Origin of the sequence: Amycolatopsis silviterrae (assembly GCF_042684085.1) — a bacterium.
Classification (GTDB): Bacteria; Actinomycetota; Actinomycetes; order Mycobacteriales; family Pseudonocardiaceae; genus Amycolatopsis; species Amycolatopsis silviterrae.
In genome coordinates, this window is sequence record NZ_JBHUKS010000027.1 from 13,466 (window position 1) to 211,280 (window position 197,815).

At 68.7% G+C, this 197,815-nt stretch carries 176 protein-coding genes, 2 tRNA genes and 1 riboswitch; of the genes, 75 read left to right on the plus strand and 103 right to left on the minus strand.

What is annotated here, in order from left to right; translation table 11 throughout:
• Window positions 1-956 precede the first annotated feature (956 nt).
• From ACFSVL_RS33940 to leuC, 3 genes are all read right to left on the minus strand, one after another.
• A complete protein-coding gene (locus tag ACFSVL_RS33940; RefSeq protein WP_378310136.1) occupies window positions 957-1,613 on the minus strand; it encodes an HU family DNA-binding protein in 657 nt (218 codons plus the stop codon).
• Between the two features lie 241 nt (window positions 1,614-1,854).
• Window positions 1,855-2,457 carry a 3-isopropylmalate dehydratase small subunit gene (gene leuD, locus ACFSVL_RS33945; RefSeq protein WP_378310138.1) on the minus strand — a complete coding sequence of 201 codons (603 nt, stop codon included), beginning with the start codon at window positions 2,455-2,457 and terminating at the stop codon, window positions 1,855-1,857.
• A gap of 34 nt (window positions 2,458-2,491) precedes the next feature.
• A complete protein-coding gene (gene leuC / locus ACFSVL_RS33950) occupies window positions 2,492-3,916 on the minus strand; it encodes a 3-isopropylmalate dehydratase large subunit (RefSeq protein WP_378310139.1) in 1,425 nt (474 codons plus the stop codon).
• 145 nt (window positions 3,917-4,061) lie between these two features.
• Between leuC and ACFSVL_RS33955 the strand changes: the two genes are divergently transcribed.
• From ACFSVL_RS33955 to ACFSVL_RS33980, 6 genes are all read left to right on the plus strand, one after another.
• On the plus strand, window positions 4,062-4,763 hold the full coding sequence (locus ACFSVL_RS33955) for an IclR family transcriptional regulator (protein ID WP_009074079.1): 702 nt from the start codon (window positions 4,062-4,064) through the stop codon (window positions 4,761-4,763).
• An 871-nt stretch (window positions 4,764-5,634) separates the two neighbouring features.
• On the plus strand, window positions 5,635-6,255 hold the full coding sequence (locus ACFSVL_RS33960) for an HU family DNA-binding protein (RefSeq protein WP_378310141.1): 621 nt from the start codon (window positions 5,635-5,637) through the stop codon (window positions 6,253-6,255).
• A gap of 759 nt (window positions 6,256-7,014) precedes the next feature.
• Window positions 7,015-8,220, plus strand: a complete 1,206-nt coding sequence (locus ACFSVL_RS33965; protein ID WP_449224397.1) for a quaternary amine ABC transporter ATP-binding protein — start codon at window positions 7,015-7,017, stop codon at window positions 8,218-8,220.
• A complete protein-coding gene (locus tag ACFSVL_RS33970) occupies window positions 8,213-9,097 on the plus strand; it encodes an ABC transporter permease (protein WP_354739274.1) in 885 nt (294 codons plus the stop codon). The genes ACFSVL_RS33965 and ACFSVL_RS33970 overlap by 8 nt, the downstream gene beginning before the upstream one ends.
• A gap of 33 nt (window positions 9,098-9,130) precedes the next feature.
• Window positions 9,131-10,039: a glycine betaine ABC transporter substrate-binding protein gene (locus tag ACFSVL_RS33975; RefSeq protein ID WP_378310143.1), complete on the plus strand. Its 909-nt coding sequence runs from the start codon at window positions 9,131-9,133 to the stop codon at window positions 10,037-10,039.
• A gap of 156 nt (window positions 10,040-10,195) precedes the next feature.
• The gene (locus ACFSVL_RS33980) at window positions 10,196-10,696 is read left to right on the plus strand and encodes a MarR family winged helix-turn-helix transcriptional regulator (RefSeq protein ID WP_378310145.1); all 501 of its coding nucleotides are present in this window, start codon (window positions 10,196-10,198) and stop codon (window positions 10,694-10,696) included.
• Here ACFSVL_RS33980 and ACFSVL_RS33985 read toward each other — a convergent pair.
• Window positions 10,693-11,181 carry a TetR family transcriptional regulator gene (locus tag ACFSVL_RS33985; protein WP_378310147.1) on the minus strand — a complete coding sequence of 163 codons (489 nt, stop codon included), beginning with the start codon at window positions 11,179-11,181 and terminating at the stop codon, window positions 10,693-10,695. The genes ACFSVL_RS33980 and ACFSVL_RS33985 overlap by 4 nt on opposite strands.
• Window positions 11,182-11,266: 85 nt before the next feature.
• Between ACFSVL_RS33985 and ACFSVL_RS33990 the strand changes: the two genes are divergently transcribed.
• Window positions 11,267-12,316 carry an FAD-dependent monooxygenase gene (locus tag ACFSVL_RS33990; protein ID WP_378310149.1) on the plus strand — a complete coding sequence of 350 codons (1,050 nt, stop codon included), beginning with the start codon at window positions 11,267-11,269 and terminating at the stop codon, window positions 12,314-12,316.
• Window positions 12,317-12,791: 475 nt separating this feature from the next.
• On the opposite strand, the gene ACFSVL_RS33995 is transcribed toward ACFSVL_RS33990, so the two are convergent.
• From ACFSVL_RS33995 to ACFSVL_RS34005, 3 genes are all read right to left on the minus strand, one after another.
• Window positions 12,792-12,864, minus strand: a tRNA-Glu gene (locus ACFSVL_RS33995).
• Between the two features lie 90 nt (window positions 12,865-12,954).
• Window positions 12,955-13,026 (minus strand) — tRNA-Gln (locus ACFSVL_RS34000).
• Between the two features lie 49 nt (window positions 13,027-13,075).
• Entirely contained in the window at window positions 13,076-13,912 is an 837-nt protein-coding gene (locus tag ACFSVL_RS34005; protein WP_378310151.1) for an HAD family hydrolase, read from the minus strand.
• Between the two features lie 605 nt (window positions 13,913-14,517).
• Between ACFSVL_RS34005 and ACFSVL_RS34010 the strand changes: the two genes are divergently transcribed.
• Window positions 14,518-15,756, plus strand: coding sequence for an FAD-dependent oxidoreductase (locus ACFSVL_RS34010; protein ID WP_378310154.1), 1,239 nt, complete (start codon window positions 14,518-14,520; stop codon window positions 15,754-15,756).
• 905 nt (window positions 15,757-16,661) lie between these two features.
• Here ACFSVL_RS34010 and ACFSVL_RS34015 read toward each other — a convergent pair.
• From ACFSVL_RS34015 to ACFSVL_RS34055, 9 genes are all read right to left on the minus strand, one after another.
• Window positions 16,662-17,432: a fumarylacetoacetate hydrolase family protein gene (locus ACFSVL_RS34015; RefSeq protein ID WP_378310156.1), complete on the minus strand. Its 771-nt coding sequence runs from the start codon at window positions 17,430-17,432 to the stop codon at window positions 16,662-16,664.
• 267 nt (window positions 17,433-17,699) lie between these two features.
• Window positions 17,700-19,370 carry a citramalate synthase gene (gene cimA, locus ACFSVL_RS34020; RefSeq protein WP_378310158.1) on the minus strand — a complete coding sequence of 557 codons (1,671 nt, stop codon included), beginning with the start codon at window positions 19,368-19,370 and terminating at the stop codon, window positions 17,700-17,702.
• A gap of 210 nt (window positions 19,371-19,580) precedes the next feature.
• Window positions 19,581-20,567, minus strand: coding sequence for an ABC transporter substrate-binding protein (locus ACFSVL_RS34025; RefSeq protein WP_378310160.1), 987 nt, complete (start codon window positions 20,565-20,567; stop codon window positions 19,581-19,583).
• A gap of 10 nt (window positions 20,568-20,577) precedes the next feature.
• On the minus strand, window positions 20,578-21,366 hold the full coding sequence (locus ACFSVL_RS34030) for an ABC transporter ATP-binding protein (protein WP_378310162.1): 789 nt from the start codon (window positions 21,364-21,366) through the stop codon (window positions 20,578-20,580).
• On the minus strand, window positions 21,367-22,362 hold the full coding sequence (locus ACFSVL_RS34035; protein ID WP_449224398.1) for a FecCD family ABC transporter permease: 996 nt from the start codon (window positions 22,360-22,362) through the stop codon (window positions 21,367-21,369).
• Between the two features lie 1,138 nt (window positions 22,363-23,500).
• Window positions 23,501-23,625, minus strand: a riboswitch (cobalamin riboswitch).
• A 4-nt stretch (window positions 23,626-23,629) separates the two neighbouring features.
• Window positions 23,630-24,670, minus strand: coding sequence for a 3-isopropylmalate dehydrogenase (locus ACFSVL_RS34040; RefSeq protein ID WP_037811756.1), 1,041 nt, complete (start codon window positions 24,668-24,670; stop codon window positions 23,630-23,632).
• A gap of 262 nt (window positions 24,671-24,932) precedes the next feature.
• On the minus strand, window positions 24,933-28,265 hold the full coding sequence (locus ACFSVL_RS34045) for a S8 family serine peptidase (protein WP_378310166.1): 3,333 nt from the start codon (window positions 28,263-28,265) through the stop codon (window positions 24,933-24,935).
• 252 nt (window positions 28,266-28,517) lie between these two features.
• Entirely contained in the window at window positions 28,518-30,116 is a 1,599-nt protein-coding gene (serA, locus tag ACFSVL_RS34050) for a phosphoglycerate dehydrogenase (RefSeq protein ID WP_378310168.1), read from the minus strand.
• A gap of 80 nt (window positions 30,117-30,196) precedes the next feature.
• On the minus strand, window positions 30,197-30,796 hold the full coding sequence (locus ACFSVL_RS34055; RefSeq protein ID WP_378310170.1) for a TetR/AcrR family transcriptional regulator: 600 nt from the start codon (window positions 30,794-30,796) through the stop codon (window positions 30,197-30,199).
• 179 nt (window positions 30,797-30,975) lie between these two features.
• On the opposite strand from ACFSVL_RS34055, the gene ACFSVL_RS34060 reads away from it, so the two are divergent.
• From ACFSVL_RS34060 to ACFSVL_RS34075, 4 genes are all read left to right on the plus strand, one after another.
• Window positions 30,976-31,815, plus strand: a complete 840-nt coding sequence (locus ACFSVL_RS34060; protein WP_378310860.1) for a TIGR03620 family F420-dependent LLM class oxidoreductase — start codon at window positions 30,976-30,978, stop codon at window positions 31,813-31,815.
• Window positions 31,816-32,041: 226 nt separating this feature from the next.
• On the plus strand, window positions 32,042-32,659 hold the full coding sequence (locus tag ACFSVL_RS34065; protein ID WP_378310172.1) for a DUF1345 domain-containing protein: 618 nt from the start codon (window positions 32,042-32,044) through the stop codon (window positions 32,657-32,659).
• 156 nt (window positions 32,660-32,815) lie between these two features.
• Window positions 32,816-34,162 carry an ankyrin repeat domain-containing protein gene (locus ACFSVL_RS34070; protein ID WP_378310174.1) on the plus strand — a complete coding sequence of 449 codons (1,347 nt, stop codon included), beginning with the start codon at window positions 32,816-32,818 and terminating at the stop codon, window positions 34,160-34,162.
• A gap of 99 nt (window positions 34,163-34,261) precedes the next feature.
• Entirely contained in the window at window positions 34,262-35,158 is an 897-nt protein-coding gene (locus ACFSVL_RS34075; protein WP_378310176.1) for a nuclear transport factor 2 family protein, read from the plus strand.
• A gap of 721 nt (window positions 35,159-35,879) precedes the next feature.
• On the opposite strand, the gene ACFSVL_RS34080 is transcribed toward ACFSVL_RS34075, so the two are convergent.
• The 3 genes from ACFSVL_RS34080 to ACFSVL_RS34090 form a co-directional block, all read right to left on the minus strand.
• Window positions 35,880-36,890, minus strand: a complete 1,011-nt coding sequence (locus tag ACFSVL_RS34080) for a MerR family transcriptional regulator (RefSeq protein WP_378310178.1) — start codon at window positions 36,888-36,890, stop codon at window positions 35,880-35,882.
• Window positions 36,884-37,564 carry a HEAT repeat domain-containing protein gene (locus ACFSVL_RS34085; protein WP_378310180.1) on the minus strand — a complete coding sequence of 227 codons (681 nt, stop codon included), beginning with the start codon at window positions 37,562-37,564 and terminating at the stop codon, window positions 36,884-36,886. The genes ACFSVL_RS34080 and ACFSVL_RS34085 overlap by 7 nt, the downstream gene beginning before the upstream one ends.
• Window positions 37,565-37,661: 97 nt before the next feature.
• Window positions 37,662-38,201, minus strand: coding sequence for a cupin domain-containing protein (locus ACFSVL_RS34090; RefSeq protein ID WP_378310182.1), 540 nt, complete (start codon window positions 38,199-38,201; stop codon window positions 37,662-37,664).
• A gap of 97 nt (window positions 38,202-38,298) precedes the next feature.
• Between ACFSVL_RS34090 and ACFSVL_RS34095 the strand changes: the two genes are divergently transcribed.
• Window positions 38,299-38,859 (plus strand): TetR/AcrR family transcriptional regulator, encoded by a 561-nt coding sequence (locus ACFSVL_RS34095; RefSeq protein ID WP_378310184.1) that lies wholly within the window; start codon window positions 38,299-38,301, stop codon window positions 38,857-38,859.
• Window positions 38,860-38,933: 74 nt separating this feature from the next.
• On the opposite strand, the gene ACFSVL_RS34100 is transcribed toward ACFSVL_RS34095, so the two are convergent.
• The 4 genes from ACFSVL_RS34100 to ACFSVL_RS34115 all read right to left on the minus strand — a co-directional run bounded on the left by ACFSVL_RS34100 (window position 38,934) and on the right by ACFSVL_RS34115 (window position 42,756).
• Window positions 38,934-39,200 (minus strand): DUF397 domain-containing protein, encoded by a 267-nt coding sequence (locus ACFSVL_RS34100; protein ID WP_378310186.1) that lies wholly within the window; start codon window positions 39,198-39,200, stop codon window positions 38,934-38,936.
• Window positions 39,201-39,300: 100 nt separating this feature from the next.
• Window positions 39,301-40,314 carry a ketol-acid reductoisomerase gene (gene ilvC, locus ACFSVL_RS34105; protein ID WP_378310188.1) on the minus strand — a complete coding sequence of 338 codons (1,014 nt, stop codon included), beginning with the start codon at window positions 40,312-40,314 and terminating at the stop codon, window positions 39,301-39,303.
• A gap of 43 nt (window positions 40,315-40,357) precedes the next feature.
• Window positions 40,358-40,864, minus strand: coding sequence for an acetolactate synthase small subunit (gene ilvN, locus ACFSVL_RS34110; protein WP_009074017.1), 507 nt, complete (start codon window positions 40,862-40,864; stop codon window positions 40,358-40,360).
• Entirely contained in the window at window positions 40,861-42,756 is a 1,896-nt protein-coding gene (locus ACFSVL_RS34115) for an acetolactate synthase large subunit (RefSeq protein WP_378310190.1), read from the minus strand. Before ACFSVL_RS34115 ends, ilvN begins: the two co-directional genes overlap by 4 nt.
• A 324-nt stretch (window positions 42,757-43,080) precedes the next feature.
• Between ACFSVL_RS34115 and ACFSVL_RS34120 the strand changes: the two genes are divergently transcribed.
• Window positions 43,081-43,632: a PH domain-containing protein gene (locus tag ACFSVL_RS34120; protein ID WP_378310191.1), complete on the plus strand. Its 552-nt coding sequence runs from the start codon at window positions 43,081-43,083 to the stop codon at window positions 43,630-43,632.
• Window positions 43,633-43,704: 72 nt separating this feature from the next.
• Complete coding sequence (gene ilvD / locus ACFSVL_RS34125; RefSeq protein WP_378310193.1) at window positions 43,705-45,549, plus strand: dihydroxy-acid dehydratase; 1,845 nt, start codon at window positions 43,705-43,707, stop codon at window positions 45,547-45,549.
• An 803-nt stretch (window positions 45,550-46,352) separates the two neighbouring features.
• Here ilvD and ACFSVL_RS34130 read toward each other — a convergent pair.
• Together ACFSVL_RS34130 and ACFSVL_RS34135 are read right to left on the minus strand one after the other, a co-directional pair.
• Window positions 46,353-46,928: a DoxX family protein gene (locus tag ACFSVL_RS34130; protein WP_378310195.1), complete on the minus strand. Its 576-nt coding sequence runs from the start codon at window positions 46,926-46,928 to the stop codon at window positions 46,353-46,355.
• A gap of 105 nt (window positions 46,929-47,033) precedes the next feature.
• On the minus strand, window positions 47,034-47,942 hold the full coding sequence (locus ACFSVL_RS34135) for a 2-hydroxyacid dehydrogenase (protein ID WP_378310197.1): 909 nt from the start codon (window positions 47,940-47,942) through the stop codon (window positions 47,034-47,036).
• A gap of 58 nt (window positions 47,943-48,000) precedes the next feature.
• Between ACFSVL_RS34135 and ACFSVL_RS34140 the strand changes: the two genes are divergently transcribed.
• Window positions 48,001-49,209: a PQQ-dependent sugar dehydrogenase gene (locus ACFSVL_RS34140; protein ID WP_378310861.1), complete on the plus strand. Its 1,209-nt coding sequence runs from the start codon at window positions 48,001-48,003 to the stop codon at window positions 49,207-49,209.
• A 525-nt stretch (window positions 49,210-49,734) separates the two neighbouring features.
• Here the strand turns inward: ACFSVL_RS34140 and ACFSVL_RS34145 are convergent.
• From ACFSVL_RS34145 to gatC, 4 genes are read right to left on the minus strand one after another with little or no spacing between them, the layout of a single operon-like run.
• A complete protein-coding gene (locus ACFSVL_RS34145; RefSeq protein WP_378310199.1) occupies window positions 49,735-50,253 on the minus strand; it encodes a hypothetical protein in 519 nt (172 codons plus the stop codon).
• On the minus strand, window positions 50,254-51,759 hold the full coding sequence (gatB, locus tag ACFSVL_RS34150) for an Asp-tRNA(Asn)/Glu-tRNA(Gln) amidotransferase subunit GatB (RefSeq protein WP_378310201.1): 1,506 nt from the start codon (window positions 51,757-51,759) through the stop codon (window positions 50,254-50,256).
• A complete protein-coding gene (gatA, locus tag ACFSVL_RS34155) occupies window positions 51,756-53,273 on the minus strand; it encodes an Asp-tRNA(Asn)/Glu-tRNA(Gln) amidotransferase subunit GatA (RefSeq protein WP_378310202.1) in 1,518 nt (505 codons plus the stop codon). Before gatA ends, gatB begins: the two co-directional genes overlap by 4 nt.
• Window positions 53,270-53,569 (minus strand): Asp-tRNA(Asn)/Glu-tRNA(Gln) amidotransferase subunit GatC, encoded by a 300-nt coding sequence (gene gatC / locus ACFSVL_RS34160; protein ID WP_378310203.1) that lies wholly within the window; start codon window positions 53,567-53,569, stop codon window positions 53,270-53,272. The genes gatA and gatC overlap by 4 nt, the downstream gene beginning before the upstream one ends.
• A 221-nt stretch (window positions 53,570-53,790) precedes the next feature.
• Between gatC and ACFSVL_RS34165 the strand changes: the two genes are divergently transcribed.
• Window positions 53,791-54,444: an amino acid-binding protein gene (locus tag ACFSVL_RS34165; RefSeq protein ID WP_378310205.1), complete on the plus strand. Its 654-nt coding sequence runs from the start codon at window positions 53,791-53,793 to the stop codon at window positions 54,442-54,444.
• Between the two features lie 262 nt (window positions 54,445-54,706).
• Here the strand turns inward: ACFSVL_RS34165 and ACFSVL_RS34170 are convergent, their stop codons facing one another.
• The 5 genes from ACFSVL_RS34170 to ACFSVL_RS34190 form a co-directional block, all read right to left on the minus strand.
• Entirely contained in the window at window positions 54,707-55,102 is a 396-nt protein-coding gene (locus ACFSVL_RS34170; protein WP_378310863.1) for a PASTA domain-containing protein, read from the minus strand.
• Between the two features lie 312 nt (window positions 55,103-55,414).
• The gene (locus tag ACFSVL_RS34175) at window positions 55,415-55,909 is read right to left on the minus strand and encodes a GNAT family N-acetyltransferase (protein ID WP_378310207.1); all 495 of its coding nucleotides are present in this window, start codon (window positions 55,907-55,909) and stop codon (window positions 55,415-55,417) included.
• Complete coding sequence (gene ligA, locus ACFSVL_RS34180) at window positions 55,902-58,061, minus strand: NAD-dependent DNA ligase LigA (RefSeq protein ID WP_378310209.1); 2,160 nt, start codon at window positions 58,059-58,061, stop codon at window positions 55,902-55,904. Before ligA ends, ACFSVL_RS34175 begins: the two co-directional genes overlap by 8 nt.
• Before the next feature lie 11 nt (window positions 58,062-58,072).
• Complete coding sequence (locus ACFSVL_RS34185; protein ID WP_378310211.1) at window positions 58,073-58,783, minus strand: hypothetical protein; 711 nt, start codon at window positions 58,781-58,783, stop codon at window positions 58,073-58,075.
• Between the two features lie 73 nt (window positions 58,784-58,856).
• Entirely contained in the window at window positions 58,857-59,891 is a 1,035-nt protein-coding gene (locus tag ACFSVL_RS34190; protein ID WP_378310213.1) for a methionine synthase, read from the minus strand.
• Window positions 59,892-60,037: 146 nt separating this feature from the next.
• On the opposite strand from ACFSVL_RS34190, the gene ACFSVL_RS34195 reads away from it, so the two are divergent.
• The 4 genes from ACFSVL_RS34195 (at window position 60,038) to ACFSVL_RS34210 (ending at window position 63,806) form a co-directional block, all read left to right on the plus strand.
• On the plus strand, window positions 60,038-60,736 hold the full coding sequence (locus tag ACFSVL_RS34195; protein ID WP_378310215.1) for a hypothetical protein: 699 nt from the start codon (window positions 60,038-60,040) through the stop codon (window positions 60,734-60,736).
• A gap of 104 nt (window positions 60,737-60,840) precedes the next feature.
• Complete coding sequence (locus tag ACFSVL_RS34200; RefSeq protein WP_378310216.1) at window positions 60,841-61,884, plus strand: MBL fold metallo-hydrolase; 1,044 nt, start codon at window positions 60,841-60,843, stop codon at window positions 61,882-61,884.
• Between the two features lie 43 nt (window positions 61,885-61,927).
• A complete protein-coding gene (locus ACFSVL_RS34205; protein ID WP_378310218.1) occupies window positions 61,928-62,380 on the plus strand; it encodes a GNAT family N-acetyltransferase in 453 nt (150 codons plus the stop codon).
• Between the two features lie 151 nt (window positions 62,381-62,531).
• Window positions 62,532-63,806: a DUF222 domain-containing protein gene (locus ACFSVL_RS34210; RefSeq protein ID WP_378310220.1), complete on the plus strand. Its 1,275-nt coding sequence runs from the start codon at window positions 62,532-62,534 to the stop codon at window positions 63,804-63,806.
• Window positions 63,807-63,811: 5 nt separating this feature from the next.
• Here the strand turns inward: ACFSVL_RS34210 and mnmA are convergent, their stop codons facing one another.
• The 3 genes from mnmA to ACFSVL_RS34225 form a co-directional block, all read right to left on the minus strand.
• Window positions 63,812-64,906 carry a tRNA 2-thiouridine(34) synthase MnmA gene (gene mnmA, locus ACFSVL_RS34215; protein ID WP_378310222.1) on the minus strand — a complete coding sequence of 365 codons (1,095 nt, stop codon included), beginning with the start codon at window positions 64,904-64,906 and terminating at the stop codon, window positions 63,812-63,814.
• 4 nt (window positions 64,907-64,910) lie between these two features.
• Complete coding sequence (locus ACFSVL_RS34220; protein WP_378310224.1) at window positions 64,911-66,107, minus strand: cysteine desulfurase family protein; 1,197 nt, start codon at window positions 66,105-66,107, stop codon at window positions 64,911-64,913.
• A gap of 64 nt (window positions 66,108-66,171) precedes the next feature.
• A complete protein-coding gene (locus tag ACFSVL_RS34225; protein ID WP_378310226.1) occupies window positions 66,172-67,536 on the minus strand; it encodes an MFS transporter in 1,365 nt (454 codons plus the stop codon).
• A gap of 355 nt (window positions 67,537-67,891) precedes the next feature.
• On the opposite strand from ACFSVL_RS34225, the gene ACFSVL_RS34230 reads away from it, so the two are divergent.
• Window positions 67,892-68,797: an NADP-dependent oxidoreductase gene (locus tag ACFSVL_RS34230; protein WP_378310228.1), complete on the plus strand. Its 906-nt coding sequence runs from the start codon at window positions 67,892-67,894 to the stop codon at window positions 68,795-68,797.
• Between the two features lie 325 nt (window positions 68,798-69,122).
• Here ACFSVL_RS34230 and ACFSVL_RS34235 read toward each other — a convergent pair whose 3' ends face one another.
• The 4 genes from ACFSVL_RS34235 to ACFSVL_RS34250 form a co-directional block, all read right to left on the minus strand.
• Window positions 69,123-70,007, minus strand: coding sequence for a lysophospholipid acyltransferase family protein (locus tag ACFSVL_RS34235; RefSeq protein WP_378310230.1), 885 nt, complete (start codon window positions 70,005-70,007; stop codon window positions 69,123-69,125).
• Window positions 70,004-70,786: a GNAT family N-acetyltransferase gene (locus tag ACFSVL_RS34240; RefSeq protein WP_378310232.1), complete on the minus strand. Its 783-nt coding sequence runs from the start codon at window positions 70,784-70,786 to the stop codon at window positions 70,004-70,006. The genes ACFSVL_RS34235 and ACFSVL_RS34240 overlap by 4 nt, the downstream gene beginning before the upstream one ends.
• 176 nt (window positions 70,787-70,962) lie before the next feature.
• Window positions 70,963-71,922: an electron transfer flavoprotein subunit alpha/FixB family protein gene (locus ACFSVL_RS34245; protein ID WP_378310233.1), complete on the minus strand. Its 960-nt coding sequence runs from the start codon at window positions 71,920-71,922 to the stop codon at window positions 70,963-70,965.
• A gap of 28 nt (window positions 71,923-71,950) precedes the next feature.
• Window positions 71,951-72,736, minus strand: a complete 786-nt coding sequence (locus ACFSVL_RS34250; RefSeq protein ID WP_378310234.1) for an electron transfer flavoprotein subunit beta/FixA family protein — start codon at window positions 72,734-72,736, stop codon at window positions 71,951-71,953.
• Window positions 72,737-72,979: 243 nt separating this feature from the next.
• Between ACFSVL_RS34250 and ACFSVL_RS34255 the strand changes: the two genes are divergently transcribed.
• Window positions 72,980-73,819: a DegV family protein gene (locus tag ACFSVL_RS34255; RefSeq protein ID WP_378310236.1), complete on the plus strand. Its 840-nt coding sequence runs from the start codon at window positions 72,980-72,982 to the stop codon at window positions 73,817-73,819.
• Here ACFSVL_RS34255 and ACFSVL_RS34260 read toward each other — a convergent pair.
• A complete protein-coding gene (locus ACFSVL_RS34260) occupies window positions 73,797-74,228 on the minus strand; it encodes a hypothetical protein (protein ID WP_378310238.1) in 432 nt (143 codons plus the stop codon). The two genes, ACFSVL_RS34255 and ACFSVL_RS34260, sit on opposite strands and share 23 nt — an antisense overlap.
• Window positions 74,229-74,281: 53 nt before the next feature.
• Between ACFSVL_RS34260 and ACFSVL_RS34265 the strand changes: the two genes are divergently transcribed.
• The 3 genes from ACFSVL_RS34265 to ACFSVL_RS34275 are packed head-to-tail and all read left to right on the plus strand — an operon-like array spanning window position 74,282 to window position 77,090.
• A complete protein-coding gene (locus tag ACFSVL_RS34265; RefSeq protein WP_378310239.1) occupies window positions 74,282-75,055 on the plus strand; it encodes a class I SAM-dependent methyltransferase in 774 nt (257 codons plus the stop codon).
• Window positions 75,052-76,581 (plus strand): 1,4-alpha-glucan branching protein domain-containing protein, encoded by a 1,530-nt coding sequence (locus ACFSVL_RS34270; protein WP_378310241.1) that lies wholly within the window; start codon window positions 75,052-75,054, stop codon window positions 76,579-76,581. The genes ACFSVL_RS34265 and ACFSVL_RS34270 overlap by 4 nt, the downstream gene beginning before the upstream one ends.
• A 17-nt stretch (window positions 76,582-76,598) precedes the next feature.
• Complete coding sequence (locus tag ACFSVL_RS34275) at window positions 76,599-77,090, plus strand: glutathione peroxidase (RefSeq protein WP_378310243.1); 492 nt, start codon at window positions 76,599-76,601, stop codon at window positions 77,088-77,090.
• Window positions 77,091-77,611: 521 nt separating this feature from the next.
• Here the strand turns inward: ACFSVL_RS34275 and ACFSVL_RS34280 are convergent.
• Window positions 77,612-79,426: a glycoside hydrolase family 2 protein gene (locus ACFSVL_RS34280; protein WP_378310245.1), complete on the minus strand. Its 1,815-nt coding sequence runs from the start codon at window positions 79,424-79,426 to the stop codon at window positions 77,612-77,614.
• A 505-nt stretch (window positions 79,427-79,931) separates the two neighbouring features.
• On the opposite strand from ACFSVL_RS34280, the gene ACFSVL_RS34285 reads away from it, so the two are divergent.
• On the plus strand, window positions 79,932-81,185 hold the full coding sequence (locus ACFSVL_RS34285) for a glycosyltransferase family 4 protein (RefSeq protein WP_378310247.1): 1,254 nt from the start codon (window positions 79,932-79,934) through the stop codon (window positions 81,183-81,185).
• Window positions 81,186-81,242: 57 nt separating this feature from the next.
• On the opposite strand, the gene ACFSVL_RS34290 is transcribed toward ACFSVL_RS34285, so the two are convergent.
• The 5 genes from ACFSVL_RS34290 to aceA form a co-directional block, all read right to left on the minus strand.
• A complete protein-coding gene (locus ACFSVL_RS34290) occupies window positions 81,243-81,641 on the minus strand; it encodes a MarR family winged helix-turn-helix transcriptional regulator (protein ID WP_378310249.1) in 399 nt (132 codons plus the stop codon).
• A gap of 511 nt (window positions 81,642-82,152) precedes the next feature.
• A complete protein-coding gene (locus tag ACFSVL_RS34295; protein WP_378310251.1) occupies window positions 82,153-82,554 on the minus strand; it encodes a DMT family transporter in 402 nt (133 codons plus the stop codon).
• A 34-nt stretch (window positions 82,555-82,588) separates the two neighbouring features.
• A complete protein-coding gene (locus ACFSVL_RS34300; RefSeq protein ID WP_378310253.1) occupies window positions 82,589-82,906 on the minus strand; it encodes a DMT family transporter in 318 nt (105 codons plus the stop codon).
• Window positions 82,907-83,465: 559 nt separating this feature from the next.
• A complete protein-coding gene (gene aceB, locus ACFSVL_RS34305) occupies window positions 83,466-85,070 on the minus strand; it encodes a malate synthase A (protein ID WP_378310255.1) in 1,605 nt (534 codons plus the stop codon).
• A 70-nt stretch (window positions 85,071-85,140) separates the two neighbouring features.
• Entirely contained in the window at window positions 85,141-86,430 is a 1,290-nt protein-coding gene (aceA, locus tag ACFSVL_RS34310) for an isocitrate lyase (protein WP_116198817.1), read from the minus strand.
• Between the two features lie 229 nt (window positions 86,431-86,659).
• Between aceA and ACFSVL_RS34315 the strand changes: the two genes are divergently transcribed.
• Together ACFSVL_RS34315 and ilvA are read left to right on the plus strand one after the other, a co-directional pair.
• Complete coding sequence (locus tag ACFSVL_RS34315; RefSeq protein WP_378310257.1) at window positions 86,660-88,084, plus strand: short-chain fatty acyl-CoA regulator family protein; 1,425 nt, start codon at window positions 86,660-86,662, stop codon at window positions 88,082-88,084.
• 61 nt (window positions 88,085-88,145) lie between these two features.
• On the plus strand, window positions 88,146-89,402 hold the full coding sequence (ilvA, locus tag ACFSVL_RS34320) for a threonine ammonia-lyase IlvA (protein ID WP_378310259.1): 1,257 nt from the start codon (window positions 88,146-88,148) through the stop codon (window positions 89,400-89,402).
• A 143-nt stretch (window positions 89,403-89,545) separates the two neighbouring features.
• On the opposite strand, the gene ACFSVL_RS34325 is transcribed toward ilvA, so the two are convergent.
• From ACFSVL_RS34325 to ACFSVL_RS34335, 3 genes are all read right to left on the minus strand, one after another.
• Window positions 89,546-90,994 (minus strand): alpha/beta fold hydrolase, encoded by a 1,449-nt coding sequence (locus ACFSVL_RS34325; protein ID WP_378310261.1) that lies wholly within the window; start codon window positions 90,992-90,994, stop codon window positions 89,546-89,548.
• A gap of 161 nt (window positions 90,995-91,155) precedes the next feature.
• Window positions 91,156-91,500, minus strand: a complete 345-nt coding sequence (locus ACFSVL_RS34330) for a nuclear transport factor 2 family protein (protein WP_378310263.1) — start codon at window positions 91,498-91,500, stop codon at window positions 91,156-91,158.
• A gap of 57 nt (window positions 91,501-91,557) precedes the next feature.
• On the minus strand, window positions 91,558-92,313 hold the full coding sequence (locus ACFSVL_RS34335) for an acyltransferase (protein WP_354739152.1): 756 nt from the start codon (window positions 92,311-92,313) through the stop codon (window positions 91,558-91,560).
• Window positions 92,314-92,365: 52 nt separating this feature from the next.
• Between ACFSVL_RS34335 and ACFSVL_RS34340 the strand changes: the two genes are divergently transcribed.
• Together ACFSVL_RS34340 and ACFSVL_RS34345 are read left to right on the plus strand one after the other, a co-directional pair.
• Window positions 92,366-93,313 carry a nucleoside hydrolase gene (locus tag ACFSVL_RS34340; protein ID WP_378310265.1) on the plus strand — a complete coding sequence of 316 codons (948 nt, stop codon included), beginning with the start codon at window positions 92,366-92,368 and terminating at the stop codon, window positions 93,311-93,313.
• A gap of 932 nt (window positions 93,314-94,245) precedes the next feature.
• The gene (locus ACFSVL_RS34345; RefSeq protein WP_378310864.1) at window positions 94,246-95,340 is read left to right on the plus strand and encodes a C40 family peptidase; all 1,095 of its coding nucleotides are present in this window, start codon (window positions 94,246-94,248) and stop codon (window positions 95,338-95,340) included.
• Window positions 95,341-95,490: 150 nt separating this feature from the next.
• On the opposite strand, the gene ACFSVL_RS34350 is transcribed toward ACFSVL_RS34345, so the two are convergent.
• A complete protein-coding gene (locus tag ACFSVL_RS34350) occupies window positions 95,491-97,578 on the minus strand; it encodes a hypothetical protein (protein WP_378310267.1) in 2,088 nt (695 codons plus the stop codon).
• A gap of 210 nt (window positions 97,579-97,788) precedes the next feature.
• Window positions 97,789-98,763: an SDR family NAD(P)-dependent oxidoreductase gene (locus ACFSVL_RS34355; RefSeq protein WP_378310269.1), complete on the minus strand. Its 975-nt coding sequence runs from the start codon at window positions 98,761-98,763 to the stop codon at window positions 97,789-97,791.
• Window positions 98,764-98,806: 43 nt separating this feature from the next.
• On the opposite strand from ACFSVL_RS34355, the gene ACFSVL_RS34360 reads away from it, so the two are divergent.
• Window positions 98,807-99,331 (plus strand): TetR/AcrR family transcriptional regulator, encoded by a 525-nt coding sequence (locus ACFSVL_RS34360; protein WP_378310271.1) that lies wholly within the window; start codon window positions 98,807-98,809, stop codon window positions 99,329-99,331.
• Window positions 99,332-99,334: 3 nt separating this feature from the next.
• On the opposite strand, the gene ACFSVL_RS34365 is transcribed toward ACFSVL_RS34360, so the two are convergent.
• On the minus strand, window positions 99,335-99,943 hold the full coding sequence (locus ACFSVL_RS34365) for a TetR/AcrR family transcriptional regulator (protein WP_378310272.1): 609 nt from the start codon (window positions 99,941-99,943) through the stop codon (window positions 99,335-99,337).
• A gap of 92 nt (window positions 99,944-100,035) precedes the next feature.
• On the opposite strand from ACFSVL_RS34365, the gene ACFSVL_RS34370 reads away from it, so the two are divergent.
• The 3 genes from ACFSVL_RS34370 to ACFSVL_RS34380 all read left to right on the plus strand — a co-directional run bounded on the left by ACFSVL_RS34370 (window position 100,036) and on the right by ACFSVL_RS34380 (window position 102,414).
• A complete protein-coding gene (locus ACFSVL_RS34370) occupies window positions 100,036-100,779 on the plus strand; it encodes an SDR family oxidoreductase (RefSeq protein ID WP_378310274.1) in 744 nt (247 codons plus the stop codon).
• Window positions 100,780-100,880: 101 nt separating this feature from the next.
• Window positions 100,881-101,507 carry a TetR/AcrR family transcriptional regulator gene (locus ACFSVL_RS34375; protein ID WP_378310276.1) on the plus strand — a complete coding sequence of 209 codons (627 nt, stop codon included), beginning with the start codon at window positions 100,881-100,883 and terminating at the stop codon, window positions 101,505-101,507.
• 1 nt (window position 101,508) lies between these two features.
• On the plus strand, window positions 101,509-102,414 hold the full coding sequence (locus ACFSVL_RS34380; protein ID WP_378310278.1) for a carboxymuconolactone decarboxylase family protein: 906 nt from the start codon (window positions 101,509-101,511) through the stop codon (window positions 102,412-102,414).
• On the opposite strand, the gene ACFSVL_RS34385 is transcribed toward ACFSVL_RS34380, so the two are convergent.
• On the minus strand, window positions 102,398-102,745 hold the full coding sequence (locus tag ACFSVL_RS34385; RefSeq protein WP_378310280.1) for a hypothetical protein: 348 nt from the start codon (window positions 102,743-102,745) through the stop codon (window positions 102,398-102,400). The genes ACFSVL_RS34380 and ACFSVL_RS34385 overlap by 17 nt on opposite strands.
• Window positions 102,746-102,907: 162 nt before the next feature.
• On the opposite strand from ACFSVL_RS34385, the gene ACFSVL_RS34390 reads away from it, so the two are divergent.
• Window positions 102,908-103,771 (plus strand): 3-hydroxyacyl-CoA dehydrogenase family protein, encoded by an 864-nt coding sequence (locus ACFSVL_RS34390; protein WP_378310281.1) that lies wholly within the window; start codon window positions 102,908-102,910, stop codon window positions 103,769-103,771.
• 1 nt (window position 103,772) lies between these two features.
• On the opposite strand, the gene ACFSVL_RS34395 is transcribed toward ACFSVL_RS34390, so the two are convergent.
• Together ACFSVL_RS34395 and ACFSVL_RS34400 are read right to left on the minus strand one after the other, a co-directional pair.
• Window positions 103,773-104,780 carry a sensor histidine kinase gene (locus ACFSVL_RS34395; RefSeq protein WP_378310283.1) on the minus strand — a complete coding sequence of 336 codons (1,008 nt, stop codon included), beginning with the start codon at window positions 104,778-104,780 and terminating at the stop codon, window positions 103,773-103,775.
• Between the two features lie 38 nt (window positions 104,781-104,818).
• Window positions 104,819-105,478 (minus strand): response regulator transcription factor, encoded by a 660-nt coding sequence (locus ACFSVL_RS34400; RefSeq protein ID WP_378310285.1) that lies wholly within the window; start codon window positions 105,476-105,478, stop codon window positions 104,819-104,821.
• A gap of 787 nt (window positions 105,479-106,265) precedes the next feature.
• Between ACFSVL_RS34400 and mptB the strand changes: the two genes are divergently transcribed.
• Window positions 106,266-108,089 carry a polyprenol phosphomannose-dependent alpha 1,6 mannosyltransferase MptB gene (gene mptB / locus ACFSVL_RS34405; protein WP_378310287.1) on the plus strand — a complete coding sequence of 608 codons (1,824 nt, stop codon included), beginning with the start codon at window positions 106,266-106,268 and terminating at the stop codon, window positions 108,087-108,089.
• A 428-nt stretch (window positions 108,090-108,517) separates the two neighbouring features.
• Here the strand turns inward: mptB and ACFSVL_RS34410 are convergent, their stop codons facing one another.
• Genes ACFSVL_RS34410 through ACFSVL_RS34420 form a run of 3 tightly spaced genes read right to left on the minus strand, consistent with a single transcriptional unit; the run spans window position 108,518 to window position 109,971 of the window.
• The gene (locus ACFSVL_RS34410) at window positions 108,518-109,012 is read right to left on the minus strand and encodes an SRPBCC family protein (protein ID WP_378310289.1); all 495 of its coding nucleotides are present in this window, start codon (window positions 109,010-109,012) and stop codon (window positions 108,518-108,520) included.
• Window positions 108,966-109,349, minus strand: a complete 384-nt coding sequence (locus ACFSVL_RS34415; protein WP_378310291.1) for an ArsR/SmtB family transcription factor — start codon at window positions 109,347-109,349, stop codon at window positions 108,966-108,968. Before ACFSVL_RS34415 ends, ACFSVL_RS34410 begins: the two co-directional genes overlap by 47 nt.
• Before the next feature lie 31 nt (window positions 109,350-109,380).
• The gene (locus ACFSVL_RS34420) at window positions 109,381-109,971 is read right to left on the minus strand and encodes a helix-turn-helix domain-containing protein (protein WP_378310293.1); all 591 of its coding nucleotides are present in this window, start codon (window positions 109,969-109,971) and stop codon (window positions 109,381-109,383) included.
• A 91-nt stretch (window positions 109,972-110,062) separates the two neighbouring features.
• On the opposite strand from ACFSVL_RS34420, the gene ACFSVL_RS34425 reads away from it, so the two are divergent.
• Together ACFSVL_RS34425 and ACFSVL_RS34430 are read left to right on the plus strand one after the other, a co-directional pair.
• Window positions 110,063-111,655: a methyltransferase domain-containing protein gene (locus tag ACFSVL_RS34425; protein ID WP_378310295.1), complete on the plus strand. Its 1,593-nt coding sequence runs from the start codon at window positions 110,063-110,065 to the stop codon at window positions 111,653-111,655.
• 633 nt (window positions 111,656-112,288) lie between these two features.
• Window positions 112,289-113,266, plus strand: coding sequence for a chitinase (locus ACFSVL_RS34430; protein WP_378310297.1), 978 nt, complete (start codon window positions 112,289-112,291; stop codon window positions 113,264-113,266).
• A 57-nt stretch (window positions 113,267-113,323) separates the two neighbouring features.
• On the opposite strand, the gene ACFSVL_RS34435 is transcribed toward ACFSVL_RS34430, so the two are convergent.
• From ACFSVL_RS34435 to ACFSVL_RS34455, 5 genes are all read right to left on the minus strand, one after another.
• Entirely contained in the window at window positions 113,324-114,085 is a 762-nt protein-coding gene (locus ACFSVL_RS34435; RefSeq protein ID WP_378310298.1) for an HAD family acid phosphatase, read from the minus strand.
• A 23-nt stretch (window positions 114,086-114,108) separates the two neighbouring features.
• A complete protein-coding gene (locus ACFSVL_RS34440; RefSeq protein WP_378310300.1) occupies window positions 114,109-115,317 on the minus strand; it encodes a class I SAM-dependent methyltransferase in 1,209 nt (402 codons plus the stop codon).
• Window position 115,318: 1 nt separating this feature from the next.
• Window positions 115,319-116,284, minus strand: coding sequence for a class I SAM-dependent methyltransferase (locus ACFSVL_RS34445; RefSeq protein WP_378310302.1), 966 nt, complete (start codon window positions 116,282-116,284; stop codon window positions 115,319-115,321).
• The gene (locus ACFSVL_RS34450; protein WP_378310304.1) at window positions 116,281-117,060 is read right to left on the minus strand and encodes an enoyl-CoA hydratase/isomerase family protein; all 780 of its coding nucleotides are present in this window, start codon (window positions 117,058-117,060) and stop codon (window positions 116,281-116,283) included. Before ACFSVL_RS34450 ends, ACFSVL_RS34445 begins: the two co-directional genes overlap by 4 nt.
• Window positions 117,061-117,123: 63 nt before the next feature.
• Window positions 117,124-117,936 (minus strand): ABC transporter ATP-binding protein, encoded by an 813-nt coding sequence (locus ACFSVL_RS34455; protein ID WP_378310306.1) that lies wholly within the window; start codon window positions 117,934-117,936, stop codon window positions 117,124-117,126.
• Window positions 117,937-118,220: 284 nt separating this feature from the next.
• On the opposite strand from ACFSVL_RS34455, the gene ACFSVL_RS34460 reads away from it, so the two are divergent.
• Window positions 118,221-118,766, plus strand: coding sequence for a cysteine dioxygenase (locus ACFSVL_RS34460; RefSeq protein ID WP_378310308.1), 546 nt, complete (start codon window positions 118,221-118,223; stop codon window positions 118,764-118,766).
• Window positions 118,763-119,158, plus strand: coding sequence for a rhodanese-like domain-containing protein (locus tag ACFSVL_RS34465; protein ID WP_378310310.1), 396 nt, complete (start codon window positions 118,763-118,765; stop codon window positions 119,156-119,158). Before ACFSVL_RS34460 ends, ACFSVL_RS34465 begins: the two co-directional genes overlap by 4 nt.
• A gap of 13 nt (window positions 119,159-119,171) precedes the next feature.
• Here ACFSVL_RS34465 and ACFSVL_RS34470 read toward each other — a convergent pair whose 3' ends face one another.
• The 3 genes from ACFSVL_RS34470 to ACFSVL_RS34480 are packed head-to-tail and all read right to left on the minus strand — an operon-like array spanning window position 119,172 to window position 120,954.
• Window positions 119,172-119,774, minus strand: coding sequence for a hypothetical protein (locus ACFSVL_RS34470; RefSeq protein WP_378310312.1), 603 nt, complete (start codon window positions 119,772-119,774; stop codon window positions 119,172-119,174).
• Window positions 119,774-120,118, minus strand: coding sequence for a hypothetical protein (locus ACFSVL_RS34475; protein ID WP_378310314.1), 345 nt, complete (start codon window positions 120,116-120,118; stop codon window positions 119,774-119,776). Before ACFSVL_RS34475 ends, ACFSVL_RS34470 begins: the two co-directional genes overlap by 1 nt.
• The gene (locus tag ACFSVL_RS34480) at window positions 120,118-120,954 is read right to left on the minus strand and encodes a hypothetical protein (protein WP_378310316.1); all 837 of its coding nucleotides are present in this window, start codon (window positions 120,952-120,954) and stop codon (window positions 120,118-120,120) included. Before ACFSVL_RS34480 ends, ACFSVL_RS34475 begins: the two co-directional genes overlap by 1 nt.
• Window positions 120,955-121,264: 310 nt before the next feature.
• Here ACFSVL_RS34480 and ACFSVL_RS34485 point away from each other — a divergent pair, with 310 nt between their 5' ends.
• A complete protein-coding gene (locus tag ACFSVL_RS34485) occupies window positions 121,265-121,432 on the plus strand; it encodes a hypothetical protein (RefSeq protein ID WP_378310318.1) in 168 nt (55 codons plus the stop codon).
• Here the strand turns inward: ACFSVL_RS34485 and ACFSVL_RS34490 are convergent.
• Both ACFSVL_RS34490 and glgP read right to left on the minus strand, forming a co-directional pair.
• Window positions 121,407-122,414 carry a phosphotransferase family protein gene (locus ACFSVL_RS34490; protein WP_378310320.1) on the minus strand — a complete coding sequence of 336 codons (1,008 nt, stop codon included), beginning with the start codon at window positions 122,412-122,414 and terminating at the stop codon, window positions 121,407-121,409. The genes ACFSVL_RS34485 and ACFSVL_RS34490 overlap by 26 nt on opposite strands.
• A 15-nt stretch (window positions 122,415-122,429) precedes the next feature.
• Window positions 122,430-124,973, minus strand: a complete 2,544-nt coding sequence (gene glgP, locus ACFSVL_RS34495) for an alpha-glucan family phosphorylase (protein WP_378310322.1) — start codon at window positions 124,971-124,973, stop codon at window positions 122,430-122,432.
• A 128-nt stretch (window positions 124,974-125,101) separates the two neighbouring features.
• Between glgP and ACFSVL_RS34500 the strand changes: the two genes are divergently transcribed.
• On the plus strand, window positions 125,102-126,544 hold the full coding sequence (locus tag ACFSVL_RS34500) for a neutral zinc metallopeptidase (protein ID WP_378310324.1): 1,443 nt from the start codon (window positions 125,102-125,104) through the stop codon (window positions 126,542-126,544).
• 158 nt (window positions 126,545-126,702) lie between these two features.
• On the opposite strand, the gene ACFSVL_RS34505 is transcribed toward ACFSVL_RS34500, so the two are convergent.
• The gene (locus ACFSVL_RS34505) at window positions 126,703-127,623 is read right to left on the minus strand and encodes a tetratricopeptide repeat protein (protein WP_378310326.1); all 921 of its coding nucleotides are present in this window, start codon (window positions 127,621-127,623) and stop codon (window positions 126,703-126,705) included.
• A gap of 155 nt (window positions 127,624-127,778) precedes the next feature.
• On the opposite strand from ACFSVL_RS34505, the gene ACFSVL_RS34510 reads away from it, so the two are divergent.
• Complete coding sequence (locus tag ACFSVL_RS34510) at window positions 127,779-128,186, plus strand: hypothetical protein (RefSeq protein ID WP_378310328.1); 408 nt, start codon at window positions 127,779-127,781, stop codon at window positions 128,184-128,186.
• A gap of 1 nt (window position 128,187) precedes the next feature.
• Here ACFSVL_RS34510 and ACFSVL_RS34515 read toward each other — a convergent pair whose 3' ends face one another.
• Complete coding sequence (locus tag ACFSVL_RS34515; RefSeq protein WP_378310330.1) at window positions 128,188-128,493, minus strand: thiamine-binding protein; 306 nt, start codon at window positions 128,491-128,493, stop codon at window positions 128,188-128,190.
• Between the two features lie 71 nt (window positions 128,494-128,564).
• On the opposite strand from ACFSVL_RS34515, the gene ACFSVL_RS34520 reads away from it, so the two are divergent.
• Window positions 128,565-129,062 carry a MarR family winged helix-turn-helix transcriptional regulator gene (locus ACFSVL_RS34520; RefSeq protein WP_378310332.1) on the plus strand — a complete coding sequence of 166 codons (498 nt, stop codon included), beginning with the start codon at window positions 128,565-128,567 and terminating at the stop codon, window positions 129,060-129,062.
• A gap of 70 nt (window positions 129,063-129,132) precedes the next feature.
• On the opposite strand, the gene ACFSVL_RS34525 is transcribed toward ACFSVL_RS34520, so the two are convergent.
• From ACFSVL_RS34525 to ACFSVL_RS34535, 3 genes are all read right to left on the minus strand, one after another.
• On the minus strand, window positions 129,133-129,501 hold the full coding sequence (locus tag ACFSVL_RS34525) for a DUF3817 domain-containing protein (RefSeq protein ID WP_378310334.1): 369 nt from the start codon (window positions 129,499-129,501) through the stop codon (window positions 129,133-129,135).
• Window positions 129,502-129,814: 313 nt separating this feature from the next.
• The gene (locus tag ACFSVL_RS34530; RefSeq protein ID WP_378310336.1) at window positions 129,815-132,202 is read right to left on the minus strand and encodes a GH92 family glycosyl hydrolase; all 2,388 of its coding nucleotides are present in this window, start codon (window positions 132,200-132,202) and stop codon (window positions 129,815-129,817) included.
• Window positions 132,203-132,277: 75 nt separating this feature from the next.
• Window positions 132,278-135,535: a GH92 family glycosyl hydrolase gene (locus tag ACFSVL_RS34535; protein WP_378310337.1), complete on the minus strand. Its 3,258-nt coding sequence runs from the start codon at window positions 135,533-135,535 to the stop codon at window positions 132,278-132,280.
• Between the two features lie 318 nt (window positions 135,536-135,853).
• On the opposite strand from ACFSVL_RS34535, the gene ACFSVL_RS34540 reads away from it, so the two are divergent.
• The 11 genes from ACFSVL_RS34540 (at window position 135,854) to ACFSVL_RS34590 (ending at window position 146,936) form a co-directional block, all read left to right on the plus strand.
• The gene (locus tag ACFSVL_RS34540) at window positions 135,854-136,837 is read left to right on the plus strand and encodes a LacI family DNA-binding transcriptional regulator (RefSeq protein WP_378310339.1); all 984 of its coding nucleotides are present in this window, start codon (window positions 135,854-135,856) and stop codon (window positions 136,835-136,837) included.
• Window positions 136,834-137,871, plus strand: a complete 1,038-nt coding sequence (locus ACFSVL_RS34545) for a class I mannose-6-phosphate isomerase (protein ID WP_378310341.1) — start codon at window positions 136,834-136,836, stop codon at window positions 137,869-137,871. Before ACFSVL_RS34540 ends, ACFSVL_RS34545 begins: the two co-directional genes overlap by 4 nt.
• A gap of 5 nt (window positions 137,872-137,876) precedes the next feature.
• Window positions 137,877-138,641, plus strand: a complete 765-nt coding sequence (locus ACFSVL_RS34550; RefSeq protein WP_378310343.1) for an ATP-binding cassette domain-containing protein — start codon at window positions 137,877-137,879, stop codon at window positions 138,639-138,641.
• Window positions 138,638-139,681, plus strand: coding sequence for an ABC transporter permease (locus ACFSVL_RS34555; protein WP_378310345.1), 1,044 nt, complete (start codon window positions 138,638-138,640; stop codon window positions 139,679-139,681). Before ACFSVL_RS34550 ends, ACFSVL_RS34555 begins: the two co-directional genes overlap by 4 nt.
• Before the next feature lie 31 nt (window positions 139,682-139,712).
• Window positions 139,713-140,714: an ABC transporter substrate-binding protein gene (locus tag ACFSVL_RS34560; protein ID WP_378310347.1), complete on the plus strand. Its 1,002-nt coding sequence runs from the start codon at window positions 139,713-139,715 to the stop codon at window positions 140,712-140,714.
• Window positions 140,715-140,815: 101 nt separating this feature from the next.
• Window positions 140,816-141,865 carry a sensor histidine kinase gene (locus ACFSVL_RS34565; protein ID WP_378310349.1) on the plus strand — a complete coding sequence of 350 codons (1,050 nt, stop codon included), beginning with the start codon at window positions 140,816-140,818 and terminating at the stop codon, window positions 141,863-141,865.
• Window positions 141,862-142,617 carry a LytR/AlgR family response regulator transcription factor gene (locus ACFSVL_RS34570; protein ID WP_378310351.1) on the plus strand — a complete coding sequence of 252 codons (756 nt, stop codon included), beginning with the start codon at window positions 141,862-141,864 and terminating at the stop codon, window positions 142,615-142,617. The genes ACFSVL_RS34565 and ACFSVL_RS34570 overlap by 4 nt, the downstream gene beginning before the upstream one ends.
• Before the next feature lie 82 nt (window positions 142,618-142,699).
• The gene (locus tag ACFSVL_RS34575) at window positions 142,700-143,050 is read left to right on the plus strand and encodes a hypothetical protein (protein WP_378310353.1); all 351 of its coding nucleotides are present in this window, start codon (window positions 142,700-142,702) and stop codon (window positions 143,048-143,050) included.
• Between the two features lie 122 nt (window positions 143,051-143,172).
• The gene (locus ACFSVL_RS34580; protein WP_378310355.1) at window positions 143,173-144,885 is read left to right on the plus strand and encodes a sodium/solute symporter; all 1,713 of its coding nucleotides are present in this window, start codon (window positions 143,173-143,175) and stop codon (window positions 144,883-144,885) included.
• 72 nt (window positions 144,886-144,957) lie between these two features.
• Complete coding sequence (locus ACFSVL_RS34585) at window positions 144,958-145,308, plus strand: DUF485 domain-containing protein (RefSeq protein ID WP_378310357.1); 351 nt, start codon at window positions 144,958-144,960, stop codon at window positions 145,306-145,308.
• The gene (locus tag ACFSVL_RS34590) at window positions 145,305-146,936 is read left to right on the plus strand and encodes a solute symporter family protein (RefSeq protein WP_378310359.1); all 1,632 of its coding nucleotides are present in this window, start codon (window positions 145,305-145,307) and stop codon (window positions 146,934-146,936) included. The genes ACFSVL_RS34585 and ACFSVL_RS34590 overlap by 4 nt, the downstream gene beginning before the upstream one ends.
• Window positions 146,937-146,991: 55 nt before the next feature.
• Here ACFSVL_RS34590 and ACFSVL_RS34595 read toward each other — a convergent pair whose 3' ends face one another.
• From ACFSVL_RS34595 to ACFSVL_RS34610, 4 genes are all read right to left on the minus strand, one after another.
• Complete coding sequence (locus ACFSVL_RS34595) at window positions 146,992-147,732, minus strand: isocitrate lyase/PEP mutase family protein (RefSeq protein WP_378310361.1); 741 nt, start codon at window positions 147,730-147,732, stop codon at window positions 146,992-146,994.
• Complete coding sequence (locus ACFSVL_RS34600; protein ID WP_378310363.1) at window positions 147,729-148,187, minus strand: carboxymuconolactone decarboxylase family protein; 459 nt, start codon at window positions 148,185-148,187, stop codon at window positions 147,729-147,731. The genes ACFSVL_RS34595 and ACFSVL_RS34600 overlap by 4 nt, the downstream gene beginning before the upstream one ends.
• A gap of 66 nt (window positions 148,188-148,253) precedes the next feature.
• The gene (locus tag ACFSVL_RS34605; protein WP_378310365.1) at window positions 148,254-148,784 is read right to left on the minus strand and encodes a DUF6886 family protein; all 531 of its coding nucleotides are present in this window, start codon (window positions 148,782-148,784) and stop codon (window positions 148,254-148,256) included.
• Between the two features lie 29 nt (window positions 148,785-148,813).
• Window positions 148,814-149,554 carry a peptidylprolyl isomerase gene (locus ACFSVL_RS34610; RefSeq protein WP_378310366.1) on the minus strand — a complete coding sequence of 247 codons (741 nt, stop codon included), beginning with the start codon at window positions 149,552-149,554 and terminating at the stop codon, window positions 148,814-148,816.
• 117 nt (window positions 149,555-149,671) lie between these two features.
• Here ACFSVL_RS34610 and ACFSVL_RS34615 point away from each other — a divergent pair, with 117 nt between their 5' ends.
• The gene (locus ACFSVL_RS34615; RefSeq protein WP_378310368.1) at window positions 149,672-150,658 is read left to right on the plus strand and encodes a trypsin-like serine peptidase; all 987 of its coding nucleotides are present in this window, start codon (window positions 149,672-149,674) and stop codon (window positions 150,656-150,658) included.
• Between the two features lie 15 nt (window positions 150,659-150,673).
• Here the strand turns inward: ACFSVL_RS34615 and meaB are convergent, their stop codons facing one another.
• Window positions 150,674-151,639 carry a methylmalonyl Co-A mutase-associated GTPase MeaB gene (gene meaB, locus ACFSVL_RS34620; RefSeq protein ID WP_378310370.1) on the minus strand — a complete coding sequence of 322 codons (966 nt, stop codon included), beginning with the start codon at window positions 151,637-151,639 and terminating at the stop codon, window positions 150,674-150,676.
• A gap of 1 nt (window position 151,640) precedes the next feature.
• Window positions 151,641-152,828 carry an acetyl-CoA C-acetyltransferase gene (locus tag ACFSVL_RS34625; protein WP_378310372.1) on the minus strand — a complete coding sequence of 396 codons (1,188 nt, stop codon included), beginning with the start codon at window positions 152,826-152,828 and terminating at the stop codon, window positions 151,641-151,643.
• 140 nt (window positions 152,829-152,968) lie between these two features.
• Between ACFSVL_RS34625 and mce the strand changes: the two genes are divergently transcribed.
• Window positions 152,969-153,424: a methylmalonyl-CoA epimerase gene (gene mce / locus ACFSVL_RS34630; RefSeq protein WP_182892306.1), complete on the plus strand. Its 456-nt coding sequence runs from the start codon at window positions 152,969-152,971 to the stop codon at window positions 153,422-153,424.
• 42 nt (window positions 153,425-153,466) lie between these two features.
• On the opposite strand, the gene ACFSVL_RS34635 is transcribed toward mce, so the two are convergent.
• Together ACFSVL_RS34635 and ACFSVL_RS34640 are read right to left on the minus strand one after the other, a co-directional pair.
• The gene (locus tag ACFSVL_RS34635) at window positions 153,467-154,048 is read right to left on the minus strand and encodes a TetR/AcrR family transcriptional regulator (protein WP_378310374.1); all 582 of its coding nucleotides are present in this window, start codon (window positions 154,046-154,048) and stop codon (window positions 153,467-153,469) included.
• Window positions 154,049-154,081: 33 nt separating this feature from the next.
• Window positions 154,082-154,450, minus strand: coding sequence for an SPW repeat domain-containing protein (locus tag ACFSVL_RS34640; protein ID WP_101435391.1), 369 nt, complete (start codon window positions 154,448-154,450; stop codon window positions 154,082-154,084).
• A 201-nt stretch (window positions 154,451-154,651) separates the two neighbouring features.
• Here ACFSVL_RS34640 and ccrA point away from each other — a divergent pair, with 201 nt between their 5' ends.
• From ccrA to ACFSVL_RS34660, 4 genes are all read left to right on the plus strand, one after another.
• On the plus strand, window positions 154,652-155,992 hold the full coding sequence (ccrA, locus tag ACFSVL_RS34645; protein WP_378310376.1) for a crotonyl-CoA carboxylase/reductase: 1,341 nt from the start codon (window positions 154,652-154,654) through the stop codon (window positions 155,990-155,992).
• Between the two features lie 129 nt (window positions 155,993-156,121).
• A complete protein-coding gene (locus tag ACFSVL_RS34650; RefSeq protein WP_378310866.1) occupies window positions 156,122-157,348 on the plus strand; it encodes a chromosome segregation protein in 1,227 nt (408 codons plus the stop codon).
• A 56-nt stretch (window positions 157,349-157,404) separates the two neighbouring features.
• A complete protein-coding gene (locus ACFSVL_RS34655) occupies window positions 157,405-157,854 on the plus strand; it encodes a universal stress protein (protein WP_378310378.1) in 450 nt (149 codons plus the stop codon).
• 4 nt (window positions 157,855-157,858) lie between these two features.
• Entirely contained in the window at window positions 157,859-158,965 is a 1,107-nt protein-coding gene (locus tag ACFSVL_RS34660; RefSeq protein WP_378310380.1) for an adenylate/guanylate cyclase domain-containing protein, read from the plus strand.
• A 440-nt stretch (window positions 158,966-159,405) separates the two neighbouring features.
• On the opposite strand, the gene paaE is transcribed toward ACFSVL_RS34660, so the two are convergent.
• Genes paaE through paaZ form a run of 6 tightly spaced genes read right to left on the minus strand, consistent with a single transcriptional unit; the run spans window position 159,406 to window position 165,085 of the window.
• The gene (paaE, locus tag ACFSVL_RS34665) at window positions 159,406-160,482 is read right to left on the minus strand and encodes a 1,2-phenylacetyl-CoA epoxidase subunit PaaE (protein WP_378310382.1); all 1,077 of its coding nucleotides are present in this window, start codon (window positions 160,480-160,482) and stop codon (window positions 159,406-159,408) included.
• Complete coding sequence (gene paaD, locus ACFSVL_RS34670; protein ID WP_378310384.1) at window positions 160,483-160,971, minus strand: 1,2-phenylacetyl-CoA epoxidase subunit PaaD; 489 nt, start codon at window positions 160,969-160,971, stop codon at window positions 160,483-160,485.
• On the minus strand, window positions 160,965-161,822 hold the full coding sequence (gene paaC / locus ACFSVL_RS34675) for a 1,2-phenylacetyl-CoA epoxidase subunit PaaC (RefSeq protein WP_378310386.1): 858 nt from the start codon (window positions 161,820-161,822) through the stop codon (window positions 160,965-160,967). Before paaC ends, paaD begins: the two co-directional genes overlap by 7 nt.
• A gap of 13 nt (window positions 161,823-161,835) precedes the next feature.
• Entirely contained in the window at window positions 161,836-162,120 is a 285-nt protein-coding gene (gene paaB, locus ACFSVL_RS34680; RefSeq protein WP_009073848.1) for a 1,2-phenylacetyl-CoA epoxidase subunit PaaB, read from the minus strand.
• Window positions 162,117-163,058 carry a 1,2-phenylacetyl-CoA epoxidase subunit PaaA gene (gene paaA / locus ACFSVL_RS34685; protein ID WP_378310388.1) on the minus strand — a complete coding sequence of 314 codons (942 nt, stop codon included), beginning with the start codon at window positions 163,056-163,058 and terminating at the stop codon, window positions 162,117-162,119. The genes paaB and paaA overlap by 4 nt, the downstream gene beginning before the upstream one ends.
• Window positions 163,055-165,085, minus strand: a complete 2,031-nt coding sequence (gene paaZ, locus ACFSVL_RS34690; RefSeq protein WP_378310390.1) for a phenylacetic acid degradation bifunctional protein PaaZ — start codon at window positions 165,083-165,085, stop codon at window positions 163,055-163,057. Before paaZ ends, paaA begins: the two co-directional genes overlap by 4 nt.
• Before the next feature lie 200 nt (window positions 165,086-165,285).
• Here paaZ and paaI point away from each other — a divergent pair, with 200 nt between their 5' ends.
• The 4 genes from paaI to ACFSVL_RS34710 are packed head-to-tail and all read left to right on the plus strand — an operon-like array spanning window position 165,286 to window position 169,185.
• Window positions 165,286-165,681: a hydroxyphenylacetyl-CoA thioesterase PaaI gene (paaI, locus tag ACFSVL_RS34695; RefSeq protein ID WP_378310868.1), complete on the plus strand. Its 396-nt coding sequence runs from the start codon at window positions 165,286-165,288 to the stop codon at window positions 165,679-165,681.
• Window positions 165,672-166,958 carry a phenylacetate--CoA ligase PaaK gene (gene paaK, locus ACFSVL_RS34700; RefSeq protein ID WP_378310870.1) on the plus strand — a complete coding sequence of 429 codons (1,287 nt, stop codon included), beginning with the start codon at window positions 165,672-165,674 and terminating at the stop codon, window positions 166,956-166,958. The genes paaI and paaK overlap by 10 nt, the downstream gene beginning before the upstream one ends.
• On the plus strand, window positions 166,955-167,545 hold the full coding sequence (locus tag ACFSVL_RS34705; RefSeq protein WP_378310392.1) for a TetR/AcrR family transcriptional regulator: 591 nt from the start codon (window positions 166,955-166,957) through the stop codon (window positions 167,543-167,545). Before paaK ends, ACFSVL_RS34705 begins: the two co-directional genes overlap by 4 nt.
• A gap of 44 nt (window positions 167,546-167,589) precedes the next feature.
• On the plus strand, window positions 167,590-169,185 hold the full coding sequence (locus ACFSVL_RS34710) for an SMI1/KNR4 family protein (RefSeq protein WP_378310394.1): 1,596 nt from the start codon (window positions 167,590-167,592) through the stop codon (window positions 169,183-169,185).
• On the opposite strand, the gene ACFSVL_RS34715 is transcribed toward ACFSVL_RS34710, so the two are convergent.
• Window positions 169,154-170,185: an AsnC family transcriptional regulator gene (locus tag ACFSVL_RS34715; RefSeq protein ID WP_378310396.1), complete on the minus strand. Its 1,032-nt coding sequence runs from the start codon at window positions 170,183-170,185 to the stop codon at window positions 169,154-169,156. The genes ACFSVL_RS34710 and ACFSVL_RS34715 overlap by 32 nt on opposite strands.
• Window positions 170,186-170,305: 120 nt before the next feature.
• Between ACFSVL_RS34715 and ACFSVL_RS34720 the strand changes: the two genes are divergently transcribed.
• On the plus strand, window positions 170,306-171,532 hold the full coding sequence (locus tag ACFSVL_RS34720) for a M20 metallopeptidase family protein (protein ID WP_378310398.1): 1,227 nt from the start codon (window positions 170,306-170,308) through the stop codon (window positions 171,530-171,532).
• A complete protein-coding gene (locus ACFSVL_RS34725; RefSeq protein ID WP_378310400.1) occupies window positions 171,529-172,842 on the plus strand; it encodes an MFS transporter in 1,314 nt (437 codons plus the stop codon). Before ACFSVL_RS34720 ends, ACFSVL_RS34725 begins: the two co-directional genes overlap by 4 nt.
• Before the next feature lie 123 nt (window positions 172,843-172,965).
• Here the strand turns inward: ACFSVL_RS34725 and ACFSVL_RS34730 are convergent, their stop codons facing one another.
• Window positions 172,966-173,256, minus strand: coding sequence for a hypothetical protein (locus tag ACFSVL_RS34730; protein WP_378310402.1), 291 nt, complete (start codon window positions 173,254-173,256; stop codon window positions 172,966-172,968).
• A gap of 162 nt (window positions 173,257-173,418) precedes the next feature.
• Here ACFSVL_RS34730 and ACFSVL_RS34735 point away from each other — a divergent pair, with 162 nt between their 5' ends.
• Window positions 173,419-174,042 (plus strand): TetR/AcrR family transcriptional regulator, encoded by a 624-nt coding sequence (locus ACFSVL_RS34735; RefSeq protein WP_378310404.1) that lies wholly within the window; start codon window positions 173,419-173,421, stop codon window positions 174,040-174,042.
• 6 nt (window positions 174,043-174,048) lie between these two features.
• Here the strand turns inward: ACFSVL_RS34735 and ACFSVL_RS34740 are convergent, their stop codons facing one another.
• On the minus strand, window positions 174,049-175,065 hold the full coding sequence (locus ACFSVL_RS34740; RefSeq protein WP_378310406.1) for an AraC family transcriptional regulator: 1,017 nt from the start codon (window positions 175,063-175,065) through the stop codon (window positions 174,049-174,051).
• Window positions 175,066-175,145: 80 nt separating this feature from the next.
• On the opposite strand from ACFSVL_RS34740, the gene ACFSVL_RS34745 reads away from it, so the two are divergent.
• The gene (locus ACFSVL_RS34745; RefSeq protein ID WP_378310408.1) at window positions 175,146-176,240 is read left to right on the plus strand and encodes a winged helix DNA-binding domain-containing protein; all 1,095 of its coding nucleotides are present in this window, start codon (window positions 175,146-175,148) and stop codon (window positions 176,238-176,240) included.
• A gap of 100 nt (window positions 176,241-176,340) precedes the next feature.
• Window positions 176,341-177,816 (plus strand): flavin-containing monooxygenase, encoded by a 1,476-nt coding sequence (locus tag ACFSVL_RS34750; protein WP_378310410.1) that lies wholly within the window; start codon window positions 176,341-176,343, stop codon window positions 177,814-177,816.
• Here ACFSVL_RS34750 and ACFSVL_RS34755 read toward each other — a convergent pair.
• Window positions 177,788-179,284 (minus strand): chitinase, encoded by a 1,497-nt coding sequence (locus tag ACFSVL_RS34755; RefSeq protein ID WP_378310411.1) that lies wholly within the window; start codon window positions 179,282-179,284, stop codon window positions 177,788-177,790. The genes ACFSVL_RS34750 and ACFSVL_RS34755 overlap by 29 nt on opposite strands.
• 126 nt (window positions 179,285-179,410) lie before the next feature.
• Here ACFSVL_RS34755 and ACFSVL_RS34760 point away from each other — a divergent pair, with 126 nt between their 5' ends.
• Window positions 179,411-181,840 (plus strand): Tex family protein, encoded by a 2,430-nt coding sequence (locus tag ACFSVL_RS34760; protein WP_378310413.1) that lies wholly within the window; start codon window positions 179,411-179,413, stop codon window positions 181,838-181,840.
• A gap of 56 nt (window positions 181,841-181,896) precedes the next feature.
• Here ACFSVL_RS34760 and ACFSVL_RS34765 read toward each other — a convergent pair whose 3' ends face one another.
• Both ACFSVL_RS34765 and ACFSVL_RS34770 read right to left on the minus strand, forming a co-directional pair.
• Window positions 181,897-183,624 (minus strand): acyl-CoA dehydrogenase, encoded by a 1,728-nt coding sequence (locus ACFSVL_RS34765; protein ID WP_378310415.1) that lies wholly within the window; start codon window positions 183,622-183,624, stop codon window positions 181,897-181,899.
• Between the two features lie 12 nt (window positions 183,625-183,636).
• A complete protein-coding gene (locus ACFSVL_RS34770) occupies window positions 183,637-184,965 on the minus strand; it encodes a serine hydrolase domain-containing protein (protein ID WP_378310417.1) in 1,329 nt (442 codons plus the stop codon).
• Between the two features lie 279 nt (window positions 184,966-185,244).
• On the opposite strand from ACFSVL_RS34770, the gene ACFSVL_RS34775 reads away from it, so the two are divergent.
• Complete coding sequence (locus tag ACFSVL_RS34775; RefSeq protein ID WP_378310419.1) at window positions 185,245-186,801, plus strand: DEAD/DEAH box helicase; 1,557 nt, start codon at window positions 185,245-185,247, stop codon at window positions 186,799-186,801.
• Window positions 186,802-186,924: 123 nt separating this feature from the next.
• Entirely contained in the window at window positions 186,925-187,140 is a 216-nt protein-coding gene (locus tag ACFSVL_RS34780) for a cold-shock protein (RefSeq protein ID WP_378310420.1), read from the plus strand.
• Here the strand turns inward: ACFSVL_RS34780 and ACFSVL_RS34785 are convergent, their stop codons facing one another.
• From ACFSVL_RS34785 to ACFSVL_RS34815, 7 genes are all read right to left on the minus strand, one after another.
• On the minus strand, window positions 187,141-188,133 hold the full coding sequence (locus tag ACFSVL_RS34785) for a YdcF family protein (RefSeq protein WP_378310421.1): 993 nt from the start codon (window positions 188,131-188,133) through the stop codon (window positions 187,141-187,143).
• Window positions 188,134-188,182: 49 nt separating this feature from the next.
• Complete coding sequence (locus ACFSVL_RS34790) at window positions 188,183-189,067, minus strand: ABC transporter permease (protein ID WP_378310423.1); 885 nt, start codon at window positions 189,065-189,067, stop codon at window positions 188,183-188,185.
• On the minus strand, window positions 189,054-189,830 hold the full coding sequence (locus tag ACFSVL_RS34795; RefSeq protein WP_378310425.1) for an ABC transporter ATP-binding protein: 777 nt from the start codon (window positions 189,828-189,830) through the stop codon (window positions 189,054-189,056). The genes ACFSVL_RS34790 and ACFSVL_RS34795 overlap by 14 nt, the downstream gene beginning before the upstream one ends.
• A 25-nt stretch (window positions 189,831-189,855) precedes the next feature.
• On the minus strand, window positions 189,856-190,911 hold the full coding sequence (locus ACFSVL_RS34800; protein WP_378310427.1) for an ABC transporter substrate-binding protein: 1,056 nt from the start codon (window positions 190,909-190,911) through the stop codon (window positions 189,856-189,858).
• Between the two features lie 114 nt (window positions 190,912-191,025).
• Window positions 191,026-192,051 carry an S-adenosylmethionine:tRNA ribosyltransferase-isomerase gene (locus ACFSVL_RS34805; RefSeq protein WP_378310429.1) on the minus strand — a complete coding sequence of 342 codons (1,026 nt, stop codon included), beginning with the start codon at window positions 192,049-192,051 and terminating at the stop codon, window positions 191,026-191,028.
• Window positions 192,048-192,722 carry an SDR family NAD(P)-dependent oxidoreductase gene (locus ACFSVL_RS34810; protein WP_378310431.1) on the minus strand — a complete coding sequence of 225 codons (675 nt, stop codon included), beginning with the start codon at window positions 192,720-192,722 and terminating at the stop codon, window positions 192,048-192,050. The genes ACFSVL_RS34805 and ACFSVL_RS34810 overlap by 4 nt, the downstream gene beginning before the upstream one ends.
• 43 nt (window positions 192,723-192,765) lie before the next feature.
• The gene (locus ACFSVL_RS34815; protein ID WP_378310433.1) at window positions 192,766-194,139 is read right to left on the minus strand and encodes a purine-cytosine permease family protein; all 1,374 of its coding nucleotides are present in this window, start codon (window positions 194,137-194,139) and stop codon (window positions 192,766-192,768) included.
• Between the two features lie 101 nt (window positions 194,140-194,240).
• On the opposite strand from ACFSVL_RS34815, the gene ACFSVL_RS34820 reads away from it, so the two are divergent.
• Window positions 194,241-195,461: an MFS transporter gene (locus ACFSVL_RS34820; RefSeq protein ID WP_378310435.1), complete on the plus strand. Its 1,221-nt coding sequence runs from the start codon at window positions 194,241-194,243 to the stop codon at window positions 195,459-195,461.
• Window positions 195,462-195,522: 61 nt separating this feature from the next.
• Here the strand turns inward: ACFSVL_RS34820 and ACFSVL_RS34825 are convergent, their stop codons facing one another.
• Entirely contained in the window at window positions 195,523-197,490 is a 1,968-nt protein-coding gene (locus tag ACFSVL_RS34825) for a S53 family peptidase (RefSeq protein ID WP_378310437.1), read from the minus strand.
• Between the last annotated feature and the right edge of the window lie 325 nt (window positions 197,491-197,815).

Sequence of the window (197,815 nt, forward strand, 5' to 3'; positions counted from 1 at the left end):
TGCCGGGCCCTTCGCATTAGCACGTCCGCCATTCGGCGGGGCGCGGATTCTATAGAGACCGGTATTGCTCAGCGGTGCTCAGCACTTATCCGCGGGTCCGGCATAAGCGACGTCCGAGACCTCCCGGACCGGTTTAGCCGAGCCCCCGATTAACCCCCGGCGGGGATTTCCGATTAGCGCTCCCGGACCGGTCCGTGAAGGACTCCTTGCGGGAATCTGATTCCCGCAAGGAGTCCTTCACGGACCTTCCCCCGGCGCTATCCCCGCAGGCGGAGCTGTTGTCCCGTCAGCAATTCGGCGGGGTTCTTTTGCCGCCTCCGCAGGCCGCCGACCTCGGGAAACGCTGTTTTTCCCGCTGTCCCGGCCCAGCCGGGCAGGGGTCGCGCCAACCCCAGCCGTGCAGCGGATTCTTCGCGTCCGGCCCGCCGCCGCGGCTCAGCAACCCCGCCGACCAGCCAGCCCCGCGACCGGCACTCACCACGCCAACTCGCCAGCCCAGCCGCGCACACAGCTCAGAACCCCAGCCCCCGCACCATGCTCAGCCTCTCGCCAGCGAATCCGTCCCCATGGCCCGCCCAGCCTCCCCGCGACCCAGCCCCCGCGAACACCGGTCAGCTCTCCCGCAAACCCGGTTCTGCAGCCCACTCAGCCCCGCACGAACGCAGCTCTCCCCGCACACTCAGCCCTGCAGCCGACCCAGCCCCGCACGAACCCAGCTCTCCCCGCAAACCCAGCCCTGCAGCCGACCCAGCCCCGCTCGCAAGCCCAACCGCAACCCGCCCATCCCTCCGCAAACCCAGCCCCCACAGCCCGCTCAGCCCCAGCCCAGCCACTCCTCCCCAACCCGGCCCCACCACACCGATCCCCCCGTTCGGCCGATCAAGCCGAGAAAACGCGGCAGGGCCCCGACCTCACCCGAGGTCGGGGCCCTGCCGCGAAGCAACGAAATCCCGGAGTTACTTCTTCTTGGCCGCCGAGGTGCGCTTCGCCGGGGCCTTCTTGGCCGCGGCCGTGGTCTTCTTCGCTGCCGCGGTGGTCTTGGCGGCAGGCTTGGCGGCGGCCTTCGCCCGCGTGGCGGTCGCCTTGGGAGCGGCCTTCGTCGCGGTCGCCTTGGCGCGCGTGGTGGTCGACTTCGCGGCCGTCGCGCGCGTCGTCGTCTTCGCCGCGGCGGCCTTGGCGGGGGCCTTGGCCGCGGTGGCGCGGGTGCGGGTGGCGGCAGGCTTCGCCGCCGTGGCACGGGTGCTGCGCGTCGCGGTCGTCGCGGCGGCGCGGGTGGTGGTGGCGCGCGCGGTGGTGCCGGTGGCCCGCTTCGCCGCCGTGGCCTTCGGCAGCTTCTTCGAGCCGGAAATCACGTCCTTGAACGTGGTGCCCGCGCGGAATGCCGGAACGTTCGTCTTCTTCACTCGCACGGTTTCGCCGGTGCGCGGGTTCCGCGCGGTGCGGGCGGCGCGAGCGCGCTTCTCGAACACCCCGAAGCCGGTGATGTTCACCTTCTCGCCCTTGTTGACCGTCCGGATGATGATGTCGACGAGACCGTCGACGGCCTCCGAAGCAACCTTTTTGTCGCCCAGGCGCTCCGACAGCGCCTCGATCAGCTGGGCCTTGTTGGCCATTCCAGTCCCTCCAAGAAGAACTCTTCGTCCACGGCCAGGTCGGCCGGCTAACGCACACGGTATTACCAAGACAGCACAAATTCCAAACGGCACGCGAAATTTTCCCTTGCGGCGGGAACGGTTCCGCCCTCCCGAAGGACCCTTTTCCGGTCCGGGGAGGTGCCGTCTGGCGTGGGCGAAGAGGGGGCCTACCGGGGCCGGATTCCCTTTCTGAGCAGGGAATCCGGCCCGGCGGAGCAGGTCAGGAGGTGGCGGCGGGAAGCGTCACGGGCTTCCAGGAAGGCCGCTCGGACTCGAAGGCGTCGATGTCCCCCGCGTGGCGCAGAGTCAGCGCGATGTCGTCGAGCCCTTCGAGCAGCCGCCAGCGGACGTAGTCGTCGATCTGGAAGGGCGCGGTGAAGTCCTTGGCCCGCACGGTCTTGGCTTCGAGGTCCACCGACACCTCGGTGCCGGGCTCGTTCTCGAGCAGCTTCCAGAGCAGTTCGACATCCGACTGCTCGCACTGCGCGGCGACGAGGCCGCCCTTGCCGGAGTTGCCGCGGAAGATGTCGGCGAAGCGGGACGAAATGACGACCCGGAAGCCGTAGTCCATCAACGCCCACACGGCGTGCTCGCGCGACGAGCCGGTGCCGAAGTCCGGCCCGGCGACGAGCACCGAGCCGTTCTTGAACGGCTCCTGGTTGAGGATGAAGTCGTCCTGGGCGCGCCAGGCGGCGAACAGCCCGTCCTCGAATCCGGTGCGGGTCACGCGCTTGAGGTAGACGGCCGGGATGATCTGGTCAGTGTCCACGTTGGACCGGCGCAGCGGGACCCCGACCCCGGTGTGCTGGGTGAACGGTTCCATGGTGGTAGCTCCTCTCGGGGCAGTCGGGCGGGAGTCAGGCGGGCAGGTCGGCGGGCGAGGACAGCGTCCCGCGCACCGCGGTGGCGGCGGCCACGAGCGGCGACACGAGGTGCGTGCGCCCGCCCTTGCCCTGCCGTCCCTCGAAGTTGCGGTTGGAGGTGGACGCGCTGCGCTCGCCGGGCGCGAGCTGGTCCGGGTTCATCCCGAGACACATGGAGCAGCCCGCCTGCCGCCATTCGGCCCCCGCCTCGGCGAAGATCTTGTCCAGGCCTTCCTCTTCGGCGGTCTTGCGCACCCGCATCGAACCGGGCACCACGAGCATCCGGACCGAATCGGCCACCTTCCGCCCGCGCAGCACCTCGGCCGCGGCGCGCAGGTCCTCGATCCGGCCGTTGGTGCAAGATCCGAGGAACACCGTGTCGACCGCGATCTCGCGCAGCGGGGTGCCCGGCTCCAGATCCATATAGGACAGGGCCTTCTCGGCGGCGAAGCGCGCGTTCTCGTCGGCGATCGCGGCCGGGTCCGGCACCGAATCGCCCAGCGGCAGGCCCTGTCCCGGGTTGGTGCCCCACGTCACGAACGGCGTCAGCTGGTCCGCGTCGAGGTGGACCTCGGCGTCGAACTCCGCGCCGTCGTCGGTGCGCAGCTCGCGCCAGGCGGCGACGGCGGCGTCCCAGTCCTCGCCCTGCGGGGCGTGCGGACGGCCCTTGAGGTAGGCGAAAGTCGTCTCGTCCGGCGCGATCATGCCGGCCCGCGCGCCCGCCTCGATCGACATGTTGCAGATGGTCATCCGGGCTTCCATCGACAGCTCTTCGATGGCCTTGCCGCGGTACTCGAGCACGTAGCCCTGCCCGCCGCCGGTGCCGATTTTGGCGATCACGGCGAGGATCACGTCCTTCGCGGTGACGCCGGGCTGCAGCGTGCCGTCGACGTTGATCGCCATGGTCTTGAACGGCCGCAGCGGCAGCGTCTGGGTGGCGAGCACGTGCTCGACCTCGGAAGTGCCGATGCCGAAGGCCATCGCGCCGAACGCGCCGTGCGTGGAGGTGTGACTGTCGCCGCACACCACGGTGGTGCCGGGCTGGGTCAGCCCGAGCTGCGGCCCGATCACGTGCACGATGCCCTGTTCGGCGTCGCCCATCGGGTGCAGCCGGACGCCGAACTCCTTGCAGTTGCGGCGAAGCGTGTCGACCTGGGTGCGCGACACCGGGTCGGCGATCGGCAGGTCGATGTCCACCGTGGGGACGTTGTGGTCCTCGGTGGCGATGGTGAGGTCGGGGCGGCGCACCTTCCGCCCGGCCAGCCGCAGCCCGTCGAACGCCTGCGGGCTGGTCACTTCGTGCACGAGGTGGAGATCGATGTAGAGCAGATCCGGTTCGGCGCCTTCGCCTCGGCGCACGAGGTGGCTGTCCCACACCTTTTCCGCCAGCGTACGAGCCTTGCCGGTGGGGCTGGTCATCTCCGGCTCCTTCCACGGGATCGGCCGGGAGCACGGAACCCGGACGAAGCCGGTGAGGAGGGGCGAGCCGCGGTGGTCCGCGGGCCCGGGTCTCGTTTTTCCCAGATTCTGGACTTCCCACACTGCGGGAAGATAGTATCGCGTCGTGGGACAGCATAGCGGTATCGGAGTACTGGACAAAGCCGTGGCCGTGCTGCAGGCGGTCGCCGAGGACCCGTGCGGGCTGGCGGAACTCTGCACGCGCACCGGCCTTCCGCGCGCGACGGCGCACCGGCTCGCGGTCGGGCTCGAAGTGCATCGCCTGCTGCGGCGCGGGCCGGACGGGCGGTGGCGGCCGGGCACGGCGCTCGCCGAACTCGCGGGCGGTTCGACCGACCCGTTGCTCGACGCGGCGAGTTCGGTGCTGCCGAAGCTCCGGGACATCACCGGCGAAAGCGTTCAGCTTTACCGGCGCGACGGCGTGCAGCGCGTGTGCGTTTCGACCGCCGAACCGCCGAGCGGTTTGCGCGACACGGTTCCGATCGGTTCGCGGCTGCCGATGACGGCGGGCTCGGGCGCGAAGGTCCTTGCCGCGTGGTCGGATCCGCACACGCAGCGGACGATCCTCGCGGACGCGGTGTACGGCGAGCGCACTCTGCTCGAAGTCCGCCGCCGCGGCTGGGCGCAAAGCGTCGCCGAACGCGAGCCGGGCGTCGCGAGCGTTTCGGCGCCGGTGCGCGATTCCTCCGGCACGGTCGTCGCCGCGGTGTCGGTCTCCGGCCCCATCGAACGCATAGGGCGCAAGCCGGGCGCGCGATGGGCGGCCGACCTACTCGCCGCCGCCGACGCGCTCCAAGAACGCCTCTGACCGACAGCTCCCACCACGCGCCAACCCCGGGCCGCCTCTCCGCCACTCCGGCGGGAGGCGGCCTTTTTCGCACCGCCGCCTTCACTCGGCGCCGCGACCGTCTCAGCCCCAGCGCACGATTCCTCCGACCCAGTCATCGCCGCGGTCTTGGTCCCCGGACCAATCGACCGCTGCGGCCGCGAGCCCGGCACGAACCTCCTCACCGCCGACGACGCACCTCGAGAACGCCGCCACCGCTGCGCCGCCCCGGCGGGAGGCGGCCTTTTCCGCACCACCGTCCGCACCCGACACGGCATCCGGCCAACGCACTCCGCCCGAACCACACCGCGGCTGAGCCCAACACGAACCCGGCACCGCAACCGTCCCCACCCCGGCACGCGATTCCCCCGACCCAACCTTCACCGCAGTCTCGGCCCCCGAACCAATCGACCGCCTCGCGCGCCAGCCCGGCACGGACCTCAGCACCGCCAACGGCGCGCCCCAGGAACGCCGCCACCGCCCAGCCGCCGCTCCGCCACGCCCGTGGGACGCAGCCTTTTTCGCACGGTTTTCGATCGTCCTCAGTAGACCGTCGGACGGCTTCACGGGTCCCCCGAGCGGTTGCACCCGGGGCCGCCGACGAACCTCAAGAAAAGGCAAAACCGCAGGACAACGGGTGTCTACATGCGACTTTGCCGGTGCCGCAAGCACTCTCGCGGGTCTTCCGGCCAGTGAAAGAATCCCGCCCGCCGGCCCGCCCGCGCGCTCTCCGGTTACCCGGCACGGCAACGAAAAAGGCAGGTCCCGATTGGACTTGCGAAGTCTATGGGTGATAATGACTGCGTTCGGCCTGTATGGCCGTATAAAACAAGTTCTGGTTGGAGGAACTGGAATGGCCAACAAGGCCCAGCTGATCGAAGCTCTGTCGGAGCGCATCGGCGACAAGAAGGCAGCCGCGGAAGCCGTCGACGGTCTCGTCGACATCATCATCCGCACCGTCCACAAGGGCGAAAAGGTCACCATCACCGGTTTCGGTGTCTTCGAGAAGCGCGCGCGTGCCGCCCGCACCGCTCGCAACCCGCGCACCGGCGAAGCCGTGCGGGTCAAGAAGACCAACGTTCCGGCGTTCCGCGCGGGCACCACGTTCAAGGACGTCATCTCCGGCTCGAAGAAGCTGCCGAAGGCGACCGCCGTGAAGCGTGCGACCGCCGGCACCGCGAAGGCGACCGCGACCCGCGCCACGGCGACGACTTCCACTCGCGCCAAGGCGACCGCTGCCAAGCCGGCCGCCACCCGCACCCGCGCCACCGCGGCCAAGGCTCCCGCCAAGGCCACCGCCGCGAAGGCCACCACCCGCGCCAAGGCGACCGCCACCAAGGCCACCGCGGCCAAGGCGGCTCCGAAGGCCACCACCACGCGGGCGAAGGCCGCCGCCAAGCCGGCCGCCAAGAAGACCACGGCGACCGCGAAGAAGGCTCCGGCCAAGCGCACCTCGGCCGCGAAGAAGAAGTAACTCCGGTTTTCCGGAACCCACGCCAAGCCCCGCCCGGCTTCTCCCCGGGCGGGGCTTGGTGCATCTCTGCCCCTTTTTCCCGCGCCGAAGGCACTGTCCGGCCACCGAGCACGGACGGCGAGCCGATTCCGAAGCGGCGGAAGAGCGTTCCGGCGGCCGCCCGCAAGATCCGTTGGCGCGCTTGCCCGTTCGGGCCCCCCTGGCCGCGAAGCGGCCGCCAGCACAGCGGAACCGCCCCTCGGCAGCGGGCATTGTCCCAGCCTGCCCGCACCCGCGCAGAGCGAAGAAAATCCGGGCAAGACCGTCGCGTTTTCCTGATCACACCGGTCATCTCGCGCCCGTCTCCGGTCGATCACCTGTTCCCCCAAGCAACTCCGAACACCCTCGCCGGGGTTTCCTTGCCGTGTCCGGTCCGGCACCATGCGTGGCCGCCGGGTGTCCGCGATCACCCAGGCCACGCACGGTCCACAACAGACTTTCGGGTTGTTATGCGAACGTGACCACCACGCACCGTGGCCACGGGTAATCCAGTCGGGCGAACCGCTGAATCCGGACTGGTTTCGCCAGCGCACACCGTCTTTTCCCGGCCGCCGCAGCGGGGTCCCGCGGCCGCGCGCGAAGCGCCGGCGAAAGTGGGTGCCGGGCCACGAAAACCGGCTGTCGCCGGTGAACCGGTCGCGCGATCGGCTCCGCTCAGTGTTGGTCTATGCAATCATGTCGCCCGGCAAGGACCCCGAATGCGAAGAACATGAGACGACTGTGCCGATAGTTCGTGTGGAGAAGCTGTACAAAGTGTTCGGCCGCCGGGCGGAAGAGGCGGTCGGCGAGCTGGAGAACGGCGCCGATCGCGCCGAATTGGCACTGCCCGGCGTGACCGCGGCGGTGATCGACGCCTCCTTCACCGTGGAGCGCGGCGAGATTTTCGTGGTGATGGGACTGTCCGGCTCGGGCAAATCGACCCTGCTGCGCACCCTGAACGGATTGCTCCCGGCCACTTCCGGCCGGGTGCTGGTGGACGACATCGACCTCACCGACAAGTCCGCCGCGCAGGTGCGCGAGCTGCGCCAGCGGCGGATGAGCATGGTGTTCCAGCACTTCGCGCTGTTCCCGCACCGCACGGTGGCGGAGAACGTCGCCTACGGGCTGAGCGTGCAGAACGCGCCGCGCGAGCGGCAGCGCGAACGCACCGCCGAAGCGCTGGAGATGGTCGGGCTCACCGGATGGGAGGACCGGTTGCCCGGTCAGCTGTCCGGCGGGATGCGCCAGCGCGTCGGGCTGGCCCGCGCGCTGGCCGCGGACACCGAGATCCTGCTGATGGACGAGGCGTTCAGCGCGCTGGACCCGTTGATCCGCAAGGAGATGCAGGACCAGCTCCTGATCCTGCAGCGGCAGCTGGGCAAGACGATCGTGTTCATCACGCACGACCTCAACGAGGCCATGCGCCTCGGCGACCGGATCGCGATGATGCGCGACGGCCGGATCGTGCAGGTGGCGACCGCGCAGGAGATGCTGACCGCGCCCGCCGACGAATACGTCGCGAAGTTCGTGCGCGACGTCGACCGTTCCCGGGTGCTCACCGCGTCCGCCGTGATGACGCCGGCGGACATCTCGTTCACCCCGGCCACGACGGTCGCCGAAGCGCTGGAAACGATGCGCCGGAACGACCTCTCCGGCGTGCTGGTGACCGAGGACGGCAAATTCGCCGGCGCGGTCGACCGCCGTTCGGTGGGCGAGGCCGCCGACCGGGGCAGCGGGACGATCGCCGGGCTCGTCGACCGGTCCGCCGCCCGCACCGGCCCGGAAACCCAGATGGCCGAACTGTTCGGCCACGCCGCGTCCGCGCCCGCGCCGCTCGCGGTGGTCGACGCGGACGGCGTGCTGCTCGGAGCGGTGACCCGCGAAGCGCTGCTGAACGCGCTGAGCACCGGAGAAAACGACGAACAGGAGGTGAGCGCCCGTGTCTGACAACGTCCTCGTCGGCGATCTGCCGCAGATTCCCGTCGGCACGTGGTTCAAGGCGATCATCGACTGGCTGCAGGGCAATATCGGCCCGTTCTTCGATTTCGTCGACAAGATCGTCAACGGCGCGGTCACCGGGCTCGCCTCGGGACTGACCTGGCTGCCGTGGCCGGTGCTGGTCGTGGTGTTCGCCGGGCTCGGCTGGTGGCTGCGCGGCTGGAAGTTCGGCCTCGGCTCGGCGATCGGGTTCGCGCTCATCGACAGCCTGCGCGAATTCCCGTCCGCGATGCAGACGCTGTCGCAGGTCCTGATCTCCGGCGTGGTCGCGGTGGCGATCGCGGTTCCGGTCGGGATCGCGGCCGCGCGCAACGAAACAGTGAGCCGGATCGTGAAGCCGGTGCTGGACTTCATGCAGACGCTGCCCGCGTTCGTGTACCTGATCCCGGTCATTTTCTTCTTCTCGATCGGCCCGGTGCCGGGCGTGGTGGCGACCGTCGTGTTCTCGCTGCCGCCGGGCGTGCGGCTGACCGAACTCGGCATCCGCCAGGTCGACCCGGAAATGGTCGAGGCGGGCGAGGCGTTCGGCTCGCCGCCGGGGCGGATCCTGCGGGAGATCCAGATCCCGCTCGCGATGCCGTCGATCATGGCCGGCATCAACCAGATCATCATGCTGTCGCTGTCCATGGTCGTGATCTCCGGCATGGTCGGCGCGCCCGGGCTCGGCGCCGAGGTGTACGCCGCGGTCACGAGCCTGAAGCTGGACCTGGGTTTCAACGCCGGTCTCGGCGTCGTCGTGCTGGCCATCTACCTCGACCGGCTCACCTCCTCGCTGGGGGCGCGTTCGGCGGTGGGCCGCGCCCTTCGCCGGGCCGACGCGGCCTGATCCCTTTACTCCGCAATCAGAAAGGACGAACGAGTGCGCACTTCGAAACGCTTCGGCCGGATTCTCGCCGTGGGCGCCGCCGTGACGGCCCTGGTCGGCCTCACCGCGGCGTGCGGCGGCCGGGAGTCCCAGTCGGGCAACAGCCAGGAAGCCAAGAGCGTCACCATCGGCTACATCAACTGGGACGAGGACGTCGCCCTCACCAACCTGTACCAGGCGGTGCTGGAGGACAAGGGCTACAAGGTCAAGACGCAGATGCTCGACGTCGGCCCGATCTACGCGGGCCTCGCCAAGGGCGACGTCGACCTGTTCCTCGACTCGTGGCTGCCCGCGACGCACAAGCAGTACTGGGACCAGTACCAGAACCAGCTCGAAGACCTCGGCGTCTGGTACGACAACGCGACCCTCAACCTCGCCGTCCCGGAGTACGTGAGCGACGTCAACAGCATCGCCGACCTCAAGGACAAGGCGAGCATGTTCGGCGGCAAGATCACCGGCATCGAGGCCAGCGCGGGCGAAACGGGCATCGTGCAGAAGAACGCGATCCCGCAGTACAGCCTCGACGGCACGATGACCCTGCAGAACTCTTCGACCACCGCGATGCTGGCCGCCCTGGACAGCTCGATCAAGGCGAAGAAGCCGATCGTCGTCACGCTGTGGCACCCGCACTGGGCGTACTCGCGCTACCAGCTCAAGGACCTGAAGGACCCGAAGGGCGCCATGGGCAAGGGCGAGCAGATCCACGCGCTGGGCCGCAAGGGCTTCGAAAAGGACTTCCCGGCGCTCGCCGGCGTCGCCAAGAAGCTGAAGATGTCGGACGAGGACCTCGGTTCGCTCGAGGACGCGATCCAGAAGGCCCCGAAGGGCCAGGAAAAGGCCGCCGCCAAGCAGTGGGCGGATCAGCACAAGCAGTTCGTGGACCAGGCTTTCGCCGGTCTCTGAGCAAGCGCCGAAACGGCCCCGCCTCCCGTTCGCCGGGACGGCGGGGTCGTTTCTTTTTCAACCGCCAGGGCAGCTGGTTAGGCCGATTACCCCCTGATTCGTTGCCCAGCACCGTTATCGCGCGGAATCCGCCGCGAGATGCGGCACACTGGTCGCATGTCTCGCGCGCCGATTCCTGCCCGCACCGACGTACCCGACGACGTCGACGCGGTCACCGAAGCCGTGCTCACCGCTTCCCGGCTGCTCGTGGCGGTGTCCGCGCGGTCCATCGCCTCCGCGGGCGACCTGATCACGGTGCCGCAGTTCCGGCTGCTGGTAGTGCTGCATTCGCGCGGCCCGCTCAAACAGGCCGCGCTCGCCGAACATCTCGGCGTCACGCCGTCCACCGCGAGCCGGATGATCGACCGCCTGGTCGCCGTCGCGCTGGTCGCCCGATTGGGCAATCCGTCGTCCCGGCGCGAGGTCGTCATCGAACTCACCCGGGAAGGCGACCGGATCGTCCGCGTCGTCACCCACCGCCGCCGCCGCGAAATCGCCGCCATCGTGGAAAAAATGCCCGAAACGGCCCGCCGCGGCTTAGTAGACGCCCTCACCGCCTTCGCCGAAGCAGGCGGCGAACCACCCGCCGGAAACCCAGCCGAGGCGGTCTGGGTCTAAATTTCCGCCGCCACCGCCCGAATCCCGTCAGTGACTTCCTTCGCCGACGGCGCCTCCTCCGGGTCAAGCAGCCACTGCACCATCAGCCCGATGACCAACGCGCTCTGCACCGCCCCGCCAACCCCGGCCCGAGCCTCGCGCAACCCCCGCACGAGATGCTCGCGCACGTCCGGCGACCGCTCCGCCTGCACCAGCGCCTCAAGCTGAGCCACCCACAACGCCCGGTGCTCGCCGAAGCTGTCGATCATCCGCTTGAACCCCGCCCCAGACAGCTCGAACGAAGACTCCGCGACCTGCCCGCCCAGCTCGTCGACCGCCTCGACCAGCGCCTGCGTCAGCAACGCGTCCCGCGACCCGAAGTGATACCCGATCGCCGCGTGACTGACCCCCGCCGCGGCCGCGATGTCGCGCACCGTCGTGTTCCCCCAGCCCCGCTCGATCAAGCAGCGCTTCGCCCCGGCCAGCAGATCCTCGCGATTGCCCATGACCACAGCCTAACCGATCCCTTGTCCACATGGTTCATCCATATGGTTTGACCAAATGGACAAGACCCCGCTACGGTCTCTCCCCATGAACGTGCTGATCTCCGGAGCCGGCGTGGCCGGCACCACCCTCGCCGAACTCCTCACCCGCGCCGGCCACCGCGTGACGATCGCCGAACGCGCCCCCGCCCTCCGGCACACCGGCTACGCCGTGGATTTCCGCGGCGCCGCTCTCGATGTCCTGTCCGAACTGGGCATCCTCGACGAGATCCGCAACCACGACACGAAAATGACCGGAACCACCATCGTCGACCGCGACGGCGTCCAGATAGAACAACTGCCCGCCGAAGCCTTCGCCGGCGAGCTAGAGGTCCCCAAGCGGGTTCTGAACGAGCTGCTGTACGCCTTGACCGCCGATCACGTCGAGTACCGCTTCGACACGTCAATCACGTCGCTAGCTCAGACTGAGGACGCCGTAACCGCCCAACTGACCGACGGCTCCACCGAGACCTACGACCTGGTCTTCGGCGCCGACGGCGTGTACTCGAAAGTCCGCCAGCTGGCCTTCACCCCGCACTCTTCCGCTCTCCACCACCTAGGCCTGTCCGGCGCCGGCTTCACCATGCCCAACTTCCTAGACCTGGACCACCACGGACTCCTCCGCACCTCCAACGGCACCGCGGTGTACTTGTTCAACTCAGCCGCCCCGGACCGCCTCACCGTGAGCCTGTCCTTCGGAACCCCCTCCGGGGAGCTGGACCGCCTCCCCCGAGCCGCCCAGGAAGCCGCGACGCGTGCTGCCTTCTCTGGTGACACCTGGCACACTCCCCGCCTGCTGGAGGCGATGTCGGGGGCGTCGGACTTCTACTTCAGCTCAAGCGCGCAGGTGCATTTGGACCGCTGGTCGACCGGCCGAATCGCCCTGCTGGGGGATGCCGGCTACTGCGCCGCACCCGCTGCGGGGATGGGCACTTCCCAGGCGCTGCTCGGCGCGCGGTCGCTGGCCCGCCACCTGTCGACGGCTGAGCACCCGGACGCTTTCGCCAAGTACGAGGCCGAACTCCGCCCGTACGTCACAGAAAACCAGTCAAACGGCCGCGCGGCGGCGGCGATGTTCGGGGGTGTGCGGGAGGAGTGAGCCTTGCTGGGATCTTTGGCCTCGCCGTGGGGCTGGCGCTCGTGAGCTTTTGACCGTCAGCAGCTCTCGGGGGTATGGCTTGCCTCACTGCGGGTTCGCCACTCCCCGACCTTGACGACCAGCCCCCAGGATCTCGCTCGCGCCTCTGCGGGTGCGCCGCTCCCCGGCGCTTGGCCACCGGCAGCTCTCAGGACCACGCTTCTCCCCGCCAGACCCGCCGCTCCCCGCCCTTGGCCGCCAGTAGCTCCGAGAATCTCGCTCCTTGCGTTGCAGACTCGCCACTCCCGCCCCCCTGGCCGCCAACAACCCCAGGCCTCGTTCAGCCCGCGACTCCCCCGGCCTCAGCCCCTAGCCACAGCCCGCATTTCCAGCCGGAAACAGAACCCCACCAGCCCCGCCCGCAACACCGGCCCCAGGCAATCCCGGTAAACGCAACAAAGCCCGGTCGATCTGAAAAGATCAACCGGGCCAGCTGTACCCCCGATGGGATTCGAACCCACGCTACCGGCGTGAGAGGCCGGCGTCCTAGGCCGCTAGACGACGGGGGCTTAGGAACTTCCCCGTTTCCGGGGCTTTTCTTGCGAGAGAGAACTTACCAGAAGCGATTTCGCACTTCCGAGAGGGGGTCCTCTCCGCAGCTGGGGTACCAGGACTCGAACCTAGACTAACTGGACCAGAACCAGTCGTGCTGCCAATTACACCATACCCCAGTGAGGTACTTTCCCGGTTGCCCAGGTCAGTGCCGCACGAGAAGAAATACTAGAACATCCCGCCGCGGACCGTCGCAGCGGGGGTCCCCGCCGCGCGCGGGGCGGGGACGCCGACCGTCGCGTACTCCGAAACCAGCAGCTCAGGCAGCTCGTCGAGGCCGGCCACGGTGTGCACCCCGTCCGGCGCGCGCTCGCCGGTAAGCCCGGTCCCGTCGCGGTCGAGCCAGACGGCCCCGAGGCCGGCGTCGAACGCGCCGATCGCGTCGGTGTCGAGCTTGTCCCCGACGTGCACCGTGCGCTCCGGCGGGCAGTCCAGCGCCAGGCACACCGAGTGGAACATCATCGGATCGGGTTTCGCGACCCCGATCTCGCCCGCGATGGCGACGTGGTCGAAAAACGGCGCGAGCCCGAGTTCCGCGATTTTCTTCCGCTGATGGACACCTGAGGCGTTCGTCACCGCGGCAAGTCGCAGCCCGGCGGCACGCAGCCATTCAAGACAGGGAAGAACATCGTCGAATAGCCGCCAGGACCGCGCCAAAATCTCCCGCCGGCGCGCCTCGAACGCGCTCACTTGCGCGGAGTCCCCGAAAATCCCCAGTTCGGCGAGGAAACATTCAGTACGCCGGTGATGCATCACGTCGTACCCGAGCTTCCCGGCGACCACCAGCGCGACGTGCTCCTCGGTGATCAAGTCCCACAAGGGCCAGAGGTCGTCGCGCCCGGTGAGCGCGTGCAGGGTGCGGCGGATCGCGGCGGTGCAGTCGATCAACGTGTCATCGATGTCGAGGCAAACCAGGCTCAGCTCAGGAGGCGCCCACGGTTCGCGGCCGGCGTCGGCCGGCGGGACAGTACGAGCGCGCGACAGAGCGGCCGGGGCGAAATCCACCCCGTGAGGCTAGGGCACTCGCCGCGTTCGCAACGCGGCCAAAAAGGTGATTACCGCGGAGCCGTTGCCACTGACCGGCTCTACCGCCGGTGCACAAAGTGTCCACCCGGTGACGTTCGCCACCGCTCCAGGCGGCCGAGCGGGTGAAAGACGTCAAGCCCGGCGATCCCCGAGAAACCTGCGAATTCCGAACAACTCCCCGCTCTTGATCTTACCCACCGCCCGAACCCCTCCCGCGAAGAAACCCCTTTACCTCCAACCCATTCCCAACCCTCACCCTCCCCGCACGCGCCCTCAGCTACGACACCCACACATAAGTTCCGCCACCGAACTAACCGCTCAAAACCCTTTCCGGAAAAAGCCGCGCCCGCACCTTTCCACCCCCCAGATCTCGACCACCCGAGATCGACACACATAAACCACACACCATTACGCAAACTCCCCACCCCGCACTCCGTCCAAACTCGACCGTTCCCGCTTCCCCGCCCGGCACCGGCCCCCGCCGCCCGCCCGCGCTACCCCATCGGCCGACTTGACGCACCCTCCGCCCAGGGTGCATCCTCACTGTTATTCAACAGACGATGAATAAGAGGGAGCTGGGGACAATGACCGAGCACACGGGGTGCGTCATCGTCGGCGGCGGACCGGCAGGCATGGTGGCGGGACTGCTCTTGGCCCGCGCGGGCGTCGAGGTCACCGTGCTGGAGAAGCACGCGGACTTCCTGCGCGATTTCCGCGGCGACACCGTCCATCCGTCCACCCTCGCGCTGCTGGACGAGCTGGGCCTCGGCGAGAAGTTCGCCGCGCTGCCGCAGACCAAAGTGACCACCGTCGGACTCCCGACCGCCGACGGCGCCTCGCTGACGATCGCCGACATGTCGCTGCTGAACGTCCCCCGCCCTTATGTCGCGATGGTCCCCCAGTGGGATTTCCTCGACCTGCTAGCCGAAACCGCGCTCAAGGAGCCGACCTTCACCCTGCGGATGGAAACCGAGATGACCGGCCTCCTCCGCTCGGGCAAGCAGGTCACCGGCGTCCGCTACCGCACCGCCGACGGAACCGAAGGCGAACTGAAGGCCAGCCTCGTCCTCGCCGCAGACGGCCGATGGTCACTGGCCCGCCGCTCGGCCGGCCTCACCCCACGCGAGTACTACACCCCGTTCGACGCCTGGTGGTTCCGCCTTTCCCGCAGCGCCGAGGACCAAGACGGCACGCTGATGCCGAGGATGAGCCATCGCCGCTTCGCGGTGCCGTTGCCGCGCAAGGGCTACTACCAGATCGCCTACATCGCCCCGAAAGGCAAAGACCTCAACGACGCCGGCATCGAAAGCTTCCGCCGCGACGTCACCGAGGCCTGCCCGGAATTCGCCGACCGGGTGCACGAACTGAAGTCCATGGACGACGTCAAGTTCCTCAACGTCCGCCTCAACCGCCTCCGCCGCTGGCACGTCGACGGCCTGCTCTGCATCGGCGACGCCGCCCACGCGATGTCACCGGTAGGAGGCGTCGGAATCAACCTGGCAGTGCAAGACGCAGTAGCCGCCGCACGACTCCTGGCCGACCCACTCCTTCGAGGCAAGCCGACCACCAAGGAGCTGACCGCCGTCCGCCGCCGTCGCCTCCTGCCGACCGCCGCCGTCCAGGGACTGCAACGCCTTCTCCACCGCCGCGTGATGGGCCCCGTGATGTCAGGCCGCGCCGACGGACCCCCGCGACAGGTAATCGCGCTCCTCACGCGCTTCCCGAAACTCTCGTACGTCCCGGCGTACCTCATCGGAGTAGGCATCCGCCGGGAATCCGCCCCGGCTTTCGCCCGCCGCCCAGCAGAACCGGCGAGCCGCTAACCCCCGACGACCAAGTTTCGCCCGCGACCGGCACACTTCCCCGCCACCCACCGGCAGCACCCGCCGGGTGGGTGGCCGGGGCCGCTCAACGGCAACTAACTCAGCCACCACCTGGCAACACCGACTCAACCACCAGCCGCCGGACCTCTCGCCACCGAACGGCAACCCCCAGCCCCGTCACCTGGTGGCCAACCTCTGTCGCCATCGAACGACGAAAGCACCCACCGCCCAGCAGCCGAACGTCGCCCAGGCCCTTCGCCACTCAACGGCTACAGCGCCGACCACCCATCGAACGAGCGCCCGCCATCCAACGGCAACAGCACCACCGGCTCGCCGACAAAGCATCAGCGACCTTCTCACCACCTATCGGCAACAGCGCCGCCGACTCACCATCCGGCCGCCTGCCAGCATTCGCCGCTCAACGGCAACGCCACCGCCCACTCCACATCCGGTGCCAATCGCCCCTCGCCGCCCAACGGCGAAGCCCCGCCTGCTCACGATCAGGCGGCCAGTGATCCCTCGCCGCCCAACGGCGACAACGCCGTCTGCTGGCTATCCGAGCGCGAACCACCTCTCGCCGCTAAGCGGCGACAAGGTCCTCCGCCGACAATCCAAACGCCAGCCACCTCTCGCCGTCAAACGGCAAGAGCACTGCCTGAACGCCTATCGCCACTCAACGGCAACAGTCCATCTACCGACAATCCGAACACCAGCCGCCGGTCGCCGCCAAACGGCGACACACCGCCCGCACCACTCGCTCGCCACTCGACGGCAACAGCTTCGCCCGCCACCCGGCTCCACCCTCGACGGTCAGAAAACCGACCCCGACCAGGGATTCGCCACTAAACGGCAACACCCGGAACCACCCGCCGAGCCGCAGTCGCCACTCAACGGCGACAGCCAGCTCAGATGTTCTGCACCGGGTTCGTCAAAGTGCCGATGCCGTCGATCGTGATGGACACCGACTGTCCGTCGTCGATCGGACCGACCCCTTCCGGCGTGCCGGTGAGGATCACATCGCCGGGAAGCAGCGTCATCACCCGCGACACGAACTCGACCAGCTCGGGCACCTTGTGCACGAGATCCGAAGTCCGGCCGTCCTGCTTCACTTCGCCGTCGACCTCACTGCGGAGCACCAGGTCGGACGGGTCGATCGACGTCTCGATCCACGGCCCGAGCGGGCAGAAGGTGTCGAACCCCTTCGCCCGGCCCCACTGGCCGTCGGACTTCTGCAGGTCGCGCGCGCTCACGTCGTTCGCGACCGTGTACCCGAGGATCGCACTCGCCGCGCGGGCCGCGGGCACGTTCTTCACCGGCTGCCCGATGACGATCGCGAGTTCGCCCTCGAAGTCGACCCGGCCGACGTCCGCGGGCCGGCGGATCGGCACGTTCGGCCCGATCACCGTCGTGGACGGCTTGATGAACAGCATCGGCGCGGACGGCACCTCGTTGCCGAGTTCCGCCGCGTGCTTCGCGTAGTTCCGGCCGACGGCGATCACCTTCGACGGCAGGATCGGCGCGAGCAGCCGCACATCGGCGAGCGGCCAGCGCTTGCCGGTGAAGTTCGGCTGGCCGAACGGGTGTTCCGCGATCTCCAGGACCTGGGCATCGTCGCCGTCCCCCTCGACCGAAGCGAACGCGACACCACTGGGATGAGCAATACGAGCTAGGCGCACAACACCATCCTACGTACCCCCACCGACAGTCGCGCACCCCGAGCATGCGCGACAGTCCCCTTCGCACCGTTCCGCGCCAAACGCACCCTTGCACCGGCTCACCGACGGTGACTTCGCTGCGCGAAAGGACCCTTCGCGCCAGCGACAAACCGCTACGAATCACCCGAACGACGACTCCCGCGCAGCACACCAAAGCGAACAATCGCCACCCAACTGTGAGCCGCAATACCCCGCCGCACGAACTCCACGGCCCGCGAAAGTCCCAGCTCACCTGCGCACAGCAGCCACCTCCAGCTCAGGCACTGACTGCTCAAGCTCCGACGCGACAGCCAAGCTCTTGTGGACCAACGCGTCACACAACGCCAGCCAGCTCGCCTCGACGATGCTGCCGTGCACACCCACCGTCGTCCATTCGTGTTCGCCGTCACTAGTTTCGAGCAACACTCGGGTGACAGCGTCCGTACCCGGGTTCGACGGCAGGATCCGCACCTTGTAGTCGGCCAGCTCCATGCTGTCCAACCAGGACAGATACGGCGTCAACGCCTCCCGCAGCGCCGCGTCCAGGGCGTGCACCGGACCGTTGCCTTCCGCGGTCGCGATGACCCGCTCGCCCGCGACGTGCACCTTCACCGTCGCCTCGGAAACAACCTCGCCGTCCGGACGGTGGTCCAGCACCACCCGGTACGACTCGAGTTCGAACGGCGGCGGATCCGACTTCTCGCCGGAGACCTCCTCGACCTCGCGGCGCAGCAACAGCCCCAGCGAGGCGTCGGCGGCTTCGAACGACCAGCCTTCCGACTCCAGTTCCTTCACCTTCCGCACCGCGTTCGTGAGTGCGTCAGGCCGGCCGGCGAGGTCGACCCCGAGTTCGCGTCCCTTGAGCTCGAGGCTGGCCCGGCCGGCCATCTCGGTGACCAGCACTCGCATGCCATTGCCGACAGAAGACGGATCGATGTGGTTGTACAGCAACGGATCCACCTTGATCGCACTCGCATGCAGCCCCGCCTTGTGGGCGAAAGCGGACGACCCGACGTAAGCCTGATGGGTGTCGGGTGCGAGGTTGGCGATTTCGGCCAAGGCATGGGAGACGCGAGTGAGCTCGGCGGCTCCTCCGGTCGGGAGGACCTCCATGCCGAGCTTGGTCACGAGGTTTCCCGCTACGGCGAACAGGTCGGCATTGCCCGCCCGTTCCCCATAGCCGTTCGCGGTGCACTGCACGTGCGTCGCGCCGGCCTGCACCGCGGCGACGGAGTTCGCCACGGCGCAGGAAGTATCATCCTGACAATGGATTCCGAGCCGGAATCCGGTTTTTTCCTTGATCTCGCCTACGGTTTCGGCAAGTCCCAGCGGCAGCTGGCCGCCATTGGTGTCGCACAGCACGAGAACGTCCGCGCCCGCGCGCGCCGCCGCGTCGAGCACCCGCAGCGAGGTTTCGGGAGAGAAGGCATAGCCGTCGAAAAAGTGTTCTGCGTCAAGGAAAACACGACGTCCTTCACCAACGAGGAACGCGACCGTGTCACGCACCATCGCGCACGCCTCGTCGACGTCGACCCGCAGTGCCCGTTCGATGTGCCGAAGGTCCGATTTAGCCACCAATGTGATGACCGGTGCCGCCGAGTCCAGGAGCGCGCGGACCTGCGGATCTTTGTCGGCCGTCGTTCCCGCCTTGCGCGTGGACCCGAATGCGACGAGCGCGGCGTGTTTGAGCGGCAATTCTCCCTTTGCCGCACGGGAAAAGAACTCCGTGTCCTTCGGCAGCGCACCCGGCCAGCCACCCTCGATGAAGCCGACACCCAGCTCGTCCAGCAGCCGCGCGACGGCCAGCTTGTCCGTGACGGAGTAGGTGATTCCTTCGCGCTGAGCACCGTCGCGCAAAGTGGTGTCGTAGAGGTGGAAGGCATCGCCGAGCGGCGTGCCAGCGGGCTCCGTGCGGGTCACGGTGTTCTCCTTGTGGCGGGGCAGAACCTGGTCCAGGCAACAAAAAAACCTCCCGCATGGGTGCGAGAGGTTGCGCGCCGGTAGCTCTTGTGGAGCGTCTATCCGGCGCGCAAGGCAATAATGGTGGAGATGGCGGTCATGTCGGCCATCATGCCACAGCTTCGCCCGGCGTCCAAGCGCCGGGCGAAGCTTCCCACTTCCGGAGCGCCGTCAGCCGGGCAGTTTCGCCAGGTAGCGCCCGAATTCTTCGACCGCGGACGCATTTCGCGGCCCCTCCACCAAAGCCGCGTACGGCAGCGCGAAGAACCGCCCCTGCTTCACCGCCGGGATGTCGCGCAGACCGGGACGCGAGTGGAGGAAGTTCTCCTTGTCAGCCACGCTGCCGACCTCGCCGCCGTAGTCGTTGATGAGGATGACGTCGGGCGCGCGCTGGATCACGGCCTCCCAGCTGACACTGGTCCAGCTGTCGTTGAGGTCGGCGAAGATGTTGGCACCACCCGATTTGGTGATGATTTCGTCCGGGCCCGCATTGCGTCCGGAGGTGAACGGCTGGTCACGGCCGTCGTCGTAAAGGAACACCTTGGGCTTGGGCCGTCCGGCGGGCACCGCGCCCGTGACAGCGGCGACTCGTGCGCGGTACTCTGTGATCACACGTTCTGCCCGATCACTGATTCCAAACATTTTCCCCAGGTTGCGCACATCTGTGTACAGCGCGTCGAGCGGGCGCATGATGCCACGTTGCTTGCCATTGCCGTTGCGGCACGCTTCGGTGAGCAGGTAGCTGGAAATGCCCAGCTTCGCGAGGGAATCCGGGGTGAACCCGGTCGCCTCCGAGAAGCCGTAGCTCCAGCCCGCGAACACGAGGTCCGCGCCAGCGCCTTGCACCACCTCGCGGTTGATCTTCTCCGCCAGCTTGGGCACCTTGGCGAAATCGGCTTTCCACGGCGACGAGGCCACGCCGCCGGACTGTCCTTTGTCGACCACGTAACCGGCCATCCGGTCGCCCAAGCCCAGCGCGAACATCAGCTCGGTGATGCCGATGTCATTCGTGACTACTCGAGAAGGAGGTCGAGACACGGTCAACGACGAACCACAATTGGTCACCGTCACGGGAAACCCGGCGGGAGCGGCCGTACTGTCCCCTTCGGACACTTGAGCGCCACAGCCGGTGGCGACGAGAGCGACCGTCACGATCATCGCGACTGTCCTACGCATGATTGTCCTCCTGGGACTCGAGCCGGTCGAACAACAATTGCGGACGCCCCGTAGCGGGGTGCGCCACCACGTGTCCGCGCACTCCGAACACGTCGGCGAGCAAAGCAGGCGTGAGCACCTCAGCCGGAGTTCCGCTCGCGACGAGGCGGCCGTGGTCGAGCACGTGGACCAGGTCGCACACGGCCGCGGCCAGGTTCAGGTCGTGGAGCGCGGCGAGCACCGTCGGCCCGCTGCTGCGAGCGAGCGCGAGGACTTCGAGCTGGTGCCGGATGTCGAGATGGTTGGTCGGCTCGTCGAGCACCAGGATCCGGGGTTGCTGCGCGAGTGCGCGCGCGATCAGCACGCGTTGCCGTTCGCCGCCGGACAAGGTGAGCACGCCTCGGTCGGCCAGGTGCGCCAAGCCGACTTGAGTCAGGGCGGTGGCGCACAGCCGATGGTCGGCTGCGCTCATGCGGTCGAGCAGGCCGTGGTGCGGCATCCGGCCCATCGCCACCACCTCGGCGACGGTGAAGTCGAACTCCGCGTGCGATTCCTGCGCAACCGCGGCGATCGCCCGCGCCCGCTTCCGCGGTGCCATGCCGTCGACCGGCTGGCCGTCGACCAGCACCGCGCCGGCCGACGGCTTGAGCACTTGATAGACGGCGCGCAACGTCGTCGACTTTCCGCTGCCATTCGGACCGAGCAGCCCGACGAACTGGCCTCGCCGAGCTTCGAGAGTCACGTCGTCGACCAGCTTGCGACCGGCCGCGGTCACGCTGACGCCGTTGAGCGAGAGGTCCATTCACGCACCTCCGAACACGTATGAACGACGGCGCATCAAGAACAGGAAGGCCGGTACCCCGACTGCCGCAGTCAGCACCCCGATCGGCAACTCCTCGGGTGCGGCGAGCACCCGCGCCGCGACGTCCACCCACACCAAGAACACCGCACCGGCAAGCGGTGCCACAGCAAGCACCCGACGATGATCGGCACCGACGACCAGGCGCACCAGATGCGGGAGAATCAGCCCGACGAATCCGATCGCCCCGCTCACCGCGACGAGAACTCCGGTCATCGCGGCACAAACGATGAACAGAAGAACTCGCAGCTTGCCGACGTCGACGCCGAGAGTCGTGGCCGCTTCGTCGCCCATGGCGAGCGCGTTGAGCCGGCCGGCCAGCGCCAGCAACAACAAAACCCCGCCGACCACGACGATCGCAGCGATCGGCAGCGTGCCCCAGTTCGCGCCGGCAAGACTGCCGAGAAGCCAAAACAGCGCCGCCCGCGCGGCCTCGCCGTTCGGTGCCTGGAAGACGATCACGGTGGTGACCGCGAAAGACCCGTAGGACAACGTCGTCCCGGTAAGCACCAGACGCAGCGGCGTAAGCCCTTGCCGCGTACGGGCAACGAGATAGACGATCAAGGTCGCGGCGAGCGCCGCCACAAACGCTCCGACCGACAGCGCATAAATCCCGAGCGACGCGAAGACGCCGAACAACGTCACCGCTGTCGCCCCGACGGACGCGCCGGACGAAATCCCCAGCACATACGGCTCGGCGAGCGCGTTGCGCACCATCGCTTGAATCGCGACGCCAACAGTCGACAACCCAGCGCCGACAACCACCGCGAGCAGAACGCGAGGAAGCCGAAGGTCCCAGATGATCCGATACTGCCCGACCTCGTCCGGGCCAATCGTCCCGCCGAACAACCCAGCGCGGAGAAAGGCCCACGTGTGAGTGACCGGCACCGCCACCGTCCCGATCCCGACAGCGAGGACAACCGACCCGAGCAACGCCACGCCAAGACCGAGAAGCACCGGCGTCAACGGCCGCCGGCGCTGAACGCCAACCGCTCCGACCGGGGATTCGCCACTCACCGGCGACGCGGCCCTCCGACTCGGAGATTCGCCGACCGACGGCGACGCGGCCCTCCGACTCGGAGATTCGCCGATCAACGGCGACACGCCCCGCTGGCCCCGGGACTCGCCGCTCAACGGCAACTCGCCCTGCCCGCTGCGGGATTCGCCGATCAACGGCAACGCGTCCTGCCAGCTCCGGGATTCGCCGACCGACGGTGCCGCACCTTGCCCACTCCGGGAATCGCCACCCAACGGCAACGCGCTCTGCCCGCTCGAGGATTCGCCGATCAACGGCGACGCGCCCCGCTGGCTCCGGGATTCATCGCTCAATGGCGAAGCGTTCCCCGCACCCGAGGATTGGCCATCCGCTGGCGAGACACCATGCGCGCCGGAACCGGTCGGTTCACGACCAACCGACCCATCGATCGGCGGCTCGGGCTCGGGATCCGACGCGTCGCCGCGGAGTGGCGAATCCTCCCCCGCGACAGGACCGCCCAGCCAATTGGAGTCGTGCGCACCAGGGTCGCCGTCGGATGGCGAAGCGCCGGAACCACTTTCGCCGTTCAGTGGCGAACCATCGGAAGCACCGCCACGCAGACCCGAGCCAGGCACCGCACCATCGCCCTTAGACGGCGAAACATCAGAGACTCCGCCGCTCAACGGCGACCACCCGAAAGCTCCCTCGCCGCCAAATGGCGACGGACCCGAAACCCCGGAACCACTCGCCAGCGAATCACCGGAACCGGCCGACGAGGAACCGCTGTCGCCACTCAGCGGCAAAGCATCTGAAGCCCTCTCGCCACCAGACGGCGAAAAACAGCCACCCCCGACAACTGCCGACACCCCGCCCCCGCCGCCATCAGCAGCAGCAGGAGGCGAAACCCCACCAGAACCACCGTCGCCGCCAGGCGGCGAATCCCCGCCCAGCACCGGATCAGGACAAGCAGAACGTTCTTCAGACGACGACACCACCGGCGAGGACCCAATCGGAATCATGGGCCCGCGGGCAAAGACGGCAAAGCCGCCGGTGTCGAAACGGCGGGAGTGTCGTCTCCCGCAGACCACGACGGGAGGGGACGAGGTTCGAAGAACCCCCGCCGGTATCGGGCTCGCCCTCGGCTCCGTAACAGAACCGAAGGCCTACCGTTGCGGGTCAGCGCCGGATTTCGACCGGCTTCCGCGGCGGGGGTCCGTAAAGCTCAGGCGGTCAGCCGGCCTGACGGGCGTTCGAGGAAACCAGCGCCGCGAGGCGGTCGCCGATGGCCTGCGTCGCACCGGGCGACGACTGGTCGCGCGTGGCGAGATCGAACGCCACCGAGGCCTCGATGCGCCGCGCCGCTTCCTTCTGGCCGAGGTGGTCCAGCAGGAGCGACACCGACAGCACCGCCGCGGTCGGGTCGGCGAGACCCTGGCCCGCGATGTCCGGCGCGCTGCCGTGCACCGGCTCGAACATGCTCGGGTTGCGGCGCGTGATGTCGAGGTTGCCGCTGGCCGCGAGGCCGATGCCGCCGGTCACCGCGGCCGCGAGGTCGGTGATGATGTCGCCGAAGAGGTTGTCGGTGACCATCACGTCGAACCGCGACGGGTCGGTGACCAGGTGGATCGTGGCGGCGTCCACGTGCGAGTACGCGACGGTGACGTCCGGGTGCTCCAGCGAGACCTCTTCGACGATCCGCGACCACAACGAGCCCGCGTGCTCCAGCACGTTGGTCTTGTGGACGAGCGTGAGGTGCTTGCGCGGACGCTCCTCGGCGCGGTTGAACGCGTCCGCGACCACGCGCCGCACGCCGAAGGCCGTGTTGACGCTGACCTCGGTGGCGATCTCGTGCTCGGTGTCCTTGCGCAGCAGGCCGCCGTTGCCCGCGTACGGGCCTTCGGTGCCTTCGCGCACCACGACCATGTCGACGTCCCCGGCGTCGGCCAGCGGGCCGCGCACTCCGGGGTACAGCCGCGCCGGGCGCAGGTTCACGTGGTGGTCCAGCTCGAACCGCAGCCGCAGCAGCAGCCCGCGCTCGAGGATGCCGCTGGGCACCGTCGGGTCGCCGACCGCGCCGAGCAGGATCGCGTCGTGCTGGCGCAGTTCGCCGAGCACCGACTCCGGGAGCAGCTCCCCGGTGGCGTGCCACCGCGAGGCGCCGAGGTCGTAGTTCGTGATCTCCGCCGCCGGTGCTACCTCACCGAGCACCTTGAGCGCCTCGGAGACCACCTCGGGCCCGATCCCGTCCCCTGGGATCACCGCGAGCCGCATCCACACACCTCCGTAGCCCAGGCCACCGGGCGCACCGATGGCCCATTCGCACAAAAACGCCAGCAGCGGAAGGTTACCGGCCGTAGACAAGGTGCCGTAGCCGCACCACCCTTATGCCGCATCCTCCCACAGGGTGAGACACCCGTTCGGGCGAACGGAAACGGGGGCTTGCCCAGGCCGGACAGCCTGGGCAAGCCCCCGCGTCTCGCAATGCGGCCGCTTCCGCGGCGCGCTTCAAGTTCCCCTTAAAGGGTGAACCGGATCAGCCGCGCGGCAGCTCCGATTCGATCCGCACGACCGCGGCGCGCTGCCCGGTCGCGTTGTGGTGCTCGATCGCCAGCAGGCCCTTCGCCTTGTCCCCGGCGACGGCGGCCTTGTTGCGGTTGACCACCAGAGCCGTGCCCGGCTTGGCGACGTAGCCCAGCGCCGCGTCGCCGCCGCCCTGTGCCGAGTACGCCGGCGCGAGCGCGTCGAACGACAGCGGAGTGCCGACCTGGTCGATCAACCCGTTCGAGGTACCCGGCGCGACGTAGTACCCGGCGGTGCCGACCGTGTAGCTGATGCGGTGCGACGCCTCGTTCGGATCGATGCCGAGCGCGGCGATGCTGACCGGCAGCACCATCACGTTCGAGTCGAACACGTTGGTGTCGACGTCGCCGAGCTGCCCGTTGATCGCCTGCAGGTCCACCGACGGGTTGCCCGGCTTGGTCAGCGACACCGTGTTGACGAGCAGCACGTCCGACCCCGTCGCCTTCGTCACGAAGGTTTCGAAGTCCGGCTTGCCGTCGCCGGTGGTGTCGATGTCCACGAACGGCACCGTGTTGCTGCCGAGGTTCGCGAAATCGCTCCACGTCGTGATCCCGAACGCCAGCATCGCGTTCTCCGGCTCCCCCTGCGCCTTGGCGAGCGGGGCCGTCGACGCCGCGCCGATGTAGCGCAGGTCGCCGCCCTTCGCGGTGCGGTTGAGGGTGCAGTCGGACGTGACGTGCGAATCGCATTCGGGCAGCTGCGGCGATTCGGCCTGCAGTTCGAGCACGCTGATCAGCGAGCGGTACCGCTGGGCGCCGCTGCCCTGGTCGATGCCCTTGCCGCCGAGGTTCAGCACGGCCTGGTCGGCATTCGCGCCGAAGCGCACGCCGGCCGGGGTGGTGATCGCCGAAACCGGCTTCGGCGACGAGTACACGGCCACCCGCAGCGGAACGCCCGCGCCGCTCTTCGGGGTGAACGCGACCCGGCCCGAGGCGTCGGCCACGAACTGCCGGGCGAGCCCGGCCTGCGAAGCCGCCATGGTCGGGTCGAGAACCTTGCGCAGCGCCTTCGGGTCGGCGATCTTCAGCGTCACCTTCACCGTCGCGACGCCGCGCGGGTTCAGCTTCACCGAGTTCTTGTCCACTGTGTACTCAACGCCGGGCAGGCTGTTGACCGCCTCGTAGCCCACCGAGTACTCGGCAGGCTTGACGCCCTTGTTGACCACCTTGATCGTCTTGCTCAAGGTGACCGGACCGGCCGCCTCGACAGTGCCGAACGTGACGCTCACCGCGCCGGGGTCGTCCTGCACGTACGCGAGAACCTGGTTGTCCAGCGCGGCTTTCGCGTCGATCCGGCCGGCCCCGACCCGCTGCGGGCCGTAGGTGTGGCCGGCCCCGTCGGTGATGTCGTGCGCCGCGGTGCCCACGACGTCGGCCTTGACCTCCTCGACACTCCAGTCCGGATGCGCCTGGCGGACCAGCGCCGTGATGCCCGACGTGTGCGGCGCGGCCATCGACGTGCCCGAGATGACCAGCCGCTCGTTGCCGCTGCCGCGGAACGCCGACGTGATCGTGTCGCCAGGAGCGGCGACGTCCGGCTTCACCGACGGACCGCGTCCGCCACGAGAGGTGAACGAGCTGGGAGTGTCCACGATGGACTGGTCATACGTCTGCAGCGTGGTCCGCCCTGCCCCGTACAGCCGCACGGTGAGCGTGCCCGCGGTCAGGCCCGCCCGCACGGACTGAGTGGCCTTGCCGGTGAGCTGGAACATCGGAACCGCCGCGTTGCCCGCGATACCGGCCCCGAAGTGCTCCACAGTGGACGAAAGCAGCACGCCCTTGGCACCCGCGGCCTGCGCGTTGTTGGCCCGCGCCGCGGAACCGCACGGACGCGTCGCGTCGTTGTCGTCCCACTCCAGCCACGCGATCTTGCCCGCGACCTTTGCCTTGTCCTCAGCCGAATAGGCGGCGCAGCCGGCGTTGTTGTTCGCCGAAATCGGCACCACCGGTGCGGTGAGGTCGAGGGTGTCGTAGCCGGTGTACTCCTGGCTGTACTGGCCCGGCTGCTGTCCGGCGGTCGGCGTCTTGACCTCGACCGCGTCCCGCAGTTCGCCCGCGTCGCGGCTGCTGGCCACGGTGAGCGCTTCCGGGGTGTTGCCCGGCGAACCGGCGATGTCGTTGATGTCGCCGCCGTTGCCCGCCGAGATCACCGGGAGCACGTTGTTCTGCGCGAGCTTGCGCACGAACAGCGAGTCCGGGTCGTCCGGCGCACCGAAGTCGCTGCCCAGCGACAGGTTCACGACGTCGAGGTGGTCGGTGAAGTCGCCGTCGCCGTCCGGGTCGAGCGACCAGTCCAGCGCCTGCGACGTGACGTTCGTGGAACCCTTGCAGCCGAACACCTTGATCGCGTACAGCAGCGACTTCGGCGCGGTGCCCGGCCCGATCCGCATGGCGTCGAGCTTCTTCTTGTTCAGCTTCTTGTAGTCGCCGGTGAACGTGCTGCCGTCGGCGTTCACGCCGAAGCCGCCGATGGTGCCGGCGACGTGCGTGCCGTGCTCGCCGCACGCGATCGGGTTGGGGTCCGGTTGCGGCGTCGGCGATCCGGTCTTGCCCGCCGAGTCGTAGTCGTCGCCGACGAGGTCGGTGCCGCCGACCACCTTGGCGCTCGGGAACAGCGACGACGGCTTCGTGCGGTCGACCGACTTGTACGCGTCGGCCGTGCCCGGGCCGCCGAAATCGGCGTGGGTGTAGTCGATGCCGTCGTCGATCACGCCGACGCGGATGTTGTCGCCGAACTTGCCGGTTTTTTGCCAGCTGGCGAGCGTGTTGGTGAGCTGTTCCGCACTGGCGTTGGTGCGGTTCTTCGGCACGACCGTGCGCACCGAAACGACGTCCGGCCGTTCCGCGAGCTTGCGGATCTTGGCCGCGTCTGCGGTGACGACAGCGCCGGGAACCGCGTTGGCCGTCTGCGTGACCAGCTTCGTGCCCGCGTCCGCGGAACGCAGCTGCCCGACCACGGAGCTGACCGCCGCCGCGACGTCGGCCTTAGCCGCTTTCGCCGCCTGCTTGGCCTTCTCCTTGCCCTTGCCCTGCTGTTCCTTGAACGCGTCGACCGCGGGTTTCTTGGCCAGCTCGACGAACGCGGTGATCTGCCCCTGCGCCGCGCTCAGCCGGGGCGAAAGCTTGCCCTGGACCTTGCTCGTGTCTACCTTCGCCGGGGCGACCGGCTCGGCCAGCGGCGCGCTCTGCGCGGACGCCGCGGGCACGGCGACAGCCGCCGCCAGCACCACCGCGGAACCCACGACCACCGAGCGGGCAGCCCACCCGGGCAACCGGGTTCTGCTCATGAGTAACCCCTTCTCGAGGCCCGGATCACGAACCTGCCCGCGCTCCCCATTCGCACCCCCGACGGTGAGCACCGGCGCCGCCCCGTGCTCTCACGGCGCGTGGTTCAGCCTCGCGGCAAAAACCTAGCTGCCCGAAACCCCTACTTTCGTGCGGAAAAAGGTCCGTTACCCGAATGTTGCCGGTACGGGTGAACGCGAGAACGGCCCCTTCCCCGGGAGTCCGGGAAAAGGGCCGTTCGGCGGAATTCGGGACTAGCTGAAATCGACGGCGCGGATGGTGTGCGCGCCCACGGTCGCCCCGATCGGCTCGAGCACGTTCGCGTCCACGTGCCGGTCGACGCGCAGCAGCATGATCGAGTCGGAACCGTCGGTGCTCTGGCTGATCTGCGCGGCCTCGATGTTGATGCCCGCTTCGCCGAGCAGCGTGCCGACGCGGCCCATGACGCCGGGACGGTCCGGGTACTCGATGACCAGCACGTCGCCCTCGGCGCGGAGGTCGAAGTGCCTGCCCTTGACCTCGACGATCTTCTCGACCTCGTCCTTGCCGGTGACCGAACCGGACACGGTGAGCGTCGCGCCGTCGCCGTGCACCGCGCGGAGCGTGACCAGGCTGCGGAACTTCGGGCTCTCCGATTCGGACACCAGCTCGGCCTGCACGCCGAGCTCCTCGGCCAGCCGCGGCGCGTTGACGAAGGTGACCTGGTCGTCGACCACGCCGGAGAACAGCCCGCGCAGCGCCGCCAGCTTCAGCACCGCGGTGTCCTCGCTGGAGATCTCGCCCTTGACCTCGACGGTCAGCGACGTCGGGGCCTTCGGGTTCAGCGCGGTCAGCACCTGGCCGAGCTTCTGGGTGAGCGACAGGTACGGCCGCACGTGCTCGCCGACCGCGCCGCCGCCGGACACGTTCACCGCGTCCGGCACGAAGTCGCCGCGCAGCGCCAGCAGCACCGAACGCGCCACGTCCGTGCCCGCGCGGTCCTGCGCCTCGGCGGTGGACGCGCCGAGGTGCGGCGTGACCACGACGTTCGGCAGGGTGAACAGCGGGCTCTCGGTGGTCGGCTCGGTGACGAACACGTCGATGCCGGCGCCGCCGACGTGGCCGCTGCGCACCGAATCGGCCAGCGCCTCCTCGACGATGAGCCCGCCGCGGGCGGCGTTGACGATGATCACGCCCGGCTTGGTCTTCTTGAGCGCCTCGGCGTCGATGAGGCCCTTGGTCTCCGGCGTCTTCGGCAGGTGGATGGAGATCGCGTCGGCGCGTTCCAGCAGCTCGTCGAGGGTGACCAGCTCGATGCCCAGCTGGCCGGCGCGCGCGGCCGAGACATACGGGTCGTACGCGATGAGCTTCGCGCCGAAGGCGGCGAGCCGCTGGGCGAACAGCTGGCCGATCTTGCCGAGCCCGACGACGCCGACCGTCTTGCCGTTGATCTCGACGCCGGAGAACGAGCTGCGCTTCCACTCGCCGCCGCGCAGGCTCTGGTCGGCGGCGGGCACCCGGCGGGCGACCGCGAGCAGCAGCGCGACCGCGTGCTCGGCGGCCGAGACGATGTTGGACGTCGGCGCGTTCACCACGAGCACGCCGCGCTCGGTGGCGGCCGGGACCTCGACGTTGTCCAGCCCGACGCCCGCGCGGGCGACGACCTTCAGCTGGGTGGTCGCCCCGAGCACCTCGGCGTCGACCTTGGTGGCGGATCGGACCAAGAGCGCGTCGGCGCTCTTCACCGCCTCGAGCAGAGCGGGACGGTCGGTGCCGTCCACGTGCCGGACCTCTACCTCGTCACCGAACACACTCAGCACGGAGGGCGCGAGCTTCTCCGCGATGAGGACTACGGGTTTGCTGGGCTTGGTCACGATGCGGCTCCCACTATCTGGTCACGAAATCGAGGACGCTCTCTCGCGGCGCACGTCGTTGTGCCCGGACTCGCGGGAGTTTAACGCGGGGCACTGACAGCCCGCTGCCCCCGCTGTTCACTTGTTCGTAATCCGGTGAAGACAAGCGTCATCAGGCGCTCTGTACCGCCGTCGCCCGGCAGGTGGGATCCGGCCCAGGAAGCGCCGTGCAGCAACAGAAGCAGCTCCTGGACGGTCACGTCGGCGCGGAAAACGCCGGCCGCCTGCGCCCGTTCCACCAGTTGAGACGCGGCGTCCCGCATCGCGCTGCAGGACGCGTGCAGCCGCGATTCCGGATCGTCGAGCGCTTCGGCCAGCAGTTCGGCAAGGCCACGGTAAACGGCGGACGTTTCGCCGAACCCGATGAGCCAGGCGTACAGCCCGTCGAGCGGATCCTCGGCGGCGAGCAGCTCACGGGCCTTGTCCGCCTGGGTGTCGAACCGGTCCCGCAGGAGCTTCTCGATCAGGTCTTCCCTGGTCGGGAAGTGGCGATAGAGGGTGCCGATCCCGACGCCGGCGCTGCGGGCGACCTCTTCGAGCGAGGCGTCGACCCCGCGTTCGGCGAAGGCGCGCCTCGCTTCGACCAGCAGGCGTTCGTAGTTGCGGCGGGCGTCCGCGCGCATCGGCTTGTCGTCGGTCATCTCGTCCGGAGTTTATCCCGTGACAAATCGGAGGTAGCCTCCGTATAGTAACCGGAGGCAGCCTCTGGTTAGCCGGTTCGTCCTCGGCGGACGCGTCGGCCCGGGCTGCCCCGGAATGGACGCCGCACTCCGCGGCCGAGAACCTCTTGGAGTCTGTTGTGGACAGGAACGGTGCCGCGATGCCGGTCGGGATCTGGACATTCGCCTTTGACGGCAAGGAAATCGGCGAAGTCCGGGCGGCCGCGCGCGAAGTCGAAGCGCTGGGTTTCGCCGCGTTGTGGTTCGGCGAGTACCGCGGGCGGGAAGCGTTCACTCAAGCGGCTTTGCTGCTCGAAGCGACCACGAAGCTGCCGGTCGCGACGGGGATCGCCCGGTTTTCCGAACGGTCGGCAGCAGCCGCGGAAGCCGCCGGCCGCACGTTGGCCGAGGCGTATCCAGGCCGGTTCACGCTCGGGCTCGGCGGACATCGGCCCGGCGGCGGAGGCAGCGCGATCCGGGAGTATCTCGATGCCATGAACGTGGCGGACCTGGACTTTCCCGCCGATCCGGCTTCCCGGCCGCGTCGGCTGCTCGCCGCTCTCGGGCCAAAAATGCTGAAGCTCGCGGCAACACAGGCTGACGGCGCGCACCCGTATTTCGTCCCGCCGGAGCACACGGCATTCGCCAGGGAAACGATGGGACCCGACGCCTACCTCGCCGTCGAACAAGCCGTCGTCCTGGACCCGGACCCCTTGCGCGCACGGCAAATCGCTCGCGAACACGTCGGCGGATACGTGCAGCTGGCCGCACACCAACGAGCGAACCTGCTCCGGCTCGGCTACTCCGAAGCGGACCTCGCCGGCGGCGGCAGCGACCGTCTCGTCGACGCGATCGTGGCCTACCAGAGCGAACAGGAAGTCGCCGACCGCGTCCGCGCACACCTCGACGCCGGAGCGGACCACGTCTGCGTCCAGGTTCTCGGTGCCGGGCCGGAGATTCCGGTGGACGGCTGGCGTCGCCTCGCCCCGCTGGTCCTCTGACGCTTTTTGCCTGGTGGCGGCGTTCGCCGTTTTTTGGCGAATGCCTCCACCGGGCACGTGCACCTCCTGGACGCGAGCACTTTTACCGGTCCCAGCAAGCATTCCCGGCCACCCGCGACACTTCCCCTGAACGGGCGACCCCGGCCGGACCGTTTCGCCGCCCAGCGGCCACCCCCCGCTGTTATCGTCGCGAAACGCCCAGCCGCGTTCGCCCGGGGAGCCGCCGGTGTTCACGAAACTCGCCCTCGCCGTGTCCCGGATAGTCGAACTCGTCCTGCTGGTGCTGGGAATCGTCACCTTCGTCAAGGACGACACCGTCCTCGCCCTTCTCCTCTGGGACCTGCTCGCGCTGATCTACCTAGGCATCCGGATCGCGCGGGTCTCGCGCAGCCGGAAGATCAGCCACGCCCGGTGGCTGAAGGGCGTTCTCGGCCGTCGGCTCGGACTGCTGTTCACCCTGTTGACCAGCCTCGTCGGCGTCACCGGCGGGCTGTCGATCGTCCTGCCGGAGACCGGCATCGACCCGACCGAAGCGAAAGTCGTCGGCGTCCCCGCAGTCCTCCTGGCCTGGGCGATCCTGCATTTCGGCTACGCAGAACGCTACGCCCAGAAGTACTACGACGATCTCCCGACGCAACATTTCCGCTTCCCCGAAACAGAGCGCCCCGCGCTGGCCGATTTCACCTATTTCGCGTTCACCATCGGGACGAGCTTCGCGGTTTCGGACGTCGAAACGCGGACGACGTCGATCCGTTCCCTGGTGCTCGCGCACAGCGTCCTGTCGTTCATGTACAACACGGCCACTCTCGGGATCGCGGTCAGCGTCATCACCGGCGGACATTGACCCTGGTGAGTTACAGTGGCCTCGCGCGGCAGGGGCCGCGTCCTGTCCGCGGAAAGGGCTGAGCCCACCCCCGTACCACGAGTTGCCGAGCTTTGCCTTCTTCCCTGCCCGGTGCCGGCGGACCACGGGGCGCGCAAGGGAAGGAAGGACTCCCTGATGACGGCTTTGCCCGCCAACCCCAACCTCGGCCAGCTCCGCAAACAGGCGAAGGAACTCGCCCGCGCCGACTCCCTCGCACTGTCGGAAGCGCAGTTCCGGCTGGCGCGCCGCTACGGATTCCCCAGCTGGCCACAGCTGCAGGCGTACGTCCGCCGCGTCGCCGAACACGGCCCGGACGTCCAGCACGCCTACCACCAGGACGTCGAGTACTACCGCGGCCGCGCCATCGGCCTCCTCGCCTCCGCCGAAGACGGCACGCCCGCCGCGCGAACCGCCTTCGACCGTCACGAGCAAGCGCTGACCCGCGCCGGTGCCTTGACGGTCATCGCCCGAGAACACGGCTTCCGCACCTGGCGGGCGTTGAAGACGCACGTCGAGGATTTGCCGAAAAACGGCGAACCGTTCGCCCGGGCGTATCAGCTGGTAGAAGCCCGAGACCTCGACGGCTTGTCCTCGTTGCTGACCGAAGCCCCGCACCTCGCGCACGCCCGTGGCACCAACGGCAACGACCTCCTCGGCATGGCGTCAGCAACGCACGACGAACGTCTCGTCCGCATCCTGCTCGCCCACGGCGCCGACCCCGCGCGAGCCAACGCCCATGGATGGACTGCTTTACATCAAGCCGCTTACAGCAATCTACCGCTCATCACCGACATTCTCCTCAACGCCGGCGCACCGCTGGACATCTCCGGCCGCGGAGACGGCGGAACCCCGCTCGTCGTGGCGTTGTTCTGGGGAAATCGAGCTGTCGCCGAAAAACTGGCAACGCACGACCGGTCCCCTCGCAACCTGCGCGTCGCAGCCGGTCTCGGCGACGTCGCACTGCTGGATGAACTCGTCAGTCCACAGGGGACTCTTTCGCCAGCAGCCGGCGCACACCGTGATTTCTACCGGCCACACAGCGGTTTTCCCTTCTGGGAGCCGACCAACGACCCCACCGAGATCCTCGACGAATCGCTGGCCTGGGCCGCCCGCAACAACCGAACAGCCGCACTCCGCACCCTGACCGCACGCGGCGCAAACCTGAACGCCGACGTGTATCGAGGCACCGCCCTCACCTGGGCAGCGACGTGTGGCCACTCAGCGGCGACAGAGACCCTCCTGGCCCTGGGCGCAGACGTCAACCAAGCCGGCACCTTCGGCGGCCCACGCCACGGCGTCGGCGTAACGGCGCTGCACCTGGCCGCCCAGAGCAACCACCTGGACGTCATCGAACTCCTCGCAACCGCCGGTGCCGACCTCACCGCCCGCGACGCCCTCTGGGACAGCACCCCCGAAGGCTGGGCAGAAGCGTGCGACAGCCCCGCAGCTCAAGAGCTGCTACGCCGACTCAGTCGCCACTAATCGGCAACTCCACCGGGTAGACAACCGGAGTCAACAGTCCGTATCGTCCCAACGAACGGACTGCCGACTCCGGTTACCCAACCCCTGCGGAGACTTCACATGACCACCCCACGCGACCTGTTCGACCAACTCTCCACCGGAATCAGCGAAGGCCGATTCACCGACCTGGCCCAGCTCTACACCGAAGACACCGTCGTAGAACACCCGACCGCCGTACCCAGGCCCGGACGCCTGGAAGGCCGGACCGCCCTGCACGACCGCTTCGTCAACGGCCTGGGCGGCACCCTCCGCCTCAACCGCCACGACGTGACCATCCACGAAACAGCCGACCCCGAAGTCATCGTCGCCGAATACCAGTACACAGCCGAATCGCGGCAAACCGGCCGGACCGCCGAAACAGCCAACATCCAAGTCCTCCGAGCCCGCGACGGACTCCTGACCCACACCCGCGATTACCACGACTATCTGCAATTGGCCGCCATCCAAAACGCAACCGCCGCCGTAACCGAGGCATACGCAAAAGCCCCCGCCTACAAACCCCACCCGATCGCCCCGCGCCCAGCTGCGCCCGTATCCCCAACCAGCCGCGAAGGCGTTTTCCACCAACTAGTCTTCGGCGTCGCCGACGGACGCTGGTCCGAACTCCCGGACCTCTATGCGGCAAAAACCGATGTCCGACACCCGTTCCTGCCCGGAGCCCCCATCCTCCGCACCCGAGACGACCTGCGCGCCCACTTCACCGCCGGCGCCGCGGCAGGATTCCGAATCGAGGTGACCGACCTCGTGCTCCACCTGAGCACCGACCCAGAAGTCGTCATCGGCGAGTCGGCCTATATCGGCGAAACCAGCTCCGGGACGCCCTTCCAGGTGAACAACATCTTCGCAATGCGCATCCGCGAGGGACAGATCATCGAATCCCGCGACTACGGTGACCATCTCGCCTTGGCCGCAGCTACCGGCCGTCTGCCGGAGCTAATCGCTCGCGTCACCGGATAGCAGCGCCCCGACCAGGCTTTCGCCTCTCAACGGCAACTCCCCAGCAAACGACGACACCTCGGCACCACGTTGCCGCTAATCAGCAACAGCCAACCGACCGACGAAATCCCTATCGCCATTCAACGGCAACGCCCGCCACCTCCTACCGGAGCCGCGTGCCACCGATCGTCGCCGCTCAACGGCGAAAGCTCCCTCCGCGACCACGGCCGGGCATCGGCAACGCACCCCGCACAGCATTCGCCGTTCAGCGGCGACACTCACGCCCAAAGTCTAGGCTACCCGGCAACAAGACACTCGGCGAAACCCCGACGTTCGACGGCTCGCACTCACCGCCTGCCCTCGCCACTCAGCGGCAAACGACCGCTTCGGCCATCGCCATTCAGCGGCGAACACCCAGCGCCGACCCGACCGGCGGCAAATCCCACCGCCAATCCTCGCCGCGCACCAACAACCCTCGCCACTTCAGCCGTCGCCATTCAGCGGCAAACGCCCGGCACAGTCTTCACCGCTTAGCGGAAACGCCCGTCCACCCATCGCCGAGCGACAAAGCCAACCTCACGCCCCTAGCCACCCAGCGGCAAATCCACCCGGAAAACCACCCCACCAGTCGCCGCCAACCGGCCACGGCAACCCGCCACAAACTTTCGCCACTAATCGGCAAATCCCCCTGACCAGCACATTCCCCCAAGATTCTCCCCCCAGCCCACGGCCCGAGCAGCCGTCACCGCCCCTCGCCACGCTCCTCGACGACCTTCACAAGCGCCGAAGCCACCAACGCCACCGCCCGATCCCCGTCACCCGCCAACCGCCGCAACTCCCCCTGCGCCAACGTCCCGGGCATCTCCGCAAGCGCTTGCGTCAACCGGATCCGCACCGCCGAATCCGCAGGATGCGCCGCCGACGCCCCGGCCAAAGCCTCGACGATCCCCGCCACACCCCCATCCGCCAGCGCACCCAAAACCTCAGCCGCCTCGACGTCGTTTCGCCCCTCGACGACCATTTCGACAAGAGTCGGCACAGCCTCCGCGACACCCCGCGCGCCCAAAGCGAGCGCCGCATGCCGACGAACCACCGCATCCGAACTGGCGAGCGCGTCCGTCAACACCGCAGTCGCCTCGGAGCCGGGCAGCTCGACGATCGCCAAAATCGCGCGCCGGCGGATGTCCTCGTTCTCCGAGCGGAGACCCGCCGCCACATTCGCCACCCCGTCGCCATCGGTCCGGGCCAGGGCCCACCGCAGGGCACCGGCGACATTCGGGTCCGATTCGGCGAGGACCGCTCTGGCCAGCACTTCGGCAGGGACCGGCACGTCATCGGCCGGAGCCAGCACGGTCTGCTGCCGGCGCGCGGCACCGGGCGAGCTGAGCCCGCGCAGCAGCTCGACGATGCGCAAGGCACCCTCCCAGCCGGAGGGTGCCGAGGCATCGACCGCACGGAGCCGGTCGAGCAGCTCCTGTTCCCGCTTCAGCCGGTCCTCGGTCCGCCGGATGAGGTCGCCGACCAGCTCCGACGGCACGAACGCGGGGTCCTCCAGCGCCCGGCCGATCTGCCGCAGCGACATCCCGAGCGACCGCAGGCTCTCCACATGGAAGATCCGGCGGATGTCGTCGTCGGAATACTCGCGATAGCCGCCCACGGTGCGACCGGTCGGCCGCACCAGCCCGAGGGTGTCGTAATGCCGGAGCATCCGGGTGCTCACCCCCGAGCGGCGGGCGACCTCGCCGATCAGCACGCGGTTTCCTGAGCCCGCTCCGGACCGAGCGCGACGATCCGTTTCGCCTCGTCCACGGCCTGGTCGAAACCGGTTTCCGGGTCACGGAGCAGCCGCTCAGTGGCAACAGCGTGCGCCTGGACGGCCGGGTCAGCGCTCGTCACCGCGGCCGCCAATACCGGCTCGATCACGGGGCCGAGCGCGACCAGCGCCCGGCTGAGGCTGAGCTGCACGGTCCGGTCACCGCGACCGAACTGTGTCGCCAGGTCAGCCGCCAGCCCGGCCTTGTCCCCGTCCGGTACGAGGACGACAGCCGCTCGCCAAGCACTTCTCGCGACCTCGTCGTCGGCGTCCTGCAGCAACGATCGGGTGATCGCTGGCCACACGCTCCGGTCGCCGATCTTGGACAACGTGTGCAGCGACTGGCTCCGGGCCTGCGCCACCGGGGACCGCAGCTCCGCGAGAAGCCGCGGCACCGTGTCCCCGGCCGGGAACCGGGTCAGCGCCCAGGTGAGCATGTCGCGGACGTAGAAGTCCGGCTCGATCGCGCACCGTGCGACGAGCGCCTCCACGAGACCAGGGCCGTCCGGGCGCGTTCCGATCGTCAGGGCGGCCTGCAGCCGCGTCGACGAGCCCCCGGCGCCCAACGCCTCGATCAGCCGCGTGAGCTGGGAATTCATTTGTTTCGAGTTCATCGGGATCACCTCCGTCGACCAGTGAAGACCTTGTCACGATGTCAAGGTCAACCCCGACGGGCAAAACGACCCGTCGCCGCTCCGTGGCGAAACTCGGCTACCGCCGGTCCGCACCGATAGCGACGCCGACAATCGTGCACGGTTCGGCGCCGTGGTTGCGCCAGGCGTGCCGTGTGCCGTTCTGGACGAGCACGTCGCCGGCGCGCAAGACCGTCTGGTCGCCATCGTCCAGCTCCAACGTGACCTCCCCCGAGACGATCAGGACGTAATCGAGACTGTCGGTGGTGTGCATGCCCGGCGAATCGGGCTCCATCGCAGCGACCGCGCCCGGTGCCTGCCGCTCCAGCTTTTCCCAGGCCGCAGCCAGGTCGAGATCCGGCGACGGCGTCAGCTCGCCCGGCGCGATCGTGTTGATCATGAACCGCGATCCGTCCGGCGGCGGGAAATGCTCCTCGGCGCGACGCGGGGCACCGTCGTCCGGGAACACCGGTCGCTCGTCCCGGCCCCAAAGCCGGTAAATCGCGCATCCGGGCATCAGACCGGAAGTGATGGGCTCGACCGCCTCGTCGGCGACCACCTGGGCCTTGCCGCCGGAGTCGTGCCCAGTGACCACCCGGCGAATCTTCGCGTGCGTCATCCCGATCTCCCCTCAGCATGAGGATACGGTTGCGTATCCATACGCCACCGTATCCAGCGTGCGGGAGACCGTCAATACGGTGCCGTATCCTCCGCGCATGGTGAACGATTCGCCCCGGCTGTCCGCGCGGGACTGGACCCGGGCCGCGCTGAAGGCGATCGCGGACGGCGGACTGGCCGCGGTCCGCGTCGAACCGCTCGCGCAGAAGCTCGGCGTGACCAAGGGCAGTTTCTACGCGCACTTCCGCAACCGGGACGAGCTGATCACCGCTGCTCTCGCCGATTGGGGGCGAAGCCACGGCGAAGCAGGACTCGCCGAATACGCCGCAATCGCCGATCCGCGGCAACGGCTGCGCGATCTGCTAACCGCCGTCGTGCGCGCCGTCCAGCCGCTGGCGCCGTCAGTCCACCTGAGCCTGCTCGGCGACCGCAACGACCCGCGGGTCAAAGAAGCGGTCAGCCGCGTCAACCGAGCCCGGCTGGACCTTCTGACCCGCACCTACCGCGAACTCGGACTCCCACCGGACCAAGCAGCTCATCGGGCACGCGTCGCCTATGCGGCCATTCTCGGCCTGCTGCACCTGGCCCAAACCGACGCGGACTCCCCGAGCCCCGACGCACTCGCCGACGCGGCGGCCGCGATCTTCCTGCCGTCCTGACTGGCCACGGCGTCATTCCCGATCGCCACGCTCGACACCACCGACGTCCAACCCTGCCGTCAGAAGCGCGAGCCTTACGCCTCCCCCGGCAACTCGAACTCGCCGTCCCGAACCCCGCGAGTAAACGCGTCCCACTCCGAAGGCGTGAACACCAGCACCGCCCCATCCGGATCAGTCGGCTGCCGGATGGCCACGTACGTCACCCCGTCCGAATGAGGGACGAACGCGTACTCCGCGCAATGCTCCAGACTCACGCCCGCCGGTTCGGCGCGGATCCAGGTCGCGCCAGTCAGGTCGAGTTCGTGCCGGATGTGCGCCTTGTCGTCGGTCGGACGGCTCATCGGCACAGCGTATCCGCCGTTCGGCGGTATCGCCTTCAAACGGAAAGAAGGCCCCGTCGTCCGTCGAACGGACGACAGGGCCTCCTCCGAGGGAAACCGGTCAGGCGGTCTCGGTGATCGGCCGGTCCACCCACGACATGAGGTCGCGCAGCTTCTTGCCGGTCTTCTCGATCGGGTGCTGGTTGCCCTCTTCCTCGAGCTTCGTGAACTTCGGCCGGCCGGCCTCGTCCTCGGCGACCCACTCGCGGGCGAAGGTGCCGTCCTGGATCTCGCCCAGGATCTTCTTCATCTCCTCCTTGACGGCCGGCGAGATGACGCGCGGGCCGCGGGTGAGGTCGCCGTACTCGGCGGTGTCGGAGATGGAGTAGCGCTGGCGCGCGATGCCGCCCTCGTACATGAGGTCGACGATCAGCTTCAGCTCGTGCAGCACCTCGAAGTAGGCGATCTCCGGGGCGTAGCCCGCCTCGGTGAGCACCTCGAAACCGGTCTGCACCAGCGCGGACGCGCCGCCGCAGAGCACGGCCTGCTCGCCGAAGAGGTCGGTCTCGGTCTCCTCGGTGAAGGTCGTCTTGATGACGCCGGCCCGCGCGCCGCCGATCGCCGCGGCGTAGGAGAGCGCGAGCGCCTGTGCGTTGCCCGAAGCGTCCTGCTCGACCGCGATCAGGCAGGGCACGCCCTTGCCGTCCACGAACTGGCGGCGGACCAGGTGGCCCGGGCCCTTCGGGGCGACCATCGCGACATCGACGTTGGCCGGCGGCTTGATCAGGTCGTACCGGATGTTGAAGCCGTGGCCGAAGAAGAGCGCGTCGCCGTCCTTGAGGTTCGGCGCGATGTGCTCGTCGTAGATGAAGCGCTGCTTCGTGTCCGGCGCGAGGATCATGATCACGTCGGCCTCGGCGGCCGCCTCGGCGACCGACAGCACGCGCAGGCCCTGCTCCTCGGCCTTCGCCCGGGACTTGGACCCCTCCTGCAGGCCGATCCGGACGTCGACGCCCGAGTCGCGCAGGCTGAGCGAGTGCGCGTGGCCCTGGCTGCCGTAGCCGATCACGGCGACCTTGCGACCCTGGATGATCGACAGGTCGGCGTCGTCGTCGTAGAAGATTTCCACTGCCATGGGGGGTACTACTTCCTTCCGTACTTACACGAAATCTGGGTGTTCAGCGGGGAGAAGCGGCGGTGATCGAGCGGGCCCCGCGGCCCACCGCGACCATGCCGGACTGGACGAGTTCGCGGATGCCGTACGGCTCCAGCATCCGCAGCAGCGCGCCGATCTTGTCCGACGTCCCGGTCGCCTCGACGGTGAGCGCCTCCGGCGAGACGTCCACCACCTTGGCGCGGAAGAGCTGGACGGTCTCGAGGACCTGGCTGCGCACGGTGGCGTCCGCCCGGACCTTGACGAGCAGCAGTTCGCGCTGCACGGCGCTGCCTGCCTCCAGCTCGACGATCTTGATCACGTTCACCAGCTTGTTGAGCTGTTTGGTCACCTGTTCGAGCGGTAGCTCTTCGACGGCGACCACGATCGTCATGCGGGACACCTCGGGGTTCTCCGTGGGCCCGACTGCGAGGGACTCGATGTTGAAGCCGCGGCGGGAGAACAGCCCGGAGACCCTGGCGAGCACGCCGGGCTTGTTCTCGACCAGCACGCTCAGCGTGTGCACGGTCATGCTTGCTCTCCTTCCGCGGCGGCGGCCTCAGCGGCCTCGGCGGCTTCCTGCGAAACCTCGTCGTCGTCGAACAGAGGCCGGATGCCGCGGACGGCCATGATCTCGTCGTTCCCGGTGCCCGCGGCCACCATCGGCCACACCTGGGCATCCTTCCCCACGACGAAATCGATCACGACGGGGCGGTCGTTGATCTCCATCGCCCGCCGGATGGTCGCGTCGACCTGCTCCTTGGACTCGCAGCGCAGGCCCGCGCAGCCGAGCGCCTCGGCCAGCAGCGTGAAGTCCGGGATGCGGTGCTTGTGCGTGCCGAGGTCGGTGTTCGAGTACCGCTCGGAGTAGAACAGGTTCTGCCACTGGCGGACCATGCCGAGGTTGCCGTTGTTGATCACGGCGACCTTGATCGGCGCGCCCTCGATGGCACAGGTGGCGAGTTCCTGGTTGGTCATCTGGAAGCAGCCGTCGCCGTCGATCGCCCACACCGGCGTGTCCGGCAGGCCGAACTGCGCGCCCATCGCGGCCGGGACGGCGAAGCCCATGGTGCCGAGTCCGCCGGAGTTGATCCAGGAACGCGGCTTCTCGTACTTCACGAACTGCGCGGCCCACATCTGGTGCTGGCCGACGCCCGCGACGTACACCGCGTCCGGGCCGACCAGCTCGCCGATCCGCTCGATGACGTACTGCGGCGAGAGCGACCCGTCGTCCGGCCATTCGTAGCCTGCCGGATAGTCCTCGCGCCACGAGTCGACCTGGGTCCACCAGTCGCTCAGGTCGGGGCGGCCGCGCTCGAACTCGGTCTTCACCGCGTCGATCAGCTCGCCGATGATCTCCTTGCAGTCGCCGACGATCGGCACGTCCGCCTTGCGGTTCTTGGAGATCTCGGCCGGGTCGATGTCCGCGTGGACGATCTTCGCGTCCGGCGCGAACGACGACAGCTGGCCGGTGACCCGGTCGTCGAACCGGGCGCCGAGCGCGACCAGCAGGTCGGCGCGCTGCATCGACGCGACCGCGCCGACGGACCCGTGCATGCCGGGCATGCCGACGTGCTGACGGTGCGAGTCAGGGAACGCGCCGCGCGCCATCAGCGTGGTGGCGACCGGGATGCCGGTCAGCTCGGCCAGCTCGAGCAGCTGCGCGGACGCCTCGGCCTTGATCACGCCGCCGCCGACGTACAGCACCGGCCGCTGTGCCTGCGCGATCAGCTTCGCGGCTTCGCGGACCTGCTTGCCGTGCGGCCGCAGCGTCGGGCGGTAGCCGGGCAGCCGGAGTTCGGGCGGCCAGGAGAACGAGGTCATCTCCTGCAGCACGTCCTTGGGGATGTCCACCAGCACCGGGCCGGGCCGTCCGGTCGCGGCCAGGTGGAACGCCTCGGCGATCGCCCGCGGGATCTCCGCCGGGTCGGTGACGAGGAAGTTGTGCTTGGTGATCGGCATGGTGATGCCGCAGATGTCGGCTTCCTGGAACGCGTCGGTGCCGATCAGGCCGCGCGACTGCTGCCCGGTGATGGCGACGACCGGGACCGAGTCCATGTTCGCGTCGGCCAGCGGGGTGACGAGGTTCGTGGCGCCCGGCCCCGAGGTCGCCATGCACACGCCGACCTTGCCGGTCGCCTGCGCGTAGCCGGTGGCGGCGTGGCCGGCGCCCTGCTCGTGGCGGACGAGGACGTGCCGGACCTTCGTGGAGTCCAGCAGCGGGTCGTAGGCGGGAAGGATGGTGCCACCCGGAATGCCGAACACGACCTCCGCGCCGACCGCTTCGAGCGAGCGGACAAGCGACTGCGCGCCGGTGACGCGCACCGGCGTACCCGCCGGAGGGGCGGGCTTCGGACGTGCTCCTGGGACACCGGGCGCGGTCGGCCCGGGCTTCGCGTCGCTGCGCGACGTGGCACTGGTCATCGGTTCTGCCTCGTGGGTTCTCGGTGTCACTCGTTCGGGTTGTCTGGGCCGTACTTCCGGTCGGGGAACCGGTTTCACGCAACAAAAAACCCCCGCCGACCGTAAGGTCGCACGAGGGTCGCGCGTCGACGCAGAGGACTCTTCCTAAGCGTCGGCGCGCTGAGGAAGTACGAGACCGGTCTGCGTAATCACGGGCCCGAGGCTAGTCGCGCGCCCGGGCGAGTGTCAACTCTGCGGGACAGCGGTTCCGCATCGTGGACGGCCAGTACTGCTCCCCCGCGACCCGGGCGCAGGCCGCCCGCGGCGTCGGTGCACCATTCCTGCGTGGCCAAGAAACAGCAGGACCAGCGTGCGGACGAGGGCCGGAAGGCCGTGTTCCGGATCCCGACCACGGCGTATCTCGCCATCGGTCTGCTGATCGTCTGTGTGACGCCAGTCGCATTAGGCGAGATCGGCGGATTCCAGTGGCTGTACGTCTTCCCGCTCGCGCTGCTCGTGTTCGTCGCCCGCACCCGCACCGTCGCGAACCGCGAAGGACTGCAGGTCCGGACCGTCTTCGGCAAGCGCGACCTGCCGTGGTCGTCGCTCAAGGGACTGGCGATCACGAACAAAGCCCGCGTGCGCGCGGTCCTCGGCGATGACACCCAAGTGAGCCTTCCCACTGTGCGGACGCGGCACCTTCCGGTACTGGCGCTGGTGAGCGAGGGCAAGATCCAGGACCCGTCGGGCGTGCTGAGCGAGGAGGAACTCGCCGGGAAGAAGCCGGCGGATCCTGCCGGGAAGCCCGCGCCGGACCCCGCTCCGGAAGCGGCCGAACCGGCGTCTTCCGCGGGCGCGGAACAGACCGGCGGCGCCGACGGCAAACCAGCCGAGTAGAATTGGTAGGACCAGTTTGCGGAGCCGCTGTTCCCCTCCGCCTGGTCCAGCCTTCTGACCTGGGAGAATGCCGTGCCGCACCTCCGTTCCCGGACCACCACCCACGGTCGCAACGCGGCGGGCGCACGCTCGCTCTGGCGTGCGACCGGAATGACCGACAGCGATTTCGGCAAGCCGATCGTCGCGATCGCCAACTCCTACACCCAGTTCGTGCCCGGCCACGTGCACCTCAAGGACCTCGGCGAGATCGTCGCCGAGGCGGTGGCCGAAGCCGGCGGCATCGCGCGCGAGTTCCACACGATCGCGGTCGACGACGGCATCGCCATGGGCCACTCGGGCATGCTCTACTCGCTGCCCTCGCGCGAGATCATCGCCGACTCGGTGGAGTACATGGTCAACGCGCACCAGGCCGACGCGCTGGTGTGCATCTCCAACTGCGACAAGATCACGCCGGGCATGCTCAACGCCGCGATGCGGCTCAACATCCCGACCGTGTTCGTCTCCGGCGGCCCGATGGAGGCCGGCAAGGCAGTGGTCGTCGAAGGCGTCGCGCAGGCCCCGACCGACCTGATCACCACCATCGCGGCGTCCGCGAACTCGGCGATCGACGAGGCCGGCCTGTCCGAGGTCGAGCGCTCGGCCTGTCCGACCTGCGGTTCGTGCTCCGGCATGTTCACCGCGAACTCGATGAACTGCCTCACCGAAGCCCTGGGCCTGTCGCTGCCGGGCAACGGCTCCACGCTCGCGACGCACGCCGCCCGGCGCGAGCTGTTCGCCAACGCCGGACGCACGGTGGTCGAACTGTGCAAGCGCTGGTACGGCTCCGACGACGAGTCGGCCCTGCCGCGCTCGATCGCCACGAAGGAGGCGTTCGAGAACGCGATGGCGCTGGACATGGCCATGGGCGGGTCGACGAACACCGTGCTGCACATCCTCGCCGCCGCGCAGGAGGGCGAGGTCGACTTCACGATCAGCGACATCGACGCGATCGGACGCCGGGTGCCGTGCCTGTCGAAGGTCGCGCCGAACTCCGATTACCACATGGAAGACGTCCACCGGGCCGGCGGAATCCCCGCCATCCTGGGCGAGCTTTACCGCGGCGGCCTGCTGAACACCGACGTGCACGCGGTCCACGCCCCGGACGTCGCCACGTGGCTGAACGAGTGGGACATCCGCGCCGAGTCCCCGTCGGAGAAGGCGCTGGAGCTGTTTCATGCCGCGCCGGGCGGGGTCCGGACCACGAAGGCGTTCTCGACGGAAAACCGCTGGTCGTCGCTGGACACCGACGCCGCGGGCGGCTGCATCCGCGACGTCGAACACGCGTACACGAAGGACGGCGGCCTCGCGATCCTGCGCGGCAACCTGGCCGAGAACGGCGCCGTGATCAAGTCCGCGGGCATCGACGAGGAACTCTGGCACTTCCAGGGCCCCGCGCGGGTGCTGGAGAGCCAGGAGGAGGCCGTGTCGGCGATCCTCAAGAAGGAGATCCAGCCGGGCGAGGTGCTGGTCATCCGCTACGAGGGCCCGGCGGGCGGCCCCGGCATGCAGGAAATGCTGCACCCGACGGCGTTCCTCAAGGGTTCCGGCCTGGGCAAGAAGTGCGCCCTGATCACCGACGGCCGGTTCTCCGGCGGCTCCTCGGGCATCTCGGTGGGCCACATCTCCCCGGAAGCCGCCGCGGGCGGCCTGATCGGCCTGGTGGAGAACGGCGACCAGATCGTCCTGGACGTCCACGAGCGCCGGCTTGAACTGCTGGTCGAGCCGGAGGTCCTGGCCGAACGGCGGGCGAAGATGGACGCTTCGGAACGCCCGTGGCAGCCGAAGGACCGGCACCGCCCGATCACCTCGGCGCTGCGGGCCTACGCCCGGATGGCCACTTCGGCGGACACCGGCGCCGTTCGGGACCCGAGCCGCTGATCCTGCTGTTTCTTGCTGGAAGGGGCCTGCGCACGATGCGCGGGCCCCTTCCGTTTTCTCGGCTGGTTTTCGACCGTGAGGTCTCGGGTAGGTCGCCGGATCCTCACGGCCGCGATTCGCCGCTTAACGACCAACGGTCACGTCAGCCAGCTCAGCCCCTGGTCGACGCTCTTCGCCATAAACGGCCACGGTCACCTCGGTCAGCCCGCGCACGATGCCGTTCGCCACAAAACGACCAACGGTCACTTCGGGCAACCCACGCCCCTGACCAATGCCGTTCGCCAAAAACGGCGAACCGTCACTTCGGCCAACCCCGGCCGCCTAACCGATGCGATTCGCCGCCAAACGGCCAGTCGTCGCCCCGGCTGTCTTGAAGCCGCACGATCGAGACGCTTCCGCACACCTCCCGCGCGACGGGGCCCGTCGCCCATATCCGGAAACTCCCGCACCGCAGAGCACCCGCCGCCACTCGAACCCGGCCAACCCCTCACACACGGAACACGGCACACCGCCCGAGCTTCGGCCGCCGAGATCGCTGCCGAAGCCACCGCCGAAACCCTCGCCCCGCCTTCCCCGCGACCTCGGATAAGCCTGCCGACGCCTAGGACGCACCTGCCGTCGCCGCTCACGAGCCAATCCAGTAGCCAGCCAAACAGCCGGTGACCACCCGAATCTTGGCCTTGACCAGGCATTCGCCACTAAATGGCAACGACCCGACAGCCCCAGGTCAGCAACGAAGCGCCACCGCCCCGACGTCCCACCCCAGCCGACTCCAGCGTGTCAACGACACCGCCCTTAGCGATTCAGCGAGTCAGAACGATGACCACCACGGACGCCGCCGCGGCCAGCAACAACGAGATGAGCCCGAGCGGCAACGGCCGCTTCCGCCACGGCGTGTTCCGCTCCAGCGACAGGGTGCCCGCGCCGGTGAAGATCAGCGTCAGCGCGCACAGGCCCAGCAGCAGCTCGTACTCCCAGCCCTGACCGGTGCCCTGGAAGAAGCCGCCGTGGAACTTCGCGTAGACGATGTTCGCGGCCACGCCCAGCAGCCCCGCCGCGGCGAGCGGCGTGAACAGGCCGACGATCACCAGCGCGCTGCCCGCGACCTCGGTGATGCCGGTGATCCAGGACAGCAGCGTCGTCTGCTTGTGGTACCCGAACATCTCGAGCACGTGCGCGAACCCGCCGACGCCCGGTCCGCCGAAAGCGCCGAACAGGTGCTGCAGGCCGTGCGCACCCATGATCACGCCGAGCCCGAGGCGCAAGACGAGCAGGCCGAAGCCGAGACCGCCCTGCCGCGGTTCGTCGTAGTCGTTGCCGGCAGAGTCCTCGACACCGGACAGCACGCTGGTCTGGTAGTCGTCCCCTTGAGTGGTCACGCGGCGAAGATTAGGGGATTCAGCCGTGACCCGCGAGCGAGCACGCCGAGGTCAAGGGCTCTTTCAGGGTTAACCCTGAGTGCCAGGCCGACATTCGGGAAATGATCAGTATTCACCGCGCACGAGATTTCCAGGTAGCTCGCCGCCAGCGTACCGGGCGATCTCCGCCGCAGCCACCAAATAAGCGCGCCGCCGGACTCCCCGCACGGCACCGGCCACGTGCGGCGTCAGCACGAAACCGGACGCAGTCCACAACGGATGGTCCGCCGGCAACGGCTCGGGATCGGTCACGTCGAGCGCGGCGCGAAGCCTGCCCGCCGCGATTTCCGAGGCAAGCGCGTCAGTCACCACGACCGGCCCTTGAGCGGCATTGACCAGCACCGCGTCATCGCGCATCGCCGCGAGGAAATCAGCGTCCACCATGCCCCGCGTCCGCGACGTGAGAGGGACCATCATGACCACCACATCGTGGGACGGCAGCAACTCCGGCAACTCATCGACACCGTGCACGCCCTCGCGCGCCGACATCCCGACCATCGTGCAGCGGACGTCGAACGGCTCCAACCGCCGCCGCAACTGCCGCCCGACATCGCCCGCCCCGACAATCAGCACCCGCTGGCCCTGCAAGGTGTCGGACGGCAACTGCTCCCAACGCCCGGCCCGCTGCGCCGCCGCGTAAACGTCCAGATTCCGGTACATCGACAGCAGGACGCCGACAACCCACTCGGCCATACTGCCGCCGTGCGCACCGCGGCAGGTGGACAGCAGAACGCCGTCCGGGACGCGGCCCACCCAGTCCTCCGCGCCGGCGGTCAGGAGCTGCACCAGCTTGAGGTTCGGCAGATCGCGCCAGATGTCGTCGCCCACCGAATCCATCGCCGGAACGAGCACCTCGGCTTTCGCAGCCTCCGGCGGCAGCGAGCGGCCCCATTCGTAGCGCACGGCGTGGACGAGAGGGATTTCGGACAGCACGGCGACGCCCTCGTCGTCCGGGACCAGCACGGTGACTGTCATGATCACCACGGTAGCCACTTACCAGTGGCTCACGCCGCGCCACCTAGGCTGGGGCATCATGCGTACCCGGTACCGGTGGTCGGCGCCGCTGGCCCTCCTCGCCTGCGGCGGCCTCGTGCTTTCCGGCTGCGCCCGGTTCGACGACACCGCCGCCGGCCAGACGTTCACGCCCGCGCCGGTGCCGAGTCCGGAGTCTCCGCCGCAGGTCCAGGAGCACGGCGACGGCTCCGGCAACGGCCCCCGCTCCGGCCCGGCGCAAGCGTCTCCTTCGCCGGTTCCGCCTCCGCAGGGCTGCAAGGACTTCGACAAGGCCGTCATCGCCACCTGCCTGGACACTGTCGCCGCCGTCGCCGGACTTCCCGGCGAAGGGTCCGCGCCCGCCGCTCTCGCCGGTGAACGGAAAACCGGCCGGGTCATGCTGGCCAGCTCAGGACACGACGCGACGTCGTTCGCGCAACTGGACGTCCAAGCCGACGGCGACGGCGGGCTCACCAGCCTGGCGCTGTCGCCAAGCTACGTCGAGGACCAGCTGGTCTTCGCGTACATCACCACAGCGTCGGACAACCGAGTCGTGCGCTTCGCCAAGGGCCAGGCCCCGAAACCGGTGCTGACCGGGATCCCGAAGGGCGCGACCGGCAACCGCGGCGCGCTGGCCAGCGACGGAAACGGCGCACTTCTCGTCGCGACCGGCGACGCCGGCAACCCAGCCGCGACCTCGGACCCGAACTCCCTGGCGGGCAAGGTCCTGCGCGTCGACGTGTCCGGAAAACCGGCGACCGGGAATCCCAAATCCGGGTCCGCCGTCTACGCCTCGGGCCTGCACTCCCCCGGCGGCATCTGCCGTTCGCCCGACGGAAAACGCACCTGGGTGACCGATCACCCCGCCAACGGCCCGGACGCTGTCTACCGCCTCCAGCCCGGACAGCCGCTCAGCACGCCCGCGTGGACCTGGCAAGACAAGCCCAGCCTCGGCGGCTGTGTCGATTTCGTCGACGCGAACGGCATCCTCGGCATCGCGTCGTCCACGGGCATGCAGAACGTGCCGGTCAACAAGGACGGCGCGGTCACCGGCAAGCCGACGGTCACTCTCGACGGCAAGAGCAAGTCCGCCACGACGTACGGCCGCCTGTCCGCCATGAGCATGATCAACCCGCAACTGGCCGTCGCGGGAACTGTCAACAAGGACGGCGGCAAGCCGGTCTCCAGCGACGACCGCGTGGTCCTGATCGTGGTGAGCGACACGGGCGGTGGGCCGGGCAAGGACTGACACTGGGAGTGCTTACCGGGCCTTTCGAGCAGCTGGCAGGCCCGCTGACCTGGGGTTAGCCGTTTAGTGGCAACAGCCGACCTGGTCACCTTTGGGGGTGCCTTGCCTTGCTGCCCACGCTCGCGGCTGGCCATTGCCGGGCGACGTCGAGAGAGTCGCCACTAAACGGCGACGACCACCCAACGTGCCATCGGACACCGGACTGGCCCGCCGCCGCCATCAGCCCCAGTCGCCGTCGCCGTTCAACGGCAACACCGCGAGAACCGCCACCGGCCCCCTTCGCCACCCAACGGCGAATCCACTAGCGATCGGCAGTCCCAGACGTCGTCGCCGCTTGACGGCAAATCCGCGGGACGGCCTCTCGGCCAGGCGCATCCTTGTCGCCGCTCAACGGCAAGTCCGCGAATAAGCCGTGACCAGGCTTCGTCGCCACTCAATGGCGAACCCCGCCCCTGAGCACCTCGTCGCCACTAAACGGCGAATCCGCGAAAACCCGCCTCACCCAGCGAACATCCCCGTAGCCACTCAGCGACGACGACGAGAAGCCCGGCTCTCGGCCCGCGCAGCCCGGATGTCCACAATCGCCACCGCGACCGACCCGACCGCGAACGCCATCGCCAAATACCGCCCGATCCCACCCGAGATCGACACCCCAGCAGCGTCCAGGAACGCACGCTGATCACTGTCGAACACCCAGTCCAGCGTCGTCCAGCCGATCACCATCAGCAGCACCGTCGCCAGACCGCCCACCAGCCACAGCTGCGGCAACCCGCTCACGCGCGCCTTGGTGACCTGCCCGAACAACACCACCGCGAGCCCCACCACGGCCAGCAGCAGCGGCGGACCCCACGAGAAGAGGTCCGAATGCCAAGCCGTACGCACAACGTCGCTGTGCGGCAACGTCCCGAAAGCGTCGCGGACGTCGGACGTCGCGGTGTCCGCCGACAGCACTGTCCAGGGCAGCAGCGTCGACCCGACCGCGAGCAGCCCGGCCGCCAGGCCGAGCCACTCGCGCCAGGTGACGCGTCGGAGCGAGAAAGCCACTCAGGAACCGACGCGCTCGATGATCAGCTCGCGCACCCGCTTGGCGTCGGCCTGGCCCTTGGTCGCCTTCATGACCGCGCCGACGATCGCGCCGGCCGCCGCGACCTTGCCGCCGCGGATCTTGTCGGCGATGTCCGGCTGCGCGGCCAGAGCTTCGTCGACAGCGGTGAGCAGCGCCGAATCGTCGGAAACGACCTTCAGGCCGCGCTTCTCGACGACCTCGCGCGGCGAACCTTCACCCGCGAGGACTCCCTGCACGACCTCCTTGGCGAGCTTGTTCGTCAACTCCCCGGAGGACACGAGCCCGATCACCTCGGCGACCTGCGCCGGCGTGATCGCCAGCCCGGCCAGCTCGACCTCGCGCGCGTTTGCTTCCTGTGCCAGCGTGTTGACCCACCAGCCGCGCGCCTCGTCCGGCGTCGCACCGGCCTCGACTGTCGCCGCAACGAGGTCAACGGCTCCGACGTTCAGCAGGTCGCGCAGCGCTTCGTCGGAGAGCTTCCACTCTTCCTGGATCCGCTTGCGCCGCTCCCACGGCATCTCCGGCAGCGTCGCGCGCAGTTCCTCGACCCACTCGCGCGACGGCGCGATCGGCACGAGGTCGGGCTCCGGGAAGTACCGGTAGTCCTCCGCGGTTTCCTTGGCGCGCCCGGACGACGTGGTGCCGTCGGCCTCCTGGAAGTGCCGCGTCTCCTGCCGGATCGACCCGCCTTCGGAGAGAATCGCCGCCTGGCGCGTCATCTCGTACCGCACCGCGCGCTCGACGCTGCGCAGCGAGTTGACGTTCTTCGTCTCCGTGCGCGTGCCGAATTCCGTGGCGTCCTTGGCCATCAGCGACACGTTCGCGTCGCAGCGCAGCGAGCCCTGGTCCATGCGGACGTCGGACACGTCGAGCGCGCGCAACAGGTCACGCAACGCGGTGACGTACGCGCGCGCTACCTCGGGAGCCCGTTCGCCGGTGCCGGTGATCGGCTTCGTGACGATCTCGATCAGCGGCACGCCGGCCCGGTTGTAGTCGAGCAGCGAGTGCTCGGCACCGTGGATCCGGCCGGTCGCACCGCCGATGTGCAGCGACTTGCCGGTGTCCTCCTCCATGTGCGCGCGCTCGATCTCGACCCGCACGACCTCGCCGTCGTCCAGCGTCACGTCGAGGTAGCCGTCGAACGCGATCGGCTCGTCGTACTGCGACGTCTGGAAGTTCTTCGGCATGTCCGGGTAGAAGTAGTTCTTCCGGGCGAACCGGCACCACTCCGCGATCTCGCAGTTGAGCGCGAGACCGATCCGGATCGCGCCCTCGACCGCCTTGCCGTTCACCGCGGGCAGCGAACCGGGCAGCCCGAGGCAGGTAGGGCACGTCTTGGTGTTCGGCTCGCCGCCGAACTCGTTGACGCAGCCGCAGAACATCTTCGTGTTCGTGCTCAGCTCCACGTGGACCTCGAGCCCGAGCACCGGGTCGAACCGCTCGACGACCTCGGCGTAGTCCATCAACTCGGCCACGGCAGTCACTTCGTTCCTCCCAGCTCCGGAGCCTGGTGCACGAGCGAGCCGCCGGCAGCGGCGTCGCGCGCGGCCTCGTACGCGGCGCCGACGCGGTACAGCCGGTCGTCGGCGAGCGCCGGGGCCATGATCTGCAGGCCGACCGGCAGCCCGTCCTCGTCGGACAGTCCGCTCGGGACGCTCATCGCGGCGTTGCCCGCGAGGTTCGACGGGATGGTGCACAGGTCGGCGAGGTACATCGCCATCGGGTCGTCCACACGCTCGCCGAGCTTGAACGCCGTGGTCGGCGTCGTCGGCGACACCAGCACGTCGACCTTCTCGAAGGCCTGCGTGAAGTCGCGCGTGATGAGCGTGCGCACCTTCTGCGCGGAGCCGTAGTACGCGTCGTAGTAGCCCGACGAAAGCGCGTACGTGCCGAGCATGATGCGACGCTTCACTTCAGCGCCGAAGCCCTTCTCACGCGTCAGCGACATGACTTCTTCGGCGCTGTGCTCGCCGTCGTCCGAGACGCGCAGGCCGTACCGCATCGCGTCGAAGCGCGCGAGGTTCGACGACGCTTCGCTCGGCGCGATCAGGTAGTACGCCGGCAGCGCGTACGTGAAGTGCGGGCACGAGACCTCGACCACTTCAGCGCCGAGAGCGCGAAGCTGCTCCACAGCGGCCTCGAACGACCGCAGCACGCCCGGCTGGTAGCCGTCGCCGGCGAACTCCTTCACGACGCCGACGCGTACGCCGGTCAGGTCGCCCTTCGCGCCTTCGCGCGCCGCGGCGACAACCGGCGGCACCGGCGCGTTGATGGACGTCGAGTCCATCGGGTCGTAGCCGGCGATTGCTTCGTGCAGCAGTGCGGCGTCAAGCACCGTACGCGCGCACGGTCCGGCCTGGTCGAGCGAAGACGAGAACGCCACGAGGCCGTAGCGCGACACTCCGCCGTACGTCGGCTTCACGCCCACAGTGCCCGTGACAGAACCCGGCTGGCGGATCGAGCCGCCAGTGTCCGTACCGATCGCGAGAGCCGCCTCGAACGCCGAAATCGCCGCTGAGGAGCCACCGCCCGAACCGCCCGGGATGCGCGCGTGGTCCCACGGGTTGTGCGTCGGGCCGTACGCGGAGTTCTCCGTGGAGGAGCCCATCGCGAACTCGTCCATGTTCGTCTTGCCGAGGATCACGACGCCCGCTTCGCGCAGCTTTCGCGTGACAGTCGCGTCGTACGGCGGCAGCCAGCCTTCGAGCGTGCGAGACCCGCAGGTCGTCGGCACGCCCTTCGTGGTCAGCACGTCCTTCAGCGCCAGCGGTACGCCTGCCAGCGGCGACGCCGGCTGCTCGCCCGCGGCCAACTGCTCGTCGACAGCCTTGGCCGCGCCGAGCGCGCCTTCGGTGTCGACGTGCAGGAACGCGTGCACGCGGTCGTCCACCGCGGCGATGCGGTCCAGGTGCGCCTGCGCGACCTCGACCGCGGACACCTCGCGCGCGTGGATCTTCGCCGCCAGCTCGGCGGCGGTCAGCTTGACGAGTTCGCTCACTGTTCTTCTCCCAGGATCCGCGGCACCCGGAACCGGCCCTCTTCGGCGGCCGGCGCGGCGGCCAGCGCGTCCTGCTGCTCGAGGCTGGGCCGGACGGTGTCCTCGCGGAAGACGTTCGTCAGCGGCACGGCGTGCGAGGTCGGCGGGACGTCCTCCGCGGCGACTTCGCTGACCTTCGCCACCGAGTCGAGGATCTGGTCGAGCTGGCCGGCGAAAACGTCCAGCTCGTCGTCGGTCACGGCCAGCCTGGCCAGCCTGGCGAGGTGTGCGACCTCGTCTCGGGAAATGTTGGGCACGCGGGTGACTCCCGGGGTGTGCTGTGCGGGTGCTCTCGGAAGCTGCAAGTCTATGGTGACGGCGTCGGACGGTTCGACCGGGTTATCGGGCCGCGGGCGCCGGGCAGGGCGTCCCGCTTGCCGGACGGCGGGCCCCAGCGGGTGCCCGGTCTGTCACAATCGGCGCCCGGCAAGCGCGTCCCACGACAGGGCTGGGACGCCTGAGGCGAGAGGGGCGCGTGGTGTCGTTCCTGATCCGGGTCCAGCTACCGGACTCCCCCGGCACCCTCGGCGCGGTCGCGACCGCGCTCGGCACGGTCGGGGCCGACATCCTGAGCGTGGACGTGGTGGAACGCGGCGGCGGGCTCGCGATCGACGACCTGGTGGTCGAACTCCCGTCGGGCCGTCTCCCGGACGCGCTGATCACGGCGGCCGAGAGCGTGGAAGGCGTCGAGGTCGACGCGGTGCGGCCGTACGCGGGGATCCTCGACACGCATCGCGAACTGGAGCTGGTCGAGGAGATCGCCGCGCAGCCGAAAGCCGGGCTGGACCTGCTCGCCGAAGGTGTGCCGAAGATCATCCGCGCCGGATGGGCGGTGATCGTCGAGCATTCGGAAGCGGGACCTCGCCGGCTGGCTTCGTCGAGCGCGGCTCCGGAGAACCCGTTCACGGACTTGCCGTGGCTGCCGCTGGAACGCGCGACCGTCTTGGACGGCGAGGACTCCTGGGTTCCGGAGACGTGGAAGGAACTGGGCACCGAGCTGGCCGCGACTCCTCTCGGCAAGCCGGGGAAGGCGATGCTCGTCGCCCGGCCGGGCGGGCCCAACTTCCGTGCCGCGGAGGTCGCTCGGCTGGCTCACTTCGCCGGGATCGTCGCGGTTGTTCTGGACGGGTGACCTGAGTCTTGGGTCAGCTGTCCTGAAATGTTGGGGCAGCCGAGCTGGGAGGGCTTGGCGGCGGGCCCGGGCATTTCAGGCTCGATCGATCAGCTTGTCGAATGCTGTCTTTGTCAGTGATTCAGGGGCTCAGTCGTTCGTCTCGCTTGAACGACCGCGGGTGTTCTCGCCGTTTCCTGTCCTCAAGTGCAGACAATCTCCCCCGAGAAGGTGAACGCCGCCCAGCAACGGGTACCGACTCCGTTGACGCAGAAGGCGGCGCTCAGCATTTGTCGGCATAGAGGGTGACGACCGTCCCAGCGGACACTACGGTGCCGGGCTTGGGATCCTGCCCGGTCTGGCACCAGTTCCGGTCGATGATCATCATCCGTTTCTTCCCGGACGAGTCGACCTCGCGGAGGTTGTACAGCCCAGCCGCTTGCATGGCGTCCTGCGCGTCCTGATGATTCATGCCGGACACGTCCGGGACTTTGATCATCGCCGGCGGTGCGGCGCTGACCGACGCGCCCGCAGTCGCCGTCGCCGATTCGATTGCTGTCGCGGTGTCAGTCGTGGCCGTCGTTGAGGTGCCACCGGGCCGTGGCGCAGCGTTGCACGCGACAGCAAGGAAAACAGCAGCACCGATAACCGGAACGGCGGCGTGGACGGGTTTGGCCATGATCACGCTTCCTCGATACGAGTCGGTACTTCACGCGTGACAGCTTGAGTCGAAGCCAGACACCCGGACGTTACAGCCCACAGCCCGCCAAAACTCGCCAAACAGACCCCGCCGCCCGCAACCGTCCGCCAGCGACGGCCCCCGGGACAGCGCCCACTGCCGGGGAAGCCGAGCACACCCGACAACTCCCGGCGAGAGCCAGGACGAGGGCCCACCGTCCGTCGCCACTCAACGGCGAATACCGGCGGCAAACCCCCGCCCAACGCTTTCGCCAAAAAACGGCAAAAAACTCTGACCTGCGAAAACGAGCCTTCAGAAGTCGTACTCGTACGCGATCAGATTGACCCCGGGATGCGGATGCCAGTCCCGCCCCGGCAACCGCCGGAACCCGATCCGCTCGTAGAGCCGGTGCGCCTTCCGCATCACGTCGAGGCTGCTCAGCACAACCCGGTCAACGCCGAGTTCCCGACCGCGAGCCAGCACCGCCTGCGTGAGCGCTTCCCCCACCCCTCGCCCACGCGCCGCCTCCGCGACCGCCAGCATCCGGAACTCCAGCTCCCCCGGCTGGGAGATCTCAGACAGCGCGCTCCCCGGCTGAACGATCGCGACCGACCCGACGACCTGACCGTCCGGATCGACCGCGACCAAAAGCTCAGCGTGCTGCGCCCGCCCGGCGACATCGCGAAGTTTCGCCTCATACGCGGCATCGGCGTCGAAGAATCCCTCGATCCGGTAAGCCTCGACGGTCACCTCGCCGAGCGCGTCGAACTCCTCCCGCCGCGCCGCGCGGATCTCCATCTCACTCATCGCCGCCCTCAGCCTCCTCGTCCGCGCCGGTGTCGAGCGCCAGTTCCGCAGCCGCTTCCGGACCGCTCTCCAGCAAAGCCCGGAACCCGGCCTCGTCCAGCACCGGCACCTTCAGCTGGACGGCCTTCTCGTACTTCGACCCCGGCGAGTCGCCCACGACGACAAACGCCGTCTTCTTCGACACAGACCCAGCCGCCTTGCCACCGCGAGCCATGATGACTTCCTTCGCCTCGTCACGGGAAAACCCGTCGAGCGAACCGGTCACCACGATCGACAGTCCTTCGAGGTTGCGCGGGATGGACTCGTCGCGCTCTTCCTCCATCCGCACCCCGGACCGTCGCCATTTTTCGACGATTTCCCGGTGCCAGCCGACCTCGAACCATTCCTGCACGGCGTGCGCGATGGTCGGGCCGACGCCGTCGACGTCCGCGAGTTCCTCCTCGCTCGCGTCCTGAACCCGTTGCAGCGAACCGAATTCCCGCGCGAGCGCCTGCGCCGCGGTCGGTCCGACGTGCCGGATCGACAGCGCGACGATCACCTTCCACAGCGGACGATCCTTCGCCGAATCGAGGTTCGTCAGCAGCTTTCGCGCGTTCGCCGACAGGTCGCCTGCCTTGGTGCGGAACAACTCCACCTCGGCGAGCGAATCCTCGTTGAGGTCGAACACATCGCCCTCGTCGGCGACGACCCTGGCGTCGAGCAGCGCGACCGCCGCCTCGTACCCGAGCACCTCGATGTCGAACGCGCCGCGGCCGGCGAGGTGGAACAGCCGTTCCCGCAGCTGCGCGGGGCAGAACCGGGTGTTCGGGCAGCGGATGTCCTTGTCGCCTTCCTTTTGATAGGCGAGTTCCGTTCCGCATTCCGGGCATTCGGTGGGCATCACGAATTCGCGCTCGTCCCCGGTCCGCGCGTCGACGACGGGCCCGAGCACCTCGGGAATCACGTCGCCGGCCTTGCGGATTACGATCCGGTCGCCGATCAGCACGCCCTTGCGCTTGACCTCTTCCTGGTTGTGCAACGTCGCCCGGGCCACCGTCGAGCCGGCGACCTTGACCGGCTCGGTGACGGCGAACGGGGTCACCCGTCCGGTGCGCCCGACGCCGACCTGGATGTCGAGCAGCGTCGTGATCGCTTCTTCCGGCGGGTATTTGTAGGCGATCGCCCACCGCGGCGCGCGCGACGTGGTGCCAAGGCGGCGTTGCAGCGCAACCTGGTCGACCTTGATCACCACGCCGTCGATCTCGTGCTCGGCATCGTGCCGATGTTCACCCCAGTAGGCGATGTGCTCGGTGAGTTCCTTGCCGGTCCGCAGCACTCGTGTGTGCGGCGACACAGGCAACCCCCAGGCCGCCAGCGCGTCGTAGGCATGCGATTGGGTGACCGGCTCGAAACCGTCCCGCTTGCCGAGACCGTGGCAGATCAGCCGCAACCGGCGTTCCCGAGTGATCTTCGGGTCCTTCTGCCGCAACGACCCGGCGGCCGTGTTGCGCGGGTTCGCATACGGCGGCTTGCCCGCTTCGACCATCTTCGCGTTGAGTTCGAGGAAATCCTCGACGCGGAAGTAAACCTCGCCGCGCACCTCGACGAGCTTCGGCACCGGGAACTCGTCGGTGCCGGTGAGTTCGTCCGGGACCTGGTCGAGCGTGCGGACGTTGAGCGTGACGTCCTCGCCCGTGCGCCCGTCGCCGCGGGTAAGGCCCCTGGTGAGCTTGCCGTTTTCGTAGAGCAGGTTGATGGCCAGGCCGTCGATTTTCAGCTCGGCCAGGTACTCCGTGGACCCGATTTCCTTCTCGACGCGCTCGACCCAGGCGAGGAACTCGTCGGTGTCGAACACGTTGTCCAGGCTCAGCATGCGCTCGAGGTGGTCGTGCGCGGTGAACTCGGTGGAGAACGTGCCGCCGACGTTCTGGGTCGGCGAATCCGGCGTGACCAGCGCCGGATACTCGTCCTCGATCGCCTGGAGGTCGCCGAGGAGCGCGTCGAACTGGCCGTCGGAGACGATCGGCGAGTCCAGCACGTAGTACCGGAACTGATGGCCGCGGATCTCCTCGGCGAGCGCGCCGTGCCGCTCACGCACGTCGGCCGGCAGGTCAGTCACGTCCTGGGCGGCCTCCACGGCCGCCTGGTCTTGGGGAAGGTCGGTGCTGCTCACGGGTGGTGAGCCTAGCCGGAGGCACCGACACTTTCGCCCGGTTGCTCCGTCAGCCCGCGGACCAGCTCCCGGAACTCCAGCAGATCGATCGTGCTCTCCGGTTCGGCCTCGGCGGTCTCGACCCGGCGCAGCCGCTCAGCGGCCAGACGCTCGCCCAGCGTCGCGTCGAGCGGCAGGAACGTCATCGTGGTGCGGGCGGCCTCGTCGAGGTCCGCGAAGGCGGGATGGTGGACCGCGACGTCGACCACGCCGTCGTCCACCTGCGCCACCACCCGGACGTCGGCCAGCGAGATCCGGTGCTCGCCCAGGTTCACCGTCACCTCGGTCGGGTCCGGAACCGGCGGCACCGAATCGTGGTACTCCCAGATCGCGTCGTCCGGCGGCCCGGCCGCTTTCCACGCATCGGTGTACGGGCGCAGCTCAGGGTCTTCCTGCCCGCTGACAACCAGCGCGTAGATAGCCATCCGACCGCGTTCGAGCGAGAAGTGCAGCCGCGGATGCAGCGTCTCGACCAGCACGCACAGGTCGTGCTCGACGCGATGCGGCTCTCCTTCGCCCAGCGCAGCACTGACCTCGGGCAAGAGGTCGTACCAGCCTTCCCAGAACGCAACTGCCGCAGCAGCGGCGTCGGACGGCACCTGCTGCTCAGGCCACGGCGTACGGGGATCTGGCGGCGCGGCCTCGGTGTCGGCTTCCGAGCGGCGACGACGGAACAAACGCATGATTCGGAATTTCCCCCGGTTGTCTCTCTACACCAGCCACGGTACGCGCCACGTCAGCGGCGCGTACCCGAAATCACCAGTTCTCAGGCGGCTCCACGAACCCTTTGCCCAGGTCGCGACTAAGAGCAAGCGCCCGGCGCATCCACTCGTTCGTGGCACCGGCCAGGCCGCAGGCTGGAGTCGGAACCGCACGCTCAGCCAGGATCGAACGGTTGAATCCCAGCCTGTCCACGAGCCTGAGCGCCGGTGTCGCGAGGTCCTTCAACCCCGGCGCAGTCACTGGGTCAGTGGCCGGAACGAGGCCAAGGAAGAACGAAATACCGCTGTCCCAGGCCTCGCCGATTTCGTCCAGAAGCTCGGCGGACGCCCCAGCGAGCATGCTGAGGTCGAACGCGACCGCGTCGGCGCCTGCGGCCTGGAAGAGCTTGATCGGCGGCCGCGGAGCGCAACAGTGGACGATGACCGGCTGCCCCGTCATCGCGCCGATCCGTTCGATCGTCGAGGCGAGCAGCTCCCGCACTTCGGGCTCGGGCACCGCAGGGACGTTGCCGTATCCAGACGGCGTCGGCAGCTTTCCGCCGAGAACAGCGGGCAGCGACGGCTCGTCGAGCTGCACGACCACCGGCGCGCCGGTCCTCGCTGTCAGCTCCGCGACGTGCTGAGCAAGCCCGTCGAGCAGCGACGCGGTGAAGTCCCGTAACGCCCCGTGGTCAGTGAGCACCCGATGTCCCCGGGGCAGCTCGATACCCGCGCCGAGCGTCCACGGCCCGGCGATCTGGGTCTTGAGGACCGCTGGCGCACCCGCGTTCTCGCTGGCGGCCTGGACCGCGTCGAGGTCCCATTGGAGCAGGTCACGCCCACGACGATGGTCGTGACCAGGCCGCCCGGCGACGCGGTAGCCGCTCGGCACCACCTCGATCGCGAGGTCCACGAGCAGCGCCGCGGTCCGGCCGACCAGGTCAGCGCCGACGCCGCGAGCCGGCAGTTCAGGCACATGCGGGAAGCCGGGAAGCTCTCCGAACACCACGGCCGCGGCCTCGACGGGGTCGGTCCCCGGCATGGACCCGATTCCCGTCGCCGCGCCCGCAGGCCAAGGTCGTTCACTCACAGGCCGGATTGTCGCGGAACGGGCGGCTGCCGTCCGAACCGCCCCTTCGGACAAGCTTCACCCGACCGCGCGGCAATAGCCGGACATTCGCCGCATATCCCTTTGCCAGCACCGAATTCGCGGTCACCGCGTTAGTCTGGATCGCCATGACCAGCTCCGCCCCGACACCGCCCGGCAAAACACCCGGTGACGCATCCGCCCGGGAGCCGCAGCGGGGCAGCATGCCCGGAACACCGCACCGCCGGGCTCCGAGCCGCGCCTTTGAGCGGACTCTTTTCACCGAGCCGGTCCTTTTCGTCAGCCGGGAGACGACGCCGACAGCCGCCGGCCAAGAGTACGGCGTGTTCGACCGGCAGGGCCTCCGCATCGGTGGAGTCGCGGTCACAACGCCCGGTTTCCTCAGTAAGGCCGTTCAGCTTCTGCGGAAATCCGGCCAGTACGTCAGCCGCCGGTTCGAAGTCCGCGACGCGAACCAGAGCACCGTCCTCAAGGTAGCGAAACCGTCGAAGGACCCGTTGGCCGACTTCATCGTGACTCGCGCCGATGGGACACCGATCGGCGAAATAACCCCGACCAACGTCGGCCGAGTCCGTTTCACCCTGCGCGCTGAGGGCAGAACAATCGCCACCGTCGTCGCCAGTGGCCGGCAACTCTGGGAAGTCACGATCGAGGACCCCGCCGGCAACAAAGTCGCCCACGTTGGGCACCCGTCACCGGAACTCTCGCCGGTCAATGGCAACGCCTGTCTCGTCGAGATCCCGCTGCAGGTCCCCGAGCCGCTGGCCAGCATGCTCGTCGCAACCACCCTGACCATCGACATCGCGCTCACCGCACAGCCCGGCTGATCACGTGACCGGTGTCTCATCCCCGCCAGGTGGACAGCGCCCGGAATACGGCCCAATGTAAGGAAAGTCCGGGACACCGAGGTCCCGCCTGGACGGAGGTCGCCGTGGAGCCGTTGCCCGAAAACAGCAACTCAAGCTGGGCCGATCCCGGGGTCTACGAAGTAGCCGCGGGCGTCTATCGGATCCCGTTGCCATTGCCGAACGACGGCCTGCGCGCGGTCAACGTTTACGCCGTCACCGATGGCTCGAACCTCGTGCTCGTCGACTCAGGGTGGGCCCTCACCGAGTCTCGCCAGTTGCTGGCGACCGCGCTAAAAGGGATCGGTGCTGAACTCGGCGACGTTCGAGAGTTCCTCATCACCCACGTCCACCGTGACCACTACACCCAGGCAGTCGCGCTTCGGCGCGAATTCGGCAACCGGATAGCCCTCGGCAAGCTCGAGCAGCCTTCACTCGATGCAAGCTCCAACCCGAACCAGTTCCCGATGCAAGCCCAGCTCGACCTCCTTCGCCGCAGCGACGGGCACACAGTCATCACTGCGCTCAGCAAGCTGTTCGGTTCGGAACCTCGCCACACCGAGGCGAATCTTTGGGAAGAGCCGGACGAGTGGCTGACACCCGGCCGGCGATCAGTGCTCCCCGACCGTGAGTTCGACGTGGTCCACACCCCGGGCCACACCAACGGGCACGTAGTTTTCGTCGACGGCGCAGCAAACCTCTTGTTCACCGGCGACCACGTGCTCCCCCACATCACCCCGTCGATCGGCTTCCAGCCGGTTCCGGCCGAGTTGCCGCTCAATGACTATCTCGACTCCCTCCGCTTGGTCCGCGGCATGCCAGACCGGCGCATGTTGCCGGCCCACGGCCCAGTCACCGACAGCGTGCATGCCCGCATCGACGAACTTCTCGAACACCACCGGCAACGTCTCGACACAATGGCAGCTCAGATCGAAGCCGGCGCAAGCACCGCTTTTGAAGCCGCCAACCGCCTCGGCTGGACGCGTCGTGGCCGCAAACTGTCCGAAATGGACGCCTTCAATCAGATGCTTGCCGTCCTTGAGACCGGCGCACACCTCGATCTGCTGGTATCGCAAGACAAGCTTGCAGCCGAAGACGTCGACGGCGTTCGCCATTACAAGACCACGTAGCCACAGACAGCCCGTCATTCACCCAATGGAATACTGATCCGCCATGCCTCCTATCGCTGTGAGACGCGCTCGGCCCGACGATGTCGAAGCGATCGTCCAGATGCTCGCGGACGACCAACTGGGAGCGACCCGCGACTCGCCGACCGACCTGGAGCCCTACCTCCGAGCGTTCGAAACCATTGCAGGAGACCCAAATCAGCTGCTTGTCGTCGCAACCTCAAACGATCAGCCGATAGCCACGCTTCAACTCACGCTCATTCCCGGCCTAGCCCGACGCGGGGCCCTTCGCGGGCAAATCGAGGCTGTGCGCGTACACCGCGATCACCGCGGTTCCGGCCTGGGCGCACAACTCATGCAGTGGGCCATCGACGAATCACGACGGCGCGGCTGCAACCTAGTCCAGCTCACCTCGGATACGACGAGGGCGTCGGCGCATCGCTTCTACGAGCACCTGGGATTCGTCCCGAGCCACACGGGTTTCAAGCTGCATCTCTGATCACTCCCTCCTCGCAGCTTCAGCCGTCCTGCGCTCAACCGCCCAACTTTCACCGTGCCAGAGTTGTCACGCAAAAGCCAAGTAATCGCACGATGGGTCCCTTCGTGAAATTTAGCTGACTGTGGTCGGATCGTTGCGTATCGTGACGTTCATGAGCAAGTCGCCCGCACCGGCGGACCACGCCGATCAGACCAACACCACCACCGAAACCGCAGACCTCGCCTTCCTGCTTCGCACGATGCACGCGAACCTCGACCTTTTCGATCGCTTGCAGGCAGACCAGCTGATGGCAGCCGTGAAGGACGCGAACCGCCAGATCGCCCGGCTGCAGGCGTTGCAGCTGCACTGCATGGCGGGCATGCGAAGACGAAGATCTGACCCGCAAGAACTGGCGTGCGAGTTCGCGCTGGCCTTGCATATCACCGACACCCGAGCCGGAGCGATGATCGCTGCCGCCGAGGCCCTGAGCCAACGTCTGCCGCGCACCTTCCGTTTGATGGATCAGGGACAGTTCGACATCTATCGCGCGATGAAGGTCACTGAGGGCACCAGCCAGCTGTCTAACCATCATGCACGGATGGTCGACTACCTGCTCGAACACCGATTGGCAGACAAGAACCCAACCCAGGTCCGCAAGGCAACCGCTTACGCCGCAACGAAAATCGATCCAGCCGGCGCGATGAACCGGCTGGCCCAGCGAAGAGCCGAGCGCCGCGTCATCCTGCACCACCAAAGCGAAGGCATCTCGCGGTTCTCCGTCGACAACGCCTCGACCGACAAGGCAACGGCGGCCTATCTCCGTGTCGACAAGATCGCTCGATCACTCAAGACGGGCGAGGAGAAGCGAACTCTCGATCAACTACGCGCTGACGTCGCGATCGATCTCCTGCTCAGCGGCAAAGGAGGCGTTCCGGAGCAGACCGAGGTGTACCTCTACGCGGATCTGCAGACCTACTTGGGGCTCAACGACAATCCCGCTGAACTGGCCGGACACGGTCATATCCCGGCCGAACTGGCCCGGCACATCGCGACGGGTCCCGACACGATCGTCCGCCGGGTCATCACCGATCCGCTGACCGGACAGGTGATCGAGGTCGGCAAGTTCCGGTACCGGCCGAGCATCGATGTGGACGAGTTCGTACGGATCCGCGACCGCGAGTGTCGGCAGCCCGGATGCCCGCGGCCCGCGCAAAACTGCGTGACGGAGCCGACTGGGCCCGCCTCCGCGGACCCAGACTCGACGTTGAGCTACTGCCTTCGCCATCGACGCCTGAAGAATCGAGCCGATTGGACCTACGAAGTCATGCAGGACGGGAAGCTCATCGTCACGACGCCGACCGGCGAGAAAGCTGAAAGCTCGCCTCCGCCGCTGCACGATCCCCTGCCCGAGCCGGAACAACCAGGAGAGGAACGCCTAGGCGCGTAAGGAGATCAGCGCGTACCAGAGATCTTGGCGCTCCCGAGCACAAGGTCGCCAGCCTGGTCGTCTCGCCGATAAAGGACAACGACCTGGCCCGGTGCCACACCGCGCAACGGCTCTCGCAGTTGGATGGAGACCTGTCCGTCTCCGTCCGCTTCAGCGACCGCGTCGGCAATGCCTCCGTGCGCGCGGACCTGGACGGTGCACTCGGTCGGCCCGTCCAAGGCTCGCCCGCTCGGCCAGATCGGCCGATCCGCGTCGATGGCCTCGACTCCGAGATCCGCCGACGAGCCGACCTTCACCGTGCCCGAAACAGGTTCGAGCGAAAGGACATACCGAGGTCGCCCATCAGCAGCCGGTGCGTCGATGCCTAGGCCCTTCCGCTGGCCCACAGTGAATCCGTGGACACCGGTGTGACGCCCGAGCACCGCGCCGGTTTCCGCGTCGACGAGTTCGCCGGGACGCTCGCCAAGTCGCTTCTCCAAGAACTTCTTGGTGTCGCCGTCCGGGATGAAGCAGATGTCGTGGCTGTCCGGCTTCCGCGCGACGGAAAGCCCACGCTGCTCCGCCTCGGCGCGCACATCCGACTTCCAGGAGTCGCCCAGCGGAAACATCGCGTGCTGAAGCTGCTCTGGCTGCAGGGAAGCCAGCACGTACGACTGGTCCTTGCCTTCGTCCGCGCTCCGGCGAAGTTCCAGTTCTCCATCGACAGTGGCTAGGCGCGCGTAGTGGCCAGTCGCGACAGCGTCGAAACCGAGCGCGAGCGCCTTCTCAAGCAGTGCCTCGAACTTGATCTTCTCGTTGCAAGTCACGCAAGGGTTCGGCGTACGACCGGCGGCGTACTCGCCGACGAACGTCTCAACGACCTCTTCGGTGAACCGCTCCGCGAAATCCCAGATGTAGAACGGGATACCCAGAATGTCCGCGGCGCGGCGAGCGTCGTGCGAATCCTCGACCGTGCAGCAGCCGCGCGAACCTGTCCGCAGCGTGCCTGGTTGGGCCGAAAGCGCCAGGTGCACTCCGACGACGTCGTGGCCAGCGTCCACTGCGCGCGCAGCGGCGACGGCCGAATCGACTCCTCCGCTCATTGCGGCCAATACCCGCATTGCTCTACACCTCTTGCTTCCGGGTCTGCTTACGCATGCCGGCGAGACCGGCTTGTCGGGCGCGGGTGACGACGCCACCGATCTCGCGGGCCAGGGTGTGCACGTCCTCCAGTGTCGACGTGTGGCCAAGCGAGAATCGGAGCGAACCGCGAGCCGCGGCGGCGTCTGCACCCATTGCCAGGAGGACGTGGCTTGGCTGAGCGACGCCTGCGGTGCACGCCGAGCCGGTGGAACACTCGATGCCCTTGGCGTCCAAGAGCATCAACAGGCTGTCGCCCGCGCAACCGGGGAAAGTGAAGTGGGCGTGGCTCGGCAGGCGCTCGCCGTCGCAGCCGTTCAGGATTGCGTCCGGGACCTCGCGCAGGACCGCTGCGACGAGTTCGTCGCGCAGCTTTTCGACCCGAGCGGCGTATTCCGCGCGACCGCTGATCGCCGCTTGCGCCGCAGCCGCGAAGCCAGCGATCGCCGGTACATCGAGGGTGCCCGAACGCACGCTGCGTTCCTGGCCACCACCGTGGAGGACGGGGACACATGAGGTGTCACGGTCGAGAAGAAGCGCGCCGACGCCGTACGGGCCGCCAAGTTTGTGGCCGGTCAACGTGAGCGCGGCGGCACCAGAAGCGGTGAAGTCGACTGGGACTGCACCGACCGCTTGGACTGCGTCCGTGTGCAGGGGAATCGCGTATTCGTTGCAGACCTCGGCGAGAGCGGCCACCGGATTGACAGTGCCGACCTCGTTGTTCGCCCACATCACCGTTGCCAGGGCGACAGTCTCAGGTGCCGAATCGATCGCGGCGCGGAGCGTTTCCGGCGACACCCGGCCCTGGTCATCGACTTCGAGCCAGGTGATCTCGGCACCGGAGTGCTGCTCCAACCACTCGACCGTGTCGAGAACCGCGTGATGCTCGACCGTGCTGCAGAGAATCCGACGACGGGCCGAGTCCTCGTTGTTCCGAGCCCAGAAGATGCCCTTGACCGCGAGATTGTCACTCTCCGTGCCACCGCCGGTGAAGATGACTTCCGACGGCCGAGCGCCCACAGCGGCGGCAATCACCTCGCGCGCTTCCTCGACGGCCCGCCGTGCCCGCCGCCCCGAAGAATGCAGCGCGGAGGCGTTGCCCACGGTGGACAAAGCCTCAGTCATCGCCGCAATGGCTTCGGGCAGCATCGGAGTGGTCGCCGCATGGTCGAGATAGGTCATCGCTCTATCAGGGTAGACCGATGCGGCCTGTGACGAAGCTCGCCCCGGGCCGCGGAGTGGCACGTCACACCTGTTTCGGCCACCTGCTCGTGAGCCGGACGCCGAGCAGCGCGAGCAGGACGAGGGCGACGCTGAGGAGTCCCATCGCGGCGGAAGGCTGGGCGGCGGACGCGACGGCGGCCAGGAGCACCCCGCCGAGGCCGATGAGCAGCGCTGATCCGACCCAGTCGGCGAGCTGCATTGCGGACGTGTTGAACCCGCGCTCCCCCTCCGGCGAGTAGCGCAGCAGGAGGACCGAGATGGCGGGCATCGCGATTCCCATCCCCGCGCCGCCGACCGCACAGACAGCGAAGGCCACCCAGGCGGGGAACCACGGTTGGGCGACGAAACCGAAGCCGACCAGGCCGACCGCGACGAGCACGAATCCGGTGCGTAGCGATGCTTCGCGGGACCAATCGAGGAACCTGCCTTGGAGAGCTGAAGCGGCTGACCAGCCAAGCGCGGTGATGGTCAGCGGCAGGCCGGCGAGCGCGGGGCTGTAGCCGTGGACGGCGGTCATGGTCAGCGGGAGATACGCCTCCATACCCGCATATGCGCCCGCGACCAGGGCGCGGGAGGCAACCACCGTGGGCAATCCGGGCCGAGAGGTCATGGTTCCGGTCGGCAGGAGCTTGCGTAGTGCGACGGCTAACGCCACGAGGCCCAAGGCTCCGTACGCGATCGCGGCGGGTGACGGGTGTTGCGCAGCCCAGCTGAGAGCGGCAACTCCGAGCGCAGCGACCACTGCGGCAACAACACCGGCACGACGTCCGGCTGGCAGCGGCACGTGTGCGGGCAAGCGGCGTGTGATCTTGGAGAGAAGAAAAACTCCGATACCGACCAGCGGGAGCAGGCCGAGGAAGACCCAGCGCCAGCCGACGGTCACGGTCACCAAACCGGCAACGGAGGGACCGATGACTGCCGGGAGGACCCAAGCGGCCGCGTTGGCCGCATAGATGACGGGGCGTTCACGATCGGTGAACGTCAGGGCGATCAGCAGCGAGACGGAGACCAGGAGAAACCCTGAACCGAAGCCCTGCAGCGCGCGGCCGATCAGGAGCATTGGCATCGTGGTGGCGACACCGGCGACGGCTAGTCCCGCGGCGAACAGTGCTGGCCCGAGCAGAAGTGCGGGTGCTGGGCCTCGGCGGTCGCCCAGTCGTCCGGACAAGACTGTGGCGACGACGCTGGCCACCAAGAAGGTCGTGAACGGCCAAGAGTAGAGCGCCAAACCGTGCAGTTCGGCGACCAGCGTCGGCATCGCGGTGGCGACGCCCATGTTTTCAAAGGCCACCAGCGTGACCACAAGCAGCAGGCCGAAGGTGACCAGGCGGTGTTCGCGGCTCCAGAGGACGCTCTTTCGGGGCTGCGCTTCGACGGTCTGGCTCATGATCGTGAGCCTGCAACCTCCAGCGCTATGGAGGTCAAGTCGATTTCGGGGGCAGCAGCGGAGTGGAATCGCGGTCTCACGATGACGTTGTGCACCTCAAGATCGGGCGTGCGGGTGTCACGTCCGGGACGAACGAGGGGTGATAACGCCGGGTAATCGGGTCGGTGAAATCAACCTTCTTGTGGCTATTCGTGGGCACTGTCTGTGTCGTCAGGGGTGATCGAGCGAGACAGGGGTGCGAGTGTTGCCGTTGACTGGCGAACGGAGCGTGCGGCTCGGAATGCGCTGGACGCTGGTTGGCTTTAAGTAGGACGTACGGCGTGGCACTGCGGACTGAAGGAGCGTGCGAACCGAAATGCGAGCCATCACTTTCGCCGAATATGGCGGGCCCGAAGTACTGCGACTGGAGGGGGTTCCGGCACCGGAGCCTGGTCCGGGACAGGTCCGCGTCGCCGTCCGGAGCGCGGGGATTAACCCGATCGACTGGAAGATTCGCTCGGGGGCGATGGCCGGCGGTGCGGCGCTGGAAAGTCCCCAGATCCCGGGACTGGAGATCGCGGGAGTAGTCGACGCCGTGGGCGACGGTGCCGAATTCGGCGTCGGCGACGAGGTGTTCGGCTGGTCGGCGACCGGCGGGTACGCGGAGTTCGCTCTCGGCGGAACAATCGTTCGCAAGCCTGCCGACCTGTCCTGGGCCGACGCGGCGGCGTTGCCGGTTGCTGGCGAAACCGCGTTGCGCGTGTTGCGTCTGCTCGACGTCAAGGCTGGCGAGGTTTTGGTCATCCATGGAGCGAGTGGCGCAGTCGGCCGGTTCGCGACACAGATCGCAGTCGCGTTAGGCGCGACAGTGATCGGAACGGCCGGACAGCACAGTCTCGATGAGGTGAAGTCGTTGGGCGCGATTCCGGTACGTTACGGCGACGGATGGCTGGAGCGGGTTCGTGAAGCGGCGGACCGACCGGTTGACGCGGTGTTCGACGCGTCTGGGCACGGCGTTTTGCCGGAATCAGTCGAACTGCGAGGATCGAAGGATCGCATCGTGACCATTGCCGACGGTGCGGCGTTCCAGCTTGGGTTGCCTTTCTCGTCTGGTGGCAAGGATGGACAGACGCAGGACGTGCTAAACGAGATCCTCGGCTATGTACACAATGGACTGCGGATTGCACAGGGGAAAGCCTTCCCCCTGGCGGAAGCGGCAGCTGCACACGAGGAGAGCCAGAACGGGCACCCCGGCGGGAAGCTGACGATCGCCGTTTCCTGACCATGGTCGCCGACTAGACTCGACGGCGGTGCAGCTCGGATGGCTAGATCGGTTTCGCCGTTTTGCGGCAGCTTCGGCGACGGGGCCGTTGCCGATCGGTGGCGAGGAGCGCGCGACCAGGTGCGCCCAAGCAGGTGCCGGTAGCCGTTCGGCGGCGACGTTAGCCGCTCGGTGGAAGGACACGTCAGGGCGGCTGTCGCCGTTTAGTGGCGAATGGGCAGACGTCGGTCAGGCGCAGGAGAGCCTGCAGGTGGTCGGGGAGCGACGGAGAGGTTTCGCCAAAAAACGGCAACACCTCTCCGCAGCCCCGTGACCAGCGTGTTCATCAGTGCACAACCGGTTGGGAGGCCGCCCGACGCCCGACCAGAACCCGGCGGCGCTGCGGCGGGATGCGGACCGTGCCGAGGGCCGAGTGCACAGCGGCCTCAGCAAGAGCGGCCAGCGAACGACGGTCTTCGGCGCGCCCGGGAGCGATCTCCGGGCACACGTGCACCTCCAGGACCAGACCGCGCAACGCGGCGACCCGGCGCAGGGACGCGATGAGCGACTCCGGTCCGATGAACGCCGGCTGGCTGGTTTCGCGACCGTCGGCGAGGCGGTAGCGCAAAGCGATCGGCCGGACCGGGACGCCGCCGTCGATCGCGGCTTGGAAGGTCGCCGTCGTGAAGCGGCCGGAGGCCAGGCCGCACCAGGTGGTGCCCTCGGGGGTGACGTTGACGAGCGCACCGGAGCGGAGGCTGTCGGCCAGTTCGGACATGGTGCCCGGCAAGGTGCGCAAGCGATTACGGTCCAGGAAAATACTGCCGCCTCGACGCACGAGTGTGCCTAGAATCGGCCAGGAACCGATCTCGATCTTCGCGAGCGCGCGCATCGGGCGCAGGGCGTTGATGGCGATGATGTCCAGCCAGGAGATGTGGTTGTTCACCACAAGCGCGCCGCGGCCGGCCGGGGCGGCGAGGAAGTCCGCGCCGCCCACAACAGACATGCGCACGCCGAACGCCCTCAGCACGGCCCGGAAAATCCGGCGCACCAAGCGTTCCCGGACCCGGCCACGGATCACCAGCAGGGCCGGCGCGACCAGCAGCGCCGCGAACACCACTGAAATCGCGGCGGTGAAACGCAAAACCCTCCGCGGCAGGGCGACCGTCGGCGCGCCCTCAGTCAAGCAGCCGTCACCGCATGGCGACGTCGGCATCCAGGCGTGGCTCATCCTTGCGCTCCGAGAAAGAACTTCAAGTACCGCTCGTCGACCTGCTGCAGATCGAGAAGGACAAAGAAGTCGGCGACACCGAAGTCGGCGTCGAGGGCCGGCGGGCCGCATACCTTGGCACCGAGCCGCACGTAGCCCTTGATCAGCGGCGGGAGCAAGGCCCGGTCGGGACGCGCGATCGCAGCTGGGTCCCACGGGTTCAGCGGTGAGACGCGCAGCGAGTCGTCAGCGTGGTGCTTGGTGCGCAGGACATCCCAGACACCCGCGGCGTAGCTCCCGCCGTCGTTCAGCGGGACCGAAGCGCAACCAGCGAGATAGCGGTGCCCGGAAAGGAGCATGTAGCGCGCGATCCCAGCCCACACCAGGCTCACGACGGCACCGCTACGGTGATCAGGGTGGACGCAGGACCGTCCAGTCTCGACCAAGGACGGCCGCAGGGCCGCGAGCGTGGTCAGGTCGAATTCGCTGTCCGAATAAAGCTTTCCGGCCTGCGCGGCGCGTTCCGGCGGAAGCATGCGGTAACAGCCGACGATCTCGCCGGTGTTGTCGTCGCGGACCACGAGGTGGTCGCAGAATTCGTCGAAGTAGTCGACATCCCGGCCGGGCTCCGGGGAATGCAGTTCCGCCCCCATCTCCTCGGCGAAAACCCGGTATCGCAGCTTCTGTGCGGCGAGCACTTCATCGTTCCCGTTGGCGACCAGAAGCGAATACCGCGGCGCGCCAGCGGGAAGGTCGGCACCCGCCTGATCAGTACTGACGAGGAGCTGTGACGACGTCATGGTCAAGGTGTACCTGCCGGTAGGCGGCCGCGAAGAGTGCCAATCGATGACCGGTCAGTGCACGTTGAGTTAATTGCCGGTTCTCAGGTTCCTCTCAGGCGGGAGGAAAGGCTTCCGGAGAACGCGGAAGGCCGCCGCGTGGCGAGCACGCGACGGCCTTCCGAGCGAAAGAAACGTCAGCCCTTGCGCTTGTCGACAGCCTCGGTCAGCTGCGGCGCGACGTTGAACAGGTCGCCCACCACACCGAAGTCGGCGATCTCGAAGATCGGAGCCTCGGCGTCCTTGTTGACCGCGATGATCGTCTTCGACGTCTGCATGCCGGCGCGGTGCTGGATCGCGCCGGAGATGCCGAGCGCGATGTACAGCTGCGGCGACACCGTCTTGCCGGTCTGGCCGACCTGGAACTGCGCCGGGTAGTAGCCGGAGTCGACAGCGGCACGGGACGCGCCGACGGCCGCACCGAGCGAGTCGGCCAGCTTCTCGACGACGTCGAACTTCTCCGCCGAGCCGACGCCGCGGCCACCGGACACGACGATCGACGCCTCGGTCAGCTCCGGACGGTCGCCGCCCACGACCGGCTCGATGCCGGTGATCTTGGCGGCCTTCGCCGGGTCCTGCGCCGGAATCTCGACGGTCTCCTCGGCAGCCGCGCCGTCGGCGGCCTCCGCCTCGACCGCGCCCGGACGCACCGACACGACCGGCGCACCCTTGGCGGCCTTGGCCTTCACCGAGAACGCGCCACCGAAGATGGACTGGTCCACCGTGCCGTCGGCGCTGATGCCGACCGCGTCGTAGAGCAGACCGGAGCCCAGCCGCAGCGCGACCCGCGCGGCCACCTCCTTGCCCTCGGCGCTGGCGGCGACGAGCACCGCGGCCGGCGAGACCTGCTCGGCGAGCTTCGCCAGCACGTCGACCTTCGGGGTCACCAGGTAACCGGTCGCGTCGTCGCCCTCGGCGACGTACACCTTCGCCGCGCCGTGGCCGGCGAGCGCTTCCTTGGCCTTCGCCGCGGTGCCGGTCGGGCCCACCACGACGGCGGAGGGCTCGCCGAGAGCGCGCGCAGCGGTCAGCAGCTCGAGCGTGACCTTCTTGACATCACCGTCGACGTGGTCGACGAGGACGAGTACTTCAGCCATTTTCCGGAATCCTCCTCGAAACCGTGTCTCAGATGAGCTTCTGCGCGACCAGGTACTCAGCGACCTTCGAGCCGCCGTCGCCCTCGTCCTCGACCTTCTCGCCCGCGGTGCGCGGCGGCTTCGGCGAGGCCTCGACGACCGTCGACCACGCGTTGGCGAGACCGACCTCGCCCGCGTCGATGCCGAGGTCGGCGATGGTCAGCGTCTCGACCGGCTTCTTCTTCGCGGCCATGATGCCCTTGAACGACGGGTAGCGCGGCTCGTTGATCTTCTCGCTCACGCTCACCAGCGCCGGCAGGTTCGCCTCGAGGTGGGTGATGCCGTCTTCGGTCTCGCGGTCGGCCTTCACGGCGGAGCCCTCGACGGTCAGCTGACGCACGTAGGTCAGCTGCGGCACGCCGAGCAGCTCGGCGAGGATCGCGGGCACGGCGGCGCCGCGGCCGTCGGACGCCTCGTTGCCGGCCAGGATCAGGTCGTAGCCCTCGACCTTGCCGACGGCGGCGGCGATGACCTTCGCGGTGGCGATCGCGTCGGAGCCGTGCAGCGCCTCGTCGGAGACGTGGATGGCCTTGTCGGCTCCCATGGAGAGCGCCTTGCGGATCGCGTCGGTGGCGCGGTCCGGGCCGACCGAGATCACGGTGACCTCGCCCTCGCCGGCTTCCTTGATCTTGAGGGCCTCTTCGACGGCCTTCTCGTTGATCTCGTCGAGCACGGCGTCGGCTGATTCGCGGTCAAGGGTGTTGTCGGAACCGGAGAGCTTCCGCTCCGAGTAGGTGTCCGGTACCTGCTTGACCAGGACAACGATGTTCGTCATGGGTCTTCTTCGACCTCCCGGTTGGGGCCGGCTCTCGGCCGCGGGACAGTGCTCTACTGAGCGGTAGATTAGGGCCAATTCCGCGACCGGACCCCTCGAGGTGACGGCATTCACCTGGATGAGCAATCTAATGGGACCATCGTCCTAGTAGTTGACCGGTTAGCCCGTCCAGCGCGCCGCTCGCCCGATCGGAGCAACGGTCACTTACTCGCAGTAGGCCGTTAGGGGTTACGCTCCGGCACCATGTCCGCGCACATCGCCGTAGTCACCGACTCGACCTCGTGCCTGCCCGAGAAACTCGCCGCCCAGTGGCGAATCAGCGTCGTCCAGGTCCAGCTGCACGTCGGCGACCAGACGGACGACGAGCACCGCTTCGACCGGGGCGACCTCGTCCAGACCATGAAGTCCGGCACGGCCGTCACGACTTCGCCGCCCGATCCGGGCGCGTTTTTCTGGACCTACCAAGACGCGGCGTCCGCCGGCGCGTCGGCCATCGTGAGCCTGCACATCTCCGGACGGCTTTCGCAGACCGTCGAAGCCGCCCGCGAAGCCGCCCAGCAGGTCCGGATTCCCGTGCACATCCTCGACAGCGGGACCGCCAGCATGAGTCTCGGCTACGCCGCGGTGTCCGCCGCCCGCGTCGCCGGGGCCGGCGGCCAGCTCGAGCGGGTCCTGGACGCCGCGGAACGGCGAGTGCGCAACTCGACCGAACTGATCTACGTCGACACTCTCGAATACTTGCGGCGATCCGGACGGATCGGTGCCGCCCAGTCGATGCTCGGAAGTGCCTTCGCGATCAAGCCGCTGCTCACTGTCCGCAATGGCGAGGTAAGCCCGCTCGCCCGCGTCCCCGGCACCAAACGAGCGATGAACCGGCTCGTCGACCTGGCTGTGAAGGCCGCCGGCGACCAGCCCGTGGACCTTGCGGTGACCCGATTCGGCTCCGACGAAAGCGAAGTCGTCCGGCGGCTGCGGGAACGAGTGCCGGGCGCGGGCGACATCGTGGTGGGCGACGCGAGCACTGTGATCGGCGCGCACGTCGGCCCGGGTGCGCTCAGCATCACGGTGTCGCCGTCGAACTGACCTCGATTCGCCGTCCCGGGACCAAAAGCACCACGAGCGGAAGCAGCACAGTCAGGGCGAGCCCGCCGATGATGAGCACCTGGTCGAGCTGCGGATAGTGCCCGAGGTGACCCGCGTGGTAGATGAGGTGCGGGACGGCGAACAGCAGCGCCGCGACGGCCACCATCCGCGCGACAGCTGTGGTCCCCATCACTGCAGCGCCGACGAGCATCGCGCCGAGCGCCAGGCTGAGGCCGCCGAAATCGATGATGAAGTGCTCGCTGTAAGGCCCGTCCATGGCGACCCAGCCGTGCCGGAAACCGGGAAAGTCCTGGTAGAACCCCATCGGGTCGAGCAGTGGCCACAGCCCCTGCACCAGGGTGTACAGACCGAGCAGGATGAGGAGAATGCGCGTGATCGTCCGTTGCATACGGCTGGAACGAGACGGCTGCGCGGAACGTGACAGGCGCTAGGGTCGCGCAGGTGACCAACGCAGCCACCCGGGCCGAGGCACTGCACCTCACCGGCGAACGGACCGTCCCCGGCATCCCCGAGGAGAATTACTGGTTCCGACGCCATGAAGCCGCCTACCTCGCCCTCCTCCCCCACTGCACCGACGCGACGGTGCTCGAAGCCGGCTGCGGCGAGGGCTACGGTGCCGGGCTCATCGCCCAACATGCCCGGCGAGTACTCGCGCTGGACTACGACGTACCGACCACCGAGCACGTCGCGCGCCGGTATCCGGACGTCGCCGTCGCACGGGCGAACCTGGCATACCTCCCGCTGCGGGACGGCGCGGTCGACGTGGTGGCGAACTTCCAGGTGATCGAGCATCTGTGGGACCAGGCCAGTTTCCTGGCCGAATGCTTCCGCGTCCTGCGACCAGGCGGGAAACTACTGGTCACGACCCCGAACCGGCTCACGTTCACGCCGGACAGCGACACCCCGCTCAACCCGTTCCACACGCGCGAACTGGCACCGTCCGAATTGGACGGCCTGCTGCGTGCCGCCGGATTCTCGGTCGCCGCGCTGAACGGGCTGCACCACGCGGAAACCCTGCGCACAACGGAAGCCCGCTATGGCGGCTCCATCATCGACGCGCAACTAGACGTCGTAATGGGCTCGCTTCCCGGGCAGGCGACCTGGCCCGGCGACCTCCTCGCGGACGTCGCCGCGATCCGAGCCGACGACTTCGCTCTGCACGACAACGACCTAGACGCGAGCCTCGACCTGGTGGCTGTGGCGGTGCGCCCGTGACCGCCCAGAATTCGTCGCACGAAGGCACGTTCTGCCTCGTCCTGCATAGCCACCTGCCTTGGCTGCCGCATCACGGCAGCTGGCCGGTCGGCGAGGAATGGCTGTACCAGGCGTGGACGCACTCGTACTTGCCGGTCGTCGACCTGCTGCGCCGTTTCGCCGCTGAGGGGCGACGCGACGTCCTGACGCTTGGCATGACACCAGTTCTCGCCGCGCAGCTTGACGATCCGTACGCCATCCGCGCCTGTCACGACTGGGTCGGCCACTGGCAACTGCGCACGCAGCACGCGTCGACGCTTTGGGGTGGCGATCCGTTGCTGCGCGACCTCGCCGCCGCCGAGCACCAGGCCGCGATGCACGCCACCGAGGAGCTGGAAACGCGCTGGCGGCATGGTTTTTCTCCTATTCTGCGGTCGTTTGTGGACAGTGACACGATCGAACTGCTCGGCGGACCGCTGGCGCATCCGTTCCAGCCGCTGCTGGACCAGAGGGTGCGACGGTTCGCCCTCCAGGCCGGGCTGGAGGACACCGCGCTGCGCATTGGCCGCGCGCAAGAAGGTATTTGGGCACCTGAATGTGGTTATGCACCGGGAATGGAACAAGATTATCACGATGCCGGCGTGCGACGCTTCCTTGTCGACGGCCCTTCACTCCATGGTGACACCTCGGCCGCGCATCCCGTCGGCGACTCCGATGTCGTTTGTTTCGGCCGCGATCTCGAAGTCACGTACCGGGTTTGGTCGCCAAAAGCAGGCTACCCAGGGCATGCGGCGTACCGGGATTTCCACACCTGGGCACACGAAGTCGGGCTGAAAGCGTCACGCGTAACCGGGAAAACCGTTGAACCGCAAGACAAAGCTCCATATGACCCCGCGCTCGCGGCGGACGTTCTAGGCTCGCACGTCAAGGATTTCGTCGAAACAGTCGTCGCACGGCTGCGGTCGCTTCGCGAGCAGCACGGCCGCGAATCGCTGGTGGTTGCGGCCTACGACACGGAGCTCTTCGGACACTGGTGGCATGAAGGCCCCGCATGGCTCGAAGGAATCCTGCGCGCACTGCCCGAAGCAGGCGTCCGGGTGACCACGCTGCGCGGCGCGCTAGAGGCCGGCCACCTAGGAGAACCGGTCCAGCTGCCAGCTTCCTCATGGGGCTCGGGCAAGGACTGGCGAGTCTGGGACGGCGAGCAGGTCGCGGACATGGTGCAGGACAACGCGTCCTTGCAGACGCGGCTGCTTGACTTGGTCGACAAGCAGGATGGGACCACTCGCGACGTCATCGCCGACCAAGCTGTCGCCGAAGCGATGATGGCGCTGTCCAGTGACTGGGCATTCATGGTCACCAAGGACTCTGCCGCCGACTACGCCCGCCGGCGCGCCCGCGTGCACACTGACCGATTCGATGCCCTCGCCGGCTTGCTCCGTAATGGGGATCGCGCCCGCGGGCTCGCCCTGGCCGGGGAATACCGCCGGGCCGACGGCCCGTTCGGACATCTGGACGCGCGTGCCCTGCGCCGTCCTCCCGCATGACGATCGAAGGGAACTCAATGGGAATCCGCGACCTGCCCCTCAAGACCCTGTCCGGTGACGACGCCACTCTCGGCGGGCCGCTGGCGGGCAAGACGCTGCTCGTGGTCAACGTGGCGTCGAAGTGCGGCTTGACGCCGCAGTACACCGGTCTGGAACGACTGCAGGAACGCTACGGCGACAAGGGTTTCTCGGTCGTCGGGTTCCCGTGCAACCAGTTCGCCGGCCAGGAGCCCGGAACGGCGGAGGAGATCCAGACGTTCTGCTCCACCACGTACGGAGTGTCTTTCCCGCTGTTCGAGAAGATCGACGTCAACGGCGAAGACCGGCACCCGCTCTACGCCAGCATCACGGAGACTCCCGATGCGGACGGCGAGTCCGGCGACGTGCAGTGGAACTTCGAGAAGTTCCTGATCAGCCCGAGCGGCGAAGTGCTCGGTCGTTTCCGTCCGCGCACGGAGCCGGAAGACGAGACGATCGTCGCTGCGATCGAGGCGGCGCTGCCCGCTTGAGTTCCGGCTCGGCTCTCCGGCCTGCGCAATTAGCGGCCGGAGAGCATTCGCCATTTTTCGGCGAATGCCCGCTGAGGCCGAACCAGCAGGGTTCGCGAAGAGGCGGCGCAGGCCGCGGACCTGTGCCGTTGCCGTTCAACGGCGAAAGGGTCCCGCGTTCCTCACGTCCGCTCGTCCGCGGTGCAGTCGCCTCTCATCGGCGACTGTCGACCGATCACGTGAGTCACCGTGAGCAGCACGTCGCCGCGCACGACAACGTCAGCCATCGACACCAGCCGTCTCCGACGGACGTCGCCGATCGCCGGCAATTCCGACACCACCGGTCGCCTGATCCTGTAGCCGTCGACCGGCAACGCCGAAGCAGTGCGCCCAGACGGACGCATCTCACGAGCTTCGAAACACCGTTGACCAGTTCGTCGCCAGCGAGCGGCGAATCGCAAGACGGCCTGGTCTGTCCCCCAGGCCGCAGCCCCTAACCGGGGCTGCGTTTCTTCCGTTGCCGCTTGGTGGCGAATCGCAGGTCAACGGCCGTCCGGAGCTTCGCCAGATGGCTCGGCAGCGGTCTTCACCTCAGGATGCGAACCGCGGGCAATCGCCGCCCGATTGTGGTTCGCGGCGTCGACGAAGTCGAGCTTCTGCACTCGACGGTCGTAGGTGAGGAGGCCGTTCACTTCGTTCTCTACATCAGTGGTCTGAGTATAGATCGCGCCGGACAACCCCAGATCGGAAATCAACCCTTCGAGGCGTTCGCTCACCTCCGCATACCGGCGAGTGAGGTGCGCGGAGTCGGTCGTCATTTCGTAAGCGTTGGGCGGACCTGGCCAGACATGGCCTTCGAGGATCAAGCCCAGGCCGCCGTATTCGCCGTCCGCCAATGCGCGATGGTCCCCCTCGTGCGGCTCCCCCGGCCCGACGTACGTGTGGTCGTCGTAAATGTCGCCGGCACCGGTGTCCGGACGGGAGAAACAGCAGTTCACGCCGCTGTTCGCGACCACCAGCCGGGTCGGGTCGAGGTCCTTCACGAGGGCCGCGATCCGGGCCGTGTCGAATTCTCCCCAGCCTTCGTTGAACGGCACCCAAGCGACGATCGACGTGACATTTCGCAGCTGCGCCACCAGTTCCCGCAACTCGGCCTCGAAGCGCTGCCGGCCTTCGGGCAGCGGATCCGGTGCGTGTCCGGGAGGCCCGGCGAACGACACGACCAGTGACGGCATGTCCTGCCAAACGGCCAAACCCAGCCGATCCGCCCAGTAATACCAGCGCGCGGGCTCGACTTTGACGTGTTTGCGGACCAGGTTGAACCCGAGTTCTTTTGTCTTCTCCAAGTCGAACCGGAGCGCCTCGTCGGTCGGTGCGGTGTAACCGCCGTCCGGCCAGTAGCCCTGGTCGAGTGGTCCGTGCAGAAAGGTGATCCGGCCGTTCAAAGCGATTCGTGGCCGTCCGTCGACATCCGGGACGATTTCTACCGTTCGCAGCCCGCAATAGCTGGCTACTTCGTCCAGTACATCACCGTGCGCATCCAGAAGCCGGACGGTGATGTCGTAGAGGAACGGATCGTCCGGAGACCACGGATGCGGTTCTGGGAGGTTGGCCCGCAGCCGCGCACCGGCGGTGCCTCGAACGCGCGCTGCCTCGTCGCCGTTTGGCGGCGAAACGATCAGCTCTACCTGGGTGCCACCGGTGACCTGCGGGAACACGGAAACGCCAGACAGGTCCGACGTAACTTCGAGGGACGAAATACGCTCATTCGGCACCGGCTCGACCCACACGGTCTGCCAGATCCCCGACGTCGGCGTGTAGCAGATACCGCCGGGTTCGTTGCGCTGCTTGCCGATCGGGTGCGGCTCGATGTCCGTGCGGTCTTCCGCGCGAACGGCAATTTCCTGCGGGCCCGATACACGGAGCGCATCCGTGATGTCCGCGGAGAACGACGTGTACCCGCCCTCATGGGTGACCACCGACTGGTTGTTGACCCGCACCTCGGCTTTCTGGTCGACTGCACCGAAATGCAGCAACACCCGGCGCCCGCGCCAGCCTTCAGGGATCTCGAACAGCCGCCGGTACCACAGCACTTCGTCTCGTCGGCCGATTCCGGAGAGCGCCGATTCCGGCGCAAAGGGGACCAGGATGCGTTCGCTATACCCAACGGGGCGCGGCCCGGCGGGCGAAGCCGGCCATCCTGCGTACTCCCAGACGCCGTTGAGGCTCAGCCACTCCGGTCGGCGAAACTGTGGACGCGGGTACTCGGGCAGCACCGCGGCCGGGTCGACTCGGTCGGTCCACGGGGTGGTCAACGGCGGGTCCGCGCGTTGCCATTCGGGCTCTGTTGGAGTCATCACCCGTCATGGTGGCAGAGAATCGCGAAACGCGGCATGGCTTGACGGCCGTTCGGACAAGCTCCTGTGCGGGCCCGCTAGATGTCTGAGTCGACGGTCGATGTCCGGCCGTTGGTTACCGGTGGAGTCTGCTCCGGCAGAGAGGAAAGTGCGCCGGCGACCGTTCGCCGCTCAGTGGCTAATAGCTGGTCAGCCGGTGGGAGCAGTCGGAGCAGGGCTGGTCGCGGCGAGTGAACGTCGTTCGTCGCAGCAGGTGATCGTGGGAGGAATTCGTGCGTGGGTCCGGCGGTCGCGGCCGCGTGGAACTGTGTGCTGAGCAGCGCGGATGTGGTCGTCGCGAGTCTGCGGGCCGGGCAGGCTGAAGCTGTTGCCGTTTTTTGGCGAATCGCTCTGACCAGCGGCTTCTTTGCTTCTTGGACGACTTTTCGCCTGGTGTCGACGAGGTTTTCCGGCGGTCGTTCGGGCGGCCGCCCCGGGGTAAGCGACTGGCGAGTAACCTCGGGCCATGCGCGTGCTGATGCTGTCCTGGGAGTACCCGCCGGTGGTCATCGGCGGGCTGGCCCGGCACGTTCACGCGCTGGCGCGGCATCTCGCGCAGCAAGGCCACGACGTCGTCGTCCTCTGCCGGCACACTGCGGGGACTGACGCGTCGACGCATCCACGCAGCGATCGGGTCATCGAGGGGGTCCGGGTCGTCCGCGTCGCCGAGGATCCGATGCACCTGACTTTCGAACGGGACCTCGTCGCGTGGACGCTCGCCATGGGGCACGCGATGATCCGGGCGGCGCAGGATTTGCTCCGCACGTGGCAGCCCGAGGTTGTCCATGCGCACGACTGGCTGGTCACTCATCCGGCGATCGCGGTCGCCGAGGCCGCCCGGGTGCCGCTCGTCGGGACGATCCACGCGACTGAAGCGGGCCGGCATTCGGGGTGGCTGTCTCACCCGCTGAACCAGCAGGTGCATTCGGTCGAGTGGTGGCTGGCCAACCGGGCCGACGCGGTGATCACCTGTTCGCAGGCCATGCGCAAGGAGGTCGCGCACCTCTTCGAGATCGACCCGGCCGACGTCGCGGTGATCCACAACGGCATCGAGGGCCGCAGCTGGCGCGTGTCGTCCAGCGAAGTCGCGAAGATGCGGGAGCGGCACAGCCCGGACGGTGCCCCGTTCCTGCTGTTCTTCGGTCGGTTGGAGTGGGAGAAGGGCATCCAGGACCTGCTAGCCGCGTTGCCCCGGATCCGCCGCCAATTCCCGGGGACGCGAGTGGTTGTCGCCGGAAAAGGGCGACACCATGACGAACTCGTCGCGCAAGCCCGCAAGCTGCGGATTCGGCGGGCGGTGGACTTCGTCGGGCATCTCTCCGACCGCGACCTGCGCGCCCTTTTGGCCGCCGCCGACGCGGTCGTGCTGCCAAGCCGGTATGAGCCGTTCGGCATCGTCGCCTTGGAGGCTGCTGCCGCGAAAGCGCCGCTGGTGGCGTCGACCGCGGGTGGGCTTGGCGAGGTTGTGATCGACGGCGAGACCGGCCTGGCTTTCGCGCCGGGTGACGTCGCTGGCCTTGCTTCGTCCGTGACGAGCGTTTTGAGCGACGTTCCGGCCGCGACCCGGCGTGCGCGTGCGGCGCAGGCCAGGCTCGGTGCTGACTTCGATTGGGGACGGATCGCGGAGGCGACTGTCGAGGTTTACCGTCGCACCCGGGTCGGCGAGCCGGTAGAATTGGGGCGACCGAAGATCGCGACTGGCAACGCCTTCGAGGTATAGCTCCACGCTCGTCAGAGCAATTCGCCGCTCAGTGGCTAATGCCTGGTCAGAAGCTCGTCAGCGGGGGTCGACGGCCGCGATGAGGTCGCGGTAGTCAGGGTCTGCTGCGACTCGGTCGAAAGCGCTCGCCAAGGCGGCTTCGTAGACCGGGACGGCTTTGCGCAGGGTGGCGCGTCCGGCGTCGGTGATTCCGGTGTAGACGCCGCGGCGGTCGTATTCGCAGAGGCGTCGTTCGGTGAGGCCGGTCCGTTCGAGCCGGCCGACGAGGCGGGTCGCGGAACTCTGGTTGAGCGACGTCGCGTCCGCGAGTTCCTGCATGCGGAGTTCGCCGTCGGCGCGGTCGGCCAGCGACATCAGGGCGACGAATTCCGAGAAGCCCAGGTGCAACTGCCGCTGCAGGGCTTGTTCGACCTCGTGGTCGACACGGCTGCGAAGGGCCATCATGCGGGGCCACATAGCGCCGAGGGTGGTGAGTTTCGCCCCTGCGGACTTCCGTCCGGGGGAAGGTGTGGTGGCCACGCGAACGACCTCTCCGGCAAATGCTTGCCCGGCATCGAGAAAGTGAAGCCGAGACCTCTTGTATAGCACATGTGCGTGCATGCAATTGGGGCTCGATGCCTAGGTGATCCAGCAGGCCGAGTGCGTCTTGGCCCTGATCCCAGTAGGTGTACGACGAACCCGGGGCCTCTTCTGGGGTTTGTCCGCAGCCGCGGGCGTCCCAGGTGATCGGGTGCCATTCCGGGGCGAGCGCCTCGGCTCGCGGTGCGAAGGTTGAGTGGTCCAGGAAGTAGCCGTGCCCAAGCAGCAAGGCCGGTCCGTCGCCCCCGGTGTCGGCGAAGAAGATCGGGTGGTTGTTGACCGTTGCTGTGGGCATTCGGCTGGCCCCCAGGTTCGTCGGCAGACAGCGTTGCTGGCCCGATGCAGCGTAGGCGTGACGTGATCGCGTGGGACGTCGTGCTGAATGCGGTTAGTCGTCAGACTTCGCTGAATCGGTTGAACCGCCGGTGAGTTTCAGGCTGATGACTCCGGCGATGATCACGGCCAGGAACAGAATCCGCAGCGGTCCCAGGCTTTCGCCGAAAATGATCGCGCCGAAGATCGCGGCGCCGCTCGCGCCGATGCCGGTCCAGACGGCGTAGCCGACACCGACATCGATGGTGCGCAGGGCGAGACTGAGGGTGAAAATCGTTGCGGCAGCAGCGATCACGGTGGCGATTGACCAGGGCAGGTTGGTGAAGCCTCGGCTGCCGTCCGTGCTGACGGCGAACGCGATTTCGCAGACGCCGGCGAAGAGGAGGATGCCCCACGCGCGGCGGCTGGCCTGCGTCTTCTCCTCGGTGACGACTGCTGCTCCGGACTGAGCGGACACGGCGGAAATCCTTTCGGGAAAGGGAAAACGGGAGTCAGGCACCGGTCAGCTGGAGTCCGATGATGCCGCAGATCACCAGGCCGAAGCCGATGAGCTTGCGCCAGCCGAGCTTCTCCTTGAAGATCAGCGCGCCCAGCAGCACGATGCCGACCGAGCCGAGGCCGGTCCAGATCGCGTAGCCGACGCCGACGTCCAGGGTCAGCAGGGCGCGACTGAGGAAGAAGATGCCGCCGGCCGCCATGACCAGCGTGAACACCGACGGCCACAGCTTCGTGAACCCGTTCGTGGCGTTGGCTCCGAGCGCGAAGGCGATCTCGAAGAGCACAGCGATGCCGAGGTAGAGCCAGTGCATGGTTTCTCCGGGTGCGAGTGGGAATCGGAAGCTGCTCGGCACCCTTGCCGGCGACGCTCCCCCAGGTAGTTACATGTGCAATATATGTATGTCGAATCAAATAAGCAAGGCCCGTTCGGCAGGTGGGAGGCGGGGCGTCGAGGTGGTTGCCGACGCGGTGGTCAAGGCCGGAAAGCGGGGATGACCTGGGATTCGCCACTGAGCGGCGACGGCGATTCGGCCGCGGGAGGCCGGGACTGGAGCGTTCAGTGCGGCTCGCTTCGTCGCCGGTCCAGCAGGACGAGGAGGGCGGGATCATCCGGCTGACGAGTGCGGTGGAGGGCAAGCGAGCAGGCGGGAGCGGCTCCCAAATCAAGAAGCCCAGGAGCGACCGAGAGAACGGACTCCGCAAAGCCGAGACCCGCGCCCTCGCCAGACAGCGGCGAAAAAGCGCGGGTCCGGAAAGACCCGGGCCCGGTGGCGGGGAGCCTCCGCCACCGGACCCGTCCCCGGCACCATCCCAAAACGTGATGCGGGGTGACCGGTCGCCGGTGGTCAGGTCACTGGCGACCGGAGCCTGTCACCGCTCGGTCAGGTAGCGGGCGTAGGCGACAGTCGTGAGGAAGCTCGGCAGCTTCTCGCCGAGGGCGGTCTCGGTGAAGATCGCGCGAGCGTCGTCGAGGCGGGCCGACGGGCCGAGGTCCGCGCGGACCTTCGCCAGTTCATCGTCCAGGAACTCGACGGTCAGCTCGTGGGTCAGCGCCGTGCCGTCCTCGAGCTTCGTGCCGTTGCGGATCCACTGCCACACCTGGCACCGCGCGATTTCGGCCGTCGCGGCGTCTTCCATGAGGTTGTGGATCGCCGCGGCACCCGTGCCGCGCAGCCAGGAGTCGACGTAGCGGAGGGCGACGTTGATGTTCGCCCGCACGCCCGCTTCGGTCACCTCGCCGCCGGCACTCGCGACGTTGAGCAGGTCCGAAGCGTCGACCGACACGTCTTCGCGCAGCTTGCCGAGTTGGTTCGGCCAGCCGCCGAGCACTCGGTCGAACACCTCGCGGCACACGGGCACCAGACCGGGGTGCGCGACCCACGAACCGTCGAAGCCGTCGCCTGCCTCGCGTTCCTTGTCCTGGCGGACCTTTTCCAGCGCGTTTTCGTTGGTAGCCGGGTCCTTGCTCGGGATGAACGCCGCCATCCCGCCGATCGCGTGCGCCCCGCGGCGGTGGCAGGTGCTGACGAGCAGTTCGGTGTAGGCGCGTATGAAGGGGACCGTCATCGTCACCTGAGCACGGTCCGGCAGCACGAAGTCGGCACCGTGCGCGGAGAAGTTCTTGATGACGCTGAAGATGTAGTCCCAGCGTCCGGCGTTCAGGCCGGCCGCGTGCTCGCGGAGTTCGTAGAGGATCTCGTCCATCTCGAAGGCCGCGGTGATCGTCTCGATCAGCACGGTCGCGCGGATCGTGCCACGCGGGATGCCGAGTTCCTGCTGCGCCAAGAGGAACACGTCGTTCCACAGCCGTGCTTCCTGGTGGCTCTCCAGCTTCGGCAGGTAGAAGTACGGGCCGCTGCCGCGTGCCAGGAGCTGGCGGGCGTTGTGGAAGAAGTACAGGCCGAAGTCCACGAGGCTCGCCGAAACCGGGCGGCCGTCGATGCGGATGTGCTTCTCGACCAGGTGCCAGCCGCGGGGGCGGGCGACGATCGTCGCCGGGTCGTCGCCGATCGTGTAGCGCTTGCCGGCCTCGGTGGTGAAGTCGATGTTGCGGCGGATGGCGTCGAACAGGTTGAGCTGGCCGTCGACGACGTTGTGCCAGGTCGGCGAGGTCGCGTCCTCGAAGTCCGCCAGCCACACCTTCGCGCCGGAGTTGAGCGCGTTGACCGTCATCTTCCGGTCGGTCGGGCCGGTGATCTCGACGCGCCGGTCCTCGAGCCCCGGCGCGGCGGGGGCGATGTGCCAGCTCTCGTCCGACCGGATCGACCGCGTCTGCGGCAGGAAGTCCAGCTGCTCCTCCCCCGACTGCAGCCGCTCGCGACGGCGGCGGCGCTCGTCGAGGAGTTCGCGGCGGCGTCCGGCGAAGGTGTTGTCGAGCTTGGCTACGAAGTCCAGTGCGGCCGGGGTGAGGATCTCGGCGAAGCGGCCATCGGTCGGCCCGGTGACCTCGATGCGGGTGTTCAACGTGTCAGCCATCTCGTACCTCCGCGAAGGGGGAAAGGAAGGGGGCGGGCCGGCGACCGGAATCGCCGGCCCGCGGGGTGCGTCAGTGGAACTGGTCTTCTTCGGTCGAACCCTTGAGCGCGGTGGTCGAGCTCTCCGGGTTCAGCGCGGTGGACACCAGGTCGAACCAGCCGGTGCCGACCTCGCGCTGGTGCTTCGTCGCGGTGTAGCCGCGCTCCTCCGAAGCGAACTCGCGCTCCTGCAGGTCGACGTAGGCGCTCATGCCTTCGCGGGCGTAGCCGTGCGCCAGGTCGAACATCGAGTAGTTCAGCGCGTGGAAGCCGGCCAGCGTGATGAACTGGAACTTGTAGCCCATGGCACCGAGTTCGCGCTGGAAGCGCGCGATGGTGTCGTCGTCGAGGTGCTTCTTCCAGTTGAACGACGGCGAGCAGTTGTAGGCCAGCATCTGGTCCGGGTACTGCGCCTTGATCGCCTCGGCGTACTTGCGGGCGACCTCGAGGTCCGGCGTGGAGGTCTCCATCCACAGCAGGTCGGCGTACTGCGCGTAGGCCAGGCCGCGGTCGATGCACGGCTCGATGCCGTTGTTGACCTCGTAGAAGCCCTCGGAGGTGCGGCCGCCGGTGAGGTACTTGCGGTCGCGCTCGTCGACGTCGCTGGTCAGCAGGGTCGCGGCCTGCGCGTCGGTGCGGGCGACGACCAGCGACGGCACGTTCAGCACGTCAGCGGCCAGCCGGGCGGCGTTCAGGGTGCGCTCGTGCTGCTTGGTCGGGATGAGGACCTTGCCGCCGAGGTGGCCGCACTTCTTCTCGGACGCGAGCTGGTCCTCCCAGTGCACGCCGGCGGCACCGGCCGCGATCATGCCCTTCATCAGCTCGAACGCGTTCAGCGGACCGCCGAAGCCCGCTTCCGCGTCGGCGACGATCGGGGCGAACCAGTCGATGTCGCCGTTGCCCTCGGCCCAGTTGATCTGGTCGGCGCGGCCCAGCGCGTTGTTGATGCGGCGGACGACGGCCGGGACCGAGTTGGCCGGGTAGAGGCTCTGGTCCGGGTAGGTCTGGCCGGCGAGGTTGGCGTCGGCGGCGACCTGCCAGCCGGACAGGTAGATGGCCTTGAGGCCGGCGCGCACCTGCTGCACGGCCTGGTTGCCGGTGAGGGCGCCCAGCGCGTGGACGTAGTCCTCGCTGTGCAGCAGCTCCCACAGCTTCTCCGCGCCGCGGCGGGCGAGGGTGTGCTCTTCGACGACCGAACCGCGAAGCTTCACCACGTCGGCGGCGGAGTAGGTCCGCTGGACACCCGCCCAGCGGGGGTCGGTCTTCCACTGCTCGGCCAGCTCGGCCGCCGCCTGCTCGAGCTGATTGGCCTGCTCGGTCATCGGACTCTCCCGTGTTGCGAAGTTTGCGATTGCTCGCCTTGCCTGGTCACGACCCTGACACGAGCGGGAAAACCCGGTCTACCGCTCCAATTTGCCAATTTCTGCGAAGATTGCCTAGCATGTTGCAAAGGTTGCGAATCCACCGTTCGCAACCACAGCGAAAATTCGCGGGCTTGATCGTTCACGTAATCGTTCAGGCCCGGAAACCTTCCGGCCGGACGGAGCACCCATGGACAAAACTTTCGCCGGGGCGCGGCTGCGGCATCTGCGCGAAAGCCGGTCGATGAGCCAGGCGGATCTCGCCCGTGTGCTCGAGATCTCACCCAGTTACCTCAATCAGATCGAGCACAACTCGCGCCCGTTGACCGTGCCGGTGCTGCTGCGGATCACGCAGGCGTTCGGGGTCGACACGGAGTTTTTCGCGAACAACGACACGTCGCGGCTCGTCGCCGATGTAAAAGAAGCCCTGCTCGACGAGGCCGTGGGCGTCGAAGCGACCACGAGCGAACTGAACGACCTGGCCAGCAACCTGCCGTCCATCGCCCAAGCGCTGGTCAAACTGCACCGCAGCTACCGCAACGCGGTCGAAAGCACCGCCGCGTTGACCACGGAAAACGGGCTCGGCCTGCACGGAAGCGCCGCCGCGCCGTTGCCGCACGAGGAGGTCCGCGACTTCTTCTACGAGCGGGAGAACTACGTCGCCGAACTGGACGAACGGGCGGAGCGGATGGCCGCCGAGATCCCGTTGCGGCGCGGATCGGTGCTGGGGTCGCTCAAGGAACGGTTGTGGCAGCGCTACGGCGTCGAGGTTTCCAACGAGGGCATCAACGAATCCGCTGGTGAACAGCATCGGTACGAGCCCGCGACGCGGGTGCTGCGGCTGGCGCCGAGCCTGCGCGTCGGGCAGCAGGCGTTCCGGATGGCGTCCCAGATCGCGCTGCTGGAATACGACGACCTGATCACCGAACTCGCCGATTCGTGGGCGTTTTCCGGCCCGGCCGCGCGGACGCTCGCGCGGGTCGGCCTGGCGAACTACTTCGCCGGCGCGCTGATCCTGCCCTACAGCCCGTTCCTGGCCGCGGCCGAGGAGTTCCGGTACGACATCGAGCGGCTTTGCGACCACTTCGGCGTCGGTTTCGAGACCACGTGCCACCGGCTGTCGACTCTTCAGCGGCCAAAACAGCGCGGGGTGCCGTTCTCGTTCGTGCGCGTGGACCGGGCCGGAAACATGTCGAAACGGCAGTCCGCGGCGGGTTTCCACTTCTCGCGCGTCGGCGGCGCGTGTCCGCTGTGGAACATCTACGAGGCTTTCACCTCGCCGGGCAAGATCCTGACGCAGATCGCGGTGCTGCCGGACGGCAAGCGCTACTTCTGGGTCGCGCGGACGGTGTCGCGCAACATCGGCGGCTACGGCAGTCCGGGCAAGACGTTCACCGTCGGCCTCGGCTGTGAACTGCGGCACGCCGGGCGGCTCATCTACTCGACCGGGCTTGACCTGGACGAACCCGCCGCGGCGACGCCGATCGGGATGGGGTGCAAAGTGTGCGACCGGCCGGCCTGTTCGCAGCGCGCGTTTCCGGCGATCGGCAAACCGCTCACGGTGGACGAAAACACCAGCACCTTCGTCCCGTATCCGGCGGTGCCGAAGACGTGAGCGCGGTCCGTGACGTGAGTGCCCCGGACGTGTTCACCGGGTGCGAAGTACATTCACCCGAGTGCACGATATCGATACGGTGAACGCAGAACTGGTCGAGCAGGCCGCCGAACGGCTCGCGGGCGTGGTCACACGCACTCCCCTCGAGCCCAACGCGCGTCTCTCGTCCCGCGTAGACGCGCGCGTGTGGCTTAAGCGCGAAGACCAGCAGACGGTCCGCTCGTACAAGATCCGCGGCGCGTACAACTTCATCGTGCAGCTTGACGCTTCGACCCGGGAGCGCGGTGTCGTCTGCGCGAGCGCGGGCAACCACGCACAAGGCGTCGCGTACGCGTGTCGTCGCTTAGGGGCGAACGGTCGTGTGTACGTGCCGGGCACGACGCCCCGGCAGAAGCGTCAGCGCATCGCGGCTCTCGGCGGCGCGCACATCGAGGTCATCGTTGTCGGCGAAACGTACGAAGACGCCTTCGCCGCGGCTAAGGAAGACGCCCACCGCACTGGGGCGACGCTCGTGCCAGCTTTCGACGACGTACGCACTGTCGCCGGTCAAGGCACTGTCGCGCTTGAAGTGGTTTCGCAGCTCGGCTTCGTGCCGGATGTCCTGGTGGTGCCGGTTGGTGGCGGTGGTCTGCTGGCCGGGATCGCGACGTGGGTCCGCGAGCGGCACCCGGACATCCGGGTCGTCGGCGTCGAACCGGCTGGCGCGATGTGCATGGCGGCGGCACTCGAAGCGGGCAAACCGGTGCGGATCGACGCGGTCGACCCGTTCGTGGACGGTGCCGCGGTGCGCGAGGCCGGCCAGGTGACGTTCCCGTTGATCCGGGACAGCGGCGCGGAACTGACGTCCGTCGCCGAAGGTGCGGTGTGCACGGAAATGCTGTCGATGTACCAATCGGACGGCATCATCGCCGAGCCCGCGGGCGCGCTCGCGGCTGCCTCGCTCGGGACCAGCGTGCAGGTCGAGCCGGGGCAGACGGTGGTGTGCATCGTGTCCGGCGGCAACAACGACGTCAGCCGGTACAGCGAAATCCTCGAACGCTCGCTGATGCACGAGGGGCTGAAGCACTACTTCCTCGTCAGCTTCCCGCAGGAACCTGGCGCGCTGCGTCGGTTCCTCGACGAAATCCTCGGGCCGGAGGACGACATCACGCGGTTCGAGTACGTGAAGCGCAACAACCGGGAGATCGGCCCGGCGCTGATCGGCGTCGAGATCCCGCGGCGGGCGGACCTCCCGGGGCTCCTGGCGCGGCTGGAGAAGAGCCCGCTGCAGGTGGAGCGGGTGGAGCCGGGGAGTCCGTTGTTCCACTTCCTGCTTTGAGATTCCCCTGACCTGGGGTTCTGCTGGCCTGGGGGTCGGCTGGTTGGCCCGGCGGGTGCTCGCCGTGGCATTGCCCGCGGCGGCATTGGCTGGCTGACCCGCCGCGGGCTTGCGTTGTCGTTGGTCTGGCTTTGCGTTGCTGGTTACGGCTGTGGAGCCGGGATCGGTTCGCCGGGGCAGGACTGCGTGGTGGGCTGGCCGGTGTCGAAAAACGTAACTGCCGCGGTGGCGCAGGGAAGGCTCGACAGCGAGCCATGGGCGTCGTCCTCGACTGTCATGAGGGAACCGCCGATTCGCCGCTGAGTGGCGAAGGCCCATTTGATGGGCGTGACCGGCTCGTAGGTGTGGCCGACCAGCTGCAGCGGACTCTTGCCAGGGGTGAACTGCCACTGCGTCGCGGGCACTGGCCAGCCGACGCACCTCTGCTCGTAGCTGCCGTATTTGCCGGCGACCGAGTTGGCTTTGACCCGGTCGAGGTGGTCTTGCCAGACGGTGTCGAAGTCGCGCGGGGTGGGTGACTCGTTGCAGAGCAAAGCTGTCTGCTGGAACCTGCTGCCGCCGGTCCGTTCGGTGTCCCAGCCGAAGCCGTGCGCCGTGGCAGGTTGCGTCTGCGGGGTGCCGCCGTCGCGAATTGCCGCTAGGTGGCTAGCCGCCTCGACCCACTGGCGGCGTGGGTAGGCGAAGTACTGGTTGACCGTGTCGCCATTAATCGGCGAATCGCCGGAGCCGGGGCGCGGATGGTCGGCCAGTTCGGCCCGCAGGTCGAGAAGAGCCTTCTCTACCTGCGGTTCTGTCCCGCCGAAGTGGTAGACGGAGTCGTACCGCGCGACCCACGCGGCGAACTCGCGGAACGTGTTCTCGCCTGCCATTGCCATATCGTCGTCCATCGTCTTGACGCTCAACTGCGGTGGCATCACGGAATCCAGCAGCATTTTGTCGACATGGTTGTCGAAGAGCGTGCGGTACTCCGCGCCGAGCGCCGTGCCCCAAGAAACGCCGTAATAGCCGATTCTCTCCTCGCCCAGTGCTTCGCGGATGCGGTCGACGTCGCGGGCGATGTTCGGTGTGGTGAACGACTTCACCAGGTCTGGGTCCTTTGCGAAGCAGGCAGCGTTCGCGGCGGCGCTGCGTTCGGCGAGAAAGCGTGCGCGGTCCTTTTCGGACAGTCCCGGATCAGGTTGGGTGTCGTCCTCGGCGCACGGGATGTTCGCGCTGTAGTCGACGCCGCGGGGATCGAACCCGATCAGGTCATGGTGTTCCAGCAGTCCGGCGGCCTTGCTTTCGGCGATGTTCAGCGGAACCCCCATGCCGGACTGGCCAGGACCGCCGGGGTTGAACACGATCGCACCCGTGCGGTGGCCGGTCGCGCGGATCCGGCTGACGGCGACGTCGATGGTCCGGCCGCCGGGATTGGCGTAGTCGAGCGGGACGGTCACCATGGCGCATTCGGTCCGGTGGTCGTCCGCGTCCCAGCCTTTCGCGATCGACGCGCAGGGCTGCCAGTCGAGGTTTTCCGCGGCGGCCGCCGCTGGAGCGAGGGGGACCGCAGCTACGGCCGCGATTACAGGTGCGAGGTGGCGGAGCTTCGGCATACCGGCCATGATCATCGCCGGCCTGGCCGCGGACATCGGCCGATCGGTCGGATGCGCCTGGCCGAAAAGACGCGAACAGCACCGCCGGGTCGCCCGTATCAGGCCAGGAACGAGCACGCTTCCGCAGGTCAGCGTGTTTTGCCAAAAAACGGCAACACCGGTCAGCCGAGTTCGGCGCTGCCCTCGCGGTAGATCTTCGCCGCCGCGATGCGGTCCCCGGCCAGCCGATAGAAGCCGGCGATGGGGAAAACGCTGTCCTCGCCGTTGTGGGTGAGCCGCTCAGTCAATTGGGCGGCGACCTGGTCACCGTCCGCGAGAACGTTCTCGACCGTCAACGTCGGAAGAAGCTGCTCCATCGCACCGCTGAACAGCTCGGTGAGCTCGTCGCGTCCGCGCACCACGCTGCTGCCGGTGATCCAGACCGCGTCTTCGGTGAAGCCGTCGAGGAGAGCCTGGAGATCACGGTCGTTGAAAGCAGCGACATGCCGGCGGAGAGCTTCGCTCATGTGCCAAGGCTATCCGCGCTGTCAGACTATTGTCGCCGTCAAGACGGCCGGCCAGCGTCAGCTGTCGCCGAGCGTTTTCTGCAGCGCCTTGTTCGCCTTGCGCGCCATGTCGGCGACGGCCTCGCGCCGGGCCGCATCCGCGGCGTAGTCGTCCTCGCGGTTGCGGACCACCCGGGCCGGTGAACCGACCGCGATCGAGTAGTCCGGGATGTCACCGCGCACCACCGCGTGCGCGCCCAGCACGCTGCCGCGGCCGATGCGCGTGCCCTTGAGGACGCTGACCTTCGTGCCGAGCCACGTGTCCGGCCCGATCCGGACCGGCGACTTGACGATGCCCTGGTCCTTGATCGGCACGTGGATGTCCGCGGTCACGTGGTCGAAGTCGCAGATGTACACCCAGTCGGCGACGAGCGTGGCCGCGCCGAGCTCGATGTCGAGGTAGCAGTTGATCACGTTCTGCCGCCCGAACACCGACTTGTCGCCGATGCGAAGGGACCCCTCGTGACAGCGGATGGCGTTGCCGTCGCCGATGTGCACCCAGCGGCCGATCTCCATCCGGCCGTATCCGGGACGGCAGTGGATCTCCACGTTCTTGCCGAGGAACAGCATGCCGCGCAGGATGATGTGCGGGTTCGCGACGCGGAATTTGAGCAGGCGGTAGTAACGCACGAGGTACCACGGCGTGTACGCGCGATTGCGCAGCACCCAGCGCAGCGAGTCGGCCGTCAGGAACTTCGCCTGGTGCGGGTCCCGCCGGGCCCGCCGCCAGGCGCGCACGCGCGACAACGCGGGCGCACCCCACATCGACGTCATGCCCTTGACCGTAACCTGTGGACGACGGCCAGCCACAGGCAAGGGGAGCACGATGAGGACCAAGCTGATCATCGACACCGACCCCGGCGTCGATGATGCTTTCGCGATCGCATTGGCCGCGAGGTCGGCGGACGTCGACCTGCTGGGCGTGACGACAGTCTTCGGGAACGTGCCGCTGACCACCACAACCGCCAACGCGCGCCGGCTGCTGCAGCTGTGCGACCGCCCGGACGTGCCGGTCGCCGCGGGTGCCTCGCGGCCGCTCCTCTATCGCGAACTGCGCAGGTTGAGCGCCGTCCACGGCTCGGACGGGCTCTCCGGACACGCCGCTTCGTTGCCCGAAGCCACCCGCCCGCTCGAGGATTCCGACGCGGTCAGCCTGATGGTTTCGCTGCTCGAAGCCGCGGACGAGCCGGTGACCATCGCGCCGATCGGCCCCCTCACGAACATCGCCGCCCTGCTCGCGGCGCATCCCGGGGTGCGTTCGAAGATCGCGCGGATCGTCCTGATGGGCGGCGCGATCACCCTCGGCAACTCGACCGCGGTCTCCGAATTCAACATCTGGGCCGATCCGGACGCGGCACGTCGTGTGCTCGCCGAGGACGACGTCCCGTGCGTGATGGTCCCCCTCGACCTCACCCACCGGTGCGCGGTCGACAGCTCGTGGCTGACGAAACTCGCCGCATCCGGGCCGATCGGGCAAGCGCTGGACTCGTTCACGCCGGACTACCTCGCGCACTACCGGCAGGTGCTCGGCTACGAAGGCATCGTCTTGCACGACGCGGTGGCCGTCGCCGAGGCCATCCGCCCGGGCATCCTGCACACGGAGACCTACCCGGTCGACATCGACTCAAGCTCTGGTCCGACCCGCGGCATGACGATCGTCGACCGGCGGGCGGTCCCGACTTCGCCGACCGGACGGCCGGTCGAGGTCGCGATGGACACGGAGCTGGACGTGCTGCGCGAGTTCGTGCTGTCGAGACTCGCCGGGGGGCAGTGATGGAGGGGGCCGAGAGATCGCCGCTGAATGGCGAATCGCAGGTCACGCCTGGTGTGGCGGGTGTGGACGGTGGTGAGTCCGGGGGTGCTGGTTCGTCGCCGGTGAGTGGCGAAACGGTCGGCTCGGGTGGTTCGGCTGCGGGTGGGACGTCGCCGGCGAACGGCGAGAAGGCCCGGTCGACCAGCGGGTCGCCGCTGAGTGGCGAAACGTCTGGATCGGCTGCGGTCTTGCCGCTGGATGGCGATACGCCTGGGCCGGGCTCGCCGGTGAGCGGCGACGGTCCCCGGGCGGGCGCGACGTCGCCGTTGGGTGGCGACGGATCTCAGCCAAGTGATGTTTCGCCGTTGGGTGGCGACCCGGCCGATCAGGCTGTCGGGTCGTCGGTGAGCGGCGACGAGGCTGAGTCAGCGAGTGTTTCGCCGCCTAGTGGCGAAACGGCCGATCGGGCTGGTGGGTCGCCGGTGAGCGGCGACGAGGCTGAGTCAGTGCGTGTTTCGCCATTCGGCGGCGACGCGCCTGGGGCTGGGATCTCCCCGCTCGATGGCGACGCTTCCGATCCGACCAGGGTTTCGCCGCTGGGTGGCGACACCCTCGGCACGACTGGCCTCTCGCCGTGGAGCGTCGATGCGCCCGCGCCGACCAGCGCGTCGCCACTCAACGGCGACACCTCCGAGTCAGGGGTCTCGCCGCTCAGCGGCGACGCGGCGGACTCGACCAGCGTTTCGCCGCCTACCGGCCACGCACCTGGCACCTCCAACCTTTCGCCACCCAACGGCGACATGACAGACCCGACGAGCGAGTCGCCACCCATCGGCGACGCATCGGGCTCATCCAGCGTTTCGCCATTCAACGGCGACGGGTCTCAGCCGTCGGTCGGCGAAGGGGGCGCGCAGCCCGCGAAGCAGGGTTTTCTCGCGCGGAACCGACGGGCGGTGGTGGCGCTGGCGGCGGCCATAGTCGTCGTAGCGGCATTGGCCGTCGCGATGCGGGTCCTGCCGGGCGGCACTGACGCGAACTCCGGGAACGTCGCGGCCACGTCGTCGATGAGCCCGGCTACCTCGAAGGCAGCCCCACCCTCTTCCGCGCCGACGTCGGTGGTCCCGGTTCAGCCGGGGGTGCCGCGGACTGGGGAATTCGGGGCGTGGGCGTCGCGGACTAGTCAATGGCTCGATATTCCGTTGCGGGCCATGAACGGGTACGCGCAGGCGACCGTCACACTCAGCAAGGAACTGCCCGATTGTCACCTGTCCTGGATCACTCTCGCCGCGATCGGGAAGGTCACCAGCGATCACGGGCGGGCGCAGGGTGGTCAAGTCGGGGAAAACGGGACTCTCGCGAAACCGCTTGGCACGGTGGAAGTTCTCGACTTCTATCACCGGACCGTGTCGGCACCGGGGGCGGCGGGGCCGTTGCAGCTGTCCCCCGCGGTGTGGAGCAAGTGGCAGCGCAGCGCGGCCGGCGGCAAGCCTGACATCCAGAACGTCGACGACTCGGCGCTCACCGCCGGGCGCGCGCTTTGCGCGAATGGCCGCGATCTGGCGACGGACTGGTGGAACGGAGTCGCCACGCTGGAGCCTGCTCCGGTCGTCCTGCACCGGACGCTCGCGACGACCAACGTCTACGGCACGGTCGGCCAGAGCGACCAGCCGCCCAACCCCGCTGTGCTCACCGCGGTCGACTTCGCGATCGACCAGATCGGGTTGCCGTACGTCTGGGGCGGCAACGGCACTCGCGACCCCGATCCGGGCTTCGACTGTTCCGGCCTGACGACCGCGGCGTACGCGAGCGCCGACGTCAAGCTGATGCGGACGGCGGACACGCAATTCCGCAGCGTTGCCCATGTGAGCGAACCCCAGCTGGGCGATTTGATCTTCTACGGCGCACCGACCGCGAAGATCCACCATGTGGGGCTGTACATCGGGAACCAGCAGATGATCGACGCGCCGCAGACCGGGCAGGCCGTGCAGGTTCATCCGTATCGGAAGCCGGGCGACGACTACGCCGGTGCGGGGCGGCCGACCGCCTGAGAGGCGCTTTTCTCCGTGGAACTCGCCCCGGGGAGGCACTTTTGCCGTCCAGGGGCGAGATTCACTCATGTCGAAGCTGGAGGCGCATCGCAAGGCATGCGGCGACGGCACCCCCGGGCCTCCATCGACATCAGGTGCACTCGACCCCAGCTAGACCGGCCACTCGGTGATGCCCAGGTGTTCCAGCAAAGCTGTTCCAGCCACGAACGCCTGAGCCGCGAGCGCGCCATCACCGTCGGCGAGGCGGCGGTACTCGCGTAGGGCCGCGCGATGGTCTCCAAGGCCGCGGTAGCTGTCCGCGAGCAGGTAGCTCGCCTGGTCGCGAGCCGCGCTCTGCGGGTCGAGCAGTTCGGCGGCGAGTTGGCTTGCGTCGACGGCGTCCTCGTACCGGCCGGCGGCGTGGTTGGCTTGCGCCAGTTGGTGCCATTGCTCGGCGGTATCCTGGCCACGCAAGGCGGCTTGTCCGACGGCCTCGGTGAGGTCGTCGGCTGCGTGCCCGGAGTCGGGTAGTGCGCAAGCGCGCAGGTAGCGCAGCCGGCCGACCAGGCGGTTCATCCCGGGAGGCGGAGCAGCCAGGATCTTCTCGACGACCTCCAGATAGCCCTCGTGACGGGTGAGCTGTTCCAGTGCCTCCAACGCCTTTTCCGGTGCACCGGCCGCGATGAGGGCGTCCAACGCAGCGGCGGCGGTGGCGGGCGAAGGACGCAGCGTCGTGTCGAGAATCAGCAATGTGCCCAGCGCCAAGGGGTCCAACGCCGCCTCAGCGTGGCGTTGGCCGCGCGCCAGTGCGTCTAACGCGTCGGCGTGTGCGCCTTGGCCAGCGAGTAGATAGGCCAGCCAGTATTCGCCCCACGCGCAATGGCTGTCGTCTCCGAGGCGACGCAGTTGTGCGACTGCGGCTGCGACGTTCTCGACGCTTTCCTCGGGACGTCCCACATGAGCTGTCCACAAGCCGAGCCAGCACTCGGCGAGCAAGGCGCGCGGCAGGTCGCCGTATTGGCGGTAGACGTCGATGGCATAGCGCAACGCCGGTTCGGTCTCTTCGCCCTGGAAGAATCTCGCGCGCAATTCGGCGAGCCGCGCGGTAAGATACGGGGAAAGATCATCTGAAACGACGGTCAGGCAAGCGCGTGCTTCGTCTGCCTCGCAACGCAAGTCGTGCCACTCCGCGCGGGCCAGAAGGTCCTCATCGGACAGTCCGGACGGTGGCAGCAACTGCAACGGCGGCCTGCTGGTCGGTTCGAGCGGCAGGAAGTCGGTGAGCGGCTCGGCGGCGAGACGGGCGCGGATCCGATCGCTCTGGAAAGTGTTGCCGTTGCGGCGATCGAACTGTCCGGCGAGGTCCAGCGCGAGCTGGCGCATCCGGCGGGCGAGGACGCCCAGCGGGACCGTGTTGGAGTCGTCCGGCCCCAGATCGAGCACGGTGTCGCCACGTCCGGCGCGAACCAGTGCGCTGGCGAGCACCGCGGCCGAGGCTGCGAACTCCATGGTGGCCAACGGCCGCTGCCGTGCTTCGAATCCCGCCATGGCGGCCAGCCAGTCGATGCCCGCGAGCGCGTTGCCGGTCAGCGCGCAAAATTCGATCACGCGGGCGAGGTGTTCCAGCGAGGAGAAATCGCCGGACATCCCGCGCCGGATCCGGCGGAAGGTCAAGGCCGCCAGCGGCCACTCGCCGGTGCGAGCCAGTGGCAGCAGCATCAGGCAGCGAGCAACCACGATCGGCGGGTCGAACGCGGCCGGATCGTCGAGCATCGCGGCCGCGATCTGCCGCGCACGCGCCGTTTCTCCCTTGCCCAGATAGTGATCGATGGCCGTGACGTCGAGCCAACGGTCGTCTTCGTCGGTCGGGGCGGTGGCGACCCAGCGCAGGTGGGCCTCATCGGCGGCCGCCCAGTCGCCGAGGTGCGCGGCGATTCCGCGCCGCACCGAATAAACCTCGTGCCACGGCAGGCCGGCGTCGGTATACCGGTGCTCCACTCCCTCCAGCGCGGCACGGATTTCGTCGAGCCCGAGGTCGGGAAAGTCGACCATGCACTCGGCCATCCAGGCGGACCAGCCCAGGAATTCAGCCTCGTCGTCCTGGTCAAGCTGCCACCTGCGCCGGTCATACGCGTCAAGACATTCGTCGAACAGCAGGCGCGTCCGGTCCCATCGGCCGTCCAGCCGGTAGGCGTCCGCGAGCATCCGCCGGGACCGGAACGCGGCCCGCGGCTCATTCAGCCGATCGGCGGTTCGCACTGCGTCAGCCAGAACCGCAGTTCGCTCTGCGCCGTGTTCCATGGCGTCCGCCACCCGCAATGACAACCACAGATCCGCGACCCCGCCTGTCGTATCCACGGCGAAAACCTAGCGGACATCAGCCGGGTCAATCGGGAGAACTCCCTTGCGGCAACAAATAACCTGCTTCGCGCTGACCGTGTTGCCAATGGATCAGCGCATCCGGCTTACTCAACATTCGCGGACCAGATCGAGGGACACCTCCCACAGTCGCCGCGCCGCCGCTCCGTCGCGCGCCCATCGTTTGACGGCGTGGCTGTTGCCTGCCAGTTCGACGTCGTCGGGCACTGTCGCGGCTTCGTTGCCGTCGTCCAGGTAATGACCACCTGTATGGGCGAATTCGGGTGCGGTCGCGGCGACGAGGGTCGTGGCCGCACCTTGTCCGACGGTCTTGTACGCGAAAACCCCGGCGGCTTCGAGCCGGTCGAGGTGATCCTTCATGTCCTGGGTGAAATCTCGTTGCAGGCCAGTGGAAACTCCGCCGGGGTTGACCGCGTTGGCGACGATTCCGTCCGCCGTCCACCGGCGCGTCGCTTCCACGGCGAACAACGAGTTCGCCGTTTTCGACTGCCCGTAAGCCAGTTGGGGGTCGTAGGTGCGGCGGGTAAAGTGGATGTCATCAAAGACAACGGGTGAGTACATGTGCGCGCCGGAGGTCACCGCGACGATCCGGGCCGCTCCCCGCTGGTTCGCCCCCGCAGCCAGGGCATCATGCAGTCCGAGCGCCAACGCGAAGTGGCCGAGGTGGTTGGTCGCGAACTGCGATTCCCAACCCTGCGGAGTGCGGCCCAGCGACGGACGCATGACGCCAGCATTGTTGATCAGCAGGTGCAGTGGGCCGCGCCAGCTGTCGGCGAAGCGGGCGACGGTGGCGAGGTCGGCGAGTTCCAAGTGCGCGGCGTGGACGGCTCGATTCCCGGTGGACGCGGCGATGTCGTCGGCGACGCTCGCGCCGTCAGCAGTGTTGCGCACGGCGAGGGTGACTTCGGTGCCGACGGAAGCGAGCGCGCGGGCCGTTTCGCGGCCTAGGCCAGAGGTGGCACCGGTGACGACTGCGCGAAGGCCGACGAGGTCCAGGCCTGCGACGACGTCGTCGGCTGTGCTGTCGGCGTCGAAGCCCGTGCGGATCAGGGATGGGTGAGACACCCTGCCGACTATACGACTTAAACCCAGTTTGTATAGTGTGACTATGGGCAGTGATCGGCGCACGCACGTACTGGACTCGGCTTTGGAGGTGTTCGCCCGTTACGGCTACCGGAAGGCGTCCATGGACGACGTCGCGAAGGCCGCGGACATCTCCCGTCCTGGCCTGTACTTCTACTTCTCGTCCAAACCAGAACTGTTTCGCGCCACCGTGCGGCATTCGCTAGACAGCAGCATCGAGGCGGCCCGACTCGCTCTCGCCGATTCCGGGCGACCGCTGCGCGAACGGCTGATCGAGGCATTCGATCACTGGGCGGGTCGCTACGTCGGACCGATGGCCGCGGAGATCGGCGTCCTGATCGACTCGCACCCCGACCTGCTCGGCACCATGCCCGCCGACTACCCGAAACGGTTCCGCGCCCTCGTCATCGACGCACTCGGCGGCCCCTCCCCCGCGGACGTCGCCGGCACGCTGAACAGCACGTCGATCGGCATCAAGCACGACGCGGAAACCCGGGACGAGTTCCGCACTCGGATGACCATCGCGATCGACCTTTACTGCAACCGCTGAAACTCAGGCTGGCGGCCAATTGCACAAGGCCGCATCAGCAACCTCTTGCAGTTCTTCACGGCTAGCCCCGCTGGCCGCCTCGACGGCGATGCCGAACGCCACCGTCATGACGTAGCGAGCCAGCCGTGCCGCATCGGCGTCTGACGGCAGATCGCCCTCAGCAACGGCGCGCCGGAACCGGTTTTCGAGGCCTTGACGCGCAGCATTGCGCCACTCGACCAGCAACTCGCGCGCGGGAAGGCCAAGTTCGCCAGCCGCCAACGAGCCTTGGACGCCCAGGCACCCGGGCGGACAACCAGGGTCAGTCGTCGCCCGGACGGCGCCGTTGAGTATCGCGGCGGCGACCTTGGCGGCGGTCGGCTCCGCCCACGCCCGTGGCCCATAAGCGGCCGGACCCTCGTTATAGAGCGCCAAAGCCTTCCGGAACAGCTGCTCTTTGTTGCCGAACGCCGCGTACATGCTGGTTTTCGTAATGCCCATGGCTCCGGTCAGATCAGCCAGGCTGGCCCCTTCGTAGCCCTGCTCCCAGAACACCAGCATGGCGCGCCGGAGCGCCTCGTCGGCGTCGAATCCGCGCGGGCGGCCAATGGGCGCCTTGTCCTGACTGGTCACAGCTTCGAGTGTACCCCTTCAGTACCGATCGGTTCAGAAGTGCTAGCGTCTTATTCAGTACCGATCGGTACTGAAAACTGAGGAGTTCAGCAATGGGACAGCTTGAAGGCAAGACGGCGGTCGTCACCGGCGGCAGCAGCGGGATCGGCCTGGCCGCCGCCGAACGGTTCGCCGCCGAGGGCGCGCACGTCTTCATCACCGGCCGGAACTCGGACGCACTCGACGCAGCCGCGAAAACCATCGGTTCGGCCACCGCAGTGCCAGGCGACATCGCCGACCTGGCCGACCTGGATCGGCTCTACGAGGCGGTTCGCGCCCGCGGCAAGGGGCTCGACGTCCTTTTCGCCAACGCCGCGGCGGGATCCTTCGCTACCCTGGAAGAAACCACTGAGAAGCATTTCGACCAGGTCTTCGACACCAACGTGCGCGGCACGCTCTTCACCGTGCAGAAAGCGTTGCCACTGCTCAACAAGGGCGCGTCGGTGATCCTGAACTCGTCGGTCCGAGCGGATGACGGCGTCGCGTCGTTCGGGACATACGCGGCGTCCAAGGCTGCCCTGCGCTCCTATGCCCGAACCTGGGCCAACGAATTGAAGGATCGCGGCATCCGGGTCAACGTGGTTTCGCCCGGAACCATCGACACGCCGGTGCTCGAGAAGACGGTCGAGGCGGACAAGGTCGACGAGGCTCGGGCGAGCTTCGCGGCGCGGGTCCCGCTCGGCCGGATGGGATCGGCGCACGAGGTCGCGGACGCCGTGCTGTTCCTCGCGTCGGATCAGAGCAGCTTCATCCTCGGCGCGAACATCTACGTCGACGGCGGCGAAAATCAGTTCTGACCAGCAGGTGAGCGAGGACAACGGCGTTCTCGCCCGCTAACCCCTAGCGCCGTTACTATACGTGGGTATAGCCTACTGTTCATGCGTATAGCGATGCCGTCATGACCGATCCGGACGACCTGACCGCGCGCGCCCGGATCCGGGACGCGGCAATGCGGCACTTCGGCGAGCACGGCTTCGAACGGGCCACGATCCGGGGCATTGCCGCGGAAGCCGGGGTGTCCTTGGGGTTGGTCCGCCACCATTTCGGGTCCAAACAGGCGCTCCGCGAGGCGTGCGACGCGCATCTGATCAAGCTGCTCCGCCAGCTCGACGACCAGGTGCCAGCCGACTACGCCGGCAGCATTCCCGCGAATCCTGTCGCAACAGCGCGGATGGCCGTCGGCCCGTACCGGGACTATCTCGTCCGGGCGCTGGTCGAAGGCGGCGTCGCGCCGTTGTTCGACGAGATGGTCGAACTCGGTGTGCGCAGGCTTGTCGCCGCAGATCGGCAACGGCCGGATCCGCCGACAGTCGATCCCCAGGTCCGCGCCGCGATCGGCACCGCGATGGCGTTGTCGATCACCGTGCTGCACCAGCACATTTCCCGCGCGGCGGGCGTCGACATCCTCAGCCCGGCGGGCGACAACCTTCTCGCCCGCGCGCTGATCGACCTCCACTCGCACCCGCTGCTCAGCCTCGACGAAGCGCAGGCCGCGCTCGACCGCCTGCCGCCGGAAGGAAACTGACATGCCACACGCGACCACTCCGCGCATCACGCCGCTCGCGCTCGACGAGATGGATCCCGAGCACCGAAAGCTGGCGAAACTCGGCGCGGACACCGTGATCCAGGTCCTCGCCCGCGCGCCGGAGGTGATGCAGGCGTCCGGGACGTTGGGCGCTTACCTGTTGAGCCAAGGGAAACTGCACCCGCGGATCCGCGAACTGGCGATCCTCCGTGTCGCGCTCCGGTGTGACGCGCCGTACGAATGGGCCAACCACGCACCCGCCGCGCTCGGCGGCGGCGCGACCGAAGCCGAGATCGCGGCCCTCTCCGACCCGGACGCGGTTTGGCCGTCCGAGGACGACGCGGTGCTGCGTGCCGTCGACGAACTGTGCGCGAATGTCTTCGTCTCCGACGAAACCTGGGCAGATCTCGCCGCGACCCGCGACCACGCCGAGATCATCGAGATCCTGTTCCTCGTCGGCTATTACCGGATGATGGCGGGGTTCCTGAATTCCGCGGGCGTCCCGATGAAGCCCGGCCAGCCCGCGCTCGGCGAACCTCCGGCACCGGTCGCCCGCCCGGACCAGGCGGCGCGGCCCGCCAGCGGCAAAACCGGGCCGGACGGCAAGTGGACGATCACTTTTATCCATCCGGCGGCAAGCAAGGACCTGATCCTCGACCTCGCGACCGACGGCACCGCGGTGTCCGGTTCCATTTTCGACACCCAGCTGAAGGTCACGGTCCCCATCGTGTCGGGCACGGTCGACGGCCGAGAGGTCGCTTTCACCGCGCTGGTGACCGACCCGGTGCGATTCGAGTTGAGCGTGACCGCCACCGTCGACGGGGACGCGTTCACCGGTTCCGTCACGATTTCCGGCGGTGGCACCTTTCCGCTGTCCGGCGTCCGGGAAATCAGTCCCAGTAATTGAACAAGGCTTCACCGATTGTCGCCGGTTTCCAGTACGCGACGTCGGATCGGGTGATATGCGGCCACTCTTCGGCGGCGAAGGAACGTTCCAGTTCGGCAGGGGTGAGCACCCGGAACTGCTCCGTTTCCGCCAGCACGGCGGCCAGTTCCGGCTCGTCGACGAACTCGAGCGGCCCGGAATCCTGGACTGAAGCGCCGTCGAGCGAACGAGGCCGGGCGATCGCGAGCACCGGCAGGTCGTTGGCGGCGACGACCGAGATCGTGCGGTCGCGGTAGGCGACGACGGCCTGCCAGAAGTTCGGCGTGACCGTCGGGACGCGGAAATCGGTCACCGTTCCGCCGGTACGCCGGGCGAAGTCGTAACAGAGACGGCGAACCTCGCGAACATCGACCACGTCGCATTCTACGCGGCTAGTCCCCCACCAGTGGGCGTGGAATTGCGGCGGGCACCGGCGGGTGGTCTTCTTGGCTCAAGATCGAAAGGTGAGCCCGCCATGCCGTATGCGTATACCTTCGACCAGATCCGCGACCGTCCGGTCACCGTGTTCGGGGCCGGCACGCTGGGGCGGCGCATCGCGCTGATGTTCGCCTCGCGCGGCGGAACCGTGCGGATCAGCGACCCGAACGCCGAACAGGTCGCGGCGGCTGCGGAATACGTGGCAGAGGCGTTGCCCGTCCTGCTCGAAAAACGCGGCAGCGGCGAGGTCGGCCAGGTCGAGGGCGCGGCGTCGATCGAGGAAGCTCTGCGCGATTCGTGGCTCGTCGTGGAAGCGGTGCCGGAGCGGTTGGACCTCAAAATCCCGCTGTGGGGCCAAATTGACGACGCAGCGCCCGCCGACACCATCTTCGCCACGAACTCGTCGTCGTACCCGTCGCGGCTGATGGCCGAGAAGGTGCGCGACAAATCTCGGCTGTGCAACATCCACTTCTACATGCCGCCGACGGCGAACGCGGTCGACCTCATGTCCGACGGTGACACCGGCCGCACCGTGCTCGACACGTTGCTCGGGGTATTGCCGGAGTTCGGTATTCATCCGTTCGAGGCGAGGAAGGAGAGCGTCGGCTTCATTTTCAACCGGGTGTGGGCGGCGATCAAGCGGGAATCGCTGGCCGTGGTCGCGGAGGGCGTCGCGCGTCCGGAGGACGTGGACGGGATGTTCAAGATCAACTGGCATCTGCCGTACGGGCCGTTCCAGATGATGGACCAGGTCGGCCTGGACGTCGTGCTGGACATCGAGAACCATTACGCGGACGAGAATCCGCACCTGCCGGCCGGGCCTCGGGACCTGCTGCGCACGTATGTCGACGCGGGCAAACTCGGAATCAAGACCGGCGAAGGGTTCTACTCGTACGGCTGAATCAGGGCAGCATCACGTCGACCCGCAGTCCGCCGCCTTCCACCGCCGCGGCGGACACGTGGCCGTGGTGTGCGGCGGCGACTGAGTTCACAATGGACAGTCCGAGTCCAGCGCCGTCGCGGTGGTTCAGCCGTTCTGCGGTCAGCCGGCGGAACGGCTGGAACAGCGAATCGACCGCCTCCGCGGGGACGCGATCGCCGGAGTTGCGCACGCTCAACGCGGGTTCGCCGCCGACGTTCACCTCCACCCACCCGCCGGGGCGGTTGTACTTGATCGCGTTGTGCACCAGGTTGGCAATCATCCGTTCGAGCAGAACCGGGTCGCCGGGCACGGTGCGCTCGGCCGTGTGACGACGCAGAGTCAGCTCATGCTCGGTCAGCTGCTCGGCGTACCGGGCGACGACGGTGTCCACCAGCTCGTCGAGCCGCACCGGGATCGTGCCGGGCAGCCCGCGGTCGGCTTCGGCGAGCACGAGCAGGCCCTCGATCAGCTGCTCGTTGCGCTCGTTGACGACCAGGAGCTGCGCCGCGAGCCGTTGCACGTCTTCTCCCCCGCCGGTGACGATCGCAACCTCGGCGAGCGTCCGCTGCACCGCGAGCGGCGTGCGCAGCTCATGCGACGCGTTCGCGGCGAACCGGCGTTGCCCTTCGAAGCCGACGGCGACCCGGTCGAGCATCCCGTTGACCGCCGTGGAGAGGACGCTCAACTCGTGCTCGGTCTGGCGCGGCGGCATGCGCTGCCCCAGGTTCTGCGGCCCGAGCTGGTCGATAGTGGACGAAAGGTCCAGCAACGGCCGCACCACCCACGACGCCACCGGACGCCACACTCTGACCGCCAGCGCGACGGCCGCGACCAGCGGCAGGAACCACCAGATCGCGCCCAGCGGGTCGCGGCAGCCGGTGTCGCGTGGGCAGAAGGACTTGTCCACGTAGGTCCCGAGCACCATGGCCACCGCTTTCCCGACCGGATACGCCAGCGCCAGTGCGGCCAGCACCCCGCTGAGGAACACCAGCTCGATGCGCCCGCGGAGCGAGCCCCGGGCCCGCTTCAGGTAGCCAAACGGTAGCCAGCGCCGGGAACGGTGTGGACCACCGGCGGCGGACCGAGTTTCTTCCGCAGCGTCATGACCGTCATCCGGACCGTGTTCGTGAACGGATCGGCGTGCTCGTCCCATGCCTTCTCCAGCAGCTCTTCCGGGCTGACGACCCGTCCCTCGGCCCGCAGCAACACCTCCAGCACGGCGAACTCCTTGGGAGACAAGGACAACGGCCGACCGTCCCGCGACGCGAACCGCTTCGCCGGATCCAGCTCGACGCCAGCGCTGTGCAGCACCGGCGGCAACGAGGGCCGCGACCGTCTCGCCAGCGCATGCACCCGCGCGACGAGTTCGGCGAACGCGAACGGCTTCGTGAGGTAGTCGTCCGCGCCGAGACCGAGCCCTTCGACGCGATCACGAATCCCCGCGGCGGCCGTCAGCATCAGCACCCGGGTCTCCCCGCCGTCGCCGACGATCCTGCGGCAGATCTCGTCTCCGTGCACCAGAGGCAGGTCGCGATCCAGCAGCACGACGTCGTACCGGTGCACCGCGACGCGTTCGAGCGCGGCGTCGCCGTCGTAACAGACGTCGACCGCCATGCCCAGATGCCGCAGGCCCTCCGTGACGGAATCGGCCAGCATCCGCTCGTCTTCGGCCACGAGCACCCGCATTCAGCTTCTCCCCACGGCAGCAGTACAACGCCGGCCGGATAAAGACCGGATAAACGCCGATCTTAACGGCCTGGGATCACTCGCTGACTAGACCTGCGGGATGATCTTCGCCGGGAAGAGCACGTCTGGTGCACGGTTCGCGGGGGCAGGCGGGGCTGTCGCGAGACTCGCCGGGCGGCTCCGTTCTGCCGCACGAATCCAGTCGACGGCACGGCTTGAGTGCGCCATGCGACCACGGTCCGCTGCCCAGCTCGCGTCGGCTGCACGGATCCGGTCCGGGCTACGGGTCGGGTCGAACGCACGAGTCCGCTTCGCCGCGCTGCTCAAGCCGCTCGTACGGTTCCGGTCCGTCGGACAGTTCGGATCGCACGCTCGACTCAAGCGCACTGCGCGGCTTGAATCGAGCGCACCGGCCGAGCACGCCGCACGGCTCGGAGCGACCGCACCGACCGAGGTCGCCTCACGGCTTCAACCGACCGCACCAGCCAAGCCCGCCACGCCACTTGAACCGACCGAACCAGCCACGTTCGCCACGCCACTTGGACCAACCGAACCAGCCACGTTCGCCACGCCACTTGAACCGACCGAACCAGCCACGTTCGCCACGCCACTTGGACCAACCGAACCAGCCACGTTCGCCACGCCTCTTGAGCCGATCGCACCGGCCAAGCTCGCCGCGCGACTGGGGTCGACCACGCAGGTCGGCCCCGTCGCACAGGTCGCCGGAAAACACGTGTCCGCCTCAGAACCCGCAGGGAAGCGCACCCTTCTCGCAAGGCTTTCCGGGTTGAGCGCGTCTGCCGTCGGCCTCATCGGATCCGTGCTGGTCTCGCTCGGCGCGTTCGGCGCGGGCGCGACGCTGCGACATGACCCTGTCTTGTCCGGCACGGTGTTGAACGCCGTACGCTTCGGCCATGGCCGCATGCTCGCGACTGCTGTGGTCTATCTGGGCATATTCCTCCTGGTAGTGTCTTGGATCCGGTTAGGACGCTCCGTGCGCGCAGGCCAGGCGAGCACACGAGAGGTAGTACGGACAACCTGGATGTGGTGCGCACCGTTACTCTGCGCGCCACCCTTGTTCAGCACGGACCTGTACACGTATCTCGCTCAAGGCGTGGTCGCGCACGCTGGCTTCGATCCGTATACCCACGTTCCAGCCGAATTTCCGGGGCCGATCACCGACAACGCAGCCGGCGGCTGGCTGCGAATTCCGTCGCCCTATGGGCCGCTGCAGATTCTGATCGTGAAAAGCGTCCTCTCCGTGACTGGTGACAACCTGATTTTCGGCGTGTTGCTGACCCGCCTTGCCATGACGACCGGCCTGGCGCTGATGTGCTTCGCTGTGCCGATCCTGTGCCGACGGCTGGGCACCCGGCCGGAGTGTGCACTGTGGATGGCAGCTGCGAACCCGTTGACGGTGCTGTGCGTAGTTTCAGGCGGGCACAACGACTTGCTGATGATCGGGCTCTTGAGTGCAGGTGCTGCGTTAGTGATCACCACTGTACCAGGGTTGGGGTTCGCCTTGGTAGCACTTGCTGCGGCGGTGAAGGCTCCGGCGGCGGTGGCGTTGCCGTTTCTGTTGTGGGAGTGGGCAATCCGTCGATCTAGCGGACGGATTTCTTTTCGCAGCTACAGCTTTGCACTCGTTGCCTCAGTGTCCATTGTGGTCATTACGTTCGGGTTATGCAGTGTCGTCGCCGGAGTCGACCTGGGGTGGATTGGCGCGTTGAGCGGGAATTCCGCGCTCGAGCCGTGGACGTCGATCCCCACGGCGGCCGGGAAGATCTTGGGCGGACTGACGGCTGATCCGGCAGGAACTCTCGCCGCGAGTCGGACGGCGGGCTACCTCGTGGCCGTAGTTGTAGTCACGTGGCTGTGGTGGCGTTCGCGAGCTGGCGGCGCGGACGCGGTGCACGGGGCTGCGGCGGCCTTGTTGGCGACCGTCGTGCTGGCACCGGTGGTTCTTCCTTGGTACTTCACGTGGCCGTTAGTGCTGGGAAGTGCTGCTGTGTGGCCACTTTCGCGGGTCGCTGTCGCGGCTGCGGCTTCGACGTGGCTGGTGGTCAGCACTCATCCGGACGGGAAGAGTTTGCTGCCGCCATGGGGATTCGGGGTGCTGGCGGTGGCTTCAGTTGGCGTCGGGGTGCTGACTGCTCGCGGGAAATTCGCACGCCTGGGTGACGGTGGTGATGGTAGGGTGGAGACATCAACGTTTGATCATCTCTCTTCACCCATCAATGGATTCCTTGCCATGCGTGCGAATCTACGTGCCGGCCTGAAGTCGGCGCTCAAGAACCGTGACCGCGTCGCCGCCAGCGCGCTGCGGTCCGCCCTGGCGGCGATCGACAATGCGGAAGCAGTGCCGATCGAGCAGCGGGCGGACAGCAGGGTCGGCGACGAGCATGTGGCCGGTGCGGCGGTCGGATTGGGCGCGGCCGAGACCGCGCGTCGGGATCTCAGCGAGGCGGATGTTCGCGGGATCGTCGAGCGCGAGGTCGCGGAGCGTGCTTCGGCGGCGGACGAGTACGAGCGGCTGGGACGGTCGGAGATGGCTGGGCAGTTGCGCGCTGAGGCGGCGGTGTTGGAGGCGCATCTCGGGCCGGTTCGGTGACGGGCTCGGTTCGGCGCTGGGCCGCGGGCATCGGGAGCGCGCCTTGGTCGGTTCGGTGACGGGCTCGGCATGGTGCTGAAGCGCTGGTGCTGGAAGCTCACGTTGGCTGAGGTGGGCTGGGCCTAGCCGGAATGAGCTGGGCCGGGTTGTCTTGGCCTGGGCCGGGACGAACTGGACCCAGCAGGGACCGGACGGGGCCGAGCTGAGTCAGGGCGGACCGCCAGCCGACCGGCCCAGCTCAGCCCGGCTCGATCAGCCGAACCGAGCCAGGCTGAGCTGGGCCGGGCCTGGTCGGACCAGCCGGGCCAGGCTGTACCGAGCGGAGTTGGCCTGAGCCGGGCTGGACCAAGCTGGGTTGGGCCAGCCCGGGCTCAGCTGGACCGAGTCAGGCCACGTCTCGCCATGACAAGGCCCGGCACCGGTTCGGCTCACTCCAGCGAGGCCGCGATTTCCTCCAGCGCGTCCATCGACTCCTGCATCCCGCCTTCCATGCCGGACTCGATGATCAGGTCGCGCAGTTCCTTGCCGTTCGTCTGGGTCAGCATCGTCATCGTCGTGCGGCCCTCCGATTCGGTGAACGTCACGGTCACCACGGGGGCGTCGGCGTCCGATGCGCCCGGGGTTTCGTAGACCTCCGTGTGGACCAGGCGTTCCTCGGGCACTATTTCTCGATATTCGCCGTGGAAAGCGACTTCGTAGCTGCCGTTCGCGATCAATACGTAGCGCCATTGGCCGCCGACTCGCAGGTCGATGTCCACGGACGTCACGGTGCCCCTTTTGCCTGCCCACCAGCGTTTCACCAGGTCCGGCGTGGTCCAGGCACGGTAGACGTTGCGCCGGGGAGCCGCGAAATCTCGGGTGATCAGGATCTGGTCGTCAGCGGGGAGCGTCACCTTCGCCGTGCCGGTTGTCGTTTCGGTCATGGTCTTCCTCCTCGGTCGCGATTTCTTCCAGCACGGCGTCCAGCGATTCGAACCGTTCCTCCCACGAACGTTCGTAGCGGCGCACCCAGTCGTGGATCGGCTTGAGGGCGCGGCCGTTCAGGCGGTAGAGCCGCTGCCTGCCTTCGTCGCGGGCCTCGACTGCGCCTACTTCGCGTAGCACCCGCAGGTGTTTGGACACTTGCGGCTGCCCCAGGCCCAATACGCGGACCAGATCGTTCACTGGGCGTTCGCCGTCGGCCAGGACGTCCAGGATTTCCCGGCGCCGCGGTTCGGCGACGGCGTTGAAGACGTCCGCGGTGGTTGCTGCCCGTGCCATGCGGTCAATCATATTCCGATATGGGTATGCGTCAAGAGGCAGGGCGGGCGCGGACGTGGAAGCGCTCTCCCTGGGGGCCGAAGAGGGCCAGCACCTCGCAGGGTTCGGTGCTGGCGTTGCCGAACCAGTGCGGGATGTGGGTGTCGAACTCCGCGACTTCACCCGGAAGGAGGGTCACGTCGTGGTCGCCGAGCATCAGGCGCAGTTGCCCGGACAGGACGTACAGCCATTCGTATCCCTCGTGGACTCGCTGGTCCGGGGGTTGGGCGGCACGTTCTGGCGGCAGGATCATCTTGTACGCGCGCACGCCGCCTGGGCGCCGGGTCAGCGGCAGGTACGTGCGGCCGTGGCGGACGAATGGTTTCGGGTGCAGACGCGGATCGCCGGTCGGGGGTGCGCCGACCAGTTCGTCCAAGGGGACCTGGTACGCGCGCGCCAGGGCCAGCAGCAGCTCCAGGGTCGGTTTGCGCTGGCCGGCTTCCAGCCGCGACAGGGTGCTCACCGAGATTCCGGTCGTTTCGGAGAGGCCGGTCAGGGTGGCGTTGCGTTGCTTGCGCAGGGCGCGCAGCCTCGGGCCGACCGCGTGCAGGACCTCGCCCAAGTCCTGGTCGTCTTCGCTCATGCCGTTCAATTTGCCACTTCGGCAAAGAACTTTGTCAAGTCGGCGAGTTCTCCGGATAGTCCGAGGGGCAAGGGACTTACAGGAGGATCCAGTGGACGAGAAGTACGACGTCGTGGTGGTCGGAGGCGGCGCGGCGGGGCTCAGCGGAGCGGTGGCGCTCGCGCGGTCCCGGCGCTCGGTGCTGGTCGTGGATTCCGGCGAGCCGCGCAACGCGCCCGCTGGACACGTGCACAACTATCTGGCCCGCGAAAGCACGCCGCCGGCCGAACTGCTGTCGCTCGGGCGCGCGGAGCTGGCCGGGTACGGCGGCGAGGTGGTCGCGCAGACGGTTACGTCGATCGCCCACGGGGACAAGGGGTTCGAGATCTCGCTGGCCGACGGGCGGCGCACGTACGCGCGGCGCGTGCTGGTCGCGACCGGTCTCGTCGACGAACTGCCCGAGGTCGCCGGGCTGGCGGAGCACTGGGGCCAGGACGTGCTGCATTGCCCGTACTGCCACGGCTGGGAAGCCCGCGACCGCGCGATCGGCGTGCTGTCGACCGGTCCGATGACCGTGCACCAGGCCTTGATGTGGCGCCAGCTGACCGATGACGTCGTCGTTTTCCGGCACACGTACGGGGATTTCGACGAGGCTCCGCTGCTGGCTCGCGGGATCCGGATCGTGGACGGTCTGGTCGCGGCTGTCGAGAGTACTGACGGCCAGTTGACCGGGGTCCGGCTCGACTCGGGCGAGGTCGTGGCGCGCGAGGCGCTGGCGGTCGCGCCGCGGGCGTCGGCGCGGGCGGACTTTCTCGCGCCGCTCGGGATCGAGCCGGAACCGGTGGAGTTCAACGGGTTTGTGATCGGCACGCGAGTTCCCGCGGACGCGTCCGGCATGACGTCCGTGCCCGGGTTGTGGGTCGCGGGGAACGTCTCGGACATGCGCGCGCAGGTCGTCGTTTCGGCTGCGGCGGGGTTGATGGCCGGGGCGGCGATCAACGGCAATTTGGTCGAGGAGGAAGCTGCGGAAGCTGTGCGGCGGAGGGAAATGCCGTTCTCGCACGAGATCGAGCGGGAGGTTGCGGCGAAGGTGAATGAGCATCAGATGCACGTGCCGCCGTTCGACCGCGGTTCGTGGGAGGAACGGTATCGCTCGCAGCCGGAAATGTGGAGCGGGCAGCCGAACGCTCAGCTCGTGACCGAGGCGCGCGACCTGGAACCGGGCCACGCGCTCGACGCGGGCTGCGGTGAGGGCGGCGACGCGATCTGGCTCGCACAGCAGGGCTGGCGTGTGACGGCGGTCGACTTTTCCACGACGGCCATCGAACGCGGGCGTGCGCAGGCGGCGAAGCTCGGGGTGGCGGAGCGGATCACGTGGGTGGCCGCGGACTTGGGCGAGTGGGTGCCGGAGTCGAAGTACGAACTGGTGACGTCGCATTTCCTGCACGTGCCGTCGGCAGCTCGGACGGCGGCGTTCGCGCGGCTCGCGGATGCCGTGGCGCCGGGTGGGACGTTGCTGGTGGTGGGGCACGACCCTTCGGACGTCCACGCTGGGCGGCCGCATATGCCGGACATGATGTTCACGGCTGAGGACGTGGCGGAGACGTTGGACCAGTCGTGGGCTTCGGTGGCTGCGGACGTCCGGGAGCGGGCGGCGGCGGAGATGACGGTTCGGGACACGGTGCTGGTGGCCCGGAAGAGGTGACGGCGCGCGGCGAGCCCCGGCCCCGGTCCGGAAGGGAGACGGCGGGGCTGGGGTTCGCCGGGAGCGCTGGCCCGGCAGGAAACGGCGGGGCCGGGGTTCGCCGGGAGCACTGGCACCGCCGGGGCAGGCACAGCCGCCGGATCAGGCGCGGGTGCCGGTGACCGCGGAGTTTGGAAACGGACGGCGGCGGAGACGTCGGGCTGGGACACGGTGCCGGTAGCCCGCAAGAGGCGGCATCCGGAGGACGGCCGTCCCGAGGACGGGGGACATTTCTCGGCTGCGACGACCGAGAGACCGCACAACACTCGCCGAGAACGGGGCGACGTTTCCCGGCAGCGACGACCGAGAGACCACAGAACGCTCGCCGAGAACGAGGGGACGTCTCTCGGCTGTGACGCCCGAGAGGCTGCCTGTCCGGCAATCCGGGCGGGAAACCGGCGCGGCGGGACTGAGTACCAGACAAGGGCTCCCGCGCGCGGTCGACCTGCGCTTCCGGCTCGTCCCGCGACAGTGAATCCCGGTCAGCGGGACGGATCGGCATACTAATGGCGTATGGCCTCCACCAGGTTATTGGTCTATACCATTTGGACAGGGGTTTTCCGCCCCTCGGTCCTCACCGTGGAGGTTCCACCCATGCGTCTCCCCTCCCCCCGGAAAATGGCCGTCGCGCTGGGCGGGCTGCTGGCTGTCGCCGGGCTCGCGGCGCCGTCGCCCGCAGCCGCGGCGGGCGGCTCGTCGATCGCGCTCGCGCCTTATGTGGACATGGGTGCGTGGCCGTCGCCTGTGTTGTCGTCGATGTCCGCGCAGAGCGGCATCAAGAGTTTTACCCTCGGGTTCGTCACGGGGGCTGCTTGCAAGGCCAGCTGGTTCGCCGCGTATGACCCTCGGCAAGGGTGGCAGTCGGACGAAATCGCCAAGATTCGCGCGGCGGGCGGGGATGTCAAAGTCTCCTTCGGCGGTGCGTCCGGCGTTGAACTCGCGCAAGCCTGCGGCAATGTCGATTCGCTGGTCGGCGAGTACGAAGCGGTGATCAAGGCGTACAACCTCAAGTACATCGATATCGACATCGAGGGTGCGGCGGTCGCCGACCCGGGGTCGATCAAGCTTCGTTCGCAGGCCTTGAAAAAGGTGCAGGACGACAATCCCGGGCTCAAGATTTCGCTGACGCTGCCGGTGCTTCCCACCGGGCTCACGTCGGACGGGCTGAACGTCGTGACCTCGGCCAAGGCCGCGGGGGTCGACCTCGATCTCGTGAACGTCATGGCGATGGACTACTACCAGGGCTCCGGCGATCAAGGGGCCAAGGCGATCCAGGCGGCGAAATCCACGCAGGCGCAGCTGAAAACCGCCCTCGGACTGTCCGATGCGGACGCTTGGCAGAAGGTCGGCCTCACGCCGATGCTGGGCGTCAACGATTCGCAGAACGAGATCTTCTACCAGAAGGACGCCAGTGCGGTGGTGAGTTTCGCGCGGAGTGTCCACATCGGAATGCTGTCGTTCTGGGAACTCGGCCGTGACGCGAACGCGTGCACTGGGCCGTTGTACCGGTGCACGAATATTTCGCAGCAGCCGTACGAGTTCTCGAAGATCTTCGCCGGGTATTCCGGCTGACGGGTACGGAGGCAGCCCGGGCCCGGCGCGGGACCCGGGCTGGCTCCGGCACCGGGATCAGGGCAGGTAGTACATCGGGTTCGGCAGTTTCACCGGGTGATCCGCGTAGCCGCCTTCCAGGTCGCTGAACTGGTCGCCGAGGTTGAGCACGATGTGCGCGCCGGTCGACTGGATGTGTGCGCGGGTGCCCGATTTGTACTGCACCGTGGTGCAGGTCAGCCCGCACGGCAGGTAGTCCGGCGGGGTGGTCTTCGGCTTGAAGTACGCGCCGGCCGGCGTCGGGTAGCCCTCGTTGGCGAGGTTTTTGAGCGACTGCGGGCCCTGTTTGTCGTTGCGGCCGGTCAGGAAATAGATCCGCACGCCGCGTTCGGCGGCCCACTTCGTCAGCTCCAGCACCGGCTTGTTGGCTTCGAAAGTGCCGTCGTCGATGGCCTTTTGCTGCTTCACCGGGTCGAAGCCGAAGTCGTTGTCGGCCTCCCAGCCGTAGGTGATCTCGGACGTGTCGTCCACGTCCAGCACGATCGCCGGGTTCTTCACCTTCCCCAGCTGCCGCTGCAGGTGCCGTTTCGCGTCGGCGACCACGCGTTTGGTGTCGGCGGCGAACCGGCTGGTTTCGGAGTAGTGGTGCTTGCCGGACGCGTCGAGCCAGTCGCCGTAGTACGCCTTGACGTCGTTCTTGACCTGGCCGATGTTGACTGGTTCCCGGCCGTGCGCGGCGGTGACGGCGTCCGATCCGGCGAGTGCGGTCGCGCCGCCTGCCACGGTGGCGCCGACGGCCGCGGCGGCGGCCAGTTTGACGAGAGCGGGAAAACGAGACACAGCGACCCTCCAGTGATGATTCGTCAACCCGCAGAACTTACGCCGCGTTCCCCGGCTTGAAAACCCTCCGTTGGGATGCGTTCGGCCCGGCAGACGAAAGCCGACGGCGACCGGCCGATCCGGGTTAGCACCACTGTGGACTCTTCGCTTCCGCGCGGCTTCAGCTTGCGACGCAAGGCGTCCGGGTCCACGTCGAGGCCGCGGACTAGGATTTCCAGCCGTCCGACATCGAGTTTCTTCAACCCCTGGCCTAGCGTTTTTTCGCGGTACGGCAGCTGTTCCAGGATCCGGAAGGCGCGCACTCCGGGTGGGGGCGTGTCACCGGTGAGGTAGGCGATGCGTTCGTCCAGCTGCCACAGGCCGTGCCGGGCCGCGTAGTGGCGCACCAGTCCGGCGCGTACGACGGCGCCGTCCGGGTCTACCAGCCACTCCCCCGGCGGCCGCACGGGAATGTCGTCTGGTTCCGCATCGGTGATAGTCCACTGTGTACTGTCCGAACGCAACACTGTCGCCCGGCGGGTGGCACCGGACGAAAGGCCGCGCCACAGGCAGGCCTCGCGGACTTGGCCGTCGAGCGACACGAGTTCTACCTCGTCCGCCCACGGTGCGATGGAGAAGTCCATACCGGGCGCGCATTTCACCGATAGGATCCGGCCGGGATAGGCGTCCACCAACTCGTCCAGCGGCGGCAGGAAGTCGGCGGGACGCCACACTCGGCGACCGGCGGAGTCGCGGCGGGCGGGATCGGCGACTACGGCGGTGTCGCGGGAAACCGGGCGCAGGGCGTCAGATCGGGCGACGAACGGCGAGACTTCGGCGGCGGAAGCGTTTTGCCGGGCCATTTCCAGCCGTACCGGGTCCACATCGGACCCGATCGCCACCAACGCGACGCGGGACAGCTCGACCAGGTCGGCACCTACCGAGCAGGTGACGTCGTGCACGGCGAGACCGGTCAGCCGGGAAGCTCGGTGCTGGGCTACCGGGGTCGCGCTCGCCTGCTGCAAGGCGTCGGCGGTGAAGAGCCACTCCGCGGAAGAAGCCAGCTTCAGCACCGATTTACGCCGCAGTGCAACGGTTTCCAGCACCGGTGAAGCGTGGTCTCCGGCTAGCCGCCGAGCCGTGGTGACGTCCGCGATCCGCGAGGCGTCCAAAGTGGAGCACTCGGCGAGCGCCGCCCGTCCCGCGGCGGAGCGCAGGAAGGCGACGTCGTCGAGCGTGAAACTGTAGGGCAATTCAGGACGGCCGCTTGGTCCCGGTGATCATCACGTTGTAGAACAGCTCGCGCGGCAGCACCTTCGACAGCAGCTTCTTGTCCAAAGCGGACAGCCGCAGCCACAGGTGGTAGGCGAACAACCGCCAGCGCACGGTGAGCTTTTCCTGCGGCACCGCGGCCTCGAAGGTGCGGATCGGCCAGCCGGCCAGCGCCGCCGAGAACTCCTCGGTGACCGCGCGGACGTCCTGGGCGCCGGCCCCGCGCGCCATCGCTTCCAGTTCGGACGGGTCGAAGGTGTGGATGTCGACCACGGCCTCCAGCGCCGCCGCGCGAGACGACTCGTCCAATTCGGACTGTGGACGCCGCCAGCCGCTCAGCGCGGGCAGCTTGGTGAGGTTCGTGGTGAGGTACCAGGTGAACTGGCCGAGCCGGCGCGCGTAGCGGTCGCCGATTTTCGTCGGCTCGCCGGCGAACACGAACCGCCCGCCCGGCTTGAGCACGCGCAGCACCTCGCCGAACGCCTGGCGCACGTCCGGGATGTGGTGCAGCACCGCGTGCCCGACCACGAGGTCGAACGTGTTGTCGTCGTAGGGGATCCGCTCGGCGTCGGCGACCCGGCCGTCGACGTCGAGGCCGAGGCCCTCGGCGTTGCGCAGCGCGACCTGCACCATGCCCGGCGACAGGTCGGTGACCGAACCCTTCTTCGCGACGCCGCCCTGCATCAGGTTCAGCAGGAAGAACCCGGTGCCGCTGCCCAGCTCCATGGCGTGCTGGTACGGCTGGCCGTCCTCGCCCGCCACCGCGTTGAACACGTCAGTGGCGTAGGAGATGCAGCGCTCGTCGTAGGAAATGGACCACTTCTCGTCGTACGTCCCGGCTTCCCAGTCGTGGTAGAGGACGTTCGCGAGCTTCGGGTCGGCGTAGGCCGCCTTGACCTCGTCTTCGGAAGCGTGCGGATTCGGCGCCGGGTCGGACACGGAAGTCACTTCCCCTCGAAACTGGCTTTGCCGGGGCCGTTGTCGATGAACGACTGCATGCCGTTCTTCTGGTCCTCGGTCGCCCAGAGAGCGGTGAACAGCTGCGTTTCGATCTTCAGGCCGGTGGCCAGGTCGACGTCGAGGCCGGAGTCGATCGCCGTCTTGGCCGCGCGCAGCGCCATCGCCGGGCCGTTCGCGAACTGCGAGGCCCACTTGTGCGCGGCCGCGTACACGTCGTCCGGGGCGACGACCTCGTCGACGATGCCGAGCTTCAGCGCCTCCTCGGCCTTCACGAACCGGCCGGTGAAGATCAGGTCCTTGGCCTTGCTCGGCCCGATCAGCCGGGTCAGCCGCTGCGTGCCGCCCGCGCCGGGGATGATGCCGAGCTGGATCTCCGGCTGGCCGACCTTCACGTTGTCGCCCGCGACGCGCCAGTCCGCGGTGAGCGCCAGTTCGAGGCCGCCGCCGAGGGCGTAGCCGGTGATCGCGCAGACGACCGGCTTCGGGATGTTCGCGACCCGGGCGAGCGACGCGGTCAGCTCAGCGCCGAACTTCGCGATCTCCGGGTACGTGCGGGAGGCCATCTCCTTGATGTCCGCGCCGCCGGCGAAGGTCTTCTCGCCGCCGTAGAGGATCACCGCGCGCACGTCGTCGCGGTCGGACGCCTCGCGCGCGGCCTCGGCAAGTTCGGCCTGCACCTGGTTGTTCAGCGCGTTGACCGGCGGCCGGTCCAGCCGGATCGTGCCGACCCCGCCCTCGACCTCCAGGGTTACGAACTCTCCCACGCGAATCCTCCTCGTTGACGAACTGACAGCAGGCTACCGGCCGGTAAGACCAACCAGGTCAACCTACCTGCGGCGGGCGAAGAACCGCTCGCCCGAACGCTGCAGCACCAGGTCCTGGTCGAACGTCTTGGACAGGTTCTCGCTGGTGATCACGTCGTCCACCAGCCCGGACACCACGGCGCGGCCTTCGCGCAGCAGCAGCGCGTGCGTGAAGCCCGGCGGGATCTCCTCGACGTGGTGGGTGACCAGCACCATCGCCGGCGCGTCCGGGTCCATCGCGAGCGCCGACAGCCGCGCCACGAGGTCCTCGCGGCCGCCGAGGTCGAGGCCCGCGGCGGGCTCGTCGAGCAGCAGCAGCTCCGGGTCGGTCATCAGCGACCGGGCGATCAGCACGCGTTTGCGCTCGCCCTCGCTCAGCGTGCCGAACGTGCGCTCGGCCAGGTGCGCGATGCCGAGCGTGCCGAGCAGTTCGGTCGCCCGGTCGAGGTCCATCCGGTCGTACTGCTCGCGCCAGCGGCCCATCACCGCGTAGCCGGCGCTGACCACGACGTCGCCGACGCGCTCGTCGCCGGGCACGCGCTGGGCGATCGCGGCGGAGGTGAACCCGATGCGCGGGCGGAGGTCGAAGACGTTCACCCGGCCGATCCGGTCGCCGAGCAGGTCGACTTCGCCGGAGGTGGGGTGCAGTTCGGCGGCGGCCAGGCGGAGCAGGGTGGTCTTGCCGGCCCCGTTCGGGCCGAGCACCACCCATCGCTCGTCCAGCTCGACCGCCCAGTCGAGGGCCGCGAGGAGGTCGTTTCCGGTACGGCGGACGCCGACACCGGACATCCGCACGACGAGGTCGTCAGGATCGCTGGGCAGGATCGGCTCGCTCACGAGCCCATTGTGGCGGTCGCCCGGGCGCGGGCGCGCACCCGCCCGGGGGTAACCGCGCGCCGGGTGTCCAGCGGATGGGACGAGCGGCCGTGATCGCGATGCTGTGGCAGCATCCACGGCATGTCCAGGTCCGCGCGCCCCGTGTTCTGGCGCCGTCGCGCGATCGACCTGCTCCTGGTCGCTTCCAGCGGATGTAGCCGGGCGCGGCACGCACGCTGATCCTCGTCGGCGTGCCGCGTCGCCTCGTGCCCGGCATCTTCCGACTCATTCCAGGAGCACCCGCGTTGACCACGTCCATCGTCCGTCCGGAAGTCGAAATCCACCCCCAGCTGACCGATCCGCTGCTGCCCGAGCTGCTGCACCCGTCGCGGCTGCTGTGGACGCCGCGCGAGCTGGCCGACCTGACCCGCACCGTCACCACCGAACTGACCACCAGCCTGCGCGAAGTCCTGCGCTTCGACGAAGACCGGCGCTGGTGGGCACGGCTGGCGCTGACCGACGGCGTCGAGCTGTGGCTGCTGTCGTGGCTGCCCGGCCAGCACACGAAGCCGCACGACCACGGCGGCGCGTCCGGTTCGTTCACCGTCCTGCAGGGCGAACTCGGCGAGGAGTACCGCTACCCCGGCGGCCCGGTGCGGCGGCGCGCGCACACCGCGGGCCAGGGCATCGGCTTCGGCGCCGGGCGCGCGCACCAGGTGCTCGGCGTCGGCAGCGAACCGGCGGCCAGCGTGCACGCCTACTCGCCGCCGCTGGTGCCGACGCGCGAGTACACGAGCCTCGCCGACGTGCCGAACGAGATCCCGCCGCTGCCTGCCATTGTGCGGTCATGACCACTCTTGACGGCCTTCTCGCCGACGCCCGGTCCACGCTGGACCGGGCGGATCCGGCGCGGGCCGCGGACCTGCAGGCCGAGGGCGCGCTGATCGTCGACATCCGGCCGTACGCCAACCGGGCCGCCGAGGGCGAGATCCCCGGGTCGGTGGTGGTGGAGCGGATTCACCTGGAATGGCGGCTCGCCCCGGACAGCGAGTGGCGGCTGCCGGGGGTTTCGGCGGAGACGGTCGCGGTGGTGGTGTGCAACGAGGGGTACGCCTCCAGCCTGGCGGCGGCGGATCTGCAGCGGCTGGGGCTGGTCAAGGCGACGGATCTGGCCGGCGGGTTCCGGGCCTGGGCGGCGGCCGGGCTGCCGGTGCGCGAAGGCGGGTCGGCCGCGGTCGACTGACAGGACTGACGGCTCAGCGGTCCGGTTCGAGCCGGGCTGAGATCCTCCCGCCGTTCGCCTGGAAATACCGGAGCACCGCGTCGCTGAGCGCCTGCAGGTGCGGGTTCGGGCCGCCTGGCGCCGGGAACTGCGCCTGGCCCCAGTCCGGGCGGCGAGTCTCGGTCGGCAGGTTCAGCGCGGGCGGGCGCTCGGGTGCCGCCGCCGGCCGTTCGAGAGGGGCGGCTGGCGGTTCTGTGTCCAGGGTGGACCGCAGGTCGTCCAGCAGATTGGACGCTTGGTCCAGCGCCCAGACCGCTTCGTCGGCGTGCTGGCCGCGTTCGGACAGCAGGGCAGGCTCGTCCTCGCCCGAGAGCAGGCGTTTCTTCAGCGCTTGCGCGGCGTCGGCGTAGCGGTACAGCGCTGCCGCGGCGATGCGATGCGCTTCCGCGGCGGCTTCGGTTTGGTCGCGCTGCTTCTTGCGGACCGCCTCGTACGCCTCGGCTCCCGCGCCGGCCCACTCCGGCAGAGCGTGCTCTGCCAGCCCCAGGGCAACCGGATCCAGCACCTCGGCCAGCCGGCCGCACCGGTCGGCCTCGGCGCGCATCAGCGACGAGATGTCGTCAGACCACTCCGCCATCAGCCGAGAACCGTCCGGATCTCACTCGGGCCGTTGTCCTCCGGCGGCCTGTCGACGATCTTCTCGATCGCTTCGACCGCGTTGGATTCGTAAGCGGCGTAATGGTTTGCGGCCGTTTCGAGCCGTTCGGCGAGCCGCGCGAGATCGGTCTCGACCGCCTCGTTGGCGCGCACGGAGGCGCTCTGGAAGCGCTCCAGGCTGCGGGCCAGCAGCGCTTCGCCGGACCGGCCGGGCTGAGCGCTGTAGCGAAGCGCGCCGCGGCGGTGCTTGGCGTCCGCGTGCACCTCAGCGAGCCGTGCGGCGGCCTGGCCGAGCTGCGCGGGATCGGTTTCGTACCCGGTCATCACGCCTCCCGCGTTCCGGCGATCTCACGCACCGTGTCGAGCGGCAGCGACAGCATCCGCTCGGTTCCGCCGCCGAACGCGGCGTTCGGGTTCACCAGCAGCCCGGCCGAGTGCCGGACGGCGGCCTGCGCGGCCTCCCGGCCGGAGCACGACCGGACGCTCGACCACTGCTGGCCCAGTGCTTTCGCGTACTCGCTGAGGGCCTCGTCGTCGGTGAACACGCAGCACCAGTTGCCGCATTCGCCCAGCGCCGCGATCAGCAATTCCTTGCCGGCGAACGGCATCCGGACCCGCTCCTCGGGGAACCGCGCCAGGACGTAGCCCGGCAGGTCGGCGAAGGCTTCGACGACGTGCGACACCGGCCGGGCCGGCGGGGGCTCCAGCAGAGCGCGGGCGGCGGCCAGCTCCGCGGGGCTGAGCGGCGGCAGCGGTCGGGACAGGCTTTCCTTGATCCGGCGGGTGAACAGCTCGCGCTGCTCGTCGCACTTGGTGCGGCTGATGCCCAGCCGGGCGAACCTCCCCGCCAGCTTCGCGTTCTCCTCGTCGCGCGGGAGGCCGACGTTGAACGCGGCCCAGAACACCCCGGCGAGCCGGTCGTCGCCGAAACTCTCCAGCACCGCGGCGAGCCGGGCGACGACGACCACGCGCACCTCGGCCGCGGCGGCGGTGTCCGGGACGTGCCAGCGGGCGCGGAGTTCCTGCCCGAGCCTGCGGCGCAGATCCTCGTGCCAGACGCCGCTTCCCTTGTGCAGTCCGTCCACCGCTTTGCGCAGCGCGACGCTCATCGGCGGTTCCGGGCGCGACCAGTCCACGCGGACTCCCCCTTTGTCGATCACGGGCAAGAATCCTAAACGACATTTCCCCGTCCTTCTGAGGTGGAATATTCCCGGCGGAATCGGGACACCCGCGTTTTCCTGGGGAATCGTGGAAAAGTCCCGGCTGGCGAATGGTCAACAGCGGGAAAAGTCCCGGGAAAATCACGTCCCGATCACGGAGTGACAATTCGAAGTGACGGCGCGTGCCGGATCCGAGGCGCTGACCTGGCACGATTTTCCCGCGAGAATCACCGGAACAGCGGTGTGCGCGGTCGTGTCGAAGCTACGTTCAGGACGAAGAATTCCGAAGGGGAACGAAGGGAGATCTCCGGTGGAACTGTTCGTGATTGTCACGCTGGCTTGGATGAACGGGGCGTGGGTCACCGCGCTTGGGGTTTGCTGGAACGCGCGGCGCAGGCTGGAGCGGAAGCTGGCGGAACGGGAGGCGGAATGCCGGCACGCGGTCCCTCCGGTCAGTTTTCCGGCCCATCCGATCTGAGGGAGTTGGCGGCCTGCCAGGCGAGGCCGTCCAAGTGGTTATGGCCGGAAAGCAGCAGGGCGATGCGGTCCTGCGCCGCTTCGCGGATGTTGGGCTGGGGGTGGTGTGCGTGCAGCGCAAGCTCTACGTACATGTCGTAGAAGTTCAGCCGCTCGCGCAGGTGCTCGCGCTCGAACAGTTCCGGATACGCGCCATGCAGCCATCCGGGGACCTCGGCGAGGGTGCGCTCGTCGAGCCCTCGTTCGTCGGGGGTGGGCGGGTACTCTCGCGACCTCGCGCACCAGCGCAGGATGGTGTCGAGCTCGGCATCCGCGGGCTGGGCCAGCGCCTCCGCGAAGTCGATGAGACCGGTGACGCGTCCGTGGTCGACGATCACGTTGGAGCCGTGCACATCGCCATGGACGAGGACGGGTTCGTCGGCGGCGAACAACGCCAAGCGTTCCTGGAGCCAATCGGCGACGTCCGCGAGCAGGCGTGAGTCGTGACCGGGCAGTCGCCGGGCCGCCTCGACTTGCTGGAGTGCCGCATTCACTACGGGCGGGTGGAACGCGGGCCACGACGAGCCGGAGAGCGCGTCGGCCAGCCAGGGCGGCAGCAGGTCGGGCGGGACAGGAACGCGGTGGAGGGCGCGCAACGCGAAGCCGAGGCTCTCGATGATTGACCGGCGCGTGCGCGAGTCCGCCGCTGGCCATGCGTCGTACAGGGTTTGGCCGGGCAGGCGTTCGGAGATGGACCACGGCCCGTCCGGACCGTCGCCATGGGCGAGGATCCGGGCGTGCGGGACCTCGCTGCCAGCGAGCAGGCCGACGACTGCCGCCTCGTGGCGATACGCGTCGCGGAACTGTCCGCTGGTGTTCAGCCGTACGACGAATTCGTCGCCGACCCACACGCGGCTCACCCAACCGGCCTGCGGAAGAAAGCACCCGGACGCTGGCAGCCCGGCAGCCGCCAGCGTCCTCAGCAGCGCCGGATCGGTTGCCAAGCCCGCACCGCCGGTTCAGGCGAGCACGACGCGCGCCAGCTCCGCCGGGCTTGCCAGCAGCGGGTGTTTCGGCAGCACCCGCACCGTGTAGCCGACCGAACCCGCGCGCGGCAGGCGCAGGGTCGCGGCGAACGCGCCGATGCCGTCCGGCTCCATCGGGACCTGCACCGAGTCCGCGAGTTCGTCCCCGTCGCCGACCTGGCCCACCACGGCCTGGATGTCCACTTCGGACGGTTCGAGGCCGGACAGGTCGATCCGCGCGCGGATGGTGACCTCGGTGCCCACCACGAGCCGTTCGGTGTGGTCGTACTGGAGTTCGGCGTCGAAGATCCGCACGCGCGGCCACGCGACTTCCAGTTTGGTCCGGTAGTCGGCCAGCGAAAGCGCGCCCTGATGGCCGTCGTCGGTGGCGGCGGCGACCATGCGCGAGGCGGGCAGATAGCCGGAATCCACGTACTCGCGCACCATCCGCGACGCCTGCACGCGCGGGCCCAGCGTTTCCAGGGTGTGCCAGACCATCGCGAGCCAGCCGGTCGGCACGCCGTCCGCGCCGGTGTCGTAGTAGAGCGGCGCGATCTGCTGGCCGAGCAGGTCGTACAGCGCGGCGGCTTCGAGGTCGTCGCGGCGGAGCGGGTCGGTGACGCCGTCCGCGGTGGGGATGGCCCAGCCGTTGGAGCCGTCGTAGCACTCGTCCCACCAGCCGTCCTTGATGGACAGGTTCAGGCCGCCGTTGAGCGCCGACTTCATCCCCGACGTGCCGCACGCCTCCAGCGTCCGCACCGGGTTGTTCAGCCACACGTCGCAGCCGCGGTAGAGGTAGCGGGCCATCGACATGTCGTAGTCCGGCAGGAACACGATGCGGTGGCGCACCGCGGGATCGTCGACGAAGCGGACGATCTGCTGGATCAGCTGCTTGCCGTTCTCGTCCGCGGGATGGGATTTGCCGCCGATCACGATCTGGATCGGCCGCTTCTCGTCCAGCAGCAGCGCGCGCAGCCGGTCCGGGTCGCGCAGCATCAGCGTGAGCCGCTTGTACGTCGGGACGCGGCGGGCGAAGCCGACGGTCAGCACGTCCGGGTCGAAGACGCGGTCGGTCCAGCCCAGTTCCAGCGCGGACGCGCCGCGCTGCATCCACGCCGTCCGCACCCGCCGCCGGACCTCGCCGACGAGCTTTTCCCGCAGTTCCCGGCGCAGTTCCCACAGCTGCTGGTCGCTCACGCCGTCTCGCAGCGAGCTGCCCGGCGTGCGGCCCTCGTGGCCGAACTCCTCGTGATTGCCGCCGAGCAGCGCGCTCAGCTCGCGCGCCACCCAGGTCGGCCCGTGCACGCCGTTGGTGATCGACGCGATCGGCACCTCGGCCTCGTCGAAACCGGGCCACAGCCGGGAAAACATCCGGCGGGTGACGCGGCCGTGCAGTTCGGAGACGCCGTTCGCGCGCTGTGCCAGCCGCAATCCCATGTGCGCCATGTTGAACAGGCCCGGGTTGTCCTCCGAGCCGAGCTGCAGCACGCGGCGCACGTCGACGTCCGGGACGAGCCTGCCGTCGGAGAAGTAGCGCTGCACCAGGTCGACCGGGAAGCGGTCGATGCCCGCGCTGACCGGCGTGTGCGTGGTGAACACGGTCCCGGCGCGGACCGCGGGCAGCGCCTCGTCGAACGCGAGACCGTCGGACTGGATGATCTCGCGGGCGCGCTCCAGTCCGAGGAAGCCGGCGTGGCCCTCGTTGGTGTGGAACACCTTCGGCTGCGGATGGCCGGTCAGCTCGCAGAACTTCCGCACCGCGCGGAAGCCGCCGATGCCGGCCAGGATCTCCTGCCGGATGCGGTGGTCGGCGTCGCCTCCGTAGAGCCGGTCGGTGACCGAGCGGAGGTCCTCGTCGTTGGCCTCGATGTCGGTGTCGAGCAGCAGCAGCGGGATCCGGCCGACGCGCGCCCGCCACATCTGCGCGCGCAGGTCCCGCCCGCCCGGCATGGCGACCTCGACCAGCACCGGGCGGCCGTTCTCGGTGACCAGTTCCAGCGGGAACGCGTTCGGGTCGATCACCGGGTAGTGCTCGACCTGCCAGCCGTCGAGCGACAGGCCCTGGCGGAAGTAGCCGGACCGGTACAGCAGGCCCGCGCCGACCATCGGCACGCCGAGGTCCGAGGCCGCCTTGAGGTGGTCGCCGGCCAGCACGCCGAGGCCGCCGGAGTAGTTCGGCAGCGCCTCGGTGACCCCGAACTCCATGGAGAAGTACGCCACCGCCTGCGGCAGGCCGTCGTCGGTGCGCCGCTGGTACCAGCGCGGTTCGGTGAGGTAGCGGTCCAGCCCGGCCGCGGCCTCGCGGGTGCGGCGCAGGAAGTCCTCGTCCTTCGCCAGCTCCTCGAGCCGCTCCGGGGGCAGCGCGGTGAGCATGCGCAGCGGGTCGCGGATCTTGTTGAACAGTTCGGCGTCCATCGAGGCGAACAGGTCGCGCGTCGGCGGATGCCAGGTCCAGCGAAGGTTGGTCGCGAGTGCCCCGAGCCCGGCGAGCGGCTCGGGCAGGCTGGCGCGGACGGTGAACCGGCGGACTGCACGCATGGTCAGCGACGATATCCGGCCCGCTTCCCGCGCGCTCGCACCCCACTTCGGGCATTGTCCGCGCGTTGCGCCATCCGGGTCAGTAATGTCCGGGTTCGTTGTCGGACGCGGAAGTGGAACGAGGGAACATGAGCCGAGGAGGACGCCGATACGCGCTGGTCGCGCTCGTTATGGCGACCGTGCTGGGGACAGCCGCGTGCGGGGACAAGACTCCTCCGGCGACGCCGGGCGCCGGGAACGTGGCCGGGCTGCCGGTCACGCATTTCGAGAGCGGGCTGCGCTCCGGCGCGCCGAAGCCGGACCTGCCGGTGAAGAACGCCAGCGGCAGCGAGGACGACCAGCTCGCCACCGCCGCGATCGCCGACGTGCAGGCGTACTGGAGCGAGGCGCTGCCCGCCGAGTTCGGCGGCAAGCGGTTCTCGCCGGTCCGGTCCCTGCTGTCGTACGACTCGAAGCACGACACCGAGGACACGGCGTGCGGCAGCGTCAAGCAGCTGGTGAACGCGTTCTACTGCGCGGGCGACGATTCGGTGGCCTGGGACCGCGGCGTGCTGCTGCCGATGCTGCGCAAGCGGTTCGGGCCGATGGCGGTGGTGACCGTGCTGGCGCACGAGTTCGGCCACGCGATCCAGTACCGGCTCGGGCCCGCGGCGGGGATCTCGAAGTCGACGCCGACGGTGGTCAAGGAACAGCAGGCGGACTGTTTCGCCGGCGGGTACTTCCGGTGGGTCGCCGAGGACAAGAGCAAGTTCTACCGGGTGTCGACCGCGGAGGGGCTGGACCAGATCCTGGCCGCGATGTTCTTCATCCGGGACCAGGCGGGGACCAGTGCGACCAACCGGCAGGCGCACGGGACGGCGTTCGACCGGACGTATGCGTTCCAGGCCGGGTTCGAGAAGGGGCCGAAGGAATGCGCGGGGATGAACGCGCAGAACGTGCAGAAGCGGCTGACCGAGCGGCCGTTCGACTCCGGGGACAAGGGCAAGGGCGACCTTCGCTTCGACGAGCGGAAGGTAGCCGGGTTGAAGGCCAGCCTTGACGAGGCGTTCAAGGGCGCGGGTGTGCAGGGGCCGCAGTTCAAGGCCGGGGCGGGCAGCTGCCCCGGCGGGCCGAGCACGCCGCCCGCGTCGTACTGCCCCGACGACAACACGGTGACGTTCGACCAGCGGGCGCTGGAGAAGCTGGCCGAGCCGGTGGATCAGGAAGCCGAGATGGCCGGGAAGGCCGGGGGCGGGCTCGGCGACTTCGCCGCTTTCGCCGAGCTGGCGTCCCGGTATGCGATCGGGGTGCAGAAGGGCGTGGGGGCCTCGATCGACACGCCTAATGCCGGGCTGCGGACGGCCTGTCTGGTGGGAGCTTGGGCGGCGTTCTCGAACCATCCGACCGGGGGTGTGAACCTGAAGCTCTCCTCGGGCGATCTGGACGAGGCGATCGCGGATCTGCTCCGGCCGGACGGACTGGTGTCGGCGAACGTGAACGGGGAGCGGCCGGACAGCGGGTTCGACCGGGTCGAGGCGCTGCGCCGCGGCTACCTCGAAGGGTCGTCTTCCTGCTCGAAGCTGTACGCCTGAGCCTGGGGCCGGGAGGGCCGTGAGGGGAACCCTGAGGGAATCAGCGGGCGTGAAGGTGGCCCTCACGGACATCGGCCGGGCCGGGCTGAAGGTCCGTGAAGGACTCCTTGAGGGAATCTGATTCCCTCAAGGAGTCCTTCACGGACCTGAAGCGGGGCTTAGAAGAGGGCGCTCGCCAGGTCGCGGCGGGCCTTGGCGACGCGTTCGTCGGCCGGGTCGAAGAGTTCGAACAGCGCCACCAGGTGCTCGCGGACCCGGTTGCGGTCGTCGCCCGCGGTGCGGCGGACGACGTCGACCAGGCGGCGGAACGCGCCTTCCACGTCCTGTTCGGCGATGTCCAGGTCGGCGGCCGCGAGCTGGGCGTCGATGTTCTTCGGGTCGGCTTCGGCCTTTTCGCGGGCGCTCGGGTCGGCGGCCTCGGCGCGGGCGGTGAACTTGACCTGGGCCAGTGCGTTCTTCGCCAGCTCGTTGGCCGGTTCGGCGTCGAGGATGCGCTCGTACGCGGCCTGTGCGGCGGCGTAGTCGCCCTGCTCGAAGGCTTCCTCGGCCTCGGTGAAGCGCGGGTCTTCCGGCTCCTCGACCGGGCCGCGGGCCTCCTCGGCGGCGCGGATGCCGGGCAGACGGTCGCGCAGGGCGTCGAGCAGCGAGCCCAGCCACTTGCGGATCTCCGGCTCCGGCAGCGCGCCGGAGAACGCGTCCACGGGCTGGCCGCCGGCGATCGCGACCACGGTCGGGACCGATTGCGCGCCGAACGCCTGCGCGATGCGCGGGTTCGCCTCGACGTCGACCTTCGCGAGCACCCAGGAGCCGCCGCTCTCGCCCGCGAGCCGTTCCAGCACCGCGGTCAGCTGCTGGCACTGTTCGGAGAACCCGGCCCACAGGTCGACGACCACGAGCTGGTTGAGCGAGAGTTCGACGACGGACTGGAAGGTCGCCTCGGTGACCTCGAGCACCGTGTCCGACGGCGCGGCGGGAGTGCCGTCCGGCTGTCCCGCTCCCGAAGGCGGCTGGTTCCGGCCCGCCTCCGCCCTGGCTTTGAGCGCGGACAGGTCGACCGCGCCGGACAACGCGGCGGACATGGCCGCTGAGTTCGCTGCAGATCCGCGTGGGTGTGTCACGCCCTCCATCCTGGCACGCCCCGCCGCGAGAGTTCAGCGCCGTCCCCGAGGTTCGCTTTTGGCATGAACACTCGCCTGAGGCATGCTCTGCCCGAGGACAACGAGGAGGCCCGAGGATGCTGAGCCGGCGCAACGCCACGGTCGCGGTCGCCGTCGTGGTCGCGGTGGCGTGGATCGCCAGCATCACGGTGACGGTCGCGCATCAGGACCCGCCGGGCGCCGCGTCCCCGCCCGAACTGCGCACGGAGCTGGCCGCGGCGCTGAGCGGACGGGACGCGGACGCGCTCGCCGGGCTGTTCGACGTGCCCGGTTCCGGCGGGGACGACCTCGCCAAGGACTACGTCGGCGTGCTCAAGGACGGCAACGCGCGCGACATCTCGGTGCAGCTCGCGCCGGACGACCGCTCCCCCACCGCGGCCGTCGTGCGCGGGAAGACCGGGGCGGGCGAGCAGTTCAGCTACCGGCTCGCGGTGACCAGCGCCAAGGGCCGCTGGACGGTCGCGTTCACGCCGCCCATCCCGTAGCTCAGCCCTCGCGCAGGTGCGCCTCGACGCGGTCGACCTTCGCGGTGAGCTGGCCGGAGTCGTAGCCGGGGCGGATGTCGGCCTTCAGCACCAGCCCGACGCGCGCCGAGCCCTCGCCCGCGGCTTCCACCGCCTGCTTCACCACCGCCATTACCTCGTCCCAGTCTCCTTCGATCTCCGTGAACATGGAGCTGGTCGAGTTCGGCAGCCCGGACTCGCGCACCACCTTCACCGCACGCGAGACGGCCTCGCTCACTCCGCCGTCCGGTTCCCCCGCCGAGGGGCTCACGCTGAACGCGACGATCATGCCGGCTTCCTTTCCCTGTTCCCGCAGGGCGACCCCCACGACCGGGGTACCCGCTGGTAGCTTCGGTTGCCATGAACCGTCCGCTGCCGTTCGATCCGATCGCCCGTGCCGCGCAGCTGTGGGAAGACCGGATCGGCCCGGCCGGAACCATGGCCGCGGTCACCGGTGTGATGCGGGTGCAGCAGATCATCCAGTCGGCGGTCGACGGCGCGTTGAAGCCGCACGGCCTCACCTTCGCCCGCTACGAGGCGCTCGTGCTGCTCACCTTCTCCCGCAACGCGCGGCTGCCGATGCGGGTGATGGGCGAACGGCTGCAGCTGCATCCCACCAGCGTCACCAACATAGTGGACCGGCTGGAGCGCGACGGGCTCGTGAAGCGCGTGCCGCATCCGACCGACCGGCGCACCACGCTCGTCGAGATCACCGACGACGGCCGCGCGCTCCGGGAAACCGCTACCGCCGCGGTGACCGGCATCGACTTCGGGCTCACCGGGCTCACCGGGCGGCAGGTGGAGCAGCTGACCGACCTGCTTACCAAGGTGCGCAAGGCCGCGGGGGACTTCACGTAAAAAGCCTCGTGAGTGGCAATCACGGTTCTAACCGGGATTGCCACTCACGAGGCTTAAGTCGGGGTGGGGCTCAGACGCCGACCGGCTCCTGCGCGCGGACGAAGAGGCCGACGCCGCCCTGGGTCAGCCGCTGCGGGCCGTCGAGCTTGCCGTTGCGCAGCGCCCACTTCTCGAACAGCCAGGTGAACAGCGGCGGGATGCTCGCGAGCAGCGCCAGCACCAGGGTCTTGCCCCGCCAGCCCAGCGGCTTGGCCACGGACAGGGAGACGATCACGTACAGGGCGAAGACGACGCCGTGCACCATGCCGAGGACGGGCACGCCGCCCTCGTTAGACGCGTCGACGACGTACTTGAGAAACATCCCGATCAGCAAGCCGAGCCAGGACAGAGCCTCGGCGACTGCGGCCACGCGGAACACGAGAGCGGCCTTGCTGGACACGACATCCTCCTGTGCGTCACCTGGTGCGTGCTGACTGCACACACAAAAAACACGTCCGACGGACTGTCCAAGGCGGACCGAACCGCCTGGCGTCAACAGCACTGTCGAACGGGTATGAGACCAGTGTGAGGCGTGACCGGCCTCACCGGAACACCGGGGCCCGTGACTCTGATCACGAGCTATCCCCGAAATGGTCTGCACCAATTCCGGACGGCGGGCCGAAACGGGCGGGAAATGCCCGGTTAACGGGAAAGGCCGCCCCCGGATCCCAGGATCCGGGAGGCGGCCTTCACGGATTGTCCGCGAGCGGACACTAAGCGGCACAAGGAGAAGGCGGCGCGGAGGAAGGTGACGTTCCCCACGTGGCCTTCGGCGCGTCGCCGGTCAGCGAGAAGTCCAGAGTGGACCCGCGGCGCAGTTGTTCGAGACTGACGAACGTTTTGCCCGACACGGTGCCGTTGACGCGAAGCCCCGACACGTACTGCAGCTGCGCGCCGTTCGCGCCGCGCGCGTTGATGGTGAAGTCGCGGCCGTTCGGCAGGTGCAGCACGGACTTGGCGAATCGCGGCGCGTTGAGCACGAAGTTCCCGGTACCCGGAACGGCCGGGTAGAGGCCGAGCGCGCTGAAGACGTACCAGGCGGACATCGTGCCGAGGTCGTCGTTTCCGGTGACGCCGTTGGGGGCGTTCGTGAACAGCGTGTGCGCGGCCCGCACCACCGCGGAGGTCTTCCACGGCTGCCCGGTGAGCGTGTACATCCACGGCGAGTGGAGGTCGGGCTCGTTGTTGGGGTTGTAGCGGAACTGTTTGTAGTAGTCGTAAGGACCGACGACCCACTTCTCGTGCGCGGTCTTCGCCGGGTCCTTCACCAGGTCGTCGTAGGCGAAGAAGTCGTCGAGCCGCTTGCCCGCGTTGGCCGCGCCGCCCATCTTCGCGACCAGGCCGGGCACGTCCTGCTGGACCAGCCACTGGTACTGCCACGCCGTGCCCTCGTGGAAGCCGTCCTGGCCTTGCGGGCTGTACGGGCCGTCGGCCGGGGTGTACCAGCTGCCGCCGGTCACCTTCGGGCGGAAGTAGCCGGTGAAGCCGCGGTCGGTCACGGACGGATCCCACAGCGTCGCGTACGTCCGGCCCTTGGCCGCCAGCTGCTTCGCGTCCTGCTTCCGGCCGAGCGCGGAGGCCATCACCGAGAGGGAGCAGTCGGCGAGGGCGTACTCCAGGGTCGCGGACGCGCCGTGTGCCGGGTCGGTGTCCTGGCCCTTTTTCGGGAAGTTCGGGTCGTATTGGACGAATCCGTCCGTCTGGTAGCTCGCGTTGCCGGAGCGGCCTTGGAACGGGGACGACGCGGGCGGGATTTCGCGGGAGTTCTGCAGCAACGCTTGGTAGGCGTGCATTTCGTCGCCGCTCAAGGCACCGAATCGCCACAGGTCGACCAGGAATGGCGTTACCGGGTCGCCGGTCATGGTGTTCGTTTCTTGACTCGCGTACGCCCAGCGCGGGAGCCAGCCGCCCTGGTCGTGGATGGCGAGAATGCTCTTCGCGACGTCCCTGGCCCGGTCTGGTTTCAGCAGGGCCAGTAGCTGGTTCTGCGAGCGGTAGGTGTCCCAGAGGGAGAAGAAGTCGTAATACGTCCAGCCGATCGCGCGGTGGATCTTCTTGTCGAAGCCGTAGTAGCGGCCGTCGGCGTCGTTCGCGGTCAGCGGCTGCAGGAAGGCGTGGTAGAGGGAGGTGTAGAAAACCGTGCGGTCGTCTGGGGTGCCGCCGGTGATGTCCACACTGGACAGTTCGCGCCGCCAGGCGCGCTGGACGTCGTTCTTGACCGCGTCGAACGGGCGGACGCGGGAGGCGGCGAGGTTGATGTCCGCACCACGAGCGTCCACTTGGGAAATCGACGTGGTGGCGGTGACTTGGCCGCCCTTCGGGAAGGTCAGCCACGCGCCGCGCAGGCCCGCCCCGCCTTGCGCCGAGCGGCTGCCGGGGGTGCCGCCGTCCGGCGACCAGGTGCCGTAGGAGGAGAAGGGCTGGTCGAATTTCGTGGTGAAGTAAGTGGTGTAGGGCTTGCCGCCGCAGAAGGCTTGCGATTCGACGGTGCCCGCGATGGTGTGGTCGTCGACGATCCGGACACTGCTTCCGCTGACCGGCTCTTTCGCGTTCGCCTGCCCGACGTTCACGAAAACGTTGGCCGGCCCTGATTTGTCGAAGGAATATCGCTCGACGCCGCTGCGGGTGCTGGCCGTGGTTTCGACGTCGATGCCGCCGTATCCGGTCAAATGCACCTTGTAGTAGCCAGGTTTTCCGACTTCGCCTTCGTGGGTGTACGGCGCGGCGTACTTGGCTTGGTCGAAGGTCGCGGGCTTGCTGGTGTCGAAAGCCGCGCCTGGGCCGATCGCGCCGGTGGTGGGCAGCATGGACACGAGGCCGCCCTGTTCCCAGCATCCCGCGCCGGACAGGAAGAAATGGCCGAAGCCGCGGATCGCGGTGTCGGTGTAGAGATATCCGGCGTAGTGCGTGGTGATCGGACTGGACTGGACCATGCCGAACGGTGCGGACGCACCCGGGAAGGTGTTGCCCTCGTCCTGTGTGCCGATGAAGGTGTTCACCGCGTCCAGCGGATCGGCCGGACGCGCCTGCGCCGACACCGGCGTCAGCGCCGCGGCGACCACAGCGAGCGCCGTCGCACCCGCCAAAACCCTGCTCCTCATAGGACTCCTCTGGGAAAAGTCCGTGAGGGGAACCCTGGGGGAATCAGAGTCCCTCAGGGTTCCCCTCACGGAAGGTCAGCCCGCGGCGATGGCGAAGACGTGCAGAGCGCCGCCGCTGACGCCGTTCGGCAGTGTCACGCTCGCGACGGTTTTGCCCGCGTCCAGCGTGATCGGCGCGGTGGCGAACACCATGGTGCGGATCTGCTGCGGATCGCCGCCCGCGGAGTTGCGGTACGGCGTGGACAGGACGATCCGGTTGCCGAACGCCGGCTGCGCTCCGCCGCCGCCGAGCGTCCAGTCCGAGAATCCGATGGTGGCGGTGGACTTGCTGCCGTCGGTGTAGGTGACGGTGAGCGTGCCCTGTGCGTTGCCGTTGCTGGCGGAGCCGAGCAGCGCGAGCCGTCCCGAGCCGGACAGGTTGATCGTCTGACCGGCGGCGACGACGTTGTCCGGGTCGCCGGCCGGGTACGACGGCCAGGTGAAGTTCAGCCCGTCGCTCGACACCGTGCTGCCCGGCTTGGCACCGGCCTTGGCCAGCGCGTCCGCCGAGTAGCTCCAGCCGCCGCCGTCGAAGTTCCCGGCCGCCGAGTTCGCGTCCGGCGAGAGACCGGTGTTGTCCACTGTGGCCAGCCAGCTGTTCGGCTTCGCCACCAGGACGGTCAGCACCGCCTGCGCGTCCGCGAGGCCCGGCGAGGAGAAGGTGACCGGGATCCGGCGCGGGCCGTCGGGGGTGCCCGCCGGAACGCTCACCGTCACCTCGGCGTGGCCCTTTCCGGCCGCCGGGACCTGGACGGACCCGGTCGCGGGCGTCAGCGTGATGCCGTCGGCGCTGCCCGCGGAGTAGGTCCAGGTCTTCGCGGCGCCGGACAGGTCCTGCACGCCCACCGAGGCGGTCGAGGTCGTGCCGGCGGGCACCACCGCGCGTGCCGGGTCCACAAAGGACAGGCTCGGCTTCTCCTGCTCGCGGAACGACGGCGGCGCGTCAGCCGCGGCGGCACCCCACGAGGTCGCGGTCGTCGACCGGGTGAAGTCCAGCTTGCCGCCCTGCGAGATCAGACCTTCCGACAGCCACGCCTTGTTCGCCGCGCCGCCGTTCACCTTCAGGCTGGCGGTGTACTCGCCGGTGCCCGGAGCATTGACGGTGATCTTCTTGCCCGCGCCGGTGGTCAGCTCGGCGTGCGGGAACCGCGGCGTGGTCAGGACGGTCTCGGCGCGGCCCGGGATCTCCGGGTAGACGCCGAGCGCGGACCAGACGTACCAGGACGACATCTGCCCGAGGTCGTCGTTGCCGATCAGGCCTTCCGGACGCGGGTTGTACAGCTCGTCCATCGCCCGGCGCACGATGTTCTGCGTCTTCGCCGGAGCACCCGCGAACGAGTACACGTAGGGCGCGTTCGAGTTCGGCTCGTTGCCGAGGAACGCATACGGCTCATGGGTTCCGGCGTTCAGCTTCGTGAAGAAAGTGTCCAAACGCGACTGAGTGGCGGCGGTGCCGCCGAACGCGGTCACGAGACCGGCGAGGTCGTACGGGACCATCCAGTCGTACTGCGCGCCGTTGCCCTCGACCCAGCCCTGCGAGCTGGCCGGGTTGTAGTTCGCGGAGAACGAGCCGTCCGCGTTGCGCGGCTGGAGATGTCCGCTGCCCGGGTTGTAGAGGTTCTGCCAGTTCTGCGCGCGCTTCATGAACGTGGTGTACGTGGCCCCGTCGCCGAGCCGCTTCGCGAACTGGGCGATGGCGAAGTCCGCGCTCGTGTACTCCAGGGTGTCCGCCGCCGCGCCGGGCACGTAGCCGAGCCGTTGGTAGTCCTGCAGACCCGGCCGTTCGGTGTAGCCCTGTGTCGGCTGTGTCGCACCCTTGATCATGAGCAGCAACGCTTTCTGCGCGTCAAAATCACGCGCGCCGAACGCGTAGGCGCTGGAAACGATGATGTGGTACGGATCCCCGTTCATCACGCCGGTGTAGTCGTTCGCCACCGTCCAGCGGTCCCACGAACCGCCTTGTTCGGCGAACGCCATCATCGAGCGCACGAGGTCCGAGGTCTCCTTCGGCGCGATCGTGGCCAGCAGCGGGACTTCGGACCGATAGATGTCCCAGCCGGAGATGTTGGTGTACATCGCGTGGCCGCGTTCGGCCTGGTGGATCCGGCCGTCGAAGCCGGGATAGCGACCGTCCACATCGGAGAAGACGTTCGGCTGGACCAGCGAGTGGTACAGCGAGGTGTAGAACGTCGCGGTGTCGGCATCGCTGCCGCCGCTGACCTGGATCTTGCCGAGCTGGTCGTTCCACGCCTTCCGCGCGGACGCGGCCACCGCGTCGAACGACTTCTTGCCGTTGTTCTCCGCCTTCAGGTTCGCCTTCGCTCCGTCGACGGACACAAAGGACAGTCCGACCTGGACGTTGACCTGCGCCCCGTTGAGGTTCGGGAACGTCACGTAGCCGCCGCTGCCCGGGCCGCTCACCGTGGTGTCCTGCGGCTTGGCCTTAGCCGGTCGAGCCAGCGAAGCACCGATGCCGTTGGGCTGCGCGACCTTCGCCTTCGCGCCGCCGGTTTCCGAGGTCTTGCCCGGCGTCACCGCGCCGTTCTTCCACGTCCCGACGGACGCGAACGGGGTGTCGAACTTCGCCGAGAAGTAGACCCGGTACGAGTTCTTCGCGCCGCAGAACCGGCCGCTGGTCGCCCAGCCGCTGATGGTGTCCTTGCCGATGCTGATCGACGCGTCGTCGGTACCGTTGACCGAGCCGGAGGTGTTGACCAGCAACGTGGACGCCGCGCCCGCCGGGTAGGTGAACCGCCCGGAACCGGTGCGCTGCGTCGCGGCCAGTTCGACCTTCGCGCCGTTGTCGAGGGCGACGTCGTAAGCGCCGGCGGTCGCGTGCTCGTTCTTGTGGTCGAACGTCGAGGTGTAGTGGCCCGGATCGGTCGCGGGCGACGTGCTGATCTCGCCGACGTACGGCATGAACGGCAGGTCCTGATACGTGGTGCAGCCCGCGCCGGAAAGGTGCGTGAGGCTGAACCCGGTGATCGTGTTGTCGTCGTAGAAATAGCCGCCCGGCTGGGATTTCTTGGTGTCCGGGCTCCACTGCACCATCCCGAACGGCGCCACCGCGCCGGGGAAGGTGTTGCCCGCGCCGCCGCCGGTCCCGTGGTCCGCGCCGCCGGGCCGGGTGCCGACGAACGGGTTCACCCACTTCGCCAGGTCGGCGGATTTCGCGGAAGTGGCCGGTGCGGTATCGGCCAGTGCGGGTGCCGCGGGGACCAAGGAGGCCCCTGTCACCACCGCGGAGGTCAGGAAGATCAGTCCGGCTCTCCAGCGCGCTCGCGCCATCGCCATCGCCTCTCCAGTTGTCCGGCGCGAACCCGCCGCCACCGGCCCTCGAGGCATCGATGACAACCTTGTCGCGCACCGTCGATGCGGGCCACCTTGGGCAATGGCTCACCGGATCGTCAAGACCGCGGTGAGAGCCTGTCCGATTCGGGACAACGATGTCCACCATCCGCACCAGCGGATACGGCGGGACGGGCAGCACCGGCCGCCCGCCATTGACAGCGGCGCGCCGGATGGTGTCCAATCCCCCGCATTATGACAACGTTGTCTCACTCGGGCCGGGACGCGGACGGGCTTCCCCGCCCCGCCAGCAGGCGGGCCACGATGAGCGATGTGGCCCGGCTGGCCGGCGTCAGCATCAAAACGGTGTCGCGGGTCGTCAACGACGAGCCCGCGGTGCATCCGGACACCGCCGAACGCGTGGTGGCCGCGATCGAACAGCTGGGGTTCCGCCGGAACCTCGGCGCCCGCAACCTGCGCCGCGGCTCGACCACCGGCACCATCGGACTGGTCGTCGAGGACGTCGGCAACCCCTTCTACTCCGAGCTGAACCGTGCGGTGGAACGGATCGCGACGTCCTTCGGCAGACATGTGCTGACAGGGTCGTCCGGCGAGAATTCCGACCGCGAACGCGAGCTGTCGCTGGAGTTCTGCGCGCGGCGCGTGGACGGCCTGCTGATCGTGCCCGCCGGGCTGCAGCACGGCTATCTCGTGCCGGAAATGCGCGCGGGCACTCCGGTGGTGTTCCTCGACCGGCCGGCCGGCGACATCGTCGCCGACACCGTGCTCGTGGACAACCTCGGCGGCACCATCGAGGCGGTCGGCCACCTCGTGCGGCACGGCCACCGCCGGATCGCGTTCCTCGGTGACAGCCCGGACATCTTCACCGCCGCGGAACGGCTCCGCGGGTTCCGGGAAGGCTGTGTGCGCAACGGGATCTCCTACGACGAGAGCCTGGTCGCGATGCAGACGCCGACCCCGGAAACCGTCGGCCACGCCGTGCGCAAGCTGGCCGCCGGGCCGAACCCGGCCACCGCGGTGATCGCGGGCAACAACCGGGTCGCGGTGCACCTGCTGCGCGCGCTCGCGCACGCCGAGCGCAGGCCCGCGCTGGTGAGCTTCGACGATTTCGAGCTGGCGGACCTGCTCGACCCGCCGGTCACCGTGATCGCCCACGACGTCAGCGCCCTCGGGCACGCAGCGGCCGAGCTGCTGTTCGCCCGCATCCAAGGCGATCAATCCGCCCCGAGAAAGGTAGTTCTGCCCGTGCACCTCGTCGCCCGCGGTTCCGGTGAGGCCGCCCTGTGACCAAGCACCTCGAGCCGGTCCGGCTCCCGGCCAACCAGCCCCCGCAGTTCTACCGGGGCGGCGACGCGATCGCCGCCCTGCGCGGGGCGACCGGCACCGACTCGAAGTTCGGGCCGGAGGACTGGGTCGGTTCCGTCACCACCATGTTCGGCCAGGAGACCAACGGTCTCACCAGGCTGCCCAGCGGGATCTGGCTGCGCGACGCGGTCAGCGGCGATCCGGACGCGTGGCTGGGCGCGGCGCACGTCGCCAAGCTCGGCGACTCGACCGGCCTGCTGGTGAAACTGCTCGACGCCGGACAGCGGCTGCCGGTGCACTTCCACCCGTCGGATTCGTTCGCCCGCAAGCACTTCGACTCGCACTTCGGCAAGACCGAGGCGTGGATCGTGGTCGGCACCTACGGCGACGACCCGCGCGTGTACCCGGGTTTCCGGGAGACGCTGAGCAAGGACACCGTCGCCGAGTGGACCCGCGAGCAGGACGCGCCGAGCATGCTGGGCGCGCTCAACAGCATCCCGGTGCAGGCGGGCGACACGGTCTACATCCCGGCCGGGCTGCCACACGCGATCGGCGAGGGCGTGTTCGTGGTCGAACTGCAGCAGCCGACGGACTTCTCGCTGACCCTGGAATGGCGTGATTTCCTTGCCTCGCCGGAAAAGGGCCACCTCGGGATCGGCTTCGACACCGCGATCGAAACGCTCGACACGTCGGGCTGGGACGACGACCGGCTCAAGACCATCGTGAAGCACACCTCCGGCGACGAAGCGACCACAGTGGACTTGCTCGCGCCGGGCTCGGCGGAGTTCTTCCGCGCCGACCGCATCCAGCTGTCCGGCGCCACGTTCGCCCTCGACCCGTCGTTCAGCGTGCTCGTCGCGCTCGGCGGCGAGGGCACCCTGCGCACCGAGCACCACGGCGAGTTCCCGGTGGCCAAGGGCGACACCTACGCGGTGCCGTTCTCGGCGGGCCAGACCGAGCTGTCCGGCTCGCTCACCGTCGTCCGCTGCCGTCCGCCCGCCCCGGAAAGGAGTTAGCGCCGATGAGCGAGATCCTGCTCGACGCGGTGGACCTGACCAAGCACTACGGATCGGTGGAAGCCTTGCGCGGCGCGTCTTTCCAGGCGCGCGCGGGCGAGGTCACCGCGTTGATCGGCGACAACGGCGCGGGCAAATCCACGCTCGTGAAGTGCCTGTCCGGGGCTGAACAGCCGACCTCGGGCCGGATCCTGCTCGACGGCAGCGAGATCCATCTTGACTCGCCGGTGGCCGCGCGCCGGGCGGGCATCGAGACGGTGTATCAGGATCTCGCCGTCGCGCCGGAACTGGACCCGGCGGCGAATCTGTTCCTGGGCCGGGAAATCCCGCGCAAAGGCCTCCTCGGCAAGCTCGGGATGCTCGACAAGGCGGAGATGCGCCGTCAGGCAGTGGCCGAGTTTGAACGGCTCGGCGTGACGCTGCAGAGCACCAACGTGCCGATCGGCTCGCTGTCCGGCGGGCAGCGGCAGAGTGTTGCGGTGGCGCGTTCGGTGGTGTGGGCGTCGAAGGTCGTGTTCATGGACGAGCCGACCGCCGCGCTCGGTGTGGTGCAGCGCGAACGCGTGCTGGACGTGATCAAGAAGGTTCGCGACAAAGGCATCGCGGTGGTGCTGATCAGCCACAACATGCCCGAGGTGCTGTCGGTGTCGGACCGGGTCGAGGTGCTGCGGCTCGGCAAGCGCGTCGCCCGGTTCGCCGGTGCGGACACGACGCTCGAGGATCTGGTCGCCGCGATGACCGGGGCTCTCGTGCAGGAGGAGGCGGCATGAGCGCACCGGTGAAGGACATTCAGACCGCTGTGGACGGCGAGTTCGTCAAGCCGCCGCTGGGGAAACGGCTCGTCGGGGCCAACACCTTCTGGATCGCGCTGGTGCTGATCGCGCTGATCGCGGTCTTCACCGCCCTCGCGCCCGGCGAGTTCGCGACCCTGTTCACCTTCCAGACTCTGCTGATCGAAACGTCCGTGCTGCTGGTGCTTTCGGTCGGCATGACGTTCGTGATCATCACCTCCGGCATCGACCTGTCCGTCGGATCGGTGCTGATCTTCTCCGGCATGGTCGCGGGCAAGACCATGGAAGCGCTCAGCGGCGGCGACGCCTCGCACGCGGGCTGGGGCGTGATTACCGCCGGGTTGGTCGCGGCGGTGCTCGCGGGCACGATCTGGGGCCTGATCAACGGATTCCTCATCGCGGTGGCGCGCATCCCGCCGCTGATCGTCACGCTCGGCACGATGGGCGCGGCGCTCGGCGCGTCGTACCTGCTCAACAACGGTTCGGACGTGCGCAGCGTGCCCACCGAACTGAACAAGACCCTCGGCTACGGCACGTCGTTCGGCGGGATCCCGAACCTCGTGCTGGTGGCCGTGGTGATCACGCTGATCGGCGCGTGGCTGCTGCACACCACGCGGTTCGGCCGCTACACGTTCGCGGTCGGCTCGAACGCCGAGGCGGCGCGGCGCTCGGGCATCGGCGTGACCGCGCACCTGCTGAAGGTGTACCTGCTCACCGGTTTCCTCGCCGGGATCGCGGGTTTCATGTCGCTGGCGTACTACGCGTCGACCACGATCTCGGCGCACACCAACGACAATCTCAACTCCATCTCCGCGACGGTGATGGGCGGAACGAGCCTCTTCGGCGGCATCGGCTCGATGCTGGGCACGGTGATCGGGGTGTTCATCCCGGCGGTGCTGCGGAAGGGCTTCAACATCACGCACGTGCAGGACTACTGGCAGTACATCGCGGTCGGCGCGGTCCTGATCGCGGCGGTGTGGTTCGACCAGCGCCACCGCCGCAAGCGCAACTCCCGCTGAATCGGTCCCCGAGTACAAAGAGGTGCTTACGATGAAGTTCAGCAAAACCGTCCTCGCCGCGGGGACGCTCGCGTCCGCGGCGATGCTGGTGGCCGCGTGCGGCTCCGGGCAGGTGGGGCAGAGCGGGTCCAGCGACAAGCCCGGCGGCAACTCCGCGAACAGCAAGAAGCTCGCGCTGGTGCCGGGCGTGCAGGCGGAGCCGTTCTACATCTCGATGCAATGCGGCGCACAGGAAGAAGCGAAGAAGCTCGGCTACGAGCTGACCACCCAGGCACCGCAGAAGTTCGACGCGGCGATGCAGACGTCGATCGTGAACGCGCTGGGCTCCAACCCGCCCGCCGCGCTGCTTGTCGCCCCGACGGACGACCAGGCGATGCTCGCGCCGATCCAGCAGGTGAAGAACCGCGGTGCGAAGATCGTCGAGGTCGACACTTCGCTCAAGGACAAGAGCGTCGCGGTGTCGTCGGTTTCGTCGGACAACACCGAGGGCGGCAAGCTGGCCGCGCAGACCATGGCGAAGCTGGTCGGCGACAAGCCGGGTTCGGTGCTGGTCCTCGACACCATCGCGGGCACGTCCACCACCGCGGCCCGCGCGAAGGGCTTCGAGGACGAGCTGAAGAACCATCCGAACCTCAAGTCGACGGGCATCCAGTTCACCCAGAACGAACCGGAGCAGGCCGCGTCGAAGGTGACCGCGGCGCTGGCCTCGACTCCAGACCTCATCGGGATTTTCGCCACCAATCTCAACACCGGCGAGGGCGCGGCGACCGGCCTGCGCAACGCGGGCAAGATCGGCAAGGTCAACCTGGTCGGCTTCGACGCCAGCCCGTCCGAAGTGGACGGTCTGAAGAAGGGCGAGTACCAGGCGCTCATCGCGCAGGACCCGGCGCAGATCGGCACCAAGGGCGTCGACCAGGCGGTGGCCGCGCTCGAGGGCAAGCCGACCGAACGGAACCTGACCGCCCAGCTGCACTCGATCACCAAGGACGACCTGGACGCCAACTCGAAGTACTTCTACAAGCAGAGCTGCTAGCCACTGGTGCGGCCGAAGGGGACTTTCCGTGCGGAAAGTCCCCTTCGGTCACTTCCGGGCTAGTATCAACTCCCCCAGATGCCGTGAGGGGAGGCTCGTCGATGACCGAGGGTGCCCGGCTGCCGTGGCGCTCCCGCCCGGACGCCGTCAGCGTGCTCGGCGCGGCGCGGAAGGTCGCCGACGACCTGAAAGACGGCCTGTCCGGAGTCCGCGCCCGACGCGCCGCGCACGGGTTGCGGCGGCTGTTCGACGTGGCCGGGCTGGGCTTGTCGGACTTGTCCGGCACCCTGATGTGGTCCGGCCGGCCGGGGGCCGACTCCTCGGTGTCCCAGGTTCTGGACGACGTCCTGCACCAGGAAGAGCCGATCACCGTCGGCGGCGTGACGGCGGTTCCGCTGCACGTCCATGACGAGCTGGCGGGCGCGTTGCTGCTGGTCGGCGACGTGCCCGGTGGGGTGACCCGGCAGGCGGCGGACCTCGTGGTGCAGGCCTTGGAACGGGGTCAGCTCGAAGCTTCGGCCGATCAGGCCACGCAAGCCGAACTCCGGGCGTTGCGAGCGGAGATGTCGCCGCATTTCGTGTACAACGCGCTCACCGTGATCGCCTCGTTCGTCCGCTCGGAGCCGGACCGGGCGCGCGATCTGATGCTCGATTTCGCTGATTACACCCGCTACAGCCTGTCCCGGCACGGCGAGTACACCGTCGTCGCCGAGGAGTTCCGCGCGGTGGAAACGTATCTCGCGCTGCAGCGGGCGGTGCTGGGCGAAAGACTCAAGGTGCAGGTGCGGGTCGCGCCGGAAGTGCTTGCGGTGGCGGTGCCGTACCTGGTACTCGAACCCCTCGTGGAGAACGCGATCCGGCACGGCATCGAGCCGAGGCAGGAGGCAGGGCTGGTCCAGGTGCACGGACAGGCGGAAGGGAACGACTGCGTGATCAGCGTCGAGGACGACGGAGTCGGCATGGAGCCCGAGCGCGCCGCCGCCATCCTCGCGGGAAGCGGCGACGGGACCGGGCTCGGAATGGCCAATGTGGACAGACGGCTGCGCACGGTCTACGGGGCCTGGTACGGGCTGACGGTGGAAACGGCGGTCGGCGAAGGCACCCGGGTCGTCCTGCGGGTGCCGCGGTTCCAGCCGGGGGTGCTGCCGTGAGCGGGCTGCGGGTGCTGGCGGTCGACGATCTCGCGCCGGCGCTGGACGACCTGTGCCGGATGCTGCGCGACGCGCCGGAGGTCGGCGAGGTCGTCGGCGCGAGCGATGCGCTGAAGGCGCTGAAACTGTTGCAGGCGGACCATTTCGACGCGGTTTTCCTCGACATTTCCATGCCAGGCTTGGACGGGCTCGAACTCGCGTCGCTGCTGGCGAAGCTGTCCGAACCGCCGGTGATCGTCTTCGTCACCGCACACGACGGGCACGCGGTGGCGGCGTACGGCATCGGGGCGGTGGACTACCTGCTCAAGCCCGTGCGCACGGAACGGCTTTCCGCCGCGCTGGCGAAGGTGACCCGCCTGGTGCCGAGCAGCCGCCGCCGGTCCTCGCCGGACGCGATGGCCGCGCTGCCGGTGGATTCCGGCGGCCGCACCCGGTATGTCCGGCGCGACGACGTGCTGTTCGCCGAGGCCAACGGCGACTACGTCCGGCTGCATACCCGCGGCGGCGTGCATCCGGTGCGGATGCCGATTTCGCGGCTTGAGGAGTATTGGGAAGGGACCGGGTTTACGCGGGTGCACCGGGGGTTCCTGCTCGCGGTGAGCGCGGTGCTGGAGCTGCGGAGCGACACGACGGGCGGGCTGCTGGCGCACACCGAGGCGGGCGATGTGCCGGTCAGCCGGCGGCACGCGCGGGACCTCCGGGACCGGCTGCTGGAGGCGGCGCAGCGGGGACAGCTCGGGAGCGCCCGGTGACCCGGCTGGCTGGGGCGGGTCGTGAGTGGCAATCCCGGTTAGAACCGGGATTGCCACTCACGAGGGTTGCGCGGGGTGCCCGGTGAGCCGCACCAAACGCGTCGCCGTCACCAGTCCGCAGACGAGGCTTGCCCGGTCGCGGCGGCTCGAACGCGGCCGGTGGCGGATGCCGCGCCTGCGCGCGCCGGAGGCGGAACGCGCGGCGGTGCTGTACCGGATCCAGCGCCGCCGCGGCATTCCCGCGCTGGTCGCGATGTTCGTGCTGGTGCTGGGTTTGCCGGTGCTGTTCGCGCTCGCCCCGTCGCTGGACGACGTGCGGCTGTGGGGGATTCCGCTGTCCTGGCTGCTGATCGCGGTCCTGCCGTACCCGGTGCTGGCCGGGCTTTCGTGGTGGCAGCTGCGCCGCGCGGAGAAGATCGAGGACGATCGGTGAGCCGAACACCCGCAGCGCCCCAATGTGGCGTTCGGTGCGTCCAACGCACCCAATGTGGCATTCGGTGCGTCACATGCACCCAATGCCACATTGGGGCGCAAGCGGCGAGCGTGGGCGGATAGATGGACATCGCGCTGGCGGTAGCCCCGGTCGTCCTCGTCACGCTGCTCATCGGCGTGCGCGGGGTCGCCGCCATGCGCACCACCTCCGACTTCCTGGTGGCGTCAAGGCGAATCTCCCCCTTCGTCAACTCCGCCGCGGTCTCCGGCGAATACCTCTCCGCAGCGTCATTCCTCGGCGTCGCCGGGCTGATGGTCAAGGACGGCGTCGGCGCGCTCTGGTACCCGGTCGGCTTCACCGCGGGGTACGTCGCGATGCTGGTCCTTGTCGCCGCGCCAATGCGAAGGTCCGGCGCACTCACCGTCCCCGACTTCGCCGAAGCGCGGCTCGCCTCCCCCGCGTTGCGCCGTCTCGCCGCAGTAGTGGTGCTGGTGATCGGGACCATCTACGTCGTCCCCCAGTTCCGTACCGCCGGGCTTGTGCTCACCGCGGTCGGCGGGACTCCGTATTGGGTCGGCGTGGTCATCGCGGGCACCGCGGTCAGTGTCACGCTCGCGCTCGGCGGCATGCGCGCGGCGACGTACGTCCAAGCGTTCCAGTTCTTCCTGAAGCTCGTGCTGTTCCTCGTCCCCGCGCTGTGGCTGGTGCTCCACATCAGCACCGACACCCGCGACGCGAGTCTCACGCCGGTCGAGTTCACCCGGTTCTCGCACGAGACCCCGGTGCAGTTCGACCACGACGTCACCCTCACCTTCCGCGAACCCACCGCGCTGCAAGGCCGCGGCACCGTCGCGCCGGGACAACTGGTGGTGCACAAGGGAGAACAGCTCACGTTCGCCGCCGGTACGCAGGTTCCCGGCGTCAGCGGAGAGGTCGCGCTCGGCGGGCCGGAGTGGCAGCGTCCGCTGCTGGAGCTCGACAAAGGACACCCGCTGCTCGGCACGTGGGCGGTCCTCATCGCGACCGTGCTCGGCACGATGGGCCTCCCGCACGTCCTGATGCGCTTCCACACCAGCCCGGACGGCCGCGCCGCGCGCCGGACCGCCGCGATCACCGTGGCGCTGCTCGGAGTCTTCTACCTCTTCCCCGGCATCTACGGCGTCCTCGGCCGGGTGCTGGTGCCGCAGCTGTACCTCTCCGGCAACACCGACACGGTGGTCGTCGCGCTGCCCTCGCAGGTCGACCACAGCTGGGCCGGGCAGATGTTCACCGCGCTGCTCACCGCGGGCGCGTTCGCCGCGTTTCTGGCGACGTCGCTGGGATTGCTGCTGGTGATGTCCGGCGCGATCGCCTACGACCTGATGCCCGGCGGCCTGCGCCGGCTGCGGGTGACGGTCGTGTTCGCCGCGATCGCGATGGTGCTGCTCGCGCTGCCGTCCGCGCGGCTCGACGCGGGAGTGCTGGTGACCTGGGGGTTCACCGTCGCCGCGTCCACGTTCTGCCCGCTGCTCGTGCTCGGCATCTGGTGGCAGCGGCTCACCGCGGCGGGCGCGATCGCCGGGGTGCTCACCGGGCTGGCGGCCTCGTCCGGGTCGATCCTGTTTGCGCTGGCCGGGCCGCCGATGCAAGGCTGGGTGGCGATCTTGGTCTCGCAACCGGCACCCTGGTCGGTACCGCTCGCGTTCGGCGTGATGATCACGGTGTCACTGCGCGGGCGCCCACCGTCTTGGGCGGGGGCCGCGATGTTACGGCTGCATCTCGACGAGCGCCCCTCGTCCACGCCGGGTGACCGTTCGTCGACCGTTCGTCGTGCGGCGAGGCGTTTGAGCCGCTGACGGTTCCCTCGCCCCGGCGTCCTCCCTACTGTGTCGCGCACCACATCCGCAGCGTCGCACAAGGGAGATCCCATGAGCGCAGGCGACCCGTCCGGCGCGCCGCCGGACACGATCTGGGAGCAGGCGCACGACAGCGCCGAATTCCGCGAACTCCGCGGCCGGCTGCGCCGGTTCGTGTTCCCGATGGCCGGACTGTTCCTCGCCTGGTACCTGCTCTACGTCCTGCTCGCCGACTACGCGCACGGCTTCATGAGCACGAAGATCGCCGGCAACTTCACCGTCGGCCTGCTCTTCGGGCTGCTGCAGTTCGTCTCCACGTTCCTCATCACGTGGCTGTACGTGCGCTACGCCAACAAGAAGCTGGACCCGCTGGCCGAGCGGATCAAGGACGACATCGAGAACCCGGAGAAGGAGGGGGCGTGAACACTCTCGCCGAGAGCGTCGAGGGCAGCAATCCCACGCTCAACATCTCGATCTTCGCGCTGTTCGTGGTCATCACGCTGGTGATCGTGTTCCGCGCGAGCCGCAACACCAAGACCGCGTCCGACTACTACGCCGCGGGCCGCGCGTTCACCGGCCCGCAGAACGGCATCGCGATCTCCGGCGACTACCTGTCGGCCGCGTCGTTCCTCGGCATCGCCGGCGCCATCGCGGTGTACGGCTACGACGGGTTCCTGTACTCGATCGGCTTCCTGGTGGCGTGGCTGGTCGCGCTGCTGCTCGTCGCGGAACTGCTGCGCAACACCGGCAAGTTCACCATGGGCGACGTGCTGGCGTTCCGGATGAAGCAGCGTCCGGTGCGCGCCGCGGCGGCGGTTTCGACGCTCGTGGTGTCGTTCTTCTACCTGCTGGCGCAGATGGCCGGCGCGGGCGGCCTGGTCGCGCTGCTGCTGGGCATCGAGGGCAAGGCCGCGCAGTCGCTGGTGATCGCGGTGGTCGGCGTGATCATGATCGCCTACGTCCTCATCGGCGGCATGAAGGGCACCACCTGGGTGCAGATCATCAAGGCGGCGCTGCTGATCATCGGCGCGCTCGCGATGACGCTGTGGGTGCTCGGCAAGTACGGCTTCAACTTCTCCTCGCTGCTGCAGGGCGCGGTCGACAAGGCCGGGCAAGCCGGCGAGGCGCTGCTCGGGCCGGGCAAGCAGTACGGCAAGGACGGCACGACGAAGCTGGACTTCTTCTCCCTCGGCATCGCGCTGGTGCTGGGCACCGCGGGCCTGCCGCACGTGCTGATGCGCTTCTACACCGTGCCGACCGCGCGCGAGGCGCGTCGTTCGGTGGTGTGGGCGATCGTGCTGATCGGCGTGTTCTACCTGTTCACCCTGGTGCTCGGCTACGGCGCGGGCGCGCTGGTCGGACCGGACGCGATCAAGAAGGCCCCGGGCGGCGTGAACTCCGCGGCCCCGCTGCTCGCGCTGAACCTCGGCGGCCCGGTGCTGCTGGGCCTGATCTCGGCGATCGCGTTCGCCACGATCCTCGCCGTGGTCGCGGGATTGACGATCACCGCGTCCGCCTCGTTCGCCCACGACGTGTACGCGAACGTGCTGAAGAAGGGCAAGGTCGGCACCGGTTCGGAGGTCCGCGTCGCGCGGATCACCGCCGTGGTGATCGGCGTGGTCGCGATTCTCGGCGGCATTCTGGCGAACGGGCAGAACGTCGCGTTCCTGGTGGCGCTGGCCTTCGCGGTGGCGGCTTCGGCGAACCTGCCGACGATTCTCTACTCGCTGTTCTGGAAGCGGTTCAACACCCAGGGCGCGCTGTGGAGCATTTACGGCGGGTTGATCGTGACGATCGTGCTCATCGTGTTCTCGCCCGCGGTTTCCGGGAAGCCGGTCGACCCGAAGACCGGCAAGAGCGCGTCGATGCTGCAGGGCGTCGACTTCCACTGGTTCCCGCTCGACAACCCGGGGCTGGTGTCCATTCCGGTCGCGTTCATTCTCGGCTGGCTCGGCACGATCCTGTCGAAGGAACACGACAAGGCGAAGTTCGCCGAAATGGAAGTACGGGCGCTCACCGGCGCCGGTGCGGAAAAGGCCGTGCAGCACTGAGTTTTACCCACGGAAACCGCTGGGTGCCGCTTCGAAGCGGCACCCAGCGGTTTTTTCAATACGGCAGCTTCCCCTGCGCGATCCCGTCCAGCGTGCCTTCCAGCACGTGCCGCAGATACCGCCACAGCCCGGCCCCCAGGGAAATCCGGGCTACCCCCAGTTCGGCGAACCCGGCCAGCCCCGGACCGCCGGGAAGCGCCGAAGCGTTGACCGGACCGCCTACCTGACGGACGAATTCGGCCAGAACTTCCGGCGAACGCACGAGAATCGGATACACGCAGTCCGCCCCGGCTTCGAGGTACGCGCGCCCGCGAGCGACGGCGTCGTCGAGCACCGCTTGCTCGTCCGGTGCACCGAGGAACGAGTCCACCCGTGCGTTGATCACCAGCCCGTCGCCGGCCGCGCGGTGCAGTTCAGCGATCCGCTCCGCCTGCTCGGCCGCCGGTCGCAACGCGCCTTTGCCGTGGTCGGTGTCCTCGATGTTGCACCCGACCGCCCCGATTTCGCTGAGCCGGGCCGCGAGATCCGCTGGCGCCAAGCCGTATCCGGCCTCGGCGTCAACGGTCACCGGCACCGAGACCGCGTCCACGATCCGCTTGGCCGCCGCGAGCATCTCGTCCGCGGACGCGCCTTCGTGGTCCGCCTGCCCCAGCGCCGCCGCGACCGCCGCGGAACTCGTTGCCACCACCGGGAATCCGGCCGCTTCCACCGCCTGCGCGGTATCCGCGTCCCACGCATTCGGCAGGATCAGCGGCTTCCCGGGCACATGCAGCGCCCGCAGCTGCGCGGCGCTCACGCGGCCCGCTCCGGCAGCTCGGCGTGGCTCGTGACCATGAGCCGGTTCCAGGTGTTGATGGCGACGACACACCAGGCCAGCGCGCGGTACTGGTCCTCGGTGAACACGCGGACGGCCTCGGCGTAGACGTCTTCGGGAACGTCCCGGTGGTCCGAGATCAGGGTCATCGCCTCGGTGTAGGCGAGCGCGGCACGTTCCTGCTCGGTGAACAGCTCGGTCTCGCGCCACCCTTCGAGCACGTAAAGCCGCCGCGGCGATTCCCCGGCTTCGACGGCTTTCGCCGCGTGCATGTCGAGGCAGTACGCACACCCGTTGATCTGCGACGCACGGATCTTGACCAGCTCGATGAGCTTCACGTCGAGCCCGGCGTTCGCGCTGGCTTTCTTCACCTCGCCCTGCAACTGGGACATAGCTTGATACAACCCGCCCGTGGCGAGGGCGATTCGCTTCGTCATACCATCCACGCTAATCCGGATTGGCCTAGCCGGATGGTCCAATCCGGGCTTGTTGATCTGGGCCAGTCAGGTGCGCGGCTGAGCGTTGCGGAGCCGGATTCCGCTGAATCCCGCCGTGCTGGCGGTCACCGCGTCCCAGAACGGCCAGAGATTCGCCAGCACCCGCAGCTGGATCCCCGCCTCCTCGTGCAGCCGCAGGAGGTCGCCGACCGGTTCCGCCGGGCCGAGCGGTTCGACCGGTTCGGTGGCGACGCAGGCGTTCGGGACCGGTTCGCCGAACGGCCGGAAGCTGGCCGCCGGAAGCCGGTAGGCGAACAGCCGCACCGTCCGGATCGCCTCCAGCCAGCGGTATTCGACGGCGTGGACCCGGTCGCCGGTGCCGATGATCCGTTCCCGGTCGGCGTCGGTGGTCGACGGCGTCGCCCAGGCCATCGCGCGAGGGCACTGGCGAGGGAACCAGTAGTCCGGACAGCGGTCGGCGCCGACCGCCCAGACATACGCGCGCGGCTGTCGCGCGGTCGCCGCGACGTGCGGCACGAAACGCGTGATCCCCGGGTCTTCCGAGAAGTGCAGCACCTGGCCAGGCTCGGGTCGCATGCCTCCGTTCTACCTGGCCAGCCGATGCATCAGCGTCCGCAGAACAGGCAGAGCGGCAGGACCAGCCCGAGATCGGTCTTGCGCACCGGTTTCCCGTCCACCGGGGTCTTGCCCGGCGGCGTGTCCGCGTCCGGTTGGATGCCGCCGGCCGCCACGCGGTCCAGGGTGCGCAACCCGGCCGAGCCGACCGTGCCGAAGACCGTGTAGTTCGGCAGCAGGCTGGAATCGCCGTACACCACGAAGAACTGCGAGCCGTTCGTGTCCGGTCCGGCGTTCGCCATGGCCAGCAGGCCGCGCGCGTACGTCCGGCGCTTGCCGGTCGGGTCGGACGGGGCGGGCGGGAGCGTCGTCGGGAGTTCGTCGCGGAACTTGTAGCCAGGGCCGCGCTCGCCGGTGCCCGTCGGATCGCCGCACTGCAGGACCTTCAGCGTCGGGTACGCGGTCAGCCGGTGACAGGTCGTCTGGTTGTAGAAACCGTTGGCCGCCAGGTGCAGGAAGCTCTGCACCGTGCACGGTGCCTGCGCGCGGTTGAGCTTCAGCGGAAGCAGGCCCTGGTTGGAGAACACCGCGACATCGACGCTGCCGCGGTCCGGCGTGTGCCGCGGGTCGCGCGGGAGCGACACCGGGCGTGCCGCGGGATCGTCCGGAGTTTCGGTGTACTGGCACGGCCCCGACGTGACCTTCGGCGGCGCCGCTTCCGCCGCCGAAGCCGGTGCGGCGACCGCGACCAGCGACAACGCGGTCAGCACGGACACGAGCAGCTTCTTCATTCCGGTTCCCTCCCAGTGCACGGAGGATCGCAGTATAGGGACGGAAAACTGCCCGCGCTTCCGGCTAAAGTCGCATCCTGACCGGTTCCTGACACCCGCGTCCTACCGTGCGGTTTCATGATCGCTCCCCTTATCGCCGGACTGGTCGCCGGGCTTCTGGCCACTCCTGCCGCTCCCGCCGGTCCCGTGCTGCAGCCGCTGGCATCCTCCCCCGCCGAACAGCAGGCGGTGTTCGCGTACTGGACCCCGCAGCGCCTGGCCGCGCTGACCCAGCCGTCGTCGGAGAATCCGCCCAAGAGCGGACCCGACGGAGCGCCGTGGCCGGACCCGCTCCCGAAGACGGTCGGCCGGCTGTTCTACACCGACCACGGCGAGGACGCGAGCTGCACGGCGACCGTCGTGCGCAGCAAGAACCGCAGCACGATCGTCACGGCCGGACATTGCGTCAACGACACCGACCTCCTCGGCGAGCACAACGCCTGGAACGCGCACCTCATGTTCGTGCCCGGCTACCACGACGGCCAAGCGCCGTACGGGAAGTTCGCCGCCCGGGCGGGCGTCGTCGACCGCACCTGGCTCGCGAACGACCAGCAGAACGCGCAGAAGTTCGACACCTTCGACCAGGCCTTCGCGGTCCTCGGCCCGAACGAGTCAGGACAGCTGGTGCAGGACGTGACCGGCGCGCAGCAGATCGGGTTCGACCGGCCGGGTGCGGCGAACGTGACGCAGTTCGGCTACCCGCGGGCAGCGTCCGATCCGGCGCGCGAGGGGCTGCCGGAGTACACCGGGGCGAGGCTGGCGTATTGCACTGGCACCGCACGGCATTGGACCGGCACCGCGACCGATCCGGACTCTCCCGATCAGTGGGGCACGGCGTGCGTCATGGGCGGCGGGTCCAGCGGCGGTCCCCGGCTGCGCGACTTCAACCCGGCGACGGGGCTGGGCACGGTCGTCGGGGACAACACGCACGCGGGGTTCTTTGCGGCGGAAGGGAAACCGTGTGGGTACGACGACCCGGGCTGTGTGCGGTATCTGGTCGGGCCGCAGTTCAGCAGGAAGGTGACGAAGCCGCTGTATGACGTCGTGAGTGTTTATCCCGGTTAGAACCGGGATTGCCACTCACGACCCCTTCAGCTCCGCAATCAACCGGTCCGCCGCCGCGAACGGGTCCAGCTCCCGGGCCACCACCCGCTCCGCCAACTCCCCCAACCTGCCCCCCTGCCGGAGATCCGCCAGCTCCGCGTGCAACCTCCGCAACGCGATCGCGGCGACCTCCTCCCGGGCACGGGCGGCGCGGCGGCGGTCCAATTCCCCATGCGCGACAAGCCATTCATGGTGCGCGCGCAACGCCGACACCACCTCGTCGACGCCTTCGCCCTTCGCCGCCACCGTGCGGACGATCGGCTGCCGCCAGCTCGGCCCGCGCAGTTCGCGACGGGCCAGGGTGATCATCTGCTTCAGGTCGTGCACCGTCGCGTCGGCGCCGTCGCGGTCGGCTTTGTTGACCACGAACACATCCGCGATCTCCAGCACGCCCGCTTTCGCCGCCTGGATCCCGTCGCCCATGCCCGGGGCCAGCAAAACCACGGTGGTGTCGGCCAGTTTCACAACGTCCACTTCGGACTGTCCAACCCCGACAGTCTCGATCAGCACGACGTCGAACCCGGCGGCGTCCAGCACCCGCACCGCCTGCGGGGTCGCCCACGACAGGCCGCCGAGATGTCCCCGGGTGGCCATCGAGCGGATGAAGACGCCGGGATCGGTGGCGTGCTCGGTCATCCGGATCCGGTCGCCGAGCAGCGCGCCGCCGGAGAACGGCGACGACGGGTCGATCGCCAGCACCCCGATCCGCAAACCCTCGCCGCGCAAGGCGGTGAGCAGCGCGGACGTCGATGTTGACTTACCGACCCCGGGTGGGCCGGTGAGTCCGATGACGCGAGCGCGGCCGGTGTAAGGCGTCAAAGCGCGGGCGATGTCCGCCACTCGCGGCGACGAATCCTCGACCAGCGAAATGAGCCGGGCGACCGCGCGCGGTTGTCCTTCCCGCGCGCGGCCGACCAGCTCGTCGAGGTCCGGGCCGGCCAACTTACGCCGACGGAACGCGGATCAGCAGCGCGTCGCCCTGGCCGCCGCCACCGCACAGCGCGGCCGCGCCGAGACCGCCGCCGCGACGGCGCAGCTCGTGCACCAGGTGCACGGCCAGCCGGGCGCCGGACGCGCCGATCGGGTGGCCCAGCGCGATCGCGCCGCCGTTGACGTTGACCTTCGACTCGTCCAGCCCGAGCTTCTCGCTCGACACCAGGCCGACCGAGGCGAACGCTTCGTTGATCTCCACCAGGTCCAGGTCGCCCACGTCCAGCTTCGCCTTCCTCAGCGCGGCGCGGATCGCGTTCGACGGCTGCTCCTGCAGGCTCGCGTCCGGACCGGCGACGACGCCGTGCGCACCGATCTCGGCCAGCGGCGTGATGCCCAGCTCGGCCGCCTTCTCCGGGCTGGCCACGATCACCGCGGCCGCACCGTCGGAGATCTGCGACGACGAAGCGGCGGTGATGGTGCCGTCCGAAGCGAACGCCGGACGCAGCTTCGCGAGGCCCTCGACGGTGGTGTCCGCGCGCACGCCCTCGTCGGTGGAGAAGACCACCGGGTCGCCCTTGCGCTGCGGGATCGACACCGGCGCGATCTCCTCGCGGAAGAACCCGGCCTCGATCGCGGCCGCGGCCCGCTGATGCGAACGCGCGGAGAACGCGTCCTGCTGCTCGCGGGTGACGCTGTAGCGGGCGTTGTGCTTCTCCGTCGAAACACCCATCGCGACCTGGTCGAACGCGCAGAACAGGCCGTCGTAGGCCATGTGGTCGACCAGCGTGGTGTCGCCGTACTTGAAGCCCGAACGGGACTTCGGCAGCAGGTGCGGCGCCTGCGTCATCGACTCCTGGCCGCCCGCGACGACGAGGTCGAACTCGCCCGCGCGGATCAGCTGGTCGGCGAGCGCGATCGCGTCGAGGCCGGAAAGGCAGACCTTGTTGATGGTGAGCGCCGGAACGTCCATCGGGATGCCCGCGGCGACCGCGGCCTGGCGAGCCGGGATCTGGCCCGCGCCCGCGGTGAGCACCTGCCCCATGATCGTGTACTGGACCTGGTCCGGGGAGACGCCGGCGCGCTCGAGCGCGGCCTTGATCGCGATCCCGCCCAGCTGGGCTCCCGAGAAGTCCTTCAACGAGCCGAGCAGCCGCCCGATCGGGGTACGGGCAGCGCCCAGGATCACGGAACCGGACACGACGTCCTCCAAAGCATCGGTGCACTGGCAGTGTTCCCACGATACGGCCTGCGCGGGGTTCCCGGCGCGTCTTGATGGAGCCAGTGTGAGGGGGCGCACGCGGGGTTCCGCCTGCCGCTCGCGGGCTTATCCTCCCCGGTATGGACACCGAGCCCAGCGCATCCGTGCTCAAGCCGTTCGTGACCGCGATCGACCACGTCGGCATCGCCGTGCCCGACCTCGACGCGGCCATCGCCTTCCACCGCGACCACTTCGGCCTGGAGGTCGCGCACGAGGAGGTGAACGACGAGCAGGGCGTGCGCGAGGCGATGCTGCGCGCCCCGGGTACCGCGGGCACCGAGACGATGATCCAGCTGCTCGCGCCGTCCCGCGACGATTCGACGATCGCCAAGTTCATCGGCCGCAATGGCCCGGGCCTGCAGCAGCTCGCGCTGCGAGTGTCCGATGTGGACGCTGCGGCGGCGGCGCTGCGCGCACAGGGCCTCCGGCTGCTGTATGACGCGGCCAAGCGCGGGACGTCGAACAGCCGGGTGAACTTCGTGCATCCGAAGGACGCGGGCGGGGTGCTGGTCGAGCTCGTGGAGCCGGCGCGCTGAGACCTCGTGAGTGGCAATCCCGGTTCTAACCGGGATTGCCACTCACGAGGTCGTCCCCTTGGCCGCGCGAGCCGACAACGCGTTCGCCACGAACGTCAGCTCCCCGTCGAACTCCGCGGGCCGGTCGTCGCCGGTGTGCCGAGCCGTCGCGTGCCGGTGGGTGACCGCGCGGGCCAGCAGCCCGGACGCGTTGTCGATGTCCGCCCCGGCGAGCCGTCCGCCGGTCGCGGCCACGATCACCGACCGCATCAGCCGGACCAGCTGCTGGAATCGCTCGGACAGCGCGTCGCGGACCACGTGGTGGGTGTCGGCCTCGCGCCACAGCAGATGCGAGAGCCCGAGGGAACCGGTGAACCGGCGGTCGAGTTCGCCGACCAGCCTGCGCAGGGAACCCGCCAGGTCGCCGGGAACGACGACCGCGGCGGGTTCGATGCGTTCGTCCGGCAGCCGGTCGACCAAGGCGGCCAGCAGGTCGGACTTGCGGCGGAAGTAATAGTGGACCAGGCCCTTCGGGACCCCGGCGCGCTCCGCGATGCGGGACGTCGGGGTCGCGTCGAAGCCGGACTCGGCGAACAGCTCCTCCGCCGCGCACAGGATCCGTTCCTTCGCCGAGTCTTCGGTCATGTCACCTTCCTCGCCGGGGCTCCGTTGCCCCGATCAGTGCTGGCCCGCCATCCGGTGCGCGGCGTTGGCCTCCGGCATCGCGGCCGCGCCGGCGATGATCGTCAGCGCACCGCCGACCCAGGACGTCCACGACGCCCCGTTGAATTCCGTATACCCCATCACCCACGGCGCGATGAACAGCAACGCGCCGAGGACGATCTGCACGCCCTCGCCGTAAACCATGCTCGGCGCCGCGAGCGACACCAGGCCGTCGATCGCGATCAGCGCGCCGAGGACCACCATCGTCCACACCATCGTGGTGTTCGTGCTCAGCCAAAGGGGTGAAAGAGCGGCGACAACACCAATCACGACCTCGGCCCAGTCGTAGGGCCGCGTCCAGGCGCGCGTCGAGACTTCACTCATTCGTGCTCACCTCCGCCGGAAAAGAGCCGTTCAGGGAGATTTCCCATGTCCGACTATGCGCCTTGGTTGGCCAGCCGGTCAAGATTCGTTGGTCACACTTCGACTCGTGTACAAGGTGTCTGTCTCGTACAGTGAGGCCCCCGGTTACCGACGAGTAATTTCGTCTAGTCGCCCGCCGCGACCGACCCCTGGAGGTTCCCGATGACGCACCTCGACGAGATCCAGCAGGCGATCCTGAACGGCCGCCTCGACGCGATCGCCGAGCTGCCCGTGCCCGAGAGCTACCGGGGCGTCACCGTGCACGCCGACGAGGTCGACCTGTTCGAAGGCCTCGAAAGCCGGGACAAGGACCCGCGCCGCTCGCTGCACATCGACGACGTCCCGACGCCGGAGCTGGGCCCCGGCGAGGCGCTGGTCGCGGTGATGGCGAGCGCGATCAACTACAACACTGTCTGGACGTCGATCTTCGAGCCGATCCCGACGTTCAAGTTCCTCCGCAAGTACGGGAAGCTCTCGCCGCTGGCCAAGCGGCACGACCTGCCGTATCACGTGGTCGGCTCCGACCTGTCCGGCGTCGTGCTGCGCACCGGCGCGGGCGTGCACAACTGGAAGCCGGGCGACGAGGTCGTCGCGCACTGCCTGAATGTCGAGCTGGAAGGCCCGGACGGGCACAACGACACGATGCTCGACACCGAGCAGCGGATCTGGGGCTTCGAGACGAACTTCGGCGGGCTCGCCGAGATCGCGCTGGTCAAGGCGAACCAGCTGATGCCGAAGCCGGCGCACCTGACCTGGGAGGAGTCCGCCGCTCCGGGGCTGGTGAACTCGACCGCGTACCGGCAGCTGGTGTCGCGCAACGGCGCGGACATGAAACAGGGCGACGTCGTGCTGATCTGGGGCGCGTCGGGCGGCCTCGGCTCGTACGCGACGCAGTACGCGCTCAACGGCGGCGCGATCCCGGTGTGCGTCGTGTCCAGCCCCGAAAAAGCCGAGATCTGCCGGAAGCTCGGCGCGGAGCTGATCATCGACCGCACCGCGGAGGGCTACAAATTCTGGAAGAGCGAGACCGAGCAGGACCCGAAGGAATGGCAGCGGTTCGGCGCGAAGATCCGCGAGTTGACCGGCGGCGAGGACCCGGACATCGTGTTCGAGCACCCGGGCCGGGAGACCTTCGGCGCGTCCGTCTACGCCGCGCGCAAGGGCGGCACCATCGTCACCTGCGCGTCCACCTCGGGCTACATGCACCAGTACGACAACCGGTACCTGTGGATGAACCTGAAGCGGATCATCGGCTCGCACTTCGCGAACTACCGCGAATCGTGGGAGGCCAACCGGCTCATCGCGAAGGGCCTCATCCACCCGACGCTGTCGAAGACGTACTCGCTGGAAGAAACCGGCCAGGCCGCCCTTGACGTGCACCGCAACGCCCACCAGGGCAAGGTCGGAGTGCTCGCGCTGGCTCCGGAAGAAGGGCTCGGCGTACGCGACGAGGAGCTGCGCGCGAAGCACCTCGACGGCATCAACGCCTTCCGCGGCGCGTGAGGGCAGACCACCTGCCCGATCGGTCCGGCCGCTCAGCGCACGGGCGGCCGGACGCCGTGGGTGCTCACCCGTCCGTGACCGCGGAGCGACTACGGTGGTGGCATGAGTCTTGGCGATGAACGCGAACTCGTGCCGCTGGGAGCCGGCTTCGACGTAGCGAAGCGGGGGTACAGCCGGGCGCAGGTCGACGAGCACCTCGAACGGCTCGACGGCGACCTGAAGATGCTCACCGCCGACCGCGACGCCGCCATCGCCCAGTCCGGCGACCTGGCCCGGCAGCTGGAAGTCGCACGCGGCGAGATCGCCGATCTGCGCGGTCAGGTCGACCGGCTCGCGCAGCCGCCGACGAGCGTCGAGGGCCTGTCCGAGCGCCTCCAGCGGATGCTGCGGCTGGCGCAGGACGAGGCCGCCGACACGCGTGCCCGCGCCGAGGCCGAGGCCGGCCACATCCGGGCCAAGGCGGAGACCGACGCCAGCGCCATGCGCGCCCGGTACGAGCAGTTGCTCACCGAGCTTGACCTGCGCCGCAAGGAGATGGAAGCCGAGCACCGCAAGGTGCTGGAGGACGCGCGCGCCGAGGCCAAGCGGATCACCGACGAGGCCGAGGCCGAGCGCAAGAAGCTCGACGCGGAGTCTGAGGCCCGCCGCACGCAGGTCGAGGAAGACTTCGAGATCGCCATGGCCACCCGCCGCGCCGAGGCGATGCGCGTGCTGGCCGAGCAGGAGGCGGCCAGCAAGGCCGAGGCCGAGCGCCGGGTCCGCGAGGCCGCCGAGGACGCGGCCGCGATCCGGGCGAAGGTGCTGGAGGAGGAGACCGCGGCGAAGGCCGACATCGACCGCCGCCAGCGCGAATCGGTCGCCGACGCGAACAAGCGCCGCCAGGACTCGATCACCGAGGCCAACGCGCGGCTCGCGGAGGCCGCCGACGAGGCCCGCCGCCGCGTCCGCACCGCCACCGACGAATCGAACCGCCGGATCACCCAGGCCAACGAGCGGGTCGAGGCCCTGCGCACGGTCCGGGCGAGCCTGGCCGAGCAGGTCCGGTCGGCGCGCACCGTGCTGGCCGAGGCACAGCACGTGCTCGGCGAAACCGACGGGGCCGTCCCCGAGGACATCAAGGCGTCCGTCGACGGGGCTTCCGGGCCGAAGTCCGGCACCACGAACAGCAACGGCACCCAGTCGGGTAAGCCGGGCAGTGCCGCGGGTTCCGCTGGCCAGGGCAGCAAGAATGCCCCGGCGAACAGCGGAAAGCCCGCGGCGGGCGGCGACGTCGAGCAGACTGTCCGGCTGCGTACGTCCGACGTGCCCAAGCCGCAGCCGCAACCGCGCCCGGCGGGAAAACCGACTGGCGAGTAACCTTCCCCCGCGAAGGGGCCGAGCCGCCCCGCTGACCGATCGCCGGGAGGTTCTGGATGGCTGTCTATCGGACTGTGGTGGTGGGCACGGACGGGTCCGACTCGTCCTTCGCCGCGGTGGACAAGGCCGCCGGGGTGGCCGCCGACGCCGGGGCGACGCTGGTCGTCGTCTGCGCGTACCACCCGGCCAGCCGCCAAGACGTCGAACGCGCGCAGGACGAACTGGGCGACGAGGCCTACCAGGTGGTCGGGTCCGCGCCCGCCGAGGACACGCTGCAGTCCGCACGGGACCGCGCGGCGAAGGCCGGCGCCGCGAACATCGAGACGGTCGCGCTGGAGGGTCAGCCGGTCGACATGCTGCGGAAGGTCGTGAAGGACCGCTCGGCCGACCTGCTCGTGGTCGGCAACCGCGGCCTCAACACCCTGGCCGGGCGGATCCTGGGCTCGGTGCCCGCCGAGGTGGCCCGGAAGTCGGGCGTCGACGTGCTGATCGTGCACACCACCTGATTTCGTGGCCGACTCTTCCCGGGACCTGCAGCAGCGGCTCGAACGCGCCCTGCTCGGCGGGCCCCGCCGCTACACCCGGCTCGAAGTCGCGAAACGGGCCGGCGTGCCCGAGGAACGCTCGCGCCGGCTGTGGCGAGCCCTGGGTTTCGCCACCGTCGAAGACGACGAAATGGTGTTCACCGACGCGGACGTCGAGGCCATGCGCATCGCCGACGGTTTGGTGAGTTCCGGCCTTGTCGCGCCCGGGATGGAAGTCGCGGTGACCCGTGCCCTCGGCCAGCATCTTTCCCGGCTGGCCGAGTGGCAGGTACACATGCTGTGGCAGCTGATCACGGAAAACCCGGACCTGGCCCGCAGCGACCGTCAGGTGACCCGCCTGGTAGAGCGCCTGCTCCCCGAGTTGGAGCAGGTCCAGAACTACGTCTGGCGCCGTCACCTGGCTGCCTTTGCCGGCCGCGCCTTCGCCAGCCCCGACGAGGACCTGGAGACCCGAGCCCTGGTCGTCGGCTTCGTGGACATGGTCGGCTACACCAGATTCACGAGGGAAGCCGACGAGGAAGAGCTAAGCCAGGTCCTGGACGGCTTCGAGTCGCTGGCCACCGAAGTCATCGCGGAACACCACGGCCGGGTAGTAAAAATGATCGGCGACGAGGTCCTCTTCGTCACCGACTCCCCCGCCGACGGCGCGGAAATCGCCCTGACCCTGGCCGAACGCACCGGCGAAGACGGCGGCTTGCCCGCAGTCCGAGCCGGAATGGCCTCAGGACGGGTCCTGTCCCGCTTCGGCGATGTCTATGGCTCGGTGGTCAACCTCGCCGCGCGCCTGACGTCAGCAGCGAGGCCGGGCACAGTCTTGGTCGACCGAGAACTGGCCGGACAACTGGAATCCCTGCCAGAATTCGACCTACGCACTCGACGCCCCATCGCAGTACGCGGCTACAACCGCCTGCGCCCCTCCGCACTCCGACGAGCGAAAGCGAAGCCCACCGGCCGCTTCGCGTCGTCACAGGAACTGGCCGCAGAAATGCTAGGCCTAGGCGACCCCACCACCACCGAAACCCCAGAGCCAAACGACTTCCCGACCCCCCGCCGCAAACGCCGCCGCCGCTAACCGTCCGTGAGGGGAACCCTCACAGACTCTGATTCCCTCAGGGTTCCCCTCACAGCCCTCGCCCGCCTCCGCGACCCCCGGCCGTCCGTGAGGGACCCCTTCACGGAACCAGATTCCCTCAAGGACCCCTTCACAGCCCGCACCCGCCCGCCGAAGCGCCCCAATGTGGCGTTGGGTGCATGCGACGCACCCAATGTGGCGTTCGGTGCGTCAGACGCACCCAATGCCACATTGGGGCGCAAGCCCCACCCCCACCAAGCCGCACCAACGCACCCAACCCATCGGTGCACCCAGCCCCTCCCCCGCACCCCGATACGAAGCCTCCCTGCGGTCCGGTGGTGCTTGTCAAGGCATCTTTCCCGCCTTGACAAGCACCACCGGACCGTCAGCACAATCGGGCTTCGGGGTGCCCGCCGCAACAGTCTTTCAACCCCAAAACCTCAAGCGTCGAAATCCACCGTAACCCGCTCAGAAACCGGATGAGACTGGCAAGTCAACACAAACCCAGCCTCGACCTCAGCCTTCTCCAACGCGAAATTCCGCCGCATATCCACCGCCCCCTCGGTCACCTTCGCCCGGCAGGTCCCGCAAACCCCGCCCTTGCAGGCAAACGGCAAATCCGGCCGGAACCGCTGCGCCCCGTCCAGCACCGACGACTCCCGGGGCAGATTCATCGTCGTAGACCGCCCGTCCAGCACCAACGTCACCTCAGACGAAGCACCGGCCACCGCGGGATCGACATGCTTGACCGGCTCCGGCGGCACATCATCCACATAGAACAGCTCCTGATGCACCCGCTCCCCAGGAACCCCCAGTGAACCAAGAAGCTCCTGAGCCGAAGTCACCATCCCAAACGGCCCGCACAACCAAAAGTGATCGACATCCTCGACCGGCACAATCGACCCGAACAACGCACTCAGCTTGTCCGAATCCAGCCGCCCGGTAAACAACTCAGCCTCACGAGGCTCCCGGGACAGCACATGCACCAGCTCCAACCGAGCCGGATACCGATCCTTCAAATCAGCCAGCTCATCAGCGAACATCACCGTGTCAGTACGCCGATTCCCATAAAGCACAGTCACCGAAGCATCCGGCGTAGCCAGCAAAGAAGCCGCGATAGACAACACCGGCGTAATCCCCGACCCAGCAGCGATCAGCACATGATGCCCACCAGCCGCCAAATCCGGAGTAAACGACCCGGTAGGCGCGGAAACCTCAACGGTATCCCCCGCCCGAACCTCATTGACCAGCCACGACGAGAACACCCCATCCGGAACCAGCCGCACGCCAACCCGCGGCCGCTCCCCCGCCGCGGCACAGATCGAATACGACCGCCGCTCGTCCCGCCCCTCCACAGTCCGGCGCAGGGTGAGCGACTGCCCGGGCGCGAAAGCGTAAGTAGACGCCAGCTCGGCAGGCACGTCGAACGTCACGGCCACGGCGTCGTCGCAAAGCCGCTCAACCTCGGCCACCCGCAACGAATGGAACCCCGTGCGACGGGAAATGGTGGCAGTCACTCAAATCTCCTTGACGTGTTCGAACGGCTCCCAGCAAGACCGGCAACGCCGCAACGCCTTACAAGCAGTCGCACTGAACCGGGACTGCTCCTCGGTATCGACCGACCCGCAGTGCGGACAGGCCACCTGCCGCACCGAAGGCCCCAGCGTCAACGGAATCGGCCCCGACCGCCGCGGCGCGGACCCCGGCGGCGCGATCCCGGCCTCGGCCAGTTTGCGCCGGCCGTTCTCGCTGATCCAATCCGACGTCCACGCCGGTTCCAGCACCGTACGGATCTCGATCTCGGTATACCCCGCACCACGCAACGCGTGCTCAAGGTCGTCCCGCATGGTGTCCATCGCCGGACACCCGGTGTACGTCGGGGTGATCGACACCGTCACCCGACCGTCCTCTTCGGACACTTCGCGCAGCACACCCAGATCCGCGAGCGTCAGCATCGGCAGCTCGGGATCGGTGACTGTGGAAGCCACCGCCACTGCGGTCACCATGACGCTCCAGGCATCGCCCGAGCCACGCTCTGCAGCTCAGCCAGCAGGAAACCCATCTGTTCCGTGTGGACTCCATCGCGCCCAGTACGCCCGGAAACTCCAGCGATAGCCCCGATCTCCGGCCGCTCCAACGTCCCGGCCGCCAACGCCTGATCCAGAATGGCGTCGAACTCCGGCCGCAACGAAGCTGCATCCACCAGCTCGACCGGATGCGTCGCGAACAACTCCTCGACATACGGCCACACCGCGGCGAGCCCCTCGGCCATCCGCTCGTGCGACAGCGGCGTCCCGTCACCGAGCCGCACCAGCCACTGCGCGGCGTAGTCCCGGTGGTAAGCCAGCTCCTTCACACCCTTGGCCGCGATCGCAGCCAGCACCGGGTCCACACTGGACTCAAGCCGCTGGAACAACGCGAGCCGCCAGGTCGAGAACACGAACAGCTGCGCGATCGTGTGGCCGAAGTGGCCACCGCCCAGCTCGGCCAGCCGCACGTTCCGGAACTCGTTCTCCGCGCGCAGGAACGCGAACGTGTCCTCGGACCGGTCAGTCCCGTCCGCCTTGCCCGAGCGGGCCAGCAGCAACCGCGCCTGGCCGAGCAGGTCGAGGGCGATGTTCGCGAGCGCGACCTCGTCCTCCAGCTCAGGCGCGTTGCTGACCCACTCCTGCAACCGATGCGAGAAGATCAACGCGTCGTCGCCGAGCATCAGGCAATACGCGGCCAGCTGCGCACCGTCCACTCCGGACGGCACCGAAGTGTCCACACCGGACAGCGGGTCAGCGAATCCGGTGCCAAAGGCCCAGCGCGCGTCGTTGTCTTCGGTGATGGCTTCGTAGACGTTATCAAAGGACACAGCAGGACATCCCTTACATGTGGGGAACGTTGTCGGGAATGTCGTAGAACGTCGGGTGCCGGTACACCTTGTCCCCGCTGGGCGCGAAGAACGGGTCCTTCTCGTCCGGCGACGACGCGGTGATGTCCGAGGCGCGGACGACCCAGATCGACACACCTTCGTTGCGACGCGTGTAAAGATCGCGCGCGTGGTGCAGCGCCATCTCGTCGTCCGCCGCGTGCAGCGAGCCCACGTGCACGTGGTTCAGGCCCCGCTTCCCGCGGACGAACACCTCGTACAACGGCCAGTCGTGCTTCATGCCGAAACCTCTTTCTTGGCCGCATGCGCCGCAGCGGCTTCCCTAACCCAGGCACCGTCGTCGTGCGCGCGCCGCCGATGGGCGACCCGGTCCGCGTTGCACGGGCCGTTGCCCTTGAGCACGTTCTTGAACTCGTCCCAGTCGACCGCGCCGAAGTCGTAGTGCTCGCGCGAGGCGTTCCACTTCAGCTCCGGGTCCGGGAAGGTCACGCCGAGCGCCTCGGCCTGCGGCACGGACATGTCGACAAAGCGCTGCCGCAGCTCGTCGTTGGTGTGCCGCTTGATCTTCCACGCCATCGACTGCGCGGTGTTGGGCGAATCCGCGTCCGGCGGGCCGAACATCATCAGCGACGGCCACCACCAGCGGTTCACCGCCTCCTGCACCATGTCCCGCTGCTGCTGGGTGCCCTTCATCATGGTCATCAGCAGCTCGTAGCCCTGCCGCTGGTGGAAGGACTCCTCCTTGCAGATCCGGATCATCGCCCGCGCGTAGGGCCCGTACGACGACCGGCACAGCGGCACCTGGTTGCAGATCGCCGCGCCGTCCACCAGCCAGCCGATCACGCCGACGTCGGCGAAGGTCAGCGTCGGGTAGTTGAAGATCGACGAGTACTTCTGCCTGCCGGTGATGAGCTTGTCGGTGAGGTCCGCGCGGTCCGCGCCGAGCGTCGCCGCCGCGGAGTACAGGTACAGCCCGTGCCCGGCCTCGTCCTGCACCTTCGCGAGCAGGATCGCCTTGCGCCGCAAGGAAGGCGCGCGGGTGATCCAGTTGCCCTCGGGCTGCATGCCGATGATCTCCGAATGCGCGTGCTGCGCGATCTGGCGGATCATCGTCTTGCGGTAGCCCTCGGGGATCCAGTCGCGCGGCTCGATGCGCTGGTCCCGTTCGATGGTGTGCTCGAACAGGGCTTCGAGGTCAGGCTCTGCCACAGCGGTCACGGCTGCTCCTTCGAGACGAGGGTGAGCACGTCGTACTTCGCGACCGAGTCGCCGTCCTGGTTGGTGACGTCGGCGTCCCAGCGGACTTCGCCGTACTCCTGGTCGATCCGCGGCGTGATCTGCTTGGCCGTCAAGGTGACCGTCAGTGCGTCGTCCACCTTCACCGGCGTGAGGAAGCGCAGGTTCTCCAGGCCGTAGTTGGCAAGCACCGGTCCCGGCTCAGGCGACACGAACAGGCCCGCGGCGAACGACACGACGAGGTAGCCGTGCGCCACGATGCCGCCGAACAGCGGGTTCGCCGCCGCGGCCGCCTCGTCGGTGTGCGCGTAGAAGGTGTCGCCGGTGAAGTCGGCGAAGTGGTCGATGTCGGCGCGCGTGACCGTGCGCGGACCCGCCACCACCGAGTCGCCGACCTTCAGCTCGGCCAGCGACTTCCGGAACGGGTGCACGTCGTCCTCGGTCCGCGGACCGCCCTCGACCCATCGGCCGGTGACCGCGCCGAGCACCGTCGGGCTGCCCTGCACGGCCGTGCGCTGCATGTGGTGCAGCACGCCGCGGATACCGCCCATTTCCTCGCCGCCGCCCGCGCGACCGGGACCGCCGTGCACCAGCTGCGGCATCGGCGAACCATGCCCGGTGGATTCCTTCGCGTCTTCGCTGTCGAGCACGAGCAGCCGGCCGTGGTACGGCGCGACGCCGAGCACGATTTCGCGGGCGAACACCGGGTCGCCAGTCACGACCGACCCGGCCAGGCTGCCGCCGCCGCGCGCCGCGAACTCGATGACCTGCTTGACCGACGTGTACGGCATCAGCGTGGACACCGGGCCGAACGCCTCGACCTCGTGCGGCTCGGCGCGTTCCGGGTCCGCCTTCAGCAGGATCGGCGAGATGAACGCGCCGGTCGCCTCGTCGCCGTCCACGACGTCGACGTGCTCCGGGTCGCCGAAGACGATGCTGCCCGCGTCGAGCAGCGCCTTCAGCGAACGGCGCACCTCTTCGCGCTGCTCCAGGCTGGCCAGCGCGCCCATCCGGACGCCCTCGGCGTTCGGGTTCCCGACGGTGACCTTGGCGAGCCTCGCGCTGACCGCTTCGGCGACGTCGTCCAGCATCTCGGCCGGGACGAACGCGCGGCGGATCGCGGTGCACTTCTGGCCCGCCTTCACCGTCATCTCGGTGGTCAGCTGCTTGACGAAGAGGTCGAACTCCGGCGTGGACGGCCGGGCGTCCGGGGCGAGGATCGAGCAGTTCAGCGAGTCGGCCTCGGCGTTGAAGCGCACCGAGTTCCGCACGATCGCCGGGTGCGCGCGCAGCTTCTGCGCGGTGGACGCGGAACCGGTGAACGACACCAGGTCCTGCGCGGTGACGTGGTCGAGCAGGTCGCCGACGCTGCCCGCGACGAACTGCACCGTGCCCTCGGGCAGGATCCCGGATTCGACGATCAGCTCGACGAGCCGCGCGGTCAGGTACGCGGTCTGGCTGGCGGGCTTGATCAGGCTCGGCACGCCGGCGAGGAACGCGGGCGCGAACTTCTCCAGCGGGCCCCACACCGGGAAGTTGAAGGCGTTGATCTGGATCGCGACGCCCTGCAGCGGCGTGGCGATGTGCTGCGCGACGAACGTGCCGCCGCGGCTCAGCGGCTCGACCGCGCCGTCGACGTACACCGTGTCGTTCGGCAGCTCGCGCTTGCCTTTCGAGCCGTAGCTGAACAGAACGCCAATGCCGCCGTCGATGTCGAACTTCGAGTCGCCGAGCGTGGACCCCGTGCGCGCCGACAGCGCGTACAGCTCTTCGCGGTGCTCGCGCAGGTGCGAAGCGAGCGCCTTCAGCAGCGCGGCCCGCTGGTGGAACGTCAGCTTCCGCAGTGCCGGACCGCCGACAGTGCGGCCGTAGTCGAGCGCGGCGGCGAAGTCGATGCCCTCCGACGAAATCCGGGCGACTTCCTCCCCCGTCGCCGCGTCGTGCAGCGGGACGCCCTCGCCAGGCGCCGTGTGCCATCCCCCGGAGACGTAGCTGCGGAGCAGAACCATGCCGACCCTCTCGCCGAATTACCAACCGGACGTTCAGTAATTCGCAGGATAGCCGCTCGCCGCGCTGATCGGAACCCCCGCGTTGCTTGACACCGCCGGGGCGGCGGCCTTTACTGGGCTCCGGCCAGGATTACCGGCCGTTCGGTCAGTAAGTCACCATTCCGGAGGGCGAACTCGTGACCCGCAACGCCGCGCACGCCATGTTCGACACCGACGAGGCGTCCCGCTCGCTCGGCATCGAACTCGTCGAGGCGGCTGACGGCCGCGCGGTGGCCTCGATGAAGGTCACCGAGACGATGGTCAACGGCCACGACATCGCCCACGGCGGTTACGTGTTCCTGCTCGCCGACACCACTTTCGCCCTCGCCTGCAACACGTACGGGCCGGTCACCGTCGCCGCCGGCGCGGAGATCTCGTTCGTCGCCGCCGGAAAACTGGGCGACCACCTCGTCGCGACGGCCGCCGAGCGCACCCGCTACGGCCGCAACGGCATCTACGACGTCACGGTGCACCGGGAGACCCCCGACGGGCCCGAGGTCGTCGCCGAATTCCGCGGCCGCAGCCGCGTCATCGAGAAAGCCCGGGAATCACAGTGACCGCAGACCCCGCCGAAAACCTCAGCGCCGACGAACTGGCGTCGCTCCAGCTGGAACGCCTGCAGTGGACGCTGCGGCACGCGTACGAGAACGTCCCACTGTACCGCAAGAAGTTCGCCGAAGCGGGCGTGCATCCCGACGACTGCCGCGAACTGGGCGACCTGGCGAAGTTCCCCTTCACCACCAAGGCCGACCTGCGCGACAACTACCCGTTCGGCATGTTCGCCGTGCCGCAGGACCAGATCCGCCGGCTGCACGCCTCCAGCGGCACCACCGGGAAGCCGACCGTCGTCGGGTACACCGAGGACGACCTCGACACCTGGGCCACGGTGATGGCGCGCTCCATCCACGCAGCCGGCGGGCGGCCCGGGCACAAGGTGCACGTGGCCTACGGATACGGCCTGTTCACCGGCGGGCTCGGCGCGCATTACGGCGCGGAAAAGCTCGGCTGCACGGTGATTCCGGCGTCCGGCGGGATGACCGCCCGGCAGGTCCAGCTGATCACGGACTTCAAGCCGGAGATCATCATGATCACGCCGTCGTACATGCTGACGCTGCTGGACGAGTTCGAGCGCCAGGGCGTGGATCCGCGGGCCAGCTCGCTGAAGGTGGGCATTTTCGGCGCGGAGCCGTGGACCGAGCAGATGCGCAGCGAGATCGAAGAACGGTTCGCGCTGGACGCAGTCGACATCTACGGCCTGTCCGAGGTGATGGGCCCTGGCGTGGCGCAGGAGTGCGCGGAGACCAAGGACGGACTGCACATCTGGGAGGACCACTTCTTCCCCGAGGTGGTCGACCCGTTCACCGAGCAGGTGCTGCCCGAGGGCGAGCGCGGCGAACTGCTGTTCACGTCGCTGACCAAGCAGGCGCTGCCGATCATCCGCTACCGCACGCGCGACCTGACCCGCCTGCTGCCCGGCACCGCGCGCCCGGCCTTCCGCCGGATGGAGAAGGTGACCGGCCGCAGCGACGACTTGATCATTCTGCGCGGGGTCAACGTTTTCCCGACGCAGATCGAGGAAATCGTGCTGCGCACCGACGGGCTGAGCCCGCACTTCCAGCTGATCCGCTCGACCCGCGGCCGCCTCGACCATCTCACTGTGCGCGTCGAAGCCCGCGCGGACACCACCGCCGAGGGCCGTTCTTCGGCGGCGTCCGCGGTGGCCGCCGGAGTGAAGGACGGCGTGGGCGTGAGCGTTTCGGTGGAGGTCGTGGACCCGGACACGCTGGAGCGCTCGCTCGGCAAAATGCGCCGCGTACTGGACGAACGCTCGTGACGACCCCCGCCCGCCGCGGCCGGCCCGGCTACGACCTGGAGTCGCTGCTCCAGGTCGCGGTCAAGCTGTTCAACGACCGCGGCTACGACGGGACCAGCATGGAGGACCTGTCGCGCAAGCTCGGCATCACGAAATCCGCGATCTACCACCACGTGCCGAGCAAGGAAGAACTGCTGCGGCTGGCGGTGGGCCGGGCGCTGGACGGACTGTTCGAGGTCGCGGAATCGACGGAGGCGCTGGACGGGCGTGCGATCGACCGCTTGGAGCATCTGGTGCGCGGAAGCGTGCTGGTGCTGGCGGACCGGCTGCCGTTCGTGACGCTGCTGCTGCGGGTGCGGGGCAACACGAAGGCCGAGCGGGCGGCGCTGGCGCGGCGGCGCGAGTTCGACCATCTGGTGACGGACCTGGTGAAGCAGGCCGAGGCGGAGGGAGACGTCCGCCCGGACATCGACCCGGCGATCGCTGCGCGGCTGCTGTTCGGCACGGTGAACTCGCTGATCGAGTGGTACCGGCCGCGGCGAGGGGCGTCCCCGGAGGAACTGGCGGACGCGGTGTGCAAGATGGCGTTCGACGGGTTGCGCGCCTGACGTTTTCCGGGACCCTGCTTGGCATTTCTGGCTAGGCTGGCGGCATGGATCTGGGGGAGATCGGGCGGACTCTGGCGGAACGGCTCCGGGACTGGGCGGGCGACGGCTGGTCCGAAGCGGTGCTGCAGCTTTCGATGGGCACGTCAGGAAGCGTGGACGCGTGGACGGACGAATCGGATCAGGACCGCGGCCGTGCCCTCATCGACGTTTTGCACGGCGCTTACCCGCGAGACCGTCCTCCCGCCGCGTATGAGGTGCGGCTGCGTGCCGACGGCGCTTACCGATTCGCGGCCAGTACTGACGCCAGCGCTCTGGCTCCCGCCCGCTTCCTGTTCGACCCGGATTTCCGCTGCCCGGGGCACCCGGCACCCGGCATGCCTCGACCGGCAGGACTCGAACCGGCCGCGACCCCGACCGATCCGGCGGTGTTGCGGGAAATCAGCGCTCTCGTCGAGGAATTCGCCGAGCGGTACACCGCGATCACCGGCCACGCGCCGGACTGGGAACCGGGGCGGAGCGAGGAGGACATCGCTGCCGCCGAGGCGCGGATCCAGGCACGGCTGCCGGAAGACTTGCGAGCGCTCTACCGGCTGGTCGGCCGGGACTCCGGCGAGACCGGGCTGCTCGGCTATTTCGCGCACGACTCCCTCGACACGGTGGTCGAGGATTATCACTACAGCTTGCCGGGCGCATACCGCGGGGCCGCCTTCGACGAATCGCCGTACAGCGCGGGCGTGGTGCCCGAAGCGGTGCCACCGGGACGGATCAAACGCGTTGCGCGCGATGACTGGTGGGTGTCGTTCGGCGGGAACCACAGCGACCAGTGGATCGCGGTCGACCTCGATCCCGCCGAAGGCGGCCGGTCCGGGCAAGTGATCGAACACGGCGAGGAGGTGGCCCGGCTGATCGCGTCCTCGGTCACCGAAATGCTCACCGACGTCGTGACCGCCCTTCGCGCGGGCCGGTTCACCCGCCACGAAGGCGATCCCCGGCTTGAGATCCAGGCGGCCTTTCACGACGCTCCTGACGAGATCCACGTGCTTCTCGTCCGCAACGTCGCGAAACTGGACCTGACCGCCGAGATCAGCACCAAGGATCCGGAAGTGATCCAGTCCTGCCATCTGAGCGACGGCGTCGACGTCGATCTGGCAACGCTCGAACCGCTGGGCCAACTGCGCGAGGCCGGTGCCCATCGCATGAAAACTGTCGTACCGAACGTAGCCGGGCTGCCTCTGCTGGAATCCCTCACCATCTCCGCCGAACGGACCGACCTCGCTGCGCTAGCCAGGCATCCGACGCTATGGGACCTCACCCTCCACGACCTCACCCACCCCTTAGACCTGGCGCCCCTGGCCACCCTCCCGAACCTCACCCGGCTAACCATCGCTGGCCTGGACATCCCCGCGATCGACCAGCTAACCCACCTGCCAGCCCTGCGCGTCCTCACCCTCGACGCCAGCCAGCTCACCCGCCTCCTGGCCTCCGGCCACCGCCTCCCCCACCTGGCCGCACTGACCATCACCGGCCGGATCCTCCTGCCCGAAGCGGTCGAATTCCTCCGTCAGCTCCGCGGCACCGACGTCCACCTCGAAGAATTCACCGGCTCCCTCAACGATCCTCCCGAGCGGGCGCGGGCATAGTCACCACAAACCCCGTACTCCGCCCCAGATCGTCCAGCAGCCAGCCCATCCTCTTGACCGTCCGCAGGATCAGCGCCGAATCCACGACCGACAGCGGTGCCAGGTCCTGCTCCAGGTGCTCCTGCATCCGCATCGACTCCTCGATCGACCGCATCCACGTCGTCACCAGGAGGTTCGCCGGGCCGGGCAGGCTCGCCATCTGCCGCACGGTCGGGTTGGCGCGCAAGCGGTCCACGCAGGTCGACACGTGCGCCACCGGGACCTGGCACCACCAGTTCACGACGATCGGCGACGGCGTCAGGCCCTGCGCGATCTCGCAGCGGAACGTCAACGCATCCGCGCCCAGCAGGTGTCCGAGCTGGCGGCGCACGGTCGACACCGGACGTCCGGTGATGCGCGCCAGATCCGCGGCGCTGCGCCGGCCGTCCTCGCCTAGAGCCACAGTCAGCGGCGCGTAGGGCTCCTTCCACGGCTGCAGCTTGGCCGAACGCCCGGTGCCGATTGACGGCAGCTGCGACAGTGCCTGCACGCGTCGTCGGTCCAGCGCGCCCACTCGCCACGAGCTGCCCTCGACGTGCAGTCGCGACGCCAGGTGCGAGCGCGTGTTGAGTACGCCGGGCAGGCTGGGGATGGCGTCCAGCAACAGGGTGGACAGTTCGCGCAGGCCGAGGCCGAACACTGTCAGCACCACGCTGTACTCGCGCGAAGCCTCCTCGATGCTGGCCACCGAAGGCCACGTGGACAGCTCCCGGATCAGTTCCCGCACCTGTCCGCTCGCGCAGCGGATTTCCACGTACGCGGCCTGCACCTGGTATAGCCCGGGCACGTGCGGATAGGCCGTCACCCAGGCCGCGCCGCCGTCGCGCAGCCGTTCCCAGCGCCGCGCCAGCGTGATCGGGGACGAGTCGAGCGCGCTGGCCAGCTGCGTCCAGGAGGCGCGCGGGCGCAGTTGCAGCGCGTGGATGAGCGAAAAGTCCTCCTCGTCCAGTGAGTCGATCACTTTTTCTTCTCCAACGGCCGGGTCGGCGAGCGATTCCGACAACTCTAACGCGATATCGGCCGTCGGTTCGCACACTCGACGACCAAGACGCCCGTTCCCCGACGAAGAGGAGCCGAGCCGGTGGACCTCCACGAAGACGCCCGCAGCCAGCAGAACGACCTGGCCCGGCTGCGCCGCGACCTGCACCGTGAGCCGGAGATCGGCCTCGATCTGCCGCGCACTCAGGAACGGGTCCTGCGTGAACTCGACGGGCTCGGCCTGGAGGTCTCGACGGGGACCGACACGACGTCGGTGACCGCGGTGCTCCGCGGCGAGGGTTCGGCCCGGGATTCGGCGCAGCCGCGCACAGTCCTGCTCCGCGCGGACATGGACGCTCTCCCGGTACAGGAGGCGACCGGGCTCGACTTCGCCGCCACCAACGGCGCGATGCACGCGTGTGGGCACGACCTGCACACCACGTCGCTGGTCGGCGCGGCTCGGCTGCTGCACACGCATCGCGACCGCCTCAACGGTGACGTCGTCCTGATGTTCCAGCCTGGCGAAGAAGGCTGGGACGGCGCGGGCGTGATGCTGAAGGAAGGCGTACTCGACGCGGCGGGCCGACGGGTTGACGCCGCGTACGGGCTGCACGTCTTCTCGTCGATGCTGCCCAGCGGCCAGTTCGCCAGCCGCCCCGGGACGTTGATGTCGGCCTCGCACAAGCTGCTGGTGACGGTGCACGGCGAAGGCGGCCACGGGTCGATGCCGCATCGCGCCAAGGACCCGATCTCCGCTGCCGCCGCGATGATCACCTCGTTGCAGACGATGATCACGCGGCGGCTGGACATCTTCGACCCGGCGGTGCTCACCGTCGGCGTCATCCGCGGCGGTACGAAGCGCAACGTCATCCCCGCGACTGCGGAGTTCGAGGCGACCGTCCGCTGCTTCTCCGACGAAACCGCCGCGTTGCTCGACACCGCCATTCGCGAGACGGTCGATGGTGTCGCACGGGCGAACGGCGTTACCGCGGATGTCGTGTTCGAGAACGAATATCCAGTGACCGTCACGGATGTCGACGAAACCGCCTTCGGTGCCGAGGTCGTCCGCGAGACGATCGGCGAGCAGTACTACACCGAACTGCCCAACCCGGTGGCCGGTTCCGAGGACTTCTCCCGCGTGCTCGCCGCGGTGCCGGGCACGTTCCTCGGCCTCGGTGCGCTGATGCCGGGCCTCGAACCGCACACCGCGCCCAACAACCACAGCCCGTACGCCGACTTCGACCCGTCGGTGCTGTCCCGCGCCGCGACCGTGTACGCCGAACTCGCCGTCCGCCGTCTCGACCGTTTCGCCGAAGGAGCCCTGCGATGACTGCTGCCGTCCAGGACCGGCGCCGCACCCTCTTCGGGCTCGGTGCCGGCAACGCGATGGAATGGTTCGACTGGAACGTCTACGCGACGTTCGCGTCGTTCTTCGCCGCGCAGTTCTTCAACGCCCACAGCGCGGTTTCGGCACTGCTGAGCACGTTGGCGGTGTTCGCGGTCGGCTTCGCCGCACGGCCGATCGGCGGCTGGGTCTTCGGCTGGATCGCCGACCGCAAGGGCCGTCAGCTGGCGATGGCGCTGACCGTCGCGATCGCCGCCATCGGCAGCCTGGTCATCGGCCTTTCCCCCACGTACGGCCAAATCGGCGTGTGGGCGTCGGTGATCCTCGTGGTGGCACGGCTGGCGCAGGGCCTCGCGCACGGCGGTGAGCTGCCCTCAGCGCAGACCTACATCGCCGAGGTCGCCCCGCCGGCCCGTCGCGGACTGTGGTCCAGCCTCATCTACTTCTCCGGCACCTGCGGCGTGCTCATGGGCACCCTGCTGGGCGCGGTGCTCTCCGGCGTGCTGAGCCACGAGCAGATGCTCTCCTTCGGCTGGCGGATCCCCTTCATCCTCGGCGGCGTCTTCGGGCTCTACTCGCTCTACGTGCGGCTGCGCATGCGCGAGACCGAGGTGTTCCAGGCGTCGAAGAACAACGCGTCGAAGGAGAAGGGCCAGATCTGGCAGACGATCAAGCGGAACCCGAAACTGCTCGCGCAGGTCGTCGGGCTGACTGTCGGCGCGACGGTCATCTACTACATGTGGGCCGTCGCCGCGCCGTCGTACGCGATCACCGTGCGCGGCGTGCCCCCGACCGGCGCGCTGTGGGCGGGTGTGTTCGCGAACGTGGTCTTCCTCGTCGCCTTGCCGCTGTGGGGAATGCTGTCCGACCGCATCGGCCGCAAGCCGGTCTTGTTCATCGCGATCGCGGGCCTGATCGTGCTGAGCTTCCCGCTGAACGCGATGGTCGGGCACGAGCCGTGGCAGCTGTTCGTGGCGATGTCGATCGCGCTGCTGTTCATGGCCGGGTTCTCCTCGGTCGGCCCGGCGGTCTACGCGGAGATCTTCCCGACCCGCATCCGCGCGGTGGGCGTCGGCGTGCCGTACTCGATCGCGGTCGCGGCGTTCGGCGGTACCGCGCCGTATCTGCAGACGCTGTTCGCCGGGAACGGGCATCCGTCGCTGTTCATCATCTACGGGATCGTGCTGATGGTGATCAGCGCGCTGGTGGTGTTCACGCTGCCCGAGACCCGGGGCGTGGACCTGCGGGAGAAGGCCGAGACAGACGACCGGGCGGTCACCGGCTCAGGAGCGTAAGGCCGGACTCGGCCCCCAGGCTGTCCATTGTGGACAAACCACTGGCGAGCCGCGAAGTCCGTGAGGGGAACCCTGAGGGAATCAGATTCCCCCAGGGTTCCCCTCACGGACCGCTGGCGAGGCTCAGCTGTCCGGCTGAGTCTCGCCCAGCTGCCACCACAGCGCCTCCCGCAGCTGTTCGATCAGCGCCTCGTCGTCTTCCTCGCTCGGCTCGGCCCCGAGCGGGATCCAGCGCTCCCCCACCAGTTCGCCGCGGTCGTAGCTGCTGATCAGGATTCCCGGGTACGACACGGTCAGCTCGTCCTCCGGGCACGCCGTCGCGCACGGCCGGTCGTCCATCCGGACGTGCCGGTAGTGCAACCGCACCCCGACCCATCGGCCGGGCGGCCGCGGCTGGTGGTCCGTGCCGTCCATCACGCGCTCCCGCTCGCCCCAGGTCCCCCGGTGAAGGGTCGCGGGCGGGACGGCCGGAGTTACCGGCCGGTTGTTCCGGTTGGGTAACGGCATCCGGCGCCGTGGCCGGGGCCGCTTCGCCTCGTGTTGACAACGGCCTCGCCCGGCGGCGAGGCTGGCCCGGTGAGCAGCGGACCCCGGCGGCGGCTGGACCCCGCGCAGCGCAGGGCGGAGATCCTCGCCGCGGCCAGGCGGTGCTTCGGCGCGGGCAGTTACGCCTCGGTGTCCACTTCGGACATCGCGGCGGCGGCCGGGGTGGCCCGGCCGCTGATCAACCACTATTTCGGCGGCAAACGCGAGCTGTACCTCGAAGTGGTGCGGCAGATGACCATCGTGCCCGCCCCGGTGGTCGACGCGCTCCCGGACGGCCCGCCCCGGCTGCGGCTTGAGGTCGGCATCGACCGGTGGATCGACGTCGTGGAACGCAACCGCGACGCCTGGCTGACGGTGATCGACGCGGCACACGACCCGGAGGTCGAGCGGATCCTGCGCGAGGCCGACGACATCGCCGCCGACCGGGTGCTCGCCGCCGCTTTGCTGCCCGCGGACGGGCATCCGCAGCTGCGGGCGATGATCCGCGCGTACGGCGGGATGCTGCGTGCCGCGTCCCGGGAGTGGCTGGTCCGCGGCACGCTGGAGCGGGCCGAACTGCGCGCGTTCCTGGTGGAATCGCTGGTACAGCTGCTGGAAACCACCTATCCGGCGGTACTGGCGCAGCAGGCTTCCGAGGCGGAAAGCACCGGCTGAGCACGACTAGCGGCTACGCCTGGCGTAGGCGGCGGGCGTCGTCCCGGTCCAGCGCTTGAACGCGTAGATGAAGCTCGACGCTTCCGCATAGCCAAGGCGCAGCGCGACGTCATCGACGGACAGCACGCCGGTGTCGAGCATTTCCTCGGCGAGCGTCTGGCGGACCTCGTCCAGCAGCTGGCGGTAGCCGGTGCCCGCCTCGGTCAGCCGGCGGCGCAGCGTGCGCGTGCTGAAGGTGAGCTGGCGGGCGATCTCGTCCATCCCGGCATCGGCTCCGCCGAGCCGCACCAGCCGTTCGCGCACCAGCTGCGGGACACCCGAGCGGGTACGGCGACGGGCGACCAGTGCGTCGCACTGCGCGGCGCAGAGCGCGACTGTCTGCTCATTGGCCTGCGGCAACGGAAGGTTCAACAACTCCGGATCAAGGGTGACCCGATGCTCGGCCGCGCCGAAAACCGGGTCGACGCCGAAGGCCGTCCGATAGGAGTCCACAAAGGACGACGAGGGGAAGCGGAACTCCGCCCGTTCCAGGGAGATCTCCGGGAGGAGGTCCCGCATGACGGTGCAGATCGCGGACAGGTCGCGCAGCGCGAGGAACCGGGCGACGTCACCGGGCACCCGGGAATCGTCCAGCACCAGGCGGAGCCCGGCGGCGTCCACCTCGACGTGCGGAATGCAGAAGGTGAAGGACAAATCCAGGTAGCGCAACGCGAACACCATCGCGTCGCGCATCGTCGGGCTGCTGATGCAGGCGAAGCCGAAGATCCCGAAGGTCGCCACGCGGTACCGGCAGCCGAGGCCGAGCGCGACGTCGTCGCCCGAGCCGACCGTCGCCAGCAGCGCGCGCACGACGGCCAGCTCCTGCCGCGCGTCGAGCTGCCGGTCCGGCGCGCGCAGTTCCTCGACTGCGACCCCGGGCAGCGCGACGCCGCGTTCCTCGGCGAAGCGGTGCATGAGCAGCACACTCGCCGTGCCGCGCGGGTAGTCCCAGTCGCGGATGGCGGGTGCGGCTAGCTCGGCCATGGCCGGAATTATGGGTCAACCCTCCGGCCGCGTGCCGATCGAGGGCCGAAACTGTCCGGGTTGCTCGTTAGGCTCCCGCTGTGCACCTTTCCCACCGCATCCTCAACCGCGCGACCCTCGACCGGCAGCTGCTCCTCAAGCCCGCCAAGCTGCCGGTGCTCGACGCCGTCACGCACCTCGCCGGGCTGCAGGCGCAAGCGCCGTTCCCGCCGTACTACGCGTTGTGGTGCCGGCTGGAAGGCTTCCAGCCGGACGATCTCGCGAGCCTGCTGCTCGACCGCAGCGTCGTGCGGATGGTGCTGATGCGCGGCACCGTGCACCTCGTCCCCGCCGCCGACGCGCTGGCCTGGCGGCCGCTGGTGCAGATCGTCATGGACCGTGCCCTCACCGCCGCCAACCAGCACCGGGACCCGCTGGCCAAGCTCGATCACGACGCGGTGGCCAAGACGACCGGCGAACTGCTGCGCGAGCGGCCGTATTCGAGCGACCAGCTCGGCAAAGCGCTGGTCGAGCACTATCCGGAGACGCCGGCCGCGTCGCTGATGTTCCTGGTCCGCGCCATCCTGCCGCTCGTGCAGATCCCGCCGCGCGGCGTGTGGGGCAAGGCCGGGCAGCCGACGTACCAGGTCGCGGACCACTGGCTCGACGGCGTCGCCGCGCCCGAACCGTCGGCGGCCGAGCTGATCCGCCGCTACCTCGCCGCGTTCGGCCCGGCGACGGTGGCGGACATGCAGGCCTGGGCCGGTGTCACGAAGCTCGGCGAGGTGGTCGAGGGGATGGACCTGCGCACGTATCTCGACCCCGACGGCCGCACGCTGTACGACCTGCCCGACGCGACGCTGCCCGACGAGGACACGCCCGCGCCGCCACGGCTGCTGGGCCCGTTCGACCAGACGCTGCTGTCCTACGCCGACCGCACCCGGATGATCAGCGACGAGCACCGCAAACGCGTGATCACCATCAACGGTCTCGTCAAAGGCACCCTGCTGGTGGACGGCCGGGTTCGCGGGAGCTGGGAGACGAAGGCTGCGCGCGGGTCCGCGACGCTGGTGCTGACGCCGTTCGAGCGGATCTCGAAGCGGGACACCGCGGCGCTGGAGAGGGCTGGGCGGGAGCTGCTTGCGTGGGCTGAGCCGGGCAAGGCGCATGAGGTCGTGAGTGGCGATCCCGGTTAGAACCGCGATTGCCACTCACGACCCCTGCTGGCCGAAACTCTCGATCGAGTGGCCGTTCGTGCCCTTCCGCGAGCCGGGGCGCCCTGCGTAACTTCAGGCCATGGACGACACCCCGTCAGTGCTGGTAGTGGGCACCGGCTTCGGCGGAATCGGCGCCGCGATCGAGCTGAAGCGCGCCGGTTTCCCGAACGTCACGATCCTGGAGCGGGCGGCCGAACCGGGCGGCGTGTGGCGCGAGAACACCTACCCGGGCGCGGCCTGCGACATCCCGTCGCCGCTGTACTCGTTCTCCTTCGAGCCCAACCCGGACTGGCCGAAGCGGTACGCGATGCAGCCCGACATCCACGCCTACCTCAAGCGCGTGATCGCGAAGTACGGCATCGAACCGCACATCCGCTACGGCCGCGAGGTCACGTCCGCGACCTATGACGACGGCCGTTGGCGGATCGAGACCGCACAGGGCGAAACGTTCGAGGCAGACGTCTTCGTGCCCGCCGTCGGACAGCTGTCGCGGCCGGCTTGGCCGTCGATCCCCGGCCGCGAGACCTTCACCGGCCCGGCGTTCCACTCCGCGGAGTGGGACCACGAAATCCCCTTGGCGGGCAAGCGGATCGCGGTGATCGGCACCGGCGCGAGCGCGATCCAGTTCGTGCCGGAGATCCGCAAGGAAGCCGCGCACGTCACTGTCTTCCAGCGCACGCCGCCGTACATCATGGCCAAGAACGACGGCCGCTACGCCGACTGGCAGAAGCGGCTCTTCCGCCGCCTGCCGAAGACCCAGCTGTTCGGTCGCGCCCGGATCTTCCTGCTCGCCGAGTACGCGACGTACGGCATGACGCGGTATCCGTTGCTCACCAAGATCTTCGAGCTACGCACCGCTCAGCTGCGCCGCCGCCACCTCAAGGACCGCGCGCTGCGCCGCCGGGTAACGCCGGATTATCCGTTGGGCTGCAAGCGGATCTTGTTCACCAACGACTACCTGCCCGCGCTCGCGCAGCCGAACGTGACCGTCGAAGCGTCCTCGATCGAGGAGATCACCCCGCGCGGCGTGCGCACCGCGGACGGCGTCGAGCACGAGGTGGACGTGCTGATCTACGGCACCGGCTTCAAGGCGACGGAATTCCTCGGCCCGATGAAGGTGCGAGGCCGCGACGGGTGGTCGCTGGACGAGACGTGGCGCGGCGGCGCGCGGGCGTACCTCGGCCTGACGGTGCCGGGATTCCCGAACATGTTCTGCGTCTACGGCCCCAACACCAACCTCGGGGCCGGTTCGATCATCTACATGATCGAGCGGCAGGCCCGCTACCTCCGCCAGGCCGTCGAACAGCTCGCGCGGCCGGACGTGGCGTCGCTGGAGGTGCGGGCCGACGTCGAGGAGCGCTACGACCGCGAGGTGCAGTCGAGGCTCTCGCACAGCGTCTGGAGCGGGTGCACCAGCTGGTACCGGCAGGAAAACGGCCGGGTGAGCACCAACTGGCCCGGGCTGGTCACCGAATACGACCGCCGGACCAGGGCACTCGACCCGGCCGACTACCTGGTGCGTTCGATCAGGGCAGGTTCTTCAGGCCCGCGCTGACCGTGTTGGCGAAGCCGTAGCCGTTCGACGCGTCCCAGTTGATCGACCAGGTCATCGCGCCGCGGAACTCCGGATACGTCGCAGGCGGCTTGAACGAGGCGCAGCCGGTGCCCTTGGCCATGCAGTTCATCGCCGACACGACGTTCGACGGCGACTGGTACCCGCCGCCCGCCGCCGAGCCCGAGGACGGCAGCCCGAACGCGACCTGATCCGCCCGCAGGCCGCCCTGCAGCTGGATGCACGAGAGCCCGGTGAGGAAGTCGACCGTGCCCTGGGAGTAGACGTTCCCGTTGCAGCCGAGCATCGAGCCCGAGTTGTAGTACTGCATGTTGACGACGGTGAGGATGTCCTTGACGTTCAGCGCCAGCTGGAAGTAGCCGCCCTGGGTGGACTGCATGTCGATCGTCTGCGGCGCCATGGTGATCACCGAACCGCCGCCGGCATGGATGCTGCGCAGCGCCTGGCCCATGTAGGTGGCGTTGATGCCGTTCTCCAGGTCGATGTCAACGCCGTCGAAACCGTAGGTGGAGATCAGCTTCTTCACCGAGTTGGCGAAGTTGGTCGCCGAGGAGCTGTCGCCGACCCTGATCGTGCCCTTCTCGCCGCCGACCGAGATGATCACCTTCTGTCCGCGCGCCTGCACGGTCTTGACGTCCTCGCGGAACTGCGCGTCGGTGTAGCCGCCGAGCTTCGCCGACAGCGCCGGGTCGAGCGTGAAGCTCACCGCGCCGGGTGTGGTGGTGGCGTCGGCGAAGGCGATCGCGATGACGTTGTACGTCGTCGGCACGTCAGCCAGCTTCAGCGTCTTCGCGCCGTTGTCGAAGTTCTGCCAGTAGCCGGTGAGGATGTGCTTCGGCAGGTCGCCGTTGTGCGGCGGCGTGCTGGTCGTCGTGGTCGTGGTTGGCGTGGTCGGAGTCGTGGGCGTGGTCGGGGTGGTGGGGTTCGTGGACGTCGTGGGCGGGATGCCCGGGCCGTCGAGGTTCACGTCGTCGGCGAGGTAGGCCGGCTGGCCGTACCAGCCGTGCAGGTACACCGTGAGGCTCGTGGACGATCCGGTGGTGAAGCTCAGGCTGAGCTGCTGCCAGCCGGTCGCGCTGGGCGTCCAGGTGTTCTGCGTGGCGGAGCCGGAGACGCCGAGGTAGACGTAGCTGCCCTGGACCCACGCGGACAGCTTGTACGCGGTGTTGGGCTGCACGGTGACCTGCTGGGAGCACTGCCCGGTGTCGGAGCCCGAGGGCGCCGCGCTCAGCGAGTGGCTGCCGTCGTGCGCCTGGGTCGAGACGACCGACGCAGTCGCGTTGCAGGTCCAGCCCGACAGCGAGCCGCTCTCGAAGCCGGGGTTGGCGAGGATGTTCGCGGCCGCCGCGCTGCCGGTGCCGAGGGAGAGCGTGACGCCGAGCGCCAGCGCGACCGAGGCCAGCAGGGACAACAGGGCGGGCAGCCGCCGGGGGGACGGGTGTGGGGACACGGGCAGACCTCCGCGGGGACAGTGAGCCAGGTCACCCAAAAATGGACTAGACCAATACAGTTGTCAAGGAACTTCCGGAGGTGCTTCGGCGGGCCATCCGCAGCGGGCCGGGCGGGCAGCGGCACAATGCAGGCTCGGAGCAACCCGAGACGAAGCAGGAGCCTGGTTTTGAGCGTGCAGTCGGTCGAGCAGCGGATCGCCGAAGAGCTGGGGGTGCGCGAAGGGCAGGTCAAGGCCGCCGTCACCCTCCTCGACGAGGGGTCCACGGTGCCGTTCATCGCCCGGTACCGCAAGGAAGTCACCGGAGAGCTGGACGACGCGCAGCTGCGCACGCTCGAAGAGCGGCTGCGCTACCTGCGCGAGCTGGACGAGCGCCGCGGCGCGGTCCTGGAGTCCATCCGGAGCCAGGGCAAGCTGGACGAGGCGCTCGAGGCGCAGATCCTCGCCGCGGACACGAAGTCGCGGCTGGAGGACATCTACCTGCCGTACAAGCCGAAGCGGCGGACCAAGGCGCAGATCGCCCGCGAGGCCGGTCTGGAGCCGCTGGCCGACGGCCTGCTGAACGACCCGTCGACCGACCCGCAGGCGGCCGCCGCGGTGTTCGTCGACGCGGACAAGGGCGTCGCGGACACGCAGGCCGCCCTCGACGGCGCGCGCGCCATCCTGGTCGAGCGCTTCGCCGAGGACGCCGACCTGATCGGCGAGCTGCGCGAGAAGATGTGGACCGAGGGCCACCTCTCGTCGAAGGTCCGCGCGGGCAAGGAGACCGACGGGGCCAAGTTCTCCGACTACTTCGACTTCTCCGAGCCCTACACCAAGCTCCCCTCGCACCGGATCCTCGCGATGCTGCGCGGCGAGAAGGAAGAGATCCTCGACCTCACGATGGAGCCTTCCGAGCCGGTCGCCGAGGACGCCCCGCCGCGCGTGGGCCCGACCGAGTACGAGCAGCGCATCGCCGCCCGGTTCGAGATCAGCCAGCAGGACCGCCCGGCGGACAAGTGGCTCGGCGACACCGTGCGCTGGGCCTGGCGCACGAAGATCCTCCTGCACCTGGGCATCGACCTGCGGATGCGGCTGCGCCAGTCGGCCGAGGACGACGCCGTGCGCGTGTTCGCGGCGAACCTGCGCGACCTGCTGCTGGCCGCCCCGGCGGGCACCCGCGCGACGATGGGCCTCGACCCGGGCTTCCGCACCGGCGTGAAGGTGGCCGTGGTCGACGCGACCGGCAAGGTCGTCGACACCCACGTGATCTACCCGCACCAGCCGGCGAACAAGTGGGACCAGTCGATCGCGGAGCTGGCCGTGCTGGCAGGCAAGCACAACGTCGACCTGATCTCGATCGGCAACGGCACCGCCTCGCGCGAGACCGACAAGCTGGCGGTCGAGCTGATCAAGAAGCACCCGGAGCTGAAGCTCACCAAGGCTGTCGTGTCCGAGGCGGGCGCGTCGGTGTACTCGGCGTCGGCGTTCGCTTCGCAGGAGCTGCCGGGCATGGACGTCTCGCTGCGCGGCGCGGTCTCGATCGCGCGCCGGCTGCAGGACCCGCTGGCCGAGCTGGTGAAGATCGACCCGAAGTCGATCGGCGTCGGCCAGTACCAGCACGACCTGTCCGAGGTGTCGCTGTCGCGTTCGCTGGACGCGGTGGTCGAGGACTGCGTGAACGCGGTCGGCGTGGACGTGAACACCGCGTCCGCCCCGCTGCTGACCCGGGTTTCGGGCATCACGACGTCGCTCGCGGAGAACATCGTGGCGCACCGCGACGGCAACGGCCCGTTCCGCTCGCGGACCGCGCTCAAGGACGTCGCGCGGCTGGGCCCGAAGGCGTTCGAGCAGTGCGCGGGCTTCCTGCGCATCCCGGACGGCGACGACCCGCTCGACGCGTCCTCGGTGCACCCGGAGGCCTACCCGGTCGTGCGGCGGATCCTCGACCGCACCGGCAGCGGCATCCGCGAGCTGATCGGCAACGCCCGGACCCTGCAGGCGCTGAAGCCCGCCGAGTTCGTCGACGACACCTTCGGGCTCCCGACGGTCACCGACATCCTGTCCGAGCTGGAGAAGCCGGGCCGCGACCCGCGCCCGGCGTTCAAGACCGCGACCTTCGCCGAGGGCGTCGAGAAGATCGGCGACCTCAAGCCGGGCATGCGGCTGGAGGGCGTGGTGACGAACGTGGCGGCGTTCGGCGCGTTCATCGACGTCGGCGTGCACCAGGACGGCCTCGCGCACGTTTCGGCGCTGTCGAAGAACTTCGTGAAGGACCCGCGCGACGTCGTGAAGCCGGGCGACATCGTGAAGGTGAAGGTCCTGGACGTCGACGTGCCGCGCAAGCGGATCTCGCTGACGCTGCGGCTGGACGACGAGCCCGGCGCGGGCAACAACCGCGGCGGTGGCGGCGGCCGGGACCGCGGCCAGGGCGGCGGCGGTGGCGGTCAGGGCGGCGGCGGTCAGCGCCGGAACCAGCCGCAGCAGCGCGGCGGCGGTGGCGGCCGGGACCGTCGCGACTCCGGAGGCGGCGGCGCGATGGCGGACGCGCTGCGGCGCGCCGGATTCGGCAAGTAGCACAACGAAAAACGGCCTCCCGAGCTATCCGGGAGGCCGTTTTTTGTTGCGGTGGCTCAGGGATTCATCTCGTACGCCCCGGAAAGCTCCCGCACCATCGTCCACACGCGACCGAACCGCTCGTCGTCCACCACCGGCTTCCGCAGCCCGGCCAGCGCCAGCTCCTGCTGCTTCTCCGTGGAGCCGGGCTTGCCGTGCAGATCGACCGCGGCGACGCTGAAGTCCTGCACCAGCACCGCGAACAGCTGGTCGACCACGTCGTCCGGCACGCCGGTCAGCTCGGCCTGCTCCAGGATCAGCTGGCCGTACACGACGAGGGTGAACAGCTCGGTCAGCGCGAGCCCGAAGTCCAGGTCCTTCTGCTGCGCCTCGTCCGGCGTGGCCTCGGAAAGCAGCCGCACCAGCACGGCCGCCTGTTCGGTGAACCGGGCGACGTTCGGCAGGTGCTTCGCGTTCTCGTACGCCGGTTTCCAGTCGTGGAACCGGATCTTCGACAGCCCGCGCGCCGGGCCCTGGCGGAACAGGAAGTCGTCGTCCGAGGCGTCGTCGCGGGTCGGCACCGCGGGGTATTCCTGCGGCGCGAACAGGTACGCGGGCATGAACTTCGCGATCAGCGCGAGGTTCACCGCGACCGTGCCCTCCAGCTTCGGCAGGCCGTCGATGTCGTTCTTGGCCATCGCGAGGTAGGTGTCGGCCTCGAAACCCTTGGCCGCCACCACATCCGCGACCAGCCCGATCACCTTCTGCGCCTCGGTGGTCACCTTCATCTTGGTGATCGGGTTGTACAGCAGGTAGCGGCGGTCCTGCTGGTTCGCCGAGCGGAAGTAGTCGATCGCGCGGTCGGAGAACAGCTTCATCCCGGTCAGCCGCGCGTACGCCTCGACGAATTCGCGGCGCACGTGCGGGAAATCGGTGACCGGGTTGCCGTACAGGATCCGGTTCTGCGCGTGCGTGATCGCCTCGTACAGCGAGTGCGTGGCCATCCCGATGCCGCCGAAGCACAGGTTGAACTTGCCGATGTTGACCGTGTTCAGCGCGGCGCTGAAGGCTTCCGGCCCGGTGTGCAGGAGGTCCTCGGCGCGCACCGGGTAGTCCTCGAGCCGGAACTCCGCGACGTACATCTGCGACGGCACGATGTTCTTCACCACGTGGTAGTTCGGGTGCTCGGAGTCGGCGTAGAAGAACACGTACTGCTCGGGTCCTTCGACGCCGTCGATCCGGCCGAACACCGAAACCGTGCGCGCGCAGTTCCCGTTGCCGATGTAGTACTTCGACCCGTTCGCGCGGTAGCCGCCCTCGCCGTCCGGAGTGAGCACGAGGTCGGACGAGTAGATGTCCGCGCCGTGCTCCTTTTCGGACAGTCCGAACGCGCCGACGCCGCCCTCGGCCAGCGCTTCCGCGGCGCGTTTGCGGGCGGCCGCGTTCCCGCTCTGCCACACCGGGCCGAGGCCGAGCACGGTGACCTGGAACGGGTACCAATAGTTGAGCCCGTAGAAGCCGAGGATTTCCGCGAGCGCGGCGATCCGGCTGGTGTCCCAGCGCTTCTCCGGGTCGCCCGCCGAATCCGCCGCCGGGGTGAGGAACGTGGCGAACAGGCCTTCCTTGCCCGCGAACTCCAGGAAGTCGGCGTAGAACTCGCGGTCGTGATACGCCTCGGCGAGACGCCGTTTGCCGCGCGATTCGAACCAGTCGATCGTCGCCCGCAGCAGCCGCTGGGTCTCCGGGTCGAACTTCCGGGCGTCGTAGTCCCGCGGGTTCAGCAGCGCGGTCGCCGTTTCGCTCATCGCATCTCCAGGTCAGCTGATATTACTGCCCGGTAACTTTAGCGCGGTCCGGCCCCCGAACTCCACCGCGTCCACCCGGCCGTGGCGGTCCCGCCGGAAACGCGCGCTCGGCCTGCGGGTGTCCGCGGCCCGGGCTAACACGTCCTCGGCGACAAAGGCGACCTCGAACGGCGGGGCGGAGAGGATGTCCGGCTGATCGGTGTCGAGGATCGTCTGCGCCCAGAGCGAGCCGTCCCGCTCGGCGACCTCGAAGACGAGCGACCCGGTCCGGTACCGTCCAGGGCAGTCGCCCGGGTCGATCGCCCGGGGCGGACGACCGCCCAGTTTCGGCAGGTCAGCCAGGTTCTCCAGGCACCAGTCCACGATCCGCGGGCCGAGCGCGCCGCCGCCCGCGCTGTTCGTGAGCACGGTGACCGCGAGGTTCTCGCTCGGCGCCATCACGAACTCCGAGAGCTGCAGGTTGCTGACGTTCCCGCCGTGCCGCACCAGCTGCGTGTCGCCGTGGCGAAGCCGCAGCCAGGACAGCCCGACCTCCTCGAACGGCAGCGCGCCCTTGCGCTGCGCGGCGTGCATCAGGCGGCGGGTTTCGTCGCTCAGCACCTCCGCACCGGCCAGCTGGAACCGGGCCCACTTCAGCTGGTCCCGGGCAGTCGACCAGAGGCCGCCCGCCGGCGCGTCCGCGCGGGCGAGGCCGACGGTGTGCGCGACCGCCGGACCGTCCTCGCGCAGGGCGTGCCCGACCGCGTGCCGCCGGGTCAGCACCTCCCAGGGCTGGTAGTACGAGTCCGCCATGCCGAGCGGCTCCAGCAGCCGGGTGCGGACCAGGTCCTCGAAGCTGCCGCCGGACACCGCCTCGGCGACGCGGCCGGCCAGCAGGAATCCGGCGTTGCAGTAGGAGAACACCTCGCCGACCGGGAACACCTGCGGCAGCTCGCCGAACCGGTGCACCGCGCGGGCGAGCGCGTCGTCGCCCCAGCCGGTGTCGACCTCGATGTCGCCGAGGAAGCCGGACGAGTGCGTGAGGAGGTGGCGCAGCGTCACGGTCTCGCGTGCGACCGGATCGGCCAGCCTCAGGTCCGGGAGGTACTCGACCACCGGCCGGTCCAGGTCGAGCACGCCGTCCTCGACCAGCGCGAGCACCGCGGCCGCGGCGAACGTCTTGCTGGTGGAACCGATCATGAACAGCGTGTCGTCGTCGACCGGTGCCTGGGTGTCCACACTGGACACTCCGGCGGTCAGCAGGATTTCCTTGCCCTCGTGGAAAATCCCGGCTGACACACCGGGCACCGCGGCCTCCCGCGCCCATTCGCCCAGCAGTCCCCGGAGTTCGTCTGCGCTCATGCGGCCAGCCTCGCACCCGCTCGCGCACCGGCGATGGTGGAAACGAAGGAACATCGCGCGCCCGCTTCGTCGGTTCGGGCGTGGCGGCCTGCGGGCGATATCACGTAGCCCGCCGGATCTTGGGGCGGTATAGTCGCGGATGCGGTCCGCTCAGTTCTGCCTCGGACCGCGTTTCACTGTTGTCGACGACCACGCGCCGCAGCCACCCGAGGCCGCGCCGGGCAGGACAACCGCGCTACGTACGGAGATACGGGACGCTTTGTCGCGTCCGCACCAACCATGACGACTTTCACCGAACTCGGCCTGCCCAAGCCCCTTGTCGACGCGCTCGCCGCGCAGGGCGTCACCGAGCCCTTCCCGATCCAGGCCGCCACGCTCCCGCACACGCTGGCGGGCCGCGACGTGCTCGGCCGCGGCCGCACCGGCTCCGGCAAGACCTACGGCTTCGTGCTGCCCGTACTGGCCCGCCTCGCCGCGGGACCGACGCGGCGGCGCCCCGGCCGCCCGCGGGCGCTGATCCTCGCCCCGACGCGCGAACTGGCCACCCAGATCGAGGCCGCGATCGTGCCGCTGGCGCGCCCGCTCGGCCTCAAGGCCACCACGATCTTCGGCGGCGTGAGCGCGAACCCGCAGATCACCCGCCTGCGCGACGGCGTCGACATCGTCGTCGCCTGCCCCGGCCGGCTCGCCGACCACATGCGCTCCGGCGAAGCGAAGCTGGACAAGATCGAGATCACCGTGCTCGACGAGGCCGACCACATGGCCGACCTGGGCTTCCTGCCCGAGGTCCGCCGCATCATGGCGGCGACCCCCGAGCGCGGCCAGCGGCTGCTGTTCTCCGCGACGCTCGACGGCGGCATCGACGTGCTGGCGAAGCGCTTCATGAACGACCCGATGCTGCACAGCGTCGACTCGGCGCAGTCCCCGGTCGCGACGATGACGCACCACGTGCTGCACCTGGAGGAAACGCACCGGCTGCCGGTGCTGGTCGACCTCACCGCGGCTCCCGGCCGCACCCTGGTCTTCACCCGCACGAAGCACCGCGCGAAGGCGCTCACCCGCAAGCTGGTCGCGAGCGGCGTCCCGGCGGTCGAACTGCACGGCAACCTCGGCCAGAACGCGCGCACGCGCAACCTGGAGGCGTTCTCGTCCGGCACCGCGAAAACCCTGGTGGCCACCGACATCGCCGCCCGCGGCATCCACGTGGACGACGTGACGCTGGTGATCCACGCCGACCCGCCGGTCGAGCACAAGGCGTACCTGCACCGCTCGGGCCGCACCGCCCGCGCGGGCGCGTCGGGCACGGTGGTGACGCTGATGACCGACGAGCAGGTCTCGGACGTCCGCGCGCTGACCAGGAAGGCCGGGATCTCGCCGACCACCACGCGGATCTCGCCCTCGCACCCGCTGCTGGCCGAACTGGCTCCCGGGGACCGTTCGTTCACGGCTTCGCCGCGCCGTCCGGTGGTGGACAACCGGCCCAAGACCGTGACCGCTTCCGGCGCCGCACCGGGCACCGGCCGACGCCGGGGCGCGCCTTCGGAAAACCGGGGCGGGCTGGGCGCGCGGACCGGCGGGCAGTCCCGGCGTTCCGGCGGCGGCCGGGGCGGGCCCCGGCAAGGGACCGAGCCGCGCGCCGCGCGGGCTGGTTCTTCGGAGGGGCAGCCGGGTCAGGCGCGCCGGGAGGACCAGCGCCGCGGTTCTGGCGCCGGTCGCCGAGGCGCGGGCGCGGAGGGCGCTGGCCGCCGCGGTGCCGGTGCCGATCGTCGCGGATCCGGCCAGCCGTCGCGCAACCGCCGGAACGGTTCCGGCGGGCGTCGGCAGCCGAACTCCTGAACGCAGGCGGGGTCGTGAGTGTTTACGCCGGTGAGAACCGGCATTGCCACTCACGACCCCCGCTCGCGCCGCCGTGCCGAAATTCGCTGTGCCGCACGGTCTTCCGTCCCTAGACTGGCCGTCGTGGAGCATCGCGGGAAAGTCGTGCGCTGGGAAGTCGAAGAGGGCTGGGGAATTCTCGAATCGGCCACCGTCGACGGTCCGGTGTGGGCGCATTTCTCGATGATCGAGGCTGCCGGATTCCGGTCGCTGACGGCCGGCGAGGACGTGCGGTTCACCGTCGAGCGCGCCGAACAGGACGGCTGTCACTGGCGCGCGATCCGGGTGCGCGCCGCCTGATCACTGCGCGGACCAGAACAGCAAAAACGGTCCCGCGCCAAGGAACAACAGCACGGCCGCGTTCGTCTTCCGGTACTGCAGCAGCAGCGCGACGAACTCGCGCAGGAACGCGCTCGGCACGAAATACGACGCGGTCTTCGCGCCGATCACGTTGAGCCGCAATCCCAATTGCCGGGCCAGAACCGCGGTGCGGAACACGTGGTAGTTGTTCGTCACGGCCAGGATCGGGCCGGAAAACCCGCGCTGGTTCAGCAAAGCGACGCTGAAGCGCAGGTTCTCGCTGGTGGTCGTCGCGCGGTCCTCCAGCACGATCTGGTCCGAAGGGACGCCGGCTGCGACGAGGTACCGGGCCATCGCGTCCGCCTCCGAGGTCAGCTCGTCCGCGCCCTGCCCGCCGGACACCACCAGCAACGCGCCCGGCGACCGTTGCTGCACCTGGACCGCGCGGTCGAGCCGGCTGGCCAGCAGCGGCGGCACGCGATCGCCGAGGAGCCCGGAGCCGAGGACGATCACCGCGCCGGCCCGCGCGCGGCGGTTCACCTGGCTGTAGAGGATCGAGTACAGCAGCAGCGCGGTGAACATAAACGCCAGATACCCGGTCACGAACAGCACCGCCATCGCGGCCACGCGCAGCAACGGCTGGTCGTCGAAGACCAGCGAACTCACCGCGAGCGCGAACACCGCGAGCAGACCCAGCCCGGCCAGCAGCGACAGCAGGTTCGCCAGCCGCTTCCCCTCGCGCCGCAGCATCACGACGCCGTTGGCGATCAGCGCCCACGGCAGCGCCAGCGCACCGAGCCCGCCGATGACCGCCACCGCCGCGATGATCGCGATCTGCGCCCATTCGACGTGGTTGAAGAAGGACAGCAGCCACAGTCCGGTGAACCAGAGCGCGACCAGGAACCAGATCGCGTTGCCGACCCGCCTCGGCTCGCGCGCGAACCGTACGACGAACACGAGCACGGAGGCGATCGCGAAAAGCCCGGAGGTCATGGTCGTGCATTCTGTCTGGCTCGCCCGGGCGTCGCGCGCCGAGGTGTACTCAGAGTGACGTGGTCAGGCCGCGCGCCCGCAGCACCGACCGTTCCAGCGGCCGGAACACGATCAGCTCGATCGCCACCCCGACGAACAAAATCAGGAAAATCGCCGCGATCACCATGGGCATCGAGTTGTACGACGACCCGTCGTTCAAGTACGTCCCCAGCCCGACGCCGAGGCTCGGCGAGCGCGCGATCAGCTCCGCCGCCATCAGCGAGCGCCACGAGAACGCCCAGCCCTGCTTGAGCCCGGCCAGGAATCCCGGCAGCGCGGCGGGCAGCAGGATGTGCCGGGCCGCGGCGAACCGGCCGGCGCCCATCACCTTGCCGACGCGCGGCAGGATCGGCGGGATCTGGTCGATGCCCGCCACGAGGCCGTTCGCGATCGACGGGACCGAACCGAGCAGCACGACGAAGTAGATCGCCGCGTCGTTGATGCCGAACCAGATCACCGCGGCCGGCACCCAGGCCACCGACGGCAGGCTCTGCAGCCCGCTCAGCAGCGGGCCGATCGCGGCGCGCACCACGCGGACCTTCGCGACGAGGATGCCCAGCGGCGTGCCGATGACCACCCCGGCGGCGAAGCCGAGCGCGGCGCGGTGCACGGAGGTCCAGATGAAACCGAACACCGAACCGTCGGTGACGGTGTGCCAGAACTCGGCCCAGACGTCCAGCGGCGCGGGCAGCGTCGTTTCCGGCCAGAACGCGGCGGCCCACAGGATCTGCCAGATCGCCACCAGCAGCACGAGCGCGCCGACCGGCGGCAGAAATCCGCGCACGAAACGACGGCGCAGCGACGCCGGCCGCGCGCCGGTGGGAGTGTCGAGCCGGTCCAGGCCGGCGCCGACGGCTTCGTCGAGGTCGGGGGCCGCCTGGTCAGGCTGCGGCATGGGTGCTGATCACCTTTCGCAGATCGGCCGTGATCTCCTCGGCCAGCAGTTCTCCGTCCGCGGACGGGACGTCGTGCCATTCGCGCACCACGCGGCCCGGACGCGACGACAGCAGCACCACGCGCTGTCCAAGCCGGACTGCCTCGCGCACGTCGTGGGTCACGAACAGCACCGACGTACCAGTGCTGCGCCACACCCGCAGCAGCTCGCTCTGCAGCACGTCGCGGGTGATCGCGTCGAGCGCCGCGAACGGTTCGTCCATGAGCAGCAACGCATTCCCGTCGTCGCCGCCGACGCGGTGGGTCGCGGCCAGCGCACGGGCCAGCGCGACCCGCTGCCGCATCCCGCCGGACAGCTCGTGCGGACGCTTGCGCGCCGCGTCACTCAGCCGCACCAGGTCCAGCAGCTCAGCAGCCTTTTCGCGACGCTCGGAACGGCCGAAGCCGGCGAGCCGCAACGGCAGTTCCACGTTCCGGGACGCGGTCAGCCACGGCATCAGCGCGGCCTCCTGGAACATCACCGCGGGCCGCGAAGTGGTGAGAGTGATCTCACCGGCGGACGGCTGGTCGAGACCGGCGACCAGGTTCAGCAGCGTGCTCTTGCCGCAGCCGGACGCGCCGAGCAGGCAGACGAACTCGCCCGGTTCGACGGTGAGGTCGACCCCGTCGAGCGCGGTCACGGCGCTGCCGGCGGTGCCGAACACCTTGCCGACGCGGTCGAGGTGGACGGCGGCGGTCACTGGTCGTGCCAGGGTGGTGGTCATCGCGGATCGCCTTCCGGTCGGGACGTCACTTCGCCAGTTCGGGCGCGTTGACGGCGGGCAGCTGCTGTGCCTTGAGGACCTCGTTGAGCGGGCCGAAGTCGGCGAACCCCTTCAGGTCCACCACCTCGCCGACCACGCCCGCGGTCACCGAGTCCTTGGCCAGCTGCGGGAACTGCGCGGGCACCGGGTCGGTGGTCAGTTCGATGTTCGCGAACGAGCGGTCGAGCACGGCCGGGCTGAGCGAGCTGCCGGACAGCTCCTTGAGCGCCCCGTTGACCACCGTCTTCGCCTCGGCCGGGTTCTTCTTCGCCCAGTCGATCGCCTGCAGCTCGCCCTTCAGCAGCGCGCGCACGGTGTCCGGGTGCTGCTTCAGGAACTCGCTGCGCACGATCGCGACGGTCGTCGGGAACCGGCCTTCCGGCCACAGCGACTTCTCGTCGACCAGCACCTTCGCGCCCGCGTCGGTGATCAGCCGGGAGGACCACGGCTCGGGCAGCCAGCCGCCGTCGACCTCGCCCTTGCGGAACGCGTCGAGCGTCTTCGGGTTGTCCAGGTTGGTCACGTTCACCTGGCCGGCGAGGTGCTTCTCGGCGAGGAACTTCTTGAGCGCGACGTCCTGGGTGTTGGCCAGCTGCGGCGTCGCGATCGTCTTGCCCTTGAGCTGGTCGACCGACGCGATCCCGGGCTTGACCACCAGCTGCGCGCCGCCGGTGACCGCGCCGGACACGAGCTGGATCGCGCCCTTGGACTTGGTGAACGCGTTGATCGCCGGCCCGGAGCCGATGAACGCGACGTCGAGCGAACCGCCGAGCAGCGCGTTCACTTCGGACGGACCGGCGTTGAACGTCTGCGTGGTGAGTTTCGTGCCGCCGAGATTCTGCGCGAAGAAGTTCTTCTTGACCCCGATCAGCGCGGGCGTGTGCGTGACGTTCGGGAAGAAGCCGACGCGCACCTCCCCGGCGGCGCCCTGGTTCGCCGCGGCCTCGGTGCGGTCCGCGCGGGAGCACCCGGCGAGCGCCCCGAGCGCCGTCAGTGCGGCGAGCGCGGAAGCGAGCAATCGGGTTCGCGGAAATGTACGCACAAATGGCCCTTTCGCGGTCAGCGGAACGGGGCGAGAATGACACGTTCACCCGCAAGACTGCATAGGCATCCGCATCCCGGGAAATTGTGCGGGATTACTTGACAGGCCTGGGCCTCACCTGCTTGTCAAGAGCGAGACGTCGCCGAACTCGTGCCACAGATACTCGCGCCGCACCGCGGCGTCGTAGGCCCGCTGCACCAGTCCGGGCCCCACGACGGCTTCGAGCAGCAGCAGATGGGACGCCTCCGGCGTGTGCAATCCGGTGATCAATCCGTCGACCGCGCGGGCGGGCCGGTCCGGGCCGAGCACCAATTCGGTCCAGCCCGCCGCCGCGGTGACGAGACCGCCGGGATTCGCGGCCGATTCCAGCGCGCGCACCGCCGTGGTGCCCACCGCGATCACACGTCCGCCCTGGTCTCGCACCCAGTTGACCAACGCCGCGGTCGTCGCCGGGACGCGGAATCGCTCGCCGTACGGCGGTTCCCCGGCTTCCGGCGACGAGACGCCGGTGTGCAGCAGAATCGGCGCGAACAGCACACCACGCGAGACAAGCCGGGTCACCAATTCCGCAGTGAACGGCCGGGCGGCGCTCGGCATTTCCGCCGAACCCGGATCGAGCGCGAACACCGTCTGGTAATTCGGCAATGGCCACGCGCGCGGGACATAGCCGTAACGGATCGGCCGACCGACCTTCGCGAGATACCGCGCGACCCCGCCTTCCACGTCGATCTTGGCGCGCCACAACCGTTGTGCCCCGGCGACGTGCGGCTCGCGCAGCGTGACCACAGCGCCGGCGGGCAGGCCGAGCCGCTCCCCCGCGCGACCGTCGAGGAGCGGGCCGCCGGGTGCGCGGAGTTCGACCACCCAGGTGCCGTCGTCGAGTTCGGTGGAGAAGTGGACGGCGATGACCTGTTCGCCGCGGACGGCGTCGACCGCGGCGGGCAGCGTGCCAGATGTGTTGACTACCAACAGATCGCCGGGTTCCAGAAACTCGCCGAGGTCACGGAACGTGGCGTGCCGCACGCCGTCCGGACCGGCCGCGAGCAGCCGCACCTCGTCCCGGGCGAGGCCGCGCGCTTCCGGCGGGGCGGACGCGCTGCGGTCCTCTCCCAGGTCGAACCGCGTGTGCGGCGCGGTCATGACTGCACCTGCAAGTCCGCTGCCCGGAACCGGCCGCTCGGCGGACGTTCGTCCAGCAGCCGAAGGAAAGCCGGTACCGCGGTCTCCGGCAGCGGACGGTCCGAAATGTCCTCGCCGGGGAAAGCGGCCTGGTGCATGGCTGTGCGCAGATCGCCGGGATCGACGGCGTACACCGCGATGTCCGGGTTTTCCACGCCGAGCACCGCGCTCACGTGGTCCAGCGCGGCTTTCGCCGAACCGTAGCCGCCCCAGCCCTCGTACGGTTCCACGGCGGCGTCGGAGCTGATGTTCACCAGCGTTCCCTTGGCCGCGGCGAGCGCGGGCAACAGCAGCCGGGCGAGCGCGAGCGGGGCGAAAACGTTGGTGCGGAAGACAGTTTCCAGCTCGTCCGGCGGGTACTCGGCCAGCGGCGGCAGCGGGCTGGCGCCAAGCGTGCTGGCGTTGTTGACGAGCAGGTCGAGCCGGGGCCCGGCGGCCTCGGCGAGCCGGGCGCGGTGCGCGGGATCGGTGACGTCGCCGGGCACCGGGGTGAACCCGAAGTCCGCCGCGGCCGTGCGCAGCGTCCCTGGGTCGCGTCCGGTGCCCAGCACTGTCCATTCGCGACGGACGAGAGCCGAGGCGAGCGCCCGGCCAAGACCGGCGGAAGCGCCGGTGACGACAGCTACTGGCATGGTCCCTCCAGAGGTAGGCACCTTCCAGCGTGCGACCTCTACCTTACTGGAGGTCAACCGGGCGGCGGCCGCGCAGCAGCGTGTACGCCGCCAGCGAAACCACGAACCCGGCGTAGTAAGCCAGATCCGCGCCGTGCAGGGCCGCGGCGACCGGCCCGGTGTAAACAGTCGTGTTCGTAAAGGGAACCGCCGCCGCGAAGCCGACCACGAACGCGACCAGCGCCGCCCAGCTGCGCACCGGACGTCGCAGCTCGGAGAGCACATCGACCTCGCGGCCACGACGCGTGCGGCGCAGCCAATCCGGCACCACGACGCCGAGGAACGGCGGGATCCAGTAACTCACCACCAGCAGCACGTTCTGGAATTTCGCCGCCAGATCGCCGCTGTGCATCCAGAGAATCAACGCGAACGCGAGCACCGTCACGACCACCGCCGACACCGGACGGCGCACCCGCACGCCGACGGTCTGCAGCGCGAGCGAGCCGCTGTAGTCGTTCATGGCGTTGGACGACACCGCGGCCAGCGCGATCACCAGCAGCGCCACCGCGCCCAGCACGCCGCCGCCGAGCAGCGTCGACACTCCGGCCGCGGTCTGGTCGCCCAGCGCCGTGCCGAGCGCGAGACCGATGCCCTCGCCCAGCGCATACGACGCGGTCAGCCCGAGCAAAGTGAACCAGAAAACTCCGCTCGGCCGCGTCGAAGCGGGCAGATAACGGCTGAAATCCGACGCATAAGGCGCCCAGGAAATAGCGAGGCTGAGCGTAATGGTGGAAAACAGCACGACAGCGCCGGCGAATTCGCCGCCGGTCGCGGTATCGGCGAACGTGATCGGATGATCAAGCACCACTTTGACCGCGAGCGCGACAAATGCGACAACCAGCACCACGCTCATCACCGCTTGGACCCGGTGAATCACCGCGTAGCCGAATACGCCGAGCGTGCATTGCAGCACCAGCACCACGAGCACCGCGGCCCAGAACGGCAGCCCGGTGAGCTGGGCGAGTGCTTCGCCGCCGAACAGCCCGACCAGCGCGTCCCACGCGATCGATCCGAGCCATTGGACCAGGCCGGGCAGCACGACGCCGCGGCCGAACGGGAGCCGCGCGAGCGGCAGCTGGCCGGTCCCGGTGCGCGGACCCCAGGTGGAGAGCCACGCGACCGGCAGCGAACCGAGCACGGTGCCGATCAGCGCGATGACGAATCCGGTGGTGAACCCGAGCCCGAGCGTCGCGCCGAGGGTGCCGGTGAACACGGCGGTCATGGTGAGGTTCGGCGCGAACCACACGCCCGCGAGCCGCCACGGCCTTCCGAAGCGATTTTCCGCCGGGATCGGGGTGATTCCGTGCGTTTCGATCGCCAGATCCCCTGCTCCGGACGGCATCCGGCCACCGAAAACCTCGGCGTCGATCCCGCTCATGCGCTGCCCTTTCTCCCGGCCGACCCGTGAGTCTGAACCGGAGCGCAGCCCCGCGCCAATACTCTGTGGCGTTTCCGACCCGTTCTCGGCAGGATCGCGGGGTGGGGGAAGGACCGCGCACACCGCTGCGCCATCGCGCATTCGCCGTTTTCTGCACCGGTCGCCTGGTCTCCATGATGGGCAGCTCGATGACCCCGGTCGCGCTGTCCTTCGCGGTGCTGGGCAGCAGCCACCGCCCGACCGACCTCGGCATCGTGCTCGCCGCCGGGATCGTGCCGCTGCTGGCGTTCCTGCTCGTCGGCGGCGCGGTCGGCGACCGGTTCCCGCGCAACCGCGTGCTGCGGCTGTCGAACCTCGGCGCGGGCACGGCCCAGCTGGCCGCCGCCACGATCCTGCTCACCGGCAATTATTCGCTGCCCGCCCTCGTCGCGACGGAGTTCCTCGGCGGGGTCTGCACCGCGTTCACCACGCCGGTGCTGCGCGGGATCGTGCCGCAGATCGTCGCGCCGGAATCGCTGCGCCAGGCGAACTCGCTGCTGGCCACCGGACGGAACATCACCAAGGTGGCCGGTCCGGCCGTCGCGGGCGTGCTGGTCGGCACGGTCGGCGGAGGCTGGGCCATCGCCGCCGACGGGGTCTCGTTCGTCCTCGCCGCCTTGCTGTACCAGACGATCACCCTGCCCCCGGCGGAAGCCGCCGAGCAGACCGGCCTGCTGCACAGCGTGCGGACCGGCTGGCGCGAGTTCTGGCGGATCGGCTGGCTGTGGCGGGTGGTCACGGCCTTCTTCGTCTACAACATCGTCTTCACCGGCGGCTGGCTGGTGCTCGGGCCGGGCATCGCGCAGGACACGATCGGCGCGGCCGGCTGGGGCGTGGTGCTGAGCGTGCGCGCGGCGGGCGCGCTGCTGTCCGGGCTGGTGATGTACCGGCTCGCGCCGCGACGGCTGCTGCCGCTGGGACTGGCGAGTGCCGCGCTGACGGTGCTGCCGCTGATCGCGCTCGGTCTGCACGCGGGCTTCGCCGTGCTGGCGGGGGCGACGTTCGTCGCCGGGTTCTGCGCGGGCGTGATGGGTGTCGCCTGGGATACGACGCTGCAGGAGAACATCCCCGGGCATTTGCTGTCGCGGATGGCCGCGTTCGACGATTTCGGTTCCTACGCGGGCATTCCGATCGGCGAGCTCCTGGCCGGACCGCTCGGGGCGGCGTTCGGCGCGCCGCAGGTGGTCCTCGCCGGCGGGATCGTCATCGCCGTCGTCGCGCTCTCCCCCCTGCGCTCCCCCGCCGTCCGCGCGCTGCGGCACCCGCCGGTCCACATGCCGTGAAGGACTCCTTGAGGGAATCAGATTCCCTCAAGGAGTCCTTCACGGACCTTCAACCCCTCGGTCAGACCAGCAGCAGGAACGCCACTCCGTTGGGCGAGCCGAGGCCCGTCACGTCGTCGTAGCCCTTGGTCGTGTGGATCGTCAGGTTCGGGTAGTCGAGCACCCGGGCCGAGGTCTTCAGCCCCTCAGTGGCGTCGACGCCGTTGGCGAAGTCCACGCGCTGCACCGCGCCGTCCACGTGCTGCACGTCGTGGATCGCCGACGTGCGCGAGGTCAGCTGGTACAGCACCGGGTTGATGAACCCGTGGTGGAAGTGGTCGAGGCTGTCGGCCACCGCCATCACGCCCGCGAACACCGGCGACGCGAGGCTCGTGCCGCCGATCCGGTACTGGTCGTAGTAGGCGCCGTCCGGGAAGGTCTGCGTCTGGCCCACCAGGAATCCGGTGTTCGGGTCAGCGATCGCGGAGATGTCCGGGACCACCCGGCCCTTCGCGCCGCCGGTCTGGTTCTTCGTGGACAGCGCGTCCGGCACGATTCCCTTCTGGTAGAAGGGCTGGCCGAACAGCCTGCTCGTGCCGCCGCCCGCGCCGCCGTTGAACGCGCCCGGGAACGCCGGGGCGTAGGCGCCGTTGTCCAGCGTCGACTTGCCGGTCTCCCACCCGGTTTCGAAGATCCGCTTGCCGTCCTTGCCGACCGCCAGCGACGTGCCGCCGACCGCGGTCACCCACGGAGCCGAAGCGGAGAAGTCCGGCGACGGCGTGCCCAGCCGCGCGACCTCGTCCCCGTTGTCGCCGGAGGAGAAGTACACGCCGATGCCCTCGAGCACCGCCTGCACCGAGATCTGGTTGAACACCTTGACCTCGGAGGCCGGGATGTCCTCGCCGGTGTTGCCGTAGGAGTTGGAGATGATGTCGGCCTTGTGGCCCGCGACGACGTAGTTCAGCGCGGTGTCCAGCGAAAGGTCTTCGCAGTCCTGCCCGCCGACGTACAGGATGTCCGCGCCGGGAGCCAGCCCGTGCGCGGCCTCGACGTCGAGGGTTTCCTCGCCGTACCAGCCGGAAGCGTCGCACTGGTCCGGCGGCTCGAGCACCGGGTTCGGCGGGAAGATGTGCTGTTTGAACTGCTTCTGGGTCAGCGGGTGCGCCGGGTCGTTGCGCTTGGCGTACTCCGCGGCGTCGGCGTAGATCGTCGGCGAGGCGAACGCGTCCACGATGGCGATCGTGGTGCCGCGGCCGTCCGCGCCGAACTTCGCGACCTGGTCCAGGCCGTACGCCGAACGCAACTGCGCGGGCGTGTAGCCGCACGGCGCGTACGGAAGCTGCTTTCCGTTGTACGCCGGGTCAGTCGTGTCGGTCTTCTCGCCGTAGTAAGCACTGCACGGCCCCGAGTTGCGGAATCCCTTGCTGGGCGGCGCGGTCGCCGGTCCGCTCTGCTTCGCCGCCGGCGTGTCGGCACCGTCGGTGTGGTCCGGTTTGAACAGATTCGTCGCCTGGTCGACTCCGACGACGCCGAGCACGTCGTTCGCCAGCGCGGCCGGAACGGACAGGTCCTTGTCCGCCGCCCGCAGCGTCTGCCCCTTGACCCGGTACTTGCCCAGCGTCACGGCGAACGCGCGCTGCACCTGGTCCGCGGTCCCGGTCGCCTCGACGTACGCCCGGTTGGACGGCACCTCACCTGCGGTGAAACCGCTTGCGGTGAGCCAGTTCTTCACCGCGGACACGGTCTGGTCGGACGCGGCGAACTGGTCCCGCACCTGCTCCGGCGACAGGTAGTGCCGGTACCCGCGGCTGTTCGGATCGGACACCGACCGCGCGGCCGCCTCGGCCGCCCCCTGGTCCTTGAGGTTCAGGTAAACCCGAAAGTCCATAGTGGACGATCCGGCCGTGTCGGCCACCTTCGACTGCGGATTGGCCCACACCGGATGCGATTGCGGAATGTCCGCCCGCCCCTGAGCCGACGCCACGGCGGGCGAAGCGGCTAAACCGCCCGCCACCGCCAGCGAAAGAAACATGGTGACGCTTCTACGCACAGCAACTCCCTCGTGTTGCGCGGCCTCCAACCCCCCGCCGCCGCAACGAGACTAGGACCGCCCGCACCCGCCGGGAAAGCCTCCGCCTCCCCGGTGCGGAACCGTTATCTGCCCTCCCCGAGCAACCCGGGAGACCAATGCGCACAAAGTCCGTTTCCTCCGCACTGTCCACACCGGAATGTGGCGAAATCAGAAGAACGCCCGTTTCGCCACGCACAACCCCGAGCACCCCAAGCCCCGCAACACCACCTACGAAGGTCGCACATCCCAACCACCACCCACGCACCCAACCAGCGAGGCACCCAGCCCCTCCCCCGCACCCGGA

Excerpts from the sequence above, each read along its gene's own strand:
- ACFSVL_RS34375 (WP_378310276.1), top strand. The coding sequence starts at position 100,881 with ATGACCGATCCGGACGACCTGACCGCGCGCGCCCGGATCCGGGACGCG.
- aceA (WP_116198817.1), bottom strand. The coding sequence starts at position 86,430 with ATGACCGAGCAGGCCAATCAGCTCGAGCAGGCGGCGGCCGAGCTGGCC.
- ACFSVL_RS34430 (WP_378310297.1), top strand. The coding sequence starts at position 112,289 with ATGCGTCTCCCCTCCCCCCGGAAAATGGCCGTCGCGCTGGGCGGGCTG.
- ACFSVL_RS33990 (WP_378310149.1), top strand. The coding sequence starts at position 11,267 with ATGAACGTGCTGATCTCCGGAGCCGGCGTGGCCGGCACCACCCTCGCC.
- ACFSVL_RS34555 (WP_378310345.1), top strand. The coding sequence starts at position 138,638 with ATGAGCGCACCGGTGAAGGACATTCAGACCGCTGTGGACGGCGAGTTC.
- ACFSVL_RS34615 (WP_378310368.1), top strand. The coding sequence starts at position 149,672 with ATGATCGCTCCCCTTATCGCCGGACTGGTCGCCGGGCTTCTGGCCACT.
- mnmA (WP_378310222.1), bottom strand. The coding sequence starts at position 64,906 with ATGCGGGTATTGGCCGCAATGAGCGGAGGAGTCGATTCGGCCGTCGCC.
- ACFSVL_RS34550 (WP_378310343.1), top strand. The coding sequence starts at position 137,877 with ATGAGCGAGATCCTGCTCGACGCGGTGGACCTGACCAAGCACTACGGA.
- ACFSVL_RS34300 (WP_378310253.1), bottom strand. The coding sequence starts at position 82,906 with ATGCACTGGCTCTACCTCGGCATCGCTGTGCTCTTCGAGATCGCCTTC.
- ACFSVL_RS34415 (WP_378310291.1), bottom strand. The coding sequence starts at position 109,349 with ATGGCACGGGCAGCAACCACCGCGGACGTCTTCAACGCCGTCGCCGAA.
- ACFSVL_RS33980 (WP_378310145.1), top strand. The coding sequence starts at position 10,196 with ATGTCTCGCGCGCCGATTCCTGCCCGCACCGACGTACCCGACGACGTC.
- ACFSVL_RS33960 (WP_378310141.1), top strand. The coding sequence starts at position 5,635 with ATGGCCAACAAGGCCCAGCTGATCGAAGCTCTGTCGGAGCGCATCGGC.
- ACFSVL_RS34230 (WP_378310228.1), top strand. The coding sequence starts at position 67,892 with ATGCGAGCCATCACTTTCGCCGAATATGGCGGGCCCGAAGTACTGCGA.
- ACFSVL_RS34060 (WP_378310860.1), top strand. The coding sequence starts at position 30,976 with ATGCCGGTCGGGATCTGGACATTCGCCTTTGACGGCAAGGAAATCGGC.
- ACFSVL_RS34380 (WP_378310278.1), top strand. The coding sequence starts at position 101,509 with ATGCCACACGCGACCACTCCGCGCATCACGCCGCTCGCGCTCGACGAG.
- ACFSVL_RS34470 (WP_378310312.1), bottom strand. The coding sequence starts at position 119,774 with ATGGCGGAGTGGTCTGACGACATCTCGTCGCTGATGCGCGCCGAGGCC.
- ACFSVL_RS34185 (WP_378310211.1), bottom strand. The coding sequence starts at position 58,783 with ATGCGTTTGTTCCGTCGTCGCCGCTCGGAAGCCGACACCGAGGCCGCG.
- ACFSVL_RS34515 (WP_378310330.1), bottom strand. The coding sequence starts at position 128,493 with ATGATCGTCGCGTTCAGCGTGAGCCCCTCGGCGGGGGAACCGGACGGC.
- ACFSVL_RS34400 (WP_378310285.1), bottom strand. The coding sequence starts at position 105,478 with ATGCGGGTGCTCGTGGCCGAAGACGAGCGGATGCTGGCCGATTCCGTC.
- ACFSVL_RS34770 (WP_378310417.1), bottom strand. The coding sequence starts at position 184,965 with ATGAGCGCAGACGAACTCCGGGGACTGCTGGGCGAATGGGCGCGGGAG.
- ACFSVL_RS34140 (WP_378310861.1), top strand. The coding sequence starts at position 48,001 with ATGCGTACCCGGTACCGGTGGTCGGCGCCGCTGGCCCTCCTCGCCTGC.
- glgP (WP_378310322.1), bottom strand. The coding sequence starts at position 124,973 with ATGCGTGCAGTCCGCCGGTTCACCGTCCGCGCCAGCCTGCCCGAGCCG.
- ACFSVL_RS34030 (WP_378310162.1), bottom strand. The coding sequence starts at position 21,366 with ATGGACCTCTCGCTCAACGGCGTCAGCGTGACCGCGGCCGGTCGCAAG.
- ACFSVL_RS34730 (WP_378310402.1), bottom strand. The coding sequence starts at position 173,256 with ATGGACGGCACGGACCACCAGCCGCGGCCGCCCGGCCGATGGGTCGGG.
- ACFSVL_RS34710 (WP_378310394.1), top strand. The coding sequence starts at position 167,590 with ATGGATCTGGGGGAGATCGGGCGGACTCTGGCGGAACGGCTCCGGGAC.
- ACFSVL_RS33940 (WP_378310136.1), bottom strand. The coding sequence starts at position 1,613 with ATGGCCAACAAGGCCCAGCTGATCGAGGCGCTGTCGGAGCGCCTGGGC.
- ACFSVL_RS34090 (WP_378310182.1), bottom strand. The coding sequence starts at position 38,201 with ATGACGCACGCGAAGATTCGCCGGGTGGTCACTGGGCACGACTCCGGC.
- ACFSVL_RS34135 (WP_378310197.1), bottom strand. The coding sequence starts at position 47,942 with ATGACAGTCACCGTGCTGGTCCCGGACGACGAGGGCGTCGCCGTGCTG.
- ccrA (WP_378310376.1), top strand. The coding sequence starts at position 154,652 with ATGACGCACCTCGACGAGATCCAGCAGGCGATCCTGAACGGCCGCCTC.
- ACFSVL_RS34475 (WP_378310314.1), bottom strand. The coding sequence starts at position 120,118 with ATGACCGGGTACGAAACCGATCCCGCGCAGCTCGGCCAGGCCGCCGCA.
- ACFSVL_RS34785 (WP_378310421.1), bottom strand. The coding sequence starts at position 188,133 with ATGACCTCCGGGCTTTTCGCGATCGCCTCCGTGCTCGTGTTCGTCGTA.
- ACFSVL_RS34175 (WP_378310207.1), bottom strand. The coding sequence starts at position 55,909 with ATGAGTGAGATGGAGATCCGCGCGGCGCGGCGGGAGGAGTTCGACGCG.
- ACFSVL_RS34540 (WP_378310339.1), top strand. The coding sequence starts at position 135,854 with ATGAGCGATGTGGCCCGGCTGGCCGGCGTCAGCATCAAAACGGTGTCG.
- ilvC (WP_378310188.1), bottom strand. The coding sequence starts at position 40,314 with ATGGCAGTGGAAATCTTCTACGACGACGACGCCGACCTGTCGATCATC.
- ACFSVL_RS34585 (WP_378310357.1), top strand. The coding sequence starts at position 144,958 with ATGAGCGCAGGCGACCCGTCCGGCGCGCCGCCGGACACGATCTGGGAG.
- ACFSVL_RS33985 (WP_378310147.1), bottom strand. The coding sequence starts at position 11,181 with ATGGGCAATCGCGAGGATCTGCTGGCCGGGGCGAAGCGCTGCTTGATC.
- paaB (WP_009073848.1), bottom strand. The coding sequence starts at position 162,120 with ATGAAGCACGACTGGCCGTTGTACGAGGTGTTCGTCCGCGGGAAGCGG.
- ACFSVL_RS34465 (WP_378310310.1), top strand. The coding sequence starts at position 118,763 with ATGACCACTCTTGACGGCCTTCTCGCCGACGCCCGGTCCACGCTGGAC.
- ACFSVL_RS34225 (WP_378310226.1), bottom strand. The coding sequence starts at position 67,536 with ATGAGCCAGACCGTCGAAGCGCAGCCCCGAAAGAGCGTCCTCTGGAGC.
- ACFSVL_RS34605 (WP_378310365.1), bottom strand. The coding sequence starts at position 148,784 with ATGCGACCCGAGCCTGGCCAGGTGCTGCACTTCTCGGAAGACCCGGGG.
- ACFSVL_RS34655 (WP_378310378.1), top strand. The coding sequence starts at position 157,405 with ATGGCTGTCTATCGGACTGTGGTGGTGGGCACGGACGGGTCCGACTCG.
- ACFSVL_RS34500 (WP_378310324.1), top strand. The coding sequence starts at position 125,102 with ATGAGCCGAGGAGGACGCCGATACGCGCTGGTCGCGCTCGTTATGGCG.
- ACFSVL_RS34085 (WP_378310180.1), bottom strand. The coding sequence starts at position 37,564 with ATGAACTCGAAACAAATGAATTCCCAGCTCACGCGGCTGATCGAGGCG.
- ACFSVL_RS34565 (WP_378310349.1), top strand. The coding sequence starts at position 140,816 with ATGACCGAGGGTGCCCGGCTGCCGTGGCGCTCCCGCCCGGACGCCGTC.
- ACFSVL_RS34100 (WP_378310186.1), bottom strand. The coding sequence starts at position 39,200 with ATGAGCCGTCCGACCGACGACAAGGCGCACATCCGGCACGAACTCGAC.
- paaI (WP_378310868.1), top strand. The coding sequence starts at position 165,286 with ATGTTCGACACCGACGAGGCGTCCCGCTCGCTCGGCATCGAACTCGTC.
- ACFSVL_RS34275 (WP_378310243.1), top strand. The coding sequence starts at position 76,599 with ATGGGAATCCGCGACCTGCCCCTCAAGACCCTGTCCGGTGACGACGCC.
- ACFSVL_RS34390 (WP_378310281.1), top strand. The coding sequence starts at position 102,908 with ATGCCGTATGCGTATACCTTCGACCAGATCCGCGACCGTCCGGTCACC.
- ACFSVL_RS34040 (WP_037811756.1), bottom strand. The coding sequence starts at position 24,670 with ATGCGGCTCGCGGTGATCCCAGGGGACGGGATCGGGCCCGAGGTGGTC.
- ACFSVL_RS34520 (WP_378310332.1), top strand. The coding sequence starts at position 128,565 with ATGAACCGTCCGCTGCCGTTCGATCCGATCGCCCGTGCCGCGCAGCTG.
- ACFSVL_RS34250 (WP_378310234.1), bottom strand. The coding sequence starts at position 72,736 with ATGACGAACATCGTTGTCCTGGTCAAGCAGGTACCGGACACCTACTCG.
- leuD (WP_378310138.1), bottom strand. The coding sequence starts at position 2,457 with ATGGAACCGTTCACCCAGCACACCGGGGTCGGGGTCCCGCTGCGCCGG.
- ACFSVL_RS34760 (WP_378310413.1), top strand. The coding sequence starts at position 179,411 with ATGCAGGCTCGGAGCAACCCGAGACGAAGCAGGAGCCTGGTTTTGAGC.
- ACFSVL_RS34765 (WP_378310415.1), bottom strand. The coding sequence starts at position 183,624 with ATGAGCGAAACGGCGACCGCGCTGCTGAACCCGCGGGACTACGACGCC.
- ACFSVL_RS34290 (WP_378310249.1), bottom strand. The coding sequence starts at position 81,641 with ATGTGGCCCCGCATGATGGCCCTTCGCAGCCGTGTCGACCACGAGGTC.
- ACFSVL_RS34410 (WP_378310289.1), bottom strand. The coding sequence starts at position 109,012 with ATGACCGAAACGACAACCGGCACGGCGAAGGTGACGCTCCCCGCTGAC.
- ACFSVL_RS34255 (WP_378310236.1), top strand. The coding sequence starts at position 72,980 with ATGTCCGCGCACATCGCCGTAGTCACCGACTCGACCTCGTGCCTGCCC.
- paaD (WP_378310384.1), bottom strand. The coding sequence starts at position 160,971 with ATGGTGACCGCAGTGGCGGTGGCTTCCACAGTCACCGATCCCGAGCTG.
- ACFSVL_RS34010 (WP_378310154.1), top strand. The coding sequence starts at position 14,518 with ATGACCGAGCACACGGGGTGCGTCATCGTCGGCGGCGGACCGGCAGGC.
- ACFSVL_RS34285 (WP_378310247.1), top strand. The coding sequence starts at position 79,932 with ATGCGCGTGCTGATGCTGTCCTGGGAGTACCCGCCGGTGGTCATCGGC.
- ACFSVL_RS34095 (WP_378310184.1), top strand. The coding sequence starts at position 38,299 with ATGGTGAACGATTCGCCCCGGCTGTCCGCGCGGGACTGGACCCGGGCC.
- ACFSVL_RS34635 (WP_378310374.1), bottom strand. The coding sequence starts at position 154,048 with ATGACCGAAGACTCGGCGAAGGAACGGATCCTGTGCGCGGCGGAGGAG.
- ACFSVL_RS34600 (WP_378310363.1), bottom strand. The coding sequence starts at position 148,187 with ATGACGAAGCGAATCGCCCTCGCCACGGGCGGGTTGTATCAAGCTATG.
- ACFSVL_RS34370 (WP_378310274.1), top strand. The coding sequence starts at position 100,036 with ATGGGACAGCTTGAAGGCAAGACGGCGGTCGTCACCGGCGGCAGCAGC.
- ACFSVL_RS34360 (WP_378310271.1), top strand. The coding sequence starts at position 98,807 with ATGGGCAGTGATCGGCGCACGCACGTACTGGACTCGGCTTTGGAGGTG.
- ACFSVL_RS34170 (WP_378310863.1), bottom strand. The coding sequence starts at position 55,102 with ATGGCCAAACCCGTCCACGCCGCCGTTCCGGTTATCGGTGCTGCTGTT.
- ACFSVL_RS34195 (WP_378310215.1), top strand. The coding sequence starts at position 60,038 with ATGACCAGCTCCGCCCCGACACCGCCCGGCAAAACACCCGGTGACGCA.
- ACFSVL_RS34245 (WP_378310233.1), bottom strand. The coding sequence starts at position 71,922 with ATGGCTGAAGTACTCGTCCTCGTCGACCACGTCGACGGTGATGTCAAG.
- ACFSVL_RS34640 (WP_101435391.1), bottom strand. The coding sequence starts at position 154,450 with ATGAGTGAAGTCTCGACGCGCGCCTGGACGCGGCCCTACGACTGGGCC.
- ACFSVL_RS34750 (WP_378310410.1), top strand. The coding sequence starts at position 176,341 with ATGGACGACACCCCGTCAGTGCTGGTAGTGGGCACCGGCTTCGGCGGA.
- ACFSVL_RS34795 (WP_378310425.1), bottom strand. The coding sequence starts at position 189,830 with ATGACCACCACCCTGGCACGACCAGTGACCGCCGCCGTCCACCTCGAC.
- ACFSVL_RS34235 (WP_378310230.1), bottom strand. The coding sequence starts at position 70,007 with ATGAGCCACGCCTGGATGCCGACGTCGCCATGCGGTGACGGCTGCTTG.
- ACFSVL_RS34205 (WP_378310218.1), top strand. The coding sequence starts at position 61,928 with ATGCCTCCTATCGCTGTGAGACGCGCTCGGCCCGACGATGTCGAAGCG.
- ACFSVL_RS34075 (WP_378310176.1), top strand. The coding sequence starts at position 34,262 with ATGACCACCCCACGCGACCTGTTCGACCAACTCTCCACCGGAATCAGC.
- ACFSVL_RS34815 (WP_378310433.1), bottom strand. The coding sequence starts at position 194,139 with ATGAGCGGGATCGACGCCGAGGTTTTCGGTGGCCGGATGCCGTCCGGA.
- ACFSVL_RS34790 (WP_378310423.1), bottom strand. The coding sequence starts at position 189,067 with ATGCCGCAGCCTGACCAGGCGGCCCCCGACCTCGACGAAGCCGTCGGC.
- ACFSVL_RS34045 (WP_378310166.1), bottom strand. The coding sequence starts at position 28,265 with ATGAGCAGAACCCGGTTGCCCGGGTGGGCTGCCCGCTCGGTGGTCGTG.
- ACFSVL_RS34420 (WP_378310293.1), bottom strand. The coding sequence starts at position 109,971 with ATGAGCGAAGACGACCAGGACTTGGGCGAGGTCCTGCACGCGGTCGGC.
- ACFSVL_RS34070 (WP_378310174.1), top strand. The coding sequence starts at position 32,816 with ATGACGGCTTTGCCCGCCAACCCCAACCTCGGCCAGCTCCGCAAACAG.
- ACFSVL_RS34740 (WP_378310406.1), bottom strand. The coding sequence starts at position 175,065 with ATGGCCGAGCTAGCCGCACCCGCCATCCGCGACTGGGACTACCCGCGC.
- ACFSVL_RS34240 (WP_378310232.1), bottom strand. The coding sequence starts at position 70,786 with ATGACGTCGTCACAGCTCCTCGTCAGTACTGATCAGGCGGGTGCCGAC.
- ACFSVL_RS34805 (WP_378310429.1), bottom strand. The coding sequence starts at position 192,051 with ATGACCGCGCCGCACACGCGGTTCGACCTGGGAGAGGACCGCAGCGCG.
- leuC (WP_378310139.1), bottom strand. The coding sequence starts at position 3,916 with ATGACCAGCCCCACCGGCAAGGCTCGTACGCTGGCGGAAAAGGTGTGG.
- ACFSVL_RS34505 (WP_378310326.1), bottom strand. The coding sequence starts at position 127,623 with ATGTCCGCCGCGTTGTCCGGCGCGGTCGACCTGTCCGCGCTCAAAGCC.
- ACFSVL_RS34260 (WP_378310238.1), bottom strand. The coding sequence starts at position 74,228 with ATGCAACGGACGATCACGCGCATTCTCCTCATCCTGCTCGGTCTGTAC.
- ACFSVL_RS34115 (WP_378310190.1), bottom strand. The coding sequence starts at position 42,756 with ATGACCAGTGCCACGTCGCGCAGCGACGCGAAGCCCGGGCCGACCGCG.
- ACFSVL_RS34055 (WP_378310170.1), bottom strand. The coding sequence starts at position 30,796 with ATGACCGACGACAAGCCGATGCGCGCGGACGCCCGCCGCAACTACGAA.
- ACFSVL_RS34810 (WP_378310431.1), bottom strand. The coding sequence starts at position 192,722 with ATGCCAGTAGCTGTCGTCACCGGCGCTTCCGCCGGTCTTGGCCGGGCG.
- ACFSVL_RS34510 (WP_378310328.1), top strand. The coding sequence starts at position 127,779 with ATGCTGAGCCGGCGCAACGCCACGGTCGCGGTCGCCGTCGTGGTCGCG.
- paaZ (WP_378310390.1), bottom strand. The coding sequence starts at position 165,085 with ATGGTTCTGCTCCGCAGCTACGTCTCCGGGGGATGGCACACGGCGCCT.
- ACFSVL_RS34210 (WP_378310220.1), top strand. The coding sequence starts at position 62,532 with ATGAGCAAGTCGCCCGCACCGGCGGACCACGCCGATCAGACCAACACC.
- ACFSVL_RS34535 (WP_378310337.1), bottom strand. The coding sequence starts at position 135,535 with ATGGCGATGGCGCGAGCGCGCTGGAGAGCCGGACTGATCTTCCTGACC.
- ACFSVL_RS34560 (WP_378310347.1), top strand. The coding sequence starts at position 139,713 with ATGAAGTTCAGCAAAACCGTCCTCGCCGCGGGGACGCTCGCGTCCGCG.
- ACFSVL_RS34610 (WP_378310366.1), bottom strand. The coding sequence starts at position 149,554 with ATGAAGAAGCTGCTCGTGTCCGTGCTGACCGCGTTGTCGCTGGTCGCG.
- ACFSVL_RS34220 (WP_378310224.1), bottom strand. The coding sequence starts at position 66,107 with ATGACCTATCTCGACCATGCGGCGACCACTCCGATGCTGCCCGAAGCC.
- ACFSVL_RS34325 (WP_378310261.1), bottom strand. The coding sequence starts at position 90,994 with ATGCCGAAGCTCCGCCACCTCGCACCTGTAATCGCGGCCGTAGCTGCG.
- ilvN (WP_009074017.1), bottom strand. The coding sequence starts at position 40,864 with ATGACCGTGCACACGCTGAGCGTGCTGGTCGAGAACAAGCCCGGCGTG.
- ACFSVL_RS34025 (WP_378310160.1), bottom strand. The coding sequence starts at position 20,567 with ATGATCGTGACGGTCGCTCTCGTCGCCACCGGCTGTGGCGCTCAAGTG.
- ACFSVL_RS34315 (WP_378310257.1), top strand. The coding sequence starts at position 86,660 with ATGGACAAAACTTTCGCCGGGGCGCGGCTGCGGCATCTGCGCGAAAGC.
- ACFSVL_RS34725 (WP_378310400.1), top strand. The coding sequence starts at position 171,529 with ATGACTGCTGCCGTCCAGGACCGGCGCCGCACCCTCTTCGGGCTCGGT.
- ACFSVL_RS34775 (WP_378310419.1), top strand. The coding sequence starts at position 185,245 with ATGACGACTTTCACCGAACTCGGCCTGCCCAAGCCCCTTGTCGACGCG.
- ACFSVL_RS34530 (WP_378310336.1), bottom strand. The coding sequence starts at position 132,202 with ATGAGGAGCAGGGTTTTGGCGGGTGCGACGGCGCTCGCTGTGGTCGCC.
- ACFSVL_RS34330 (WP_378310263.1), bottom strand. The coding sequence starts at position 91,500 with ATGAGCGAAGCTCTCCGCCGGCATGTCGCTGCTTTCAACGACCGTGAT.
- mce (WP_182892306.1), top strand. The coding sequence starts at position 152,969 with ATGGACACCGAGCCCAGCGCATCCGTGCTCAAGCCGTTCGTGACCGCG.
- ACFSVL_RS34580 (WP_378310355.1), top strand. The coding sequence starts at position 143,173 with ATGGACATCGCGCTGGCGGTAGCCCCGGTCGTCCTCGTCACGCTGCTC.
- ACFSVL_RS34280 (WP_378310245.1), bottom strand. The coding sequence starts at position 79,426 with ATGACTCCAACAGAGCCCGAATGGCAACGCGCGGACCCGCCGTTGACC.
- aceB (WP_378310255.1), bottom strand. The coding sequence starts at position 85,070 with ATGGCTGACACGTTGAACACCCGCATCGAGGTCACCGGGCCGACCGAT.
- ACFSVL_RS34335 (WP_354739152.1), bottom strand. The coding sequence starts at position 92,313 with ATGACGTCGATGTGGGGTGCGCCCGCGTTGTCGCGCGTGCGCGCCTGG.
- ACFSVL_RS34340 (WP_378310265.1), top strand. The coding sequence starts at position 92,366 with ATGAGGACCAAGCTGATCATCGACACCGACCCCGGCGTCGATGATGCT.